This is a genomic window from Spirosoma soli (assembly GCF_042684525.1).
GTDB lineage: Bacteria > Bacteroidota > Bacteroidia > Cytophagales > Spirosomataceae > Spirosoma > Spirosoma soli.
Genome location: NZ_JBHULN010000012.1, coordinates 57,672 through 220,521, shown reverse-complemented (window position 1 = coordinate 220,521; position 162,850 = coordinate 57,672). Strand labels below are relative to the sequence as shown.

The window sequence follows — 162,850 nt, the reverse complement described above, 5'->3', positions numbered from 1 at the left end:
ACAACTAAGGCGATTCTCGTGCCAACCGAAGCTGACAGACGAGCCCTAAAACGGCCTGCGGAGACGGCTCCTTTGTCGCACGGAAGCCCACCACTACGTTACGGCCTGCTCGGAACACCCAACGACCCAGGGGGTTGATGGAGTGGGAGACAAGTCACCTGAACAAACGTAGCTTGCACCTTTACACCCCCTGCCGGTTGGGCTGCATTGCTCGAACTTGCGGCCTGCCTCCTGTCACCCGTAAGTGACCCTTATGAGTAAATGTAAAGTGGTTATATACCAAACCATTTAGCTTCACTGACTCCGTAACCGTTCGCATCAAGCTTAGAAACCGTCTCTTGGGGCAGGAAAACAATATTCACTTCACCATAATTATTCTCCACACCTTCTGGAGAAACATTACTAAAATGATTGCCGCTTAACTTGAGTTGGTCGATAATCTCATTGAGTCGTTCGATAAACGCGGCATCAAAATGGGCAGCGTTACAGCGTAATTCAATCCGAAAAGGCTTGCCAGCTATCACGACGTTCATCTTGGGATCACTATCATCATCAGCAGTTAAATCCTCCCAAGCATCAATATCGAAGTTTACTCCGGGTAACTGTCTTATCTGCTCCCAAAGCCATTGATATGAACCGGTTTCAGCAAAGTCTTCCGCATCTGCTGTCACCATGTCTATTTCACCTCCCACAATCTGCTCAAATGTAAAGTGTCTGTCTTCCATACTTCATCATTAAATTTCTCCTTTGTCAGCGACCTGCTCCCTTTTTTCTAGCTGACTGATAGTAGTATTTAGCCTGTCGACCAACGGCTGAACTAGCACACAAAAGTTTGCCAATCAAACGAGTGCATCTTGTCGCCCGGAACGTTGCACTCACGCACTGCTTTTATGAGTCACCCAACTGTTAGGTTTGTCGCTGTGACAAAACTAAGATTCAGCAAGCAACTTTCTGGCTAAAAAACAGGAACTTTCAAAGGGCAGCAGGACGCGCTATTCACCCAACCAGGCTCACGACCTATCGGTGCGATGCAGTCCCTGCTGACCCCTTTGAGAGCAGCACCAGGAACCAATAGGAATTCAGGCTTAGGGCCTATCATCACAGTTATGTTCAGCGGGCTGCGTATTCATTTTTGTGCAATGTAAAAGTGGGAAAAACTATGAACCATTACAAGTATTTTGTGGGCCTCGACCTGGGCAAGACGACCAATGCCATCTGCGTGCTCGATGAGCAGGAAAACCGCTGCTTCGAGCTGAAACTACCCAACACCCAGCAGGGCATGCAAACCCTGTTGGAGAAGTTAGATACGCTGGCCCACTTCGAGCCGACCAGTGTGCTCATCTGCGCGGAGTATACTAGCGTCTACTGCCAGCCCTTGATTGGCTTTTTTGGGGGGTTAGGAGCCGACTTGTGGCTACAATCAGCGGTGCACATCAAGCACTCGCTGGGCTTGAAGCGGGGCAAAACCGATAAGGCCGATGCCCGTCTGATTGCCAAATACTGCCTACGGCATCAGGCCGATAAACGCCTGTTCGTTCTGACTGAGAGCACCTTATCGGTCCTGCGGCAGTTGGCTCAGCAACGCGAGCGGCTGCTGGAAATGGTCAAAAGCTTCACCGACCTAGCTTCGGATTACAAGGCCATGGGCTTGAGTGAGGCTCTGAAACTACACCAACAAACCAGTGAGGTGGCCCTGGCCGGCTTACGCAAGCAACTTCAGCAGGTGGAAGCCCGGATTGAGGCCCACATCAAGGCTTGCCCGGAGCTAAAGACGAACATGGCTTTACTGATGAGCATCCCCGGCGTAGGGCGGCAAACAGCCATGTTCATGCTGATTTTTACGGCCAATTTCACTCGGTTCGATGACCCCAAAAAGCTGGCTAGTTATGCGGGGGTAGCGCCGTTTGCTTACGAATCGGGTACGTCGGTTCGGGGCAAAACCAAAGTGAGCCGCATGGCCAACACGAAGTTGAAACACCTCTTGCACATGGCGGCATTGGGGGCGGTTCGGGTCAAGGGCGAGATGCGGCAGTACTTCGAACAAAAGGTAGCTCAGGGCAAGAAAAAGATGAGTGTTTATAATGCCATTCGTAACAAGTTAGTGCATCGAATGGTGGCGGTGATGGATCGCCGAACACCTTACGTAGCCGCGTATGCAAAATAGGATAATTTTTAGCGGGCAGGGCTTGCTTTATTCATAGGAATCGACCCAGGGGGTTGATGGCCTGCAAGCTAACTGAAACGAGCGAATGATTCACCTGCCTTTACACCCCCTGCCGGTTGGGCTGACGGCCCTGCCTTCGGGACGTGCCTCCTGTCGCCCGGCAGCAACCCCACGCGGAGCGGACAACAACGCACTGTCCGCTAAGACCGAGCGCGAAGCCAAACTACATACCTGACCGGTGAGGACCAACTACTTTTACTAATCGGGTTGCCTGTTGAGGAGTGCGGCCTGTCGGACGAAAGGTACCTAACTGGTTGGCTGTCCTGCTGAGGAGTGCGGCTTGTCGACCGAGGCCGCTCAACGAACCTGAAAGCTGGCCTTGTCCCCAAGTGCGGAGTGTCGACCGAAGCTAGAAATGAAAGAACGAAACCCGCCCCAAGAGCCGTGCAGCTTGTCGACCGGATGCTGGAAATTGAAGCCCGGCATTGACAAGCACCCAACGCCAACGGGTGTTGATGGTGGGCGCGAAACTCAACTGAACAAACGTACCTGCAACCTTTACACACCCGTTTGGTTGGGCTGAAAATTTTCATTCGGGGGTGTGTTGCCTGTCGCCCGCTACTTGGCACTGCGGAGTTAATTAAAGTTGGGGTCTTCTACATGAACCGTTGCAATATCAACCGATTGCACAATCTTTCGCACAAAAAAGCCTTCTTCTTCATCACTCCATCCGATTCCGACATCCTCGTAGAGTTTACTTGTAATTAGCTGCTCAACAATTTGCTCCGTAACGTTCGTAAAATCATACAACTCGTCCCAAGAATAGCGAACTCCAAATAGGTCAACTTCGTCTTGGCGATCATGAACAAATGAAATCCGATCCCCAAGGTGTGTCATCATGTAAAACGACAGCACACTGCCAAATAAAGAGCTTCCGAGTATTTCACCGAAGGTATATCCCATATGAATATGCTCAGTGAACTCGATTCTTTCTTTCCGGTCTACATTTATCACTCTGTAGCCAACGCTCATAAAATGGTATTCTGCGTTTGAAAATTGCAATCTGTCGCAGGTATGTTGCCGTGCTCAAAACCTGCCTTACTCCTGAGTTTAGCGTGTCAGACGAAGCCGCCCAACATACTTAAAAGCTGTCCCTGTCCTCGTGTGCGGAATGTCGACCGAAGCGAGAAGTGAAAGAACGAAACCCGCCCCGCGAGACGTACGATTTGTCACCCGGAACCCCGCAACAGCAGCACTGTATTGACGAACACCCAACATACTATAGTACGCGATTTAGCGGAACTATCCCATTATAAATACATGACGGCTAGGAGTTTTTAGTTCCGCGAATTTTTATATTGTGTACGTATGAAAGCATAAAACCGGACTGCTTCGCTAGTAAGCTGTCTGTGGCTGTGCAAGCAACAGAGTTGTAAATCTTAAATGAATATAATCATAAACCAACGCGTTACTTTTGACTCAGCCAAATCAAGTGAGTAAGCGGTAGGGCGACTTAGAAATAAAAACCTGGAAGCTGTTTGGCGCTGTGAAAAACACATAACAGACATCTAGAAGCAGGGCATTGCGCTATAAAAACCTACTCACCCCGCAATTGCTTTGTTGTTTTTCGGCTGCCGTCGTGGCTCCAGCCAGGCGGGCCAAACACGTAGCCCAGGGCGTTACGTACCGAGCCGGCACGGCGTAGGTCGCGGGTGATGTCGGTCCACTCGTGGAAAGCGATGCGCACGGGGTTGTACGAGTCTATGTTTTTGGTCAGGCCGTAAGTCGGGCGCTTCCGTTCCAGGGCGAAGGTGCCGAACAACCGATCCCAGATGATGAGGATACCCGCGTGATTCTTGTCCAGGTAGTCAAGGTCAGCGCCGTGATGCACCCGGTGATGTGAGGGTGTATTGAAGATAAACTCAATGGGGGCGGGCAACTTATCGATGTGCTCGGTATGAATCCAAAATTGGTATAACAAGCTAATGGCCTGCATGGTCATAACGGCCGCGGGCGAAAAGCCAACTAGCGGTAACCAGATCCAGAACACGAAGGCTCCGCTAAGATTGCCCGTCCAGGTTTGCCGTAAGGCTGTGCCCAGGTTATACTTCTGAGAGGAATGATGCACCACGTGCGACGCCCAGAAATAGCGGCTGCTGTGGCTGATACGGTGAAACCAGTAGTAGCTAAAATCATCGGCGAAGAACAGCAAAAGCCAGGCCCACCATTGCGTCATGTCGATGGTGAACAGCCGAAACTGATAGACCAGCGAATAGGTGCCAAACACAATCGCTTTACCAACGAAACCCACGATGACATTACCAATACCCATCGCCAGGCTACTCGCTGTATCTTTAGCGTCGTAATAATCTTTTTGGTGCTTCGCCGTTACAATAACTTCAGCAACTAACAGAATTACAAAGCCTGGAATCGCGTATTGAATTAGGTCCTTCATATTTTCTATGTAATTAATACAAAAATAAACGAAGCATAATGCGATTCCAATGGCACCGATAGACCATCAGAAAGGGGAGTTATACCATCTAGTATACAGGTGTCAAAATTTAAAAAGATGTAAAGAAAATAGGTAATTATCACTTTACTTTTGTGGGTATTAATTTCTATCCGTAACCATAATAGTAGCTATTTATTACATTAAGAAACGTTATAAGCTAACCGACTAGCAGCTTGTCGTCAATCCGACGTCAGTTCACACTCAACCTTACATGAACACTGCACTACCCGCTGATTCTTTGGTCCCAAGTGGCTACTTGCAGCATTTACTGGAAGCAATACCTACAGCTGTTATCCACCTCGAAGCCATTCGGGATGACCGTAATCAGCTCATTGATTTTAACGTGTACTACAGTAACACAGCGGGCGCTACAATCATCGGAAACCATAAGCCGGAAGCTATAATCGGGAAACGGTGGACAGCCCTGTCCGCAACCAATTCTCGCAATTCAGCGCTTTACGCCCGATACACATCTGTATTTGACACCGGCGAACCAATCCAGTTCGAACAACGTCTGGGGGTTGATGGCGACGAACGTTGGTTTGAGGTGTCGGCGGCTCCCTACGCGGGTGGTGTGCTTGTTACGTTCACCAACATTACTGCCCGCAAACAAGCCGAACAAAACGAGCAGCAGAAACTGATGGCCCAAAGCCAGGCCGATCGGTTGCAGGCCGTCATTAATGCGGTTCAAATCAGTATTCATCTCATTCGCCCCCTGCAAGACAAAGACGGCGAGATTACGGACTTTGCCTTTACGGCCGTCAATCCTGCTTTCGCTGACACCTACACCAAAGTAGCCCCGTCAGCTTTGTTAGGACAGGCCGTTAGTCAATGGTTTCCAGGCTACCGCGAGGAGGGCTTGTTTGGTCTGTATCGGCAGGTGTATATCAGCGGTCAGCCTGAGCGGTTTGATATTCACTACACAAACGATGGATTTAACATCTGGGTCGATGCGAAGGTGAGCCGACTTGGCGATGAGATACTCGTTACGCATACAGACTATACGGCTCTTAAGCAGGCTGAGCTAGAGATACAGCTTCAGAACGAACGGCTTAAGTTCGTTACTGATAGCGCCCTGACAGCAATTGGGTTGTACTCGATCATACGCGATCCGGACACCCACGAAGTTGTTGACCTGCGGTATGAACTGATCAATGGACGAGCCGAACAAATGACGCAGCGGAAAGCCGATGAATTGATTGGGCACACCATGCGGCAAGTGTTTCCGGGTATTGAGCGTACCGGCATCTGGAGCAAATACAAACAACTGGCCGAAACCGGCGAGCCCCTTCGCTATCATAATCACTACAATTACGATGGTTACGATCTATGGTACGAAGTGCAGGGTGTTCGTAAGGGAGAACTGGTTGTCTTGTCGTTCCTGGATATTACCGAGCTTAAACTGGCGCAGGAGTATAATCAGCAGCAGGCCAGAGAGTTTCAACAAGTACTGGATAATGCTTTAACCGCCATCTCGCACTTTACCGCCGTTCGCGACGAGAGTGGACAGGTGATCGATTTCATTTATCAATCGTTTAACCACACCTCCGAACAGTTTACGGGTCTAAAAGCGGAAGACATCGTCGGAAAACGGATGCTGGAATTATTTCCCGGGGTGCGGACAAGTGGCGTATTCGACCGCTGGGTTCAACTGATGGAAACCGGCGAGACAATGCGGTTTCAGGACAAATATCAGTTCGATGGATTCGATTTCTGGTTTGATACGCAAGCGGTTAAATGGGAGGAGGGATTTATTCAGTCTTACATTGACATAACCCCCATCAAACAAGCCGAGTTGGCGCAGCAGAAGCAGGCCGAACTACTGAATACCGTACTAGATGCCACACTGACTTCTATTGCCTGCTACGAAACGGTTCGCGATGAAACGGGCCGGATTGTCGACTTTCGGTTTATTCTGGCAAACCACATTGCCCTTGAGGGGTTAAACATGACGACTGATGAGCTGTATGGCAAAACGTTGTGCGAGGTTAATCCTCTCTTGTGTAACAGCCCCGTTTTCCAACAATACGTTACCGTCGTTGAAACGGGCCAGTCGACAACCATGGAGCGGCCAGTGCAAGGACGTTGGTACTTTGTGTCGGTCGTTAAGTTTGGAGACGGTATCCTTACCTCTTCGGTTGATATAACAGAGAACCATAACTACCGCCAGCAGATTGAAGCGGCTAACGTCGAATTAGTTAGATCAAACGAAAATCTGGAATCGTTTGCCTACGTAGCCAGTCACGATCTGCAGGAGCCCCTGCGCAAGATCGAGTCGTTTGGCGACCTGCTGATGAATCAGTACGCACACGCCTTAGACCAGCCGGGAGTTGACATGATTGGCCGGATGCAGGCAGCGGCTCAGCGTATGTCTGCCCTGATTCGTGACCTGCTGAGTTACTCGCGCATAACAACCCAGAAATGGGCGTTTCAGCCGCACGATCTTAACCTGCTCATTGCCGATGTGCTGGGCGATCTGGAGACCACCATTCAGGAGAAACAAGCACAGATTGACGTCGGTGAACTACCTACAGTCATGGGGGATGGGCGACAGCTGCGGCAGCTGTTTCAGAACCTGCTGAGTAACGCCCTTAAGTTTGTAAAGACAAGCGAAACGGCAGACCCGGCCATACCGCAGATCAGCGTTAGCGCTTGCCAGGTTGCCCGAGAGTCGCTGCCCGAAGCCGTTGCTAAATCGCTTGTCTCGACAGGTGCGTTTTCGCTACGGGAATCGCAACCTTGTTGGGCAATCAGTGTAACAGACAACGGTATTGGCTTCGCTCAAAGTTACGCCGAGCGGATATTTGGTACGTTTCAACGGCTACACGGCCGTAACCAATATCCGGGGACGGGCATTGGCCTGGCTATAGTGAAAAAAGTAGTGGAAAACCACGGGGGAGTCGTCACCGCTCAGAGCCAACCCGAACAAGGTGCTACGTTCACCGTATACCTGCCGGCAATGACCTGATGGGAATCATTACGTTCGTGTCTGATCGCGTATAAACACCAAACGGCAACCCTATAAAAGGCTGCCGTTTGGTTAATGGAGTAATAAACGCTTACCGGTTCATCGAAATCAGAAACTCTTCGTTGGTTCGGGTACCTTTCATGCGTTCGAGCAGGAAATCCATGGTTTCCATAGGGTTCATGTCGGCCATGTGCTTGCGAAGAATCCAGACGCGTTGTAAGGTCTCCTTATCGAGCAGCAAGTCTTCCCGACGCGTGCCCGACGCCAGAACGTCCACCGCTGGGTAAACCCGCTTGTTGGCCAGTTTACGGTCGAGCTGGAGTTCCATGTTACCCGTGCCTTTAAACTCTTCAAAGATTACCTCGTCCATTTTCGATCCGGTGTCAATCAGGGCCGTGGCAATGATGGTCAGCGAACCACCGTTTTCAACGTTTCGGGCTGCACCAAAGAACCGCTTAGGCCGGTGTAGAGCATTAGCGTCGACACCACCCGACAGGATTTTACCCGACGACGGAACGACTGTGTTATAAGCCCGGGCCAATCGTGTGATGGAGTCTAACAGAATCACAACGTCGTGACCACACTCGACCATGCGCTTGGCTTTTTCGAGCACCATGCTCGATACCTTTACGTGTCGGTCGGCCTGCTCGTCGAACGTTGACGAAATCACCTCGGCATTTACACTACGCGCCATGTCAGTTACCTCTTCCGGCCGTTCATCAATGAGCAGCACAATCAGATACACTTCGGGGTGGTTACGCGTAATGGCGTTGGCAATTTCTTTCAACAGTACCGTTTTACCCGTTTTAGGCTGGGCCACAATCATACCACGCTGGCCTTTACCAATCGGCGCAAACAAATCCAGTACTCGCGATGAGTAGTTTTCGGGCTTGTTGCTGAGGTGAAGCTGCTCTTCAGGAAAAAGGGGCGTTAAGTATTCGAAAGGAATCCGATCGCGAATCTCTTCGGTCGTCTTACCATTTACGGTCGAGACACGTAGTAGGGCAAAGTATTTTTCGCCTTCTTTCGGTGGACGAATAGCGCCCCGCACGGTATCTCCGGTTTTTAAACCGAACAACTTAATCTGCGACGGTGAAACGTAAATATCATCCGGGCTGGCCAGGTAGTTGTAATCTGCCGACCGAAGGAAACCATAGCCACCATCGGACATGATTTCCAGAACACCTTCGTTATCGATGATGCCATCGAACTCACGAATGTGCTGGTTATACTGACGACGAATGCGGTTTTGGTATTCCTGGGCTTCCCGCGAAGGCTGGTTGAGCTGCTGCGGCTGACCCGCTGGGTTTGCCTGGGGCTGGCCGGGTTGCTCAGACTGGGTTTCTGTGGGGGCTTCTGGGGCTTGAACCGCAACATCATCAGCGGGAGCAACGACTTCGCTCGCCGGCTGCATATTCGCTACGTTGTCTTCCGATACAACGGTTGGCGTCAAAAACTCTTCATCGGCCTGTCCCGCGTAGTGAATGGCTGTTTCGTCCGTTACAACGCGTTGCGTGCGGGGACGATGTCCTACATGACCATCGCGCCGGTTAGTATCACGGTTGGTGTCTAAACGTTGGCGTCCATTGTTATCACGTGGCCCTGGCTGGTTATTTTCGGGGCGCTGAGGCCGTTGCCGATTCAGGTCCAGCCGAGCCGGTACGTTATTCTCACGAGGCTCAGTTGGTTCGGAGCCCGCATCGCGGTTCGGACGTTCCCGATCAGCACGAGGATTGGTGTTCCGTTGCGTGTTGTTCCGGCCGTTTTCGTTACGGTTCCGCTCGGGCTGTCCAGCGGCATCATTACGACGGTTTAAAGCGGGTCGAGCGTCCCGATCAGGGCGTTCCTGCGTTTCCGACGATTCACGAACGGGTTCAGTCTCGGTCTGGGGTATCACACTGGCCGTAACCTCAGCCACTGGACTTTCAACGGGGGGTACGATACCATTTTCGGGCTGCACCGGGGTAGGTGTTGGAGCCGGAGCGTCGGTAACGTTAACTTCACGGCGAGCACGCTGACGAGGGCGTGGAGCTTCGGTAGCCTGAGCCTCATTATTCACTAGGCTAACTGGCTCACTAACCGGAGCCGTTTCGGCCACTGGGGCAGCCGCTTTCGTACGCCGATTACGCCGGGGTGCTTCAGTCGCCGATGCCTCTCCCTCCGGGGCAGGCGCTTTCGACTGTTCGTCTATAATTTTATAAATCAACTTTTCTTTCGTGTACTTGGAAATGTCGCGAATGCCAAACTGTTCGGCAATGGGTTGAAGCTCTGACAAGAGCTTCATATCTAATTCTTCTTTGTTAAACATACAGGTCAGGTTAGCAATAAACCTTAAAGAGACCGCGAAGGCGGCAATTTTGGAAAATCAGGATTGATAGTATAAGAAATGAATGTTTTGAAGGCAGGTTACGATATATGCCGGACGGGGAAGCCACCGCTTGACAAACCAAATTAAACTCGACAGGTTCAATTATTTACGTAATGAAAATAAGTCAACATGTAAACTGGAAGTGAATTCCCTGATCCTAACACGAAGGTCCGGTGGGGCCAGCCTTAGTGGTTATCAAAACATTTGGGAAAACGGACGGTCCGCTGTAGCTATGGGCTGCTGCGATTGAAAGCACTACCTGCCGACCGGATTGATGGTAGCAAAGGTAATAAACTGATCCGATTATGTCAAGATAACGTTATTTTGCCCTGAATGTTTCCAGTTTTCAAACAAAATACGGCTTGTGATTCGCTTTTCGGTGAGTAAGAAAGCAAATGGCTTTCAATTAACCAATTTTTGAACGTCTTTTTTATCCGCTGCCCCCAGAGAACTCTATAGCTCACGTTTGCAATAACCAGGCCAAATGAGCTAAGTCTCCTAATAAGAGTACTGCTTTTAAATAGGTACATTGCCGTTAAAAAACCTTAAAAGACCGCAGTAGCCCAAATTTTACTACCGCCAACAACGTTAAAATTTCCGTACACGATGCACACACATAGGCAACTAGCAGAGCCCTCGACGGCGATGAATCTGGTGGTAGACTGGGGAAACTCAGCCCTCAAAACGGGTTGGTTCGATGGACCACAATTAGTAAAAGTCGGGCGCCATGAATCGCCGGAAGCGTTGCAGGCTGAACTGAAACATAGTGCAGTGAACCATGTGATTGTGTCATCGACGAGTCGTCCGGCCGAAGAAATACGTCGGCAACTGACCGTATTGGGAAGCGACTTTTGGGTGCTGAATAGCCAAACGGCCGTTCCCATACGTAAAGCATACGACACGCCGAATACCCTCGGTGCCGACCGGGTGGCAGCTGCGGTGGGAGCGGTAGCCGTGTTTCCGGGGCAAGATTGCTTAGTGCTGGATCTGGGTACTTGCCTGACAGCTGATTTTGTGGATCGGAATGCGATATTTCAGGGAGGATTGATTTCGCCAGGTCTCAGGATGCGCTTTCGGGCCATGCACGAACAAACCGCTCGCTTACCACTGGTCGACGTACCCACTGATTGGCCAGCGATAACTGCAAAGAATACACGGGATGCTTTGCAGAGTGGCGTTATGAATGGATTGACGTTTGAGATGAACGGCATCATTGACAGCTACCGCCGGGAGTACCCAGGTATCGTGGTGTTGTTATGTGGGGGAGATGCTCCTGCCTTTGAAAGTCGTCTTAAACCCCCGATATTTGCAATGCCCGAATTGGTGCTGATTGGATTGAATCGAATTTTACGCTATAATGTTGAGAATTTACACGCGGCTACGCCGGACGTTAACGTATAGTCTGCTGGCCGTTGCCGCGACATCGCCGATGGTATTGGCACAGGGATTGGGGAACTCACCCTATTCCGCTTTGGGTATCGGTGAATTGTATAGTCCGGGTAACGTGACTAATATGGGAATGGGTGGTTTGGGCATTAGTAACGCCAACCCATTTTATCTGAACATGCAGAACCCGGCACTGCTCGCCCAGCGGACTCGTTTCACTATTTTTGAAGTAGGATTGCTTGGCCAGACGAAGTCGCTCAGTCAGAACCTCAATGGAGGGTTACAGAGCCAACGTGACTTCGGCGGCAACCTGGGCTATCTGGCCTTGGCCGTTCCGGCTAATTCGCGCTGGAACATGTCACTTAGCCTCCGACCGTACACGTACGTAGATTATAACACGCGTCAGTACCGGACCGTGCCGGGAACGATCTACGAAGCTGAGTACAACTATACCGGTCGTGGCGGGTTGAACAAAGCAACGTTTGCCCACGGCGTTCGTATTACCAAGAACATTTATCTGGGCGTTGAAGCCGCTTTTGTTTTTGGTAACATCACTAATACCTCCGACTCCAGAGTGCTGATAAACGATAGTGATCTTGGTATTCAGGACACTCGGGTATCGCGGTTGAACCGGGTAAATTACAGCGACATCGTTTGGAAACTAGGCGCTGCCTGGCGGCCAAAGCTAAGTGAGAACTGGAACCTAAACCTGGGCGCTACCTATGACCCTCAAACGCGTATTAATGGCCGCGAGAGTGATATCTACCAACAAACAAACTTAACCGGAACAGCCATTTCAGCGACGGATACCTTACGAACCGAAGAAAACGGTCGAGCCACATTGCCCCAGCAAATGCATTTTGGTATTAGTCTGGAAAAAAAGAACACGTTTCTGGTCGGCGTTGACGTAGGTATTCAGCAGTGGGCCAAATATCGCACGGTGACCAACCAACCGGGTAATTTGTCCGACGGTATAACTGTTGCGACGGGGCTTGAATACACACCTAAACCAAACTCGACGCGCTACCGTGACCTTATTACGTACCGGGCGGGTTTTCAGTATAACCGATTACCGTATACGGTTGAAGGCAAACAAATTAATGATGTCAACGGTAGCCTGGGCATATCGCTGCCCGTAGGCGCTTATTTTGTAAACCACGTAACCTTATCGGTTGTGGGTGGACAGCGGGGTGTGTTGACAGGTACACAGATTCGCGAACAATACGTTCGTATTGGGCTCGGGTTCTCACTGAACGACTTGTGGTTCCGTAAGCAGGTAGTGGATTAATTTGCCAAAACGTATTGCTTTTGACTGGGGTTAGTTTGTTGAACTAGTTCGCACCGATTCATGAAATTACGTATTACCAATGCACCAGCTGCTTTGTTACTCGCCTGCCTGTGCGCCTTGTTAATGGGCTGTGAAGAGTCGAAGCAGGTCAAGAAAGTGCAACCCTACAAAGGTCCCGTAGAAGAAATCAACGACGTAAAACTGCTGTATAGCGAGGCTGCGATGCTGAAGGTCAGGCTGACGACTCCCAAGCAATTTCGCTATGAGAACGATAACCGCAGGTATCCGAAGCCGGTCAATATCGTTTTCTACGGCCCTGCTGGTGAAGAAGTGACAACGCTACGCTCCGACTCAGGTCGCTACGATAAGGCAAAGGATTTGTACACCGTTATGGGGCATGTGGTGGTTATTAATAAGCAGAAACAGGAGAAATTACTGACTTCTGAATTAAACTGGAACCCCGTTAGTAAGAAGGTTTTTACGGATAAACAAGTGGCCGTACTGAGTCAGCTAACCGGCGAAAAACTGTACGGTCTTGGTTTAGATGCGAATCAGGACTTCAGCCAATATTCTATTCGAAAGCCAACCGGTATCTTCAATATGGAAGGTGGCCCCGGATTTTAAAAAAAGTAATGGCTCGTAAGAACGAGCCATTACTTTTTGCACTCATTGAGCACAGGCGTAACGGCCTTCACATCCGTCAGTTTGGTTTCACCGCCCCACTCGTTATACATATAGGTGGTGAGTTCCGCCACTTCCAGATCACTTAGTTGCGGTTGAGGGGGCATCGGCCGATTGTAAGGCTTACCATTGACAACGATCGGTCCCTGCTGCCCGTAGCGAATCAGACAAATAACACTGTTTTTATTCGCCAGATAATCCGATCCGGCAATGGGAGGATACAGATTAGCCAACCCCTCGCCTTTATTCTGATGACAGTTCGCGCAGTTGTTCTTGTAAATAAGAATGCCTTCCGTGATGTACTGCTGCCGCTTAATTTCCTCGTCGCTTTGGCAGGAAACAAAATTTAGCAGGATAAGGAAGGCTGTCAAAAAGCTTATCAGTCGAATCATTTTTTATACTCAGCCAGCAGCCGCTCCATATCATTCATCAACTTGTCAACACCTTCTTCGGTTGTCCCGTCGTAGATGCCGCGAATGTGTTTTGCCTTGTCGACCAGAATAAACGCTCCACTGTGAACAACGCCCCCTGGGGCCGATGAATCCGTTTGGGCGGTTACCATATAACTGTTCTGAGCAATGTCGTAGATTTTCTCCCGATCACCCGTAACAAACAACCATTGCTGGCCCGTTATACCAAGATTATCGGCAAATTCTTTCAATACCGCCACCGAATCGTGGGCCGGGTCAATGGTGTGCGAAAGCAGCATGATGTCTGGGTTGCCCTTAAACTTCTCATACACTCGTTTCAACTGTACCTTCATTTTGGGACAAATGGTGGGGCAACTAGTGAAGAAGAAATCGGCAACGTAGATTTTGTTATCAAGTGCTTTAGCCGTTACCGTATCGCCGTACTGACTTACGAACTTAAAATCAGGGACCGTCTGGTAAGTTGAATCGGTTACGGTTTTGCCGTCTACCACTTTGGTTACGGCTTCCCGTTGTCCCAGAATGGGTAGCTTGTCATCGGCCGAACTGCATCCTGAAAATGTAGTGGCTACGCCTACTAGCAGCAGCCATACACTAATTCTTACCCAGGAACTGGCGGGCCTGCTGGATACTTGTATTAACTTTCGTTTTAACATCGGTGATCTTGTCTTTTTGATCTGTCAGATAGCGAAGGGCTTCTTCAGAAGGTAGTTTGGCGAGTGTATCGCCATTATAACGGCTCATCCAGTCCATCATCAGGCTATCGGCGAGGGCTAAATCCTGATTAATGCGGACGGCTTGCTCTTTATCTTCGTCGGTCCGTAAGGTAGCAGCTGCTGAGCCCGCTACTTTCAGACTGTCAAAAGAGGTAATCCGTTGTCTTAACTGTTTCCGCAGCTTCATTACGTCATCAATCTTTGGCATTACTTCGTCGTGAATGGCAAAAACTTCGTTTTCAGCGTCCTTAATCTTGTTTTCGTCCGATTTGCAACTCAAGAAAAACAAGCTGCTGATAATGAAACTAGCTACAGTGGGGAAAAACTTAAACATAGAAACGTAATTGGTTTATAATGTGGGATTACAAGAAAAGCCGTTACAATTTAGTAACGGCTCTTTAACAGTAATCATTTGACAGACGCCGTAGTGCGTTGTTTGAGAATCTCCCGGGCGTTCTTGAGAGCACTCGGGGATGGATTTTTGCCTCCAATCATCTGTGCAATTTCATTGACTCGTTCGTCAAACGTCAGTTTCTTGATCCGGCTAACCGTTTTAGCCGCCGAGTGATCTTTATAAACAAAATAATGAGCCGTACCCTGACCCGCAATCTGATGCAGGTGCGTTATGGCAATTATCTGATGGCTATGGGCCATGTCATGCATCATGTTCCCCATCTTGATGGCAATCTCGCCCGACACGCCCGTGTCAATTTCGTCGAAAATAATGGTTGGTAGCGAACGCTTGCTGGCCAGTATGTATTTGATCGCCATCATTAACCGCGAAAACTCACCCCCCGATGCTACGTTCTTCAGTTGCTGCGGCTTAACGCCCTTGTTAGCGCTGAATAAAAACGAGATCGTGTCTACACCAGTTGGTGTCGGTTTGCCGGTTTCGGCCTGAATAAGCAGCGATGCATTCGGCATGCCCAGATCGTGTAACAAGCTGCCAATTTCAGCCTCAATGGGACGTAACACCGCTTGCCGGGAGTCCGACAGCGATTCGGCACTCGTTTGTAATTGAGCGCGGGCAGCTTCAGTCTGCGCTTTGGCGTCGGCCAGTTCGTCATCGAGGTTCAGCACCTTACTTACTTTTTGGCCTAATTCGTCACGTAGCTCAATCAGGCCAGCGATGTCCTTCACCTGGTGCTTTGTCTGAAGCTGGTAGATCAGATTCAGCCGTTCGCGGATGGTTTCGGCGCGGGTGTCGTCTACGTCAACCCGGTCCTGCTCAGTACTAATTTCGTCGGCCAGGTCTCGAAGTTCGATCAGGCTGCTTTGGGCCCGCTGTTGTAATTGCTCGTACTGGTCAGAGAGCTTGCTGATGTACGATAGGTTGCTAACAGCACCTTTCAAAAAGTCAATAACCGACTGTTCGGTGTTATCCAGGTATTCGTAAGCCAACTGGAGACGCTCTTTAATTTCTTCGGCGTTCTCCAGAATGTTTAATTCCTGTTCGAGTAGCTCCTGCTCGTCGGGTTGTAGTTGGGCTTTAGCCAGCTCTTCGTACAAAAAGTTGTTATAGTCGAACTCCTTGCGCATAGACGACGCTTCGGCCTGCAGTTGGTCGTATACGGCTTTTTTTGTACGATAAGTTTGATAGTCAGTGCGGTAACTACGTAGCTGGCTGTCGTTCTGTGCATACGTATCAACGATCTCCAACTGGTATTCGTTGGAGCCCAGCAGTACCGAGTCGTGCTGGGAGTGAATATCCATGAGCTGACTGGTGACCCGGCGAAGCGTTTCCAGGTTTACAGGCGTGTCGTTCACGAACGCCCGTGATTTACCACTAACACCAATCTCCCGGCGGACGATGCAGGTGTCGGAATAATCTAATTCTTCTTCATCAAAAATTCGTTCGATAATGTACCCCGACACCCCGAACGTACCTTCGATAACACATTTTTGTTCGGGGTTGTAAAGTACCCGCGTATCGGCCCGATTACCCAACAGTAATCCGATAGCCCCTAGCATGATCGACTTACCGGCTCCTGTTTCGCCCGTAATGATGTTCAATTCACGGTCGGGGGCGAGCTCAAGCTCGTCAATCAGCGCGTAATTTTTTATGAGTAGATGCGATAGCATAGAGGAAGCTCCTTACTTAACTAACACAGGTAGCCGGGGCGAGGTTCAGTGATTTTGGAGTATGAATTTACCTTTTATAATTTTAATGAAGTAAGGTGATCAAGCCGTCTACAATCAGCGCTGGAGTGATTTCTTACAACACTAATTTCCGATACACTTCGGTTTTGGCCGGGTCCAGAAACGAAAGCAGATCAAAGGCGCGTTTACGCTCAGCCGGTGTTCCTTCGTACATAATGTTATACAGCTCCTGCGATTTCGCATCGAAAAAGGAGTTGATCAGAACGGAGTTCGGTAACTGCAGGCCAATGGTACGAATTGTGGTCAGCAAGTCGAGCGTTTGTTTACGGACCTGTACGGGATTGGCGGCAAACACATCCAGACCCAGCCGGTGATACGTGTACAAGCCATCGCGGAACGGGATCAGTTGCTGATTTTGTAAGTTCTCGATCAACCAGTAGCGGTTACGTCGATCGCCACCCGTTTGCCAGGCACTATTAACTGATCCCTGCTGAGCCAGATTAGTGATGTTGTAGGCTCGTTGAATGAATGGATTGCCCCCCTGCTTGCTAAAGGTGTCGTAGTCGACGGCCAGGATTACGTTGGCGTAGAAAGCTAATAGAGAGGTAAGATCATCTGAAAACTGATTTTCGCGGTAGTAAACAGGCGTTGTGGGTAAATACACAAAGTTGAACGCACGGTCTACGTAACTAAAAACGGTGGTTTCATAATTTGTGCCATACACCGGGCGCGTCACGACGATTTGGGCGGTTGCTTCAAAGACCCCTTGCGTTAATGATTTCACCAGATTAATGTTTAGCGAACAATTGATACGTTCCGAAACGGTATACTGGTCATTGCTCCAGCGCCGGTTGTTCATGAACTCCGTAATGATACCTTTCAGCTGGTTTACGTATGAAAAGTCAGTTTTCTGTTGCGCAAACAACTGATCAGAATTGATGGTCACCTGGCAGTTCAGTTCCTGCGCGTTAGCATCAATTCGAGGTATTGATAAAAGGGTCAAAAGCAATAGGAAGTATTTCATACAATGCTGGTTGATGAGGGGTAAGCCGTGAGCTTTTCAAGAACTAAATTGACTAAATCCCTGGCCACCTCATCTTTTGATTTTAACGCAAATTCGTAGGATTGTTCGTCTTTGTCAATAACGGTGATTTTATTGGTATCGTGTCCGAAACCAGCTCCCTGATCGCGCAATGAGTTAAGCACGATCCAGTCTAAATTTTTGGCATGAAGCTTCTTTAGGGCGTTTTCGTATTCATTATTTGTTTCCAGCGCAAAGCCCATGAGTAGCTGACCGGCTTGTTTCTGTTTGCCCAATGTAGCGGCAATGTCAACAGTTTTGGTCAATTCAAGCGCGAAAATATCTTCTTTCTTTTTGATCTTCTGATTTTCTGGATGGGTTGGAGTATAGTCGGCCACTGCTGCGCTTAGAACGACTATATCTGCCTTCGAGAAGGCCTGTTGAGCTGCCTCAAACATCTCCCGCGCCGATCGTACAGCAATGCGCTGGATAGACGGGTAGGGCAGGGCGAGAGACGTTGGCCCACTGACTAGCGTAACGTCGGCTCCCATTTCCGCAAAAGCTCCGGCAATGGCGTACCCCATTTTACCCGTCGAATGGTTACTAATGTACCGTACCGGATCAATCGGCTCTTGAGTGGGGCCGGCTGTAATCAACACCCGCTTCCCTGCGAGGGGCGAAGGGTGGGGGGGCAGAGGGCTGGGGGTAAAGGGTAGAGAATCTACTGCATCCGCTCCCTCCGCTCTCCGCCCCGAGCCCCATGCCCCGAGCCCCATGCTCTCCGTCCAAAACGCTTCCAGTACTTGCACAATAGTTTCGGGCTCAGCCAGTCGGCCTTCGCCCACTAGTCCACTGGCCAGCTCGCCATGCTCGGCTTGTATGATGCGATTGCCATAGGCGCTGAGCCGACGTAGGTTTTCTACCGTAGTGGGATGACGATACATGTCTAAATCCATCGCCGGGGCAAAGAAAACAGGACATTTTGCCGACAGGTAAACAGCCGACAACAAGTCGTCGCAGAAGCCATGGGCGCACCTCGCCAGCGTATGAGCCGATGCAGGGGCTATCACAATGCCATCGGCCCACAGCCCTAATTCAACGTGATTGTTCCAGCTACCATCTCCATGGCTTCCCGTTGTGTCCTTAACGAACGAAGAGAGCGTAGGGCGTTTCGAGAGAGTAGCCAGGGTTAACGGTGTAATAAACTCTTTAGCCGACTCCGTCATAACGACCTGGACCTCGGCACCCGCCTTGATGAGCAGTCGTACCAGCAGTGCTGATTTATAGGCTGATATACTGCCTGTTACGCCAAGGAGAATTCGTTTACCCGATAAAGTCATATCATCAATCAGAAAGAGGTCGTACAAGCTTGATTAATGGCGGCCATTGGCATCTGGCAACTTGATCAAACAGAAAAACCGCACGGCAAACATACCGTGCGGTCCTGAGATATTGCAGACAACTCACTTAATTATTGTTGAGCGTCTTCGTCGTTATAGCGCCAGTAGACTTTGCCTTCCAGAAACTCATCCGTCGCGATCGACGTTGGCTTTGGCATACGCTCGTAGAATTTCGAGATTTCGATCTGCTCGCGGTTCTCGAATACTTCTTCTAAGTTGTCGACTGCTGATACAAACTCGGACAATTTATTGCTGAGCTCCTCTTTGTTTTTAGTCGAAATCTGCCGAGCACGTTTCGAAATGATCGATACTGACTCATAGAGGTTGCCGGTTTGAACAGCAATCTTATCGTTGTCGCGGGTAATAATAGATTGATTTGTTGCCATTTTTCAGTTAACAGTTAGCAGCTGACAGTGATCAATAAACAAACCGCACACCAACGGGCGACTGTCTACCATTCACTGCTCACTGTATTAATTGGCTGCCGTTACCTTCGCCGGGCGGTTAGGGTCGGGCTGATTCTTAAGCTTTTGTTTTTCCTGTTCGCGCTCCTGCTCCAGTTTTACCAGTCGTTCAATTTCTTTTTGACTGGTTTCATACATTTTTTCCGATTGTTTCACGAATCGGCTGTTAGGGTATTTATCCACGAAAGCCTGATGATAATTCATTGCTTCCTGATAACGTTCCTTCTGTTTGCTTTCCAAACTATTTTGGGCCAAACTAAATTCAGCATCTACTTTCAGAAACGCTAATTCTTCATTGTATTCAGAATCAGGAAATTCTTTTTGAAAGTTGTTAATGGCGATGACAGACGACTTGTACGAAGCGATGTTAAAACCGCTGGTTTTATAATACAACTTCGCTTTCTCGTAAGCCTTCTGTTCCAGCTTCTTCCGAAGTTCCAGAATCAGTTTGGTACAATCGTCTTTGTACTTGCTATCCGGATAAGCGTTAACAAAATCTTGTAGGGCCGAACTGGCTGTCAACGTATTCGACTGATCGAGGTTGAAGGACGGCGTGTCTTTATACAGCGAGTAAGCATACATATACATGGCTTCCTGCGCGTAGTCAGAACGGGCAAACGTTTCGTAAAACTTTTTGAACAGCGTAGCGCTGAGCAAATACTGCTGCTGGTGATACTGTGTGTAAGCATAGTAAAACTGAGCCATTTCAGACTCGGTACTACCTTTCAGAACCGGAATGAGCTCTTCAAATAGCAAGCCAGCGCGGTACCAGTCCCCTTTCTTATAATACTCGACGGCTCCTTTATACTTCTCGTCATCGGTTCCGCTTTTCTGCAATTTAGAGAACGGACTGCACGAACCAAGCAAAAACACGACCAAAGTCCCCAGCAGAAACTTACTAATATGACGTTGTTGCATACGATTGCAAAGATACAAAAAAATTACGGGCTACATCGTTTTAACGTCGATATAGCCCGTATAGTGCCGCAAACAGCTCTTGGTGAATCTGTTTACGATATTTTAACAGAAATGGATCGGCTACTGATGGCGAACCAACAGCCGCTTAGTAGCTACTTTTTTACCATCAACAGAAAGCTGATACAGGTAATAGCCCGTAGCAAAATCGCGGGTTACAATCCGGAGCTTACGGTCATTACGTTCCAGCTCGTACTCAGCAACTGGAGCGCCTAAAACGTTTAACAGAACGAGCTTTGCTTCGGCAGCGGGACCGCTGAATTGATAGTCAATCTCAGCTACATCGTCGGCCGGATTCGGGAAAACGTTTGATACCCAAATTTTTTCGTTGGTGTACATTCGATTCTCACCCTTCCCTTCCTGGTTGGTTACCGGACGAAGATCTGCTGTTACTGCCGGTGAATTGTTATCTGCTGACGCAGTACGAACGGTGGGTTTAGAAACCGAACGGGCAACGAGCAGTGTTTTATAATGCTCGTTGATTGTGCTGTTTTTGTGCAACGCCATGGACCGATCGAGCCCAGACAATGTTTGATTGGGGTTGATCGAAAAACGCTGGGCAGGTAGTGCTGCCGCGTTTGTTTTACGGGCTGGAGTTGTCCGGCCCAGCTCCAGTCGGCTGCCCTTTCGAGCGTCCGAATCCCGAAGCGCAACCTGCGCCCGTATCGGGATTGTAGCCGTTAGCAAGCCCGTTAGTACACCAATAAGTATAATTTGTTTCATGAAAGTCTAATTCAGGTACACTTGTACTCACCGCAAACCTATTCATGGAAAAAGACAAAGTCAACGGGGTACTATCTAAAAAATTGTTAAATGCCTTAATTATTACTCCTTGGAACGAGTTTCTTAGCTAAAGGTTTAACCGACGACTTAGTTTTAATCGCTTTTTTAGCTGCTGGCTGCTCAGCCGGTGGTGTCTCCAGCCACAGAACTTGCCCTTTCGTTGGTTGTTCTGCTTCCCGCCACCGGAATCCATCCAACTGCTCGTTCTCACTAGTAATTTCTTTTGGTGGAATGAGTTGAGCGTCAGGGCGGCCGTAGAATCGAATGCGCCCGACCTTACTGTCGGCAAACTCAATGTTCATTCGGCTGCACTCCACATGGTTTAAACCGATCATTTTATTGTCGTCATCAACGGCGTAATAAATGCTCTGCCCGTTTCCTTCCACAATGACCCGATCAAGCGTAGTTTGCTCCTGAACTGGGGCGGTCGTTGACGGGGGTGTTGCGTCTTTAGGCAATACGCTTTTGATGGGGGTGTTCGTTGCAATCACCGAAACACTTCGTTGGGTTGTTGCTGTCGCTACCGTTTGGGTAAGCGTCGATTGGGCCGAAGCAGCAGGAGCAGGCCGTACCTGCTTTGTAACAAAATAGGCAGTAATCGTGCGTCCCTTCACCTGATTGTAGTTCTTCAGCGTATCAAGCGAAATTACGAACGACTTGCCCTTTAAGAACATGGTGTTGATTTTGTTGTTTTTTAGCAACGCCCGCATTGAGTCGGCTTCCATCTGGTACTTATTCTGACTCCAGACGATCGGCTTCTTGTAAAAATAAATGGTTGAGTCGGCGGTGTTGTAGATGAGCGAGTCACACTTGCTTTGCAGGTCCGATTTGTAGATAAACACGTTTTTGTGGGCCAACAGGCGACGCGTGTTTGTTATTTTGTCATCGTACGAAAATAGCGTATCGGCCCGCAGAAAGAGGGTGTCTTTAGTTGTTTCGTTTGCCAAGCTTTTGGCCACCGGATGCCCCGTTACCCGCGATATGCCTGCCTTACCGTTGTAGCGAACGTGATCCCCCAAAATAACCGCCTTCTTATCTTTAGCCACCATGATCACGTTGCCTTTGGCAATGCCAAGTTCTGTTACGTTATCGTAGTACAAAGAATCACCAGTCAGCCGATATTTCGGAGTTTCAACCGTGGCCCGGCGCTGGAAGTTAGAAATACCCGTTGTGGTATTGTACTGCCCTTCCACAGCGGTTAAGACCCCGTCTTTATTGGTGATCCGGGTTGGGCCCTGAAAAGTAGCAATGCGGGTTAAAGAATTATACAGCAACGAGTCGGCCGTGAGCGTGCCTTTAGGATTGACCAGACGAACGTTCTGGCGGAACGTAAATAGCTTGCTTCGCGTGTCGTAATAGCCTTCCCGACTCGTTAGTACGTTCTCTTTATCGACAATGCGGCCCGGCGTAGGGTAATGCGCAATTCCCGATAGCATATCGTAGTCGAGCTGCGCCGTGGTAAGCGTCATCTTGCGGTCCTGCATGATGACATGGCCACGCAGATTGGCCTGTCGGTTGTTTCCGTAGTAATACATCGTATCGCCCCGAACACTGATGGTATCACCCTGTACCATCCGGACATTGCCATACGCTTCAATAACGTTGGTCGTTACGTTCTGGATGGCCAGGTCACAGAACATCAAGACCCCTTTCTGCCGGAACCGAACATTATTATATATCTTCCGGACGACCTGACCTGGTATATTCACACCGACTAAACTGTCTGAGCCGGGCAACAGCTCTACCTTGTCACCGGCTGGCGAACGGCCTACCTGGGCTTGTACGTCAGTGAGCGTGAACAACGAACCGAGTAAGGTGGCAATGACAAGAAATCGGAAAATTGAACGATACATAATGACAAAACTACGGCTTCGAGCCAATTCAGGATGCTGGAGCGCGATTTTTTAGGATTTATTAACGATAAGTGTCTATTCAAGCCAACCGATTGCGTACTGTTGGCGGTTAGTGGTGGATTGGATTCGGTCGTTATGGCGGAAGTGTTTCACCGTACTGGACAGCCTTTTGCCATAGCTCACGTGAACTTTGGCCTTCGCGGGACCGAATCAGATGCTGATGCTGCTTTTGTACAAAACAAGGCTAAACAGTACGGGGTTCCGTTCCACAGCATTCGGGTTGAAACGGCGCTGGTAGCCGCTCAACGGGGCATTTCTATCCAGATGGCCGCCCGCGAACTGCGCTATGACTGGTTTGCCCAACTGCTACGTGATCATTCATACGCTTGTGTTGCAACCGCTCATCACCAAAACGACGTGTTGGAAACAATGTTACTGAATCTGATTCGGGGGACTGGTTTAGCTGGGCTGCATGGCATTGCAGCTCGCCAGGGGGATGTGGTTCGACCGTTGTTGTTTGCCACCCGTGATGATCTGTCGGCATATGCTGATGAGAATGGACTTCTGTTTCGGGAGGATAGCTCGAACGCTGATGATAAGTACGCCCGTAACCGGCTACGTCATCAGGTGGTGCCGGTGTTTTCGGCTTTGAATCCGGGCTTATGGCAAACGCTACCCCGTACGATCGAGCGATTACGAGCCGCCGAAGCCCTAATGCAGGCTGAACTCGCTCGATCGTGGCAGGAAACGGCCGAGCAGGAAGGTGAACAAATTCGGTTGCCAATTCACAAGTTACGGGCATTACCTGAGCAGGTTTTTCAACTGGCGGCTTGGTTAAAGCCCTTTGGGTTTACCGGTAATCAGGTTGAGCAGATCACGATGTCACTAGAACGAGAGGTGGGCCAGGTTTTTTTATCAGCCTCACACCGCCTTGTGCACGAACGAATAGCTTTGCTGCTGGAGCCTTTACCCACACAGATCGACTATGAGATCGTAATTAATGATTGGGCCAATACGGTAATAGAGGTTGGCGATCAGTTTACGTTACGTATCGAGCAACTGGCAAAGCCTGACGATTTCAGGCCTTCTGCTGATGCAACGATTGCCTGTCTGGATGCTGATCGATTGACCTTTCCGCTTACTATCCGTCCGTGGCGACTGGGCGATCGGGTGAGGCCGTTAGGGTTACAAGGCCACAAGCTCGTCAGCGATTTATTGAATGACCTTAAGTTAACCCGCTCAGAGCGAGAGCAGACCGCTGTACTACTTTCTGGAGCGCAGATTGCCTGGGTGATTGGCCGCCGTATCGCTCATCCCTTCCGAATAACCGAGCAAACAAAACGAATGGCCCGCCTTAGTTGGCAATCCAAATGAATGTGTATCCCTTAATTTAATTTGGAAAATTGTATTTTTGGTATTTTAATTAAGAGTAACAAAGCGGTTTGCATTGTGAAATTCATAGCTATAAAAAAACTGGCACTTTATTTGATAGGTTTCGTTGCGAGCCCATAGTTCTATTAACTAACTAATATCCATGAACCGAATTGTACGGGTCTTGCTACTTGCAGGACTGGCCTTGTGGAGCCTAACAGTTCAAGCACAAAGTGCGCGGTTGCGAGCGGCCAACAAACAATTTGATAACCTTAGCTACGTCAGCGCGGTGCGGTCGTACGAAGACTTTTTGCGGAACGACAAAAAGAAGGAGCCCGCCGAAACGCGTGAGGCTATGATCAAGCTTGGCTACAGCTACCGTAAGTTGCAGGATACCCGAAATGCCGAACGGGTATATGGTGAACTGGTAAAGGCGTATACTGACCTCGACAGCGAAGTCTATCTGTATTACGCGCAGTCACTAGCCGCCAACGGTAAGTACCGCGAGTCGCAGAAAATGTATAGCCAGTACGGCGAAAAACAGGCTCAGGACCTTCGGGGGCGCCGTTTTACAGTGTCTTACATGGACATGAGCCGCTTCTATCAGGACTCATCTTCCTACCGCGTTCATAGCTTGCCGATCAATTCCAGACAAGCTGACTTCAGTCCAATGTATTACAAAAATGGGTTGGTATTCGTGTCGGCCCGTGATGAATCGGGGGCGGTGAAGCGGGTTTTTAACTGGAACCAAACGCCTTTTCTCGATCTTTATTTTCATCCGGACACCAACCAGTTACGGGTTCCTGGTATACCGCAGGCTCGCCCGACTAGTTCGGCGGTGTTAGGTAGTGGGGGAGAAGTAAAGCCAACAGAAGCAGAACTAGCCGCCGAAAATCAGCCATTGACAAAAGCTGAAATTTTCAGTCGAACGCTCAACACAAAATATCACGAAGGCCCAATGACCTTTACCAAAGATCAGAATTTTATTGTCTTCACCCGTAACAATACAAGTAAAGGGAAGGCCGGTAAAAGCTCTGATGGCGTGAAAAAATTGAAATTGTACTCTGCCGTGAACAAGAACGGTAAGTGGGTTGATATTCAGGAATTGCCGTTCAATAGCAGCGAGTATTCGGTAGGGCACCCGGCTTTCTCGCCCGATAATACAAAGATGTATTTTGCTTCGGATATGCCTGGTGGATACGGCGGTACTGACATTTACGTAGTAGAATATAACAACGGCCAGTGGGGAACGCCCGTGAATATGGGCAAGGAGATCAATACGGAAGGTAACGAGATGTTTCCGTTCGCGGATGACCTGGGTAGTCTGTATTTCTCGTCTGACGGACATGAGGGGTTAGGCGGTCTGGACGTGTTCTACGCCGATTTGAAAGACGGTGTGGCTTATAAAGGAGTGACGAACGCAGGCGTCCCCATTAACTCGGAGAAAGATGACTTTGGGTTTATCAGCGACAAAGGCCGTACGAGTGGCTATTTCAGTAGCAACCGCAAAAAAGGCGTAAGCGACGATGACATCTACGCTTTCCGCCGAACCTGCAAGCAGCTTAATATTTTCGTTTACGATGCCAAAACTGGTTCACCACTCGAGAACGCGGATGTGCGTATCCTGAGAAACGGCGTTAACCAGGACTTACGCCTGACAAACGTAGAAGGCCGCGCCGACTTGTGTCTGGATGCTAACACAGAATATGAGTTCAAAGCCATTAAAGAAGGGTTTGCTTTGAACAGTGTCCGTTTCTCGACCCTGACCCAATCTCCTAAACCCGTAATGAACGTGTCGATCTACCTCGAACGTACGGAAAATACCCTGGTGAAAGGTGTTGTAAAAATGGAAGTCAATCAGAGGCCGGCGCAGGGGGTGAAAGTAACCTTACGGAACGATAAAGATAAGTCGGAGCAGACGGTGATCACGGGCCCCGATGGCGGCTACGAGTTCAATACAAAGCCGAATGCGCCGTACACCATTACGGCCCAGAAGGATCGCTACGCCACCAAGAAAGCACAATACGCCAAAACGAAGCGGAATACAAAAGTGGTTACTGACTCGCTAGGGCTCTATGGCGTTGGAGACGTATACCAACTCAAGAATATTTATTACGATCTGAACAAGTTCTTCATTCGGGCTGATGCGGCTCGTGAACTGGATCACGTACTGGCCATTCTGAAGGAGTACCCACAAATGCAGATCGAGCTAAGATCACATACTGATGCTCGAGCAACCGATGCTTACAATGTTCGACTGTCGGAAAACCGCGCCAGGGCGGCCATGGATTACTTAGTTTCGCGGGGTATCACGGCTAACCGCTTAGTGGCCCGGGGATACGGAGAAAGTGAGATTGTCAATGGCTGTGTCGACGGTGTTAATTGTACCGAGCACGAACACCAGCAGAATCGTAGAACGGAATTCAAGATTTTGGCAGTTCAGTAAACAGCAAATACCGACACTAAAAGCGGAGAAGGGAGGCCAACCTTTCTCCGCTTTTTGCTTTGTTTCATGATTTAAGCAGATAGCCATAAATTGTCAGGCCGCTGGTGCAGCCCGGAATAAATGGCGAAATACTAAATAGAAGTTTAGCTGCTCATCTTTCGACGAAAATTCAATTATTAAAATTTTTAAGAAGCATTCGTAGCTTTTGGACTCAAACGAATTTTAGCGGATAAGTTTATGAAACACTGCTTTACTTCTGAGTACTGCTTTTAGCTGCTCCTTTAATTAAAGCTCCATCCGCTTAAGCTTCTGTAAAGCCTCTAAAGAAACGAAAATTGACCTTGCTCGACGCATCGACCATGTACAACCGCATCACTAGTGTATTTTTTGCCTTGTTATTAAGCAGCGCTACTCATGCGCAGGTTGGTCAGGCATCAACTGGATCGAACAGCTATCAATTCACCAAAGGGTTAGTAGCCCTGACCGGTAGCCGCTATGGTCGGGAAGCTATCTATACTGACCCGCTGGCGTATCAACTTTATACCAATACGCTGAAGCAACCCACCGAAGGGGCAACATTCGGTACGGACGATCAGGGACGGGAAATTAAATGGCTGGCTGTCACGGCTGACAGTCTGAACCGGCTCCGGCTGCGGGGCAATTTTCGAGGCAATGGGGGCGCCCCGGCGGGCCCCGGCGTTACGCCCGGTAGCATTCGCGGGGGGCTTGGTTGGGGAGGAGGCTATACCTACCTGACGTATCCATCAACCCGCGATCAGGTGGCACTTCTGAACATCAAAGGGAATAGCAACGTATACGTCAATGGCGAACTGCACATGGGCGATGCCTACAGCATGGGTTATCTGCACATTCCCGTAAAGCTCAAAAAAGGAGTAAATGAGTTTTACGTACGAGGTACCACGGTAACAGCTAATCTAAGCTTCCCGGCTAAGTCGGCGCTCTTGCGAACCGATGACCCCACGCTGCCGAGCATCCGGATTGGTGAATCCAATACGTCACTTCAGGCAGCTGTGGTGGTTGTCAATGCCTCAACGAATGGATTAATGGGGCTACAGATAAAGAGCAAGGTAGCTGGTAAGGAGCTCACCACTACGCTGCCTCCAATACCGGCGATGTCAAGCCGGAAAGTGGCGTTTCTGTTTGATGGCAGTGGCGTTAGCGCAAAAGGTGCACAAAATTGTGACTTAACGCTCTTACAAAAAGGTAAGCAGCTCGATCAGGCAACCCTATCTATTGAAGCTGTAGCACCAGGGGCCTCTTATAGCAAGACGTTTGTGAGCCAGATTGACGGAAGTCTACAGTATTATGCTGTAACGCCCCAATTGTCGGCCAGCACGGCTCCGTCTGCTTTGTTTTTATCGGTTCATGGTGCGGGGGTAGAAGCCAGCGGACAGGCCCGGGCGTACAAACCTAAGGACTGGGGAACGCTGGTTGCTGCCACGAACCGTCGGCCGCGGGGGTTCAACTGGGAAGATTGGGGACGGCTGGACGCCCTGGAAGTGTTGACCATTGCCAAGGATGAATTCAAACCCGATCCCCGGCATATTTACCTGACAGGGCACTCGATGGGCGGACACGGTACCTGGTTTTTAGGAGCAACCTACCCGGACAAGTGGGCGGCTATTGCGCCCTGTGCCGGTTACCCAACTCTGAAAGAGTATGGTTCGGCAGATGGGGTTATTCCGGATAGTAGCACCAATCCGCTGGAACAAACCTTACTGCGGGCTGGCAACCAAAGCGATGTGCTGAAACTGGTAACCAACTACAAACCACTGGGGGTTTATGTCTTTCATGGCGATGCTGACCAGACCGTTCCCGTTAGGTATGCGCGCCAGATGCGCAAACTTCTGGGCGAGACGCAGCCCGACATGAGCTACTACGAATATCCTGGCGGGAGTCACTGGTTTGGTGATCATAGTGTCGACTGGAAGCCTTTGTTCGACTTCTTTAAATGGCATCAGCTACCCGTAGATTCTACTGTCAATGCAATCGATTTTACTACGGCAAATCCGGGTATCTCGTCGGCCTATCGCTGGGCGTCGATTGAGCAGCAAACGAAGCCGTTGCATTACAGCCGTATGCAGCTTACCCGGACTAAAAACGCGATTACGGGAACGACAACTAATGTAGACCTGCTAAAGCTGGCTCTGAATGAGTTTGGCGCCAAAGCACCGGTAAAGATTACACTGGATGGAGGGACTGCTGTTGATTATACAACAACAAGTACCAACGATACGCTGGTGTTGCGCAAAGAAAAAGATCGCTGGACACCCACGTCCCGACCTGAAGTAACTCAGAAGGGGCCGCACCGGAACGGCACATTCAAGGAGGCCTTTGCCAATCGGATGCTATTCGTGTATGGCACTTCGGGTAATGCCGCCGAAAATGAATGGGCGTTCACAAAAGCTCGGTTCGATGCCGAAACCTGGTATTACCGCGGAAATGGCGCGGTAGATATCATTGCTGACACCGACTTTGTACCCGGCCAGTATGCCGACCGCGGGGTGGTGTTATTTGGTAATGCAACAACCAATAAGGCCTGGAGCAAATTACTAGCAAAGTGCCCGATCCAGGTGAGCCGTGGACAAGTCACCGTGGGCAGCGAACGTTACACGGGTGACGATCTGGGAGGCTACTTTATCTGGCCACGGGCTGATAGCCCCATGGCTTCCGTAGCCGTCGTTACCGGTACGGGTCTTGCCGGTATGAAAGCCGCGAATGCTAACCAATACTTTGCCGGCGGTAGTGGCTTCCCTGATTTTGTGTTTTTTAATATCAGCATGTTGCGTGATGGTGCCAAAGGCATCCGTACGGCGGGCTTCTTTGATAACAACTGGTCGCTGGCGAGCCAGGAGGGTGGAAAAGAATAGCCTGTTCAGGAGGTATTAAATAGCCCTTTTAAGTTAACTTCGGTAGGACAAACGGGTAGCTGGCAATAACGCTGGCTACCCGTTTGCTTTTATACCGGCTAGGTATATTTTTTAATTGAATAATTTATTCAGAATAGTTGAATCTTCTGAAATGGACGCCAGTCACCCTATAAACACACCGTTTATATAATTCTTACCTGGTAAAAATAGCAGGCATGGCTAGGTTCTGTAATTTGCTTACTCACCTCGTTAACCTGACTGCTAGCATGAAGCTTGAGATTACTGACTTAACTAAAACGTATTCCAACGGCGTTCGGGCCCTGAAGGGTATTTCGCTTACGATTCCACAAGGCATGTTTGGCTTGTTAGGCCCCAACGGTGCCGGTAAGTCGAGCCTAATGCGTACAATTGCTACCTTACAGGAAGCTGATAGCGGAAGTGTTCAGCTAACCGGTTTGCCCGATGGAAACCTCGACGTATTGACCCAGAAAGATGGTGTGCGTCGGTTACTGGGCTATCTGCCTCAGGAGTTTGGCGTTTACCCACGCGTAACGGCCGAGGCCATGCTCGACCACATCGCTACGCTTAAAGGGATTGCCAACAGCCGCGAACGGAAAGAGATTGTTGAGGGATTATTGCAGAAAGTGAACCTGTACACGGTTCGCAAAAAGAACCTTGGTACGTACTCGGGCGGTATGAAACAACGCTTTGGCATTGCGCAGGCGTTGATTGGAAACCCCCGACTTATCATCGTGGATGAACCGACGGCTGGCCTGGACCCCGCCGAGCGTAACCGCTTCCACAATCTTTTGTCGGAGATTGGGGAGAATACCATCGTGATTCTGTCGACCCATATTGTTGAGGACGTCACCAATCTTTGCTCTGACATGGCCATTATCTGCCTGGGCGAGGTGGTTGCTTCTGGCGACCCTAACAGCCTGGTGGCTGATCTGAAAGGCAAAATCTGGCAAAAATTCATCGAAAAAGCTGAGGTTGATACCTACCGAAAAACGCACCGGGTGATCTCGACCCAGCTGAAAGGCGGTAAGACCCGACTCCATGCTTACAGCGACCTGCCACCCGTTGGTTTCGAGCCGGTTGAGCCGGACCTGGAAGACGTGTATTTCGCTAAGATCACCGAGAAAATGGATATTGTCACTGTATAGTATTGGGAGCGAGGAGCGCGTAATAGGATGTGTTTCCCGCTTATTTTTCACCACCTGAACCAAACACTTGTATGGAAAAAACAAAGCACTTTCGCGAGTTAATTATGTGGCAAAAAGCTCACCAGCTTGTTTTGTCGGTTTATCAATTAACCAAAGCCTTTCCCAAAGAAGAATTATTTGGGTTAACGTCACAGATTAGGCGAAGTGCAGTGTCTGTACCTGCCAATATCGCCGAAGGTTACCGAAAGCGTACCATCCCTGACAAATCTAAGTTCATGAATATTGCACAAGGTTCGCTCGACGAGACGCACTACTACCTGATTTTGGCACAAGACCTCGGATACGCTCAGACGGACGACTTACAAATTGCACTCGAAGATGTAGCTCGGCTTTTAACGGCTCATTACAACGCTATCGAAGCCAAACGCTAATCGGCTGATCACCTATTACTCGCTCCTCGCTCCTAATACTTGAACCTTATGTTCCTCGAAATCTTTCGTTTCGAGCTGGCGTATCGACTGAAGCGCCCGGCTACGTACTTATATGCCCTCATTTTATTTCTGTTCACGTTTCTGTTTGTCATCTATGGGAATGGCCCTGCTTCCGAGAAAACAAACGTAAACTCGCCTTACGCCGTCAATCAGTTCATTGTAGTAATGACCATCTTCGGCATGCTTGTGGCGTCGGCGATTATGGGAGTGCCTGTCTACCGGGACATTGAGCACTCGACCAAGAACTACTTTTTTACTTTTCCCATCACCGAGCGGGGATACCTGCTGGGGCGCTTCTTTGGCTCGTTCGTAATTCTGCTGGGCGTTATGGCCGCTGGACTGCTCGGCATTGTGATTGGCTCATTGCTGGGGCCGGTATTCAACCTTGCCGACAACGCCGAACGCTTTGGGCCCATTCGCTTCCGCGATTATGCGTATCCGTTTTTGCTCTTTGTGCTGCCGAATATGTTTTTGGTAGGCAACATTTTCTTTGCGCTTGTGGCTTTTTCAAGGCAGGTGTTTGCTACCTACGCGGGTAGCATTCTCTTATTTATTGCTTATCTGCTTGGCGGTACCCTGGCCAGCGATTTAGAAAACAAACACCTCGTTAACCTGCTCGATCCGTTCGGGTCATACGCCTACGACAATGCCACCAAGTATTGGACACCGGTGGAGCAGAACACACTACTTGCCCCTTTGGAAGGCGATTTGCTGACCAACCGACTTATCTGGTTAGCGGTGGCACTGCTGGTGTTCGGTGTAACCGTGTGGCGGTTCAGTTTTATCCGGTTTCTATCCGTCAAACTAGGTAAAAAAGAGAAAGGTGACGTAATACCAGCCACAATACCCACCCTGGCGAGCCTGCCCAAACCAACACCTGTATTTCGAACCAGCACGTACCTGCGGCAGATGGTTCGTCAGGCGGGGCTGGAGTTTCGGAGCATTGTGCGCGATCCGTACTTCATTGCCATTTTGCTCGGCGCGGTGCTGTTTTTGTTCTTGGACGGCTGGTTCGGCGCGCAGATTTATGGAACACCTTCGCTGCCCACGACCTACGCCATGTTAGAGGCCCGCAACGGTACGTTTTTCTTCTTCGTGCTGATTGTCATTATTTTCTATACCGGCGAAGTCGTACACCGCGACAAAACGGTGCATTACGACACCATTGCCGACGCCTTACCCGTACCTGACTGGATGAACTATGGCGCCAAACTACTCTCCATGATGTACGTCTGTCTACTGCTGTGTGAATTGGTATTCGTATCGGGCGTACTGAATCAAACAGTGAAAGGCTACTTCAACTATGAGTTCGGTCTGTACGTCCGAGATCTGCTGGGCGTTGCCTTCACGCAGTATTTCCAGTTGGTGATGCTGGCGTTTTTCGTGCACACCTTAGTAAACCAGAAGTTCGTAGGGCACATTGTCACGCTGGCGGTGTACATCGTTATCTGGGCGGTACCGCAGTTCGCGGAGTTTAGCTACCGACTGGCGTTACCATTTTCGGGGGGTGGCGTACAACTCTCCGATATGAACGGCTTTGGGCACTATCTGACAGGCTTGTTTGCCTTTCGGGCTTATTGGTACGCGTTCGGCGGGTTGCTGTTGATTCTGGCTCTCTGGTTCTGGAACCGGGGCAGCGACACAGGAGCCAAAGCCCGTTGGCAGTTGGCCCGGCAGCGGATGGGCCGGGTGTCTATCGGTCTGTTTGCCTTATTGCTGGTGGCCTTCGTGGGTATGGGTGCCTTCATTTACAGGAATGTGAGCGTAGAAAATCGCTTTTACTCGGCAGATGAACAGCGCGAACGACAGGCTGACTACGAGAAAAAGTATAGTCGGTACCGTGATGTGCTCCAACCGAAAATTACCAGCGCGAAAGTCGATGTGGATGTATATCCTGACGAATTCAAAGCCGTAGCCGCCGGGCACTTTATGATTGTCAATAAAGGCAACCGGCCCATCGACTCGCTGCACATCAGCATGGCCCCTGACAACTTTCACCGACAACTAACCGAGTTTACGGTCGGCGGTGTTACACCAAAGCGAGTCTTCAGCGACGCGGAGCTTGGCTATACGATTTATCGCTTAGCCAAACCGCTGCAACCCGGCGACTCGGCTCGGATGGAAATGGGGGTGACGGGGCAGTACGTCGGCTTTGCCAATAGCAGTAATGATCGCGATGTGGTCAGCAACGGTACCTTCTTTAACATTGGTATCCTGCCCGGCTTCGGGTATAGCCGCGAAGCCGAACTAAGCAGCGACAAGTATCGTAAGAAATATAAACTGCCCATCAAGCAATGGACTCTGCCGACCCAAACCGATCCGCGCGGGCTGAGCGACTTCCTGTTTACCACCGATGCCAACTGGGTTACGTTTGAGGGCACGATCTCAACCACGCCCGACCAGACGGCCATTATGCCGGGTGTGCTGACCAGGACCGAAACCAAAACGGGGCCAGACGGTAAGCCGCGCAAATACTTCCATTATAAACTACCCGGCTTTTCGGATTACTTTTTCAGCATGTGTTCGGCGCGCTACGGCGTTAAGCGCGATACCTGGAAAGGGCCCAACGGCCAGACGGTCGCGCTGGAAGTGTACCATCAACCCGGCCACGAGCGCAACCTCGACCGGTTTATGGCCAGCATGAAGGCGTCGCTGAGCTACTACACGAAGAACTATGCGCCTTACCCGTATCCGGTGCTACGGGTGCTGGAGTTTCCGCGGTATGCTACGTTTGCGCAGTCCTTTCCAACTACGGTGCCCTATTCGGAAGAATTCGGCTGGGTGGGCGACTTCCGGAATCCTGATAAAACGGACTACGCTTATTACGTAACGGCCCACGAAGTCGCGCACCAGTGGTGGGGCCATCAGATCATGCCGAGCCGGACGCGCGGGGCCAATCAGATTTCGGAGACGATGGCCGAGTATTCGGCGTTGATGGTGTTGAAACAGCGCTATGGTGCCGACGCGATGCCGAAGTTCCTGAAATATTCGCTGGATCGCTACCTCGGCGGCCGGGCGTTTGAGGATAAATTCGAAGCGAACATGCTCGACAACGATACGCGCAGCTATGTCTGGTACCAGAAAGGCTCCATGCTTATGTATGCTTTACAGGATTACATTGGCGAAGAACGTGTAAACAAAGCCATGAACGATTACATGAAAGCCGCCCGGTTCCGGCAGCAGGCTCCGTTCACAACCTCACTCGAATGGTATAGTTTCCTGAAAGCCGCTACGCCAGATTCGCTCAAACCCTGGCTGACGGATAACTTCGAAAAGCTAACGCTTTACGATAATCGAATTACCAAAGCGGAAGCAAAAGCCATCGGTAAAGATCAGTATCGGGTAAAGCTATATGTGCGGACGGCGACTGAATATTACGACAAAACCGGTAAAGAGATCGCTAAAGGGAAAAGCCCTGTCATCGCCGACATCGCCGTACTGACCGACGATACCAAAAACAAAGATGGACTGACAGCAAAAGTGCCGCTGCTGATGCAGAAACGCAGTTTAACGCCGGGTGAACATGTCATTGACGTTGTCGTTAAAGGCAAGCCCGTTAAGGCTGGCATCGACCCCTATAACAAACTCATCGACCGCGTTTCGGACGATAATTTGGTCAGTGTAGATTTGCTGTAAGGCAATCTTGTTAGCGCCATTAGAAAAGCATTCTTCCTTCAACGAGCGGCTCGTTGAAGGAAGAATGCTTTTTTTGATACGTATGTGTCTGCCCGGCCCTTCTTCCAATGGGAGAGAAACGGAAAGACGCAGCTATTTGAGTTAAACCAAAACACCTTTTACAAAATAGCGTTCTTTTACTTGAAAGAAACTCGTAAATGCATCGTTTAAGGAGGTGGTAATCCTCACTAAACCGTCCACAAATGGCAAATCAGCCCGGAGGCTGGCTTGGTAAATTAAGCAACTTACTCGTGCCATCCAGCCAGGCCGACACTCCTCAGGTAGCTACGGTTACCAACAAGCGTATTCTAGATGAACTCATTGCGTCGTTCGAGGACTCCATCGGCCGCGAATCCGTTGGGGCGAGCATGTTGTTCAACGCTCACTTCCTGATTATTCTCCACCCCGATACGTACGAGAGCCGTCAGAACGCCTTTCCCGTCATCGTCAACGAAGTGGTGAGCGCCTTTAAAGCAATTATTGAATCGCAGAAGGGCCAATACAGTCATGTGTCGCCGGTGGCGTCGAGCTGGTTTTTTAAGTTTGGGGCCGGTCGGGAGTTCGGCGGAGAAGTCGTGGCGCCTACTGACGTTAAGGTAATCGGGGCACTGACGGGAATATTACCCGGCAATATTCAGGCTCAATCGCCAGATAAGGTGAACGTAACGCGCCGGGTAAAGCAAACGAACCGCTACGAAAAGGTCGATGTCGATCTGAATACATTTCAGCACATTGATTTTCGGGAGCCGGGGGCGTTTGTGGTGAAATTTAACTTCAATCCACCGGCAACGGCATCACCGGCACCAGTTGTGAAATCAACAGCAACCAGTGCTTCGGCTTTACCAAAAAGCCTTGGTGCCGGTTTAGCAGCGGTCACGTATTACATGGCCGAACTGAATAAGGAAGACTCGTACCTGATGCGCGACCGTGAAATTGTGGTGGCGCGTAAAGAGCCCGATAATCAGCATTTCCCTAATTATCTGCTTGTGGAATCGGCGTATGTATCGAATCCCCACGCCCGGATACGCTACAACGACACCAGCAACTCATTTGAGATAGCCTCGTTCAGTCGCAACGAAACCCGCGTGAACGAGCGACTTATTCCACGTAGCGAACCCGCCAGTCCGCAATGGTTTCCTTTGCCGGGGAAAGCGCAGATTTTGCTCAACAGTATGGTTACGCTCAACTTTCAAAGCAATACGTAGGTATGATTGACTTTTTGCTTGTGGGGCTGTTGCTGTTGTTTGTATGCTTTCTGGTCGTCAGACACTTTCAGGATTTGCCCCGGTGACGTAGCTTTTGTAGCTACCACCAAGCTACATCACGTATACACCAAAAACATTTAAAACCATTGACCTTGATACAAATCGCCGGACAGACTGACGTCGGCCAACGCCGGCAGGATAACCAGGACACTTTTGTCTGTACACCGATCTGGTCGGATACGAGTGCCTTGCTGGCCGCCATTGATGGGGTAGGAGGTTACGCCGGCGGTGACCGGGCCGCGGCTATCGCCAAAGAGTCAATCGAACGGTACATGACTACGCCCAACGGCGATCCGTTGTCTATGCTGCGCGAAGCGGTGGTGTTTGCCAATAACCAGATCAACGAACAACGGCAGCAGGACCGACGGCTAGGGCAGATGTGCTGTGTGCTCAGTGCGGCTGTCGCTGATGTTGATACTAGTAAACTGTACTTTGTGCATGTGGGCGATACGCGGCTGTATCGCTATCGGCAAGGCGTGCTCGAAAAGCTTACCCACGATCACTCGCTGGTGGGGGTTCGTGAAGATGCCAATGAACTCACAGAACTGGAAGCCATGCATCACCCGCGCCGGAACGAGATCCTGCGCGAGGTTGGCTCAACCGCGCACCGTGTCGATGATCCGGATTTCCTGGAGTGGGGCGAGACCGATTTCCTGCCGGGCGACCAGCTATTGCTGTGCAGCGACGGCCTGACTGATATGATCACCCGAGCGCAGATTGTACAGATTTTGAATGAACCATTAACTTTGGATGAGCAGGCGGCCAGACTAATCAAGGCGGCCAATGCAGCAGGCGGCAATGACAATATCACAGTTGTGCTGGCGAAGAATAGTAAGCCGTTGACTGGGCATATGGCTCCAGTAATTGATGTAGAAGTGAAAAAAGTGGAAGGCCAGAAGGTACCGGCTACGTCAGCTTTCAACGAGCCGGTTGCTACGGTAAAATCAGCTAAACGTAGCACGGCTGGCGTATGGATCGCTATGGGGTTGGTGCTTGTCCTGGTGATAGCCGGAGTTGTGTGGTACCAGATAGGACCGTCTGATACAGTCATTGCCCAGGCGGATAGTCTGACTAAAAGCGTTACTCAGTCTGACTCGGCATCAGCGCTGGTTCCGACACTGTCCCGCTTCGATTCGCTTGTGCAAATAGCGCAGCGAAGTCAGGACCATCGACTTGTTCTTACCAATGACACCTTTCGTCTTGATAAACCGCTGGTCCTGAGTGATTCGCTGCAAACAATTATGGGGGGCGATCGCCTGACGGTTTTCGTACCCCGCGATACGTCTCAGACGGTCGCAGTGCGCGTAACCCGCCGGGGACTCGTTAACTTGGAAAACATAGTCATCAGTGGATTTAAAACCGGTATCGAAACCACCGGCGATGGAAAGCTCCGTTTGTCGAAGGTATATTTTCGCGGGGTAGACCAGCCCATTCTGGCGACGGTTCGCCAGGACACATTCCAAAACACAGTGATTGGAGTATCAGCACAAAATCAGCCTGTTTCAACTCAAACGCCCCGCCGGTAATGTCCACGATTCGATTTAACACACAGTTTCCTGGTTATGAGGTGCTGAGCGAGTTGGGACGAAGCAATGCCCGCATCCTCAAAGCGCGTCACCTAGACACCGGCGATCTGGTTGCCATTAAGCACTTTGCCCTTAATACCGATGCCGAAACGCTGCGCCGGTTTCAGCGGGAGTCGGCGATCATGACCAGCATTTCGCATCCCAATGTGGTTAAAGTTCGGGAAGTTCAGCTGGAAGCCGAGCTGCCGTACATTGTGATGGAGCTGATCGAAGGAGGGAGTCTCCGTCAGCTGATTAAGCAGCAGGAACGACTGGACGTACCGACAACCATTCGGATGGGGTTGCAAATGGCGGCTGCGTTCAAAGCCATTCATCCACAGGGCATTGTTCACCGAGATATTAAGCCTGAAAACATCCTGTACCGGCCGTTGCCAAGTGGCGAACTGCATTTTCTGCTGACTGATTTTGGCGTGGCGCGGCTGCATGAGCAGTCCAACACGCTGACGGGACAGTCGCTTATGACCTACGAATATGCATCGCCTGAGCAGTTCAATAACCCGAAAGGTGTGGGAGTAGCCACGGATTATTATTCGCTGGGCGTGGTGCTGTATGAATGTTTGCAGGGGCACGTACCGTTTTCGCTGAACGACCATACGGGCATTGTCACGTTTATGAACAAAGTGCTCAATGACGACCCGCCAGCCCTGACCGTTACGACCAACGACCAGGCGCTTGATGTGTTCGCTGACCTGCTCGACCGCTTGTTGAAAAAGAAAGCCGACGAACGCCTAAGTGATGCCGACGAGCTGACCTGGCTGCTTAAACAGGCTGAGCTAAACTACATACAGGCCAGTCGAGCGGGTTATACAAAAGCAAAGGTTACGACGTCACCCGCCCCAGCTGCGCAGATTGAGCCAAATACGGAGCAGGTGTCACAGCCCGCGGTCAGCGTACCCATCACCGATCCGGCGAGTGTTCCGCCTAGACAAGCCCGAAAAGCTACGTCTGGTAGTGGGGTGAAAATAGCCGCACTAGTGTTGGTTGTGCTGCTTGGCGCAGTGGGGCTCTACTACGCCCTGGTTGGGTTCGGGTCAAAGCCAAATGGTATTCTGGCCAAACCCACCCAATCCGGTATAGCTGATGCTGCAAGCGGTAATGATGATTCGTCAATCGAAGGTAGTGCAGAGGATGAAGACACGTTGAGCCTTCGCCTGGCCCAGGAAGCCCAACGGCGTGAGCAACTTCGGCAGGAAGCCATCGCTGCGGGCAACAATCTTAGGGCGGAGGTTGATGAAGGCTACCGGGTAGGCTTTTTTGGGGGCATCAAAAACGTGCAGATTACGTTGAATAACCCTAGCGCTGTCGCGTTTCCCGCAGTGGCCGTTCAGGTGAGTTATTACAAAGACAACGGCGACATCTATAAAACGGAAAAAGTCTTTTTTATGAATGTTGCACCAAACTCGTCACCCGTCCGCACCGCGCCGGATAGTGATCGGGGAGTCAGGCTTAGCTGTAAAGTTTTGAAGTATGACTTGCCCGAAGAGCTCGACTCGATGAGCGCGCCTACTGTAACCGACTCGTTAAACTAATTGGCCGATGCCAACTGTAAGTTTCAATACACATTTTCCGGGCTACGAAATCCTCGGCGAACTGGGTCGTTCCAATGCCCGTGTGCTGAAGGCTCGTCACCTGGAAACGGGTGATCTCGTCGCTATAAAACATTTTGCGCTCAACACCGACGCCGAAACCCTCCGGCGTTTCCGGTTCGAATCGCAGCTGATGACCGATATTCGGCACCCGAACGTAGTGCGGGTGCGCGAGGTGCAGCTCGACATGCCTATGCCGTTTATTGTCATGGAGTGGATTGAAGGCGGCAACCTGCGAACGCTCCTGACAGAACGGGGTCATCTGGACGTACCGACAACCATCCGGCTCGGGCTGCAAATGGCTGAGGCATTTAAGGCCATTCATCCCAAAGGCATCATTCATCGGGATATTAAACCCGAGAATATCCTGTACCGGCCGTTGCCGAGTGGCGAACTGCATTTTTTGCTGACCGACTTTGGGGTGGCTCGCCTGCGCGAACAATCGCAGACCATGACGGGGCAGTCGCTGATGACCTATGAGTACGCGTCGCCTGAGCAGTTCGACAACCCGAAAGGCGTCGATGTCGCCACGGACTATTATTCGCTGGGCGTGGTGTTTTACGAATGTTTGTCGGGACGGGTGCCGTTCTCAATGGCCGACTCGACGGGCATGGCTACATTCATGAATCAGGTGCTCCGTACATCGCCCCCCGATCTGCAACTAACAGCCGGACAGTATTTGCCCCCAAGTCTGGATACGATTCTGCGCTGGACGTTAACCAAGAACCCCGCCGAACGGCTGAGCGATGTTGATGAATTGACGTTGCTGCTTGGGCAGGCCAATGTTGAGCAGTTGCAGGCCAGTCGCACCAGTGAGCGCCGGGCTCCGGTGTCGACTCGTACCGTAGCGGCACCCGTTTCCGTGTCGCAACCCCAAGAAACAACGTACCTACCACCGGTCGATGACGAACCCGTTGCCAGCTCAAACTGGTGGGCCGTCGTATTGGGCGTTGTTGTCGTGGGCGTCCTGATTGCCTTGGCCGTTTATTACACGAACCTGCGTAACATGGCTAACCGTAAGTTCGTGCCTGACTCAACAGCTACGGCAGGTGATTCGTCAGAAACGCCGAGTGTCACAAATGATACCACAACTACGTCCTCTGATTATCTCATGGAAGAAAGTGCCAGAGATTCTTCGGAAGCGGATACTCCACCGGTGTCAACATCAACTACGGAACCAGCTACAACTACGGTAACCACCGCACCGGATTCCACAAACACGGTCCCTGATTCCACGCAGACCAATAATTAATACGTCATTACCCTAATCGATTAAATGAAAGTAGTTCCAGTTCCGTCCGGACGTTTGTATTTGCTGGGGGCATCAGTTATGCTACTGCTATTGTTCACGCGGCTGTATGTGAACCTGCTTCCTACGCTGAACCGGGCTAAGGAAGACCTAACGGCTGGACGGTCACTAACGCTGGAAGCTGGACTTAGATCGGCGGCTATCCAGCGATTACTCAACGGTGGTAATTATTACAGCGATCGCCGGGATGTGTCGTTTGTTGGCGATTCTTTATCGGCGAAGCTCGCCCAGGACGTAGCGTTGGATAACCTGGGAGCCATTAATAAGCGGCAATTTTCGGTGCTGGCGCCCAGAGCCTGGCGTAGCCCAATTGGTGGGGCTGATTTCCGAAGTCGATTGCAACTGTCACGCCAGCAAATGGGCTTCGACTCGACGCTTTACGTTCGCGAACTGAATAACCCTAAAACGTACCAATCCACCGTTACCGTAGGCAGTGGATCACGCTCCATTTTGGGGCGGGTCACGCGTGACGACCAGCCTATGGCCGGTGTGCTGGTGCAGCTCAAACGCCATCCCGCTACAGCCCGGCCCGATACCCTGCAAGACCGGTTCATTTACGCTCGTACTGATACAGATGGACAATTCACCTACACGGGGCTAAAAGACGGAGCGGCCTATAGCGTAGTGCCGCTTAAGCCCGGCTTCGAATTTGGTAGTCGACGGGGCACGAGTCAGCTGACCAGCGATCAGGACTACACATTTACGGCACGCCCGCACCACCTCCGACTCATTGGAACCGTGGTGTATGGGCAACTTAAGACCGATCATGCGTTTGCCGTTCGTACGCCAACGGCCTTTACGTTACAATTCTGGGCCATCGTTCTTCTGTTTTTTGGGGCGTTCTGGCTAGTGCAGGGGTTTTGGTCAGTTCGACGGTTTCAGCCTGACCCGTTGCTTTTGCCCATACTAATGCTGCTGACGGGGATTTCGGTGCTGACGTTGTTGGCCATTCAGGACCCGTTGCAGGATACCTTGTATGCCTGGCAAACCTGGCAGGGCGTGGCCGCTGGGCTGATAGGGATGACGTTTCTGTCACAACTAAACATTGGTCGTTTTTATGCCGACTGGCGCTACGACTGGCTATTTGCGTTTCGCGATCGGACTTCCGTGCGCTTATCGGGCTGGACCTGGTTAGTGCTCGCCATAGGGTTGGCCTTGTTAACCTTGCTGATTGGCTCGGGGCCAGAGGGTAGTGGGGTTCGGGTGAACCTGTCGTTTCTGGGGCTAACGTTTCAGCCCAGTGAGATTACCAAGTATTTGCTGCTGCTGTTTTTTGCGGGCTTCTTTGCCGCCAATGAGCAACAACTCCGGCTACTGCCTGATCTGCGTTGGCGCTTTGTCGTAAGTTTTGGGGCGTTGGCCGGTGCCGGATTGCTCATGCTGCTGTACCTGCTACTGGGTGATATGGGACCGGCGCTTGTCGTATGCTTTACGTTCCTGTTGTTTTACAGCATCGCTCGGGGCAACTTACCCCTGACATTGGCGACGGGTGTAGGCTACGGATTTGCATTGTGGTTGCTGCCGGGTTGGCTGGCTACGATCATTTGCTTAGGACTGGTCGTGGGGTACATGTACTGGCGGGGCGACGCCCGTTCGATGAGCCGATTGGGTTGGGCGGCTTTGCTGACCGAAGCGCCCGTGCTGCTCTTGCTGGTAATGGCCATGTTTGCTTTTGGCGATCTGCTGCCCTTTGTGGGAAATCGGTTGGCCGATCGGAAAGCTATGTGGCTTAGCCCCTGGGATAATGACGTCTATGGAGGAGACCACCTGGCGCACGGTTTCTGGACGCTGTCTTCGGGTGGCTGGTTTGGGCAGGGTCTGGGTAAGGGATTGGCGAACGCTATGCCAGCTGCTCATACCGATATGATTTTACCAAGTATAGGTGAGGAGTTAGGTGGCTTTGGCGTGATCTCTGTGTTTTTGCTGTTTGGGGTGTTGCTGCACCGACTGTTCCTCCATGCCCGCCGGGCAGGTCAGCCGTTCAGCTTCTTTTTGGTGGCGGGGATCGCTATTGCTACCGGCGTTCAGTTTCTCATCATTGCGGGTGGTTCCATTGGGTTATTGCCCCTAACGGGTATCAGCGTGCCGTTTCTGAGCTACGGTAAGATTTCACTGATCATAAACCTGACCGCTATGGGTGTGGCCTTTAGCATAGCCAATCGGCCGGGGCAGGTGGAACAGCGTCAGTATCTGGAAAAACATTACGACGTAGTGCTAATGGCGGGTATTGCCGGTTTCCTGATTGGGGTTGTCATCCTGATTGGTCGCCTGTTGCCGATTGTTGGCTGGCGCGGGAACGAATACATCGTGCGGCCCGCCCGGGTGGTCACGCGGAACGGCGATCCAGTATATAGCTACAATCCTCGGATCGAACGGCTGACTCGGGTACTGGCTTCCGGTACGATCTACGACCGTAACGGCCTCGTGCTGGCAACAAGTGCGCCCGGAGTGGTTACTCAGCAGGCATCCCGCTTAAGGCAGAGTGGCGTAAACTCGGACGACCTCCAGACGCTTACCCAAAAACGCCAGCAGCGCTATTACCCCTTTGGTGAGCATCTGTTTTTCTGGGTAGGTGATCTAAACACGCAATTGTTCTGGGGGCAGAGCAACGGGTATTTTGCCGAGGCCACTCACTTCAGCGAGTTGCGTGGGTTCAACAGCCGCCCTCGCAAGACTAACCTTGTCACGACGGAGTATCGGGCTGATCGCTTTAGTCCGATGGTTCAGCAAGAGCGTACTTTATCAGTGTATGATTATGGCGAACTGGCCCCCGCTCTGCGGGCTGGCATTGATAGCCGTGAAGTAGCCCGACGTAAAGCACAGAACCGCGACCTGCAACTGAGCGTGAATGCGGAGCTACAAATGACCATCCAGAAGGCATTGGCTACCTCGGACTATCGCAATCGACGTATCTCCGTGGTGGTACTGGATGCCAAATCGGGCGACGTAATGGCTTCGGCCATGCATCCATTACCCAATTTGAAAACGCCCGAACCCATGCTCCTGGCAGATCGTGATCGGATGAAGCTGCCTTATCTGGTAACGGAGCGCGACTTGGGGATGACCTATCCAACAGCGCCTGGCTCAACGGCCAAGATTGTGACGGCGATGGCCGCGTTTAATAAGCTGGGTGCGTCGGCGTCGGAAGTGAGCTATCCCATTTCGTGCCAAGAGATTATTCGTCGGGGAACGCGCGAGTCGGAGCCCTGCGGTGAATCCGTCGATATGCGTAGGGCCATTGTCCGGTCGAGTAACGTTTACTTTATTCGGACCGCCAACGATAACAAGTTAGACAACGAGCTGGCTGATCTGTATCTGGCAACGGGTATGAACGTCGACTTAATTGGGGGTTATTCCTTTTCAGATACGCATACCGATGCGGAACGCGCCAAAATTCGACAACACTGGCAGGACTCGTCGTTTGTCGTTCGGCGGCAACTGTACCAAAGTCTGCAATACCCCAGACGGTATCGGAGTGAGTTTTCGGGACTAGCCTGGGGGCAGGGGCAACTCACATCAACACCAGCGTCGATAGCGCGGATGGCGGGTGCGATTGCCAATGACGGCGTGCTACAGCCCTCGCGCTACGTATTGAACCGAGCGGGTAAGCCACAACCAGTGCGTACGGGCCAGGCCATCGCACGACAGCCTGATTATGCTACGCAACTGGAGGAATTCATGATTGAGCAGTCGAACCCATCGGGCGGCCAAAGTAAGATCAGTGCCGTGCGGGTAGCAGGTAAAACCGGAACGCCCGAGCGCATTGTGCTGGGTACGCAACGGAACGACGGCTGGTACGTGTTTTTCGCGCCAACACCCAACGGTCGGTCGCACACGGTAGTTTGCGTACGAATCGAGCTGGCCGAATCGTCGGCGGATGCAGTGCAGCTGGCCAACAGCGTTGTAGCGCCTATTTTACAGCAACGGGGTTATTTGGGTAGTTTTTAATAGGGTCAATTTCAGATTATGAGCTTTCTGGAAAGGGTTAAACAGTTATTTGGATTTACGTCTGCTCCGCCCGTCCGGTCGACCGACTCGGGAGGTAGCGAAACTATACCAACTACCCCATTAGTACCCACCCAACCGGTGGCACCTGCCGGGCCACCGCCAGCCGCCCAGCGTCGGGAACAGTTGCTTCGGTTTGTGATCGAAAAACTACGAACGTATCAAAATGAGCCCGAGACGGCTCCCATAGGAATTCGTTTGTGTATCGTTCGCTCCAGCCCGGAGGAGGAAGAATTGTATCGGGTTGCCTTATGGACAAATCAGCCTGGAAAGTTTCAGAAAGAATTGAGTCGCCAGTTAGCTGACAATTACATCAATTTACCCAAAAGCTGGCGGTTCGACTATACGTTTTACTCGGATCACTTACCCGAATGTACGTATCAGGAAGGGAATCTGGGGCTGGTTGTACTAGATAAGTCAACCCCTGATGGGCCGCCCCGTTTGGCCAGAGTTGTCGCCCTGGTTGGGCAGACTGAGCAGGCCGAATACGCCCTTAACCCGGCAGATAAAACAACCTACTGCATTGGTCGGGGTCACACCACGCAGACCGCATCGGGACGGGTTCGCACGAACGACATCGTTTTTCTAAACGAGGACGACGCGCGGTTCGACGGGCAGCGCGGAGCGGGCAACGGAGCCGTTAGCAGGGCACACGCTACAATCCGGTACGACACGGCTCAACGACGGTATTCGCTCCTGGTTGATGAGGGTGGACTACCCACCAGCGGTAACAAAACCAAGGTCTTACATGCTGACAATAGCATTGAGCGAGCTGACATTGCTGGTATGGGGTATCCGCTTGACAATGGCGATCAGATTGAACTCGGCGGAGAAGCTACGTTATTGTTTGAGCTTTTGTAAAGAAGATTAGCTATTCTTTGAGCTTTATAGCGAGCTCTGTAAGCCGCAAACCTTAATCAACAGCTCGCTGTGTTGATTTACTGTTACCCCAGTGTTACACCATTATTGTATTACTAAAGCGAATGAGTGCTTATTGTTAATCTAGGGATAATTAACAATTTGGCAATGATTAGCGGGTTCATCTCCTTTTAATGCTCCAGTACATTTGGGTTGGTTTACTCTACCCCAATAGCTATGGAATTCAAAAAGTCTACCTCAATTTTTCGACGTTATCTTACATTATTTGCACTGATAATTTTACCGAAATGTGTTCTGCTTGCCCAAGCGCCGATCATCAGAGGTACGGTTGTTGACGATCAAAAGCAGGTGCTGCCGGGCGTTAATGTTGTCGTTAAAGGTACCTCAATGGGTACGCTTACTAAAGCTGATGGTACCTTTAGCCTGAGTCCTGGTAAAGCACTCACCAACAGCGATGTGCTGGTGTTCAGTTTTATTGGGTACGTGAATGCGGAGATTCCGTTTACAGGACAGACAACGATCAATGTTCAGCTAAAAGCTAACAACCAGACGCTCAATGAGGTGGTCGTGACGGCGTTGGGCATTAAGCGGGAAGAAAAATCGTTGGGATTTGCCGCGCAGACCATCAACGAGAATGCGGTAAAGGACGCTAAATCGAACAACTGGGTTAACACCTTGTCGGGTAAGGTGGCAGGATTGAATATTCAGGGGACGGGAGCAGGCCCAATGGGGTCATCGCGAATCACATTGCGTGGGGAGTCGTCGCTCAACCTCGACAATAACCAGGCACTGATTGTAGTAGATGGCGTACCGGTGAGCAGCCGAATTACCGGTACGGGCTATTCCTCGCACTTATCGGCCGACAGCCCGGTGGATTACGGGTCGAGCGTATCAGACCTCAACCCCGACGATATTGAGAAAGTAACGGTGTTGAAAGGGCCAGGGGCTACAGCGCTCTATGGGAGCCGGGCTGCGGGTGGAGCGTTGATTATCACGACCAAATCGGGCGCTCGCAAAGACAAAGGGATTGGCATAACGGTCAACTCTAACTTCAGCATCGACCAGGTCAATCGCTGGCCCGATTATCAGTTTGAATACGGCGAAGGCCGAACCAACGTTTACTTCTCTTACCTCGATAGTCCCGACGGGGCCAACACCGGCACCACAGTAGCCGCTGGCCGGGCCTGGGGACCGAAGTTTAACGGGCAATCGTACTATCAGTATAACCCGAATGCACCGGACGGTAAGCCAACCGAGCGTACCCCCTGGGTACCCTACAAAGACTATATCTCGGGTTTCTTCCGCACGGGCATTACATATTCAAACAGCGTTTCGGTGGAAGGCGGTGGTGAAAACGGTTCGGCACGTTTATCGTTGACCCATCTCAAAAACGAATGGATCATTCCGAATACAGGCTTCCAGCGGCTGAACGCGGCTTTATCGATTAACCAAAAAATAGCAGATCGGCTTCGCATTACCGGCAAGGTAAACTACAGCCACAAAACCAGCGACAATCTGCCGGCTGCGGGATATAACAACCAGTCGCTGATGTATTTTCTCATTCTCGGCACAGCTCCCAATATCCGACCAGAGTGGTTTAAGCCTTACTGGCAGCCCGGTCTGGAAAATGTGCAGCAGCGTAACCCGTTCAACCCTACGCCGGACAATCCGTACCTGGATATTTACGAGATGCTGAACAAAATGAACAAGCACGGGGTCATTGGTAACGTATCGGCTACGTACGATATAGCCCCAAACTTGTCGTTGCTGGTGCGCACGGGCCTGGACATGTCGTTCGAGTATCGTTCACAGCAGCGCCCGTTCAGCATGACGCGCTATCCACGGGGGATGTTCCGGGAGCAAAATGTATTCAGCTATGAGTCGAACACGGACTTTTTACTGACGTACAAAAAAAGCCTTACCTCGCTGATCAATATGACAGCGTCGGTCGGGGGTAACGCGATGCGACAAACGTATGATTTCGCTGGTCTGTATGCCGACCAGCTGGCCCAGCCCGGCATTTATCAGATTTCGAACAGCCTCGACCAGGCAGTCGCTGATCCGCAGAAGACCCGAAAAGCGATCAACAGTCTCTACGCGGCTACGCAATTCTCCTACGACGAAAAGATCTTCCTCGACATCACGGGCCGCAACGACTGGTCGAGTACATTGCCCTACCGGAACAACTCGTTTTTTTACCCATCCGTTAGCAGTAGCTTTCTGCTGAATGAGTTGTTTACCCTGCCGCAAGCCATTTCATTTGCTAAACTACGAGCCTCCTGGGCGCAGGTGGGCAACGACACACGCCCTTACCAGACGGCCAGATACTACGACAAGATTTATGGGAACAGCTTCACCAACTCATCGACGCTGTTCAACGCCGATTTGAAACCCGAAATTACGTCGAGTTATGAAGTAGGTCTTGACTGGCGACTGTTTGGAAATCGCCTGGGGTTTGATGTTGCTTATTATAACAATAACAGCCGCAATCAGATTCTGGCTATTCCGCTCGATCCAGTTTCAGGGTACGCCAACGCGGTGATCAACGCGGGATTGATCAACAGCCGGGGCGTTGAGTTAAAAATAACGGGCAAACCCGTTGTGCGGCCTAATCTCAGCTGGACTACGACCGTACTCTGGTCGCGTAATCGCAGCTACGTGCGCGAATTGGCGGCTGGTATCACCAACCAAGTTATCTACGCCCACAATACCAACGTAACCATTGAAGCCCGCGTAGGCGGATTGATGGGCGATATGTATGGCCGGGGTTTTCAACGTTCGCCCGATGGGCAGATCGTTTACTCTTCGGTTGGTTTGCCCGCCCCACTTGATCCCGTTGTTAAAAAGTGGGGTAATGCCTTTGCGGACTGGAAAGCCAGCTTATCTAATGAATTCACGGTTAAAAACGTCCGGATCAGCGTGTTGCTCGATGGCCAGAAAGGAGGGAGCATGTATTCACAAACCAATCATAAAAATAATACGCTCGGCAAAACGAAAGTTACCCTGCCCGGTCGCGACGAAGGTATTGTTGGGGTTGGTGTTGTTAAGCAACCCGACGGAACATTTACGCCCAACACGGTTAATGTAGCAGCCAGCGCCTACTACGACAATTACTACCAGATCACGAATGCGGAAACCAATATTTTCGACGCGTCTTATATAAAAATCAGAGAGGCTCGTGTCGAGTTTAATTTGCCCCAGAATTTATTGGGGCGGTTCGCCGGTGCTCTGCGGCAAACAAGCGTTGCGGTTTTCGGGCGCGACCTAGTCAATTTTACGAAGTTTCCCGGTTTTGATCCTGAAGGAGGAAATCTGAACAGCGGCACGCTCACGCCCGGTGTCGAACTAGCTCAGTTTCCGTCTACCCGCACCATGGGGGTTAATCTTACCTTCAAATTTTAGTTCATTACTCTGGTCCGGCCCATCTACGTTCAATACGTGGGCAAGACCACCTAATCCGCTGTTAAATACGAAAAACCATGTTTAAAAAGATATACTTTTCGCTGGCTTTGCTGGCTGGCCTTCTGTTTTCCTGTACGGAAGGGTTTGAGGAGTTAAACACCGATCCAAACCGTCCCAAAGAAATTACGCCGGGAGTTATGCTAGGCCAGGTGCAGTATCGGATCGTTAACAGCTCCATCAACGCAGCCCGCTCGTTTACCCACGAACTGATGCAGGTCGATGCGCCCCGTGCCAGTGCGGGCGGAGGTGGGCTGCACCGCTACGTAGTGACGCCGGATGCTGGCATCTGGAGCGGCTTCTACACGAATCTGACGGACATTCAGGATATCTACACCATTGCCGACCGCTTGAAAGAAAACAACTACAAAGCAATTGCGCTCGTCTACAAAAGCTGGGCTTATTCCATCCTGACCGACTTATACGGCGACGTCCCGTATTCGCAGGCTACAAAAGCTCTCCAAGGTACTGTGAAACCAGGTTTCGACAGGCAAAAAGATATATATATTCAGATCTTGAAGGATCTGGAAACGGCTAACAGCCTGTTCGATGACACCAAGGCGCTGACCTACGCGGGAGATATGTTGTACAATGCTAATGCCCTGTCGGGTGGGAAGAATGCGGGTATTACCAAGTGGAAGAAGTTTGCAAATTCGTTACGGTTGCGATTGTTACTGCGAATTTCGAAGCGCGAGGGTGAAGTGAACGTCAATCAGCAGATTACCGCTATCCTGACTGATCCGACAAACAACCCCCTATTCGGCAGCAATGCCGATGATGCTATCTTTAAATACCCTGGTACTTTCCCGTACTATAATCCTTTCTATAATGCGCGCCAGGTTGATTGGCGCGATGGAAATTACTTTACGAAGTTCTTTCTCAACAAAATGAACGCCGACAATGACCCACGCCGGGCGGTGTGGAGTACACAGGTCAGTGTAAATGGAACGCCCACTTATCAGGGAATAGACAGTGGTTTCCCAACGACGGTTGAGTACGCTGTAGGCCGAAATTCAAGTTATACGGATGCCTTAAAAACGTTACCGCAGTTGGGGGTTATGATGACCTATGCCGAAGTGGAGTTCATTAAGGCAGAGTTAGCGTTGAAAGGTTTTGCGACGGGCAAAACGGCTAAAGCGCATTATGAAGCGGGTATTATGGCATCGATGGTACAATGGGGCGCTGCCATGCCGACGGGCTATCTACAACAGGCAGGGGTAGCTTACGACGCTACGGCAACTGCAGAAAAGCAGCTGGAGCAGATTATGCTGCAAAAGTATTACGCCTACTTCTTTGTCGATTATCAGGCCTGGTTCGAAAAACGCCGGACGGGCTACCCGATCCTGCCGCGTGGGGCTGGTATTCCTGCCGAAAATAAATTTCCGTCCCGCATTCCCTATCCAACGTATTTGCAATCGCTCAATCCAGAGAATCTGGCCGCGGCTGTTGCGTCAATGGGGGGCGACAACAGTGACATCAAAGTCTGGTGGGATAAATAACATTGGCACTTTACTGACAACTCTGACATGAGTAATCAACGAATAAATAGTATAATCGTACTGCTACTGGCAGTCAGTTTGTTTGCTCAACTATCTGTTGCCCAGACTGCCCAGATAAAAATGCCGAAACGCGGACTGTGTGCCCATCGCGGCTGTCTGGATTCACACCCGGAAAACACGTTACCAGCCTTTAAGCAAGCTATTCTGCTGGGGGCTCAGATGATTGAATTCGATATTCAGCTGACAAAAGATGGAGCTATGGTCATCTTGCACGACGAAACCGTTAATCGGACCACGAATGGCACGGGTAAAGTGTCGGACCTAACCCTGGCCGAGATTCGTCGGCTCGATGCGGGCGCTAAGAAAAGCCCGCAATTTGCCGGAACCCTCATTCCAACGTTTGAGGAGGTATTGGCGATTATGCCCCGCAATGTGTGGCTAAATTGTCACTTAAAGGGTGGGGCAGACATAGGGAAAGCTGCGGCTGCCCTTGTTGCGAAAACGGAACGCACCCACCAGGCGTTTCTAGCCTGCGGTGAGGAGGTCGCTGCCGGAGCGCGTCAGGTAAGCCCAGCTATTCTGATTTGCAATGCCGAGAATCGATACCGGAAAGATACACGCCAGTACGTCGATGCGACAGTCGCTATGAACGCAAACTTCATACAGCTGTTGCGCGAAGAAGGCGAAGATCGTCGGGAAGCCATGGCAACCCTGAAAAAGAATAATGTCGCGATTAACTATTTCTACGCGAAATCGCCTAATGAACTACCTGCTTTGTTTGCGGCCGGGGTTGACTTTGTGCTGGTTAATAACCTGGAGGAGTGTATACCTCAAGCCAAAAAGTTAGGTATTGAACCAATTCAGCCGGAGTTTTAACCCATCCAACGATTACTCAGTAAATGAAGCGATTCCTGAAATTTTGTCTTTGTCTCTTGTGGGCAACTGGGGTATGGGCACAAAAGAACCCTGACCTTAAAAAACTGGATGCTGAGCTCGAAAGCCGGCGAGTGATGCTGCCGAACGGCTGGAGCCTGACACCGGCGGGCCGCTCGCTAGAACTGGGCGATCTGCCGTTGAACATTGCTGTTTCGGCTTCGAGCAAGCGCTTAGCCGTTACCAACAACGGGCAGGGTACCCAAACGATTCAGCTCATTGATGCGCAAAACGAAAAGGTGTTGCAGAGTATCGAGATTCCTAAATCGTTCTACGGCCTCAAGTTCAGTCGTGACGAGCAGTTTTTGTACGCGTCGGGTGGCAATGATAACTGGATTATGAAGTACGCCCTTACCGGCAACAAACTCGTCTTGAACGACAGTATTAAACTCGGTAAAAAAATGACCGAGAAGATTTCGCCCGTTGGGATTGAAATCGATGATACCCGGAATCTACTTTACGTCGTGACCAAGGAAAATAATTCGCTATACATCCTTGATCTTAAAAGTAAAGCCATTGTTCACCAGGAAAAACTGGGCCATGAGGGGTATACCTGTGTGCTGTCGCCTAGCCACAAAGAATTGTTTATTTCACTGTGGGGTGGCAAGAAAATAGCCGTTTTTAACACTGAAAACCGTCGGGTAACTCATAGTATCAGTGTTACATACAATCCTAATGAAATCATCCTCAACAAAAAAGGGAATATCTTATACGTAGCCAACGCCGGTGACAATAGTGTGTCTGTTGTGGATACGAAAGCTAAAAAGGTAATTGAGACACTAGACGCGGCCCTCTATCCGAACTCCCCCGCCGGATCGGTTACAAACGGGTTAGCGTTGTCGAAAGACGAAAAAACGCTTTACATCGCTAATGCTGACAACAACTCCCTGGCCGTGTTTGATGTGGGCACTCCTGGTAAGAGTACATCGAAGGGATTCATTCCGGTTGGTTGGTACCCAACGAACGTACGGGTAGTGGGTAGTCGCATTTTTGTAGCCAATGGTAAAGGGTTCACGTCGTTTGCCAATCCATTAGGGCCGCAGCCCGTCAGTAACAACGTGCGTTCAGAGTCGCATCTGGGTGAGGTCAAACAAGCTAACAACCGATTGCAGTACATCGGTAGCCTGATGCAGGGCACCATGAGCATCCTCGACGAACCCAATGCGGCTACGCTGGCCCTGTATTCAAAAAAAGTGTACGCCAATACGCCGTACCGCAAAGATCGGGAGCTGGTGACGGAAGGAGAAGTGGGCAACCCCATTCCAATGAAAGTAGAAACCCGTAGCAATGGGTCAGCTTCCCCCATCAGGCACGTCTTTTACATCCTGAAAGAAAACCGTACGTACGATCAGGTGTTTGGCGATATGAAAGAAGGGAACGGGGATTCAACGCTATGCCTGTTTGGCGAAAAATATACACCTAACCAACACCGGCTGGCCCGCGAATTCGTGCTACTTGATAACTTCTACGTTGATGCCGAAGTAAGTGCAGATGGCCACAATTGGAGCATGGGAGCACACGCAAACGACTATTTGGAGAAAACATGGCCAACGGGCTACGGACGTCGTGGTGGTGCAACCGAGGGCATGGGGCGTCGCGAAGTTGCCAATAACAAAGATGGCTACATCTGGGATTTCTGCAAACGCCAGGGCGTTAGCTATCGGAGTTACGGCGTGTTCGTCGATACCAACAAAGGCAACATTCCTGCGCTCGACAAAGATCATGTCTGTTCGTACTTCGCTACGTATTATCAGCAGCAAGTGAAAGACACTACCCGGGTAAATCAATGGAAGCGTGATTTCGACTCGCTCGTTGTGGTTGGAACTGTACCGGCTTTTAGCTCTATACGACTGGGGGCCGACCATACGCAGGGACTGGCCGTAAATCGGCCGACGCCTTATGCCTGCGTTGCGGATAATGACCTGGCTGTCGGCATGTTGGTAGAGCATATTGCAAAGAGCCCCATCTGGAAGCAGTCCGCCATATTCATTGTAGAAGACGATGCTCAGAACGGCCCCGATCATGTCGATGCTCACCGTTCCACAGCCCTGGTAATTAGTCCGTATACCAAGCGGAAATTTGTGGATCATACAATGTACTCGACATCGGGCATGCTCCGGACTATGGAATTAATACTGGGATTGCCACCCATGACCCAATACGATGCGGCTGCTATGCCTATGTTTCGAAGTTTTACGGCGCAGCCTAATTTTGCGATGTATCAAGCTGTCCCCGCCAATGTTGACCTGAGCGCCGTTAATACGGCCGCTACGAATTCGGCGAAGCGCTCGGCCCTGCTCGATTTTACAGACGTAGATCGGATTGATGATAAACTGTTCAACGAGATACTCTGGAAAGGTTTACGTGGCGAAGACGTAAAGGTGCCCGCTCCACGACGCAGTGCTTTTGTGCGAGTGGTGGCTAAAGATGACGATGACTAAAAAAAGCGTAAGATAGAATCAAATGTCAAGCTGGTACAAATAAGCCGGAGCGGTCATACGTAACGGTGGTGATGTCCATGTATACCATTTGCGCAATATTGCTTGTTTGATGCCGATTAATGCTCAATTTTGGCTGTTTAATGCATTACCACCTCAAATCTACTAATCCATGCAAAAGGTATTATTCCTCTTGGCTATCGTTGGCCTGTTCACGGCCAGCTGCACGAAAAGTTCCGATCCGGCCCCGGCGACACAAACCAGGACTCAGTTGATCGCCAAAACCTGGCAGATGCAAACGGCATCAGCGACGCTTAATTCTAACAATTTCTCTGTACCGGTATACGCAAAAGGAGGCACTGGTAATCTGCTCGATTACTCGAAATACCAATTAACCCTGGGTAGCGACGGTAAATCTTCACTTTTTGATGGCACCACAACCAGGACTGGTACCTGGCAGCTGGCTACCAACGACACACAACTGGTGATAACGTATCCTGATAACACGAAGGTAACGTATACCGTCGATGGCGCGTCGGCTACCAATCTGGACTTATCTTACCAGATCGATCCTGCCACGAAAGATGCTTCTGAGCAAGCTTTGTTAGCACAAGGACGGTCATTAAATTTTGATGTTAGCAAAGGCATCAAGATAACGACTAAACTGATTCCTCAATAGCCTCAAACGTTGTTAGGTCCATCCATCAGCTTTGAGATATACCAACAAAAGCGCTACTAACTCACCCCGAGCTAGTAGCGCTTTCCTATTTAAGACGGAGACTGAATTACCAAGGACTTATACCCGTGTCTGGCGCGTTGTCATCGCTGAAGAACTGGCCCGTTGGGCCATCCGGGCCTAACGTGGCTGCTTTTACTAAGCGAGCAGCGGCATCGGGCACCGTGCCGGGGCCGCTGTGATTATTAAAATCTGTCGCGGTATAACCCGGGTCAACTGAATTTACTTTAAACGGGGTATCACGTAGTTCATTAGCCAGCACAATAGTATACCCGTTCAGGGCCGCTTTAGAGCCAACGTAAGCCGTTGGCTTAACTGCGTAGTATTTCCAGGTAGGATCACTATGCAGCGTCAGTGAACCTAAGCCGGAGGTGACGTTCACGATCCTTGGTTCGGCTGATTGCCTGAGCAGATCTACGAAGGCCTGCGTTGTTTCGATTACGCCAAAGAAATTGGTTTCAAACACTTGCCTAAACACGGTAATGTCTGTGTCGAGTGCTGTTTGTGGAAAGCTGCCACTGATGCCTGCATTGTTAATCAGCACATCCAGTACATTCGTTTTCTGGCCAAGCGTCTCACGGGCGGCTTTTATGGAATCAAGATTGTCTACATCAATGATGATTGGCTCAACGTTGTTAAGACCTTCCGCCTTCAGCTGATCGACGGCCTGCTGCCCTTTTTGGCCATCGCGGCTGCCCAGGTATACGTAATACCCCTTCTGCAATAATTGTCGGGCCGTTTCAAAGCCGATGCTTTTATTGGCCCCTGTAATAAGTACTGTCTTCATTGTATCGAATTGTTTAACGATACAAAGCTACCGTACACTGTATGTCTGACCGGAACACATTTCACGGAATTACTGGTACATTTCACGGATGGTGTCGCGGTACTCGGCAGGGGTCACGCCGGTTTCGCGCTTAAAGAAGCGGTTGAAGTAGGAAGGGTCCGAAAAACCGAGATCAAACGCAATCTCCTTAAGCGAGTGTTGGGTATGAAACAGTAATCGTCGCGCTTCCAGCACTAGGCGCTCATGGATGTGGGTGATGGCCGGTTTACCGCTTTGCGCTTTTACTATTTCGCTCAGATACCCGGCAGACACATTGAGCAGTGACGCATACTCACTCACCTGGTGCAGGTTGCGGAAGTGTTCTTCAATCGTGGACAGATATTTTTTCAGCAGAAGCTTGTCGGTCGAAAACGGATTGCTCTCAAACTGCTCGGTATACAGTCGACTCAAATAAGTAAGTAGCACCGTCAGGTAAGCCGTTACCATGCGTTGCTGCCATTCGCCCGGACGGCCGTATTCGGTATAAATTTTTCCTGATATGTCTTCAATAAAGGTCACGTCAGCGTCGGTAAGCCGTAATTCATGGGCATTCTGTGGATTTTGTATCAGCGGTAGTTTACCCAGCGAAGCGTTCTCCTGTAAGGCCAGGAACTCGTTTGTAAAGGCAATAACAGTGCTCCACAACGGTTTGGGCTCTTCTTTTACGATGAGCTGATTCGGTACGAAGAAATAAAACGTCTTGTCTTTGATGACGTAAGGCGTCATGTCCACCCAATGTCGGCCGTTGCCGCGCTGGACGAATACAAGCATGAAGTAATCTTTCCGATGCGGTAGGAGAAGATCCGACTGATAAATCAACGTCCCTTCAAGCCGAATCATGCTAAATAGCTTGCCGCCTAGTATTGGGTCTTGTTCTAATGTGTGTATTGGTACTGGCTGGTCAATGGTAAGTACGTTCATACCCTGAAACTACTAAAGTTTGTCGCTATACGCTTAGTGCACAAGAAGCTGATTAACGGTAAAAGCGTAGCCCGAACAAGATCGTTCAAGCTACGCTTTTACCGTTAATCCAAAGTTTAACTTACTTGTCTTCCTTATCGTCCTTCAACGTGGCCAGGAAACTGACCACATCCCGGATTTCGCGTTTGGTGAGCAGGTATTTCATTTCGGGCATGCTGGATGGCGCGTTCGTTTGTTTGGCGATCTGATTTCTGGGAATAACCGTGTCTGGCTGGTCGCCCACTTTAACGGATACTCCTTCGGGCGTTTCTCCCTGCAAAATGCCACTGATCGTTTTGCCGTTTTTAAGTTCGAGCGTAACGGTTCCGTAACCGGGGGCGAGTCGGGCGCTGGGGTTGACCAGAGCTTCCAGCAACTGCTCGCGGGTGAGTCGGCTGGCAACCCCATTCAGGCGCGGGCCAGCATTACCACCCAGGTCGTCATAGGCATGGCAGCGGATACACTGAGCCGTCTGATGCCGGAAGAAGACCCGTCGGCCCAGATCAGGTTCGCCCCCGTACAAGCTGGCTTTGTAAGACGCGGCCACCGCATCGGGTGACTGTTTCGCCGTGATAGCCTTATACCGGGCCATCAACTGAGGAGATTTGCTGTTGGTAATCGCTTCATCCAGTTCCAGGCTGATTTCGATCGGCAATGTACCGTTCGCCATCTTCGTCAGCAATTGATCGAGCGCTTTCTGTGAATTCGCAACCGGTACTTTACCAAGCGCTACCATGGCCGCCTGTTTCTCTTCGGTTGTCCGGGTGTTGATCACGTCCGACAGCAGCGACACCATCAGGTCTTTCGACATGTTTGTCTTGCTTAAGAGGTCAATCGCGGCTACGCGGACGCTTTTTTCGTCGTCGGTTAACGCCTGTTCGATGGCTTTGCTAATCTGTGGATCATTCATGGCGGCCAGTGCGCGTAACGCTTCTACCCGAACGTTAGCCTCTTTGTCATCTTTCAGACGAGCAAACAGCTCGGGCGAAGCTTGCCCAATTTTTAGTTTGCTGATGGCTTTCACCGCACTCATGCGCAACGCTACGTCCTGATGGGTGAGCAGCTTCGAGTATAAAGCAGCAGTCCTGGTTTTAACCATAACCGGGTCGCGCTCTACAGCGCCCCGGTATCGACCATCGACCCGATCAAGCACCGACGGTTTTGCCCAGGTGCTGAGTGCTTCCATGGCTTCGGCCCGCATCGCCACGGGGCTACCGTCTTTTGCCGCGTAGTCCATCAGGTTCTGCATCGCTTCGGGCGTACCAACCCGAAGGTTGGCGTTAATGGCGCGACGTAGCAGGGCTTCATTCGTAAAGCGGGTAGTCTGCAAGAGGTTACCCAACGCGGGCAGGGCGGCCGGAATCGACAGATCGTCGTTAATGCCCCGGGCGGCTTCGGTAACGATAAATTCGTCCTGATCGGCTAAAAATTTGCTGATGCCCGGGTTACTCATGCGCCGGAGGGCCACAACGGCCGCAATGCGTACCGCCCTCGATGGGTGGTTCGACAAGGCGATTACTGGCTCTGCTTTCTCGATGCGAGCCAGGGCCAGACTACCCGCGTGACGAAGGTAAACGTCTTCGTCTTTGTTGGCTTCCAGCATCTGAATGATCGGAGTGATGGCGGGCTCGTAGGCGATTCGGCCGAGGGCTTCGGCGGCAAAGAAACGCGCCCGGCTGTTCTCATCTTTCAGAAGCGGAATCAGCGCAGCACCCGCTTCTTTATAACGAACGTCACCCAGCCATTTGGCGGCCTGCGCTCTGATCTCGGGGTCTTTATCGCTGAGTAGGGGCAACAGCAACCTGGCGTACTGCTTGTCCTGACGGGCTAATTGGCTGATGCCCCAGATGCCATGCACCCGCGCCAATTGATTGTCTGTTTGCCCGATAGCGCTGGTAAACACAGGGACACCTTTGGCCCCACGTTTGGCCAGTTCAAACTGCGCTTTCTGACGAACCCGCATGTCAGGATTCTTCAACAACTCGCCTAAATCGGCTTCTTTTCGACTCCCGAAATTTTCGGCCAGTAAAGTTTTGGTTCGTTGCCGGTCGGTCCAGGCGGCTCCCTCTTTGTCGTCGAGTTTCCAGACCCGACCGTAATCTTTGGTGTTCCAGCCGTTAATCCAGTCAGCTACGTACAGCGCGCCATCCGGCCCAAAGTCGATCCCCGTAGCCAATACGTTGCTCAGAATCTTTTTTTGTCCACTCAACTCAAAGGAAGCCCCCTTGGGTTTAAGCGTAAACGTGTGGATGCCCGATTGCGCCGGGTTACCCACAAATTCGGCGATGAAGAACGTGTTCTTGTATTTAGGGCTTAGGGCCGTGCCGGGGTTGTAGCGCATACCGGCCGGACCACTGACGAAGTTGGCCAGGGTAGGGGTGATGTATGCCGCCTGCCCGTCAAACCGGGGCTTATACATCTGCTCATCCATCCAGACCTTATACGTATTGTTGTTCGGGTCGCGGTATTTGCCGTATTGCCAGTTGCTACGCCAGCCGGTGTCGGAGCCATTTACGATGTAAACCAGTCGCTCTTTCTCGCCGGGATGGTCGCCGTCGTTATCCTCGCTGATGAGGTTGCCATACTCATCAAAAACAAATTCGTGGGTGTTCCGAACGCCATAGGCAAACACCTCAAAGTCGCTGCCGTCGGGATTCGACCGAACAACGACGCCACTGTTTGGGTGCTCCCATTTCTTGCCGTCGGGACCTTTGCCGTTGAAACCAATATCCCCGATCTGCCAGTAGATTCGTCCATCGGGACCCATCTCGATACCCGACATGCCGTGGCCGCCAAAGCCGACGTGAATGCCGTAGCCGTGCGAAATCGAGGTTTTGGACTCAGCTATGCCGTCGCCGTCTTTATCCCGCATTCGCCACAGGTCAGGCGCTACGGCCACGTATAAATCGTTGCCGTGGGTCATGACACCTCCGGCAACATCAGTCACCTCGTCATGGAAATCATCGACTACCAACTGCGACAAATCGGCAACGCCGTCGCCGGACGTATCTTCCAGGCGGTACACGTTTTCTTTTTCAATGGTCATGTCGCGCCAGTCGTGCGAGCCATCACCATTGAGGTCTTTCAGCCACTCGTTTTTCTTGCTGTTGGTCGGCGACAGTACCCGGTGCAGAAAGGCACGTTTGTCTTCGATCGACTGTAGGCGGTTCGACTCGATTTCCCAATCCTGATGGCTCCGTATGTCAAACTCGGAGTTCTTCTGACGATTCGTGCGGGTATAATACAGGCGGCCCATGTCGTCAATATCAATGGCGATCGGGTCAGAAACGAGCGAGTCGACGCCCCACAAGCGTAAGGTAAGTCCTTCCTCTAATTGGGGCGTCACGGTGGCTTCAATGGATTTGGCGAGTTGGGCGGCTTTTTCGGGAGCCATACGCTTAATCCGCCTGTCTATCGGGTCTTTCGCGTTCTGGTACCCGGCCAGGAGAAGCACGGGAGCCAGACCACAGACCCAGCCTAGTGTTTTTTTGATGGGTAAACCGTTGCGGGCTTTTTTCATGTTGGAGAGCTACTGATTAATCAAGGTTGGGGAATTGTGTTTGAGACGTGGTAAGCGTCGGAATGACCTTAAATTTAGCGATTAGATAACCGTTCTTCCAGTTTTATCCTGGATAATAAATAAACGAAATCGCCAATTCTACCCGTACAATAGAACACAAACCGAATAGCTTACTTCCCTCTGATAACCGGAAACTGGGCAATACGCAGGTGAGTGCAACCATACGGAATCAGGGTGATCTCCTCTTCGTCTTTAGCCGTTTCTAACTGATACGTAATGCTGTAGGGAATTGGGCCCGTCATGTCGTTATATAGCTGCCAGGAGGGAATGCGCTTGCCTTTTGTTTTGATCTGGATAGGTGCATTTTCGAGATTCCAGGGGAAAGTCGATACCGTCCCCTTTTTCTCAACTACGTACTGGGTTTCCAGCTTATCAGGGCGAACGTCAATCAGCCCATAATTCCAGGGGGTTGTCGGACGAATTTCTACGTATCGATCGCCGTATTCGATAGGATCTTTCTCATTTTTAACCGATGTGGCCTGTTCGCCAATTTTTAAGGCGTACGTAATCGGACCACGCTCAACCGACATTGAGTTTTCGTACCAGGTATCTTTGAAGACATGCATCGGTAAGGTTAACTCAACTACGTCGCCGGACTTCCAGGCTCGGTTGATCGTAACAATCTGATTGCCGTTTGGGGCCTGCCAGACCTTACCATTGATCTTGATGCTTCCTTTGTTACACCAGGCCGGTATCCGAAGCCGAAAGGGGAACGAAACAGAGTTTACGTTCTTATCCATGTTTAACGTAAACCGGATTGTCTCGTCAAAAGGATAATTGGTTTCTTCGTTGAAAGACACCTGAGTGCCGTTGGCAACGGACGCCCTAACTTCACTTGGTGAATACACCAGGGCGGCAAGGCCTTTGTCGGGTGTGGCATACCACAGGTTTTGCGTAAACTTCGGCCAGCCCTGGTGCATGTTTGATGTACAGCAGGGGTAGCCCGTCAGTAAGCCGTAGCACAGATCAGTTCCCTCATGGTTGACATCGAAATTGCGGGTATGCCGCGTCGCCATTACCTGATTCGCCTGCTGGAAATATTGACGACTCAGAAAATCGTCTGACACCTGCGTTGGTAAGGCATTGAACGCCACTTTTTCGAGCTGATCGGCATAGCCTACATCACCGGTTATTTCAAGGATGTTCTCCAGCGAAAACATCATTTCTACGGCCGAGCACAGTTCCGAACCCTGCGTTGGATTATTACCATGCAGGGCTTCGTCGCCACCGTAAAGACCGTGCGCCATGCCATTGAACTTTCGAATGTCGGCAAAGCCTTTTTTGGTGGCGTCTACGTATTTCTTCTCCGGATGATGCTGGTAATAAATAAGCGGTTCTTTGATGCCCTGCGCCAGGTTCACGCAATGGATACTACCGGCCTTCGACAGCATATCGGTTTGCAAGAAGCCGTTCGTGTAATCGAAGGTTTGCTTATGAATCAGATCACCTAAATCCAGTAGAAATTTGTCGCCGGTAATGTTGTAGAGCCAGTAAACGACCATCAGATTGTCACCTCCGCGGTAGCGAGCCCAGAACGTCCAGTGGTCGAGCGGCTTTTGGGGTAGCTCTTTGAGCTGATATTTGAAGTAGTTGGTCATCAGCTTAATCACCCGCTGATCGCCCGTTGCTGAGTAATACTGCTTCAGAATCTTGAGCATGACCATCTTGGGCCACCAGTCGCGGCTGTTGTCGCGCTGTATGCCCGGTTCCGGACCGTAGTCTTTTGCAGGGCCGAAGTAGCCATCAGGCTGCTGGCTATTCAGGGCCCACTCAACCCAGGGTTTCGTTTTGGCAATGAGCTCCTGATCGTTCAAAATATAGGCAAGTGGTAATAGTCCGTCAATCCAGTAAGGGCCGCGTTCCCACTGATCGCCATCGCCACCCAGCCACCCATTACGCTCATTCATGACCAGCGGGTATAGTCTGTCCAGATTGCCGGTAGCACCGTTCTTTTGCCGAATCAGCATTTCGGCTAACCACCCTTGCGGTTTAATCGCACCTAAGGGTAACTCAATGTATGGATTTGGGCGAAGTGGGCTCCGGTTGTTCAGGTATTGCGTAGCCGATGGATTCTTCGCCTGCCCCATGGCGGTTAGGGCAAAACTCACGTACAAAATAGAGAGGGTTACGTTAAGCGTCATGGAGGGGGATTGACCAGGTCCGTCAACCGAATTTTGAGAGTATCAATAGCTATTATAACCAATCGAAAAGGGTTCTCAAGGCGTCTTCTACTCCTAACGGCGTCACACCTCATGCGTAACCGACAGTACGGTATAGGCCCGTTAGACGGTCGTCTCGTTAAATACGCATAAAAGAAACTGTGTATCTTGTTTTGTCCGTATATACAATACATTTTTTTCTACTGATCGAATATAGTAACTAGGAGGATATAGTTAGTAGACAGATTGCTAACGGTGCTTAGTAACTAAGATGAGCCCGAGTACTGCCGTGAGATACGAAAAAATGCGCATAGGTCTTACCGGTCTGATCATGACGCTATGGCTTTGGGGCAGTATGGGCGTGCAAGCTCAATCCTACACAGCCTCGGTGAAATACTATGGACCTGAGCAAGGCTTATCGCACCGGGAAGTAAACGCCATTTTGCAGGATAAACAGGGCTTTATGTGGTTCGGCACTAAGTTCGGGCTCAACCGCTTCGATGGCTTAAAATTTACCACCTACACGAAAGAGCGGAACGGACTCGATTTCGACGATATACAATCCATAGCTCAGGATGCCGAAGGGTATTTGTGGCTTATGGGGGCCAACGGTCCGTCGCAGATCACGCTGTTCAACCCGTTAACCGGTCAGGCGATCTCCTTTGAAGACAAGTTTGGAAAAAAACGTCCTCCGAGGGCGCCCGATGATCATTATCGTCTGCTTAGCAGCGAGAATGGCACGATCGCCTTCACCGACTTTCAATCCGCCCGGTTGGTTACGTACCATCCTCAATCCGGGCTGCGGTACGTAGCCGTGCCGCAGTTTACCAAACTCATCGCCTTTCAGGTCACGAACCACCATACGGTCTGGGCCATCGCCGATGATCAATTTGTGGTTGAACTGACACTCGATGGGCGGATCGTGCATCAGTTCTCACATGAGGTGGGGTCAATTACTATCTGTTATGGTCAGCGAAACGCTGGTATCGAGTTTTTCTATATTGCCCGGGACCCGGTAAAGCCAGCATCCGATATAACGTACAGCGTAGACGAATCGGGTCAACCACGAGTAGTACCGTATTCGTTACTGGCCTCGTCAACCAGATACATTTACCCGGTTTGCTACGCCTTTGACCGTAGCGGTTTAATGTGGGATGGAACGAGTTTACGGAGTGCTACCCACGGAGTTGTGCTGACGATTGCCCCTCAGCTAACGGCCGAGCCAATCGTGAACCGAAGCTTTTTCCGCGACCGGAACGGACTGTTCTGGTTAGGTACCAGTTTTGGCGTGTATCAGGTTGACCTGGCCGAGAACCATTTTCATCGCTTCTTTTATCAGGAGAATACGAAGGATAAACGGGTAGCGGCTGTTCGGGGGATTACCGTCCTGGACGATCAGGTCTTTGCCAATCTGGAGAAGTTCGGTTTATACAGCGCCCCGCGCAGGGGCGGGGTACCCAAGAGGCAGTACCCTCCCAATACCGCCACGACCAACGGGGATCCGTTTACGTTGGCATATGGGTTGAGGCAGGATGGGCAGGGGACGCTCTATGGTGGTATCGGACATAAGCTTGTTCGTTACCAGCCGGCCACCGGTAGGTCCAGGGCGGCCCAATTCCCCGAACTCTGGGATGCCTGGGCGCTGCACCCCCTGAACGCGCAACACTGGCTGCTGGGTGGGCGAAGAGGGCTTTACCTATTCGATACGACACAGGAGAAGGTCACACCCTATGTCAAGTACAATCAATTTACTGAACTGGCTCAGGCGCAGGTACTGCACATCGCTCCGGACCGGCAGGGCGTTATCTGGATTTGCGCCAATACGGGCTTGTATACCCTCCATCCGCAACAAGGGATCACGGCCCGTTACGGGAGTGAGGGAAAGCGAGAGTATTACCTGCCCGCCGAAAGCTTCCATCATCTCTACCAGGATAAGGCGGGCATCTACTGGCTGGCCACCGCCAACGCGGGACTGATCCGGTGGGACCGCCGGAAGGGGGCGTATCGGCAGTTCCGGCGCAGCGAAGGCTTATCCAACGATAACATCTATGCCATATACCCCGACCACCGGGGCCACCTCTGGATGAGCAGCGATTTTGGCATCATGCAATTTGATCCCCTTCGACTGACAACCCAGGCGTATCTGGTCGAAGATGGCATTACCCATAACGAGTTCAACCGGATTGCCCATTTTCAGGAGAAAAACGGCCGCATCTATTTTGGGGGGCTGAACGGCATCACGGCCTTTGATCCGCAGGATTTTCAAACCCAGAAACCAACGCCTGAGCTACTGGTACGCATCACCTCCTTTCGGCAGTACGACTATTCGGTCGGTAAGGTCGTCGACAAAACCCAGGACGTAATAACCAGCCATACCATTACCATTCAGCCCGATGACCGCTCCAGCGTATTGGATTTTGCCCTGCTCAACTACGCCAATGCCGAAAAGAACCTGTACGCGTATCGGTTCAACGACCTGGATGAAGACTGGACCTACCAGTCGGAGCCAACGCTACGTTTGAGCAATCTGCCCTATGGCGAACACCCGTTGCTGATCAAGGCGCAGGCCATTGATGGCCAGTGGTCAACCAACACGCTGACCATTAAGCTGGTGGTAGTACGTCCCTTTTATTTGCAGTCCTGGTTTTTAGTGCTGATGGTACTATTGGTTGGGGCTGGCATCTGGGCCTGGCTGCGGTGGCGAATCTGGCAACATCGGGCCGAACAGCTCCGGCTCGAAGCCCAGGTTAGGCAGGCCACTGCCCGTATCGAACACGATAAAACGATCATTGAGCAGCAGGCACAGGATTTGCTCCGGCTCAACCAGACACGCTCCCACTTCTTCGCAAATATTTCGCACGAGTTTCGCACCCCGCTCACGGTAATACTGGGTATGGCCGCCGGACTGGAAGCCTACAAACCGGACGAAAAACCCCAGCAGCTGCGGCAGGCAGCTGATTTAATAAAGCGGAATGGTACCAATCTGCTTCGGCTGATCAACCAGTTACTGGACCTCTCAAAAATTGAGGCTGGGGAGATGCAGCTGCGCCCGGTGCGGGCCGATCTGGCGACTTTTTCCCGCTACATCATCGAATCGTTCCAGTCGATGGCCAAGGTTAAGGATATCCAACTATGTGTTCTGGGAGAGGAGGCCTGCGAAGCTGATTTTGATAAAGACAAGCTACAGGATATCCTGTCTAATCTGCTGACAAATGCCCTAAAGTTTACCCCCGAGGGCGGACAAATCGACTACCAGTTGAAGCGCCTGGATACCTGGCAACCCCTGGGTCCGGAAGGGTACTATGAGGAACTTACGCCAACGGATTATCTGGATACCCCCTGGATTCGGTTCAGTGTCAGCGATACCGGACCCGGCATTGAGCCATCAATCCTGCCTAAGGTCTTTGACCGCTTCTTTCAAGCGGGGCCCAGCCTGGATTGGCCGCATCAGGCCGGGCCCATCCAGGCCGGGCCCATCCAGGCCGGACCCATCCAGGCCGGGCCACGTCAGGAGGATACGCTGGCCACTTCGCCGGTTAATGGCACCGGCATTGGGCTGTCGCTGGTGCGGGAACTGGTGTTGCTTATGCACGGCGGACTAGCCGTTCGAAACCGTTCCGGCCTGGATAGGTCCGGCCTGGATGGGTCCGGCTTGGGTGCTGAATTTGTGGTTAGCTTACCACTGACCCGCCAGGCCGAGCCAATGCAGGCTAGGCCACGTGAGGCCGGGCCTGCATTGGAGGTGTCAGTGGCTCCGGCTCTGATCAGTTCTGACCGCACCGAGTGGAGCGAGCCAGAAATACTCACCTCTGCCGCCAATCTGCCACTGCTCTTGCTGGTAGAAGATAATGACGACGTAGCCGCCTACATTCAAACCTGTCTCCGGGCCGATTACCAGGTGATCCGGGCTGAAAACGGGCAGATCGGTATTGAATTAGCGTTTGAGAAAAGCCCCGACGTGATTCTGAGCGATGTGATGATGCCGGTTAAAGATGGATTTGACCTATGCGATACGTTGAAAACCGATGAGCGAACCAGCCACATCCCCATTGTACTACTCACTGCGCGGGCGGCTGTGAGCGACAGGCTTTCCGGCTTACGGCGGGGCGCTGATGCCTATCTCGTAAAACCGTTCCTACCCGAAGAATTACAGGTGGTGCTGAGTAACCTCATCCAGACCCGGCGGCAGTTACAAAGCTATTACCGCCAACTGGCGTTGGGCGGTACCCCGCTGGGTATTGCTTCGGCTACTCTATCTCCTCTCCAGCCGGGAGCACCCCAACCGGGTGAGGCTAGGCCGGTCGACTCTCTGGAAGATGAGTTCTTAATAAAACTCCGAACGGTGATAGAAGCACAGCTGGATAACACGGAGCTTTCAGTGGACACCATCTGTCTGCAGGTGGGTATGAGCCGCACCACGCTGCACCTGAAGCTGACGGCCCTGACGGGTATGTCCGTCAGCCGCTACGTGCGTGCCCTGCGCTTACGCAGGGCACAGGAGCTGCTAACCGCTACGAAACAAAACGTTTCAGAAGTAGCCTACGCGGTTGGCTTTGAGGATCCGAAGTATTTCAGCCGGGTGTTTTCCGAAGAATTTGGCGTTTCTCCCGGCCATTATCGCCAATCGGCCAAGGGCTGAACAATACTCCACCTTTTCGGAACAATAGTGTACCTGCTTTTAAGCGGATACCCATACTCTTGTGCTGCTGTTCTGTTCTTCTTTAAACCACTCAGCATACAATTCACCAATAGCTTTTTAAGCGCTTATCATTCACAGTTAACTAGTTGCAACTATGAAAACTTACCTTGTAGGTCTTTTTATGCTGGTAGCTCTGTCAGCCACCGCCCAGCAGTACAAACCATTTAAAGTTAACCTGTCGGTGGGTCTTGCCTATCTTCTCAACGCCAACAGCAATATTACGGACGGTTTCTTAGTGGCAGTCGAGCCAAAGTATGGCTTCTCTGACCATTTTGACCTTGGTTTGCGACTGGAAGGCGCATCCTTAAAGAGGAATTTAAATACTAATGGCGTTACGTTAGACAGCGGCGTAGGCGATTATCTGTCATACATGATTACAGGAAACTACCTGTTCGGAACGGGTAATATCCAGCCTTTTCTGGGCGCGGGTATTGGCTTCAACGAAATTAAAGTAACAGGTTACGGTGATATAACTAAAACGTCCACCGGAGAAATCATACAGCAAACCAGATCCGTTAAAAATGAAACGGTTGGGACCATGATACGGGGCGGTATCAAAGCAGGTCACTTCGTGGCTGCTATTGAATACAACGCAGCGAAAGCTACCGAATTCATGGTGGGAAATACGAACGTTAGCAGCCCGAACAGTTACGTAGGCTTCAAAGTTGGAGTTGATTTTGGTGGTGCACGACGGGATATGGGAAGCCGCCGTCGGTAAATGAAACTGACTCTGTCAGGCAAAGCCTGTTCAAGTGAGCGGTCGGTTCGCCCGAGCGATTCCGGCGCAGGACCGTCTACACTTTTTACTGCTTTCCGGTAAACGTTTTGTTCACTGGTCTTTATAGGGGCCTCGATAGGAGTAATTAATTGCCAAACACATGAATAACATCTATTTACTTCTCTTTCTTTTCCTGGTTACTCTCGAACTAAATGCACAAGATGCTCCAGCCGAGCGACCCGCCAAAGCTATCTACGTAGAGGGTTTGGGTAGTGGCCTGGGGGTCTCCCTCAACTATGATACGCGCTTTAAACCAGGCTTGTCGGGTTTAGGCCTGCGCGTGGGCGTCGGTGGCCTCGACGTTTCAAGTAGTGCAGGTTCAATTGACATTATCACCCTGCCGGTTCTCGTTAACTACGTAGCCGGTAATAGTCGAGCTGCCTTCGAAGCCGGTGTGGGCGTAACGGTAATCCGCGTCAGCGCTATTAGTGCAAGCACCCTACCTGGTGATAATATAGTGGCAAAAGGAACTGGAGTCGCTGGATCTGGCAATTTTGGTTTACGGGTGCAACCCAAGCGGAACGGCGTTCACTTTCGACTTTACTGGTCGCCTTTTGTAACGAGTGACATCTTTGAACCCAGAATATTTGGAGCATCGCTCGGCTTTGGATTTCGATAGTCAGACTACTACAGACATAGGGCAATCTCTTTAGGGCCAAATGTGGGCAGCGCTTAGACACCTGTACGCTGTTTGTTAGGGCTTCATAGGCAATAGTTTGAGGAATATACCCTGTATGACCCGGTAGTCTGTATGAGCGTAGTGGAGAAGACCCAGAGGTAGAGGGCATGTATCTGCTCAGGGTGAGTACGGCAGGCCAGACCAGCACACTCAAAGTGCTCAAAGGCCACTAAGTGCGCATACGCATCCGGACGATAGCCCTATTGGTCCGGGCTTACCAGAATACCGACTAGATGAAAACGAGTCAGCAACATGCCCTGCCCTCGGAAGAATAGACCAAGGGTTTCTTTTTCCGAGGGCAGGGCCACTCCAGCTTACGAAAAGCAGGCCCTCCAGGCAGACAGCTATGCTTGCCTAGGGCCCTTGCTGTAAGATTATCGCCATTTGGCCCGGGTCTGAACAATTCTCCACCTTTTCGGAACAATCCTCCACCTGTTTTTTTGCCAATGCTGGTACTCTTGTGCTGTTGATTGACAATCTTCAAAAGCAGTCAATGGACATCGTGTGACCAAACCTGTTCCAGCTTTCCACGCAAGGTATCTCAGCAATTACGTTGGTTAATCCTTGCGTAGCTCCATTTCTATGAGAATCAGTTTTACTAAACCATTCAAGTTATGAAACTACGCTTACTTACAACCGTAATAGTTGCGTTTATGCTGTTCAGCTCTATGATTCAGTCCTGTTCGGTACTGGATCATAGAGCTCCAGAACCCGCTAATACGCAAGCCCAGCTTCAGCAACTCACCGATAGCCTCTATGATACGTTAAGTACCAAATGGGGAATCAAGCAGGGCGGCATTTTCATGCGGGTAATGAATCCGTCGGGTTCGTATCTGGTTTCCACCAACATTGATCCGAAGGTGCAGGATAACTCCCATTACAGGGTTGCCAGCATCAGCAAAACCTTTACGGCGGCCGCCATCATGCGCCTGCACCAGGAGGGTCAATTGTCGCTTGACGATGTCATCACCAAATACCTGCCCAACACACCTACTTATAATATCCCCTACAAGGATCAGATTACCATTAAGCAACTACTCCAGCACCGGGCAGGGGTCTTTGACGTAACCAATCAAAATATTCCTAAAGACGTTAAGCAGCCTTATGCCGGCGGGCGGTACTACGATTATGTCGAGGGTACCGATAGCACTCATACCTTCACCTTCGATGAAGAGTTTACTGTTATATCCCAGAATGGCCTGTTCAACCACCTTCCCAATGCCCAATTCTATTACTCGAACTCAGGCTACCACGTGCTGGCCAAAATTGTGGAGATTGTGCAGCAACGCCGGGGCACGCCCATGTCTTTCAACGACTATATCACCAAGACCTTTTTCGAACCCCTGAAGCTGACCAATACGTATGGTATAGTGTCAGGAACCGACCAGCGGATTAAAGCCCCCTTCCTTGAATCATTCCTGCACCTATTCCCCCCTAATAGCCGGCAAGTGTATAATCCGACAGTGAGAAACATGTCTGGTTTTGTAGCCGATGGTCACGTGGTGTCCACACCAGCGGACATCTCGCGCTGGATGGAACTGCTCATCAGCGGACAGACGGGTATTTCGATAGCCAACGTGGCCCTGATGGAGCAGATGCTGCCCGGCGATGAAGGGAACGAGCGTTACGGCCTCGGCTTAACGTTCGATGCGGGGCTGGGTTACGGGCATGACGGCTTTCAGCCAGCTTATTTGTCAAGGCTGCGCTATAACCCCGACACCAAAACCACCGTGCTCGTTGTGGCTACATTTATTTATATCAAAGACCCCAATGAAAAACAACCCAGCCCTGATTTTCTGAGTCTTGCCAATGGGCTGCGGGATATGGGAATACAAGGAGCCCAAATCGTTAATCGTTAAGGAACGGATTCCCTTTTTTCTTGTCTGACCCAACCCTAATCGTTCTGACGGTGAAACGTTCCGGGATACTCCATTCTCTCGCACAGACAACCACCCGCACAAGCCGGGCGGTTATCTGCCTGAGCCTGGTTTACGGGCTGGCCTGCTAGCTGGACCCCTTGGCCCATCTCTTGTCGTTTCCCGGCATTTAATCAACTCAGTTTAACCAATTGATGCTATGATATATCGTATCACAGTAACGATTTGTCTTTTAGTCACCGGATTCGCATTGTTTCTAGGTTGTCAGGATCATCAGATCAATCCAGACGGTACATCCAGTGTATCGGCCGCCCTCCCTTCAGCTCCCGTTAAGGTGACGAATACGGTCGGCGAATGGCTGGTATATGATTTGCATGTGCACACGCCCCCGGGCAGTACGCTTCAAAAAATCGACGTGATGCGGGGCAATGAAGTACTATCGACGTTTACAGATTTTTCGATAAGAAAAGACAGTTTTTATCTGGCCCACATCTGGCTTCCTTACCCCAGGAGCGGATGGGATGTGGACGTACTGACCAATCGGTTTCACGTGTCTCAATCCGGCAGGACGAGTGTCAGTACGTTCCAGGTAAAGATAGATCGTCAATATCCGGATCAAAGACGCGTTGGGTTTCCGCTACCATCCGGCACCTGGTTTACCGAAGATGCGCCTGATCCCAGCTCCCTCCACACAAGAGCCCTGTTCCTGTTTCCACAGCCGGTGTTTGATCCCGCGCAGAATGGGTATGTTATTGGCAATAATCCCCAGCGGTACGCTATTGATTTTACCAAACTTGTCGATGGCCTTCCTTATAAAAATAAGGGCGATAAAAACGAAGACTGGTATTGCTATAACCAACCCATCCTGGCCGCAGAGGGTGGTACGGTCGTGTTTGCCGCAGACGGCATTGCCAATAACCTCACGCCGGGAAAAGTGGATTACTCAATAGACTTTACAAACGTAACGGGTAATGTGGTCTACATTGAGCATAGTGATGGTACGCTGGCCATGTATGCGCACATGATTCCCAATTCCCTGCTTGTCAAGGTGGGGCAAAAAGTAGCTGCAGGTCAGGAACTAGGTCGTTTGGGTAACTCAGGTAATTCCATAGCCCCCCATCTTCATTTTCATGTGGTGGCCAATCCGGACAGGAAAAAGCTGGTCAATTACGCCGATGGCTTGTTTCTGGAAGGAGTCCCTTACTCTTTTCCTGCCTTTAGGAAACTGGGTACAGCCCCCGATGATTTCCTGACACAGCAGCCTGTCTTTAGGTTCACGCCCACAACATCCGAACCGTTCAGCAACGTAATACCGCAGAAAAGCGATGTAGTCGAGTTTTAAGTGGAAAACCAAGCTACCGTTTTTTTTAGCTCCAGATGACCTGAGTGATTATTTACTCGTCACGTTAAAACCAATTCAACTCATGGAACCAACGTTGAACTCACAAAGCACCCCTAACACACAAAGTCGAAGAAAGTGGCTACGAGATGCTGCTATTGCGACTACCAGTGCCGCTGTTATGCCCTCATTGCTTACCGGCTGTGCCGATCATCGGGTAAATCCTGGGGATGGTGACCTGGGGGGGGCTAGCGCACCACCAGATGATGCTCTGTATCCATTGGCGGCAGCTAATTTAAATCGTATGGCTATATGGCATGACCATCTTTACTCCTCCTACACTCAAGGTTATGAACAAGTGGTGTATCGTACTGTAGAAGCAGGCGAAAAGCTCACAAACTGGACAGAAATTCTTGTAGAAGTCTTTACTAAATTGGGACTAACGGTCTTAGAGGGAGCATTAGAAGAATTCCCTCTTCTTGGGGCAGCCATAGCAGCTGCCGTTGAGCAACTTGAGAAATGGGAATTCTCGGAAAAAGGAAATAAAGTAGATGCTACAATTGCAGAATTCGCGAAAGGTTTTTCCGATATGCATGCGGAAGTTCAACGATATTTGACAGAACTGATATCCACCAAGGACATAAACGGCAATGATACCAATTACCAGAAATTGCGGGAAGCGTTTAAGGAGGGATATATTGAATTTAATAATAAAAAATACACCCTTAGGGATTTGGCGGAAAACTATTTCCCAATGAAGGATAAGGATGAGGATAGAAAACAATACCAAGCATTAATAGATGCAGCCTTTCTTAGATTCAAAAAGTCTCTTTGGAATGCAATGTTCATAAAAGCTGCCGATTTTCACTCGAGTTATAATTTTTCAGTACGGTGTGACCAGTCTCCTTATCGATACGCAACGAAAGAATTTTACCCTGACAAAAATTACCCTATACAGGCAGCTAGTTATTTACGGGGCTATTATCTTAAGCTTACTGACCGTTATGAATTTGCTTATTGGTATTTCACGTTCGATGGTAAGGCATTACCTGAAGGCGCTGCAGAAATTTTATTTAAGGATGACGTCCGGGGTAACATAATAAACCCCAAAGGTTTATTTGATCGCGATTACGTATTTAAACAATTTCACAGGGAAAAACAAGATTTTGGTATATATCACGACTTAAGAACAGATTCTAATTGGCGATGTGATGATGGTTTCGATTTTGATCATAATACAGATAACTACGAATTTACCGGAGGTGAGTTCCATGTATTAACTAAACCAAAGTAAAGGTGCTGAGGTGCATTGAGCGTAACGGCGCTACTATCCGGCATTGTGTGACCTGAAAGTAATGAGGGTAGGGTGGCTCGGTTTGACTTTAACCGGGATATCCGACTGGATTATTCATATCAGGTAAGACAGCCTTTCACATATTGGTCATTACTGTAAACTCTACAGGCAGAACAATAACGGCGGGTTTTGGGACGCAGCCAATCTTATGCCGCCGACATGGCTAACTTGCCGTTCAAATCAGTAGACACCACTGACTACAATAAGGATGGCTGGATGAATTTGCCCATCGCTGTCACGGTTATAACCTGCAATACGCACAAGAAATCCAGTTGCCTAACGCCGTATTTGTCTCGAAAACAAGTGGACGAAAGTCGATACTGACCGATTAGGCATACGTTGCCGCTTTGTCTGCTTACTGCGGTTGCTCCTCAACCCAGATACCAAAACTATCATCTCTCGTTACGTTAGACCCAGGCAAACTCATGAAAACCACATTTACTGCTTCTGTTGCCCAGTCCGCCCGCTGGACGGTCTGTTTGAGCCTTTTTCTTCTACGCTGTCCCCTACATTCCCTGACACGTATTAGGCAGAGCCAACTCGCCCTCATCAGCCCCCGAACGTGGCACGGGCGGTGGGCTTTGGCCCTGCTGTGGCTACTCGGGCTGGCCTGGTCAACCAACGCTATTGCTCAGGTCTACACCGGGTCCACCGTCGCCGGGGGGAGTAAAGGCAATGGGGAGAATCAGTTGGATACTGTACAGGCTGTATTTGTAGACCGGGCCGGGTTCATCTATGTGGCGGATCAAGTCAACAATCGCATCATGAAGTTTCCTCCCAACTCCAGCAGTGGCACCGCCGGCACCGTCGTCGCTGGGGGCAATGATTACGGCTCGGAGTTCAATCAGTTAGCTTATCCAACTGGCGTTTTTGTGGACACGCTTGGGGCCATCTACGTGGCGGATCGGGATAACCATCGCATCATGAAGTTTCCTTCTAATTCCAGCAAGAACACCGCCGGCACCATCGTCGCCGGGTATAATGGACAAGGCCCGGGGCTTAATCAGTTGGATACGCCAAGTGGCGTCTTTGTGGATAAGTTTGGGGCCATCTATGTGGCGGATCTGAATAACCATCGCATCATGAAGTTTCCTTCCGGATCCAGCAGGGCCACCTCCGGCATCATTGTCGCTGGGTTCACTAAATCACCAGGCACCGGGCAAGTTTATTTGCATTATCCAACTAGTGTCTTTGTGGACGATTCCAAGGCCGTCTATGTGGCTGATTCATATAACAACCGCATCATTAAGTTCCCCCCCGGCTCTGTTACGGGCACCCCAGGTACCCTTGTCGCCGGGAGCGACAAGGGTGAATTCGGCCCGGATACCCTTAAGTTGAATTCTCCAAGTGGCGTATTTGTAGATAAGGCTGGGGCCGTCTATGTAGCCGATTATTTTAATCATCGCATTCAGAAGTGGGCAGCCGGCGGGGCTCGGACCGTCGCTGGGATTACTCTTAAACCAGGCAATGGGGCCAATCAATTGCGTCATCCAACTGGCGTCTTCGTAGATGAGGCCGGTGCCGTCTATGTGGCAGATGCTGAAAATTACCGCATCCAGAAGTTTCTCCCCGCGAGCGTCCCTCCGATCCCTGTGGAGGTTCCCCCCACCCCTCTGACTCCCGCAATCCCCGTGGCCCATGTGGGTATCACCGTTGCCGGGGTCACGTCCCAACCAGGCAACGGAGCCAGTCTGTTGCATGGTCCGCGGGGTGTTTTTGTGGACGGTGCCAAAACCGTATTTGTAGCGGATCAAGTTAACAATCGCATCCAGAAGTTTCCTCCCGGCTCCAGCAGTGGCACCCCTGGCACCACCGTTGCTGGGGGCAATGGTTACGGCTCGGCGGCCAATCAGTTGGGCTATCCAACTGGTGTAGCTGTGGACAATGCTGGGCTCGTCTATGTGGCGGACAGTGCTAACCATCGCATCATGAAGTGGGGCCTCGGAGCCAGCGAGGGCATCCCCGTCGCCGGGGGCAATGGACAAGGCCGCGATGTCCGTCAGTTGGATTCTCCGGGTGGGGTCTTTGTGAACGGGGACGGAGCCATCTATGTAGCAGATACCTATAACCATCGTATCCAGAAATATACTCCTACCACCAACAATGGCATCCTTGTCGAAACCGTCGCCGGCAATGGTTCGCAAGGCTCGGGTCCCACGCAGTTAGACCATCCAGGTGGCGTATTTGTAGACGAATCCGGAGCCATATACGTGGCGGATACGCGTAACTATCGCATCCAGAAGTTTCCTCCCGGCTCCAGTGGGGTTATCTCCGGCACCACTGTCGCCGGAGGTAGTAAAGGAAGTGGGCCTAATGAATTGGATTATCCAAGTAGCGTATTTGTAGACGGGGCTGGGGCCATCTATGTGGCAGATACGCGTAACCATCGCATCCAGAAGTGGGCCTTAGGCCCTACCTCCGGCACCACCGTCGCGGGGGGCCAGGGAAGAGGTCCAGGGGCCAATCAGTTGGATTACCCAACAGGTATAGCTGTGGACAGGGACGGGGCTGTCTATGTGGCAGATTATGGTAACGAGCGTATCCAGAAATTTAGCCCTGTTCATACGGGATCGGGAGGCCTATTGGGCGGGGCAGCACCGTCGGCACTACGACTTGTAGCCCCCCTATATGACTGCCAGAGTGGAGCCTTCAGCTTCCAGAGCCAGGGCGGAGACGGCTCACCCATCGAGTACATGGCCGCGGGCATCACCGCCTGGACCACTAACCCCAACCAGTTTGTCGACAAAGAAACCCGCACAGCCGCCGATGCCCAGCCCATCACTCTTCTGGCTCGCCAGAACGGGCAGACGGTACGCTACCTCTGGGACATCCGGGCCGTCTGCCCGGTAGGCGACCCCAGCCAGCTGCGGCTGCTGATGCCCCAGTACGACTGCCAGAGCGGAGCCTTTGTCTTCCAGACCCAGGGTGGAGACGGCTCTCCCGTCGAATACATGGCCGCGGGCATCACCGCCTGGACCACTAACCCCAACCAGTTCGTTGATCAGGGACTTCGCCAGGCGGCTGATGCCCAACCCATCACCCTTTGGGCCCGCCAGAAGGGCAAACAAGTGCGCTACGTGTGGGATCTTCGGGCCATGTGTCCGGTGAGTCCTGGGTTGGGTAGTGCCCGTGCGCGGGTGGGGGTAGGCGGGCTGGAAAAGGAAGCCTTATGGCGGGCCACGGTGTCTCCTAACCCAGTGGGAGCGGAGTTTGGGGTGACGCTTGAGGGGGCTCAGCAGGCGTCGGTACGTCTGCTGCTAACGGATCTGAGAGGCCAAGTGGTGGTTGATAAGCAGGTGGTCGTTGAGCAGGCCACGCATCAGGAGCGGCTGGAGCTGGGTAGTGCCCCGGTGGGTATGTATCTGCTGCGGGTGAGCACGGCAGGGCAAACCAAAACCCTGAAAGTGATCAAAGGTCACTAGGTGCGTACTGCTTACTCAGTCAGGCAAACGTGTTTTCTCAAAGGACAGCTGCTAATTTATGGCCGATCCATCGATAATGGCCTGTATCAGCCTGATCGGCAAAACGGCAGGAGTAAACTTCAATACTGTTTGATCTATCAGAGGAACAATGGCCAGCAAATCTGGAAAAATAGGACTGTACAAGTCTGTATTCAAGCAGTTAATCTGTATTGAAGCAGTTAATACGTATCCTGTTATAAGTGTGTCTTTTACCTGTTCATACCGATGGGATTATTGTTTAAACGTGATTTTCATGACGAGTTTGGTGCCTGGGCACTGGGCTTCATTCCCTATGGTGGGATTGATTTCGGCGAAATTGTGGGTGTAGCGCAGGCCGTCGGTGATGGCGATGATTCGGCTTTTTATGAAGCATGGGTGGCGGCCGGCGACCGATTCAAGACCGAAGCAACCGATACGCTCACTAAAGGCAGGCAGGCTGTTGCCCGCGACTTATTTTTAAAAGCCAGTGAATGCTACGCAACAGCCAAACATCCCATTTTCGGCTTTCCGGTCGATCCAAGACTGGTCGAGGCTTTCCGCAAACAAACGGCCGCTTTCGATCAGGCGATGGCTTTATCGAAAACGCCGGTAACACCAATACGTATTCCCTTCGAGAAGGGAAGCTTACCGGCCTATTTCATTCCAGCCGTGGACTACCCGGATTCGGTGCGACCCCTGCTGATTCTAACCAATGGCTACGATGGCACTATTACTGACATGTATTTTGCCTCGGCCGTTGCGGCCATTCATCGGGGATATCACTGTCTGTTGTTTGACGGGCCTGGTCAGGGCGAGCTGCTAATCGAACAGGGAATTCCGCTCCGGCCAGACTGGGAAACCGTGGTCAGTGCCGTTATTGACGTAGCCGTAACGCTTCCGCTTGTGGACGTGGCCCGCATCGCGATTAGCGGCTGGAGTTTAGGCGGGTATCTCGCACCACGGGCCGCGTCGGGCGATGAACGGATTGCCGCCTGTATTGCCGATCCGGGCGTGCCTAGCCTGGCGGATGGTTTTCGCCAAATGGTCATCAACTTAATGGGCGCTTCGCCAGAAGCGGTTGCCAATCTGGGAACAATGGATCAGCACTTACTGGACCAGGTGTGGGATTTCATTACCAATAACCGAAAACTGAGCTGGAGCATCGTCCAGCGGGGTTTTTGGGTAAATGGCACCAAGGACCTGCGGGCGTATCTGGCCTCCTTAGAACTGTACACCATGACCGGTCGAGAATCGTTAATTCGCTGCCCGACGCTACTGACGATGGCCCAACATGATTCACTTTCATCGGCAGCAAACGTCTTCTACGATTCGCTGACCTGCCCCAAAACCTTGCTGAGGTTTTCGGCCGATCGGGGCGCTGGTGATCACTGTGAGATGAAGAACCGAACATTGCTGAACCGATGTGTATTAGACTGGCTCGACGACGTTTTCGGCACGACTGCAATAACACACTAACCTATCAGTACATAACGACAATGATCGGATTGGAAGCCTGACTTACATCCTTACTATGACTAGACAAACGATTCCACCCACCTTTTTTATAGGTGTTACGCTTCTCTTTATCTGGTTAAGCCATTATGTAGCGGTGTTTCCCCACGAATATGCTCATTCAATAATGGCCTGGTTGGTGGGTGAAAAGGAAAATCCATTCGCACTCGACTATGGTGGAATCAGTTGGAGAAACCTGTTGCTGCTCTGGAATATTGATGAAAATATAGACTACAGCCGGATGTTTGCTCAGGGGCATGACTTTCAGGCGGCCTTATGTGCGTTTGCTGGCCCTGGCATTGGTACGGTCCTGATGTTTGTACTGGGAGGGCTGCTCTTAAAAGAGCCTCTGGTCATAAAACGCCCCTATCTGTATTATTTTATTTTCTGGTTTCATCTGATGAACCTAGGCAATTTGTATGATTACGTTCCCATTCGCACATTTGCTCATGGGGGTGATATTGGCAATATGGTTCGTGGTTTGCATATTTCTCCCTGGTGGGTGTTCGTTCTGGCGGGCTATCCGGTGGCGTATTTGATGTGGCAATTCTTCACTCAGACCCTGATTTCACTGTATGCCAACCTGCATATCGTGAAGCTACCTCTGCAGGCTGGCATTATGGTTCTCTGTGTTTTACTTTTATTTGGCTGGTTTGGTGGTATACTAGGGGTAATCTACTCGGATAATCCTTTGGAAAGTGGTGAAATCACCTACTTTTTAAAGATTGCTTCATTTGTGTCTGTCCCTGGCATAATAAGCCTTCTTTGGCCAACTCGTAAATGGATTCGGGAGAGGCTTTCTTTTACCTGGAGTACCGGTGCCACCACCCCAGCATCTACCCACCTTTTTGTTAGTTAATTGGTTCAGAAACTGGCCGACAAATTCAGGAAGTAATAGCCACCGTTGAAGCCAAACTGCGTGGTGTTACGGCTGTAAATAAACCGTCCGTTCGATGAGTTATCCGTAGCAGCTGCCCCAAACCGTTCGGGGGTTGGATAGTTAGTCACCCGCAACGGATCAGGGTACGTATCCAGCAGGTTGTTAGCGCCGAGCGTGAGATTTAGGTTCTTCAGCAGCCGATAAGAAAGACTCAAGTCCGTAACGATTTTGGGATCAAAGCTTTCATCGAGGGCTGGGTTGGCTGGATCATACGACTGGACCGTGCCAAACCGCGATACCCGAACTACAACGCCGAACTTACGCAAGCGGTAATTAAAGGTAAGCTGAATCTTGCTGCGGGGCTGCGCTACGGTCAGTCGGGCGCTGTCCTGGCGGTTAAACAGGAAATTGCCGAACGTAGCATCGTTCGGGAGATTAGCCGGCCGCTGAATATCACCAACCACTTTGGTTTGGTTGAAATTAGCCGCCAGCGTTACGTCCAGCGTGCCTACGTTGAGTCGGGGGTTAGTGGCCAAAACCACGTCGAGCCCTCGGGTTTGCGTGTTCACGGCATTGGCGAAAAATTGAGCGCTGTTGACATCCGTCTGCCCGGCTCCGTTTAGGATGTTTGCTACAATGAGTCCGGCTCCGGTTGTACCCCGCGAGAACTGGTTACTGTAAATAATCCGGTTGCTGATGTCGATCTGGTAGGCATCGACGGTGAGGCTAACATTCCGCAGGGGACGCGATGTGATGCCAATGCTGAAATTAGTCGATCGTTCGGCCCCCAGCGACGGTACACCAAACGCTTGGGCAATGGGGCTATCGTTGCGGAACGTACCTGTTTGTCGGGGTTCCAGCGCCGTTCCTGTTGATACGAACACAGTGCTGATGGCGCTGAAATACCGCTGGTGCAGCGAAGGTGCCCGGAACCCGTTACTGATGGAGCCGCGTAGCGAGAAGGCTTCGGCAAACTTATAGCGGGCGGCAAGTTTACCGGCCAGATTACCCCCAAAGTCGTCGTAGTATTCGTAACGTCCGGCGGCATTCAGCAACAGACGATCCGTAATGTCCGATTCCAGGTCAACATAGGCCCCGTACACATTCCGGCGGGCGTTGACGGCGTTCGAAGGCTGGTAACCCGGAAACACCTGGGAACCCCCGACCTGACCCGATGTTGGACTGAAATTGAGATACGAGGCCGCTTCGCCGGGCTTAATCCGGTACTGATCGTTGCGGTACGTTACGCCAACGGCGACGTTGAAGGACTTAAATCCTGTCTGTTGACCAAAATCTTTGGCGGCACTGGCATCGGCTGTGTTCTGGTAAAAGCTGAGTGTACCCGCGTAAAACGACGTCGGATTGTTGAACGTACCCAGATACGCCAGCGATGCGTTGTTGGAGTTGGTCACGTCGAAGCGGAACGAGTTGCCGCCGTACACGTTGCTGATGTCCCAGCGCCAGCCGTTGTTTGTCCCGTTAACGCCCACCAGCATCGACTGGTCGTTGATGGTCGACTGGATGTTCGGCAGAAAACCGTTCGGGTACAGGGCCGAAATAACCTGGGTTGTCTGGTACGGATACCGGTAAAAACCAGCCGCTATCCCGCGCCGGTAGTTTAGTCCTCCCGTAGCGTAGAAGCTGGCCTGAGTTCCCGTAATGGGTACGCGGGCGTTCAGGAAGAAGCCCGCATTGTCGACCTGAGCGTTGCCGACCTGGAGGTTATTTTGCAGGCTGAAATTGTTCTGACGTATCAGCGCCTGGTCCTGCTGATAAAGCCCCTGCCGACGGGCTATATAAGCCGCATCGCTCTCGTTGGTTTGTCGTCCTACGTTCCAGTTGACATACACCGGACCGTTGTAGTCGCCGGAGCGGTTAGTGGCTCCCCGGTGCCGGAACTCAGCCGTCAGGCTCAGAATGCCGTTGTTGGCCAGCTTGAAGCCGTGGTTAATTCCCACCTGGGCAACCTGGCCATCGCCCCGATACTGCTGCCCGATCTGAGCATTGACCGTAGTGCCAGGCTGTTCTTTAAGCCGAAGGTTAATGACGCCCGCAATAGCGTCGGAACCGTATTGCGACGAAGCGCCATCGCGCAGCACCTCAACCCGCTCGATGGCCGAGCTGGGAATGGCGTTGAGATCCGTACCGACCGACCCGCGACCAATGGTACCGTTGATGTTGATGAGCGCCTGGTTATGCCGCCGTTTGCCGTTGAGCAGCACCAGCACCTGGTCGGGACCAAGGCCGCGTAACGTAGCAGGATCGATGTGGTCGGTACCATCCGAAACGGTCTGGCGCGACGAATTAAACGAGGGCGCCACGAAGTTCAGCTGCTGGGTAATGTCTACTTGCCCCGTAGCGACCAGATCACGCGACTGAATGACATCGACCGGTGCCACGGTTTCGGTGCTGGTGCGAGCCTGGGTCGACCGCGAACCGACAACGACCACTTCGTTCAGGCTGGCGAGGCTTTCAACCAGTCGAACGTCGACCGTTGCCGGGCTGCCCGTCGGAACCTGAACGGGTATCGTCTGCGTCGTATAGCCGACAAAACTAACCCGCAACGTATAGCTACCGGGGTTCACCCGAACCAGATAACTGCCGTTGGCATCGGTCACGGCACCAACCGCCTGCTCCGTCACTAAGACGGATACACCGGGTAGCGTTGCGCCGGTTGTGGCGTCGGTAATACGTCCCTGAATGTTCTGGGCCAGCACTGTGGTGAGGGCCGACAGCCAAACGAATCCAGCTACTAATAAATGGCGGAAGGAGTACTTGTTTGTCATAGTGTAACGGGTTTATTGGATAAAGAAGTTAGACCGCAGCTGCCGCCGATTGCAACTTTGCCTGGTCGCCGGAGCGATTAGAAATGAGGGTCCGGCACCCCGGTGGTAGACTAATGCTGGGTAATGCGTACTACCTGACCGAATCGGAACAGGTGCCGATTCGGTCAGAAAAAATTAACGGAGAAAGTGTCTATTTCAGACCCCGCGCGTCTAATTCCCGAAGGACATCGGCTAAGGTTCGGAATCGATTCGCGTCACCAATGAAGCTTAACCCAGCAAAAATGAGTGCAAAACCACCTGTACTTACCCAGAACCAGGGGTCGGCATTAGTCTCTTTGAGTTTTGCTCCGTGGAGCAGCACCGCCAGGCCACTGCCCATCAGCATGGCTCCACTACCGCCAAACCACCAATATTTGGTAATTAACTGTTTTTCTCTCGGTGTTCGCATGATATTCTTTGGTTGTTTTCCTGTTCATCAACAAAAACCATCTTAACGGCATTGGGTTTACAAAAAAAAACTATCTTACCTCTTATTGATGGGCGTAAGCCGCCCCATTCGACACTAACCCAACTGCCGATGCCAGTTTTCACTTTAGGAATCGAGGAAGAATTTCAAACAATTGACCCCAATACCGGCGAGTTACGCTCGCACATGTCGAAGATTGTTGAGGGGGGTAAGATTGTGCTGCAGGAGCGTGTAAAAGCCGAAATGCACCAGGCGGTTGTGGAGGTCGGCACGAACATCTGCAACAACATTCAGGATGCCCGCCAGGAAGTAACGTACCTTCGGAAAATGATCTTAGAGCTGGCTGAGCAGCAAAATTTAAAGATTGCAGCCGCCGGCACGCACCCGTTTTCCGACTGGCAGGATCAGCTTATAACCCCGAATGAACGCTACGATCAGCTCATCGACGAACTGCGCGACGTGGCCCGCTCAAACCTGATTTTTGGCCTCCACGTGCACGTGGGTATCGAAAGCCGGAACGAAGGTATTCAGATCATGAATGCGGTGCGGTATTTTCTGCCCCACATCTACGCCCTGTCGACCAACTCGCCGTTCTGGCGCGGCCGTAATACCGGCTTTAAATCCTACCGGTCTAAGGTGTTCGACAAGTTTCCGCGTACGGGTATTCCTGACTTTTTCTCGTCGGCGGCCGAATACGACGAATACCTCAGCCTGCTCGTTAAGACAGGTTGCATCGACAACGGCAAAAAGATATGGTGGGACATCCGGTTGCACCCGTTCTTCGACACCATTGAGTTTCGCATTTGCGACGTACCGATGCGCGTCGACGAAACGATTTGTCTGGCGGCTATCATGCAGGCGCTGGTCGCCAAGATTTATAAGCTGCATAAGCAGAACCTGAACTTCCGACCCTACCGGCGCATCCTGATCAACGAGAATAAATGGCGGGCGGCTCGCTACGGCATTGAAGGTAAGCTGATCGATTTTGGTAAGCAGGAAGAAGTGCCCACGCACCATCTGATTCATGAACTGCTGACGTTTATTGATGACGTGGTGGACGATCTGGGCAGCCGGGCCGAATGCGAATACGTGCTTAAAATTCTGGAAATGGGCACCGGTGCCGACCGTCAATTGGCTGTGTTTCACGAGCACAACGACCTGAAACGGGTTGTGGATTACATTGTTGACGAAACTTCTTTTGGAATCAGATAGTTGTTTTCTGACGGCTCTCTATACACGTTAGTCCGTAACTTATCACCTATGAGCATAGTTAGAATTGCCGTTCTCGACATGAATAACAGCCACGCCAATGAGGGCATGCGCTGTATCCTGCAACTTATCCGGAACGTACAGGGAAATGACCTTCAGGCGGAGCTGTCCTTCGACGTTTTCGACGTTCGGTCAAACAACGAAATTCCTGACCTGGAGTATGACATTTTTATTTCATCGGGCGGGCCAGGAAGCCCATTGGCGTCTGACGATGCCTGGGAACAATCTTACTTTAACCTGATTGATCAGATCTTCGACTGGAATCGGCACAACGACCGTAAGAAATACGTGTTCCTGATCTGCCATTCCTTCCAACTGGTTGTTCGCCATCTGGAGCTGGGCCTGCTCAGCAAGCGGAAATCCACCTCGTTCGGCATATTTCCGGTGCACAAGATCGACGAAGGCTGCACCGATCCGCTGCTGGCGGACTTGCCCGAGCCGTTCTATGCCGTCGACTCGCGGGATTACCAGATTACTGAACCAGATACCGAGCGCCTGGAAGCCATGGGGGCAAGTATTTTGTGCCTGGAAAAAGATCGGCCCCATGTTCCCCTCGAACGGGCGGTGATGGCGATTCGTTTTTCGGATGAGATCATCGGTACGCAGTTTCACCCCGAAGCCGACAACGAAGGCATGTTACGCTACTTCCTCACCGACGAGAAGCGCAACCACATTGTGCTCAATTTTGGTCAGGAGAAATACAACGATATGGTAGCTTACCTGCAGGACCCGGATAAAATCGCGTTGACTTCGTCGGTCATTATTCCTGGTTTTCTACGTCAGGCGATCCGGTCGCTGTCTCCTTATGAAGAGTTTATTGGACAGGACTAACACGTTCGCGAGCCTACGAATTTAGTTTATCCTGTAATGCCGTCAAACCTATGATTCAATCTGTCCGTCAGGCCTATAATGAGGCTTTCAGTCCGGAGCGTTACCAGGCCTTCTTAGCTAACATTGATAATGACTTACCCGGCCAGTTAGACTTCAGGGTCGCCGAAACCCCCGTTTTTGTGCCCAAAGTTTTAACCGACAAACTGTTACAAGCCTGCAACGACATCATTAGTGTAATTACTCGGCATGACTTTAAAACGCACACCGAACAAGCTATACCGGCTAATCAGCGTGTTGCCAACGAAGATGAGCACGCTCAGTTTATGGTCATTGACTTTGCCGTCTGCCGGGATGAGTCTGGCGGTCCGACGCACGGTGAGCTAACACCTCAGCTAATCGAGTTGCAGGGCTTTCCGTCGCTCTACGGCTTTCAACCGTATCTTGCAGACCAGTTTCGGGCGAACTACCCAATTCCCGATCATTTGTCTCATCTGTTCAACGTCGACACCAACGCTGAATACATTGATCGATTGCGGGAGATGATCGTGGGCGACTGCAACCCGGAAGAGGTGATTCTGTTGGAAATTTATCCGGAAAGGCAGAAAACCCGGATTGATTTCGCCTTAACGGAACAGGCAATAGGCGTAGCACCGGTTTGCCTAACGAAGATCAAAAAAGACGGACGTCAGCTTTTTTACGAGAAAGACGGACGGAGGATTCCCATCAAACGAATCTACAACCGGCTCATCTTCGACGATCTACAGAATTTTCCTGGCTTAGAAACCGAGTTCAACCTCACCGACGACGTCGATGTGGAGTGGGTAGGACATCCGAACTGGTTTTTCCGAATCAGTAAGTACACCCTGCCATTACTCAGCGGATCGTATGTGCCGCCGAGTTATTTCCTGTCGGATTTGACCGAAAATCCGGCTGATCTCGAAAATTACGTGTTAAAGCCGTTGTTTTCGTTTGCAGGTAGTGGCGTCAAGATTAATGTTACCCCCGCAGATCTGGATGCCATTCCGGTTGAGATGCGCAGTGGCTTCCTGCTTCAGCATAAAGTGAAGTACGAGCCAGTCATTCAATCGCCCGACGGCCTGGTGAAGTGCGAAATCAGGATGCTGTTCATCTGGCCAAAAGAAGACGCCAAGCCAACTCTGCTCACGAACCTTAGCCGTTTAAGCCGGGGCGAAATGATCGGGGTTAATTTCAACAAGAACAAAGATTGGGTAGGCGGTACGGTTTGTTTCTTCGAGAAGTAAATCACGCTGGCAACGGCGCCTGAATCTTATAATTAGTTGACTCGAATAGGACGTAACCATACGGTTACGTCCTATTTGCGTTTATAAACAACCGTTGGAGAGAGTAATCCTTACGCTGACTCGGAACGTATTGTAAGAACTAAGAACCTGACTGCTGATGAATGAGTATTCGCCACGTTTAAACGCTGTTCTTTGGCAAAGTTTCTTATACACAATAAAGTCCATTGGATAGATAAGTTTTTTATAAATGAAATAATGATAATTATATGATATAAATAGATTGACTATATAAAGTTTACTTCTTTTATACAGCCGATACGGCATTCGTTATACTAGTTTTTACTGATTATATAACAATGAATAGCATTTCACTTCAAGAGGGCAAAATCCTTGTTGGCAGCGAACTAGACAATCAATACCAATTGTGTAGAGAAAACATCCGTCGTTACTTTTGATTATTCCACCACTAGAAAACGGCTTATTAATGCCTGCCCATTACGCCAATTGATGTATTATTAACTAATTCATTTCTACTATATCTATTGGCCATAAATAGTTACGCCTACTCAACAGTGAAAAACTACTACTATGTATCCCTGGCTTTATTACGTCGTTTCAATTGGTTTGTTGGCTATTCTGGTGAGGCAATGTCAAGCAACAGAACTTGACAAACGAACGGCTAATCCCACGCGATCCGATGCAGTTTTTCTGGTAGTAGCTTTGGCATTGCTGGTGTTCATGCGGGTGCCTAGCGCGTTTTATAACCGGGAGCTCAACCCCGACGAAAGCCAGCTGATTACCCAGGCGATTACATTAACGCAGGACCCGGTTTATGGGCGATCCGTAGATGGTACGTCCATTGGCCCCATCAATTCATACCTGTTGCTGATTCCGCATGTATTCGGGTTGCCGCTTGACTATACCGCAGCCCGATTGACGGGGCTACTGTTAATAGGACTTTCCATTGTTTCGTTCTATTTCAGCCTATTACGAATCGCGACGCCGGTAGTAAGTCGGCTGTGTTTGTTGATTGTACTGCTCTTTTTTTCGTGGGCGACGCACAGCGATTTCCTGCATTACAGCAGCGAGTTATCGTCATTAGTGCTTATTACGGCCTGCTTTGGCCTTGTGGCTGGCCTACTCCGGTCAAGTCAATATTCCCTGAGCCGATTGGTGGGCTTAGGAGCCATTGCCGGATTAGCCCCTTACTGTAAACTACAAACCCTACCCGTTATTGGCATGATGCTGATTACCCTGGCGCTGTACCTGATCATCAGTCAGCGGCATCAGGCATGGCGTCCACTGCTGGGGCTATCTGTCGGCTTCGGGCTGCCCACAGTCGTGGTTTTTGCGTTGGCTTACTGGTTTGGGGTCGAACGCTATTTTATTGACTATTACTTCATTGGTAACCTAACAACCTATGCACAGATCTACGCGCATGTGCCGTTGGTAAGTCAGGGGTTTATGGCCAAACTCTTTCGTTTTCCCGCTTTTCTATTGGAGTATACCGACTTTCTGATTTTCATTGTCTTCAATAGCCTGACTGTAGTGGCAGCTGCCGTGGTTGTCTGGCGTAAGTATCAACAACTTACGCCAGCGTTGTCCTGGTCAATCATTCTGGTGATTTTAACGGTGACTGGCGCTCTCTGGGCCGTGATAACGCCCGGTACCGAGTTTGGGCATCACTTGTTACTGTTGGTTTTTCCGCTGGGCTGGGTGGTAGCAATAGCTCTCCAGTTTGTAATAACGCATGTTCCCCGTCGGCTAGTTACAGCCCGCCTGGCGATGCTTACCGTTACTTTATTCGGCCTGGAGCTATTGGCTGCTGACAATTTGGTACTTCCTTTTGCCAAGCGATTGATCAAGGGCCCGTCTCATAAGGAAGTAGCCGCCTTGAACCAAACTAGTTCAGTGAGCGACCTTGATGCGTGGTTGCTGGAGCGAAACCCTTGTTTATTCGCATTCCCAGACAAAAAGACGGTGGTTATGTCGCCCGTTGCCAGAGCCATCAGCCGGTATGCACAGCCGTCGGATAAGATGGCGGTCTGGGGCTGGAACTGCCAGTACTACGTAGAAGCACAATTGGCTCAGGGCGTTAGTGAGAACCACACCCAACGCAGTATCATACCGAACAAGATGCGTAAGCAATATATAGATCGATACGCGCATGAGCTAATAGACAATCAACCGGCGCTGTTCGTCGATGCTGTAGGGGATGCCAGCTGGATGCTTACCAAGCCTTCGCAGCAGCATGAACATTTTACGGAAATTGATCGGGTGATTCGTCAAAATTATAGTCTGGCTACATCGGTCGACAATGTACGCATCTACGTACGTCGGGATCGGCTATCTTCGCGGGAAACTGTCTTTACTGATCGACCCCGCAACCGTTTATGATTTCCCAGACTGAGAAAGCCGTATTTGATCTTACCGATAAAGTCGCCGTAATTACCGGAGCCAGCAAAGGTATTGGCGAGGACATTGCCCGTTTGTACGCCCGCTTTGGGGCAAAGGTTATCGTCAGCAGCCGCAAGCAGGACGCCTGCGACGCCTTAGCCAACGACATTAAGGCACAGGGCGGAGAAGCCACTGGCACTGCTGCTCACGTGGGCGATATGGCCCAGCTTCAGCAGTTGGTCGATAAAACGATTGAAACCTACGGAGGTATTGATATTCTAGTCAACAACGCGGCATCGAACCCGGTTTTTGGGCCGTCGCTCGATTGTGATGGGGCCGCCTTTGACAAGATCATGCAGGCTAACGTGAAGGCTCCGTTCGAGCTCAGTAAACTCTGCTACCCCAGCATGAAAGCCCGCGGTGGCGGCAGCATCATCATGATGAGCAGCATTGCGGGGCACACGCCCGACCCAGGCCTGGGTATTTACAGCGTCAGCAAAGCTTCGTTGAATATGCTCACCAAGGTGCTGGCTAAAGAATGGGGACCTGACGGCATTCGCGTGAATGCCATTTGCCCCGGCCTGATCAAAACCAAATTCAGTCAGGCTCTGTGGCAGAACGACCAGATTCTGGATCATTTTACGAAGCGGTTGCCTATTGCCCGCATGGGAACCACGGACGAGATCAGTCCACTGGCGCTGTTTCTGGCCTCCAGTGCGTCGTCGTACAGCACGGGAAGTTTGTTTTATGCAGATGGAGGAACGGTAATCTAAAGCACTATCAGGTATGCCTCCTATTGAAACTCGTGAAGTCTGGCTGCGTGGCCCGTTGCCCGACATGCCTCTGTTAGTACAGCCGGTTGCCCACGCCCTCATGCAGGCCCGCGAAGAAGTTGATGCCCTCTTGCACGACTTTCCCGAAGCATTATTGTGGGAACGCCCGGCCGGAGTAGCGTCGGTTGGTTTCCACTTGCAACACCTGACGGGCGTATTAGATCGACTGTTTACCTATGCCCGTGGTCAGGCGTTGTCGCCGGAGCAGCTAGCGGCTTTAGCGTCGGAAGGCAAACGCGGTGATCATCCCCTGTCGGTTGCCGAGCTGGTTCATCGGTTCAGGGAACAGGTCGAAAGAGCCCTTAGTCAACTGAAGGATACCGATGAGCAAACCCTCACGGAGCCACGCGGGGTAGGTCGGGCACAGTTGCCTTCGACGGTGATTGGCTTACTCGTTCATGCCGCCGAACACACCACGCGTCACTTGGGGCAGCTTCTGGTAACGGCGCGAGTGATACGAGATCAACATACGGGCTCGCCTTTAGAACTTGGGTACTAATGAGACTAATGAGTCTCAGGGCTTCAGATAAGGACTATTTTTCGCTAAGTCAGTGAGATAGTTCCCCTCTTTAACAAGGGAGATGAAGTTTGTTGAATCAATTATTAATAAGGAAACAACGACGCTCCAGCGGCTACCCAAGTGGCCGCTGGTATTTTTTTATCCCTATTACTGCCAAGCTAGATTGTTCAGTACAGGTTACGTATGTAGGAGCATTAGTAGAAAAAGCACCAAATAATAACTAAATATATCAAAAAGGTAGGTAAGTATGGGAAGGTAAACGGCTGCTACCTATTAATATTTGGCTATTCGATTGACCTTTTTATAGTTCAACCCTTACCTACGATAATTCATGAAAAGACTTTATCAGTTAACAGCGCTATCTGTGATAGCCAGCTGTTGTGCATGCGTTGTTCAGGGACAAACTACACAGGCTCAGCAAAAAAGTGAATCAGGCAATAATGGGTCGCTGGTAGCTATGCATGTGCCGAGGCTGGGACATAAGCACGTAACCGCTGAGATCCCCATCTCGGGTAAAGTGACGGACGAAAAGGGCGGAGGATTACCCGGTGTAAGTGTAATCGTAAAGGGAACCACACAAGGCACCACGACCGATGGTGAAGGGGGGTTCAAAATTTCGGTAGCCGATGCCAACGCAACCCTGGTGTTTAGCTTTGTGGGGTATCGCCGACAGGAAGTAGTGGTCGGTAGCCAGACAACCCTCGCCGTTACGTTGGCTCCCGATGACCAGACGCTCAACGAAGTGGTTGTCGTCGGCTACGGTAGCCAGTTGAAAAAAGAAGTGACGGGTGCCGTGCAAACGGTAAGCGCCCAGGAGATTAAAGATTTACCAGTTTCGCAAATTGGGCAGAAGTTACAAGGCCGGTTAGCGGGTGTGCAGATCAACCAGACTACCGGCAAGCCTGGGCAGGGCATATCCATCCGAATTCGCGGGCAAGTTTCGGTAACGGCTGGTAGCGACCCGTTGTACGTAGTGGACGGCTTTCCTATTACGGGAAATATTGCCCAGCTCAACCCCGATGAAATAGAGGATCTAACCGTTCTGAAAGATGCTGCGTCGACCTCGCTGTACGGTTCTCGGGCAGCCAATGGCGTGGTGTTGATTACCACGAAAAAAGGAAAGGTGGGTCAGACCAACGTGAGCTTCAACACCTTCGCGGGTGTGCAGCAGGTGCCCATGCGGGGGCGGGTAAAAATGCTGAATGCGGTTGAGTTTGCGCAGTTCAAGAAAGAGTATTACGAAGATCAGGGGCAAGCGGTGCCGGTTGAGTTTCAGAATCCGTCGCAGTACGAAGGCAAAAACAACGACTGGTACGATGCGCTGTTACGTGTAGCACCCATTCAAAGTTATAACCTGAGCGTTTCAACCAATACGGAGCGCTCCAATACGTCGATCGTGGCGGGGGTGTTTAATCAGGACGGGGTGGTGCTCAACAACAAGTACAAACGCTATTCCCTGCGGATGAACTCCAACTACACGTTATCGGATCGGATAGCCGTTGGATTTAACGTCGCCCCTTCTTATGTCTACGACAATACACCCCGCACGGATGGTGACCGCGGAACGGGAATTCTGTTCAACGCCCTGCACACCTGGCCGGTCATGCCTATATACGATGCCAATGGCGAACTGACCAAGTTTAACCGGTTTCCGGGCAGCACAGGTAATATTTTCGACTATCCCAACTGGGTTCGGGCCGCGCAGGAGCTGACTAACGAAACCAAGAACACCAACCTGCTCGCCAACGCGTATGTTCAATACCGGCCCCTTGCTGGTTTGACCCTCAAATCGACCATCAATGTTGAGTACCTGAACTCTAAGTTTTTCTACTTTAACCCGTCGACCGCAACGAGTGCCATCAACGTGCCCATTCCAACAACGGCTGCGTCGACCCGGCAGAGTCTGGAAAACGTATCGTGGCTGAACGAGAATTTAGCCACCTACGCTCGAAGTTTCAACGAGCACAATTTTGAACTGTTGGCCGGTTTCACGAACCAGCGGTTCATGCAGGATTTTAACCGGATTCAGGCCAATACGTATGCCGACGACCGGCTACCCACCATTCAGGGGGCGCTGAACATCGATCGGAGTGGTAATCCCAACGCAACAAGAAACGAAATAAATCAGTGGGCGCTGACCTCTTATCTGTCCCGCCTGACCTACAACTACAAAGGAAAGTATCTGTTTACGGCGGCTATCCGGGCCGATGGGTCCTCGCGGTTTGGGGCGAATAACCGCTGGGGTACGTTCCCCTCGGCGTCGGTTGGTTGGGTGGTTTCGGATGAGAGCTTTCTTAAACCCATTCAGGCTGTTTCGTTTGCCAAAGTCCGGGCCAGTTACGGGGTAATTGGTAATAACAACATTGGTAACTACACCCAATATGCCCTGGTCAACAACACCACCAATGCCGTGTTTGGCAATACGGTTGCAACGGGCGCCGTAGTGACCTCCCTGGCTAACCCCAACTTGGGCTGGGAGACCACCAAACAGTTCGACATGGGTCTTGACCTGGGCCTGTTCAATGATCGTATTCAGTTCGTTTATGACTTTTACACCAAGCGTACTACGAACCTGTTGTACGCCGTGCAGATTCCGCAGGAGGCCGGCTTTACGAACTACAACGACAATATTGGCGAAATCAGATTCTGGGGTCATGAGTTCTCGCTGACCACGAAAAACACCACCGGTAAGCTCAAATGGAACACCAACGCCAATATCTCGTTCAACCGGAATCAGGTCGTTTCGCTGGCACCGGGTATCGACCGGGTCTATAGCGGTATTGGTTTCCACATCACTCAGGTCGGGCAGCCGTTTGGTCAGTTTTATGGTATGGTGAAGCAAGGGTATTACATGAGCGCCGAGGACCTTAGAAGTTCACCCATCATTCCCGGCCGTTCCGCCATCGGTACCATCAAGTTCAAAGACGTCAACGGTGACGGCGTCATTACCTACGGAGGGGATGCCGACGATCGGGCCATTATTGGCAGTCCTTTTCCCAAATTCATCTACGGGATTACCAACGACCTGAAATACGGCAATTTCGATTTGTCCATTACGGGTTCCGGCTCATACGGCAATCAGTTGTGGATTCGCCATTTGTACAGCACGGCAAACCTGGATGGAGTATTTAATTTGGTTGAAGGGGTGAAAGATCGGTTCCGGGTTCAGAACAATGCCAGTGGCGTTGCCACCACTGTTATCACACCGGGTAATGGGATGTTTGGTGCAACCAACAACGGAGGAAACTTCACCGGTGTTGAACGCGACTGGCACAGCAGCCAATTCGTAGCCGACGCGTCTTATTTTACCATCAAGAATATCACCCTTGGCTACAACATTGGCGCCGTTAACCGGCTGTTCAGGTCGGCCCGGGTGTATGCATCGGTGCAACAGGTTTATGTCTTCACCAAATACCGCGGAGGGCCGAATCCGGAAACCAGTGCACAGGCGGATGGGAATGGCCCTGGCGACAACCTAAGCCAGGGCGTTGACCTCTCTAACTATCCAGTGCCACGTACCTATACTCTTGGGGTCAATCTGAATTTCTAAAGGCATCGTCATTCAATAGTTATTCACCGTGAAAACTATGCCTGACAACCAATGACTACCGAATTCTAAACTCATTCTGAATGACATGAAACGTACATACATCATAGCCTGGCTTTTAGGAATTGCTTTATCCAGTTGTCAGAAAGATTTTCTGACCGTTATTCCGCAGACCAACCTGAGTTCGGAGATCTTCTTCACGAAAGAAGCCGACTTTCAACAGGCTGTCAACGGGGCTTATGTGCCCCTGCGTCAGATCTACAACGAACGCGCCTGGGTGTTGGAAGAAATGCATTCCGACAATACGTATTACGCTCGCAACACGCTTTACGGCGCTGTAGATGCTACAGAAAACGTAGCGGATTTTGCCGTTCCAACCGCTAACGGCGTTACCGCCAACGACAACGTATTGCAACAGTATCGACTGGATTATCAAATTGTGGCCCGGGCTAATCAGGTGCTGGCCTCCATTGATAAAGTTGATTTTGCTGCCGAGTCGAAAAACAACTTAAAAGGGCAGGCCTTGTTTTTAAGAGCTTTGGCCTATTTCGACCTCGTTCGGCTGTTCGGTAAAGTGCCCTTGCATTTAGTACCGGTCACGGGTCGCCAGGATGCGGCACTGCCGTTGGCAACGACGGAGGAAATCTACGCGCAAATCGAAAAAGATGCGAAAGATGCCAGCACCCTGTTGCTTAACAAGGCAAAACAGGAAGCGGGCCGAGCTACGTCCGGAGCGGCTAAAACACTGCTGGCGAACTTATACATCACCCAGAAAAAGTGGGCGCAGGCCGAAACACTCATGAAGGACGTTGTCACCAACGATGGGTATATATTGATGAAAGACTATAACGACGCTTTTTCGTTTACAACCACGAATAAGAACAATCAGGAGTCAGTGTTCGAGATTCAGTACATGGAAGGATCGGCTGGCTACAACGGTAATCAAATTTATCGCTTCATTCCCTCGCCCATAACAGCGGCCGAGATACGTCCGATCACTGGTACATCAAACGCGCAGCCGACGTCGCAGGAAAGTAACAACATTCCGACGCCGGATCTTATTGCTGCGTACGAACCCGGCGACAAACGGAAAGGCATTTCTATCGATACGGTTACGCTGAGCCAGAGTCTGCGGGAGAACAAGACCTACCCGTACATCAAAAAGTACGCACGGACGCATGCCTTACACAACAACACGGGACAGAACTGGCCGGTATACCGCTATGCTGAGGTGTTGTTGTTTCTGGCCGAAGCGTTGAACGAGCAGGGCAAAACGGGCGAAGCAGCCACCTACCTGAACCAGGTACGGGAGCGGGCGGGCTTAGCGGCTACGAAAGCGACAGCTCAGGCCGATATGCGCGAGGCCATCTTTAAAGAAAGACGTGTGGAACTGGCCTTTGAAAACAAACGCTGGTTTGATCTGACCCGAACCGGGCGCGTGAAGGAGATTATTGGTGCGTATGGCGCTCGCGTCAAAGCCGATCCTGCAGCTTATTACTTCCCCAAAGGAGCGGTGCCACCACCGAATGCCTTCACGATTCTGGACGATTATTACGGGTTGCCAGCGGTAGAGGCTGCATTAACCCCCAATTTTTGATGAGCTTTTTACACCGAGGTACGTAAAAGGAAAAAGAAAGTCGCTGAGATTAATTAGTCCGCTGTGTATTTCTTTTTCTCTGCGTATCTCGGTGTAATAATCTACTACAGCGCTACTTAGACCACTAGGGTAACCAGTTTTTATTGCGAACATAAAAGTATGAGATCGCACGAACACGCTTTTGCTGGGGAAAAGACAGATTGTAAAACGAGTTCTTGTTGATTCAGTAGTTCAGGCGTTTCCTTTTCATTCCCATATACCTATGATATTTTCCTTCAGACCGGCAAAACTAGTATTTGCCTTTTCCGCTCTCACCCTAGTGGGGGCCTCCTGGGTTGGCATGCAAGGGGTAGAATCAGGGAGGCCAGCACCCGAAAACCCGAAGATCGACAAGCTTAAACTGCTGCCCGGTTTTAAAGCCGAACATTTGTACAGCCCCTCCGAAAACGGGCAAGGCTCCTGGGTATCGATGACCTTCGACGACAAGGGCCGAATGATTACGTCCGATCAATACGGGTTTCTGTATCGTCTGGAAATGCCACCCATCGGTTCCGGCAATCAGCAACCCAAAATTGAAAAGCTGACTGTAGGAGAAGTAACCCCCGGTGATACTACCCAAAAAGTGGGTATGGGCTATGCGCAGGGCCTGTTGTATGCCTTCAACAGTCTCTACGTCATGGTGAACAACCGGGAAAACAAAAACTTTGAAAAGGGGAGTGGGCTGTATCGCCTGCAGGATACGAACGGCGACGACCAGTACGATAAAATAACCCTGCTGAAGTCACTGAAAGGCGAAGGCGAGCATGGCCCACACAGCATCGTGCTCTCGCCCGATAAAAAGTCGCTGTACGTCATGTGCGGTAATTTTACCGATGTGCCCAAACTGGATGCGTATCGGCTCCCACCGGTCTGGCAGGAAGATAATTTATTCCCCGCCATCAAAGACCCCCGTGGGCACGCGACAGACCGCATGGCGCCGGGTGGCTGGCTCGCCAAGATCGACCCAGAAGGACAAAAGTGGGAGTTGATGGGCGCGGGCTTTCGCAATACGTTCGACTTTGCCTTTAACGATGCCGGTGACGTTATTGGGTACGATTCGGACATGGAGTGGGATTTTGGCCTACCCTGGTACAAGCCAACCCGTATTTGTCACATCACCAGCGGAGCGGAATTTGGCTGGCGTACCGCTGCCTCCAATTGGTCGCCCTCGTTTGGCGATTGCCTGCCCGCCGTGTTGAACATGGGACAGGGCTCACCAACGGGCGTGTTTGCGGGTCGAGGAGCCCGGTTTTCGCAAAAGTATCAGAAAGCCATCTACGCCTTCGACTGGAGTTTTGGGATCATCTACGCGGTTCATCTCCAACCCAAGGGCGCTTCGTACAGCGCCACCGCCGAAGAGTTTATTTCCGGCTCTCCGTTACCCCTGACCGACGGATTGATCGGCCCCGACGGCGCTATGTATTTCCTGACTGGCGGCCGTCGGCTAGAATCTGATCTGTACCGGATCACCTACACGGGTACGGAGTCGGTTGCACCGGCTACACAAGCCCCGGCGCTCACGGCCGAACATCAGCTACGTACTAAGCTCGAACAATACCACGGCGAACCGATGGCGGGCGCTGTTGAAGCCGCCTGGCCACATCTGAACCACCCGGATCGCTTTGTTCGCTACGCTGCCCGCATCGCTGTAGAACACCAGCCCGTTAGTCAGTGGCAGCAGAAAGCGCTGGCCGAAACTGATCCGGTGCGCTTAACCCAGGCAATGTATGCCCTGGCCCACCACGGCAAACCAGAGCAGAAAAGCCAGATGCTGAACGCTCTGCTGAATGTGAAATTAGACCCGCTTACCGAAGAGCAGCAACTGGACGTGTTGCGGGCCATTGAGCTTGTTTACACCCGGATGGGTCTACCCGAGGGGGCAGACCGGACCAAAGCGATTGCCGTATTAAATCCGCGGTATCCGGCTAAGTCGGCTACGCTGAACCGGGCGTACAGCAAGCTGCTGATTTCAATGGAAGCACCAACCGTAATCGAGCGAACGCTGACGTTGCTGGCCATGAAAAACGAAGACGGTACCGGCCCCGTTGGCGGAGAAACGGTAACGGCGTCGAGCGATCTGATCCTGCGTAATCCGCAATACGGATTAGACATCGCCAAAATGCTGGAAAAGCTCCCCCCGGCTCAGCAAACCTATTACGCCACCATGCTGAGCAGCGCCAAAACCGGCTGGACGCCCGAACTACGTGACCGCTATTTCAAATGGTTTGCCGATGCGTTTGGCTATCAGGGCGGACGCAGTTATATCGGCTTTATCGATAAAGCGCGGAAACTGGCCTTAGCTCACGTACCCAAAGAACAGTTTGAGCGCTATAACAAACTGTCGGGTGCCGATCTGCTAACGAATTCGGGTAATGATCTGGCGATGGGTTATACCCCCAAAGGCCCCGGTCGTAACTGGAAACTGGAAAATGCAGTAGCCGTGGTTGATAGCGGTCTGACGGGTCGGGATTACGACACGGGTAAGAAGATTTACTCGGCTATTCTGTGCAGCCGTTGCCATAGCATGCGAGGTGAAGGCGGAGACATTGGCCCGGATCTGACGCAACTGGGCACGCGGTTCTCCAATAAAGACATGCTCGAAGCCATTATCATTCCCGATAAAACCGTCTCGGATCAATACGCGTCTACGATTTTTCTGCTCAAAAACGGGCAGTCGGTATTAGGTCGGCTGGTCAACGAAGACAAGACGAGTTATTCAATTTCTCAGAATCCGTTTGCGCCCGACCAACTCCGGAAGATTCCCAAGAAAGACGTAGCCTCGAAGAAATATTCGACGGTGTCGATCATGCTGCCCGGACTGATCAATAGCCTGAACCCGAACGAGCTCAAGGATCTGATTGCGTACCTGAAATCAGGTGGTAATCAGGAGCACGAGGTGTACAAGGCTACCAGCGGAGCCGCGAAAGGAAAATAAAGTAAAGCGAAAATAAGACGGAACCTCATGTTTACTAAAATAGGTGGTAAAGCGATCTGGAAAGGGTGTATGCTGGCAGTTGTGATAACTACCGGCTTGCAATCGCTCTTATTCGCTCAGAGTAAGAAAGATAAAGATGGCTTCGTCCAGATATTCGACGGTAAATCGCTGAAGGGGTGGGACGGTGATCCCACCTACTGGCGCGTCGAGAACGGTAATCTGGTTGGTGAGATTACACCCACGACATTGCTCAAAACGAACTCGTTCATTATTTGGAAAGGAGGTGAGCCTGCCGATTTTGAGTTCAAAGGTGAGTTTAACATTACCGCCGATGGCAACTCGGGCATCAACTACCGCAGCGATCAGCTGACCGATGTGCCTTTTGCCTTACGGGGTTATCAGGCCGACATCGACGGAAAGATGCGCTACACGGGTCAGAACTACGAAGAACGCAAGCGAACAACCTTAGCGTATCGAGGGCAAAAAACGAAAATCAATCCCTACACCGGCGATGCGACACCCGAAGCTGTCCGCGCCAATGTGAAAAATAATGCCTGGACGGGCGTAACTGTGGTTGGTTCGTTGGGTAGCTCCGACTCGCTGAAGACGTTGATCAAGAGCGAAGACTGGAACACGTTTCGCCTGGTCGTGAAAGGGAATCACTTGCAGCACTACGTCAACGATGTGTTGATGAGTGATGTCGTTGATGAAGATACGGTCAATGGTAAGTCGAAAGGCCTCTTAGGCGTTCAGGTGCACGTTGGTCCGCCCATGAAAGTCCAGTACCGGAATTTGATGTTGAAGCAGTTGTAGCACAGGTTTTAGCCTGTAGCCTACAGGCTAAAACCTGTGCACACCCATTAACCACGAAAGAAATTTGGCACAATATCCCTGGAGTAATAAAGTATCGAACCCGGCGCAGGTGGGTGGCATTGAAACCGCCGTATTGGATAATGGTGCCGGACGTGGCGTTCGGGTGGCGTGGATAAACACCGGAACGGGTCTGCGCTATAAGGTGGTGCTTGATCGGGCGATGGACATTGCCGATGCATTTTATAACCAGCATAGCCTGGCCTGGCTGAGTCACTCGGGGATCACAGCACCGCAGCCGTTTACGGATCGGGGACTCGACTGGCTTCGGACCTTCAACGGGGGGCTGCTAATTACCTGCGGTCTTACGCACGTGGGCGGTCCTGAGCAGGATGCCTACGGCGAACGCGGGCTTCACGGGCAAATTAGCAACATCCCGGCCGAGATCGAGTCCATTATCCAGCCAGATCCGGCAATGGGTAAACTGAACATGAGCATCACCGGACGGATGCGTGAAACCAAGGTCTTTGGCCCAAGTCTGGAGTTGAAACGAACAATATCTGGAACGCTCGGACAGCCAATTATTCGGATTCACGACGAGGTAGTTAACCGGGCCAATACACCGGCTCCACACATGCTGCTGTATCATTTCAATTTCGGCTGGCCGTTGGTCGACGAAGGCACCAGAATCATCTGGCAGGGCGACTGGCAAGCCCGCGAAGGCGGTATCAACGGCGATATTTTTCGTGAAGGCTATGACTTTCGCACCTGTCCGGCTCCCTTAGACGAACATACTGGCACTGGTGAAGCCGTGGCGTTCATCGACGCTACGCCCGATGATACCGGGCAATGTTCAGCTGGACTATTCAATGAGAAGCTGGGCTTGGCGGTGGCATTGCGGTTTCAAAAAAGCCAGCTGCCGTGGCTAACAAACTGGCAGCATTGGGGCAAAGGCGAATACGTAACGGGCATTGAACCTGGTACGCACCCACCCATCGGGCAGGCAAAAGCCAGAGAAGAGCAATCGCTCATCTTGCTGGAGCCTGGTGGAAGCCGATCTTATGACGTAGAGATCGAAGTATTACAGAATCAGGCACAGATCAATCAATTCGTAAAACACAAAGCAGTTAATCTGTAAAGCGGGTTTCCACCGCAACGGCGGACCGTCCGCTTTACAAATGAACCCGATTAATCACCTTTATTCATGGAAACAACCTCAGCAGTAAGTGTATCGGAAAAAGCATTAGAACAAGGAAAAGGGATTCTACGGCTCGCGCCAACCTGGGTGCCCCGATCGTTTTGTGTGCCCGGCCGACGTATTAAATTGCACCCTGACGATTACTACGTGTTGGGCGGAGTCCGGGGCGGCATTGACGAACGCTGGCTATCCTCAACCACACCCGCCAAAAACGGTCCACTGACTGGCGAGAACGAGGGACTAAGTGCGGTTGTTTTTAACGACGGTAGCCAGGAAATTCAGTTTTTACTGAAAGACGCCGTTGATGAACTGCAAGGTGCGTTGATCGGTGAGCGGTTGTGGGATCAGTACCAAAGCTGGCCCATGTACTCCAAGTTCTTCGACAACATGGGGCCGTTGCCGCACCACGTGCACCACAACGACGAACAAGCTGCACTGACCGGACAGTTAGGTAAACCCGAGGCCTACTACTTTCCTCCGCAACTCAACAACCACGGCGGAGACTTCCCGTATACTTTCTTTGGTATTGCGCCCGGCACGACAAAAGAGCAAATACGCGAGTGCTTGACAAACTTTACTAAAGGCGATAACAAGATTACTAACTACTCGTCGGCGTATCGGCTTGAGCCGGGCACGGGTTGGGATGTTCCGCCGGGATTGCTCCATGCGCCGGGCAGTATGTGTACCTACGAGCCGCAGAAAGCATCCGATATTTTTGCCATGTACCAGTCGCTGGTGAACGAGGCCATTGTCCCCGAAGAACTGCTCTGGAACGGCACACCCAAAGACCGCATCGGCGACTATGACCTGCTGATGGATGCCATTGACTGGGAATTGAACACTGACCCCAACCTGATGGCAAACCGGTACATGGTGCCGAAGCCGGTGAAAGACCTGGCCGAAATGGAAGCTGAAGGGTACGTTGAAAACTGGGTTTGTTACAAGTCCGACGCTTTCAGTGCCAAGGAACTGACCATTCTGCCCGGCAAGACCGTCACCATTAAAGACAGTGCTGCCTACGGCCTGATTGTCATGCAGGGGCATGGTAAAATGGGCGTCTGGGATATTGAAACGCCCGCCCTGATCCGCTACGGTCAGCTAACCAACGACGAATTCTTCGTGAGTGAGCAGGCGGCTATGGAGGGAGTGACCATTACTAACCCGTCGACTACCGACCCGATCGTGATGCTGAAGCACTTCGGTCCGGGCAATCCTGATTTGACTTTATAGAAGTTTATGCCGAACCGCCCGGCATAAACTACAAACCTTAAAACCATACCCCTCATGAACAACAACAATTTCCCCAAACTTCACAACGCTACCTGGCCGGGGCTCGTCGGCAAAGGCGACAATTCGGAGCCGCCTATCTCGTTTGATGACATGCTGAACATGACCGTTGCCGCTGAGGTAGACGGCGTAAAATTCGACGGTATTGATCTGGGTCTGATGCCCCCGCACTTCGACGTCGACACCATGACGAGTGACGACATCAAACGGCTGGCAGACAAGGTTTCTTCCAAAAACCTGAACATTGGCAGTTTGGTAGCTCCCGTCTGGGGCGGCCCCATTTTGGGCACAAAAGAAGACCGGGCTACGTATGTAGAAATGGTTCGTAAAGCCTGCGAAATAGGCCAGAAACTTCGCGAACTCGGTGTTCGGCCGTATGGCGTGGTTCGTATCGATTCGGCCAGCTCCCCGCAGCAATGGGAGAAAGACACGGTAGGCAGTTCCAAACTGATTGTAGAGACCTTCCAGCAAGCCTGCGACGTAGCCGCCGACTACGGCGAACGCTTAGCCGCCGAGGGAGAAATCTGCTGGGCGGGTATGCAAAGCTGGCGGGTAATGGTGCAAACGCTGGAGGCCGTAAATCGACCGAATATCGGCTTCCAGGCGGATATGGCGCATACGCTGCTGTATCTGATGGGCTACAACCACCCGGAAGATCGCATTTTGCCCGAAAACTTTGACTGGAGTGACCGCGCTACCTTCACCGAAGCCCTCAAAACCCTGACGCGCGCGCTGCGTCCGTGGACCATCGACTTCCACGTGGCCCAGAACGACGGTACCGTATTCGGGTCCGGTTCGCACGATAAAACCGGGCGGCACTGTCAGGCCACGGACCCGAATGGCAAGCTCGATATTGTGACGGATGCGGGTCTCTGGCTGCGGGACGAGAACGGTGAGCTGACGAAAGCGTTCCAGCACATTTGCTGGGATGGCTGTATGTTTCCGAATGCGGTGATGACGAACCAGCAAACCTGGAACGACATTCTGGCTACCATGATTCAGGTGCGTCAGCGCCACGGCTGGCTTGAACCGGAGCAAGTGGCCGTGGGTAGTTTGCAGTAAGCCTACCCATTGAACTCACCATATCCCTTTTATCACAGACATGGCAACTAAAAAAGAGTTAAGAATAGGCTTAATCGGCACCGGCTTAATGGGCCGGACGCATTCTAATGGGTATAACCAGGTCAGCCACTTTTTTCCGGAACTAGGCCACACGCCGGTGTTGAAGGCCGTTTGTTCACGTAATCAGGAAAACGTACAAAAATTTGCTGAACAGTGGGGCTATGAGTCCACCGAAACGGATTGGAGAGCCATTGTCGCGCGCGATGATATTGACGCCATTGATATTTGCACGCCCAACGATACACACGCTGAGATTGCCATTGCGGCTGCGGAAGCCGGAAAAATGATCCTGTGCGAAAAGCCACTCGCCCGGACGCTGGCTGAGGCTCAGCGCATGGTCGACGCGGTTGAAAAAGCGGGGGTTCAGAACACGGTTTGGTACAATTACCGTCGTGTTCCTGCCGTTACGTTAGCTAAGCAGATTGTCGATTCGGGCAAACTCGGCAAAATCTTTCATTATCGTGCCAACTTCCTGCAAGACTGGACCATCAGCGCCGATGTGCCTCAGGGAGGTACGGGAACGTGGCGAATGGATGTCGAAGCCGCTGGCTCCGGCGTAACCGGCGACCTGCTCGCTCACTGCATCGATACGGCCATGTGGTTGAACGGCAGCATTACCGATGTGTCGGCCCTGACGGAAACCTTCGTCAAGCAACGTATGCACCAGCTAACGGGTAAAGTTCAGCCGGTCGGTATCGACGACGCCTGTCTGTTCCATTGCCGCTTCGGAAATGGCTCGCTGGGTCTCTTTGAGGCCACCCGTTACGCCCGCGGGCACAAGGCGTTATACACCCTTGAAATCAACGGCGAACATGCTTCCATTCGTTGGGACCTCCACGATATGAACCGCCTGGAGTATTTCGATCACGACGATGAGTCAATCGTTCGGGGGTGGCGTTCGATTTTGGTGACCGACAGCGACCAGCCTTACATGAAGCGTTGGTGGATACCGGGAACCAGCATCGGCTATGAACACACGTTTACGCACCAGGTCGCTGATTTTCTTAAAAGTCTGGATACGGGTGAGCCCTGTGCTCCCACCTTTCAGGATGCACTGGAGACGCAGAAAGTGTGCGAAGCCGTCCTGGAATCGGCTACGTCCAGAAGCTGGAAAGAGACCGGTGTTGCAGTGAACATTGGTGAGGTGACTCAAAGTGCTTTAAGCTAGTAAAATGAAGCTGTCTTAGTGAGAATACCGCCGGTCGGATAATGCCCGAACCGGCGGTACTACAACTGCCCTCTGCCTGTATCCCCAATTTATGACTTCTCCGCAAGACTGTATCCTTACCGTGCGTGGACTGACGAAAACGTTTTCGGGCGTTAAAGCGCTGGATAGCGTACAACTGAACGTACGAAAAGGGGAGGTACATGCGCTGATGGGCGAAAATGGAGCCGGAAAATCCACGTTGATGAAGATCCTGATCGGTCTGCTGACCCCGGATTCGGGTGAGATCATCTTCGAAGGTAATGAGCTGCGAAATGGTAGCGTCAATGATGCGCTGAAGAAAGGTATCTCCATGATCCATCAGGAGATCCTGGCGGTTCCTCAACTCACCGTAGCCCAAAACATCTTTTTAGGGCGAGAGACGAAGGGAGGGCTGTTTGGCTGGTTAGATGACCGAAACCTGAACCAGCGAGCGGGGCAACTTCTCGGCCAGATGGGCGTTAGCATCCGGCCAGATACCCGGATGAAGTACCTCAGCGTGGCTGAAATGCAGATGGTTGAGATTGCCAAAGCGATCTCGAACGACGCCAGGGTAATTATCATGGATGAGCCCACCTCGGCGCTCTCCGAAAAAGAAGTAGCAACCCTGTTTGATATCATCCGTGATTTAAAGGCCAAAGGCGTAGCCATCATTTATATCTCGCACAAAATGGACGAGATATTCACCATCGCCGATACCATTACGGTGCTTCGCGACGGTAAATACATTGACACCAAACCCGCTGCTGAACTTGACATTGATACGCTGATTACCCTGATGGTAGGCCGGGAAATCGACAGCTTGTTTCCGGAAACAACCATCCGCAAAGGCAAAGAAGTCTTGTCGGTGAGGGCGCTAAGTCAGCCGGGTAAATTTGCAGACATTAATTTCTCGGTTCACCAAGGCGAGGTGTTGGGAATCGCGGGGCTGATGGGGGCTGGTCGAACCGAGATTGCCCGCGCCATTTTCGGTTTGGATGAGCTGGCGAGTGGCGACATTTTTATCAAGGGTGAAAAGGTGGTGATCAGCTCACCCCAGGACGCTATTCGCCATGGCATCGGCTACGTCAGCGAAGACCGTAAAGGGTTAGGGTTCATTCCCCGGCTGTCGGTAACGCAAAATATTACGTTAGCCAGTTTGGCAAATCACGCTACCCGCGGGTTTGTTGACCAAAAAAGTGAGGTCGTTGCCGCTACTAAAATGGTGGATGACTTACGCATAAAAACGGCTGGTCTTAATCAATCCGTCATGTATCTGAGTGGCGGAAACCAGCAAAAAGTGGTTATCGGTAAAGTGCTGCTGGCGTCGCCCGATCTCGTCATTCTGGACGAACCAACGAGGGGGATCGATATTGGTGCGAAAGCGGAGATTTATAAGCTGATCAACCAATTGAAAGCCAACGGAATCGCCATTATCATGATCTCGTCCGAACTGCCCGAAATACTGGGACTGAGTGACCGGATTCTGGTACTGTCAAAAGGGAAACAGACGGCTGAGCTTTCTAAAGATGAAGCCACCCAAGAACAAATCATGGCTTATGCCATGCAACACGCCTAGTTTCTGGCTGACGAATCAAACCTATGAAAAACGCGATAGATACGTATTTTAAGCCGGTCAAAGATTCTTATAGTACCCGAGTTCGGCGTGTTGGTAAGGCTGGCATCTTCGTGGCGTTTATCCTTATCTGCGTCGCGCTGTCGTTGATTACGCCGAGGTTTCTGACCGTCTCGAACCTAACAATTATTGTCACTCAGGTGTCCATCAATGCGTTGCTGGCGTTTGGCGTTACGTTTGTCATCATCACCGGCGGTATTGACCTCTCCCTAGGGTCGATGGTGGCTGTTACGGGCGTCGTTGCCGCTCTATTTGCCCACCCGGATACGTATCCGGTGATTGTGCCGGTTTTGATAGGTCTGTTGAGCGGTTTACTGTTTGGAGCCTTCAACGGCTTCGTCATTACCCGGAGTAAGGTGCCACCATTTATCGTTACGTTGGGCACCATGACGATTGGTCGGGGGCTAGCACTGATTCTGAGCAAAGGGCGACCCATATCGAATCTATCCGATTCTTTCAATTTCATCGGTGGCGGTCAATTGCAGGGTATCCCCATGCCCATCATTATCCTGATTGTTGCGTTTGTTGCCTGTTCGGTAGTACTCCGCAAAACGGTTTTAGGCCGCTACATGTACGCCGTTGGTGGGAATGAACAAGCCGCTAAAGCATCGGGAATTAATCTGAGTAAAGTGAAGCTAACCGTCTACACCATGAGCGGAGGGCTGGCGGCCCTGGCCGGGATCGTCCTGACGTCCCGCATCACTACTGGTCAGCCAAATGCCGGAGCGGGTTTCGAACTGGACGCCATTGCCGCGGCCATCATTGGCGGAACCAGTACATCCGGTGGCACGGGAACAATAACCGGTACCCTGATTGGGGCTTTGCTCATTGGGGTAATCAGCAATGGTTTGGATCTGCTCAACGTAACGTCGTATTACCAGCAAGTTGTGATGGGCATCATTATCATCGGCGCCGTCGTGCTCGATAGTATGAATCAAAAGTAGCCCGCCCAGACTACCATAAAAATGAAAACGATCTACCTGTCTATTAGTCTTTTAGCTTCTACCCTCCTTAGCGGCTGCAACCAATCTACCTCCAACGAAAGCACTCAGGGCGATGCTGGTAAAAAGCTGGTTGTTGGGGTCAGTATGCTCAGTATGCAAAATGAATTCATTGTCAACGTGAACGATGAACTTGCTAAAAAGGCCGAAGAGGCTGGTGTTGAGTTAATTACCGTTGATGCCGAGCGGTCGGCGTTGAAGCAGGTCGAGCAGGTCGAAAGCTTTATTGCCCAGCAGGTCGACGCCATTATTATGAACCCCTGCGAAGTAGAAGCCAGTTCGCCTGCCGTAACAAAGGCGTTGGCCGCCAAGATTCCGATTGTCAACGTAAACTCCGAGACCAGCACAAAACCATCAGCCTTTGTGGGGTCCGACGATGTAGAGTCTGGCCGGATCGCTATGAAATTTATCGCTGACAAGCTGGGTGGTAAGGGTAACGTAGTGATGATGCACGGTTATATGGGGCAGGCCGCTCAGATCAAACGGGAGCAGGGAGCACGGGAGGTGCTGAAACAGTACCCGAACATAAAGCTGATTGCGCATCAAACGGCCGAATGGGATCGGGCGAAAGCCATGGATCTGATGGAAAACTGGATTCAGTCCTACGGCTCGGGCATAAACGCCGTGTTCGCCCATAACGACGAAATGGGACTAGGAGCCGTAAAAGCCCTCACCGATGCTGGCTTAAAGAACAAAGTGCTCGTTGTGAGTATCGACGCCATTCCCGATGCCCTGCAAGCCGTCAAGAAAGGAACCTTAGACGCTACCGTTTTTCAAAACGCCGAGCAGCAAGGGGCAAAAGCGATTGAAACAGCCGTGAAAATCGCCAAGGGACAACCCTACGAAAAAGAGACGCTGATTCCGTTTCAACTGGTTACGAAAGACAATGTAACCAAGTTCATCAAGCAGTGATAAGAGTAAGTATTTTTCTGGATTATTGGCAAGGTTAGTAGGGCAGTTTATGCATTACGCCTTTCCTTATTGTGTCACGTTGACGAGATAGGCGACACTTTAGAGGCTATCAAGGCAAAGCGCAGTTACTTATTGACTTTATCTTAGAAATTTTTCGATTCAACTAAGGGGATTTAGTAAAAAAGTTGTCTCTATTAATAAAGGATTAAAATTTTTAGGAATGCATTCCTTACTGGCTTAGACTATGGAAGCACGTCAACTGATCGATTTCAAAGGCCAGAAATCGCTGGCAAATGCCGATATGTTGGTCTCAGTTAGTCAGCCTGCCGAGCCAGAGGAGAGTACTTTTACTAATGATAAAGAGCTATTTATTCGGTTAGCGTTCGACGAGAGTCCGCAGAAGGGTTGTGAGCTTCTTTTCCGGCGCTATCATGGGGCTTTGTGTAGCCATGCGATCCGGTATGTGTACTCGAAAGAAACGGCCGAGGACTTAGTCAGTGATGTGTTTTGCAAGTTCTGGAAGACAAAAGCCTATGAAAACGTTACGTCGTCGTACCGCTATTATCTGTTCCGAAGCGTTCGTAACGAAGCCTACAATTATCTACGGCTCGAATTTCAGGCATTAGAAGACATCGAAAACGCGGCTGTTGAAGAAACAGCGGTTAGCCAACGCCCTGATCAGATTGTTCAATACGAGGAGATCCTCCACCGGGTCGAAGATCTGGTCGAACTGTTGCCCCCTCAGTGTCGGAAGGTGTTCCTGCTCAGTCGGTTTGAAGGCAAAAAATACCAGGAAATTGCGGTTGAATTAAACCTATCCATAAAAACGGTTGAGGTTCACATCGTTAAGGCGCTAAATCTCGTCCGCAAAGGCCTGAAAAATCACTGGCTTTCGGCCATCGCGGCCATCTGGTACGTTCTTCCTCACTAATCTGCTTCTGTGAGAAAATAAATGCTCATCACAAACCGTACTGCACAGAAAATGGAATCAGAAGTTAACAAGAACCTGGTATTCGCCTACTTCGCTCGAAAGACGTCTCCGCTACAGCGGGCGTTAATTGAGCAGTGGGTACAACAGAAACCAAACGAGGAGCTGTACTACGAATGGCTGGAAGAATGGGAAAATAAACATCCGCAATACGTGGCCCAAAGCGAGTCCGCTTACCGTAAGTATTCCGCTTATCTTCACGAAAATCCGAATCAGGATGGACAGGCCAACGCCCCTCAGTTACGTGTAGATCGAAACCATTGGGTAGTCAGACAGTGGTTTGTGGCAGCTTCTATTCTGTTAGTGCTGGGTGGGTTAAGCGCTGCTTTGTTTCGTAATGTTATTTTCTATAGAACCTACGAAACCGCATTTGGCGAATCGCGTACACTGCAACTGCCAGATAAAAGCACTGTTATATTAAATGCTAACTCAAAGCTGCGCATACCGCGTTGGGGCTTCGGAAAGCAATCCCGCGAAGTCATACTTACCGGCGAAGCTAGTTTTTCGGTTACGCATATGCCAGGCAATCAGCGGTTCGTTGTGAAGACCAGAAAAAATTTTGATGTTGTTGTGCTGGGCACGGAGTTCACGGTTTCGGCCCGCAACCGGGGCGCTAGAGTGGCGCTGAACAGGGGTAAAGTTGAACTTCATTATCAGGAAGGAAACAGGGCGAGACAACTGACCATGAAACCCGGCCAACTGGCCACGCTTGACCGGGCAAATCACGTTGCGCTGAACGCAATCAAACACGCACCTGTGCAGCCCGCCGAAGCCGGAAAACGATTTGTGTTTGACGAAACGCCACTTCAGGAGGTGGCCTATATGCTGGAAGATAACTATGGCCTGCAGGTCGAGATTAAAGACCAGAAACTGGCCGAACGAGTGCTGATGGGGTCGCTGCGAGCCGAAAATGTTGATCAACTTTTGCAGTCAATATCCGAACTGCTCGACATCGACGTCGTTCGACAGGGAAATCGAGTCCAATTGAAGAGCCATTAACCAATCTAATCAACGCTAATCTAATCCCGTTCCTTCCTATGAAAAACGTCTTACGCAGAGCCCCTAATTTGGGGCTTCCGGCAGCGCTATTGCTTTTAGGTTTGCAAACAAGCTGGTCTCAACCCATTATTCTGGCCAAAAATGTACAGCAGAGCATTGGTCAAACGTATAAAGGTAACGTTCGGCAGCTCAAAGATGTGCTCAACGAGTTGAACAGTCGGTACGGGGTTAATATTTTGTTTGAGTTGCAGACGGTCGAAGGGCTTTCGGTGCCAATGGAGAGCATTAGTTCTAAAGCCACCCTCGAAAAAAACCTCGATAAGGTGTTAAGTCCGCTGGGTCTCAGGTACAAAAAAATCAACACCAGTTCGTATCTGGTTATCAACGATAAAAAGGCCCGCAAAGTAGTAAACGCCGACCCTAAACTGGTTGAGCCCGAGGGGTTGCCGCAAGCTGATGGGCAGCTTAGTCTGGCCGAGAAAGTTCCGGATGTCGTTAAGACAGCTGCTGCTGAGGTAGTAGAACGAACCATATCGGGTACCGTGAAAGGTGACGTCGACGAGGCTATGCCCGGTGTTAGCGTGGTTGTCAAAGGAACAACGCGCGGAACAACGACCGATGTTAACGGTGCGTATCGCCTGACAGTACCCGACGAAACCAGTACAGCGCCCATCACGCTGGTATTTTCATTTGTTGGTTATCTGAACCAGGAGATCGCTATCGGTAATCGCACCACTGTGGATGTAAAGCTTGCGCCCGACCAAAAAACGCTGAATGAAGTGGTCGTGGTCGGGTACGGCGTAACAAAGAAGTCAGACCTAACGGGTTCTGTCGGCACTATCAAAGCCGAAGCCTTGCAGGAGCGTCCGGCGGCATCCCTCAACCAGGGGCTGGCAGGCCGCATTACGGGGGTTAACGTATCGGTCAATTCGGGTCGGCCGGGTGGGCGATCAAACATCCGTATTCGGGGAAATACGTCGGTGAGCGTGGCCAATAATCCGCTTTATGTCATCGATGGCGTTATCTTGAATGCTACAGGACTGACGAATGGCAGTACCCCCATTGACTATATCAACCCGAACGACATCGCCAGTGTCGAAGTGCTGAAAGATGCCTCAGCAACGGCCATTTACGGCGCTCGGGGTGCCAACGGTGTTATTCTGGTCACCACAAAACGGGGCAGCACCAACGGCGGACGAATTACGTATGACACCGATTTGAGCGTGGGTGTTTTGCCCCGCAAAATCCCGCTCCTGAACTCGAAGGAGTTTTTGATGGTGGAGGACATTGCTTATCAGAACGCCCAGAAATACGATCCCGTTGGCTGGGCCGGTGGCAAATATAAAGACCCCAAAACCAAACGGACCAACCCGTTGCTGTTCGACGCCAGCGGTAACCCGTTGTATGATACCGACTGGCAGGACGAAGCGTTTCAAAAAGCGTTCACGCAGAACCATCAGCTATCCTTCTCGGGCGGCAACGCTAAAGACAGTTACGGTGTTTACCTGGGTTACCGTAACGAAAACGGTCTGGTTAAAGAATCATTTTTAAAGCGGTACGCCGGCCGTTTCGTTTTCGACAGCCAGATCAAGAACTGGATCAAGGTTGGCGGTACGTTGAGCTATAATGATCAGAAAGAAAACCAGATTGATCCATTAGGAGCCGGTGGTATTATTGCCATGCGCCAGGTGCTGGAAGCCTTACCGATCATTCCCGTAAAGTATCCGGATGGGCGCTGGGGCGGTAATGAAGATTACCCCGGTATGGAAGGGGGCGGTAACCCGATCAACATCCTGAAGGAGCGGTTCTTCTACGTAAAAACCCAAACCATGCTGGGTAACGTCTATGCCAACATCAATCTGACCAAAGACCTGGAACTACGCACTACGCTCGGAACAAACGTAATTAACCAGGAGATTGACGAATATGCCGGCCGGACGCTGAATTACATCTCCCGCAATCAGAATGGTACGGCCAGCATCACCAATGAGCGGCACAACTCCTGGCAGTTCGAAAACTACCTGACCTACAACAAACGGTGGGCGCAGAATCACTCGGTTACCGGGCTGTTAGGACTGGCCTGGCAGCACGTCGATCGGTTTACAAGTCGGGCCGCTACGCAGAACTTCCAGGACGATTATTTTCAATTTAATAACCTGGGAGCGGGTTCGGTGCCCCAAGCGCCCAGCTCGTCGGCGGTGGCGTATGGCCTGAACTCCTACTTCGGCCGGGTAAATTACGGTCTGAAAGATAAGTACTTGTTGACCCTCACCGGCCGCGTTGACGGGTCCTCTAAATTCGGCTCATCGAATCGATACGCTTTTTTTCCATCGGCTGCCCTGGCCTGGCGCGTCGTCGAGGAGGATTTCATGAAGAACGTACCGGCCATATCGAATCTGAAACTCCGTACTAGCTATGGCGTGACGGGTAACTCCGAAATCACCGCCTATCAGGCGCTGGCCGGTATGGCCAATTATTCGGTCATTTTCGGCGGGTCTCGCGCTATCGGTGTGGGAACGGGACGGCTGGCTAACCCCGATCTGCGCTGGGAGAAAACCCACCAGGTCGATGTGGGCCTTGAGTTGGGACTGTTCCAGAACCGACTGTCCCTGGAAGTAGATCTGTACAATAAGCTGACAACCGATATGCTCCTGAGCGCCCCGGTTCCGTACAGTAGCGGCTACGAAACGGTGTCTAAAAACGTGGGCAGTATGCGAAATCAAGGTATTGAAATAGGGGTGAACACTGTCAACGTAAACACGGGTGGGTTCTCCTGGAACACGACCTTTAACATCTCTGCCAACAAAAACAAAGTGATTGCGCTAACGGGTGGCTCCGACATTTTCGTAGGCTACACGGTGGTTCGGGAAGGCGAGCCCGTCGGCTCGTTCTTTGGCTTTGTTCACGAAGGAACCTGGAGCACGGCCGAAGAATCGCAGGCGGCCAAGTACCTGAAACGGCCGGGGGATGTTAAATACAAAGATGTGAACCAGGACGGTGTCATCAACGACAAAGACCGGGTTATTATCGGTAAAGGCATTCCGGATGGATTCGGTACGTTGCTGAACAGCTTCAAATACAAAAACTTCGACCTCACGGTTGATCTGCAATTTATGTACGGCAACGATGTCCTGTTCCGTAGCGAACACTCCGCCGAAGATCGCCAGGGCATCGCCAACAGTTTTAAAACGGTGCTGAACGCCTGGACGCCCGAAAATCAGAACACGCCGATTGCCCAGTTCCGACCCGTATCGGCTGGGTACAATACCAATGAAGACACGCACCGGGTGAAAGACGGCTCGTTCGTTCGTGGCAGAAACCTGCTTTTGGCCTACAACTTTCCGGGAAACATCACGCAGAAGCTACGGCTGAACCGACTGCGGGTTTACGGCTCGGTTCAGAACTTCTTCCTGAGCACAAAATACCAGGGCTACGATCCCGAAGTATCAACCAGCGGCAGCGCCTTCGACCAGGGAGTGGCATTGTATGATTACCCCAAGCCTCGGGTATTTATGGTCGGTCTGAACATTGGTCTTTAACCCATCAAAAAACTGGTCTCATGAAAACAAAGATAAAAATTACCAGCCAGTGGCTACTCCTCACCGCTTTAGTCTTCAATGGATCGGCTTGCTCTGATTTCCTGGAAGAATCTGACAAATCGAACTTTACCGTTGACAATTATTTCACGAAGCCCGAGCACGCAACGAGTGCAGTCAACTCCATTTACGAAAACCTGAAAACCACGACCGGGGGCGGCTTTGGTGGTGCTCCCTGGATGATGCTGGAGTTTGCCACAGGCTTAGCAAATACGGAATTAGGGCAGGCGCAGAACAGTATTTTCGTCCGAAACCTGGTCAATACGTCCGACAACGAGTATAGCCGTGTGTACTGGGTAGCGAGTTATAAAGGCATCGGCAATGCGAACCTGGCTATTGCTAAGATTCCTGCCATACCGATGGATGCCGTGGCGAAAAAGAAAGCGTTAGGCGAAGCTTATTTCTTACGGGCTTATTACTATTTCAACCTGGTCCGGATATTCGGAAAAGTGCCGTTGATTACGGAGCCCGTTGAACTGGCCTCGACTACGTTGTATCCTGACCAGGTTGGCGAAGAGGTCATTTATAAACAGATTGTGGATGACCTGACCGTGGCCGAAGCCGCCGGACTTCCCTTTCTGGACGCGTCGGGCCGGGTGTCTACCGGCGCGGTGAAGTCATTGCTGGCCAGCGTGTATCTGACCATGGCCGGGTATCCGCTGCAAAAAGGAGCTGAGTATTATAAAAAGGCGGCTGATAAGGCAAACGAGGTTATCACGGCCGGGCAGTTTAGCCTGTTTCCATCCTACAATGATCTGCATGATCCGACTAAGAAGAACGTAGGCGAAAACATCTTCATGGTGCAGTTTGCGGCCACCATTCAACCGTCGGGCTGGCAGACGTCCATTATACCTTACAACCAGGGTATTTCGGCCTACTCCGACGAAACCGGGGCTATTTTCGTCAACAAAGAGTTTGTGGAGTCGTATGAGAAGGGCGATTTACGCGCGCAGGAAAAACAGTTCTACTACCGGACGTATACCCTGAGTAGCGATCGGAACACGACGGTTGACTTGGGGGGATACTATATTTTCAAGCATTTTGACACGCAGGCGCACCTGACAACGTCGGCCAGTGACCTGAACTGGCCGTTGATGCGCTACGCTGAGGTGCTGTTGACGTATGCAGAAGCGGCTAACGAAGTGGCGGGACCAACGGCGGATGCGTATGAAGCCGTCAACAAGATCAGACGTCGGGCCAAACTACCTGACTTGACTGCCTTAACCAAAGAGCAGTTGAGAGAGGCTGTCTGGAAAGAGCGGTGGTATGAGTTAAGTTTTGAGAACAAAACCTGGTTCGATATGGCGCGGCTCCGCAAGGCATTCAACGTAACGACAAAAGCATTCGACGAGTTTGTCGGTCACAAGTTCTCGTACGGACCTGTCCTGAAAGAACGTGAGTTGTTGTTCCCAATCCCAACCGCTGAAATCCGAAATAATAGCAAATTGCAACAGAATAAGGGATATTGATTATCGTTGTCGAGCTACAGCGCCCCGGCCAGGCTACTTAGATCCAGGAGTACGATAACCAACGTCATTACGCCTGATTCTGAGTAAAATCGAGGGAAAACTTACTTACATTAGAAGATTGATCTGCCATTATCGAACTACTCTTCATGAAAACCCAACGCCGAGCTTTTCTACAACAAACGGCCAACCTGCTGGCACTAGCTGCTTTACCCGGCTTTACCGAAACTCTGGCCAGTGCTCCAACGTCTTCTAAAGCGAAAGCGGATAAGCCCTACGTCGTGTTTGTCACCGGTGATCATGAGTACAGTGGCGAAGAAACCATGCCGCTCATTGCCGCCGAACTGGAAAAGAATTATGGCATGCGAACGACGGTCCTGAAATCGGTACCGGACTATAACGGTGAAAAAGATATTCCTGGCCTGGAAGTCTTAAAGGAAGCTGATTTGGCGGTGTTCTTTCTGCGCTGGCGACTGTTGCCGCAGGAGCAGCTCAAGTACATTGACGACTATCTGAAATCGGGCAAGCCGGTGATGGGGTTCCGGACCACGACCCACGCCTTTAATTATCCCGACGGCGACGAGCGCAAGCGGTGGAATGCCTTCGGGGAGTTTGCCTTAGGCGCTCCTCCAGGCTGGGGCGGTGCCGCCAAGCACACGCACTACGGTCACAAAAGCACCACCGACGTAACAATCATTCCGGAAGCCGCCAAAAATCCAATCCTGACAGGAGTGGCCTCCAGCTTTCACGTAGCATCGTGGCTATATCGGGTGCTGCCCGATTATCCGGCCAAAGGATCAACCCCGCTATTGATGGGTAAATCCGTTAATCCCGACAAAGAAGCCATTGACAACCCCGTTGCCTGGACCTGGAAAAACCAGTGGGGCGGCAAAGCCTTCATGACAACCCTGGGCCATCCCGAAGATTTTCAGGTAGAAGCCTTTCAGCGCCTGGTTATCAATGCCATCCATTGGGAGCTTGGGCAGCCGGTGCCTAAGAAGTGGAAAGGGAAAATAGACATTAACGTGCCTTATGGGCATCCCAAAAAATCCTGAGCTTATGAAATCACTCACTTCCAGGAGGAAAAGCGTCTACGGATTGCTCGCCGTTACTGCACTGTTGATTGGGTTTAGCGCTTTCCAGTTCAATGCATCCAAGCCGCTGGCGTTGATCAAGGGAGCTCACATCGTGTTGCTGGGCAATAACCTCGGATCTAGAATGATGAATTACGATCATTTTGAGACCGAGATGCAATTGCGCTATCCCGACAATCAGTTATTTATCCGTAACATGTGTGACCCCGGCGATACGCCCGGTTTCCGGCCCCGGTCGAGCCGCTTTTCGCCCTGGGCCTTCCCCGGAGCCGAGAAATTTCAAACGGAATACGCAAACCCGTCCGATAGCCAGGGGCAGTTCGAGTCGCCCGACGAATGGCTTACCCGGCTAAAAACGGATGTAATTGTCGCATTCTTCGGCTACAATGAATCCTTTCAGGGCAAAGAAGGGCTCGAGAATTACAAAGCCGAGCTGGATGCATTTATCAAGCACACGCTGGCCCAGAAATACAACGGAACAACCCCTCCGCAACTGGCCATTGTGTCGCCCATCGCGTTTGAGGACCTGTCGGCCATGTATGACCTTCCCAACGGCAAAAAAGAGAATGAAAATCTCGCGCTCTATGCAAAGGCTATGCAGGAGGTTGTCGAACAGAACAACCGGAGCGCCGGCAGCCAGAGCGCCGAGCGCGGGGGCGCCGGACCGGTCCTCTTCGTGGATGCCTTTACGCCCTCGCAGCAGTGGTATGACGCCAGCAAAGAACCGCTGACGATAGACGGCTCCCAACTAACGGATGAAGGATATAAGAAGCTGGGTGTTTTGCTGGCCGATCAGGTGTTTGGCAAGACGCCAGCTAAAGCCGAAGCCAACCGGGCGTTGGTTTATGATGCCGTTATGGAAAAGGACTGGATGTGGCACAACGACTACAAAATTCCAAACGGTGTGCATGTCTACGGTCGTCGGTACAATCCGTTCGGACCAGACAATTACCCCGCTGAAATTGAGAAGATTCGCCAGATGACGGCCAATCGCGATACAGCTGTCTGGCTGGCTCTCAAAGGACAGAAAATGGACCTGGCAGCCGCTGATGCCAAAACGCGGGAGCTACCAGCCGTAAAAACTAATTTCAATCCCGAGAAGAACGGTAGCTTAACCTACCTCAGCGGCCAGGAAGCGCTCAGCAAGTTAAAAGTGCCGCAAGGGTATAAAATTGAGCTGTTTGCTTCCGAACAGGAGTTTCCGAATCTGGCCAAGCCCATGCAGATGTCTTTCGACAACAAAGGGCGTTTGTGGGTGGCCGCTATGCCAAGCTACCCGCATTACAAGCCAGGTGACCCTAAGCCCAATGACAAAATTCTGATTCTGGAAGATACCAACGGCGATGGCAAAGCCGATAAGGAAACCGTTTTTGCCGATGGACTTCACTTGCCGCTGGGTTTCGAAATTGCGAAAGAAGGCGTCTACGTATCGCAGGGACCGAACTTAAAACTGCTCATTGATACCAACGGTGATGACAAAGCCGACAAGAGCGAGATTCTGTTGAGTGGCTTCGATGATCACGACACGCACCACAACAGCCATGCCTTCACCGTCGATCCATCGGGCGCGATTTACTCGGGCGAAGGCGTGTTTCTCCACACCAACGTCGAAACGTCGTATGGCCCCGTCCGGGCAACTAACGGCGGATTCTATCGGTACGCGCCCCAGCTCAAAAAACTGGAACGGACAGCACAGCTTTCGATACCGAATCCCTGGGGGATCGCTTTCGACGATTGGGGACAGCCGTTTTTCGCGGAAACGTCCAGTCCTGATTTCCGCTGGATGCTGCCCGGTACGGTACTACCCCGCTACGGCGAAGCTACGGACAAGTCGAAACAGTTGATTGAAGATGCGCATCGTGTCCGGCCTACGTCTGGTGTCGAATTCGTGTCCAGCCGTCATTTTCCGGATGAGCTGCAAGGTGACTTTCTGATTAATAATACCATTGGCTTCCTCGGCACGAAAGAACATACGCTGGTTGACGATGGTACGGGCTATAAGAGCAAACACCGGATGGATCTGGTCGTGAGCGAAGACCGAAACTTTCGGCCCGTCGATATGGAATTTGCCCCCGATGGCTCGCTGTACCTCATTGACTGGCACAACATTCTGATTGGGCACATGCAGCACAACGCTCGCGACCCCCTGCGCGACCACTCGCACGGACGGGTGTACCGGATTACGTATCCGTCGCGACCGCTCGTAAAACCGGCCAACATTGACGGGGCTACAATCGAAGAGCTGCTGGATAACCTGAAGCTCCCGGAGTACCGCACCCGCTACCGCACCCGGCGTGAGCTTCGGGGCCGGGACAAAAACGAAGTGCTGACCAAGTTGAACACCTGGGTTGCTAAGCTGGACAAAAACGACCCGCGCTATGAGCATCACCTCCTGGAAGGCTTGTGGGTGAGCTGGGGCATGGATAAAGTAGATCAGAAACTGCTTCGTCAGGTGCTGAGTGCTAAAGATTATCACGCCCGGGCTGCGGCTGTGCAAGTGGTACGGTACACGGGGCACCAGGTGCCTGATCAGGCGGATCTGCTCATGCAGGCTGTTCGCGACGACAACAGCCGGGTTCGTTTAGCTGCGATTGTGGCGGCTTCCTGGATCGGTAAAGACAAAGGCCTGCCCATTCTGGCCGAAGCCACTAAGAAACCGCTGGACGAGTGGATGGTTCACGCGCACGAAACCGCCGTTGCCCACTTGAAAGGCGAGAATGTGAAGAAAGAGAAAGAGACGGTTGTTGCCTCAACCCTGAAAGGCGAAGAACTGGCCCTGTACAATATAGGGAAAGAAATTTATGCCAAGGAAGGGTATTGCGCTACCTGCCATCAGGTGGATGGTAAAGGACTGACAGCCTCTGGATTTCCGCCCCTTGCCAAGACAATCTGGGTATCCGAAAACGAAGATCGTCTGATAAAAATAGTCTTGAAAGGACTGATGGGACCAATTGAAGTGAACGGCAAGACGTATCCCGGTCAGGTGCCCATGACGCCTTTTGGGGGGCTGCTGAACGATAAAGAGATAGCCGCCGTGCTGACCTACGTGCGTAATTCGTTTGGCAATCAGGCCCCGGCGATCCTGCCCGATCAGGTTAAGAAAGTAAGAGCGGCTACGGATGCCAAAAAAGATTTCTATTCGCCAGCCCAGCTGCTCAAAGAGCACCCCATGGGGAAATGATAGCGAGTTGAGCAATGATCTCAAAATAAAAAGCTACAGTAATCTTTGGGTCAGGTAGTCTCTAAAAAGCTGCCTGACTTTCACTACTCTCGTTTATGTCTTTATCGAATTCATCGTCAGCAATGACAGCAGAGCAGTTTTCTCCCATTGGGTTTAATTTATTAGTATGGACGGCCGCCTTATCCGAAGCCATGAATCCGATTGCGGACCGTCTGAAAGAAATAGGGTACGACGGCGTTGAATCGTTTATTGATACGCAGGACGTTTCAGTCTACCAGCAGTTTGGCGATCACCTGAAACAACTTGGTTTGCAAAGTACCTGCGTCACGGTTGTTGGACCCGACGCCAACCCCGCTAGTGAGTCGGCTTCAGTACGTGAGCAGGGGCTGATGTATTTAAAAGGCGCTATCGACCGGGCGCACGCTATGGGAGCATCGGTCATTTGCGGGCCCTTTCACTCGGCGTTCGCTACCTTCAGCCGACGCGAGCCCCAACCCGACGAGTACAAACGTAGCGCCGAGGTACTTCATGCGGCTGGCGAATACGCGAAACAAGCCAACATTGTGCTGACGCCCGAAGCGCTCAATCGCTTTGAGTGCTATTTGTGCAACACGATGCAGCAGTTATCTCATTTGGTGCAGCTGGCCGATCATCCGAACGTACGGGCCATGTTCGACACGCACCATGCCAACATGGAGGAAAAACGGTTTCCGGATGCGATTCGCACCATTGCGCCCGTCCTGGCGCACGTTCATATCAGCGAAAACGACCGGGGAACACCGGGAGACGGTCATATCCCGTGGGACGATACGTTCCGGACATTAGCCGAACAGAAGTATACCGGCTGGATGACTATAGAAGCCTTCACCCGGAATGATATTGATTTTGCCAATTCAATTAACGTCTGGCGGGAGTACAACGAGCCCTGGGACATCGCCGAGAACGGCCTCAAGTTCATCAAAGCCATGCAGGCGAAGTACGCTAACTCATAAGGGTTTATTTAGTACAGAGGCACAAAGAAGTATTTTTGTCATTCCGACGAAAGGAGGAATCTTCTGTAGAGACTAATATGACTTGCTAGAGAAGATTCCTCCTTTCGTCGGAATGACAAAAATTCCTTCCAAGCTCTGTGCCCTTTGTGTCTCCGCAACGGCGACGGTCCGCCATTGCGATCTCATGTGTTTCAATAATTAACCAACCCAACAATATGTCTTTTCCTTTCCGCTTTGGTGCCGAAGCGTATACGTGGTTCATGAACAACAACGGTCAGACTCACGCCAACCGCATGGGGCACATGATCGACATTACGGCTCAAGCAGGCTTTGCGGGTATTGAGCCGATTCACAACTGGATGGGCGATCTGCCCGATGCCGAAAGCCTGGGTCAGAAACTAAATGAACAAGGGGTTGAACTGGCCGCCATTGCTTTGGCGCTTGACTGGAACGGAGCCGAAGAAACCGAGCAGGAACGCTACGAAGCCGACAAGTGCATTGCCTTGCTGAAACAGTTTCCGGGAGCGCTGCTTTGCACTGTGCAGAAACCAACCGGGCGGCATGATATTGAGGTTCGGCGTAAGAACCTGGTTAATATTGTCAATCGGGTATCGCGCCGGGCGGTTGATCAGGGCGTGCCGTGTACGTTCCATCCGAACTCACCCCACTCATCCATCACCCGAACGGAAGAAGATTATCGTGTCATCATCGAGTCGCTGGATGCGTCGGTCACGGGGTGGACGCCCGATGTGGGTCACCTCATCAATGGTGGTATGGACCCGTTAACAAAAATGAAAGAATATGCATCGCTCATTAATCTGGTGCATTATAAGGACTGGAATGGCGAACCCGAATTCGCGTTGCTGGGCAAAGGCAAAGTCGATTTCGTGGGCATTACCCAATGGTTGATTGAGCAGCAATACAGCGGCTGGATCATTTGCGAAGACGAAGGCCCCGAAGCTATGAACGACCCCGACGGCGTTACGCTCCACGACGGCCGCTGGGTCTACGAAACGCTGTTGCCATCTGTAAATAAGTGAAAGTGCGAAAGAGTGGCTAAGCGGGATTATGCTTTCGCTGATTTGATCATTCACTTCTATTTATCTTATTTAACATATGCCTCTACTACAAACCAACGGCATCAATTTATATTACGAAGAGCGCGGGGCAGGCGAGCCTTTACTGCTAATTATGGGCATTACAGCCCCCGGTTCTGTTTGGGAAAAACACGCTGACGACTGGCAACAACATTTCCGGTGTATTCTGGGCGATAACCGGGGTGTCGGGCAATCGGATAAACCCGCGGGACCATACACAACCGCTCAAATGGCTGACGATTACGCCGGGCTAATTGATACATTGGGAATCGAGAAAGTACGGGTAGTGGGCGTATCGATGGGAAGTACAATTGCTCAACAGCTAGCCCTGCGCCATTCCGATAAAGTTCAGTCTCTCGTGCTGATGTGCCCGTGGGCACGTTGCGATCGCACGGCTGAAGGTATCTTTCGGCACATGGCTACCATCAAAGCCCGACTTCGTCCCGAGGAGTTTGCCAACTATATCCAGTTGCTGATCTACGCCAAACGGAGCTGGGACGACGACGCTACGTATGCCGGTTTTCTGGAAGGTCGGCAACAGGCCGCGGTTGATGCTATGCCTCAACCGCTTCATGGGCTCGAAGGACAGGCCGAAGCCTGTATCGCGCACAATACGTTGGCTGACTTAGGGAAAATAAAGCAGCCCTGTTTAGTCATTGGGGGGCGCAAAGACATCTTTACACCCGAGTGGATGAGCCAGGAAGTTGCCAGCGCTATACCGAACAGCGAACTACATCTCTACGACGATGCCGGACACGCCTTCCATTGGGAGTGCATCGAAGACTTTAACCCGCGTGTTCGCGAGTGGCTGTTGGCGCATTGAGCCAATACACGTTCATTACGGCGAAACTCGTCTGGATTTGCCCATAAAATCATAAACGAAAACCTCTGTCACGTTGGCGGGAACTGTCAGCACGCGTGACGACTGCGACAGGTAGGCTGAGCCGTAGTAAAACTCCTGCCGGATGGTGCGGCCATTGGTCAGTTTTATCACCGCATAGGCGTCTAAGGGCTTGGCACGAATGGTCTTCGTCAGCTTAGTCGGCTGCGAAAAGGCTTTTAGCGAATCATTGTTCTGAGCGGCTAACAACAGCCGCCGACCGCTTGAAAGGCTCAGTTCCGCTAGCCCCTTGGCGTCGCCCCCGACAAAAAAGCCGCTCTTCTGCGCTGATATTGGAGTGAAGTTACCTTTGCCATTACCCGCCAGCAGCAAGCCGCTGAACGCGTCATAACGACCAGTAATGGCCTCGGTCGCGTAGGAATTCCCGGTCAGTAAAAGGTCAAGATAACCATCCTGGTTGTAATCACCCGTGGTCATGCCGAATAGCGGGGCTAACTGAGCCGCTACGGGGAGCGGTCGCGTCCGAAACTGTCCGTGCCCCTGGTTTTCGATATAGACACTGTGGAAGGTTTCGCTTTTGGCCGTGTAGGCGTGGGTTAGGTCATCCGCCGAAACAATGTCTGACAGGCTGGCTTTAGCGTAACTAGCGTAACTGGGGAACTTCTTTCGGAATGAATTAATCTGGCTGGTCAGTTCGTCGCGCGGACAAACGGGGACGAGTGTCTCGCCCTGATAGCGGCAAAGAATCGGGTCAACGGTACCGTTATGATCGTAGTCGCCCGCGAAAACGGTTAACGGTTTGCTGGGTGACGTTCGCCAGTCGTTGTTCAGGCCGAGGTTGCCTGCTACGTAATCAATATCCCCGTCTTCATCAAAATCGGCCGCCACCAGGCTGTTCCACCAGCCGTGCGTGTGTGTCAGGCCTGTTTTTGGGCTAACGTCAATCAGTTTTCCGTGGTCATTTTTAAGAAAGATGAGCGACATCCATTCGCCGGCTAGCAGGAGATCAACCCAACCGTCCTGATCGAAATCAGTCCAAAGAGCCGCGGTAACCATGCCTGCTTTGTTCAGTGCCGGGCACACATCAGGGGTTATGTTGGTAAAACGAGGTCCCGTGTTCCGGTCGCCGTCATTACGCAAAACATAGCTACTGGTCGGCATGGGGTACTGGCCGGGTGAAAGTTGTCCCCCCACGAATACGTCCAGATCACCATCGCGGTCAAAGTCAGCGGCATTGACCGTAGACCCACTCGACCTGATAGGAGGGAGGGCGTTTGGGGCAAGGGTAAATCGTGGAAAACCTTTGGAGTCGTTACCGGTATTGACGTAGAGCCGGTCCAGATAGTATTGCGAGCCGGGTTCAAATTCGTTACTGCCGCTGACAACGTACAAATCCAGGTCGCCGTCGGCATCCGCGTCGAACAGCACACTGCCCATGTCTTCCTCGAACTTCTGACTCGTTGTTAAAGGCTGACTAACGAATGAATCATTGGCTCCCTGTACGAAGAGCTTTCCCGACTGATTAAACGCTCCCCCTACGAAGAAATCCTCTTTACCATCACCGTTCATATCGCCAACCGCGATTCCTGGCCCGTTCTGGGAGAGTAAATGCGGTAGGAGAGGCTGGATCTTGAAGTCAATATACAGCTCGTCAGTATGTTTGTAACGAATGCCCAACTTCGCGGCTACGTCCTGAAAAAGCGGTTCGTTGGCCTCTTTGGTTGGTTGCTGACGGGTTGTCGCATCTTGTTGCGCAACGGTTAAGACCTGGTTCGACTGTATTCTTGTCAACACCTGAGTGCTTCCATCCGGCCAGTCTACCCGCACGGAGTCAACAGTTGTGGTGGTGCCCAAGCCAAAATGTAGTGTCAGCTCGACCGTCGATTCATAGCCCCGAAAGGGTGACTGTATAGCCAACTGCTGTTTGCCTTGATAGTATATGGTAACGCTGGCACCCAGTCCATTGGGGTTGTTTTTGTCGCCACGTAGCTTGAGACGCAGGTAATGGTTTTTGCGATGTTCGCTGGCCCGGTTGCGATAAACAAAGGCTTCCTGGTTGAGGTTGTTGATTACCAGGTCGAGGTCGCCGTCATTATCCAGGTCTGCATAAGCTGCGCCATTGGAATACGATGGTTTTGTAAATCCCCAACTTGCTGATTTATTGGTAAAGGTGAGATTCCCACCGTTATTGCTGAAAAGGTAATTGGTTATGTCAGCACCTTCCAGCTCATTCAGCGCCTTCATCAGTTGCTGGTTGTTCGCGTTTCCCTGCTGGTATTGATCCATCCGGTACGTTACAAAATCGCGGTTGGTAATGTCCTTAGGGTAACCATTGGTGACCAGCAAATCCCGGTACCCGTCGTTATCGTAATCGGCCAGCAAAGCACTCCAGCTCCAGTCCGTTGCCTGAATGCCCGCGAATCGGCCAATCTCGCTGAAGGTCGGTTCGCCTGTTTGCGGGTTCGGGCCGTTGTTGTGCTGAAGCGTGTTGCGCATGAACTGCGGAGTGTAACCCGAGCGCAGTTCGGACAAATGACGGTCGTAGTTCATCAGGCCGATCATATTCTTACGCCGTTGCGGGTCTTCGGGCAGCATGTCGACAGTGATAAAGTCAACCAGGCCGTCGTTATCAATATCGGCGGCATCGGTGCCCATGGCCGAGTAACTCTGATGCCTGAAATAGTCGCTGATCTGATCGGCAAACGTGCCGTTTTTCTGGTTGATGTAGAAATGATCCGTAGACAGATAGTCGTTAGCGACGTACACATCGGGCCAGCCATCGCGATTCACATCGACGACTGAAACCCCCAGGCCATACCCCTCCGCCAGAATGCCAGCCGCCCGGGAAACATCACTAAACGTCCACTGTCCCGACTGGTCAGGCCCATTGTTTCGGTACAGCTTGTCGGTGCCCGGTGCCGAGCCGTCGGTAACCCGCCGGTGAATCACGTTCGGTCCCCACGGTCCCATGGCGTTCGTGACCAGGTACATATCCAGGTCACCATCTCGGTCGTAATCCAGAAAAGCCGCCTGCGTGCTGTGGTCGGTATCGGCTAACCCATACGCCTTCGCCTGTTCGCGGAATGTGCCGTTGTGCTGATTGATGTAGAGCTGATTCGCTCGTTTGTCGGGGGCGTTTGGCCCGGATCGGCAGACGTACATATCGAGGTAACCATCGGCGTTGATGTCCACCATCGAAATGCCCGTTGCCCAGCCATCGCCGGTATGAATACCTGCTTTGTCGGTGATGTCCTCGAAGGTGAAGCCGCCTTTATTGAGATACAGGCGGCTGTTGGTCATGTTGCCACCCAGAAACACATCAACCAGTCCGTCGTTGTTGATGTCGCCAAGGCCGACACCCCCGCCATTGTAAAAATACTCGTAGGTAACGATGTTGAGACTGTCGCTTTCCCGAAGCGTATTGGCAAAATGAATCCCCGTCTGATCGGCTGGCAACAGTTCAAATAAGGCGTTCTCAGCCGAACCGGAATCCTGCTGACAGGTAATAAGTAGTATGCTGAGCAGCAAAAAACAAAGAATTCTCGCCATCTCATTACTTGTTAAGACTAGTGTAGCCTGGCCAGTTCTACTGTAACAGCGGGTGAAAATCCTCATTTCAAGGTATAAATCGCGGTTTTTCACCCGCCCTGCAATGAAGCTACCTCATTAGCCTACGGCTGTCTGGACCTCTGGTCCGGCTTACACAAAAAACAGCTTACCTGGCTGGCTGCTGACTCTCAGCCTTGACAGGTGAAAACTGACGTATCTCGTACACCTGCTGGTTCGGGCCGGGAAACATCGGCTTTCGGTTCTTTCTGAGCACGAGTTTATGGGCACTAAGGGCCAGGATTCGGTAGCCGCTCATAAACATACCACTGGCATCCCGATAAACCAGCGAATCCCCATCAACGATCTGGTATTGAAACTGGCGCTGTTCGTCTTCTTTCTTCATCGTCAGACCACCGTTGCTGTCGTAGGCGTAGATGATGTTTTGATCGGGATCATTGAGGGCTTTCTTCTCGACGAATCCATTGGTGTATTCAAAAATAGAATCGGTTGCCCAGGCACCCGTAATGTCTTTTTCGGTGAAGGTGGGTTTTGAGTCACAGGAAAACATTAGCCACAGAGCTGCACAGAGTAGAAAGGAGACGCGCAGAGAATATCTCGTATACACCTCCGTGTATCTCCGTGCTTCTTGGTGCACCTCTGTGGCCAACATCTACTGATAATTCGGATTTTGTTTCAGCACACCGTTGCTCAAATCAATCTCACGCTGGGGCAGCGGGAAATAATAATGCTTGGGCTTGATAAAGGTACGACCCGGCTTAAACGGACCGCGATCTTTTTTGTAATGCGCGACAATGTCAATGAGCCCAGCTTTGTCCCAGCGCATCAGGTCCTGGTGGCGTTCGTTCTCGCCCGCTAGCTCAACCCGGCGTTCGTGCATAATGTCAGCCATTGTCGCATTGGTTTTCGGGGCCAATTTGGCCCGGGTGCGTACTACGTTCAATTCCACATCACCGTTTTTGCCGGATCGGATTTTTGCTTCCGATACGAGCAGGTACACATCGGCCGACCGTAGCTGCGGTGCGTTCAGCCCTTGATCCATATCGCCACTTTCGCTGAAGTTCGTGTACTTGCGAAAAGCGTGGCCCGTAATCCGAGTCATATTCGCCGTAAAAGCCGTTTTGCCATTGGCTTTCCGATCGACCGTATCGCCTTCGACCAACACAGAATAGGCCCGACGTGGGTCGTTGGGTTCAAATTCACTCACCAGGTCTTCAATGGGTTCGTGGAAACCCCAGCCGCCCCAGGCACCAACCGTGTGGTAATAGGCTGGCGAATTGTCGGTGGTCCAGCCTTGCTTGTACTGCAATGAAAATAGGGCTTCTGAGCCGTTTTCCGACGTTAACTGAAAATTTTGATCGTAGCTACTGGCTAGTTTGTACGTTGGGTTAGTTGTAATTTTAGTCCCCATTTCAATGGCCTTGTCCCACTTACCCTGATACACGTAAAGCTTAGTCAGAAAGCCGTAGGCCGACCCCTTGTTGACTCGTCCGGCATTGTCACCGCCGTAGAACTCGTCCAGGAGGTCGGCGGCCTTCAGCCAATCTGATTCGGCTTGCGCCTGCACCTCGGCCAGACTTGACTTGGCCTTATTGAAGTTGTTGGCCTGCGCGTCGGCCTCTAATAAAATTGGTACTTCGCCGTAAATGAGCGACAGCCGCCAGTAAACAAAACCGCGCAGGAAGTAGGCTTCGCCCAGGGAACGCTTGCGGACGGTTTCATCCATTGTCACTTTCGGGGCGTTAATAAGCACTGTATTCGCCCGCGAAATGACTTCGTACTTAGTAGACCAGGTAGCGCCAATGTGCGAGTTGGTCGCGTCGAAGGTGAACAGTTCCAGCGAGGTTTCGTCGGGGTGATCACCCGCCCGGTTCATGTCGTCGGAGCAGTTATCGAAGGTGTACTCGGTGTGAGCATATCCGTCTTCGTTGAGTAAAGGCGCGTAGATGGCATTCGTGGCAGCCACGACATCGTCGCCGTTTCGCCAGAAGTTGTTAGACGCGACCTGGCCGTAGGGCGTGGATTCGAGTAAATTTTCCTGACAACTGGTTACGGTCAGGAAAACCAGTAGGCCGACTAAGGTGATGTATGTTTTCATCGGTGAGACGCTTTGGCGAAAATGGCGGTTTAAAACGATACGGTGGCACCAACCGTGAAGGTTCGTGCTTGCGGGTACTGGGCGTAATCGACGTTTTGCTGCGGATATTGCCCTGGTCCGTAGCCTAATTCAGGGTTCAATCCACTGTATCCGGTAATCGTGAATACGTTTTGCCCCGTCACATACACGCGGGTTTGCGATAGGTGCAAAGCGTCGGTTACGGGCTTGGGTAAGGTGTACCCCAGCGAGAGGTTTTTCAGGCGTAGAAAATCGCCTTTCTCCACGAACAGGTCCGACGTGCGGTAGTTTTTATTGGGGTTAGAGGCACTCACCCGCGGAATCGTGTTGCTCGTGCCGGGACCAGTCCAGCGCCCTTCGTTCTCAGCGTACATGTTGAATGAGTAACTGGCGTCGAGCCCCTGCATCCGGTCGGCGTTGTAAATCTGCACACCACCCACGCCCAGGAAGAACAGCGTCAGATCAAAGCCTTTATACGCCAGATTGGCGTTAAACCCATACGTGACTTTGGGCTGTGGGTTGCCAATGATGGTGCGGTCTTTGTTGTCGATAATGCCATCACCGTTGAGGTCGACAAAACGAACATCACCCGGATGAATGAGCCCTTCGGCCCGACGCGGGTCGTTTTTCAACCCGGCATCGCTGTCAATATCCCCCTGGGTCTGGTAAAGCCCGTTGGTACGCCAGCCATAGAATGTACCGTACGGGTTCCCTTCATACGTGCGGGTTACTTCCTGATCGGTGCGGCCGTAGAGCGGCCCGGCCAGGAAGCCGCCGGGCGTTTGCAACTGGGTAATCTGGTTCTTGATAAACGTCGCATTGCCACTCACCGTAACCGCAAAGGCACCCACTTTCTGCTGGTAGGTCAGCTCCAGCTCCAGCCCCTGGTTACGCAGTTGCCCAATGTTCTGGTCGGGAATGGACGCTAAGCCGATCGTGCCAACGGCCGGGGGAGCCAGCAGCATTCCCTTGGTGTTCTTGATGAAATAATTGACCGTGGCCAGCACCCGATTCTGGAGAAAGCCCATATCGAGCCCGAAATTGGTCATTTCGGCCGTTTCCCAGCCGATGTTTGGGTTTGGTAACCGCCCCTGCGCTGATCCCAGCGTGTTCTGATCGCCGAACGAGTAGCGGTAATTGGAGTTGATCAGGGCCAGATATTGCAGCGAACTTACGTTCTGATTACCCAGCTGGCCCCAGCCGCCCGTTAGTTTCAGATTGCTTATGAACGGAACCGCCGTTTTAAAGAAAGGCTCGTCGGACACGCGCCAGCCGAGCGAAAAAGCGGGGAAGTACCCCCATTTTTTGCCGGGTGCAAATTTAGACGAACCATCCGCCCGGAATGTAGCCGTGACCAGATACCGGTCTTTGAAATTGTAGTTGGCCCGCCCGAACACCGATTGCAAAGCATCGTAGCTGCGTCCCGCATTATCCAGGCCAACGGTAGCCGCCGACACAATGGTCCCCGCGTAATTCATGTATCGTAAATCTGGATCTTCACTCGGAAAATCGCGTCCGACGCTGTTAGCGAATGTATTATTGAACGTCTGTGAAGTATATCCCGCGACCAGTCCCAGCGAATGCAAACCAAACTGTTTGTCGTAAGACAGAAAGTACTCCTGCAAAAACGACCACGACTTGCTATTGCCTAGTGTGAGTTGGTTGTACTGATTGGAACGGAACTGATCCGTTATTTTGACGGCAAACGTGCGGCTGTCGCTGAACGTAGCATCCATGGCAAGATTTGCCCGCGCTTTCAAGCCTTTCACTAACTCAAACTCGCCCGTTACGTTGCCCAAAAACCGATTTCGGGTGTTCTGCTGGTCCTGGGTGTCGACGGTATAAACTGGGTTGTTGATGTCGCCGAAGGCGCCTTTGTCTTTGGTGGTGCTGTACGTGCCGTCCGCGTTTCTGACCGGCAAACCGGGATGAAAACGAATGGCACTCCACAACAGGCCATCCTGCGCGGAGAGTGTGTTGGGGGCGTTTTCGCGGGTGTTGGTAAACTGAAGATTCTGGCCGATTTTAAGCCGTTCGCCAATTTTATGATCGGAGTTGATCCGGAATGTGTAGCGGTTGTAAAACGATTTGCCGATGATGCCCTGCTCGTTGTAATTCCCGGCCGAAATGGCAAACGAAGAGTATTTGCCACCACCCCGCAGCTGAAGATCCAGATTTTTGGTGGTTCCCTGTTGAAACAGCTCATCCTGCCAGTTGGTCCGCTGAGTTTGGTACTGCGGGTCGTTCCAGATCGCCGGAATGTCTGAACCATCGTTGGTATAGGCTTCCTGTTTTAGTCTGGCCAGGGTGGGCGCATCCAGCACGGAGAGCGTTTTGATGCGATTTGATACGCCGTAGTAACCGTTGACGGTCAGCTTCAGCTTATCGTCGAATCGACCCCGTTTGGTGGTAATCAGCACGACGCCGTTAGCGGCCCGCGTTCCATAGATGGCCGAAGCCGACGCATCTTTGAGCACATCAATCGACTCAATGTCATTCGGATTGACGTCGTTCATGCTGCCTGCCGGAACCCCGTCAATGACGATGAGTGGGTCGGCGTTATTAACCGTTCCCACGCCCCGAATCCGGATCGAACCAGCATTGCCCGGCGCGCCACCATTACGAACTACATTGACGCCCGCGGCCCGGCCCTGTAGTGCCTGTTGTGCTCCGCCCGTTGGCAGGTTTTGGATGTCGGTTCCTTTTACAGCCGAGATGGCCCCGGTCACATCTTTCTTTTCCTGCGTACCGTAGCCCACCACGACGACTTCGCCCAGTTGTTGAACATCCGTTTTCAGCACAATGTCGAGGGTCGATCGGTTGTTGACCGGCACCTCCTGCGTGACGTACCCTATGAACGAAAACACCAGCGTGCCACTGGCGTCGGGCACAGTAAGCGAATAGCCACCATTGACGTCCGTGACGGTTCCTGTGTTTGAGCCTTTCAGCACAATACTTACGCCCGGAATGCCTTCTCCGTTCTCGCCCGTCACACGACCCTTGATCGGAAAAGCCGCTGGCTGAGACACCAAACCCAATGCGTCTGGCTCGTTTGGACTCGTCAACAGTTGATCGGATAAGTTAGAGGGCTGTTCAGCCGCAGAGGCACTGGTACTGGCTGAGGGAGACTTTTGGGGTTTAATAATGAAAACATCTTTACTGACCTGTCGATACGTTAACCCAAGCGGGGTTAAGAGGGTCACTAACGCTGTTTTTAAATCAGCCGCCTGTTGCCAGGAGCTGGCGGTAGGAGAGACGGTCCGTTGATCCAGCGCATTCGTAGCGTAGCCGAATGTTACGTTGTATTTACGTTCCAGCTCGTGCAGGGCATCCTTCACCAGCACTGATTTAGTAGGTTTTGTGCCTTGGGCGAGTCGATTGGTGGCCAGCAATTGCGCCCGTATTGGATGGGTCGTGTGTACCAGCAGGAAGAGCAGCAAACATACCGCGCTGGATTTACAGTGATTCGGTACTTTATGCATCATAGGTTTCAGCAGTTAGCGTTAGTGGGAATGGCCAGGTTAATCTGGATTTACTTGGCAGCAGGGGTTGCTGCAATGCGGATGTGATTGGCTTGTCGTTCAATTTTTAAGTCGTGCATCTCCGCTACCGATACCAGCAACAGATCGAGGTCACGGGTAGGGAGTCGAAGGGTAATGCGCCGGTTTCGAAGCGAGTCATCAGCAAACTCAACGGTATCCCCGAATTGACGTCCGATCATTTCGGCTACCTCACCGAGGGATGTGTCGTCGAATACAAACTGATTGTCTTTCCAGGTGCTATACACGTCCGGTACCACCTTGCGTCGAACAACCTCCTGCCGATTTTTCGACACTTCTACCAGTTCGCCCGGCTTCATCAACAGCGGCTGAGCACCTGAACTGACGTATAGCCTGACCTTACCCGAGTTGAGCACAACCCGAGTCTTTGTAGCCTGTTCTGATACCGTGAAGGTCGTGCCCAGTACCTCAACGCGAAGGTTTTCAGGTGTTCTGACCGTGAAAGACTGCTGGTTTTGCTGATGCGTTACCGAAAAGAAGGCCTCTCCGGTAAGCGTTACCTCGCGCGGTTGATTCGCCTTCCAGTCGCCCGAAAATTCCAGGGATGAACTTGTGTTCAGCACCACCGTCGACTTATCGGGGAGCTGTACGGTTTTGGTTTCTCCCCGCTGGGTCACGTAGCGCACCGTATGGGACTTATTGAAAAACCAGAGGCCACCAGTAAGCAGGACCAATACGACAGAAGCAGCCGTGGCCCACCGCCAGTACGAGGAGCGATTTATTACAAAACGTGATTGGCTACTGACCGTATGATCAGTCGTTGCTGCCTGGATTTTATGCCAGACGCTGTCCATATCATCTGCTGATGCCGTAGGCGTATTGATTTGCCAGCCAGTTACCAACTGACGGGCGGCAGCCACAACCTCTGCCCGGTCGGGGTTCTGTGCCAGAAACGTCTCCCAAAAAGCCAAATTGGTGCTATCAGGCCGTTGCACCCAGTCGATGAACGCGGGATCGGTTGCTAAATCAATGGCCGAAAACTCTCTGTACTCCATGCGCTAATTAGTGCCAGGTAAGCGAAAGACGACCCGTTTGAAGGTCTGTATTCGCGTATCAGAAGAGCAATGGCGGCTGTTCCGCTTTTTTACCAGAGATTTTGGAAAAAATTTGAGAAAAGTTTGGTATTGGTGTAGCCTGGCCGGGCTACTGAGAACAAAGCAGCACCGCCACAACCGCCCACAGACCGGGCTGATTCAACTGTTTGCGCAGACTTTCCAGCGCCGTATGCACCAAATTATAAACTGTGCGAATCTTGATTGACATCATGTCCGATATTTCAGGATAGGAGAGGCCTTCGATATACAGCAGGGTGATGGCTTCTTTCTGGCGGTTGGAAAGCTGGTCGATGGCCTGGCGCAGCGATGCCTGCTGAAGCTGAGTTGTCTGTAGGGTGATTAATTCAAGTTCAGGAGAGAAATTAACATCCTGGGTTTCGGCATCAGATGCATATTCCGTATACTGTTCCTCCTGCCGAAGCATCCGGTATACTTTCCGGCGCATGGCTTTCAATAAATAGTATTTGATCGATGTCGTATGAGAAAGTGTCTGGCGACTTTTCCAGAGTTCAACGAAGAGTGCCTGAATACAGTCTTTTACCAGTTCGTCGTCCTGCGCAATGTGATACCCATACTTAAACAATATGGCATAGTAGGACCTATAGATCGTGGTAAACGCCTGCTCGCTGCCTTCCTGAAAACGTCGCCATAAGTCTTCTTCAGGATTGCTCATCTTTTGTTACGGTGAATCAGGGTAGATACCCGATGGGAGTTTTGCGATACACTATCGGGAGAAGTTTGGGCTAATATAGCTGATTATTAGTCAAGAGCATTTTTATCAATTTGTTCAGCTGGTACATCAGCCGGTAATAGACAAAGTCTGTGGTCGTGGAAGGTGTGTATGAGTAGCGGCCACTAATTAGTCAGGATCTTCACCGCTTGTTCCTGGGCTGCGGGCAGCTGCACATTTTTTAACGAAGGGGCTGGTACGTTATGCAGAACAACCGATGGTAACGATGTCGCCTGTGGGATCTGTAGATTATCCAGAACGAGCGTCTTTACGTCATCAAAAACGCAGGCTGGTCGGAAGTCATTGGATTCGTAGCGCAATTGAACGTTTTTGAATTGTACGCCTTCGGCGTGCCGAACGTAGAAACCCCAGGCAGGTAACTCGCCAAACATCGAGAATTCCGGGTATCCTGTCGGGCGTTCCGGTACGGTTGCCAGTGAGTCTATGCTCACGTGGGCAATCTTCTTCTGGCCTCCGCCCCCGTACACAATGCTGATGTTTTCCAGTACTACTTGCTGTACCGGATGATCGGGTAAGCCCGTGATCGATGCCGGAATCAAATTATGCGGTTCTTTAATCGGTGGGCCTTCAATCGGATAGCCAATGTCGGGTTTGCCCTGCGGAACCTCAACCTCTACGTTGGCAATACGAATATTGCGCACCTGACTGACGGGGCCATTCGGTCGGCGATGACCCAGCCGGATGAAGATGGCATTGCCGGTATTAGTAGCCTTTACGTTACGGATGTCGATGTCTTCCAGAAGGCCACCGTCGACGCACTCCAGCGCAATCGCTGACCGGAACGTATCGTAAACCGTCAGATCTCGAACGGTGATGTGCTTGAAACCACCGTACGAACCTGTTCCTAGTTTGAACGCACTGGCGCTGGACCGGATGGTGCAATGCGCGACGCTGATGTTTTCGCAGCGGCTTCCGGGATCTTCCGATTTCAAACAGATGCCGTCGTCGGTGGCGTTGATGATGCAATTCGTGATGGTTACGTCTTTACAATCGACCAAATCAATACCGTCGTTGTTCCAGTAAGCCGTGCTCTCCACCCGGACGCTGTCAATGGTCAGGTTCGTGCACTTTCGGTACGACGTTACCCAGTTGGCCGCGTCTTTGGCCGTTATGCCCGTCACCCGCACGTTCTGACAATTGATCAGCTCAATCAGCATGGGCCGATTTTCGCCGGTTGGGCGTTTCTGCTTATACTCGTTGTCTTGTAATTTGCCCGCCCGGAGCAATCGAAGCAGGTCCTGCACCACCAGGCGTCCCTGACCGTCAATGACGCCCCGGCCCGTAATGGACACGTTCTGCTGGTTGCGGGCCACAATGAAGCCCATCGCTACCTGATTTGTATAATCGAGTCGGTTTGGGCTACCCAGCAGGATGGCATTGTCGGCCAGGTGCAGGTCGACACCGGATTTGAGCACGAGCTGTCCCGTCAGAAAAACGCCGTTGGGGATTGATACCCGACCTCCGCCTTTGGTCGATACGTCATCAATGGCTCGCTGAATGGCAGCCGCATTGTTGGTTTTGCCATCGGCTTTCGCCCCGTAACTAAGTATGGAAGTAGGCGTGGCCTGACCGAAGCTTGATGAACTCAGCAAAGACAGGCCGAAGAGAAACAGCAGTTTATTCACGACGTAATGACAAGTTAAGGGCGGGTAGTCAAAAAAAGGTCGGGAATGGTCAAAAGTGGTCAGGCATTTTACAACTCATAACCATCCCTGACCACCCTTGACGACAAATGACTAGTTGGAAATCAGTACCCTTGATTTTGGGTGATCTTGCCGCCTGTCAGGTCGATTTCTCGTTGTGGAATCGGTCGTAACAAGTTGTGCTGATCGATGGCTTTGTTCAATTGGGCGTGTGGATTGTAGGCCAGCACGCGCTCAATCAGTGTACCGGTCCGTTTTAAGTCTTCCCAGCGCGACACTTCACCGGTAAGCTCTCTGGCCCGCTCCTCCAAAATCAGGTTGATGGTTGCATCGGCTGGCTTCACCGTAAACTCACTCACAAAGCCCGGCATGGCGGCCCGCTGACGAACTGGGTTGATGTAATCAGCCGCTAGAGAAGCATTGCCTGCCTTCAGGGCAGCTTCGGCGGCAATTAGGTACGTTTCGGCTAAGCGGAACAGCACAGCATCGCGCGTACCCTGCGGGGGGGCACCGGTGTCGGTGTAGGGGGCCGATGGGTCGTCATACCGCCGAAACATCGGAAAGTGGCTGGTCGTGGTTCCGTCGGGAGTAAAGTATTCGTCGGGGTTGAAAACGCGGTACTTTTTAGCGGCTTTCTGGGCGGCTGTCCACGCACGTTTCGGGAAGTAAATAACCGTATCGCCTTTAACGACGCCCCGTGCAGCATTGTCTACCACGGCATAAATTACCCGGCTGTAGGTAGCGGCTTCGCGGACGTCGTGGTCACTAAAGAGCGAATAAAAATAAGGTGTCGGTGAATAATCCTGAATGGCTTTGTTGTAGTCACTCGTGCGACTCATTCCCGGATACGCTTCATACGCAAATTTGAACAGCTGATGGCGATCGTTTCCGGCTCCGTTAGCGGTAAGTGTCGATGTGTACTGAACCGCAAAAATTACTTCTTTATTCACCTGATTGTTGTAATCAGTAACGGCCGCGAAGGTAGGCAATAAGGAGTAGGTGCCGGACTTGATCACCTCGTCGGCTAATTGCCGGGCCTTCTCGAAATCGGCGGGCGTACCGAACGGTTTGTAACCTCGCGTCAGATACACCTTGGCCAGCAGATGCTGCACGGCGCCCTTGCTGGCTCGTCCGGTTTGCGTGGGTACAGCAGGCAGTACCGCTGCTGCACTTTCCAGATCGCTGATCACTTGTTTGAATACGTCTTCTTCCGAGGCCCGGGCGAAATCAGTGGTGGCCGTTCTGACCTCGTCGAGCACCAGCGGAAGGCCCCCAAATTGAACGGCCAGCGTAAAATAACTGTACGCCCGTAGGAATTTAACTTCTGCAAAGCCCAGCTGTTTAGCTGACTCGGTCAGACCAGGAACGACATTTGCCCGCGACAGTACGACGTTCGCATTTTTGATAATCGCGTAATACGAGTTCCAGATGGGGACCAGGGTTCCTTCCTGTGCGTTGAGGTTGACGTAGTCGTTGACAGGATTCTGACCACTGATTAAACCCTGTCGGGTAATGATGTCCGTACCCAGAAAATGAAGCTGGTACTGCCGGGTGGCATCTCGCAGTTGATTGTACGTGCCCACGACCAGCGCATCGAAACTTCCCGGCGAGGTGAAATAGTTGGAGTCGGTCAGGCTCGATAGGTTTTTTTCTTCAAGGTAGTCCGAGCAGGCTCCCGCTGACAGGAGCAGACTAGCCACGGTTACCGTACGAAGGATAGATGTATGGAAAAGTCGCATAGGAACGGGTCGGATTAAAATTTAATACTAATACCACCTAACAGTGTACGGTTCATAACAGCAGCAGCGAAACTGCTCTGATCGGCAATTTCGGGATCCCAGCCAGCGTACTTGGTGAAGACGAATGGATTTTGGGCGGTGAAGTAAACCCGGGCGGTCTGCATCTTCAGGCGACTTAACAGGTCTTTTGGAAGCGTGTACCCCAGAGTGATGTAGCCAATTTTGACAAATGAGGTATTCTGGAAGCGAACCACGTTTTTATACGGTCCGGCGTTGCCGGGCTGGAACCAGGTATTAATGGGATTCGTGGGTGTCCAATAATCAATCTTCAGTCCATTGAAGCGGGCGGGCAGCTCGTCCTGCCCGAAGGCAAATTCATTGTGAAACACACTGAACATCTGGAGGTTCTGGCGCGTGTAGGCGAAGACAGCAAAGTCAAAGTTCCTGTACGTGAAATTATTGGTGATACCGCCGGTGAGCGTGGGCAAGGGCGAACCGATAATCTGCCGGTCAGCGGATGTGATTTTGCCGTCGCCATTCAGGTCTTTCACTTTGATCTGCCCCGGTTTCTGGCCGAACGTTTTTGCCTGATCTGCTTCGCTGGTCTGCCAGATGCCATCCCAGACGTAATCGTAGTTTACATTGACGGGTTGACCGATGAACCAGCCATTTCCTATGTCGTCTTTCGAGTCGCCATACAGTTGCTGAATCGCGTTCTTGTTATGGGCCAGGTTGAGGGTCGTTCGCCACTGAAACGACGGAGTTTTGACATTGACGGTGTTTAAGCTGACTTCTATACCGGTATTTTGAACCGATCCGATATTTTGCACCACTGACGTGTAACCCGTTATGGCGGGTAACTGCCGCGTCAGAATCAGCCCGTCGCTGACCCGCCGGTAAACATCAACGCTACCCGAAATGCGGCTGTTGAAAAAGCCGTAGTCGACGCCCAGGTTTAGTTCTTTCGTGGTTTCCCAGGTCAGGTTCTGATTGGCCAGATTGTTTACGGTTGAGGCTGGGGCGACATCGTTCCCAAAGGCGTAAAAACCGGCACCAACGCCAGCCTGTGAGCTGTAGGCGTTGATGTTGTTGTTGCCTGCCTGCCCATAACTAAGCCTCAACTTCAAATCGTTGACGGCCGTATTCTTTAAAAAGGCTTCGTCGTTGAGCCGCCAGGCAAAAGCCGCAGAGGGGAAGAACTTCCATTGCTTACCCGCAGCCAGTTTCGATGAGCCATCGTAGCGCCCCGTTACGGTAAACAGGTATTTGTCCTTAAAGGCGTAGTTCACCCGCCCGACAAAAGCAGCTAACTGCTCCTGCACGAAATAGGTTGATGGGACTTGCACATTCTTACCCGCTCCAACGTTGTAAAAGGAGTACGCATCAGTAGCGAAATCTCGAACCTGAAGAGCGCTGCCATCGCTACGCGACGACCAGAGCGACGATATTAAACTCGCTTTGATGTTGTGGATACCGCCAATCGTTTTTTCGAGATTGACGATGTTGTCCCAGGTATAGGCCAGTCGGTTGTTGCTGTTGTATTGGGCCAGCGTCCGGGCGGTTTGGCCAATGGAGTTCTTCGTGTAAACGCCATCGTACTGACCAAAGCGGTTGAACTCAATATCCGGCGCAATACTCGTTCGGAATTCGACACCCTGAACCGGATTAATCTTCAGGTACAAACTGCCGAAATACTTTAAATACCGGGTTTCGCGGTTTTCGTTTTCAGGCTCAAAGAGAGGGTTAGTAATCTGCGTTTCGCGGGCCGATGGAAAGAATTGAAGCTGCCCGTTGGCATCATAAACGCTACCCGTTGGGCGTAAGCGGTAAGCCGACCGGAGGGCTTCGTTACTACCATCATTCCGGATTTCGTAGGACGCATAGCCGCTATGACCGATCTCCAGCCATGACGTAAGCGATTTGCTGATGCTGGCCCGTAGGTTGTACCGCTTGTAGTTTTCGTTCGAGATGGTGCCCTGATCGGACGTAAAGCCTCCGCCAAAGCTATAGAGTAACCCACCATCGCCACCTCCACTGACACCCAGCGTATGGTTTGTGAGTAACCCCGACGAAAGCAGCAGGCGGGGCCAATCGGCATATTGCTTGTTTTGAATATTCGTCAGCTCGTTGGGACTGAACATCTGATCCAGGGGTAGGTCAGGCTTGCCAACGCCCACGGCTGCATCTTTGGCAAACTGCACGAATTCGTCGCCGGTGAACATGCGAGGCAGATTGGTCGGTGATCGTGAGCCGACGTACGCATCATATTGAACCTGCGCTTTCCCGGCCTTTCCGCGGACGGTCGAGACAATCACGACGCCATTCGCTCCGCGTGAGCCGTAAATAGCCGTGGCCGAAGCGTCTTTCAGGATATCGATCTTCTGGATATCGGCCGGGTTGATGTTGGTGATGTCATTGACAAAGATACCATCCACCACAAACAGTGGGCTGGAGCCACGCCCAATCGAGTTAAAGCCCCGAATCTGCACCTGGAAACCCCCGCCCGGTTTGTTGGAGGTGTTTCGGATGTCGACCCCAGCCGCCTGCCCTTGTAAGGCCTGGTACGGATTGGTCCGGGTCGTTTCGCGAAGTTTGTCGTTATCCACCGAATTCACGGCTCCGGTCAGGTCGCGTTTGGCAACGGTGCCATAACCCACCACAACCACTTCGTTTAGTCCCTTTACGTCGGCTTTCAACGAGACGTTGATCTCCGTGCGATTACCTACGGGAATTTCCTGCGACTCGTAACCCACAAAGCTGAACACCAGCACTGCATCTGCATTGGGCACCACCAGCTGGTAATCGCCATCGGCGTTGGTGGTAGTGCCTTTGGTGGTGCCTTTGATCAGGATGCTCACCCCCGGCAGGCCTTCTCCGTTATCAGATGAGGTAATACGTCCTTTGACGGACTGATCGACCGCTGCCTGGGCATTGTCAACCGTTGACGTTGGGGCCGTTGGTGCAGGGATTGGCTTCAGCCTGGTCAACACGATCTGACGACCTGACACATTATAAGTCAGCTGACTCGGTCGAAGGGCCATGGAAAGCACTTCTTCTACCGTTTTTTCGTTGACCAATACCGTAACTGGCTGGCTTTGCTGAATTAAATCAGCCCGGTACAGAAACTTAACGTTTGCTTGTTTCTCAATCGCCTGAAGTACTTTCTTGAGGCTCTGATCCCGCAGTTGCAGGGATACTTTTCGCTGGAGCAGTTCCTGCGCTTTGCTATCATGAGCCAGCGCGAAACTGCTACCCAGAATAATTAACAGCAAATGGCAGATAGATATGCGCATAGCCTTAACTACGAGTGAATCGTAGAGGAGAGGTTTTTTCATACATTTACTCGGTTTTTGTTTTTCAGGAACAGGAAGATGAAAACAACTCCGCTTTGTCCCCGGCAAGGGACGAAACGCACGACGGCAATCGTGGTGGAGCAGGTAATTCAAGTCGGCTATGTTAGCGCATGGCCGACTTTTTTGTGCTTAGGAGCAGGTTCTTATCATACCGGTTAGGGGTTAGGTGAAGAATTGGTATCATTGGCACAACCTTTTGCCGAGATGACGATCTGTGTGCCAATTATTTCATACTGCGCATCCAGGCTCTGGCATACCAGTCGTATTTTATCGAACAACGATTCGTCGGTGAGCGAGGCCGTCAGGCGACAGTCTGCCAGTAAGGCTTTATCGTAGACAATGTCGACACCATATGCTTTTTCGAGGGCATTAAAGATGAGCGGTGCCGGTGTCTCGTCATACTCAAAGGAAGGAATGGCGCTGGGTTCGACAAGTAGCTTGGGCTGAGTAACCAGCGATGGCGCCAGCTGACCATTCGTCCGGTCGAACGTAGCCTGCTGATTGGGCTTAAGGACAACCCCGTCTTTAGCGCCAAACGGCGCTTGAGGTGCGCCTTCCGGATCACTCTGTCTAAACACCCAGACCTTCCCGGTTTTGACCTCGACCGTAATCTGACTGGCTTTTTCGTCGGCTCGTATGGTAAAGCTTGTCCCCAAGACTTTCGTTACCAGCTCATTGGTGTGGACCAGAAACGGCTGCTGCGGGTTTTTCGCAATATCAAAAAACGCCTGCCCCGACAGGTATACTTCCCGCTGGGCCGCCTGCCGAAACGTTGGCGGGAAACTAAGCCGACTGCCGGGATCAACCCGTACGGTACTGCCATCGGCTAGCCGGACAAGCTGCGGCTGGTTCGTTTGGTTGTTAACCTCCCGAAGTGCCTGTTCTGACTGGCTCACCAACTGCTGGTACGTAACCGTTTGGGGCTGCCGCTGCTGAAACCAAAGGCGACCGCCGACAATAAGCACAGCGACAACGGAGGCAGCCGCAGCCCAGTAGGTCCAGGTGGGTAACCGACGTAGCGGCCGCACGACTGGTTCTTGAACCGCAGCCTCGATCTGCGTCCACATTTGGCTTACTTGATCAGCATGGGGCTGAACAACGGGTAAGCCAGCCGCTGCCTGGATCAGTGCTCGTGCCTGCTCGGCCAGGATGCGTTTTTCCGGATGCTGGCTGAAGAAATCGCCCCAGTACGTACTGTTGTGCCCTGTCTTCACCCAGTCCGTGAAGCGGTCGTCCAGCAGGAAATCCGTTAGTTCGTTGTAGTCGTGCGGCATCATCAAAGGATTGTGTCATCGAACCTTTGATAGTACCAAAGCGAGAAATTTTATTTTTAACTCACTTCTCTCTGAAAATAAATCATCTTATTGTGCAATGCACCTGAGAGAGTAGCAGCAGAAGGAGTGGTAAGCCAAATGATTCCCGCATTTTTTTGATGGCCCGCTGAATGAGATTACGTACCGACTGCTCATTCATCTGCATGATGGTGGCTACTTCTTCCCACGAAAAATTGTCGAAAAAGCGGAGCCGGATGGCTTCGTACTGGCGGGGTGGAAGCTGCACTAATAGTTGCTGCAATCTCTGTAAATCAACTTCCTGCTGCTCCTGAAGAATGTAGTCGGTCTCACCCGAAGGCACAAACAGCGAAGCGATCGTCGACTTTTCGTCAAGCATTGACAGGCGGTCGTTGTCGGCATCTATCGTGAGGTGGATGCGTCGGCGCAGAGAGCGGAAGAGATAAAACTTTACGGATGTCGTTTCAGACAGGTTTTCCCGAAGCCGCCACAAATCAATATATAATTCCTGAATCGCATCCTGAACGATGTCGGCATCGGCCACAAAATGATAGCCATAGTTATACAGCACACCAACGTAGCGCTGGTATAGCGTAGAAAACGCGTCTCGATCACCTTTCCGGAGGTTGTTCCACAAAAGGCTATCGTCAGGATGCTGCTTAGGTGCTTTCACGAATGTAGCCTGCGCACTATGGATTGCATTGGTCAAAGTTAGAAAGGTTGTGGTATTTTTTTTAGGTTATAAAGGCTTTATCTATGTGTATTTATACTCAGTTGCCCGTGCATCGGTAGCCACTCGGTTGTCTGGCTATCTAATTAAGGCGTTTCACTGGCGTATTCTCGCTGGTAGATTTGCGGGCTTTTTCCTGTGATGTCTTTGAACCGCTGATGAAAGCAACTGGCGTTGTTGAAGCCGCTCTCGAAACAAATCTGCTTAATACCAACCCGGTTCTCGATAAGGAGTTTGCAAGCGGCTCCAACACGAATTTCCGTCAGAAACTGGGAATACGTCTTGCCTGTTCTGGATTTAAAATATCGACAGAAGGAGTTGGGCACTAACCCGGCTACTGATGCAATTTCTTCTAACGTAATGCGCTGGTTAAAATGACGTAAGGTATAGTCATAAATGGCATTGACGCGCTCATTCTCCGACTCCGACAAATCGTACTGAAAACCGATCGACGACAAAACGATTACCTCGTTCGACTGGGCAATGGCCAGCAAACAGTCCATTAGGTTCATGATGCGGTGAGGGCCTTCGGCATGGCGTAACTTTTCCATCCGCTCGGCTACGTATGCGTTTAGCGTTCCTGTTAATAGCAGGCCACTTCGCGCTCTGTCGAGAGCAAGTCTAAGGGGTTTGTTTTCGGGCAGGCTAAGAAACCGATCACCCCAGAAGTTCTCCATGAAGTGAACGACCGTCGCATATGGAAGATGTTGCTCGTCGGAGAAATAGCTATCGTCGTACCGCCAGTAGTGCGGCAGATTAGCCCCTACCAGTACAATATCACCCGGGCCAAACCGCTTGATGTTATCGCCCACAAACTGAGTACCCATCCCCCGGTGAAACTGAATTAACTCTACTTCGGCATGGTAGTGCCAGCGGTTGTTAATGTTCGGTACCCGCTCCTGACGCATACTGAACGAATGTGATGGCTCTGTGGGGACTTTTAGCAGATGAGGTTTCATGTCAGAAAATATTCATGAAATATAGCACTGCGCATTTTTTGATGTTAATATCCCTTACTATTTAGATAATTTATCACGTTATCCTTATAAATAAATACTATTCCTTTGCATTATTCAATTTACGGCCCTGCCTTTTAACTGATACGTCTAATGTCTGACCGCAAAACCCGTCTGGCTGTCATTCTCATTACCTCGCTGTTTTTCCTGTGGGGATTTGCGCTTAATCTGAACCCTATCCTAATTCCACACCTCAAGAAAGCCTGTCAGCTGAGCGATTTCCAATCGGCATTAATCGACTCAGCGTCGTACGTCGCTTATTTTCTCATTGCCTTGCCCGCCGGTGTGTTCATGAAGCGGTTTGGGTACAAGGCGGGTATTACACTTGGGCTAATCCTGTTTGCGTTTGGTACCTTTCTGTTTTACCCGGCGGCCGAACTGCGGATGTTCAGCTTTTTTCTGGTTGCCCTCTTCATCATTGCCAGCGGCCTGACCCTGCTCGAAACGGCCGCTAATCCCTACATTACCGTATTGGGCGATGCCGAAACGGCAACCCAGCGGTTAAACTTCGCCCAGTCGTTCAATGGGCTGGCGGCTTTTCTGGCCCCCTTGATGGGGGGCGTATTTATCCTGTCGGGTAAAAACCTTTCGGAGCAGGAGCAGCAAAGCATGTCGCCCCGGCAACTGAATGCCTACCTGGCTGAGGAAGCGGCTTCCGTCGAAATTCCGTTTTTGCTGATTGGTCTTACCGTGCTGCTGGTAGCGGTCCTGATCTGGCGAACGAAACTTCCTGAAATTGTTGAAGAAGCCGACACACCCCAACAGGCCAGCGGCTCAGTGCTGGGCGAAAAGAACCTCGTTCTCGGCGTCCTCGCCCCGTTCTTCTACGTTGGGGCGCAGGTATGCGTCAGTAGTTTCTTTATCCGGTTTGCGGGTAAGGTAGCGGACATCGACGAGAAAATGGCGGCCTATTACCTGTCCGGCGCCTTACTGGCGTTCATGATCGGGCGCTTTTTTGGAACCTACCTGATGCGGTTTATCGCACCACCCCGACTCCTGGCGATCTACAGCCTAATCAATTTTGTGCTGCTGATAGTAGCCGTGCTGTCCAGTGGTATGTTCCCCGTATATGCGCTGGTTGGGGTCGAGTTTTTTATGTCGATTATGTTTCCAACCATATTCGCGCTCAGCATCAGAGGGCTGGGGCCAAAGACCAAGATTGGTTCCTCGCTGGTCATTATGGCGATTGTTAGCGGGGCAATCTTCCCGGTTATTATGGGGCAAATCTCTGATCTGTCCACGATCCAGACGGCCTACATCGTACCAGCCGCCTGCTTTCTGATTGTTTTTTACTTTGCAATAAAGAATAGCGCGGTTAAAGTTGTCAAACTTGCCGTTTCGCATTAAAATGAGTTTTCAGTTTTTGAGTTTGTAGTTTACAGTACGGTTCAACGCCGGAACTGACGTCAGGGTGCATGTCAACTATGCAGTCCAGGGCTTTCAAAAAATTATAAATGCGCACATGGATTTACAACTTAAAGACAAAGTAATCATCGTGACTGGCGGTGCCCGGGGCATTGGCGAGGGTATTGTGAAAGTACTGGCGGCAGAAGGCGCCATTCCAGTGATCATTGGCCGTACTGAGTCGCATAACCAGGCTACGGTGGCGGCCGTTGAGGCTACCGGCGGTCGGGCATTCCAGGTTGTAGCCGAATTGAGTAAGCCGGAGGAGTCGGAGAAGGCGGTCAACGCAGTGCTTGCGCAGTTCGGCCGGATCGATGGACTGGTCAATAACGCCGGAGAAAACGACGGGGTTGGTCTGGAGTCGGGGGATTACGAACGGTTCATGGCCTCGCTGCACAAGAATGTCGTGCATTACTATCTCATGGCACACTACGCTCTGCCTGCGCTCAAAGAATCGAAAGGAGCTATTGTGAACATCAGTTCGAAAACCGCCGAAACCGGACAGGGCGGTACATCCGCCTACGCAGCGGCTAATGGTGGTCGGAATGCCCTCACCCGCGAGTGGGCCGTGGAACTGCTCAAATACGGCATTCGGGTGAATGCCATCATCGTGGCCGAATGCTGGACGCCCCTGTACGAACGCTGGATTCAGACATTGCCCAACCCGGAAGAAAAACTCGCGTCGATCACGGCCAACATCCCGCTGGAGCACCGGATGACGACCGCCGAGGAGATTGCCAACACAACCGCGTTTCTATTGTCCCGGCGGTCGAGCCACACGACCGGCCAACTGCTTTACGTCGACGGCGGCTACGTTCACTTAGACCGGGCGCTGGCCAAAGCCTGATCAATGATGAACGTATTAGTGTGCACGACGCCCGGCCAGTTCGCTTATCAGCAGGCTGCTAAGCCCACGTTAACGCCCGGACAGGCCATTCTGAAAATAAAGCAGATCGGCATCTGCGGCACCGATTTACACGCCTTCGAGGGGACGCAGCCGTATTTTTCATACCCTCGCATTCTGGGACACGAACTGGCTACGGAAGTAGTCGAAGCTGACGGAGCCCCCGATTTTCAGCCGGGCGAGGCCGTTACGTTTATTCCGTATTTCAACTGTAGTCATTGCATTGCCTGCCGCTCGGGTAAGCCGAATTGCTGCGTGAATATGCAGGTCGCTGGCGTACATGTGGATGGCGGCATGGTCGAATACCTGTCAGTGCCGTCGCAATCGCTGGTGCATGGCGAAGGCTTGAGTTACGACGAACTGGCCCTCGTGGAGCCGCTGGCCATTGGCGCCCACGGTGTTCGACGAGCCGATGTGCAGCCGGGTGAGTTTGTGCTGGTCGTGGGAGCCGGACCGATTGGATTAGGCATCATGGAGTTTGCCCGCATTGCCGGTGCCAATGTCATCGCGCTCGATCTGAACGAAAGCCGACTGGCTTTCTGCCGCGAAAAACTGAATGTTCCGCACACGATCAACGCATCGGCTCCCGACGTGCTGGAACAGTTAAAAACGATAACCAATGGCGATATGCCTACCGTTGTTATTGATGCGACCGGCAGCCTGCGGGCCATCAATACGGCTTTCGCGTATCTGGCGCATGGCGGGCGGTACGTGCTGGTCGGCTTGCAGAAAGGCGACATCAGCTTCAGCCACCCCGAGTTTCACAAGCGTGAAGCCACGCTGATGAGCAGCCGAAACGCCACCCGCGCCGACTTCGAGCAGGTTATTTCCAGCATGAAAAAGGGGGTAGTGAACCCGACAACCTACATCACCCACCGCGTTGGCTTTGGTCAGGTAGGCGATGAATTTGCCAGTTGGCTCGACCCGGTCAATGGTGTGATTAAGGCCATGGTGACGATGGATTAGTTTGTGTTTTTGTCATGCTGACGAAGGAAGCATCTTCGCTAAAAGTACTCTAGGCTACCGAAGATGCTTCCTTCGTCAGCATGACAAAATATATATACTTGAAAACGCTATTCCTACTCTTCTCATCGGTCTATTTCGTCACGGCACAGCCTGTCGTCTGGACATCCGTACAACCCGGCGTCTGGAAAGCTGCCGTGGGCAAACCCGAAGCCTATAACCTGCTCACCGCCAGCGGCACCAGACCCAATGCGTCGGCGCTGGTAAAACTAGGCCAAACGCCTTTCCCGCTGCCGCAAACCGGCATTACGGCGCGGGTCGTGGATGGAAAAACGTACCTACGTTTTCCGCTCAACCGTACGGAACAACTCTACGGCTTCGGCCTGAACTTCCAGACGGTTCATCAGCGCGGCCGAATCCTGAACCTGCACGTTGACCATTTCCGAGGTTCTGACAACGGCCGAACGCATTCGCCAACGCCGTTTTATATCTCCTCCAATGGCTACGGTGTTTTCATCAACTCCGCTCGTTACCTGACCGTTTACGCGGGTACGGCCGTTCGCAAGGACAGCTCCGACCCGCCCGTGTCGCAGGATCGAAACACGGACAAATCGTGGGACAGCAGCCCTTATTCGGATGCCGTCGAAATACTGGTGCCTGCGGCTGGCGTGGAGCTGTACGTGTTTGGCGGACCGAAACCGCTGGATGTTGTCCGGCGGTATAACTTGTTCAACGGCGGGGGCTGTCTGCCGCCCCGCTGGGGACTGGGGTTTCAGCAGCGGGTAAAAACGCTCTACACCTCTGATCAGGTGGAGGCCGAAGCCGAACAGTTCGAGCAGAAAGGCTTTCCACTCGACGTGATCGGCCTGGAACCGGGCTGGCAAAGCAAGTCGTATCCCTGCACCTTTGAGTGGGACAAAACCCGCTACCCAGACCCCAAAGGCTTTTTGCAGACGATGCTCAGCAAAGGCATTCGGGCCAACCTCTGGCTTAATCCATACGTCGCACCGTCGGCATCCATCTTCAAAGCCATCCAACCGTTCACTGCGTCGCACACCGTCTGGACGGGGCAAATTCCCGATTTCACCCAACCCCAGGCACAGCAGATTTTCTTCGGCCAGTTGGCGAAAGACGGCGTAAACCTCGGCGTGAGCGGCTACAAGATTGACGAGGTAGATGGTTATGATTCGTGGCTCTGGCCCGACGTCGCCACGTTTCCATCGGGTCACGCGGCTGAGCAGATGCGGCAAACCTATGGGCTGCTGTTGCAGCGGTACAGCACCGACATGTACCGGAAGCAGAACAAACGGACGTTTGGGCTCATTCGGGCGTCGAATGGGGGCGGCTCCTCGTTTCCGTACGTGATTTACAACGACTACTACAAACACGAAGACTTTATTACGGCGCTCATCAACAGCAGTTTTGCCGGGGTACTGTGGACACCGGAAGTGCGTTCGTCGGACACCAGCGAAGAGTGGCTGCGTCGAATTCAGACAGTTGTTTTTTCGCCGTTAGCGATGATCAACGCCTGGGATAGCGGTACGAAACCCTGGTCGTTTGACGATGTGAGCAAGGCGGTGCAGGACATGGCCCTGTTACGGATGCAGATGATGCCGTACTGGTACAGCGAATTTGCGAAATACCACTTCGAGGGCACGCCCCCGTTCCGGGCCATGAACCTGGAAGAAGGGTTTACGTCCGAAGTGAAAAGTGAAGTGGTGGTCACCAGTCTGGAGAAAAATCCCTATGCCGAAGCTGTCCGGAAGGAGATCAAAGATCAGTACATGGCGGGCGAGTACCTGCTGGTGGCTCCTTTGTTCAAAGGCCAGAAAAGCCGTACGGTAACCCTGCCAACGGGCAACTGGTATGACTTTTACACCGGCGAGCTGGTCGGCAATGGTCAGCAGATTACCGCGTCGCCGGGGCTGGATCGTATTCCGGTCTACGTTAAAGATGGCGGCATTATTCCGATGATGCCGCCACGGCTCCACACCCCCAAAGCGGCTGAGGTTGTGCCGATTGAGGTGCGGTATTACGGCAGCAAACCGGGTACCTACCGGCTTTATGACGATGATGGCGAGACGTTTGCCTACGAAAAAGGGCAGTACAGCTTTCGCGAAATCCGCATAACGAAGCAACCGAACGGCCAGATCAACGGTACGATTTCGGCCCCTGAATCCGGTAAGCCTAACAGCGTAGGAGCGGTTACGTTCCGGCAGATGACGAAGTAAAGAAAAGGCCACAGCAACGCCTGTTTACGGGTAAATCTCAACGTTTAAGACAGTACGACTAAGCAGCTATGACCGTTCTGGAGACCAAACGCCTGCGACTCTCTCAGCTTTCTGTTGACCAGGCTCCTTTTATCCTTGAATTGCTGAATACGCCCTCGTGGTTAGCCTACATCGGCGATCGGGGCGTTCGAACGCTGGACGATGCCCGCAACTACCTGCTGAATGGCCCCATCGCGAGTTACAATCGGTTTGGTTTTGGCCTGTATCTGGTAACGCTGATCGATACCGACGTACCCATTGGCCTCTGTGGACTGCTCCAGCGGGAGACCCTGGACCATCCGGACATTGGGTTCGCCTTTTTGCCCGACTATATGCACAAAGGCTATGGGTTTGAAGCCGCATCGGCGGTGATGACCTATGCCCGGACCACATTGGGCGTTGGCGGTATTATGGCGATCACGGTCACCCACAACGAGAACTCGATTAAGTTGCTGAAAAAGTTAGGCTTCCACTTTGAGCGGCTAATTACCTTCGCTCCTGGCACTGAAGAGCTTATGTTATTTGTCAATTGATTAATTATTGCCATTTTGGGGCGGGGCATACGTAACCAGATCAATGCCGATGCCGTTGGGGTCTTCGATGGCAAAATGCCGGTCGCCCCAGGGTTCGGTGCGCAACTCAATTTTGATTAGAGTTCCTTTCTGCTTCAGCTCCTGATACAGTTTGTCGACGTCGTCTACTTCAATCGTCAGGTACATGCCCTGACCCGTGAACGGCTTCTGAAACAGAGGTTGCTGGCTGGGGTGATTGGGTAGCAGGAAACTAAGCTCAGCCTGCTGGTTCGGCGTGTGCATGAGCAGGTAGAAATCGTTCTCGAAGGTCGTACCAAAGCCAAGAACAGCCGTATAGAACGCTTTGGTTTCTTTCAGTTTGGGGGTGACAATGCCCGCGTTAAGTTTCATGGTCGTCTGCTTTTTAGAAGAGTTTGTTACCTGGGCGGAAACGTCCAGCGTGATCAGTGATAGACAGAACAGAGCAAGGTGTTTTTTCATACCGAACCGGCGTTTTCTGGTGAACTGATGATACAAAAGTACCCACCGCAACCAGGCTAGTATTGTAAAAATTGGACAATCGATTGGGTAACAACAACCTCAGGGATGCTGTCCATCAGCTTGCGCAGCACTGCCGGGCGTCGCTTCGCCGGGCGTCGCTTCGCCGGACAGTACGCTGCCGGGCGTCTGGCCGTACAGCGTCTTGAACTCCTTGATGAAATGAGCCTGATCGTAATAGCCGAGGTCGTAAAAAACCTTGTTCTGTTGCAGGGCCTGCACCGACGGTTTGGCATTCAGGAGTTGCTGAAAACGCACAATCCGGCTGAATACCTTGGGCGTGTCGCCCACGTAGCGTTGAAACAGCCGACTCAACTGTCGGTGGCTGACGGCCGCATCCAGATCGCTCAGTACATTCAGTTGTCCGCCACCCGTCAGAATAGCGGCAATGGCGCCGAAGAGTCGCCGGTCGGGAGTCAGGCTGGCCGCGGTGAACCGGTCAATGAAATAGCCATCCAGCCGTGACTTGAGGCTTTCCAGGGTAGTATGGCCGCCAATCAGGTTGGTGAACGGTGCGGCTGCCGTGGGTACCACATCGCGGAAGGCTTCCACCCGATTGGTCAGTTCGGAAGCGTCGACGTGGTAAAGGAGGGGGAAAGCCGTGGGCAGAAACCGGACACCGACATAATTGAAAGGTCCGGCCAGGGGAAATTCGGTGTACGTAGTGGACAGACCCATGACGAAGACGTCGTCGGGGCTTATCAAATCGAAAAAGAGGTCGATGCAGCCATCGGCGACCACCCGGTACACGAAGGGCTGGGTCAGCGGCTGATGAGAAGCAAGCTGCCAGTAGCAATGAATCAACGGGGCCAGCCTGAGGTCGGGCTGCTGTTCCACGTAACGAACAACACCCGCGTCACCGCTCACCGTCGGCTGGAGCGGGGTAAACAGCTGGTGTATGGTATCGAGGTGTGGTGACGTGACTAAAGCCATGATCGTAACGCGAATGCTGGCCCCAACTCGAACACTATTTCTGGTCCGAACCTTCCAGCAGCGGTCGTGGGTCAAAAATAACCTTGAACGAGCTGATTTTGTCATTCTCTACCTGATACCAGCCACTGGCGAAAACAGTAATGTCTCCGCCCATCGCGATGTCATAAAACAGGCAGACGTCCTCGTTATCGGCGACTATTTTTTTGAGATCGTACTTTAATTTCATCTTTTTCATGTCGGCGAAATACGCATCGGCCCCGTCGCGGGTACCCAGTACGCCAACAAAAGAAAGATGGTCATGAACGTAGCGCCGGGCCGCATCGAAGTTTTCGTCGTTCAATGCGTTGATGAACGACAGTACGGTTTCCTTTGCTTTATCCTGTTGCTGTGCCATGTCTTTACTGTTTTAACGGGTTAAACTTTCCGAAAAATCCGTGCCTCCGTTATTATTAACGAAATGAAACAAAAGTCGGTTTGTCGGGTGAGTTTAACCTGTGAGGATCGTCACAAAGCAAACGGTAGCTGTCGGTTACGGTACGCCGTTAGGGGTCGGCCGAGGACATTCTCCTGAAAAGCAGCCAACTTCGGGGGACGACTCTAACTTCATAGACTTCCAGCCTTAGTGGACGTACCAACTTATGAGTTGACCAACCGATCGGTAGGCATTACAACGCGGTTGGTTCAGCCCGAGAAGGCTACTAGCTTGAAAGTACTATTCCTACTTTTTGCATCTGTAGTCTGGATATCCGTTCAATCGATGTGTGAGAGGCTGGAGCGTCTAGTTGCCATTCACTCGTACGGCAGGACCAAAATAAGCATAAATCCTGGGGCACGGGTCCATAGTCGGCCACGGTGGCAATCTTCCGGAACCCGGTAAGCCCAATAGCATGGGTACTGTTACGTTCACGCAGATGATAAAGTAAATTGGAGAGGTAGGCGGAGGTAACCCACTCTAACTAATTTGAACTGTTAGTTGTCTATTGTATTTGGTCCGGATACAGCGCCGTGTGACATCTCACCTAGAGTAATTCCGAACTCACGGTGTTTTGAGAAGCAGTAGACTGACCATAAAAAAGCCCGGCATCCGAAGATACTGGGCTTTTGATTTATAGTCCTTGAAGTGATTTACTTTAAGTCGAACCGGTCAAGATTCATCACTTTGTTCCAGGCGGCTACAAAGTCATGGACAAACTTCTCCTGCGAATCCGAACATCCGTACACTTCGGCAATGGCGCGCAACTCAGAGTTCGAACCAAAGATCAGGTCTACCCGAGTCGCGGCCCATTTGACTTCGCCGGTAACCCGGTCTTGGCCCACAAACTGGTCCTGCGCATCCGATGTAGCGCTCCATGTAGTGCGTAAGTCGAGCAGATTTACGAAGTAGTCGTTCGTCAGCACGCCAGGACGCTTGGTTAGCACACCATGAGAAGTACCGTTGTAGTTGGTGTTCAGCACGCGCATACCGCCTACCAGCGCGGTCATTTCAGGAACTGTCAGCGTCAGCAGCTGCGCTTTGTCGACCAGTAATGCTTCGGCTGATACGTTTTTGTATCGAGCCTTCATGTAGTTGCGGAAGCCATCGGCAATTGGCTCCAGAGCTGCAAACGAGTCTACATCCGTTTGTTCGGCTGAAGCATCGGCACGACCCGGCGTAAACGGAACCGTTACGTCGAGGCCAGCGTTCTTGGCGGCCTGTTCAATGGCGGCACAGCCACCCAGTACAATCAGGTCAGCCAGCGATACCTGCTTGCCGTCGGTCTGAATCGCGTCGAACTCAGACTTGATCGATTCGAGCGTGTCCAACACTTTGGCGAGCTGGGTCGGGTTATTCACCTCCCAGTACTTTTGCGGAGCCAGCCGGATGCGGGCACCATTGGCACCACCGCGCTTGTCGGAGCCCCGGAACGTAGAGGCCGACGCCCAGGCCGTCGATACCAGTTGCGGAATGGTCAGGCCAGAAGCCAGAATGTTGGCTTTCAGCGCAGCAACATCGGCATCGTCAATCTGCTTGTACGTAACGGCCGGAATTGGGTCTTGCCAAATCAGTTCTTCAGCGGGTACTTCAGATCCCAGGTAGCGGACACGTGGGCCCATGTCGCGGTGCGTCAGTTTGAACCACGCCCGTGCGAAGGCATCCGCAAACTGGTCGGGATTGTCTAAAAAGCGCCGTGAGATTTTCTCGTAGGCTGGATCTACCCGTAGGGCAATATCGGTGGTCAGCATCGTTGGCGCATGACGCAATGCAGGGTCGTGGGCATCAGGTACGGTACCGGCCCCGGCCCCATCTTTCGGTTTCCACTGGAATGCACCAGCGGGGCTCTTGGTCAACTCCCACTCAAAACCGAAGAGGTTCTCGAAGTAGTTGTTGCTCCACTGAGTTGGCGTGGTGGTCCAGGCACCTTCGAGACCGCTGGTAATGGTGTGTACACCATGCCCTTTGCCAAACGTGTTCTTCCAGCCCAGGCTTAACTCTTCAATGCTGGCGCCAGCCGGTTCTTTGCCAACGTGTTCGCTAGGGTCGGCGGCACCGTGGGTTTTACCGAAACTGTGCCCTCCTGCAATCAGGGCCACGGTTTCTTCGTCGTTCATCGCCATCCGGCCGAAGGTCTCCCGAATGTCACGGGCAGACGCCAGTGGGTCTGGATTACCGTTGGGTCCTTCTGGATTTACGTAGATTAAACCCATCTGAACAGCGCCCAGCGGATGCTCCAGATCACGGTCGCCTTCGTAACGATTATCACCGAGCCATTCGGTTTCAGATCCCCAGTAAACGTCCTCCTGCGGCTCCCAGAGATCTTCGCGACCGCCAGCAAAACCAAACGTCTTAAAGCCCATCGACTCCAGAGCGCAGTTACCGGCCAGAATCATCAGGTCAGCCCACGACAGTTTACGGCCATATTTCTGCTTAACAGGCCACAGGAGCAAACGCGCCTTGTCCAGGTTCGCATTGTCGGGCCAACTGTTGAGCGGAGCAAAACGCTGCATGCCAGCTCCTGCACCACCCCGACCATCGCCAATGCGGTAGGTACCGGCACTGTGCCAGGCCATCCGGATGAAAAATGGGCCATAGTGACCATAATCAGCAGGCCACCACTCCTGCGAAGTAGTCATCAGGTTGTAGATGTCCTCCTTAACAGCTTTCAGATCCAGGCTTTTGAACTCCTCCGCGTAATTAAACGACTCGTCCATCGGATTGGACAGTGCCGAGTGCTGGCGCAAGATGCTCAGGTTTAACTGGTTGGGCCACCAGTCGCGGTTCCGGGTACCACCCCCCGCTACGTGGTTCAATCGGCTACTCATGAAGGGGCATTGGGCGGCACTGGGATCATTAACATCGAGGGCAGCGTGGTGTCCGTTGTGGCCATTAGTACCATTGACCTGGTAACTTTTTGCAGTTTCTGACGGGCTCATATGCTTATTGTTTTTAAGTCTTGCCGTCCTGACCAGCCATAAAGCCAGACATGCTGGAAAATGACTAACCGTCCGGAAGGCAAAACGTTGTGATTGTGAATGATATCAGTGCAAATCTGTTGCTTCTAAACTTATAGAGCAAATTAATATTTTCTATAATGTCATTCAAAATATCTATATAGTAGATTGAGGCTCTAAACAGGCTGACAATCAAGTCGACGGCTACAACACTCGTCCGGGTTTATTTGCGCCGAAACCTCAGAACATTGGCCCACAATTCATTTGAATGTAGTTGGAAAAGAGCCGGGAGATGCAAAGAGTAAAGCGTCGCTGAGATTGATAATCGAAGCCTCACTTGTTTGCAGAGGGTAAAGAGTAAACCTGACTCAGGCGTCAGTGTGGTGCCTAATGCACTTGTGAAGCCGTGTTTAGCCGGTCGATTTTATGAGCAAACGTGAGTGTTGCTGGCAGCATTACGCCTGCCAATTACGTTATTTCCCTTGTAGTAGATCATAAGTCTGTTGCGCAATCTCCAGTTCTTCGTTGGTGGGTATGATAAAAATGCGAACGGGTGAATCTGGTGCGTTGACCGCTCGAAGGCCGCGGTCCGGCGAGCGGTTTTTTTCAGAATCCAGGGAGATATTCAGGAAGGTAAGCTGAGTACAGATCATTTCGCGCAATGTTGCATCGTTTTCCCCGATCCCGGCCGTAAAGATGATTGCATCCAATCCGTTCAGGATGGCCGCGTAGGCACCAACGTACTTTTTGACCCGGTAGGCATAGATTTCATAAGCAAGCGCTGCCGTCTGATCGCCGGCTTCCATGGCTTTTCGAATGTCGCGCATGTCGCTGAAGCCGGTAAGGCCCTGCATCCCCGACTTCTTATTGAGTAGATTGTTCACATCGTCGGGGCTGTATCCGCGGCTCAGTAAATGAAAAATGACCGATGGATCTATATCGCCCGACCGCGTACCCATAACCAGGCCGCTCAACGGACTGAAGCCCATACTGGTGTCGATTGATTTTCCTTTATCAACGGCAGTGATGCTGCTTCCGTTGCCCAGGTGAATACTAATCAGTTTGGCATCTGGCTTTTCTAACCAGGCTATCGCTTTCTTACTGACGTATCGGTGGCTGGTGCCGTGAAAGCCGTATACCCGAATGGCCTCCTGGTGGTATAACTCTTGGGGCAAGGCGTATCGGAAGGCGTATTCGGGCATCGTCTGGTGAAAGGCGGTATCAAAAATCGCAATCTGCTTAGCTTTGGGAAAGGTCTGTTCTGCTATTTCGATGCACTGATAGTTGATGGGATTATGTAAAGGAGCCAGCGGGAAAAGGGCTTTTATCGTCTCTTTGACAGCGGGTGTAATAAGCGTAGCACTCGCGAAGCTTTCGCCACCGTGCACAACCCGGTGCCCGATGGCGTCGATGGCATCGGGCGTACTAACAACTCCCGTAACGGGATCGGCCAGCAACTCAAGCACCTGTCGAAGGCCAACATCGTGATCGGCAATGACCTCGTTCCGTTCAATGAGTTGCGCAGGCGCCTGAATCTGATGACGAATGAAAGAACCTTCCGTGCCAATTCGCTCGATTTGCCCCGTACACAGGGGGATATCGGAAGGCATGTTGAAGAGCTGATATTTTAACGAACTACTTCCCGAATTGATAACCAGTATGTGCATAAAGTGATGGTCATTAATCGTCACCTGCTGCGCGTCATTCGTAGTCAGTAATCGCTAAGCAACAAATGACCTTCAATGACTGCGAATGACAAGAAATCACTAGTTTAAAAATCCTGACATTGAATAGCGGTGATGACAACTGTATTGAAAATATCATCTACCGTACAGCCCCGGCTCAGGTCGTTGATCGGCTTGTTGAGGCCCTGTAACATTGGGCCAATGGCTAATGCCCCGGTTTCCCGCTGCACGGCTTTGTAGGTGTTGTTGCCCGTATTCAAATCCGGGAAAATTAGCACGCTTGCCCGGCCCGCTACGTCTGAATTCGGCAGTTTCTGGCTACCAACCGAAGGGTCAACGGCCGCGTCGTACTGAATAGGGCCCTCTATTTTCAGATCCGGTCGTTTCTGACGAACGATAGCCGTAGCCTGCCGAACCTTTTCCACATCTTCGCCCTCGCCTGACGTACCCGACGAGTACGACAACATCGCGATACGGGGTTCAATGCCAAAACGGGCGCTGCTCTCCGCCGACGAAATGGCAATTTCGGCCAGTTGCTCAGCCGTTGGATTCGCGTTAACGGCGCAGTCGCCGAACACCGATACGCGCTCGGGCAGGCACATAAAGAAAACCGACGAAACCAGCGAAACACCCGGCTTGGTTTTAATGAATTGCAACGCGGGGCGGATGGTATGCTGCGTCGTGTGAACCGCTCCTGACACCATGCCGTCGGCGTGTCCTTTGTAGACCATCATGGTACCAAAGTAAGACACGTCCAGCAGCATGTCCTTTGCCATGTCGAGAGTCACATTTTTGGCTTTCCGCAACTCGTGTAGCGTTTCGGCGTACGACTCGTAATTGTCGGCAGTAGCCGGATTCACGATGCTCACCGCGGTGGTATCTAAGTTCAGCCCTAGCCGCCGGATGGAAGCCATAACCTCCGCCGGATCGCCCAGGATAGTCAGATCGACAACGTCCTGCGCAATCAGACGGGCGGCTGCTTTCAGGATGCGATCATCGTTACCTTCGGGCAAAACAATGTGTTTTTTCTGACTCTTGGCGGCTTTGAAAAGCTGGTACTGAAACATGTGAGGAGTTATACCCTCGGGCCTGAACGTAATGATCTTGTCGTCCAGCGCTTTTGTATCCACGTATCGCTCAAACACGTCAATGGCCAACTCGATCTTCTTTTTATTGTCGGCCGTTATGCGGGAGTGGATGGCTCCAATGGTCGTTGTCGTCTCGAACGTACCTTTTTGTACTGTCAGGATAGGAATAACCGTCTGCAACCCTTCGATCAGGCGGGTTACGGGTTCGTCGGGTACGGTTCCTGCCGTCAGTACGATTCCCGCTACTTTCGGATAGTTGGCCGATAGGTTTGCCTGCAAAGCCCCGATGATGATGTCGCCCCGGTCGCCCGGTGTTACGATCAGCACGTTCTCTTTGATATAATTGAGGAAGTTGGGCAGCATCATCGCGCCGGTTACGAAATTGTCGACCTGGTTGGTCAGCAACTCTTCGCCAATGAGCAAGGTAGCATCCAGCCCATCCTTTATTTCTTTCATGGTGGGGCTTTGCAACCCTTTTTCCCACGGAATGACGGTTACCATGATTTCGGCGGGTAACTGCATTTTCAGTAGCTCCCGGACATCGTCTACCTGCTCCGCTTTAACCCGGTTCGCAACGATGCCCAATACCTGTACTTCCCGGGTTTCGAAGCCTTGCAAGGCGCTCAAGGCTGTACTGACAATCTGAGCCGTCGACCGCCCTTCCCCCGTGATAACGATAAGTACGGGTACCCCCAGGTTTTTGGCAATGTCAGCATTCGACTCAAATTCAAACGCGATACCCTCGCCCAGAAAATCGCTGCCTTCAATGACCGTAAAGTCATGGCTTTCTTCCTGCTTTTTGTACTTACTGATGATTGTACTGAGCATCTCCCCCCGGCCTTCCGACTCCATATGTTGCAAGACCTCCTGACGATTGAAGGCATAGGTGTCCTCGTAACTGATGGGCAAGGCAAAATAATCGAGGATGGCTTCAATGTGAATTTCTTTGCGACCGGGTTGCTGCTGAGTGATAATGGGCTTGAAGTAGCCGATTTTCTTTGTTTTACCCAGTAGCATATTGACCAGCCCCAGCGCGATTAGCGATTTGCCCGTATAGGGTTCCACCGAAGCGATATAGATTGCTTTTGTCATCCGGTAATTACTGAATTTTTTGGCCGTAACGGACCAATATCCAACTCTCTTATTTTACGAACCACTTTATGGAGCATCTGGTTACGTTTGGTCGTAGGGAAAAAGAGTAAATTTCCTTTGTGGCCCGACACGGAGTCAGTATCAGACCTTTACTGTTTGCCAATACAACCAGCTGAGTGTAGCCGAGAGGAAAGTAAATGTTGTAGCGGCCAATCGCTCGGGATAAACCTGACATCAACCGAAATAATTAGTTTTAGCTGCTATTCAGCTAGTTATATATTCGGCTAACGTAAAACAGAACGCTGTGTGAGCACATACTTGATTAGCCAGGAGCCAGCCCCAGGCGATTACTATGGTGTGATTTATAAGGGCAGCTTAATTATTCCGGTGCTGATAATTACGGCTGTGCTGGCAACCGCTAGCTGATGGTTTCTCCGCAAACGCCGGTGATTATCATTTGCTTAACTCAAAACGATCAGGCGCTAGGTGCCGTACTCTTGCGGTATTGTGAGGGCGACAGTTCGACTTTCTGCTTGAAGATTTTGGAGAAGTGAAAGTCTGATTCAAACCCTAGCTGAGTGGCAATATGGCCGACCGGTAAATCCGTCTCCCGAAGCAGTTGCATAGCTCGCTTGATGCGCAGATTCAGGTGATACTGCCCCGGCGAGGTGCCCACAATTCGTTTGAACTCCTTCCGAAACCAGACGTAGCTCACGTTCATGTCCTGGGCTAGTTGCTCAAGGTCTAGTTCCCGTTCTTCGTATTCGTGCATTTTGAACCGGGCCTGATGAATAAGCTGATGCCGTCGGCTTTGTTCCGGACTCGTCATGATTGCCGATGCATACACTAGTGCCAATACCTGAATCGTCAGACACGATGATAAAGGCCCGGTTGAGTCAGAGTCAAATCGTACGGTATCGACCAAGTGCGTCAGGATGTGCAGCAACTCGCTGTTGAAACCAATCCGAATGAGCGGACTATCGGGTTGGAAACAGGCCTGCTGGGTCAGATAGTCGGCATAGGGTCCTTTGAAACCTACCCAAAATTCTTCCCAGCCGGTTTGCTCGGCGGGGCGATAGCGGTGCCAGATGCCTGGAAAGAGTAAAAACGCCGTACCCGCTTCGATAAGCGTTGGTTTCATGCCCTCGGCTTCAAAAATACCCTGCCCCCGCGAGATGTAAACTAATTGGAATTCTTCAAGCACCCGTCCCTCTTCCCAATCGAAGACGTAATCGCCGGGGTGTTGATAATCGGGATAACGAACGCCCGGTGGATGAACATTATGCCCTACGTTCAACACCACAACGCCCCAGCTTGGCTTGTGCAGCGCTTCCTCAACGACTACTTTCTGGTAGTATTTGCGAAATAATGTCATGGTGTATCAAATACGACAAATTAAAAATCAAAAATGATTGATAAAGATAATAAGTGACTCCATTTATTTGCACTATTCTATCTAAATATTTACTGATAAGAAGTTAAATAATTCAGAATATGACTTTATAAACAGCTAGCTAGACATTTAAGCGCATTGTCAGCGCAATAAATATTTGTCTTTTTTGATACAATATTGCTCTTTTTGATACGGCTTATGCAAACCCATTCGCAGACTTCGTCCAATCACGTTGACTCTCCACCAGACCAGAATCAACATCATCCGTTCACGGTTGGCCTGTTCGGGATTGGACTCGATACGTACTGGCCGCAGTTCGAGGGTTTGGAAGAACGGCTACTGGGTTATCTCCAGATAGTGGAACAACGACTACAACGACCAGCCGCCCGAATTGTCAATTTAGGTTTAGTCGATACCCCTCAGAAAGCGACTCAGGCCGGGCACGATTTCCGACAGGCCGACATTGATATTCTGTTCATTTACGTTACGACTTATGCTCTTTCGGCTACGGTGTTGCCCGTTGTTCGGCGAGCCAACGTACCGGTTGTTATCCTGAACTTGTCGCCCGAACCGTCCATTGACTATGCGTGGTTCAACCAGCTTAACAACCGCACGCGCATGACCGGCGAATGGCTGGCCCACTGCGGAGCCTGTCCGGTTCCCGAACTGGCCAACGTGTTCCGGCGGGCGGGCATTGCCGTACAGCAGGTGACGGGTATGCTCCACGACGACCCCATCGCCTGGCAGCAAATTGATGACTGGATCGAAGCCGCCCGAGTCGCTCATACTATGGCCCACAATTGCCTTGGGCTGATGGGCAATTACTACGGTGGTATGCTCGACATCTACTCCGACCCAACCCTGCAACTCATCACCTTTGGCGGGCACATGACCATTGTGGAAGTCGATGAACTGTCGGCCCTGAAAGAGGGCGTCAGCGGGGAGTTCATTCAGGCCCGGGTCGCTGAGTTCTACGAGCGTTTCGACGTACAGCCCGACTGCTCAGCCCACGAATTGGAGCGGGCGGCCCGCACTTCTGTAGCACTAGACGAACTGGTTGCACGGCACGGCCTGGGGTCGCTGGCTTACTACCACAAAGGCACGGGCAATCAGGACAACGAGGACACGATGAGTTCCATCATCCTGGGAACGTCGCTACTGACCGCGCGGGGGATTCCGGTGGCTGGCGAGTATGAGATCAAGAACGCGCAGGCCATGAAAATCATGGACAGCTTCGGCGTCGGTGGGTCCTTCACGGAGTACTACGCCATGGATTATACAGACGATGTCGTACTGATGGGTCACGATGGGCCGGGTCACATTCGAATTGCCGAGGGCAAGACCAAAGTCCGGCCGCTTCAGGTCTATCATGGCAAGGTCGGCGCTGGGCTGTCAGTAGAAATGTCGGTCAAGACAGGACCAGTGACGCTGCTATCGGTCGTGGAAACGGGAACCGGTAAGCTGATGCTGCTGGTGGCCGAAGGGGAATCGGTGGCGGGGCCGATTCTGGAAATTGGTAACACCAACAGCCGCTATCGGTTTGCGCCGGGGGCTCGCGGATTTGTGGAGCGCTGGAACGGGCACGGTCCGGCGCATCACTGCGCGGTGGGCATTGGGCATATCGGCTCTAAGCTCAAAAAACTGGGCGAACTGCTCAAGATTGAGGTCATTCAGGTGTGCTGATGACGCATACGAGGCTTTCTTTTTTCACTATTCCTTACTTCCTACACACATGAAACAGATCGACAAATCGATTAGGGAAGCATTCTGTCGGCAACGGCGGTTGGTGCTGCTCTGCCTATTGGTATTCGCTGCCTGGCTGGTACCACTCCACATAAGGGTCTGGGCCCAATCGTCCATTCGGGTCAGTGGCCGGGTACTGGCGGCTGATAACAACGCCGGATTGCCGGGGGTAAACGTATCCGTAAAAGGAACGTCTACTGGCTCCGTTACCGATACCGAAGGCAACTACACGCTAACGGTAGCTGATGGAAATGCTACGCTGGTTTACTCTTTTATTGGTTACATCAGCCAGGAGGTAGCGCTCAACAACCGAACGACGGTCAACATCTCGCTGGCTCCGGATACCAAGTCGCTGAACGAAGTGGTGGTGGTGGCCTACGGAACTCAGAAACGAGCCGACGTAACCGGAGCCGTAGCCACCGTCAGTGCCGCCGAAATCAAGGACATTCCCGTTACGCAATTCGCCCAAAAGCTACAGGGAAAAACGCCCGGTGTCCAGATTCTGCAAAATACCGGTCAGCCGGGCCGGGGCATGTCGATCCGGATTCGAGGAGCGGCTTCGATCAGTGGCAGCAGCCAGCCGCTCTATGTCGTGGATGGCTTTCCCATTGTGGGGGACATCAGCAACATCAACCCCGATGAGATTGAAAGTTTCTCCATCCTGAAAGATGCATCGTCTACGGCGCTGTACGGCTCACGCGCAGCCAACGGGGTGGTGCTGGTTCAGACGAAACGCGCGGCCAGCGGACGGTCAACTGTTAGCTTCAATGCCTACTACGGCACACAGCAGGTGCCCGAGCGCGGCCGGCCCGACATGATGAACGCGCAGGAGTTTGCGCAGTACATGAACGAGGTCTATCAGGAAAAAATACGACTCGGTCAGGAGAAGACAATTCCGGCCGAGTACCAGAACCCAGCGCAGTATGCCGGCAAAGGCACCAACTGGTACGATCTGCTGCTGCGCGATGCACCGATCCAGAACTATAGCCTGTCGCTGAGCAGCAGTAACGATAAACTCAGCACGGCGGCTACCATTGGGTACATCAATCAGGACGGTGTGTTGCTCAATTCCAATTACAAGCGGTATTCGGCTCGTCTGAATTCCGACTATAAAGTAAACGACAAGGTCTCGATAGGGTTGAACATAGCACCCACTTATGCTACCAGCCCGCTGCCCAATACGGACGGCAATATTTTCGGGGGTGGCATCATCCAGAGCGCCATCGCTACCTCCCCCATTGCTCCGGCCATCAATCCGGATGGATCACTGCCGCTGACGGCTACGTCGCCGGGTCTGTTTCCCAACCCGAACTGGTACAACGTGATTCAGATCGTTAGGAACGATACCCGCACGGGTCGCATTTTGTCCAACGCCTACCTGAACGTGGAGCCGGTTAAAGACCTCAATTTCAAGTCGAGCATCAACATCGACTACACCAACGAGCAGTTCAACAACTTTACGCCGTCGACCTCGGGGGGCCTGTTTTCAGCCCCACCCATTCAAACTAATGCGACCCAGCGGAATAACATTTTCTATTCATGGCTGACCGAAAATACGCTGACTTACAAACGGGTGTTTGGCGCGCACAACCTGGATGCGTTAGTGGGGTACACGGCTCAGAAATTCCGCCAGGACTTCGGGAGTGTCACCGCAACGGGTTTTGCCAACGATAAAGTGCAAACGTTGAACGCCGGTACGCAATTCAATACAGGCTTCGACTTACAGGAGTGGTCGCTGGCGTCGTTCGTGTCGCGGCTGAATTACAACTACAAAGGAAAATACCTGCTGTCGGCCTCGTTCCGGCGGGATGGTTCGTCGCGGTTTGCTCCGAATACCAAGTACGGGAACTTCCCGGCTATATCGGCGGGCTGGAACGTATCCGATGAGCCCTTTATGGCTAGTGTGCCCGTTGTCTCCAATCTGAAACTCCGGGCGGGTTACGGCCTGAACGGCAATTTCAACATTGGTAACTATGGCTACCTGGCCCGGACAACAGCAACGAACTATCCCTTCAACAATGCGCTGGCGAATGGCACTACTGTGGCGAACATCGGCAACAGTAACCTGAGCTGGGAGAAATCGAACCAACTCGACATTGGCGCGGACATCGGCTTGCTGAAAGGCCGAATTTTACTGACGTACGATTACTTCTACAAAACCACGTCGGACATGCTGCTGAATGTGGGCGTACCCCGTGAATCCGGGTTTGCGACCATCACCGATAATGTCGGAAAGTTCGAGTTCCGGGGGCACGAGTTCGCCATCAGTACACAAAATCTAACGGGTAAGCTGCGCTGGTCGACGGATTTTAACATTTCATTCATTCGCAACAACGTGCTTGACTTAGGTCCTTACCGCCCCGCCCTGCCACGGGATGCCAATGGACCGAACATTACGCAGATCGGTAGTCCCATCGGTTCGTTTTATGGCTATCAATTCCTGGGTGTTTATAAAACACAGGAAGAGTTTAACAACTCGCCTAAATACCTCGGCACAGACAGCCCATCGATGGTAGGCACCGTAAAATACGCGGATACCAACGGCGATGGTGTCATTACCGTGGCTGACAAAACGATCATCGGTAACCCAAATCCGAAGTTCATTTACGGCATGACCAACAATCTGTCGTACGGCAATTTCGACTTCAGCATGGTCATCGCCGGTCAGTACGGCAACGACATCATGAACCGAACGCTGGAATACATCCAGAACCTCGACGGAGTGTTCAACGTAACCAAAGATGTGGGCCGGCGCTGGAAGTCGGAGCAGGACCCCGGCGATGGCATCCACCCACGGGCGGTGGTCAGTACGCCACTGGCCCGAACGACCAACTCGCGCTGGGTGAGCGACGGCAGCTACCTGACGATCAAGAACATCACGCTGGGTTACACGGTGCCCCTGCCCAATAACAACTACATCCGCAACGTCCGGTTATACGGCAGTATGCAGCAGGCGTACGTTTTCACTGGCTACAAAGGAGCAAATCCTGAAGTAAACGACAGTGGTACCAACGCCCTCACGCAGGGAATCGACTACACCTCGTATCCCGTACCGCGCACCATCACTTTTGGCCTGAACATGAATCTGAAATAATACGCCTTCAGCTTTCTAAAAACGCCTTACACTCATGAAAATAAAACAGTTTTTTACGGCTGGACTGGGACTTTTCCTGTTGAGTTCCTGTAGTAAATCCTTCCTCGAGCTGACGCCCCAAACGGGTGTGTCGGTCGCTAACTTCTT

At 51.6% G+C, this 162,850-nt stretch carries 106 protein-coding genes (1 of these 106 running past the window's edge); 67 read left to right on the top strand and 39 right to left on the bottom strand.

The window, feature by feature from the left end; genetic code table 11:
• Nucleotides 1-272: 272 nt before the first annotated feature.
• Nucleotides 273-725 carry a hypothetical protein gene (locus ACFSUS_RS19230; protein ID WP_381525360.1) on the bottom strand — a complete coding sequence of 151 codons (453 nt, stop codon included), beginning with the start codon at nt 723-725 and terminating at the stop codon, nt 273-275.
• Nucleotides 726-1,159: 434 nt separating this feature from the next.
• On the opposite strand from ACFSUS_RS19230, the gene ACFSUS_RS19225 reads away from it, so the two are divergent.
• The 3 genes from ACFSUS_RS19225 (at nt 1,160) to ACFSUS_RS19215 (ending at nt 2,747) form a co-directional block, all read left to right on the top strand.
• Complete coding sequence (locus ACFSUS_RS19225) at nt 1,160-2,164, top strand: IS110 family RNA-guided transposase (protein ID WP_381525359.1); 1,005 nt, start codon at nt 1,160-1,162, stop codon at nt 2,162-2,164.
• A gap of 85 nt (nt 2,165-2,249) precedes the next feature.
• Nucleotides 2,250-2,399: a hypothetical protein gene (locus ACFSUS_RS19220; RefSeq protein WP_381525358.1), complete on the top strand. Its 150-nt coding sequence runs from the start codon at nt 2,250-2,252 to the stop codon at nt 2,397-2,399.
• Nucleotides 2,400-2,579: 180 nt separating this feature from the next.
• Complete coding sequence (locus ACFSUS_RS19215; RefSeq protein ID WP_381525357.1) at nt 2,580-2,747, top strand: hypothetical protein; 168 nt, start codon at nt 2,580-2,582, stop codon at nt 2,745-2,747.
• Between the two features lie 53 nt (nt 2,748-2,800).
• Here the strand turns inward: ACFSUS_RS19215 and ACFSUS_RS19210 are convergent, their stop codons facing one another.
• Both ACFSUS_RS19210 and ACFSUS_RS19205 read right to left on the bottom strand, forming a co-directional pair.
• On the bottom strand, nt 2,801-3,196 hold the full coding sequence (locus tag ACFSUS_RS19210) for a hypothetical protein (protein WP_381525356.1): 396 nt from the start codon (nt 3,194-3,196) through the stop codon (nt 2,801-2,803).
• Between the two features lie 565 nt (nt 3,197-3,761).
• A complete protein-coding gene (locus tag ACFSUS_RS19205; RefSeq protein ID WP_381525355.1) occupies nt 3,762-4,619 on the bottom strand; it encodes a sterol desaturase family protein in 858 nt (285 codons plus the stop codon).
• A 271-nt stretch (nt 4,620-4,890) separates the two neighbouring features.
• On the opposite strand from ACFSUS_RS19205, the gene ACFSUS_RS19200 reads away from it, so the two are divergent.
• Nucleotides 4,891-7,647, top strand: coding sequence for a PAS domain-containing sensor histidine kinase (locus ACFSUS_RS19200; protein ID WP_381525354.1), 2,757 nt, complete (start codon nt 4,891-4,893; stop codon nt 7,645-7,647).
• A gap of 91 nt (nt 7,648-7,738) precedes the next feature.
• On the opposite strand, the gene rho is transcribed toward ACFSUS_RS19200, so the two are convergent.
• Nucleotides 7,739-9,955, bottom strand: coding sequence for a transcription termination factor Rho (gene rho, locus ACFSUS_RS19195; protein WP_381525353.1), 2,217 nt, complete (start codon nt 9,953-9,955; stop codon nt 7,739-7,741).
• Between the two features lie 666 nt (nt 9,956-10,621).
• Between rho and ACFSUS_RS19190 the strand changes: the two genes are divergently transcribed.
• The 3 genes from ACFSUS_RS19190 to lptC are packed head-to-tail and all read left to right on the top strand — an operon-like array spanning nt 10,622 to nt 13,313.
• Nucleotides 10,622-11,416 (top strand): type III pantothenate kinase, encoded by a 795-nt coding sequence (locus ACFSUS_RS19190; protein WP_381525352.1) that lies wholly within the window; start codon nt 10,622-10,624, stop codon nt 11,414-11,416.
• Nucleotides 11,373-12,689 carry a hypothetical protein gene (locus ACFSUS_RS19185; RefSeq protein WP_381525351.1) on the top strand — a complete coding sequence of 439 codons (1,317 nt, stop codon included), beginning with the start codon at nt 11,373-11,375 and terminating at the stop codon, nt 12,687-12,689. Before ACFSUS_RS19190 ends, ACFSUS_RS19185 begins: the two co-directional genes overlap by 44 nt.
• 60 nt (nt 12,690-12,749) lie before the next feature.
• A complete protein-coding gene (lptC, locus tag ACFSUS_RS19180) occupies nt 12,750-13,313 on the top strand; it encodes an LPS export ABC transporter periplasmic protein LptC (RefSeq protein WP_381525350.1) in 564 nt (187 codons plus the stop codon).
• Nucleotides 13,314-13,342: 29 nt separating this feature from the next.
• Here the strand turns inward: lptC and ACFSUS_RS19175 are convergent, their stop codons facing one another.
• From ACFSUS_RS19175 to ACFSUS_RS19130, 10 genes are all read right to left on the bottom strand, one after another.
• Entirely contained in the window at nt 13,343-13,762 is a 420-nt protein-coding gene (locus ACFSUS_RS19175; RefSeq protein ID WP_381525349.1) for a c-type cytochrome, read from the bottom strand.
• Nucleotides 13,759-14,454: an SCO family protein gene (locus ACFSUS_RS19170; protein WP_381525348.1), complete on the bottom strand. Its 696-nt coding sequence runs from the start codon at nt 14,452-14,454 to the stop codon at nt 13,759-13,761. Before ACFSUS_RS19170 ends, ACFSUS_RS19175 begins: the two co-directional genes overlap by 4 nt.
• Entirely contained in the window at nt 14,393-14,848 is a 456-nt protein-coding gene (locus ACFSUS_RS19165) for a viral A-type inclusion protein (protein ID WP_381525347.1), read from the bottom strand. The genes ACFSUS_RS19170 and ACFSUS_RS19165 overlap by 62 nt, the downstream gene beginning before the upstream one ends.
• A 74-nt stretch (nt 14,849-14,922) precedes the next feature.
• A complete protein-coding gene (recN, locus tag ACFSUS_RS19160) occupies nt 14,923-16,596 on the bottom strand; it encodes a DNA repair protein RecN (RefSeq protein ID WP_381525346.1) in 1,674 nt (557 codons plus the stop codon).
• A gap of 133 nt (nt 16,597-16,729) precedes the next feature.
• Nucleotides 16,730-17,638, bottom strand: a complete 909-nt coding sequence (porD, locus tag ACFSUS_RS19155) for a type IX secretion system protein PorD (protein ID WP_381525345.1) — start codon at nt 17,636-17,638, stop codon at nt 16,730-16,732.
• The gene (locus ACFSUS_RS19150; RefSeq protein ID WP_381525364.1) at nt 17,635-18,975 is read right to left on the bottom strand and encodes a bifunctional phosphopantothenoylcysteine decarboxylase/phosphopantothenate synthase; all 1,341 of its coding nucleotides are present in this window, start codon (nt 18,973-18,975) and stop codon (nt 17,635-17,637) included. The genes porD and ACFSUS_RS19150 overlap by 4 nt, the downstream gene beginning before the upstream one ends.
• Nucleotides 18,976-19,106: 131 nt before the next feature.
• Entirely contained in the window at nt 19,107-19,421 is a 315-nt protein-coding gene (locus tag ACFSUS_RS19145; protein ID WP_381525344.1) for a DNA-directed RNA polymerase subunit omega, read from the bottom strand.
• An 87-nt stretch (nt 19,422-19,508) separates the two neighbouring features.
• Nucleotides 19,509-20,417, bottom strand: a complete 909-nt coding sequence (locus tag ACFSUS_RS19140; protein WP_381525343.1) for an outer membrane protein assembly factor BamD — start codon at nt 20,415-20,417, stop codon at nt 19,509-19,511.
• 120 nt (nt 20,418-20,537) lie between these two features.
• Nucleotides 20,538-21,197, bottom strand: coding sequence for a T9SS type A sorting domain-containing protein (locus tag ACFSUS_RS19135; protein ID WP_381525342.1), 660 nt, complete (start codon nt 21,195-21,197; stop codon nt 20,538-20,540).
• Nucleotides 21,198-21,292: 95 nt separating this feature from the next.
• Nucleotides 21,293-23,110 carry an OstA-like protein gene (locus tag ACFSUS_RS19130; protein ID WP_381525341.1) on the bottom strand — a complete coding sequence of 606 codons (1,818 nt, stop codon included), beginning with the start codon at nt 23,108-23,110 and terminating at the stop codon, nt 21,293-21,295.
• A gap of 33 nt (nt 23,111-23,143) precedes the next feature.
• Here ACFSUS_RS19130 and tilS point away from each other — a divergent pair, with 33 nt between their 5' ends.
• The 17 genes from tilS (at nt 23,144) to ACFSUS_RS19045 (ending at nt 54,788) form a co-directional block, all read left to right on the top strand.
• Nucleotides 23,144-24,484, top strand: coding sequence for a tRNA lysidine(34) synthetase TilS (gene tilS, locus ACFSUS_RS19125; protein WP_381525340.1), 1,341 nt, complete (start codon nt 23,144-23,146; stop codon nt 24,482-24,484).
• Nucleotides 24,485-24,644: 160 nt separating this feature from the next.
• Nucleotides 24,645-26,927 carry an OmpA family protein gene (locus tag ACFSUS_RS19120; protein ID WP_381525339.1) on the top strand — a complete coding sequence of 761 codons (2,283 nt, stop codon included), beginning with the start codon at nt 24,645-24,647 and terminating at the stop codon, nt 26,925-26,927.
• Between the two features lie 335 nt (nt 26,928-27,262).
• Nucleotides 27,263-29,818 carry a carboxylesterase family protein gene (locus ACFSUS_RS19115; RefSeq protein WP_381525338.1) on the top strand — a complete coding sequence of 852 codons (2,556 nt, stop codon included), beginning with the start codon at nt 27,263-27,265 and terminating at the stop codon, nt 29,816-29,818.
• A 266-nt stretch (nt 29,819-30,084) separates the two neighbouring features.
• The gene (locus ACFSUS_RS19110) at nt 30,085-30,984 is read left to right on the top strand and encodes an ABC transporter ATP-binding protein (protein ID WP_381525337.1); all 900 of its coding nucleotides are present in this window, start codon (nt 30,085-30,087) and stop codon (nt 30,982-30,984) included.
• A gap of 71 nt (nt 30,985-31,055) precedes the next feature.
• Nucleotides 31,056-31,415 (top strand): four helix bundle protein, encoded by a 360-nt coding sequence (locus ACFSUS_RS19105; RefSeq protein ID WP_381525336.1) that lies wholly within the window; start codon nt 31,056-31,058, stop codon nt 31,413-31,415.
• 48 nt (nt 31,416-31,463) lie between these two features.
• On the top strand, nt 31,464-35,111 hold the full coding sequence (locus ACFSUS_RS19100) for an ABC transporter permease/M1 family aminopeptidase (protein ID WP_381525335.1): 3,648 nt from the start codon (nt 31,464-31,466) through the stop codon (nt 35,109-35,111).
• A gap of 242 nt (nt 35,112-35,353) precedes the next feature.
• A complete protein-coding gene (locus tag ACFSUS_RS19095) occupies nt 35,354-36,355 on the top strand; it encodes an FHA domain-containing protein (RefSeq protein WP_381525334.1) in 1,002 nt (333 codons plus the stop codon).
• A 152-nt stretch (nt 36,356-36,507) separates the two neighbouring features.
• Nucleotides 36,508-37,941, top strand: a complete 1,434-nt coding sequence (locus ACFSUS_RS19090) for a PP2C family protein-serine/threonine phosphatase (RefSeq protein WP_381525333.1) — start codon at nt 36,508-36,510, stop codon at nt 37,939-37,941.
• A complete protein-coding gene (locus tag ACFSUS_RS19085; RefSeq protein WP_381525332.1) occupies nt 37,941-39,530 on the top strand; it encodes a serine/threonine protein kinase in 1,590 nt (529 codons plus the stop codon). The genes ACFSUS_RS19090 and ACFSUS_RS19085 overlap by 1 nt, the downstream gene beginning before the upstream one ends.
• Nucleotides 39,531-39,537: 7 nt before the next feature.
• Nucleotides 39,538-40,839: a serine/threonine protein kinase gene (locus tag ACFSUS_RS19080; protein WP_381525331.1), complete on the top strand. Its 1,302-nt coding sequence runs from the start codon at nt 39,538-39,540 to the stop codon at nt 40,837-40,839.
• 24 nt (nt 40,840-40,863) lie between these two features.
• Nucleotides 40,864-44,844: an FtsW/RodA/SpoVE family cell cycle protein gene (locus ACFSUS_RS19075; protein WP_381525330.1), complete on the top strand. Its 3,981-nt coding sequence runs from the start codon at nt 40,864-40,866 to the stop codon at nt 44,842-44,844.
• An 18-nt stretch (nt 44,845-44,862) separates the two neighbouring features.
• Nucleotides 44,863-45,762 (top strand): FHA domain-containing protein, encoded by a 900-nt coding sequence (locus tag ACFSUS_RS19070; protein ID WP_381525329.1) that lies wholly within the window; start codon nt 44,863-44,865, stop codon nt 45,760-45,762.
• A gap of 234 nt (nt 45,763-45,996) precedes the next feature.
• Nucleotides 45,997-49,182, top strand: coding sequence for a SusC/RagA family TonB-linked outer membrane protein (locus ACFSUS_RS19065; RefSeq protein WP_381525328.1), 3,186 nt, complete (start codon nt 45,997-45,999; stop codon nt 49,180-49,182).
• A 77-nt stretch (nt 49,183-49,259) separates the two neighbouring features.
• On the top strand, nt 49,260-50,738 hold the full coding sequence (locus ACFSUS_RS19060) for a SusD/RagB family nutrient-binding outer membrane lipoprotein (RefSeq protein WP_381525327.1): 1,479 nt from the start codon (nt 49,260-49,262) through the stop codon (nt 50,736-50,738).
• Between the two features lie 27 nt (nt 50,739-50,765).
• Nucleotides 50,766-51,614 carry a glycerophosphodiester phosphodiesterase gene (locus tag ACFSUS_RS19055; protein ID WP_381525326.1) on the top strand — a complete coding sequence of 283 codons (849 nt, stop codon included), beginning with the start codon at nt 50,766-50,768 and terminating at the stop codon, nt 51,612-51,614.
• Between the two features lie 23 nt (nt 51,615-51,637).
• The gene (locus tag ACFSUS_RS19050) at nt 51,638-54,112 is read left to right on the top strand and encodes an alkaline phosphatase family protein (RefSeq protein WP_381525325.1); all 2,475 of its coding nucleotides are present in this window, start codon (nt 51,638-51,640) and stop codon (nt 54,110-54,112) included.
• 169 nt (nt 54,113-54,281) lie between these two features.
• On the top strand, nt 54,282-54,788 hold the full coding sequence (locus tag ACFSUS_RS19045) for a hypothetical protein (RefSeq protein ID WP_381525324.1): 507 nt from the start codon (nt 54,282-54,284) through the stop codon (nt 54,786-54,788).
• A gap of 106 nt (nt 54,789-54,894) precedes the next feature.
• Here the strand turns inward: ACFSUS_RS19045 and ACFSUS_RS19040 are convergent, their stop codons facing one another.
• The 4 genes from ACFSUS_RS19040 to ACFSUS_RS19025 form a co-directional block, all read right to left on the bottom strand.
• Nucleotides 54,895-55,632 carry an SDR family oxidoreductase gene (locus tag ACFSUS_RS19040; protein ID WP_381525323.1) on the bottom strand — a complete coding sequence of 246 codons (738 nt, stop codon included), beginning with the start codon at nt 55,630-55,632 and terminating at the stop codon, nt 54,895-54,897.
• A 69-nt stretch (nt 55,633-55,701) separates the two neighbouring features.
• Entirely contained in the window at nt 55,702-56,592 is an 891-nt protein-coding gene (locus ACFSUS_RS19035; protein WP_381525322.1) for an AraC family transcriptional regulator, read from the bottom strand.
• Nucleotides 56,593-56,713: 121 nt separating this feature from the next.
• Entirely contained in the window at nt 56,714-60,151 is a 3,438-nt protein-coding gene (locus ACFSUS_RS19030; protein ID WP_381525321.1) for a HEAT repeat domain-containing protein, read from the bottom strand.
• Nucleotides 60,152-60,321: 170 nt separating this feature from the next.
• Nucleotides 60,322-62,352, bottom strand: coding sequence for a beta-L-arabinofuranosidase domain-containing protein (locus ACFSUS_RS19025; RefSeq protein WP_381525320.1), 2,031 nt, complete (start codon nt 62,350-62,352; stop codon nt 60,322-60,324).
• A 307-nt stretch (nt 62,353-62,659) separates the two neighbouring features.
• Between ACFSUS_RS19025 and ACFSUS_RS19020 the strand changes: the two genes are divergently transcribed.
• From ACFSUS_RS19020 to ACFSUS_RS18980, 9 genes are all read left to right on the top strand, one after another.
• A complete protein-coding gene (locus ACFSUS_RS19020; RefSeq protein WP_381525319.1) occupies nt 62,660-67,009 on the top strand; it encodes a hybrid sensor histidine kinase/response regulator transcription factor in 4,350 nt (1,449 codons plus the stop codon).
• 154 nt (nt 67,010-67,163) lie between these two features.
• Entirely contained in the window at nt 67,164-67,787 is a 624-nt protein-coding gene (locus ACFSUS_RS19015) for an outer membrane beta-barrel protein (RefSeq protein ID WP_381525318.1), read from the top strand.
• 160 nt (nt 67,788-67,947) lie between these two features.
• The gene (locus tag ACFSUS_RS19010) at nt 67,948-68,466 is read left to right on the top strand and encodes a hypothetical protein (protein ID WP_381525317.1); all 519 of its coding nucleotides are present in this window, start codon (nt 67,948-67,950) and stop codon (nt 68,464-68,466) included.
• Between the two features lie 674 nt (nt 68,467-69,140).
• Nucleotides 69,141-70,385, top strand: coding sequence for a serine hydrolase domain-containing protein (locus ACFSUS_RS19005; protein ID WP_381525316.1), 1,245 nt, complete (start codon nt 69,141-69,143; stop codon nt 70,383-70,385).
• A gap of 217 nt (nt 70,386-70,602) precedes the next feature.
• Nucleotides 70,603-71,745, top strand: coding sequence for a M23 family metallopeptidase (locus ACFSUS_RS19000; RefSeq protein WP_381525315.1), 1,143 nt, complete (start codon nt 70,603-70,605; stop codon nt 71,743-71,745).
• Nucleotides 71,746-71,827: 82 nt separating this feature from the next.
• Complete coding sequence (locus ACFSUS_RS18995; RefSeq protein ID WP_381525314.1) at nt 71,828-73,036, top strand: hypothetical protein; 1,209 nt, start codon at nt 71,828-71,830, stop codon at nt 73,034-73,036.
• 485 nt (nt 73,037-73,521) lie between these two features.
• The gene (locus ACFSUS_RS18990) at nt 73,522-76,518 is read left to right on the top strand and encodes a T9SS type A sorting domain-containing protein (RefSeq protein WP_381525313.1); all 2,997 of its coding nucleotides are present in this window, start codon (nt 73,522-73,524) and stop codon (nt 76,516-76,518) included.
• A 264-nt stretch (nt 76,519-76,782) separates the two neighbouring features.
• Complete coding sequence (locus ACFSUS_RS18985; protein ID WP_381525312.1) at nt 76,783-78,012, top strand: alpha/beta hydrolase family protein; 1,230 nt, start codon at nt 76,783-76,785, stop codon at nt 78,010-78,012.
• Between the two features lie 55 nt (nt 78,013-78,067).
• Nucleotides 78,068-78,907, top strand: a complete 840-nt coding sequence (locus tag ACFSUS_RS18980; RefSeq protein ID WP_381525311.1) for a hypothetical protein — start codon at nt 78,068-78,070, stop codon at nt 78,905-78,907.
• Nucleotides 78,908-78,912: 5 nt separating this feature from the next.
• Here the strand turns inward: ACFSUS_RS18980 and ACFSUS_RS18975 are convergent, their stop codons facing one another.
• Nucleotides 78,913-81,714, bottom strand: coding sequence for a TonB-dependent receptor (locus ACFSUS_RS18975; RefSeq protein WP_381525310.1), 2,802 nt, complete (start codon nt 81,712-81,714; stop codon nt 78,913-78,915).
• A gap of 190 nt (nt 81,715-81,904) precedes the next feature.
• Nucleotides 81,905-82,162 (bottom strand): hypothetical protein, encoded by a 258-nt coding sequence (locus tag ACFSUS_RS18970; protein WP_381525309.1) that lies wholly within the window; start codon nt 82,160-82,162, stop codon nt 81,905-81,907.
• Between the two features lie 129 nt (nt 82,163-82,291).
• On the opposite strand from ACFSUS_RS18970, the gene ACFSUS_RS18965 reads away from it, so the two are divergent.
• From ACFSUS_RS18965 to ACFSUS_RS18840, 26 genes are all read left to right on the top strand, one after another.
• Nucleotides 82,292-83,392: a carboxylate-amine ligase gene (locus ACFSUS_RS18965; RefSeq protein ID WP_381525308.1), complete on the top strand. Its 1,101-nt coding sequence runs from the start codon at nt 82,292-82,294 to the stop codon at nt 83,390-83,392.
• Nucleotides 83,393-83,440: 48 nt separating this feature from the next.
• Entirely contained in the window at nt 83,441-84,280 is an 840-nt protein-coding gene (locus ACFSUS_RS18960) for a type 1 glutamine amidotransferase (protein WP_381525307.1), read from the top strand.
• A 50-nt stretch (nt 84,281-84,330) separates the two neighbouring features.
• Nucleotides 84,331-85,542, top strand: coding sequence for a hypothetical protein (locus tag ACFSUS_RS18955; RefSeq protein WP_381525306.1), 1,212 nt, complete (start codon nt 84,331-84,333; stop codon nt 85,540-85,542).
• Between the two features lie 588 nt (nt 85,543-86,130).
• A complete protein-coding gene (locus tag ACFSUS_RS18950) occupies nt 86,131-87,939 on the top strand; it encodes a hypothetical protein (RefSeq protein ID WP_381525305.1) in 1,809 nt (602 codons plus the stop codon).
• Nucleotides 87,936-88,712 (top strand): glucose 1-dehydrogenase, encoded by a 777-nt coding sequence (locus ACFSUS_RS18945; protein WP_381525304.1) that lies wholly within the window; start codon nt 87,936-87,938, stop codon nt 88,710-88,712. The genes ACFSUS_RS18950 and ACFSUS_RS18945 overlap by 4 nt, the downstream gene beginning before the upstream one ends.
• Before the next feature lie 13 nt (nt 88,713-88,725).
• Nucleotides 88,726-89,271: a DinB family protein gene (locus ACFSUS_RS18940; protein WP_381525303.1), complete on the top strand. Its 546-nt coding sequence runs from the start codon at nt 88,726-88,728 to the stop codon at nt 89,269-89,271.
• 478 nt (nt 89,272-89,749) lie between these two features.
• A complete protein-coding gene (locus tag ACFSUS_RS18935; RefSeq protein WP_381525363.1) occupies nt 89,750-92,842 on the top strand; it encodes a SusC/RagA family TonB-linked outer membrane protein in 3,093 nt (1,030 codons plus the stop codon).
• Nucleotides 92,843-92,927: 85 nt separating this feature from the next.
• Complete coding sequence (locus tag ACFSUS_RS18930; RefSeq protein ID WP_381525302.1) at nt 92,928-94,436, top strand: RagB/SusD family nutrient uptake outer membrane protein; 1,509 nt, start codon at nt 92,928-92,930, stop codon at nt 94,434-94,436.
• Nucleotides 94,437-94,698: 262 nt separating this feature from the next.
• Nucleotides 94,699-97,410: a heme-binding protein gene (locus tag ACFSUS_RS18925; RefSeq protein ID WP_381525301.1), complete on the top strand. Its 2,712-nt coding sequence runs from the start codon at nt 94,699-94,701 to the stop codon at nt 97,408-97,410.
• 27 nt (nt 97,411-97,437) lie between these two features.
• Nucleotides 97,438-98,223, top strand: coding sequence for a 3-keto-disaccharide hydrolase (locus ACFSUS_RS18920; RefSeq protein ID WP_381525300.1), 786 nt, complete (start codon nt 97,438-97,440; stop codon nt 98,221-98,223).
• Between the two features lie 64 nt (nt 98,224-98,287).
• Nucleotides 98,288-99,358 (top strand): aldose 1-epimerase family protein, encoded by a 1,071-nt coding sequence (locus ACFSUS_RS18915; protein WP_381525299.1) that lies wholly within the window; start codon nt 98,288-98,290, stop codon nt 99,356-99,358.
• 66 nt (nt 99,359-99,424) lie between these two features.
• Nucleotides 99,425-100,648 carry a class I mannose-6-phosphate isomerase gene (locus ACFSUS_RS18910; RefSeq protein WP_381525298.1) on the top strand — a complete coding sequence of 408 codons (1,224 nt, stop codon included), beginning with the start codon at nt 99,425-99,427 and terminating at the stop codon, nt 100,646-100,648.
• Nucleotides 100,649-100,702: 54 nt separating this feature from the next.
• Nucleotides 100,703-101,767, top strand: coding sequence for a sugar phosphate isomerase/epimerase family protein (locus ACFSUS_RS18905; protein WP_381525297.1), 1,065 nt, complete (start codon nt 100,703-100,705; stop codon nt 101,765-101,767).
• A 40-nt stretch (nt 101,768-101,807) separates the two neighbouring features.
• Nucleotides 101,808-102,995: a Gfo/Idh/MocA family protein gene (locus ACFSUS_RS18900; protein WP_381525296.1), complete on the top strand. Its 1,188-nt coding sequence runs from the start codon at nt 101,808-101,810 to the stop codon at nt 102,993-102,995.
• Nucleotides 102,996-103,086: 91 nt separating this feature from the next.
• Nucleotides 103,087-104,589, top strand: a complete 1,503-nt coding sequence (locus ACFSUS_RS18895; RefSeq protein ID WP_381525295.1) for a sugar ABC transporter ATP-binding protein — start codon at nt 103,087-103,089, stop codon at nt 104,587-104,589.
• A 23-nt stretch (nt 104,590-104,612) separates the two neighbouring features.
• A complete protein-coding gene (locus ACFSUS_RS18890) occupies nt 104,613-105,590 on the top strand; it encodes an ABC transporter permease (RefSeq protein WP_381525294.1) in 978 nt (325 codons plus the stop codon).
• A gap of 21 nt (nt 105,591-105,611) precedes the next feature.
• A complete protein-coding gene (locus tag ACFSUS_RS18885) occupies nt 105,612-106,559 on the top strand; it encodes a sugar ABC transporter substrate-binding protein (RefSeq protein WP_381525293.1) in 948 nt (315 codons plus the stop codon).
• A gap of 301 nt (nt 106,560-106,860) precedes the next feature.
• On the top strand, nt 106,861-107,490 hold the full coding sequence (locus ACFSUS_RS18880; protein ID WP_381525362.1) for an RNA polymerase sigma-70 factor: 630 nt from the start codon (nt 106,861-106,863) through the stop codon (nt 107,488-107,490).
• Nucleotides 107,491-107,541: 51 nt separating this feature from the next.
• Nucleotides 107,542-108,546 (top strand): FecR family protein, encoded by a 1,005-nt coding sequence (locus ACFSUS_RS18875; protein ID WP_381525292.1) that lies wholly within the window; start codon nt 107,542-107,544, stop codon nt 108,544-108,546.
• A gap of 38 nt (nt 108,547-108,584) precedes the next feature.
• Nucleotides 108,585-112,085, top strand: a complete 3,501-nt coding sequence (locus tag ACFSUS_RS18870) for a SusC/RagA family TonB-linked outer membrane protein (protein WP_381525291.1) — start codon at nt 108,585-108,587, stop codon at nt 112,083-112,085.
• A 20-nt stretch (nt 112,086-112,105) separates the two neighbouring features.
• The gene (locus tag ACFSUS_RS18865) at nt 112,106-113,611 is read left to right on the top strand and encodes a RagB/SusD family nutrient uptake outer membrane protein (protein WP_381525290.1); all 1,506 of its coding nucleotides are present in this window, start codon (nt 112,106-112,108) and stop codon (nt 113,609-113,611) included.
• A 146-nt stretch (nt 113,612-113,757) separates the two neighbouring features.
• Complete coding sequence (locus tag ACFSUS_RS18860) at nt 113,758-114,663, top strand: ThuA domain-containing protein (protein WP_381525289.1); 906 nt, start codon at nt 113,758-113,760, stop codon at nt 114,661-114,663.
• A gap of 4 nt (nt 114,664-114,667) precedes the next feature.
• The gene (locus ACFSUS_RS18855; protein ID WP_381525288.1) at nt 114,668-117,883 is read left to right on the top strand and encodes a PVC-type heme-binding CxxCH protein; all 3,216 of its coding nucleotides are present in this window, start codon (nt 114,668-114,670) and stop codon (nt 117,881-117,883) included.
• Between the two features lie 95 nt (nt 117,884-117,978).
• Nucleotides 117,979-118,875, top strand: a complete 897-nt coding sequence (locus ACFSUS_RS18850) for a sugar phosphate isomerase/epimerase family protein (protein WP_381525287.1) — start codon at nt 117,979-117,981, stop codon at nt 118,873-118,875.
• A gap of 215 nt (nt 118,876-119,090) precedes the next feature.
• Complete coding sequence (locus ACFSUS_RS18845; protein ID WP_381525286.1) at nt 119,091-119,915, top strand: sugar phosphate isomerase/epimerase family protein; 825 nt, start codon at nt 119,091-119,093, stop codon at nt 119,913-119,915.
• A gap of 76 nt (nt 119,916-119,991) precedes the next feature.
• Nucleotides 119,992-120,795, top strand: a complete 804-nt coding sequence (locus tag ACFSUS_RS18840) for an alpha/beta fold hydrolase (RefSeq protein WP_381525285.1) — start codon at nt 119,992-119,994, stop codon at nt 120,793-120,795.
• 15 nt (nt 120,796-120,810) lie between these two features.
• On the opposite strand, the gene ACFSUS_RS18835 is transcribed toward ACFSUS_RS18840, so the two are convergent.
• The 12 genes from ACFSUS_RS18835 to ACFSUS_RS18780 all read right to left on the bottom strand — a co-directional run bounded on the left by ACFSUS_RS18835 (nt 120,811) and on the right by ACFSUS_RS18780 (nt 141,578).
• Nucleotides 120,811-124,362: a VCBS repeat-containing protein gene (locus tag ACFSUS_RS18835; RefSeq protein WP_381525284.1), complete on the bottom strand. Its 3,552-nt coding sequence runs from the start codon at nt 124,360-124,362 to the stop codon at nt 120,811-120,813.
• A gap of 166 nt (nt 124,363-124,528) precedes the next feature.
• On the bottom strand, nt 124,529-124,930 hold the full coding sequence (locus ACFSUS_RS18830; RefSeq protein WP_381525283.1) for a hypothetical protein: 402 nt from the start codon (nt 124,928-124,930) through the stop codon (nt 124,529-124,531).
• Between the two features lie 102 nt (nt 124,931-125,032).
• Nucleotides 125,033-126,478 (bottom strand): RagB/SusD family nutrient uptake outer membrane protein, encoded by a 1,446-nt coding sequence (locus ACFSUS_RS18825; protein WP_381525282.1) that lies wholly within the window; start codon nt 126,476-126,478, stop codon nt 125,033-125,035.
• A gap of 29 nt (nt 126,479-126,507) precedes the next feature.
• Nucleotides 126,508-129,981: a SusC/RagA family TonB-linked outer membrane protein gene (locus tag ACFSUS_RS18820; RefSeq protein WP_381525281.1), complete on the bottom strand. Its 3,474-nt coding sequence runs from the start codon at nt 129,979-129,981 to the stop codon at nt 126,508-126,510.
• Nucleotides 129,982-130,028: 47 nt separating this feature from the next.
• Nucleotides 130,029-131,051, bottom strand: a complete 1,023-nt coding sequence (locus ACFSUS_RS18815) for a FecR domain-containing protein (RefSeq protein WP_381525280.1) — start codon at nt 131,049-131,051, stop codon at nt 130,029-130,031.
• 148 nt (nt 131,052-131,199) lie between these two features.
• A complete protein-coding gene (locus ACFSUS_RS18810) occupies nt 131,200-131,784 on the bottom strand; it encodes an RNA polymerase sigma factor (RefSeq protein WP_381525279.1) in 585 nt (194 codons plus the stop codon).
• Between the two features lie 182 nt (nt 131,785-131,966).
• Nucleotides 131,967-133,487, bottom strand: coding sequence for a glycoside hydrolase family 28 protein (locus tag ACFSUS_RS18805; RefSeq protein ID WP_381525278.1), 1,521 nt, complete (start codon nt 133,485-133,487; stop codon nt 131,967-131,969).
• A 122-nt stretch (nt 133,488-133,609) separates the two neighbouring features.
• A complete protein-coding gene (locus tag ACFSUS_RS18800) occupies nt 133,610-135,244 on the bottom strand; it encodes a RagB/SusD family nutrient uptake outer membrane protein (RefSeq protein ID WP_381525277.1) in 1,635 nt (544 codons plus the stop codon).
• 14 nt (nt 135,245-135,258) lie between these two features.
• Nucleotides 135,259-138,579: a TonB-dependent receptor gene (locus tag ACFSUS_RS18795; protein WP_381525276.1), complete on the bottom strand. Its 3,321-nt coding sequence runs from the start codon at nt 138,577-138,579 to the stop codon at nt 135,259-135,261.
• A 173-nt stretch (nt 138,580-138,752) separates the two neighbouring features.
• Entirely contained in the window at nt 138,753-139,874 is a 1,122-nt protein-coding gene (locus ACFSUS_RS18790; RefSeq protein WP_381525275.1) for a FecR family protein, read from the bottom strand.
• A gap of 79 nt (nt 139,875-139,953) precedes the next feature.
• A complete protein-coding gene (locus ACFSUS_RS18785) occupies nt 139,954-140,598 on the bottom strand; it encodes an RNA polymerase sigma factor (protein WP_381525274.1) in 645 nt (214 codons plus the stop codon).
• A gap of 107 nt (nt 140,599-140,705) precedes the next feature.
• Entirely contained in the window at nt 140,706-141,578 is an 873-nt protein-coding gene (locus ACFSUS_RS18780) for an AraC family transcriptional regulator (protein ID WP_381525273.1), read from the bottom strand.
• A 150-nt stretch (nt 141,579-141,728) separates the two neighbouring features.
• Between ACFSUS_RS18780 and fucP the strand changes: the two genes are divergently transcribed.
• The 5 genes from fucP (at nt 141,729) to ACFSUS_RS18755 (ending at nt 147,709) form a co-directional block, all read left to right on the top strand.
• Nucleotides 141,729-142,982, top strand: coding sequence for an L-fucose:H+ symporter permease (gene fucP, locus ACFSUS_RS18775; protein ID WP_381525272.1), 1,254 nt, complete (start codon nt 141,729-141,731; stop codon nt 142,980-142,982).
• A gap of 115 nt (nt 142,983-143,097) precedes the next feature.
• Nucleotides 143,098-143,886: an L-fucose dehydrogenase gene (locus ACFSUS_RS18770; protein ID WP_381525271.1), complete on the top strand. Its 789-nt coding sequence runs from the start codon at nt 143,098-143,100 to the stop codon at nt 143,884-143,886.
• A gap of 6 nt (nt 143,887-143,892) precedes the next feature.
• Complete coding sequence (locus ACFSUS_RS18765) at nt 143,893-144,909, top strand: zinc-binding alcohol dehydrogenase family protein (protein ID WP_381525361.1); 1,017 nt, start codon at nt 143,893-143,895, stop codon at nt 144,907-144,909.
• An 80-nt stretch (nt 144,910-144,989) separates the two neighbouring features.
• Complete coding sequence (locus tag ACFSUS_RS18760; RefSeq protein ID WP_381525270.1) at nt 144,990-147,137, top strand: glycoside hydrolase family 31 protein; 2,148 nt, start codon at nt 144,990-144,992, stop codon at nt 147,135-147,137.
• Between the two features lie 68 nt (nt 147,138-147,205).
• Entirely contained in the window at nt 147,206-147,709 is a 504-nt protein-coding gene (locus tag ACFSUS_RS18755) for a GNAT family N-acetyltransferase (RefSeq protein WP_381525269.1), read from the top strand.
• Here the strand turns inward: ACFSUS_RS18755 and ACFSUS_RS18750 are convergent, their stop codons facing one another.
• From ACFSUS_RS18750 to ACFSUS_RS18720, 7 genes are all read right to left on the bottom strand, one after another.
• On the bottom strand, nt 147,710-148,189 hold the full coding sequence (locus ACFSUS_RS18750) for a VOC family protein (RefSeq protein ID WP_381525268.1): 480 nt from the start codon (nt 148,187-148,189) through the stop codon (nt 147,710-147,712). It abuts the gene before it with no gap.
• 99 nt (nt 148,190-148,288) lie between these two features.
• Complete coding sequence (locus ACFSUS_RS18745) at nt 148,289-149,179, bottom strand: DUF6597 domain-containing transcriptional factor (RefSeq protein WP_381525267.1); 891 nt, start codon at nt 149,177-149,179, stop codon at nt 148,289-148,291.
• Nucleotides 149,180-149,213: 34 nt separating this feature from the next.
• On the bottom strand, nt 149,214-149,573 hold the full coding sequence (locus ACFSUS_RS18740; protein ID WP_381525266.1) for a nuclear transport factor 2 family protein: 360 nt from the start codon (nt 149,571-149,573) through the stop codon (nt 149,214-149,216).
• A 731-nt stretch (nt 149,574-150,304) separates the two neighbouring features.
• The gene (katG, locus tag ACFSUS_RS18735; protein ID WP_381525265.1) at nt 150,305-152,590 is read right to left on the bottom strand and encodes a catalase/peroxidase HPI; all 2,286 of its coding nucleotides are present in this window, start codon (nt 152,588-152,590) and stop codon (nt 150,305-150,307) included.
• A gap of 491 nt (nt 152,591-153,081) precedes the next feature.
• Complete coding sequence (locus ACFSUS_RS18730; RefSeq protein ID WP_381525264.1) at nt 153,082-154,275, bottom strand: acetate/propionate family kinase; 1,194 nt, start codon at nt 154,273-154,275, stop codon at nt 153,082-153,084.
• Between the two features lie 104 nt (nt 154,276-154,379).
• Nucleotides 154,380-156,473: a phosphate acetyltransferase gene (gene pta, locus ACFSUS_RS18725; RefSeq protein ID WP_381525263.1), complete on the bottom strand. Its 2,094-nt coding sequence runs from the start codon at nt 156,471-156,473 to the stop codon at nt 154,380-154,382.
• 475 nt (nt 156,474-156,948) lie between these two features.
• Nucleotides 156,949-157,848 (bottom strand): helix-turn-helix transcriptional regulator, encoded by a 900-nt coding sequence (locus ACFSUS_RS18720; RefSeq protein ID WP_381525262.1) that lies wholly within the window; start codon nt 157,846-157,848, stop codon nt 156,949-156,951.
• 216 nt (nt 157,849-158,064) lie between these two features.
• Between ACFSUS_RS18720 and ACFSUS_RS18715 the strand changes: the two genes are divergently transcribed.
• The 3 genes in view from ACFSUS_RS18715 to ACFSUS_RS18705 are tightly spaced (at most 49 nt apart) and all read left to right on the top strand, a layout consistent with a single transcriptional unit that may run on beyond the window.
• Nucleotides 158,065-159,549 carry an arabinose isomerase gene (locus ACFSUS_RS18715; RefSeq protein ID WP_381525261.1) on the top strand — a complete coding sequence of 495 codons (1,485 nt, stop codon included), beginning with the start codon at nt 158,065-158,067 and terminating at the stop codon, nt 159,547-159,549.
• Nucleotides 159,550-159,598: 49 nt separating this feature from the next.
• Entirely contained in the window at nt 159,599-162,703 is a 3,105-nt protein-coding gene (locus ACFSUS_RS18710; RefSeq protein WP_381525260.1) for a SusC/RagA family TonB-linked outer membrane protein, read from the top strand.
• Between the two features lie 34 nt (nt 162,704-162,737).
• A protein-coding gene (locus ACFSUS_RS18705) for a RagB/SusD family nutrient uptake outer membrane protein (protein ID WP_381525259.1) crosses the window boundary here: on the top strand, nt 162,738-162,850 show its start. The gene runs 1,363 nt beyond the window's last position; only the first 113 of its 1,476 coding nucleotides appear in the window; the start codon lies at nt 162,738-162,740; the stop codon falls past the right edge of the window.

Coding starts and splice junctions, on each gene's coding strand:
- ACFSUS_RS19230 (WP_381525360.1), bottom strand. CDS start 725: ATGGAAGACAGACACTTTACATTTGAGCAGATTGTGGGAGGTGAAATA.
- ACFSUS_RS18890 (WP_381525294.1), top strand. CDS start 104,613: ATGAAAAACGCGATAGATACGTATTTTAAGCCGGTCAAAGATTCTTAT.
- ACFSUS_RS18810 (WP_381525279.1), bottom strand. CDS start 131,784: ATGAGCAATCCTGAAGAAGACTTATGGCGACGTTTTCAGGAAGGCAGC.
- tilS (WP_381525340.1), top strand. CDS start 23,144: ATGCTGGAGCGCGATTTTTTAGGATTTATTAACGATAAGTGTCTATTC.
- ACFSUS_RS18910 (WP_381525298.1), top strand. CDS start 99,425: ATGGAAACAACCTCAGCAGTAAGTGTATCGGAAAAAGCATTAGAACAA.
- ACFSUS_RS19065 (WP_381525328.1), top strand. CDS start 45,997: ATGGAATTCAAAAAGTCTACCTCAATTTTTCGACGTTATCTTACATTA.
- ACFSUS_RS19210 (WP_381525356.1), bottom strand. CDS start 3,196: ATGAGCGTTGGCTACAGAGTGATAAATGTAGACCGGAAAGAAAGAATC.
- ACFSUS_RS19075 (WP_381525330.1), top strand. CDS start 40,864: ATGAAAGTAGTTCCAGTTCCGTCCGGACGTTTGTATTTGCTGGGGGCA.
- ACFSUS_RS18985 (WP_381525312.1), top strand. CDS start 76,783: ATGGGATTATTGTTTAAACGTGATTTTCATGACGAGTTTGGTGCCTGG.
- ACFSUS_RS19225 (WP_381525359.1), top strand. CDS start 1,160: ATGAACCATTACAAGTATTTTGTGGGCCTCGACCTGGGCAAGACGACC.
- ACFSUS_RS18840 (WP_381525285.1), top strand. CDS start 119,992: ATGCCTCTACTACAAACCAACGGCATCAATTTATATTACGAAGAGCGC.
- ACFSUS_RS18790 (WP_381525275.1), bottom strand. CDS start 139,874: ATGATGCCGCACGACTACAACGAACTAACGGATTTCCTGCTGGACGAC.
- ACFSUS_RS18715 (WP_381525261.1), top strand. CDS start 158,065: ATGCAAACCCATTCGCAGACTTCGTCCAATCACGTTGACTCTCCACCA.
- lptC (WP_381525350.1), top strand. CDS start 12,750: ATGAAATTACGTATTACCAATGCACCAGCTGCTTTGTTACTCGCCTGC.
- ACFSUS_RS19130 (WP_381525341.1), bottom strand. CDS start 23,110: ATGTATCGTTCAATTTTCCGATTTCTTGTCATTGCCACCTTACTCGGT.
- ACFSUS_RS19070 (WP_381525329.1), top strand. CDS start 44,863: ATGAGCTTTCTGGAAAGGGTTAAACAGTTATTTGGATTTACGTCTGCT.
- ACFSUS_RS18760 (WP_381525270.1), top strand. CDS start 144,990: ATGACAAAATATATATACTTGAAAACGCTATTCCTACTCTTCTCATCG.
- ACFSUS_RS18865 (WP_381525290.1), top strand. CDS start 112,106: ATGAAAACAAAGATAAAAATTACCAGCCAGTGGCTACTCCTCACCGCT.
- ACFSUS_RS19200 (WP_381525354.1), top strand. CDS start 4,891: ATGAACACTGCACTACCCGCTGATTCTTTGGTCCCAAGTGGCTACTTG.
- ACFSUS_RS18980 (WP_381525311.1), top strand. CDS start 78,068: ATGACTAGACAAACGATTCCACCCACCTTTTTTATAGGTGTTACGCTT.
- ACFSUS_RS19095 (WP_381525334.1), top strand. CDS start 35,354: ATGGCAAATCAGCCCGGAGGCTGGCTTGGTAAATTAAGCAACTTACTC.
- ACFSUS_RS18895 (WP_381525295.1), top strand. CDS start 103,087: ATGACTTCTCCGCAAGACTGTATCCTTACCGTGCGTGGACTGACGAAA.
- ACFSUS_RS19135 (WP_381525342.1), bottom strand. CDS start 21,197: ATGAAACAAATTATACTTATTGGTGTACTAACGGGCTTGCTAACGGCT.
- ACFSUS_RS18950 (WP_381525305.1), top strand. CDS start 86,131: ATGTATCCCTGGCTTTATTACGTCGTTTCAATTGGTTTGTTGGCTATT.
- ACFSUS_RS18820 (WP_381525281.1), bottom strand. CDS start 129,981: ATGATGCATAAAGTACCGAATCACTGTAAATCCAGCGCGGTATGTTTG.
- ACFSUS_RS18780 (WP_381525273.1), bottom strand. CDS start 141,578: ATGAAACCTCATCTGCTAAAAGTCCCCACAGAGCCATCACATTCGTTC.
- ACFSUS_RS19165 (WP_381525347.1), bottom strand. CDS start 14,848: ATGTTTAAGTTTTTCCCCACTGTAGCTAGTTTCATTATCAGCAGCTTG.
- ACFSUS_RS19030 (WP_381525321.1), bottom strand. CDS start 60,151: ATGAAAAAAGCCCGCAACGGTTTACCCATCAAAAAAACACTAGGCTGG.
- ACFSUS_RS18995 (WP_381525314.1), top strand. CDS start 71,828: ATGGAACCAACGTTGAACTCACAAAGCACCCCTAACACACAAAGTCGA.
- ACFSUS_RS18730 (WP_381525264.1), bottom strand. CDS start 154,275: ATGCACATACTGGTTATCAATTCGGGAAGTAGTTCGTTAAAATATCAG.
- ACFSUS_RS19085 (WP_381525332.1), top strand. CDS start 37,941: ATGTCCACGATTCGATTTAACACACAGTTTCCTGGTTATGAGGTGCTG.
- ACFSUS_RS18845 (WP_381525286.1), top strand. CDS start 119,091: ATGTCTTTTCCTTTCCGCTTTGGTGCCGAAGCGTATACGTGGTTCATG.
- ACFSUS_RS18860 (WP_381525289.1), top strand. CDS start 113,758: ATGAAAACCCAACGCCGAGCTTTTCTACAACAAACGGCCAACCTGCTG.
- ACFSUS_RS18945 (WP_381525304.1), top strand. CDS start 87,936: ATGATTTCCCAGACTGAGAAAGCCGTATTTGATCTTACCGATAAAGTC.
- ACFSUS_RS18835 (WP_381525284.1), bottom strand. CDS start 124,362: ATGGCGAGAATTCTTTGTTTTTTGCTGCTCAGCATACTACTTATTACC.
- ACFSUS_RS19005 (WP_381525316.1), top strand. CDS start 69,141: ATGAAACTACGCTTACTTACAACCGTAATAGTTGCGTTTATGCTGTTC.
- ACFSUS_RS19080 (WP_381525331.1), top strand. CDS start 39,538: ATGCCAACTGTAAGTTTCAATACACATTTTCCGGGCTACGAAATCCTC.
- ACFSUS_RS18745 (WP_381525267.1), bottom strand. CDS start 149,179: ATGGCTTTAGTCACGTCACCACACCTCGATACCATACACCAGCTGTTT.
- ACFSUS_RS19190 (WP_381525352.1), top strand. CDS start 10,622: ATGCACACACATAGGCAACTAGCAGAGCCCTCGACGGCGATGAATCTG.
- ACFSUS_RS19185 (WP_381525351.1), top strand. CDS start 11,373: ATGTTGAGAATTTACACGCGGCTACGCCGGACGTTAACGTATAGTCTG.
- ACFSUS_RS19010 (WP_381525317.1), top strand. CDS start 67,948: ATGAATAACATCTATTTACTTCTCTTTCTTTTCCTGGTTACTCTCGAA.
- ACFSUS_RS19015 (WP_381525318.1), top strand. CDS start 67,164: ATGAAAACTTACCTTGTAGGTCTTTTTATGCTGGTAGCTCTGTCAGCC.
- ACFSUS_RS18875 (WP_381525292.1), top strand. CDS start 107,542: ATGGAATCAGAAGTTAACAAGAACCTGGTATTCGCCTACTTCGCTCGA.
- ACFSUS_RS18975 (WP_381525310.1), bottom strand. CDS start 81,714: ATGACAAACAAGTACTCCTTCCGCCATTTATTAGTAGCTGGATTCGTT.
- ACFSUS_RS18765 (WP_381525361.1), top strand. CDS start 143,893: ATGAACGTATTAGTGTGCACGACGCCCGGCCAGTTCGCTTATCAGCAG.
- ACFSUS_RS18855 (WP_381525288.1), top strand. CDS start 114,668: ATGAAATCACTCACTTCCAGGAGGAAAAGCGTCTACGGATTGCTCGCC.
- ACFSUS_RS18850 (WP_381525287.1), top strand. CDS start 117,979: ATGTCTTTATCGAATTCATCGTCAGCAATGACAGCAGAGCAGTTTTCT.
- ACFSUS_RS18900 (WP_381525296.1), top strand. CDS start 101,808: ATGGCAACTAAAAAAGAGTTAAGAATAGGCTTAATCGGCACCGGCTTA.
- ACFSUS_RS18905 (WP_381525297.1), top strand. CDS start 100,703: ATGAACAACAACAATTTCCCCAAACTTCACAACGCTACCTGGCCGGGG.
- ACFSUS_RS19110 (WP_381525337.1), top strand. CDS start 30,085: ATGAAGCTTGAGATTACTGACTTAACTAAAACGTATTCCAACGGCGTT.
- ACFSUS_RS19140 (WP_381525343.1), bottom strand. CDS start 20,417: ATGCAACAACGTCATATTAGTAAGTTTCTGCTGGGGACTTTGGTCGTG.
- ACFSUS_RS19105 (WP_381525336.1), top strand. CDS start 31,056: ATGGAAAAAACAAAGCACTTTCGCGAGTTAATTATGTGGCAAAAAGCT.
- ACFSUS_RS18940 (WP_381525303.1), top strand. CDS start 88,726: ATGCCTCCTATTGAAACTCGTGAAGTCTGGCTGCGTGGCCCGTTGCCC.
- ACFSUS_RS18710 (WP_381525260.1), top strand. CDS start 159,599: ATGAAACAGATCGACAAATCGATTAGGGAAGCATTCTGTCGGCAACGG.
- ACFSUS_RS19025 (WP_381525320.1), bottom strand. CDS start 62,352: ATGACGCTTAACGTAACCCTCTCTATTTTGTACGTGAGTTTTGCCCTA.
- ACFSUS_RS19175 (WP_381525349.1), bottom strand. CDS start 13,762: ATGATTCGACTGATAAGCTTTTTGACAGCCTTCCTTATCCTGCTAAAT.
- ACFSUS_RS18770 (WP_381525271.1), top strand. CDS start 143,098: ATGGATTTACAACTTAAAGACAAAGTAATCATCGTGACTGGCGGTGCC.
- ACFSUS_RS18750 (WP_381525268.1), bottom strand. CDS start 148,189: ATGAAAAAACACCTTGCTCTGTTCTGTCTATCACTGATCACGCTGGAC.
- ACFSUS_RS18935 (WP_381525363.1), top strand. CDS start 89,750: ATGCATGTGCCGAGGCTGGGACATAAGCACGTAACCGCTGAGATCCCC.
- katG (WP_381525265.1), bottom strand. CDS start 152,590: ATGAGCCCGTCAGAAACTGCAAAAAGTTACCAGGTCAATGGTACTAAT.
- ACFSUS_RS18880 (WP_381525362.1), top strand. CDS start 106,861: ATGTTGGTCTCAGTTAGTCAGCCTGCCGAGCCAGAGGAGAGTACTTTT.
- ACFSUS_RS18955 (WP_381525306.1), top strand. CDS start 84,331: ATGATTCAATCTGTCCGTCAGGCCTATAATGAGGCTTTCAGTCCGGAG.
- ACFSUS_RS19040 (WP_381525323.1), bottom strand. CDS start 55,632: ATGAAGACAGTACTTATTACAGGGGCCAATAAAAGCATCGGCTTTGAA.
- ACFSUS_RS19055 (WP_381525326.1), top strand. CDS start 50,766: ATGAGTAATCAACGAATAAATAGTATAATCGTACTGCTACTGGCAGTC.
- ACFSUS_RS19170 (WP_381525348.1), bottom strand. CDS start 14,454: ATGTTAAAACGAAAGTTAATACAAGTATCCAGCAGGCCCGCCAGTTCC.
- ACFSUS_RS18755 (WP_381525269.1), top strand. CDS start 147,206: ATGACCGTTCTGGAGACCAAACGCCTGCGACTCTCTCAGCTTTCTGTT.
- recN (WP_381525346.1), bottom strand. CDS start 16,596: ATGCTATCGCATCTACTCATAAAAAATTACGCGCTGATTGACGAGCTT.
- porD (WP_381525345.1), bottom strand. CDS start 17,638: ATGAAATACTTCCTATTGCTTTTGACCCTTTTATCAATACCTCGAATT.
- ACFSUS_RS19100 (WP_381525335.1), top strand. CDS start 31,464: ATGTTCCTCGAAATCTTTCGTTTCGAGCTGGCGTATCGACTGAAGCGC.
- ACFSUS_RS19045 (WP_381525324.1), top strand. CDS start 54,282: ATGCAAAAGGTATTATTCCTCTTGGCTATCGTTGGCCTGTTCACGGCC.
- ACFSUS_RS18830 (WP_381525283.1), bottom strand. CDS start 124,930: ATGTTTTCCTGTGACTCAAAACCCACCTTCACCGAAAAAGACATTACG.
- ACFSUS_RS18720 (WP_381525262.1), bottom strand. CDS start 157,848: ATGACATTATTTCGCAAATACTACCAGAAAGTAGTCGTTGAGGAAGCG.
- ACFSUS_RS19150 (WP_381525364.1), bottom strand. CDS start 18,975: ATGACTTTATCGGGTAAACGAATTCTCCTTGGCGTAACAGGCAGTATA.
- ACFSUS_RS19205 (WP_381525355.1), bottom strand. CDS start 4,619: ATGAAGGACCTAATTCAATACGCGATTCCAGGCTTTGTAATTCTGTTA.
- ACFSUS_RS18925 (WP_381525301.1), top strand. CDS start 94,699: ATGATATTTTCCTTCAGACCGGCAAAACTAGTATTTGCCTTTTCCGCT.
- ACFSUS_RS18990 (WP_381525313.1), top strand. CDS start 73,522: ATGAAAACCACATTTACTGCTTCTGTTGCCCAGTCCGCCCGCTGGACG.
- ACFSUS_RS18825 (WP_381525282.1), bottom strand. CDS start 126,478: ATGAAAACATACATCACCTTAGTCGGCCTACTGGTTTTCCTGACCGTA.
- pta (WP_381525263.1), bottom strand. CDS start 156,473: ATGACAAAAGCAATCTATATCGCTTCGGTGGAACCCTATACGGGCAAA.
- ACFSUS_RS19215 (WP_381525357.1), top strand. CDS start 2,580: ATGAAAGAACGAAACCCGCCCCAAGAGCCGTGCAGCTTGTCGACCGGA.
- ACFSUS_RS18970 (WP_381525309.1), bottom strand. CDS start 82,162: ATGCGAACACCGAGAGAAAAACAGTTAATTACCAAATATTGGTGGTTT.
- ACFSUS_RS19120 (WP_381525339.1), top strand. CDS start 24,645: ATGAACCGAATTGTACGGGTCTTGCTACTTGCAGGACTGGCCTTGTGG.
- ACFSUS_RS18815 (WP_381525280.1), bottom strand. CDS start 131,051: ATGGAGTACAGAGAGTTTTCGGCCATTGATTTAGCAACCGATCCCGCG.
- ACFSUS_RS18800 (WP_381525277.1), bottom strand. CDS start 135,244: ATGCGACTTTTCCATACATCTATCCTTCGTACGGTAACCGTGGCTAGT.
- ACFSUS_RS19060 (WP_381525327.1), top strand. CDS start 49,260: ATGTTTAAAAAGATATACTTTTCGCTGGCTTTGCTGGCTGGCCTTCTG.
- ACFSUS_RS18920 (WP_381525300.1), top strand. CDS start 97,438: ATGTTTACTAAAATAGGTGGTAAAGCGATCTGGAAAGGGTGTATGCTG.
- ACFSUS_RS18740 (WP_381525266.1), bottom strand. CDS start 149,573: ATGGCACAGCAACAGGATAAAGCAAAGGAAACCGTACTGTCGTTCATC.
- ACFSUS_RS19050 (WP_381525325.1), top strand. CDS start 51,638: ATGAAGCGATTCCTGAAATTTTGTCTTTGTCTCTTGTGGGCAACTGGG.
- ACFSUS_RS19035 (WP_381525322.1), bottom strand. CDS start 56,592: ATGAACGTACTTACCATTGACCAGCCAGTACCAATACACACATTAGAA.
- fucP (WP_381525272.1), top strand. CDS start 141,729: ATGTCTGACCGCAAAACCCGTCTGGCTGTCATTCTCATTACCTCGCTG.
- ACFSUS_RS18795 (WP_381525276.1), bottom strand. CDS start 138,579: ATGAAAAAACCTCTCCTCTACGATTCACTCGTAGTTAAGGCTATGCGC.
- ACFSUS_RS18930 (WP_381525302.1), top strand. CDS start 92,928: ATGAAACGTACATACATCATAGCCTGGCTTTTAGGAATTGCTTTATCC.
- ACFSUS_RS18870 (WP_381525291.1), top strand. CDS start 108,585: ATGAAAAACGTCTTACGCAGAGCCCCTAATTTGGGGCTTCCGGCAGCG.
- ACFSUS_RS18960 (WP_381525307.1), top strand. CDS start 83,441: ATGAGCATAGTTAGAATTGCCGTTCTCGACATGAATAACAGCCACGCC.
- ACFSUS_RS19000 (WP_381525315.1), top strand. CDS start 70,603: ATGATATATCGTATCACAGTAACGATTTGTCTTTTAGTCACCGGATTC.
- ACFSUS_RS18885 (WP_381525293.1), top strand. CDS start 105,612: ATGAAAACGATCTACCTGTCTATTAGTCTTTTAGCTTCTACCCTCCTT.
- ACFSUS_RS18965 (WP_381525308.1), top strand. CDS start 82,292: ATGCCAGTTTTCACTTTAGGAATCGAGGAAGAATTTCAAACAATTGAC.
- ACFSUS_RS19145 (WP_381525344.1), bottom strand. CDS start 19,421: ATGGCAACAAATCAATCTATTATTACCCGCGACAACGATAAGATTGCT.
- rho (WP_381525353.1), bottom strand. CDS start 9,955: ATGTTTAACAAAGAAGAATTAGATATGAAGCTCTTGTCAGAGCTTCAA.
- ACFSUS_RS19220 (WP_381525358.1), top strand. CDS start 2,250: ATGATTCACCTGCCTTTACACCCCCTGCCGGTTGGGCTGACGGCCCTG.